We start from the raw sequence: 230,686 nt of genomic DNA on the forward strand, positions 1-230,686 counted from the left end.
CTGACCTCATCGCTTTTAACGAAGGCAGCGAAGCGGAAATGCGATGGTTCAATCAAGACCTGTTCGAGCTTGCTGAAACAACCACCGATCGCGAAGCCTATGAGGCAGCGCGTGCGAAAGCCTTGCGGATTGCAGGAAAGGAGACGCTCGACGCATTGATGGCGCAGCACAATGTCCAGTTTCTGACCGCCCCGACCAGAGGCCCTGCATGGATGAGCGACCTTGTGCTGGGCGATCAGTTCAACGGCTCGATTGGCTTTGGAACCCCGGCCGCCGTCGCAGGTTATCCGCATCTCACTGTGCCGATGGGCGATGTCGAGAATTTGCCCGTTGGCATCAGCTTCTTCGGTGCAAAATGGGACGATCACGGCGTGCTCAAAGTCGGCGCGGCCTATGAACGCGCACGCAGCGCCGAACTGCCCAAGCCGAGCTTCAAGCGGTGGTCGCCGCAATAGCGCCGCTACCGCACATCTTCGGAACCTATCTGCGCACCGCTGCGTAAGGGCAATGTTATGACCAAAAACGCACGCATTGTGATCGGCTGACCGTGGACGGCCGCATTCTTCTGCTCTCGATTTTCGGGCTGGGCCTGATCCTCGCGGTCACGCTCAAAGACAGGCTGGCGCGGTACTATCTATCCTTGCCTATCGTCTATGTAGCCGCAGGCTATGTGTTGTTTTCACTCCCCATCGGGCTTCCGGGTTTCAATCCGGCACGCGATGGCTTCGACGCAGTAACCCTGGAATACGTCACCGAATTTATCGTCATCGCCTCGCTCATGGCGGTAGGCATTTCGATTGATCGCCCCGTCGACTGGCGCAATTGGAAGCAGGTGTGGCCGCTTCTGCTCTTCGCAATGCCGGTCACTATCATTGCCGTCTCGGTCTTCGGCTGGTGGGCCTTGGGACTTGCCCCTGCAAGCGCCATCCTGCTTGGCGCGGTCCTCGCCCCTACCGATCCGGTGCTCGCACGCAGTGTGCAGGTCGGGCCGCCCGGAAGGGCCGAGCGCCACGATGTCCGCTTCAGCCTCAGCGCAGAAGCAGGTCTTAACGACGGACTGGCCTTCCCCTTCACCTATCTCGCGATTGCTGCGGTCGGAATGACAAGTGTGGGCATGTGGACCGTTGAATGGTTCGCTTTCGATTTCCTCTACCGAATTGTGATCGGATGCCTGGTGGGATTTGCCGTTGGCAGAGCGGGCGCGTGGTATGTTTTCGAATATGAAGCAGACGTCGGCCAAAAGGAGGACGATGAAGAGGCCCCGCGCTATTCAACCAGCGAAGGGCTGGTCGTTCTGGGCACACTGCTGCTCGCCTATGGGTTGACCGAACTTATCGAAGGGTACGGGTTTCTTGCCGTCTTTGTCGGTGCAGTAACTGCCAGACAGTGCGAAAACGCCAGTCGCTATCACCAGATCAGCCACCATTTTATCGACCAGATCGAACAGATCGTTCTCGTCGCGGTGCTGTTTGCATTTGGTGCGATGCTGGCCAGCGGGGTTCTTGACGCATTGACATGGCCAGCCGCTATCGCCGGGTTACTGCTGGTTTTTGTGATCCGCCCGATAAGCGGCCTTATCTCCGAGGCTCGCAGCGACCTTCCGCTTGCTGGCAAAGCCGCCATTGCTTTCCTTGGCGTTCGGGGAATGGGATCGATCTATTATCTTGCCTATGGCCAGAACCAGGGCGATTTTTCAGAAATCCCTGTCCTCTGGGCGACGGTCAGCTTTGCCATTCTGGTGTCAATTGTCGTCCACGGAGTTCTGGCTGGCCCGGTGATCCGTGCTCTTGAGGCGCGCGGTCATCACATCCACGTCGGAAGCGATCCCGAGATGGCCTCGCTAAGACCACCCGAAGAGGTCGAGGTCGAACCCCGCGAAACCTGACCTTCCCGCATGCAAATCAAAAAGGCCCGGGGAGCCTATTGAGCGCCCCGGGCCTTTCGAATGTCTTGGCAAAAGCCCGACAGCTTATTTCTTGTCAGCTGCCTTCTTCGCTGGCGCCTTCTTGGCCGCCGGCTTTTTGGCTGCTGCCTTTTTGGTAGGGGCCTTCTTTGCTGCTGCTTTTTTGGCAGGAGCTTTTTTGGCCTCTTCTTTATCGTCTGCCTTCTTGGCAGGTGCCTTCTTAGCCGCTGGCTTCTTGGCTGCAGCTTTTTTCGCCGGTGCCTTCTTCTTGGCAGGGGCTTTCTTCGCCTTATCCGCTTCGGCTTCCTCGTCGGCTTCGATCGCTTCCTGAAGTTCCTCGATCGTCACTTCACGCTCGGTCACGTCGGCCTTGTCGAAAAGGAAGTCGACGACCTTATCTTCGTAAAGCGGTGCGCGAAGCTGCGCTGCTGCCATCGGATCCTGCTGCATGTACTGCATGAAGCGCTCACGGTCTTCTTCGCGATATTGCTGTGCAGCCTGCTGGATAAGCATCTGCATTTCCTGCTGGCTGACCTGAACATCGTTGGCCTGACCGATTTCGGAAAGGAGAAGGCCGAGGCGTACACGGCGCTCCGCGATGGCCTTGTAATCGTCCTTCTCGGCTTCGATCTCCTTGATCGCTGCTTCGGGATCTTCTTCCTTGGCCGCTTCCTGTTGAAGCTGAGCCCAGATTTGTTCGAACTCGGCATCGACCATCTGGCTTGGCACTGCAAAATCGTGACCAGCGGCGAGTTGATCGAGAAGCTGACGCTTCATCTGGGTGCGGGTGAGCCCTGCAGTCTGCTGCTCAAGCTGACCGGTCATGATCTCTTTGAGTTTGTCGAGACTGTCGAGGCCAAGGTTCTTGGCGAACTCGTCGTCGATCTTGGTTTCGGTTTCGATCTTTACCGCCTTCACGGTGACGTCGAAGGTTGCTTCCTTACCGGCGAGGTGTTCGGCCTGGTATTCTTCGGGGAAGGTCACGGTGATGGTTTTCTCATCGCCCGCTTTCACACCGACCAGCTGCTCTTCGAAGCCAGGAATGAAAGCGCCCGAGCCGATTACCAGCGGGGCGTCTTCGGCTTTGCCGCCTTCGAACTCTTCGCCGTCGAGCTTACCGACAAAGTCGATGATCAACTGGTTGCCGTCGGCTGCTTTCTTGGTCTTGGCCGCATCCTTGTAGCTCTTGTTCGAGCCGGCAATGTTCGCAATCGCTTCTTCAAGCGCTTCATCGCTTACCGGAACGGTCAGCTTCTCAAGCTTCAGGCCATCGGTGCTTGGCGCTTCGATTTCTGGGAGCACTTCAAGCTCTACCGTGATCTCGGCGTCCTTGCCTTCTTCATAGTCCTCGTTGAGAGAAACCGCAGGCTGCATGGCCGGGCGCAGGCTTTCGTCAGCTATAAGGCCATCGACCGATTCGCGAATCATATCGTTGACCGTCTGGCCGTGGATCTGCTCGCCGTGCATCTTTTTGACGAGATTCGCTGGAACTTTGCCCGGGCGGAAGCCTGGCATTTTCACCTGCGGCGCGATCTTTTTGATCTCAGCTTCGATCTTCGCGGCGATTTCAGCGGCGGTGAGCGTGATCACATAACCGCGCTTGAGGCCTTCGTTGGTGGTCTGCTTGATTGCCATGAGGTGGTACTTTACGCCTTATGTAAAATAGAAAAATTCATCTCTGCGCCCGACCTGCCGAAGAGCGAATATTGGTGCGGGCGAAGGGACTCGAACCCCCACATCTTGCGATACCAGAACCTAAATCTGGCGCGTCTACCAATTTCGCCACGCCCGCATGTCCGAACGAAGCCGCGCGGGAAAACCGAAGTTGCCCCGCGCGCGTCAGAACAGGCCCCCTAATGCGCTCGGCACAAAAGGGCAAGCGTCAAGGACGTGTCGAAGCACGCTTGTTTCACGCGGGCGAGGCGATTATGGGCGCATTCCATGAGCGACGAAACAAATCCAAACGACATTCCGCCCGACCATCTTTCGGTCAATCCGCACAATCCGGCCTTCGATGGCGAGGTGTTGCAGCGCGGCGTGGGCATCAAGTTCAAGGACCGCGTGCGCACCGATATCGAGGAATATTCGATCTCGGAAGGCTGGGTCCGCGTGCAGGCTGGCAAAACGGTCGACCGCCGGGGCCAACCGCTCACCTTGAAACTTAATGGCCCGGTCGAGGCATGGTTTGAAGACCTCGGCGACAATCCGCCGGTCGCCAAGAAGAACTGAGCGCCCCCGCTCTAGCGGGTGAATTCGGCGAAAGCGCTTACGAATTCGCGGCTTGGCTCGGCGCGAACAGGGCCGCGCACGCGTGGCATCGCGCGCTCGCGCTGTGACATGGTGTCGGCGTAGATGAAGCCTGCGAGCGGCCAATGGGTGCGCCCCGGCCTCTTGATCGGATCGTACCAGACGCGAACCTCGCTCCAGTCATTGTTGGGCGAGACATCAATTGCGGGAACATCGCGCTCGATTTGTCCGCGCCGTCCGTTGATCTCGGACCAATTGGCGTGAGTGAGCAATACTTTGCGCGAATCGATTACCTCGCTGACATAGGCGACATGACCAAGACGCATGTTGCGATGCGGCTTGAACACCATCACCGCGCCTTCTTGCGGGCGGCGACCACGGGCATATTTACCCTCGGCCTGATCCCACCATGTGCGCGCATCGCCATAGATCTCGACGCCTGAAAGCTCACGGGCATAAGGCACGCATTGCAAATAGCCGGAACTTTGCGCGATCGCAGGTGCGGGCACAAGCGCGGCAGAGACACTCGTCAAAGCCATCGTGGCGGCAATAAGGGGCTTAAAGTGGCATTTCATAATTACCCCTAATGGCGCGGTAATATTGATATGAACCTTTGGAGCAGGGTTAATTTCGGGTTTACCGTGTTTCTGCGGGATTGCACGGGCGTCTTGTTGGACAAAACTTGCTAATTGCCGCGCGAAGGGCCACTTGGCGGCCACACACCAGAGCAAGCTGAACCAATGAAAACCGTCGAAAAACCCACTGTCATCATCATCGGACGCCCCAATGTGGGCAAGAGCACGCTGTTCAACCGTCTGGTTGGCAAGAAGCTCGCGCTAGTCGATGACCAGCCCGGCGTCACCCGTGACCGCCGCCTGGGCGATGCCGAGATCGCCGGTTTGCAATTCACCGTGGTCGACACCGCCGGGTGGGAGGATGAGGACGAACTCACCCTGCCAGGCCGGATGCGCAAGCAGACAGAAGCCAGCCTTGAAGGCGCGGATGCGGCGATGTTTGTCGTGGATGCTCGCGCTGGTCTAACCCCGCTCGACAATGAGATCGCGCGATACCTTCGCGAACATGACGTGCCGATTGTGTTGGTCGCGAACAAGGCGGAAGGCAGGCTGGGCGAAGCGGGCGTTCTGGAAAGCTATGAACTCGGCTTTGGCGAACCGGTTGCGGTTTCTGCCGAGCATGGCGAAGGGATTGCAGACCTTTTCGGTGGGTTGTGGCCGATAATCGGCGAGAAAGCCGATGCAGCAGAAGCAGCCGCCAATGCGCCGGTCAACGAGGATGACGAGGAAGACGCGCCGCTCGGCCCGTTGAAGCTCGCGATTGTGGGCCGTCCGAATGCTGGCAAATCGACGTTGATTAACCGTCTTCTTGGCGAAGATCGCCTTTTGACCGGACCAGAAGCCGGGATCACACGCGATTCCATTGCCATTGACTGGGAATGGACCGACCCCAAAACGGGCGACACGCGCGAAATTCGCCTGATCGACACCGCCGGCATGCGCAAAAAACGCAATGTGACCGAAAAGCTTGAAAAACTCTCGGTAGCCGACGCAAGGCGCGCGGTGGATTTTGCCGAAGTGGTGGTGCTGCTTCTCGATGCGACGCAGGGCCTTGAGCATCAGGACCTCAAGATTGCTGCCCTCGCCCTTGAAGAAGGCCGCGCATTGATGGTGGCCATCAACAAATGGGACGTGGCGCAAGACGCCTCTTCGCTCTTCAACGGCATCAAGGCCGCGCTTCACGATGGTCTGGCGCAGGTTCGGGGCCTGCCTGTTTTCTCTGTCAGCGCCAAGACGGGCAAGGGTCTCGACACCATGCTCGGCGCTGCTTTCACGCTGCGCGAAAGCTGGTCCAAGCGCGTGCCGACCGCCGCGCTCAACCGCTGGTTCGATGATGCTCTTGCAGCAAACCCGCCGCCAGCGCCCGGAGGCCGCCGTATCAAACTGCGTTACATCACGCAGGCAGGGACCCGCCCGCCGCGCTTCGTGGTGTTTGGTTCGCGCCTCGATGATCTTCCGAAAAGCTATGAACGCTATCTCATCAACGGCATCCGCGCGAAGCTTGGCTTTGAAGCGGTGCCGGTGCGCGTTACGTTGAAAAGTCCGAAGAACCCCTACAACGCCAACCGCGGTGGGGGCGGAAATTACTCTAGCGGCAATCAGAAATCGTAATGCTCGACCTTTTCACCAGCAGCGTTGCCAGCGAAATCCTTGAACGGACTGCCGACACGCCGCGCGTTCTTCGAGCGGTGGAACTCAGCCTTGCGCCTGCCTTCCTGCTTGTCGGGATCGGCAGTATCATGAACGTGATGATGGCCCGCATTATCTGGATTGCCGGACGGATCGAACGGCTCGCAGACAGCGATAAGGAAAGCCACGATCCCGCCCAGGCGAGCGAGATTAAATGGCTGCGCGTCCGCCGTCGTCTGGTGCGCGTGGCAATCAAGTTTTCCACCGCAGCCGCTGTCGTGATCAGCTTCGTGATCGCGATCCTGTTCGTCTCAGCCTACATCGAGCCACGTATTGGCACGGTTGTCGCGTTTCTCTGGGTGGTGACGGTGGCACTTTTGATCACGGGCCTGATCTATTTCCTGCGCGAGACCCTGCTCGCAGCGGAAGGCCCAAAGATCGACACCCGGCCCTGAGCGAACACAGAAAAAGGGCGGGAACATCGCTGCCCCGCCCTTCTCCTGATTTCGAAAGCTTCTAGTTCGTCCCGGCTTTTGTTTCGCCTTCTCCTGCAGGATGGCTTTGCAACTGGACGTAATTTTGGATGCCCATTTTCTCGATCATTTCCAATTGGGTTTCCAGGAAGTCGACATGCTCTTCTTCGTTGGCAAGAATGTCTTCGAAGATCTGTTCCGAAGTATAGTCGCGTACGCTCTTGGCGTATTCCGCCGCGTCGCGAAGAAGCGGGATCGCTTCCATTTCAAGCGCGAGGTCGGCTTCGAGAATTTCCTTCACATCCTCGCCAACCTTCAGATTGTGGATCGCTTGAAAGTTGGGAAGACCGTTAAGGAACAGGATGCGCTCGGCCAAGCGGTCGGCGTGCTGCATCTCTTCGATGCTTTCGTGCCGCTCGTATTCGGCCAGTTTCGTAACACCCCAGTCTGCAAGGACGCGGTAATGCAACCAGTATTGGTTGATCGCGGTCAGCTCGTTGGTGAGCGCCTTGTTCAGGAATTCGATGACTTTTGGATCGCCCTTCATTGGAAGATGTCCTCTCTTGGATGCGGGGTCTTGCGGGTTTGAGCCAGATCAATGACTGGCTTTGTATACCCACACATATAGAGGATGCCCCTGCATCTGCGCAAGAGGCGGCGCGAATTTTTCCGTTTGAAATCAGTCGCTTGCGAGGGGTTCGCAATTGCGCTTCAGCGACTTATAATGCGAGTTCCTTGCAACGCTTGCGCGCTGGATCGAGGCTTGCAACAAGTGCGCGCTCTTCCTCGATGGTTTTTTGAGCCTTCTCAAGGCATTGCCCGCAATTCGGCTTTTTGCCGAGGGACGCATAGACCATTTCAGCACAGCCATCAGCTTCAAGCGCGGCTGCGCGTAGGTCGGTTTCGCGAATAGCGTTGCAAATGCAAGTGTACATCTCGGCTCCAATAACTCCTTGGGAATCACTCCTGCGAAGCGTTTGCAACACCTATTTATGCGAACAAATCGCAATAGCAAGTTAAATCGCACCTAGGCGGACTCTTTTTCCCTGCGCGCAAAACCGCGCAGCGCGCTACTCATCGCGGATTCAGCGCCGCAAGGGAAAGCGTTGGCGATAGGTGAGACAACGCCAGAGCCATTCAAGCGGTCCATAACGGAACCGGTCGAGCCACGGTTTCGACCACGCAAGCATGAGCGCCCAGCACAAGAGCACCACGATATAAAGCTCGGGCCGCGACAGTTGCCCAAACAGGCCCAGCGCCCAACCGTGCATGACAAACACCATCACGACAGAAGTGCCGAGATAATTGGTGAAAGCGGCCCTGCCGGCCGCTCTGATGCGCGTGGAAAGCCATCCGCTCCACCCTTGCGAATAAGCCACAAGAAGCGCGGCAAGTCCGAGCGCAGTGGCCGCGCGCGGGAATGGAGACAGACCAAAGAATGCGGAAAGCGTGCTGTAATAGCTAAAGCCCGATGCTTGCACATAAAGGCCGATCGCAAGACTGCCCAAACCGCCGATGGCAACCGCGATCCAGCCCCACTTCTTGAGATCGCTTTGCGATACGCCACCGCTGAAAAATCCCAAGCGGTAAAGCGCCATCCCGATCAGCATCATTGGAATACATTCGAACACTATCAGCCACGCATTGATGAACGGATCGAATGTGTTTTCGGAAAGTTTGTGCGCGACAATCTCGGCATAGCTTCCCTCAAGCTTGAGCTCGGTCAGCGCCGCATCCTGTTCAAGCGCCTGGGTTTTGCCGGTCGCAAGCGACGACTGGAATTCCTCCATCCCCGCCTCGCCATTCGTGGGCATATCGGCAACAAAACCAAGCGGCCCCATGACAGCCCCAAGAAAGAGCGCGCCGACCACATAGGCCGTGACGCCAATGCCCATCATGCGTTTGACCGAAAGCTTGAGCAAAGGAAGGGCGGCGAGCCCGCACATTCCGTAAAGCGCGAGGATATCGCCCTGCCACAAAAAGAAGAAGTGGAAGAGGCCGATGGCCAGCAGGATAAACAATCGCCACGCCTGAAGCCAGCGTGTCTGCCCCCTCGCCCACGCGCGTTCCATAAAAAGGTAAAGGCCTGCGCCAAAAAGCAGGGTGAAGATCACCCGCATCTTGCCATCAATGGCTACAAATTGCGCAATCCACAGCCAGCCGTCGGGGTCGCCGTATTCGCCAAGCCAGGCGGCAGGATAGAGATAGGCGCTGAACGGCTGACCGAAGGCGATGATATTTGCGATCAGGATGCCCATAACGGCAATCCCGCGCACAAAGTCGAGCGTTTCGATCCGGTCTTGTGCTTTTACCGGTCCGGCCGATGGCCCTTCTGGCTCAGACATGAAGTTCCCCTGATCCCATGCAAAGGTGAGTTCCTATCACCAGTCGGGCTCAGGGAAAGAGGAGAAATCTTCGCCGTCAGATAAAAGTGAGGCTCAAGGCTGCTTGACGAGGCACGCTTGGCCTTGGCTTTTGAGGCTGTCGCACGCGCGCTGCGCTTCGGCGCGGCTGTAAAATCCGACCGCCTGGAGCCGCGTGACATTGCCACCAGGAATCAGCGCCTTGCTGGTGCCAGAAAGCGCCGGGTTCGAAGACAGCTTGGACCACAAGCGGTCCGCATTGCTTGAAACCCCAAACGCGCCCAATTGCACCCGCCATTTCCCGTCACGCGTGGATGTGAACGTGGCAGACACAGCCGGCTGGGCAGGAGCCACCGGGGCCGGAGTGTAGGTCGCGCGCGTCGGCGCTGCACGAACGGGTGCCGGCGCCCTTTGCGAGGCTTGCTCGACAAAGACAGGCTGCGGCGATGCCGGGGTGTAGCTTGCAGCGGCTGGCGCCAATACTGGTGCTGATGCTGGTGCTGGTGCTGGTGCTGCCGGCTGACCCAGATCGATTGCGGCGAGTTCGGCGCTGCGGCGCTGCGCGGCTTCCTGCTCAAGCGAGCGGGCAAGCGATTGCGCCAGTTGGCGTTGATCCAGCGGCACATAGCCGTCCATTTGCTTGAGCGCGGTGGCGGCTTGCGGCAAGCCCTTGCCATTCGCCAAGGTCAAAAGCGCATAGGCGCGCACCCAATCCTTTTCCGCATAGTCAGCGTTGAAATGCGCAAGGCCAAGTACATATTGCGCGCGCGGATCGCCGCGATCGGACGCATCCTTGATAAATGGCATGGCTTTCGCCTGTTCCCCTTGCTGGAAAAGAAGGAGGCCGAAATTGTCTGCCGCTTTTACATGGCCAAGCTGTGCGGCCTCTTGATAAAGCGTGCGCGCGCGGGCCATGTCGGCATCAACGCCGCGGCCCAGGCGATACGCTTGCGCCAGATTGAACAGGGCATCGGCATCGCCTTGTTCGGCCGGCAACTGCCATTCTTTCACCGCAGCATTATAATTGCCCTCGGACCACGCCTCGACGCCCTGTTTAACATCAGCGGCAGCGGGAACAGCGACCAGTGCGATTGCCATTACGCCTGAAGCCGCACCTGAGCGAAGGAGGCCCGTTCTTACGCCGGTGCCTTTTGTCGAATTGCTTGCCATGGTGTGTTGCGTCCTTTGGAAGTTTCACCAATAAAGTTAACGTCATGCGCTTTTTCGATGGGCGCGTGCGCGTTGGATGTGTGCATTTACTAGCCTCACATTGGTTAGCATTTCGTTGATCACCGCCCCGTATACCCCTCGCGGAGCCGGCTAGAGCGAGTGAGCGCAAGCCCAATTGGCTCCCTTCTCCAAAATCAAGGCGCTCCCTCGTTAACCCAAAATTAGGGGTAGTCTGCGATCTCAGTGGTCGAGAAAGGCCGCGACCTTGCGGCTTACACATGGTCACAAAATCCAGGGGGACCGGTTTTGCGCGTACTCGCATTGGCATCGCAGAAAGGCGGATCAGGCAAGACTACCTTGTCCGGGCATTTGGCCGTCCAGGCACAGCGCGCGGGCGCAGGCCCGGTCGTGCTGATAGATATCGACCCACAAGGTTCGCTTGCCGATTGGTGGAATGAACGCGAGGCAGAATATCCTGCCTTTGCCCAGACCACTGTATCTCGTCTCGCCAACGATCTGGCGGTTTTGCGCCAGCAAGGTTTCAAACTCGCGGTCATCGACACCCCGCCTGCAATCACGATGGCGATCCAGTCTGTGATTTCGGTCGCGGAACTGATCGTCGTTCCGACCCGGCCCAGCCCGCATGACTTGCGCGCTGTTGGTGCAACGGTGGATCTGTGTGAACGCGCTGGCAAACCGCTTGTCTTTGTCGTGAACGCAGCCACACCCAAGGCCAAGATCACTTCAGAAGCCGCCGTTGCCCTGTCGCAACACGGCACCGTTGCCCCGATCACACTGCATCACCGCACCGATTTTGCCGCCTCGATGATCGATGGCCGCACGGTGATGGAGGTCGAGCCCGACGGTCGCAGCTCGGCTGAGATCACGGCGCTCTGGAAATATATCTCCGACCGTCTGGAAAAGAACTTCCGTCGCACGGTCTTCGCAGCGCCGAGCGTGGGTCAACAGGCTCAACCTGGCGGCGTTCAGCGTCCAGCCGGTGGCTTTGGCCGCCGCGTGGCCCAATAAGCGCCGGGATGCACGCCATGTCCGACGCCAGCTTCGCCTCGCTTGGACCAACTCTGCTCGCTCGCAAGGGCGGAGCAAAGCCTGCCATGCGCCCGCAAGTCGCGCCCCTGCCGGGTGTGGTCGTGTCGAGCGAAGACCAGCTCGAAGATCTGGGCTGGAACGACATGGGTGACGCAAACGACACTCAGACAGGCGACCAAACCGGTTCCGACAGCCCGGTCGTGCGCGAGCAGCAGGATCGCCTCGCCAAGCGCATTGCCGCAGGCGAAGCCGACGCTGTCCTGCCCCAGCCGGTCGCGAAAATTCCTTCAAGGAAAAAGCTGAAAGCCCAGAAGAAATCTGTGTCCAAAGCCACCGCGGCAACGCCCAAAACCTTGAAGCGTGCCGCGTTTACCCTGCGGCTTGACCCGGAGCGCCATCTCAAGCTGCGCCTCGCTGCCACGATAAACGGCAAAAGCGCACAGGCTCTGCTCACCGAAGCACTCGATGCAATGCTGAGCGAAATCGCCGATCTCGACGCCCTTGCGCGGCGCGTGAAGCCCACAATGACGCAAGAGGGCTGACCAATGTTTTTCAATTCATCGACCACGACAGACAAGACAATGAAACCATTAGGGGAAACGAAAATGGCTCGTCATACGAAACGCACCAGCGGTCCCAAGTTGGGGCTCATCATGGGCACCGCGGTGGCGAGCCTTGCGCTTGCAAGCTGCGCCTCCTCTGCGCCTCCTGCGCAGGTTTCGTTCAACAAAGCCGCAAGCGCGCTTGAAAAAGGCAATGTCGGTAAGGCTGTATCGCACGCCGAAGCCGCAGTGCTTGCCTCCCCTCGGGACGCAGAATACCGCGCCATTCTTGGCAGCGCATATCTCGAAGCCGGTCGCTTTCAATCGGCCGCTACCGCTTTTGGCGAAGCGCTTGAGCTTGGCGACAATCGTGGCCGCACTGTTTTGAGTTACGCCCTTGCGAAGACCGCCATCGGCGACAACCGCGCTGCTGTTGGTGAGCTTCAGGCGCGCCAGAACAGCGTTCCACGCGCTGATCTTGGCCTTGCGCTTGCTCTGGCTGGCGAAGCGGATCGCGGCGTCAAAGTGCTGATCGAAAGCATTCGCGATGGCAACACATCGCCAAAAGCGCGCCAGAACCTCGCCTATGCTTATGCGCTGGCTGGCAATTGGCGTGCTGCGCGGGTGATGGCGGCAGAAGACGTGCCCCCCGCACAGCTTGATGCTCGCCTCTCCGATTGGGCCGCAAGCGCGCGTCCGGAAGATCACATGATGCGTGTGTCAAAACTGCTAGGCCTGACGCCGGTAAGCGATGCTGGCCAGCCGCAACATCTTGCCCTTGCCAACTTCCCCGCCTTTGCGGACACGGTTGCCGAAGTAGAGCAACTCGCGAGCGCTGATTCGGCGCCCGTAGCCGCTCCGAAAGCTGCACCAAGCCCCGCGCCTGTCGCAGCATCGGCACGCGCTGCTGCGCCGCGTCAGAGCGAAGCAATGGCGATGGGTCTTAGCGATGTCGACGGTGTGACCGAGAATACTCGCAAAACGCCTGCACCAACGCTTGCTGCTGCTCCTGCACCGGCAAAGGCGCCAGCGCCCGTCGCAGCGTCAAGGCCTGCTGCTCCTCGCTTTGTGTCAAACGCCATCGTTCAATCAACGCCAAAGCCTGCGTCACGGCCTGCTCCGCAAGCCGTTTCTGCACCGCGTGCGGCCGCGCCTGAAAAGGCTCCGACACGCACCGCCAGTGCCAGCGCTCCCAAAACCGGGTCAGCAGACACGCACCGGGTCCAGCTTGGATCGTTCAACAGCAAAGAAGTTGCCGAGGCAAAATGGGAAGAGTTCCAGCGCCGTTATCCCGCTCTTCGCGGACATGACGCGGTCCTTACCGAGGCGCAGGTCAACGGTCGCACCTTCTTCCGTGTCGCTGCTGCCGGTTTCGATGCACGCGATGCACGCGACGTGTGCGGCTCGGTCAAGCGTTCCGGCGGCGGCTGTTTTGCCTATGCCAAGTCGAGCCCACCTGCCGGCGCTGTGAAGCGCGGCGTGCGTGTGGCTGCTCGCTAAGAGAACGTCTTTTCGCTCAAGCGACCAAAACAAGCTTCAGCAAAATTGCCCCCGAAAGAGCGCCATGCCTTTCGGGGGTATTTTTTTGGCGTTCAATCCGAAACCGCCACGCCGCCTTTGATTAAGGCGCGCACGCGGCCCTGAACCCCTTGCATATCGAATGGCGTGTTGTCGGATGTCGCGGCCATCTTTGTCCGGTTGACCACCCACGGTGCATCTGGATCAACCAGTGCAATATCGGCCTCAAAGCCAGCGCTCAAAGCGCCTGCCGGCACACCCAGAAGCCGTGCGGGATTGGTGCTGAGCAATTCGAAGGCGCGGGTCATATCGATCACTTCGTCGCGCACCAGCCCCATGACCATCGCAAGCAGCGTCTCTGCGCCCGCCATGCCCGGCTCCGCATCGGCAAAGGGCAGACGCTTATCCTCCGGCCCGCGCGCGTCATGGCCGCTCGCGATCACATCGACTGTTCCATCGCCGATCGCTTCGAGCGCGGCCTGTCGGTCGGTTTCGCTGCGCAATGGCGGTGAAAGGCGGGTGAAGGTGCGGAAATCGACGGTGGCAAGGTCTGAAAGCATGAAATGCGCGGGCGTGATACCACAGGTAATCTTTACCCCCCTCGCTTTCGCAGTACGCACCAGATCAAAGCCAGCAGCAGTCGTCACCTGACGAAAATGCACCCGCGCGCCGCTCAGTTCTGCCAGAGCGATATCGCGCGCAATCGCCAGCGCTTCGGCTTGTGCAGGCGCACTTGGCAGGCCAAGCCGCGTTGCGACCTCCCCTGCCGTCGCGCTGGCCCTGCCGACAAGAGCAGCATCCTCGGCATGGGTCACCACCACAAGGTCGAGCATGGCGGCATATTGGCAAAGGCGCAGCATGACGCCGCTATCACCGATCCACTGTCGACCCGTTGCGATGCCGCGCGCCCCTGCCTCGCGCATGAGAGCGATCTCGGCAAGTTCGCTCCCCTCAAGGCCGCGTGTGGCGGCGGCGAGAGGATGCACCCAAAGGTCGGGCTTACCGCTTTTGGCGATGTAGTTGACGCGGCTCGGGTAATCGAGCGGGGGCGATTGATCGGGCATCAGCGCGGCCCGCGTGATGCCGCCGAAATGGAACGCGGGCTTATCAACCGCGAACACTCCAAAATCGACAAGGCCAGGAGCGATGAGTTTGCCGCGCGCGTCGATGATATCGTCGCCATTTTTCGGGGCGACATTTGCACCCACCGCCTCGATCAGACCATCGACGCACCGTACACCGCCCTCGATCAGGCCTCGCGGCGTGACCAGCGTGGCCTCGATGATCGTAAGGGGTTTTGTCTGTCTCATGCCGACCACCCTTCGACACCGCGCGCTGATCGGGTCAACACATCAAGACACGCCATGCGGATCGCAACGCCCATCTCCACCTGACTTGTGATGATCGAGCGGCCGATCATATCCGCAACCTCGCTGTCGATCTCAACGCCCCTGTTCATGGGGCCGGGGTGCATCACCAAAGCATCGGGAGCCGCCCGCTCCAGCCGCGCTTTTGTAAGGCCATAAAGGTGATGATATTCGCGCGCCGAGGGGATGAATTGACCCGACATACGCTCCGACTGGAGGCGCAGCATCATCACCACATCCACCCCTTCAAGCGCGGCATCGAAGTCATGGAACACCTGCGCGCCCATCATTTCCACCCCGTAGGGCATCAATGCGGGCGGCGAGCACAGGCGCACACTTGCGCCCATCGCCTGAAGGCACAAGATGTTCGAGCGGGCAACGCGGCTGTGAAGGATGTCACCACATATAAGGATCGTTCGCCCGGTAAAATCCTCGCTCGCCTCGCCGCGTTCGGTGAGCGCCTTGCGCAGCGCGAGCGCGTCGAGAAGCGCCTGTGTCGGGTGCTCGTGCTGACCGTCACCTGCGTTCAACACCGGGCAATCAACCTTATCCGCGATCAGCTGCGTCGCTCCGCTCGACCCGTGCCGGATCACAATCGCGTCGGCGCGCATGGCGTTGAGGGTGATCGCTGTATCGATCAGTGTCTCACCCTTCTTCACGCTCGAGGTCGCAGCGTGCATGTTGACGACGTCGGCGCCCAGACGTTTACCCGCGATCTCGAACGAAAGAAGCGTCCTCGTCGAATTTTCGAAGAAGGCATTGATAATGGTCAGGCCGCTCAAAAGTTCTGAGCGTTTGCTACTGCCCCTGTTCAATTCCACCCATTCCTCGGCAGAGGCGAGGAGATAGAGGATCTCGTGCCGCTCCAACTGGCTGATACCGGTCAGGCTCGTGTGGGGAAAAGCGTGGCTGCCTTCGGGGAAGCGCCCCGATTGTAACGCATCGCTCGCGCTTTGGTTGTGCGTCGTATCCATTAAAGCCACGCCTTTAGTCGAGGTGTGAACGTCGCTCAACCCATTGCTGCACCGCTTCCCCTAGAAGTTTCGCATGCACGCGCTTATGGCTTGTGGAACCGTGGCGCGTATTCGGGCGTTGCGTCGGGCATTCAGGGTCGAAGATTTCAAGGAAAACAGATGAGCTTTTTGGGCAAAGCGTGGAAGGTTATTGTCGGCATTAAGGATGGGCTCGTGCTCGTATTCATGCTGCTGTTCTTCGTCATGCTGTTCAGCATCCTTTCCGCCAGCCCCAATCCCGGCCAGGTGCGCGAAGGCGCGCTTTATATCGATATGACCGGCTTCGTCGTTGAAGAGAAAAGCGAGGTCGATCCGCTCGACACGCTGCTGAGTGGATCTGCGCCGCCCGTCGAAATACTCTCACGCGATCTGGTGCGTGCGCTCGATACTGCTGCAACCGATGACCGGGTGAAAGCCGTTGTCCTCGACCTCAGCGGATTTATCGGCGGCGGACAGGTGCATATGCAGGAAATCGCCGATGCGATGGACCGTGTGCGCAAGACCGAAAAGCCGGTTTTGACCTATGCTCTTGGCTATGGCGATGACCATATGCACCTCGCTTCCCACGCGAGCGAAGTCTGGGTCGATCCCATGGGCGGCGCTGTAATCGCCGGCCCCGGTGGCTCGCGTCTTTACTACGCCGGCCTGCTCGACAATCTCAACGTCAATATGCGCGTGTACCGCGTCGGCACGTTCAAAGCAGCGGTCGAGCCCTATATCCTCAGCGAACCATCCGAGGCGGCGCTTGAAAATCAGGCGAGCCTTTACGGCGCGCTTTGGGAAGAATGGCAGGCCAATGTGAAAAAGGCGCGGCCCTCGCTCGATCTAGATCGCGTAACCAGTGATCCTGTTGCGTGGGTGGAGGCTTCGTCCGGTGATCTGGCCGACGCAGCTCTTGACGCAGGGCTCGTCGATAAAGTCGGCACGAGGGTCGAGTTCGGCCAGCATGTCGCGAGTATTTCCGGAGAAGATGCTTACGACAAGAAGCCCGGCACTTACGCGAAGAGCGAGTTTGCGCCCTATCTGGCTGACATCGGCCCGGGTACCGGCTCGTCCAGCAACACTATCGCCGTCGTAACAATCGCAGGCACTATCGTGGATGGTGATGCAGGGCCCGGCGCTGCGGGGGGCGAGCGTATCGTCGAGCTTCTCGACGCCGCCATTATCGACGACAGCGTGAAGGGCTTGGTCGTGCGCGTCGATTCCCCGGGCGGTTCGGCGATGGCTTCGGAAGACATCCGCTTGGCAATCGAACGTTTCCGCTCCGACAAGGATGTGCCCGTTGCAGTGTCCTTCGCCAATGTTGCTGCCAGTGGCGGATATTGGGTCGCCACCAACGCCGACCGCATTTTCGCGCAGCCTGAAACCATCACCGGATCAATCGGCGTCTTTGCCGCCATTCCGACCTTTGAGAACGCAGCTGCCGAGATCGGCGTGAACGCGGCAGGGTATCGCACCACGCCCTTGTCAGGTCAGCCCGATCTGATTGAAGGTTTCTCGCCAGAGATCGACGCGATCCTTCAGGCAGGAGTGGAGAACACCTATTCCGAATTTCTCACCCGCGTCAGCGCCGCGCGCGGCATGACCACCGAACGTGTCGATGCCATTGCCCAGGGCCGTGTCTGGGACGGAGGCACAGCGCGCCAGCTGGGCCTTGTCGATCAGTTCGGCGGGCTGAGCGATGCCTTGCAGTGGGTCGCAGGCGAAGCCGGGCTTGAACAAAACGACTGGAGCGCGCGCTTCCTTGGCAAGACGCCTTCGGGTTACGATTCGCTCATCCGCCAGCTGTTGACCGACGCGAGCGGCCCGGCGGCGCAGGCACGCGGCGGAGACCTTTTTGCAATGACCGCCCGTCAACGCGAGGCGCTTATGAGCCAGATCGTGAGCGATGCGCAATTGCTCACCTCGGCGCAGGGCGTGCAGGCCTATTGCCTCGAATGTCCCGCTGATTTGCGACCCTCTGCTGCGCATAACAGTGATGGTCTTGCCAGGTTGATCTCAAGTTGGATTGCGCGCTGAACGGAAAGGTTCTGGAGCCAAGGCCGGCCTGCAAAGGTCGCTTGCCAAAAAAAGGCGCACGCAGTAAATGCGCCGACCTGCCCTCAGCCGGATTATAATCCGCCAAAATGCACAGGGCGGGCGCGTAGCTCAGTGGTAGAGCACACCCTTCACACGGGTGGGGTCGCAAGTTCAATCCTTGCCGCGCCCACCATCTTTTCAATGACTTAGAAGAGATGGGATGCGTTTCCATGAAAAAAACATGAAAAAGAGCCTGTGAGAACAGCTCTATTTCAGTTCAATCTGGCAAGCCAAATCGCCGGACAAGCTCTAGCAGTTCTCCGGTCTCCGCTGATCTTGCGCCATGCCGCCAAGCATTTCGATTGCCCTTAGGTGCACCGCTGCCCTTACCGCCGTGCATCCGGCACCGCTTGCTTCCCTTTACCGCTGGAGACTGGCACGCCGTCCCCTTGCGCGTCTTGGCTAAGCATCGCGGGGCTCTTGCCAGCCGTTCCGGTTGCATGGGGTTGTTCGTTTGATTTTCCATTTTTGCGTCCCCCGGTGTGATGGTGAAACTCGTCTGCGATTACGGCCTGCCCGCCATCATTGACGTGAACGTGCCGGACAGTTTGCACCCGCCCGTTAGATAGACGGTCAAGCGCTTCAATGTTGGCCTTGCACTGCACCTGCGCCTTGAGAGCCAAGCGCATATATATCTCGGTCGCGCTGATATATTCGCCCATGTTGAGCGCGGCCCGCCGTGCCAACTCCGTAAAGACTGAATTGAGAGTGTCAGCTTGTGCCGCCAGCATAGTTTTGTAATGGGTCAAGTCGCCAGACGCGGCAGCCTTTCCCTTGTCACTGAGCGATAGATAGAGCTCGGTCGAGTCCTGCTCGCCAAAGCTCCCGGCAATAAACATACGGGCTGCCGCCATCCCACTTGCTGCCGGATCAAGCGACACATCGGCAAGGTTGCGCTCCTTGCTCTTTTCGGGTTGCCCCTCAACATCAAGCCGAGCCTTGTCTCGCGCCGAACCTGCTTTGCTTTTCTTCGATTTTGCACTCATCTGATGCTTATCCTTCGGTCCATTCTGACAATCCCCTGCCCCTTGCGACAACCGCGACAATTGCGACAAATTGCAGTCTCACTTGGCCAATGTCGCAAAAGTCGCGAATGTCGCAGGGGTGTGGCTTCGGGTTTCACGCTAGCTGGGCCTAACAATTCGCCATGCCTCAGAGCGCGCAGAGCCGCGCACTACGGTTCCCCCGTCCAGCTGGACAAGCCATCCGTGCTTTTCGAGAAGCTTCATTGTTGCCCGTGCCTTGGGGCTTTCGCGAAGCGAGTTAGGCCCATACCTTACTACATCGCGAACCATCACTTCGGTTTCTTCAAAAGCCTCAAGAAGCCATCGCTTCAGCTTTTCAGCTTGGTCTATCTCCGCCGATACTTGTGCCGCATCGGCAAGCCTCGCCGCTTCCAAGAGATAGAACCCCGCCAGCTTGATTGCATTGGTCATATCAGCAGGTTCAACTTCCACCGCGTCGAGATCGCCCCAGAGTGTCAACACACCGGCAATCCGCGCCGCTTGTTCCGCAGCCTTTGAAGCTGTGCCAGTAAGGTGAGCCATCTCACCGCCGGGGCATTGTGATTGCTCCACGCTATCCGAAAACCGCACCAGCGCTTCCCGTGCACCATCGCTTAGCTGCAAACATCGCGGCTGGAGTTCGCGGGTTTCCGCATCCATCGGCATTTTGCTGCAAAGTATGGAGCGCAGCCGCTCATTGAAACGGAGTATTGCACGATCATCATTGCGAGCGGTCCCGTGCAACCGTGTGCCGATAGTGCTGGGCGGTTCGCAGATAAGAAAGCGTGGTAAGAACCCGGTATCAGCCGCGAGCGGGTCAGCCATAAATGCCCTCGCTACGGTTGGCTGGGCCATCAGGTGAACCGCTAACCGCCTCCCATAAAGCGTTGCATGGCCATCGCCTGCACGGGTTCGCCTTATCGGATTGGCCTACCACAAGTCATTGAACGCTGCGAGGGTCTTTTGCCGGTTGTCGCTACTCATCGCGTGCCCGCCCAGGAATTGCCCGCCTTCATCCGAAAACAGGCCAAGGCTGGGCTCACCATTTGCGAATAGCTTTGTGAGCCCCTCAAAGGTCGGTTCCGTCACAAGGCGGTCGGTGGAAGGCGGGGCCTCTGGCTCTGGCCCCAAAGCCGCCAAATCAGCCTCCGCCGCTGCGCTATCTCCAGCCTTGGGTTTTTTGGCATCGGCCAGAATGCGGTCGCGTTTCGCTTTCCATACATCGTGCCTCCGTTGCCATGCTTGCATAGCCTTGCGATGCAGTTTCGCCTGCTCTTGCTCGTGCACCCTTAAAGCTTCCATAAAAGGCGCATCGCAGGCGGATTTGCGCTCACCGGATTGGGCAATAGTCAGCGCATAGAGCGACATTGGCCGTTTGCCGCCAAGAGTCTCCACATCAGCAAAGCCTTGCACCGCGAGCGATGCGACCGCGAGTGCGGATTGTGCCGGGATCGCCATCGGTGCTTGTGTCATACCCTGCACCGCTTCAACTGCACTTTTTAGCGGTCCAAGCGCATAAACCGGATAGGCCGCCCCCGGCGAGATTTGCCGCACCAGCGGTTGCGGTTCTTCGGGCCGGAAAGGGGTTTCAGTCTGTTTAACTTGCGCGCTCATGCTGCCACCGCCTTTCCGGTGAGAACATCGTTAAAGTCTGCACCATTGCCGGGGTCGAGCATCGAGACTTTCCAGCCTAGCGAATGCGCCCTTTTCGCGAGCGCGTGTGAGGCTTTCCGGCCCGGTCGGTCGCCATCGCCAGCAATCACCAGCCGCGACGGTTTCGCGGGCAATCGAAGCGAGCGCATCCCGCTTGTCGAGAGCGCAGCCCAGCCGGTCACAGGCTCAGCCATAAGCCCACACAAGAGCGACAAGGCGCTTTCAATGCCTTCCGCCACTACAAGCCGCGAACCGCCCTTAGAGAGCCTTACAGCGCCACCAGCGGTTGCTCCCAGCATTAGCTTGTCACCGCCAGCAAAACCTGCTTTCCCGCTGCCATCGGCGCGCAGATAGCTGCGATGCACCGCAAAGCCATCGCCGCCTTCCACCAGCGCCACCATAGCGGGGCATCGGCTTTCGCTTGGCCCGTGCCAGCAGTTTGTATGAAAGCGAAGCGTATTGGGCAAAGCGCAGCTAATCCCGCGCCCGCGCAGGTAGGTTTCCGCCAGAGTGCCCGCTATCGGCTGGGATTGCTCCCAAAGTCGCCTCGCAGCAGTTTGATTGCGGATCGCGTCCGCTGTTGCCTTGGCCTCGCGTTTGGCCACCGTCACAGCATCGGGCGCTCGATAATCGCCAACGCGTAGGCCAGCCGCCGCTAATATGTCGAGAAAGTCGCAGCCAGACCGCTTGCAATGCAAGAGCAACCGCATATCCCCATCAGCCAATGTGAGTGCGTTCTGGTCGCGCCTTTGTTCCGGTTGGCAAACGGGACACGGCGCAGAGCCATATCGGCCATACCAGCGCCCACCGAGCGCTATCGTCACTTCGCGTGCGTCAGTCATTGTGCGCCCCCTTCAAAGATCAATCCACCAAGCATCAAAGCCAAGTCTGGCCGGATCGAGTGGGCGCTCATCAGGAATTGCGCCCGTTGGAACGCGAGGCTAGAAGGGTTTAGCGAAGGGCCTGCAACGCTATCGCACGAAGCCCCACCGGTCGCCGCCAGTGGGGTTTCTTTTTTCGGCTTCCGAAAACTGTCCATTTCTCAACCCTCACCTTCGATCAGGGCGCGAAGACTTGCAGCTGGAATAAGGGTTCGCTTGCCAATTTTCTTGGCTTCGAGTCGGCCTTCACCGATAAGCTGATAAAGGCGTGTGCGGCCTATGCTGGAAACGCGGCAAGCATCCGCCACGCTATAGGCCAAAGGTTCAAAATCTGGAGAGGTATTTGGCATTGGGTTTTATCCATTGTTAGCGTCCGCCAGCGACCCTTGTTGTTCGCCAGCGCACAATTTTCCGGTTGTCGAAGCCCACCGGAATGGATAGAAACTGCCTTGCGAGGACACGCCAATGTTTCGCACGGAGCCCCTGCCCATTCGGCGGGGGTTTCGTTTATGGGGCATCAAAAATGGCTATTCTCCTAGTAGTTAGTGAACGCAAACACGTTCGTTTGCGTTCTAACATATAAGGCACCAAGCGAATCTATCGAAGACTAGGGCGCATGATTGTATGGGGATAAGCCGTGCAAATTTTGATTCTATGTGGATAGTTGAATGCTGAATAGGTCCAATGGCCCATTGAGCGCAGTCAGGGCATAGAATTAGTCGTCACCAATATTTGGCATCTTTATACCTTCCATGATGCGGTCGGTTTCTGCGAGGATTTTGATGATCTTTTGATAGTGGCGGATGTCATCGAAGCTTAGCTGGCGGCCCTTGCGGTCTTTGAGCCATTTTTGTGCAGGCTGGTATCCGCCTATGGGGAAGTCCCAAGAGACGGGCGGCACGTCTGCGAAGTACTGCCCCTTATCGCCTTTTCCATTGATATAAACGCGCCCGCTTCCGTCCGGCTGGAGCTCGAAGCGGGGTTTGTCGACTTCATTCTCCTGCCCCTCGGGCGCTTCACCGTCGAAGCGGTAGGGCGTGTCGCCAATCGCCGCATCTTCCATCAGATGTAGCCGTCGCAGGGTCTCGCCTTGTTTTCGCAGCCTTTCGAATCCTGCGTGGTTTGGGGGGTATGGGATGAATGGAAAGTCGATTGTTAGGGCTTGAGCAAACCGTTGCCTATAAGTTGGACAATGCAGGATCGCATAGATGTAGTCGAAGATTTTGATTTCATCTCCGTCAGCCCCGCTCAATCCAGCCTTGTGCACAAGGTCGGCATAAATGCTGTCTTGCAAGTTCAACCTTCGCACATCGTCTAAACCGTCTTTCGGAGGATAGGTGTAGAGCGGCAAATTCATTGCATTCGAAGCAGTAGTGCCAGAGAGAAATATAGCCTCGGAAACCTTGTCAGTAACCCAAACGTGAGCGAAATCTCGATCTCGAAAAGCCTTCGTGACTAGGAGACCCAAATTGGGGCCGAGCATATAGTTATCCATCACACTAGCTCGCGCACGCTCCAATTTCGCCGGATCGTAATAGATGAAGGATTTCTCGAAAGGCCGGTAAGAGACTGGAAGGATTAAGTCGCTGTCGAAACCCTCATCGTCTTGAGCGATACCAGTGGAAGTCCCAGCGATGAACTTTTTGTCACTGCCCGTTACTATCCCATTTGAATGCACGGGAAAGAGCTTCTCCAATGAGAACCCTTCTCGAAACTCACGTTCGCGCTCGTAGTCCCATGGAACAAACATAAAATGAGGCGCTTCCAAGACTAAGTCATTCCAAGAAATCGTGCTCAGTGCTTCGGAGCTAAGCTTTTCGTGCTTAGCGGGTCTACCGCCCCAGAACTCTGCGTGTTTGACACTGGCGAGCTTATTGCTCCGTTCGCCTCGCTTTATAAGAAGGACGACTGCAACGCCTGTCTTGATGTCGAATACGTTTTTGTCTGTGATGCCGTCTGGGACTTGCTCCTTCCTGTTTGAGTTGCCGTGCAGGTCAATGACATAAATCTGGTCGAAACTATTAAGGAGCCGCCAGCGCATCCCTCTGAATGTTGGATTATCAAGATAGCCGTGGTTTGTGATAAAACCGACAACCCCATGGCCATTTTTTGAAATCATCTCTTCTGCTAGGCGGATGAACTTCACGTAGTCATCGTTAATCCACTTGGGGTTTCTTTCGTTAAGAGGCTCCTTACCACCTGGTTCTTTCTTGTAGGCCTCCATTAGGCCCATAATCCATGACCCCTTGTTTGCGCTTTTTCCCGCGTAGGGCGGGTTGCCAATCACGCACATAATAGGTGTCTGCCTCTTAATATCACTCGCCGCTTTCGCTTCCTCGGCAATGGCGCGTGAGAGCCCAAATAGCGTTTGCTCAACGCGCTCGCCTTCCTCGAGCGAGTTGGTCAAATATGCACCCAACCGGGGCGCTCTATCGCTCGGTTTGTACCCAAGCCCTGTGAGGATCATATCGAGCTTCATATGGCACATGGCATAGCTCGCCATCAGCAGCTCGAAGCCGTGAATGCGGGGGATCAGATCATTCTCGACATAGCCAGACCATTGGCTCGGCGCGATGCCTTGCACCCTCTCTGCAATCAGCTTGATCGCCTCCGCTAAGAATGTGCCAGTGCCCGTTGCGGGGTCCAATATCTGAACGCGGTGAACCTCTTTCTTGATGGTTGCGGGATTGCCCTTTTTGTCGGTCTGGCCGGTATCCCAATCAATCGAAATCTTGCTGGTATCGGCAAGGCCATCGCTGAGGCAAAATTCGGTCTTAAGCACCTCATCCACGGCGCGCACAATGAAATTGACCACGGGCTCGGGGGTATACCAGACCCCGCGCGCCTTACGCTTCTTCGGGTTATACTCGGCAAGGAAGTCTTCGTAGAAGTGAAGAAAGGGGTCTTGGCGCTTTGTCACCTTGCCAAAGTGGCGCAGCACCTTTTCCATATCGGTTGCGCGGAACACTTCACACAAATCATCAACCACTCGGCGCAGGCGCTCATCAAGATTGGGGCCAGCGATATAGACAAACAAGGCTCGCAAGAAAGGATTGGACTTGGGCAAAAGCTCCAATGCCTCGGTCCGGCTAAACGTCTCTAGCGTCTCATCATGCAGGCGTGCAGCGAAGAGGCCATAGGCGATGGTTTCGGCATAGATGTCCGCAAACTCTGCCACTGTGATGTCGTGGATCAGGCTTTCTTTGAATGCTTCATATTGACCGATCAGGTCGGTCGGCTGGCCGCCGTCGCTTTGCGCCTTGAGGTCGCTTACCAAAGCGTTGCCCATAATCTCTTTGATTAGCGCAGCTTTACCCGCCATCAATTCGGCAAGGCGTTTGGAAGAGGTAACGCTTAGCGGCGTAACTTGCGCAAATTCGGCCAGCCGCGCTTCTAGAAGCGGGAAGGCTTCGGTTCGCGCGGGCATTGTCGGGATCAGGTCGGCAATGGTGATGAAGTCCACCGCTTCCCCATCGCGGATAAACTCAAAATCGAGCCCGTTGGTGTAGATCAGATTGGGCAGGCCTTTGGTGTAGCGGCCCTTTTGCTCTTTGCTGTAGTCGCCCTTGGCAAATTTGCGGATGTCTTTGCCAATGTCCTTGGCTTCGCACCATCCAATCGAGACTTCGCCGCGCTGGAACACGAAATCTGGCGCGCCAACGTCCACTGTCCGGCGAGGTTCGTTTATTACTGTAAGCTCTGGGTCAATAGACTTGAAAAGCTGTTCTAGCGCAGGGCGAAAACTGTGCTCGGTAGTTTGGCCGCTTTCGTGGAGCCTTTTGATTTCAGCCAAATACGCAGCAATTTCCATGAATGCCCTCCAATTCATGGTCTTGTTAGAGGCCATTGACCTAGCCGCCAATTACTTTCCTAATATTGGTGCAGGCCTCAATTCGGATGATGTCATCAGATGAAGTGTGGCAAGGTGACCGCGAGCGCGGCGAAAACTGTGTTAGCGATTGTTTCGCATTGTCGCACCGGTGCCCGGCTCAAAAGCGGCAGAGTTTTGCCCGCCCCCTTACACTCTTAGTAACCGGTCTCAAAGCGCGCGGACTCCGATAAACGCCTTGTCGCAAATCACACTGAAAAACGGGGCCATTAGGGATTGTTATATCGCAATGCTAGCCAGCGCCTCTTCGGCATCATCGCGCACAAGGTGGCCGTAGTGCTTTTCGATTATGGCCACACTTGTCCCCGACAGTTGCGCAACTGTCAGGATTGGAAGGCGCGCGCGGATAAGGTCAGTAATCACGCTATGCCGCAATGTGTAGGCGGCTGTCGCACCGGGTAAACCAGCCGCTTTCACCGCGTCCTTTACAGGATATTTCCACGCATCCTTGTTCCATTTCTTACCGTCAGCACGGGCGAATATGGGCGCGGCTGGCATCCTGCTTCTCACCTGCTCTGCGAAGAAATCGGCGATAACTTGCGGCAGAGAAATCTGGCGAGGGTTACCGTTCTTATCCTTGCCGATTGTGAGAGTGCGCGTACGCTTGTCGAAATCGCGCACTGTCAAACTGGCCAGCGCACCTGGTCGAAGAGGCAAGAGGCAAAGCCCTTTCACAAAAGGCAGAGCCTCCTCGCTTGTGGCATCAATCAGCCTTCTGCGCTCTTCACGGTCGAGATAGAGTTCGCGGCGCTTGTCGGCCCCTTTGAAAGGCTTGAGAGCTTCTTGCCACGCCGCATCTGTGTTTGGCGCACCGGGCTTTAACACCATGCCCAGCGCAGCACGCAAAGGCACCATGTCGCGGTTAACGGTAGATCTGGCGCGTTCTTTCCAACGCTTCTCACCTTTCTTGGAGCGGGTCAGCAATGCGGGGGCCTCTTCCAGCCGCTTGCGCCAAGCCTTCAAATGGTGCCGCCGTAACTTGTCGAGCTTCACCTTGGCAATTGGGTCGGAATAGACGTGCCGCCGGAATACGCCTTCGGCAATAACACTGGGCTTTTCGACCAAATAAGCTTCACACGCGTCCTTGACTGTCACCATATCGCGGGCGCGCTCGCCGCCGCTTTCGACCGTCTCAGCCCAGTTTTCAGCATCCACCTTCGCTTGCGTAAAAACATCATGGCCGGAAAGCGCGCCGTAATCGCCAAGAGGTTTGCGGCGATAGTTGTTACCATCAGGATCATAAGCGCGCGCGAACCATGTGCCGCGCTTGCCTTTCTTGGATGGGCGAAAGCCAACATAGCTGCCTTGGCGCAAGCGTTGCCAGTGCGGTTCGTCTCCCGCTTTGGGCTTCAATTTATCGCGCTCTTTGATCCGGCTTAAATCAGGCATCTGAGGGCTCTTTCAAAATCCATGAAAAAAACATGAAAAACATGGGCGAACACACTTGAACACCTATAATTGTTTTTATTGGATTTTATTGTCCGCGTAAAGCCGTTATCGTCCGTATTCCCACCCTTCACACGGGTGGGGTCGCAAGTTCAATCCTTGCCGCGCCCACCATCTTTTTGCGATGATCGAGAGATGCATCAACGAGCGCCATAGCGAGGCTTGGCGCAAATCTTCTGAGATCAAAATTCTCTCTTTAGCCGGACCCGATCAATGTAGCGTCTCCTGCAAATGCGCGGTTTTGGAGATGCCATTGAATTGGATGGCCTTGAACGATGCGTGCACGATCTCGGCTGGTGTCGCAGGCTTTGGGCAGAAGATGATGCCGGGCAAACGCGCGGAGTGGTAGATTTCCGCATGGCCGGAGTGGATAACGACCGGCACTTCCTGCGCCATGAGATTCATAGCGAGGGGAAAGGAATAGCCGTCCGGCAAGCGAATATCGAGAAGCGCAAAATCAAACCGCGTGCTCCTGACCGCATCCCACGCGTCCGCAATATTGCCGATCACCGTCACATCGCTGGCCCCGGCATTGCGAAATGTATTTTCAAGTCCCACGGCCACAATGAACTCGTCTTCCACGATGAGAACAGAAAGGTCGCGAAGCATCGCTTCAGAATTCATTTGGCTCTCCCAAAAATTATAGGGTGACCAGCAAGTCAATCAACGCCCCGGTTTGGGTGAAGCGCCTTTCAAAAGCACCCTTCAACTGCCTGACTCCGCTGTCAATAAGTATAGTTCCGAATCCACCACTGCTTGAAGGCGGCGAGAAGTCTGCCCGGTATTCGCACCATTTCAGCTGAACTTGGCTGCCTTCCAATACCGTCCAACTCAACTCAAGCCTGCCATCGGGCGAGCCGAGGGCCCCGTATTTGACGGCGTTGGTGGTCAGTTCGTGTACGATCAAGGTGAGCGTATTTACGCGGTCACCATCGACGAAGACCGTAGGCCCTTCCATCTTGACCGAATGGCCAGTCGTGTGCGGCTCAAGAATAGAGTGCAAGAGGGTGCCAAGAGGCAATCCCATCATCGCATGTTCTTTTCGCGCAAGGTCATAGACACGGCCCAATGACACCACCCGCTCAAGCAGTTCGGACGCCATGTGTTCTGCTGCTGGATTCGGTTTGGGCGCGGCCTGAATAAGCCCGCCGACCACCGCAAACAGGTTCTTGATGCGGTGGCTCATCTCTTCGACCAACAGTTGTTGATTTTTCATGGGCGAAATGTCGAGTGTTGCTCCTGCGACCTTTTTCACCCCATTGATCGTCACGTAGGGTCGGCCGCGGGTGCGAACCCATCTGATGCCCATTTCAGGGTCCTTGACCCGGAAATCCACCTCGTATTCTTCACCGCGTTCGATTGCTCCGGCGAGTTTCGCTCGCAGGATTTCAAGGTCTTCTTCGAAAACATGCGCAAGCACTTCTTCACCGGGCACTTCCCCGGCTTTGTGAAGATTGAGGTGTTCTGCCAGGACCTCATCAACCGTTGAAACCCATCGTTCAACGTCCAGATCAGCCATGCCCATGCGCCCTGCATTCATGACCATTTTTCGAAGATAGGTTTGCTCTTCCAACTCGCGCTGGAGTTGGATGATTTCCGTCACATCGACGCCAAGTCCCACGACTTTTTTACATCCGTCTTCATCCTCGAAAGGCGAGGCATGAACCTTTACCCAACGGCGCGGCGCACCGGGTACGTCCAGCTGCAGCACATGCGAATACGCCTCATCGATGGCGAGCGCTTGGTCGCGCTCGGCTATGTGCTTTTTCGCATCCAAAGGCTCGAGATATGCCTGCAAGTCGCGTCGGTCGTATTCGCCTGGCCCCTTGAGACCGGCAAGCTGCGCCCCTGTGGCATCAACAGTCAGCCTGCCGGTTTCACGATCAGTAACCCAAGCTCCCATGTTTGCAGCCTCCATCGCGAGGTGCAGCTTGCGGGTTTCGGCGGCAAGTTTGCGCCGGAGGTCGACCTCTTGCGAAATATCGACCAGAGTTATCGAAGCACTTTTGACGCAGCTTTCGTCATTGAGTTGTGGCGTGATCCTGACGAGGTAGGACTTCTCCCCCTTGTTGCTTTCGCACGACCCCGAAAAGGCGGCACCTTTTTCAAACACCTTGCGCACCTCTTTGGTCAAATCAATGTTGCCAAGAGATACATCGAACTGATCCAGCGAATATTCCTCATCACTGCTTGAGTGGGCAAACATATGACGCGCTGCGTCTGTCACGTACCGGATGCGAAGGCTTGGATCGAGCACAATCATCGCGAGGTCAGCCGATTGCAGGAAATTTTCCAAATCCGAGTAGGCAAGTGTCAGCTCGTCCACCTTGCGCCTCAACTCGTGATTGATCGCGATGAGCTCTTCGTTGGCCAACTGAAGCGCCTCGTTCATCGACATCATCTGCTCGCGGGTGCTGATGAGCTTTTCATTGGCGATTACAATCTCCTGCACTTTGGCATTGAGCGAAGCTTGCGCAGCCTTGAGTTCGATTTCCAATTCGGCGATGCGATCATCGCTAGGGGTAGAGGGCACACCGTTTTCATCGGCGAGGCCACAGAGGCATTGCTTTTTGCCGAAAGTTGCCCTTCGCACAGCAGGTTTCGGTGACATGAAGACAGGGTCGAAAACGGTGGCACCGAGGAGCTTACTTATTGTTTCGTTGGGAAGATTTGGGGCGGTGGCATCGGGGGAACCCACGAGTGGGGGCAGGTTAAGACTGTCTTCTTGATTGCGGCCACCGCTTTCAATTTTGCTCATGTATGTTCTACTGCGACACGACTTGAAAGCGCGTGCAATAGTATCGACTTTCTTCGCTCATCTCGGCCCCCAAGCAGCGTTGCAACCGAACCTATGGAGGCGCACCGCTCAACCCAATCATCGAAATCCCTGCACTTGGTAGAGAAAAAGTTCCTCCGAGATCATTCGTATGATTACTTAGGTGTCGCTCGCGCCATTCTCTCTGGGTGGCAGACTTGCGACGATCCAATCGCGCCGGTCAGCAATGGGAGGCAGGATCACCCCCTGCCTCCCGGAACCGGGCATTTCCTCAATGGGGCATTCAGTAGTTCGCCGCTTTATTCGAAGCGAGCCTCTCGCCGTTTTCGGCCTTGGCCGTGCCTTCGCGGATAAGTGTTTGGGCTTTGGCAATCGCGGTGGCGGTGTCCATTTCACCTTTGGCGATCTGCGTTCCCATGTTCAGCAACTCGCCGCTGATGACAGTGCCGGTCGCCGCTTCTTCCTCGATGGTGATGCCGCCATTTGCCGCGAGTGTCTCGTCCCATTGTGCGCGCACCGCAGCCCAGTAATCCGCGCTCGCCCGCCAATATTCATCCACCGCGCTCACCGGATAATCGTCAAAGCGTTCGTAGGTGTTGAGGACGCTTTCCTGAACATAGGGCACTGCCTCGCCATCAACCCATTTCAGCTTGGTGTTGTCCTGCCAATGAATCCAGCCACCAGGGAATATCTGGTGACGGTTGATGGCGCGGTAGTGGTCATAGACCGGGTCACGAGTGGCATCGCGGCGCGCCAGCGGGCGAAGCGTCCAATTGGACCGCCAGCGCCGCACGCCGTTGGTCGTCTCCCACTGCCCCCACCCCGCATAACGCGGGCTGTCATCGACCTGATAAACGGTTTGCGACCACCGTCCCTTACGCATGGCTTCCGGCACGTCTTTTAGTTCCCATGTGCCGGGCGCAGTATAGACGAGGTACTGTGCGGGCTCGTATTCCCAGTCCTGACGCCAGTGTTTAACGACGAATGGACTGTCCTCGCTGCCCACGACAAGCAGGTGTTGAAGCACGATTTTGCGACCTGTGTCCTCGATCACACGCACACTTTCGTGCCCGCCCGAGATTTTCGCATCAATCGGTGTGTAGTCGGGATGCCAAGGGGTCGTCTCCTTCATGTCGAAAGTGACTTTGAAATCGCCTGCCATTGCAAGGATGTCCGCGCGGTCTGCTTCGAAAGAGGCAGTTTCTGCCTCCGCGCTGCGTTGACCAACGGGATCGTCGGCCAATGCTGGAGCGGGGCTTGCGATAAGGCACAGCGCCGCAATGCCCGAGGCGAGGACAGATTTGGTTTGATTACGCATTCGGTTTTCCCCTTGTGAATGAAAGTTTGCGATTAAAAGCCCTTCGACCACGAAAGCGCGGCCTTGAAATTGCGTCCAGGCTGGCTGACCCCGGCGCTGACCACCTCGAAATCGGCATCGCCAATGTTGTCGACCCCAAGGTCGAGGCGGAAACCCTCAAGCGGGCCTTCGTCCGGCTCGATCACGAGGTAGAGGTCCGCAACGAGATAACCGTCGCGCGCCTGATTGGGGTCGTTCACTTCATCAAAGGCGGAAGCCGATGTGACCCGGGTGCCAAGGCGCACATCGCCATCGGAAAAGCGCAGGCCCGTGTCGACAAAAAGCACGCTGGGCGACAGGACCCCTTCGAGAAATTCGCCTGTTGCGGCATCCACTCCGTCAATCGTCGAAAAATTGCCGCGCAGGTAGAAGTGGTCCGAGGTGTAGCTGAATTCGGCCTCAACGCCTGAAATTTGCGCATCGGCAATGTTCACATTCTGGCTGGTGTTGCCAAAGTCGGCGCCCGTCCCGCATGGCGGCACAAAAGGGCTTGCGACGAAGCATCCGGCGGGAATGTTGACATCCAAACCGATTAGATTGGTGACATCACTGTCGTAATAAGAGGCCTTGAATGTCAGGCGGTCGCCGTCGGTGATGAGATCGACGAAGTTGACGCCGGCGCCTGCTTCCCAACCTTCCGATTCCTCGGGCACCAGCGCATCGTTTCCGATAAAAAGGTTCTGCACGAAGGTTGGGCCAAAGGGGCCTGGGGCTACGGAAAGGTCGGGAATGGTGAAGTGGACGCCATCGGCAAAGGCTTCGTTGAAAGACGGCGCTCGAAAGCCCTTCGACCAATTGCCAAAGACGAGCAGCTCGGGGATCGGCTTGTAGGAAACGCCAAGTTTGGGCGAGAGTTCATCGTCGTCAATCGTGAAGACTTCGCCCGTCGCGGACGATTTGAAACTGTCCCAGCGAATGCCCGGAATTATGCTGAGCTCGCCCGGGATACCGTCCGCAAGTGTCAGTTCGGCTTGTAGGAAAGCTCCGATGAATTCGGTCGTTGCATCGGGAACCCCTCCGCGCGTTCCGTCAGCGGTATCAGTGTCGAGCCCGGTCTGCTCATCCCGGTAATATTCACCGCCATAGGTAAAGGTGACAAAAGAGCCTTCTCCAAAATCAATGCGCGAGCGGTTGTCGAGCATCAGCCCGAACGTCTCGACCTCGCGGTCGGCAACGCGCGGGGTCCCAACAGTGTCCTCTTCAACACCATTCTTGCTGTAATAACCCACCAGATTGAGGTCGATCGCATCGCTCGCCGGGTTGAAATTCAGACCCAACTGCGCCGTGTCATTGCGCGCATCGCGAAACACCAGATCATTGCCCGGCCCCGCGATATTGGCGCCTTGCGGGTTCTGTGGATCGGATGAATCCGCTTGGTAACGTGCGTAAGAGGCGTAAAGCTCGACCGCATCGCTTGGCCTCAAGGTGACTTTGAACAGGCTGGAGGTGATCTCGTCGTCAGCGGGCAAGGTGTCGCCGCTGCCAAGCTCGATGCTTGCCGCCTCCCGGTAAGTCAGATAGCCGAGCACATCCCACATTCCATCCGAAGATTGCGCCGCTCCGGTCGCGCCAACCCGAAACTCGTCGTTCACCGACTGGTAGCCGCTTGCAAGCTTCACGAAGGTTGTCTCGCCCTCATTCAAGAGGTCGCTGGCCGATACCGTGCGGGTTGCGATGACACCACCCAATGCGCCGGACCCGTAAAGCGCCGAACCCGGCCCTCGCACGACCTCGACCGTCTGGACCAGCTCGGGGTCGATGAAAAAGCGGCCATCGTGGCCCGAAATAAAGCTCTGCCGCGCGCCGTCCTGAAAGATCAGCACCCCGTTGCCGCCGATGCCGCGAATGGAAGGCGCATCGCCCGTTCGGCGGGGTCCGGAATCGAACTCAGCGCCCGGAATGGCCTGAAACACCTCTTGCAAGGTCGAAGGGTTGAAGTCCTCGATTTCCTCGCGTTCCACCACCGACACCTGACCCGGATAATCGAACGCAGGGATGGGGTTGCGCGTGGCGGTTACGGTGATGAGCGTAGAGTCCCCGGATGCCTCTTCCGTTTCTTCAGCCTGCAGCTGGTGCAGCGGGGCAGCGACAAGCACAAGGACCGGCGCAAGGACCAGCGCAAGACGCGAGGGCTTCAAAGGCAGTTTACTCAATGGTTTGACCCCTATTTGACGGCACCGGATAACCAAGCCCGGCTCATTATAAATGCAAATGACTCTTAATTGCGATTCGCAAATTCATTAGCCGCCCCATATTTGCTAATCAATCGCATTATCAAATATCTTAACAGGTGGAGCGGGTTTCTCGCGCGTCCATCTGCCGAGGCAAAACAAGCCCCTTGATGGTCCCCCCGCTTCAGCTAGAATGCTGAAATACGGACCAAACGGGGGCCTTGCTTGTGAGTATTCGCGCTGTGAGAAAGCTGGTTGCAGCCTATATGCTGCTGTTCTTGCTCGCCACGACATGGCCGGGCGCGACGCTGTTCAATCAGGCGACGCCATTTGTCCTCGGCCTGCCTTTCAATCTGTTTGTGCTTGCCAGCCTTATATCGGTGGCACTGGGCCTTCTTGCCCTGCTCTACCTCAGCGAAACGCGCGAGGACCACTAGGCTTTTATGGAACGCTGGCACATCATTGCACTCGTGATCGCAGCCTATCTCGCGATCACCCTGGCGATTGGTCTTCTATCGGGGCGCCGCGCATCAAAAAGCGTCTCCGGCTATGTCGCGGGAGACCGCGATTTCGGCCTGCTCGTCATGTATTTCGTGCTTGGCGCCTCAATCTTCAGCGCCTTTGCATTTCTTGGCGGTCCGGGCTGGGCTTACAGCCGGGGAGCGGCCGCATTCTATATCCTTTGTTACGGCGTGCTTGGCATCGTGCCATACTTCTTCCTTGGCCCCAAAGCAGCCGCACTGGGACGACGACACGGTTTTGTGACGCAGGCACAACTTATCTGCGGGCGTTTCCCATCGCGCGCTTTGAGTGTGATGATCGCCGCGCTGACCGTTCTCGCTTTCATCCCTTACATAACGCTGCAAATGCGCGGTGCCGGGATCGTGATCGAGGCGGTGACCGAGGGCAACGTCCCGCTTTGGGCCGGCGCGCTTGTCGCTTATGGCATTGTTCTCATCTACGTCTTGTTCTCTGGCGTCGCGGCGGTCGGGTGGACCAACACGTTTCAGGGGATTTTCATGCTCACAATCGCATGGACCCTTGGCCTTTATTTGCCGATCTCGCTGTATGGCGGAGTGGGCGAAATGTTCGCGCAAATTCTCGACCAGCGTCCTGAACTGCTCACCATGCCCGGTCTTACGGCAAGCGGAGAGCCCTGGAGCTGGGGCGGATATTCCAGCGCGATCATCGTCTCTGCCGTGGGGTTGATGATGTGGCCGCATCTTTTCATGAAGGCTTTTACCGCCCGTTCGGACAACACGCTGCGCCAGACGGTCGTGCTCTTTCCCACCTTTCAACTGTTCCTGATCCCGGTGTTCCTTATCGGCTTTGCAGGTGTGCTTTACCCTGAAAGCCCGCCCTCTTCCGATTTTATCCTGCCCTTCATGATCCTCAACGCAGAGCTTCCCGCAATCGTGGTCGGCCTGTTTTGTGCAGGCGCCTTGTCGGCTTCGATGTCGACCGGAGACAGCCTCGTGCACGCAGCGGCCTCGGTGACGGTGGAAGACGGGGTCAAACCCTTCAAGCCCATGACGGACGAAGCGCGGCGCAAACTCATTCAGATGCTGGTCGTCGTGGTCGGAGCGGTGTCTTACGGCTTTGCGGTAACCGAAGGGGTGAGCCTTGTTGTCCTGCTGCTCACCGCTTACGGCATCATCTGTCAGCTTGCGCCGCCGATTGTCGCCGCGATGTATTGGGGGAGAGCTACAACGCCGGGCATTATCGCAGGGTTCGCCAGCGGATCCTTGACCGCAGCTTTCTTCTTCGTGACAGGATATCTGGGCACCGACCTTCGGCCCTACGATCTTCACGAAGGTTTGCTTGGGCTGCTCGTCCATGTGCCCGTGCTGATTATCGTCAGCCTCCTCACCCAGCCGCAGCCAGCCGACCACCGCCAGGCATTCCTGCAAGCGGGTTGAAACTGTCCAGGCCGGAAGATTTCCAAACTGTCCAAATGCCTGTACATATGATGGCATGCACCTGTTCAAGATCCTGATTGTCCTGCACGTCATTACTGGACTGGCGGGGCTGATTGCATTCTGGGTGCCGATCATCGCCAGAAAGGGTGCAGTCAATCATCGCCGCTGGGGACGCATCTGCGCCTACGGCTTTATCGGCGCAGGAGCGCTCGCCGTCATCATGGCGCTCATCTCGCTCTACGGGCCAGAGACGCGCATCCCTTCGATCACAGATCGGATGCTGTTCGATGGTTTGTTTGGCTGGATGATGCTCTATCTTGGCCTCTTGACGATTGGTTTTGCAGACTATGGCCTCGCGGTGGTCAAGCACTCGAACGATCGCGAGGCATTGAGAGGCGCGCGGTATCAAGTCGTGATCGGCGGTGTCCTTGCATCGGCTGCCTATTGCTTCTGGTACGGCTTTCATATCGGCGAGGCATTGATGATGGCGGTGGCTGTCCTCGGTATCGTCGCGATGGGCATTCAGCAGCTTTATATCTGGCGCAGTCACCCACCGACCCGCCAATCTTATGTGGGCGAGCATTTCCGCGCGCTCATCGGCATGGGGATCAGCGCCTATACCGCCTTCATGTCAGTGGGGCTTATCCGGTACATTCCGGAACACGTCTTCAACCCGCTCGTCTGGGCCTTGCCAAGCACGGTAGGGGTCGCGCTCATCATCGGGTTCTCGCTTCGGGCCAGGCGTAGGGCCAAGAGCATCGCATCTCCCGACAAACCTGCTAAGATTCAACCCACATCCGCATGAGATTGGCGATCGACTTGTCGATCATCAGAAGCTCTGGCGCATCGGCTGGAAGCTTTGCAGATAGCGAGGCGCGGGTGTTCTGCATATCAAACAGCAGCTCGCGCTGAGCCTCATTGCGGATCAGGCTTTCGATCCACCCGACTGCAACAATCCGTGTCCCGCTTGTGACGGGCGTGACCTCATGGATACTGTTCGAGGGGTAGAGGATGAGATGCCCTGATGCCTCTTTAATCGATTGCGTCATGCCAGCGGTCTGCACCACCAGTTCTCCGCCCTCATAGTCCGCCGGATCGCCCAGGAAGAGAGTGAAGGAGACATCGGTGCGGATACGTGCATCGCCTTTGCCCATCATGGCATTGTCCACATGCGCGCCGTAATGCCCGCCGCCTTGCGTCTTGCTCACCAACAGGTTCGAATGACGGCGCGGACGCACCGCGGCCTGCACTACCGTATTATCCATGATGAGCGGCGTCAGCATTTTGCTGAGCGCACGGCCAGCGGCGCTCGCCATCACAGCCTGCTCGTTATCCTTGACCCGCGCAGCCACCTTACCAGCAGTCGCCCGCCCGTCCTGCCACTCAAGCTTTTCGATAGCCGAGCTGATTTCAGCCAGTGTTTCCGCGTCAGAAATAGCTTCGATGCTGAGGATCATAAAAAGCTCTTGATAATCGTTTGCAAAAAGGTGCTAACCGCTTATGGTTTCGCGAAAATGAATCCAACCGGAGCAGTAAGTGATGAAAGTCGAATTGAAAACCTGGACGCAACTTGGCGTGGCGACCGCTTTGGCGGGTCTCACGGTTGCGGGCTGCTCTGGTGAGGCTGGCGAAGGCGGTGAAACGGGCGAAGGCGCAGCGATGCAACAGGCCGGTGAAGCGGGCGAAGGTGAAAGCGGCGAAGGCGGTGAAGGCACCGGCGGAGAGGGCGGCGAAGGCGGAGTAGATGTCGCGGCGGCTGCCAATGATCCCGTTATTTATTCCTCCGCGCTTGCGGTGGCTGAAGCCCACGTGATCGCCGCGCGCGATGCTTACGAGGCAGGCGAAAGGGAAACAGGCGCTGAAATGTTCGCCCATCCGGTTTCCGAAGTGCTGCTTGAGCTCCAGCCCGTGTTTGATGCGCGCGGCGTTAAGGATATGTCGCCGCTTTTCGCCGGCGCATCGCAGGCTGCGCTTTCGGGCGTGGAGGCAAGCGAGATCAACTCCCAAGCCGAGATCATTTTCGCCGCTCTTCGCGCTGCTGAAGAGAAGGCTCCGCAATCGGACAAAAGTGCTGGAAAAGTAGCCGCTGGCGTTGTTGCTGACCAGATCGAACGCGCTGTCGCGATGTATGCGCAGGCAAGCGAGAGCACGCAATATGGCCCCTATCTTGATGGCTATGGCTATTACAAAACGGCGGCGGTCACATTTGAGCGTTCGGTCGATGCAATCCGCGATGAAAACGCCAGGCTTGCCACCAGTATCGAGAAGGTTCTCGCCCTCTTGGCCAAGGCTTATCCAACTGTGACCCGGCCCGAAAAACTGGATGTGAACCAAGGCGAACTTTCAGGCGCTTCGGCCTCAGTTCTGCTTGCGGCAAGCTGACCCGAGGCAAAAGAGCGGAAGCAGCCGCCCCATCTGGTCTTTTATTCGTAAGCTTAAGCGGGCATAGGCGCAGCTATGCATGATATTCGCTTAATCCGAGAGAACCCGGAACAATTCGACGCAGGGCTCGCGCGCCGCGGCGCCGAGCCGGCTGCGCAAAACATCCTTGCCATCGACGAAGAGCGCCGCGCGCTCACCACCAGGCTGCAAGAGATGCAAAGCCGCCGCAACGAAGCCTCCAAGGCCATCGGCGCGGCCATGGGCCAAGGCGACACGGACAAAGCCGAAGCGCTCAAAGCCGAGGTCGCGCAGATCAAGACCGATATGCCCACGGTTGAGGCGGAGGAAAAAGCGCTCGGCGAGAAGCTCCAAGACGCCCTCGCACGTCTCCCCAACCTTCCCTTCGACGATGTTCCGCAAGGCGAGGACGAAGCGGGCAATGTTGAAGTCAGCACTTGGGGCACAAAGCCGAGTTTCGATTTCGAGCCGAAGGAACACGCCGATATCGCGCCAGCTCTGGGAATGGATTTCGAAACGGGTGCACTCATTTCAGGCGCGCGTTTCACATTCCTTCGCGGGGGCATGGCGCGCCTCCACCGCGCGCTTGGCCAATTTATGATCGACCGTCAGGTGAGCGTTTACGGCTACACCGAATGCGCGCCGCCTGTGCTGGTCAAGGACGAGGCGATGTACGGGACCGACAAGCTCCCAAAATTTGCCGAGGACAGCTTCCGCACCACCGATGACCGCTGGTTGATCCCAACGTCGGAAGTCTCGCTCACAGCGAGCGTCATGGGCCAGCTCCTTGATGAAATCGCCCTGCCCCTGCGCATGACCGCGCTGACCCAGTGCTTTCGCTCGGAAGCGGGTGCTGCCGGGCGCGATACGCGCGGCTTCATTCGCCAGCACCAGTTTGAGAAATGCGAGCTTGTAAGCGTGGTGAAGCCAGAGGATTCCGGGGCAGAGCATGAGCGCATGACCCGCGCGGCTGAAGACGTGCTCGAAGCGCTCCACCTGCCCTATCGCAAGGTGCTGCTGTGCACCGGCGACATGGGCTTTGGCGCGCGCAAGACCTATGATCTTGAGGTGTGGCTGCCGGGCCAAGGCGCCTACCGCGAGATCAGCTCGTGCTCGAACACGGGCGATTTCCAATCGCGCCGCATGAACGCGCGTTACCGTGTCGCGGGCGAGAAAAAGAAGACCGAATTCGTCCACACACTGAACGGCTCGGGGCTGGCCGTGGGCCGCACATTGGTCGCGGTGATCGAGAATTATCAGCAAGCCGACGGCTCTGTTCTGGTGCCGGAGGCCCTTGCCCCGTACATGGGCGGCACCACCAAGCTGGAGCCGATCTCCTGATGCGTATCCTCCTTACCAATGATGATGGCATTCATGCCCCCGGTCTGGCCGTTCTGGAAAAAATCGCAGCCCAATTTTCCGATGATGTGTGGATATGCGCGCCATCCGAAGAGCAATCGGGCGCAGGGCACTCGCTGTCCCTGAACCATCCCGTGCGGCTGCAGAAATTCGCAGAGCGCCGCTTTGCGGTCACCGGCACTCCGACCGACAGCGTCACCATGGGCCTTCGCCAAGTCCTCGACAGCCCGCCTGATCTCATCTTGTCAGGCGTCAATCGCGGAGCGAACCTTGGCGATGATGTGACCTATTCGGGCACCGCTTCGGCCGCGATGGAAGGGGCGCTTGCCGGAATCCGCTCGATTGCTCTGTCCCAAGTGATTTCGCCCGAAACGCGCGGCACCGATCAAGAATTTGCTCAAACGCTCGAATGGGCTCCCAAAGTCATCGAACCGCTCATTGATGCCCCCTTTGGCAATCGGACATTTCTTAACGTCAATTTCCCGCCCAAAGGCGCGCAAGGCATCCGTGTTACCCGGCAGGGCTTTCACGATTATTCGCGCGGCAGCGTTGTCGAAGGCACTGATCCCCGCGGGCTTCGCTATTTCTGGTTCGGCCTCCACCCGATCGAGCACACACTCGACCACGGAACCGATCTGGAAGCGATTGATGACCGCTATGTCACTGTAACGCCTCTGCAACTCGACTTGACGCATTACCCCACAATCGACACTCTAGCTGGTCGGTTCGAGGGATAAAGCACACACACAATGGCTCAGCGGGACACTAAGGGTTTTTTGACGCGCCATCCGAAGCGCAAGCAGGACCTGCAGCGCGGTGTTCATCCGGTGCAAAAGCGGATGCAACCGCTTCGCCGGGCGGTTGGCCTGCCGGTCTGGGCTGATGTATTCCTGCGTCTGGGCGCTGCGATCGGCCTGATTTTCATCGTCGTGATGATCCACTGGTTCGACCGCGAGGGGCTGGTCGATAATGTCGACGGGCACGTAAGCTTTCTCGACATTGTTTATTTCACGATGATTTCGATCACGACCACCGGCTTTGGTGACATTGCACCTGTATCTGACAGCGCGCGGTTCAAGGAAGCGGTGATTGTCACTCCGATCCGTTTTCTGGTTTTCTTCATTTTCGTGGGCACCGCCTACAATTTTATCATCAAGCGCAGCTGGGAGAAATGGCGCATGGCACGCATTCAGGAAAAGCTCTCCGACCATGTGGTTGTCCTTGGCTATGGCGTCTCTGGCTCGCAGAGCGTCGAGGAATTGATCGAGCGCGGTACGCCCGCCGACAAGATTGTCGTCGTCGATCCAAGCGATGATCGTTTGCGCGAAGCGGAAAAGCTGGGCGTCAATGTCCTGCCTTCTGATGCGACCCGCGATGAAACGCTAAAGGCCGCTCGCATCACCACCGCCAAGAACGTCCTCGTCTCCGCGGGGCGCGATGACACGTCGATCCTGATCGTTCTGACCGTTCGCCACCTCGCGCCCAAGGTTCCGATCAGCGTTGTGGTGCGCGCAGACGACAACGAATTGCTCGCCCGTCAGGCAGGCGCCACCAATGTGATCAACCCTGTTCGCTTTACCGGGCTCCTGCTCGCAGGGTCTGCCAATGGCGCGCACATCGCAGACTATCTTGCCGATCTTGCCTCCGTTTCGGGCCGCGTCCAACTGGTCGAGCGCGTAGTCGACGAGGATGAGTGCGGATGCTCGATCGCCGAGCTCAGCACCGGAGGGCGAGGCCTTCGCATCTATCGCAACGGGCGCGCGATCGGTTTCTGGGAGGAGGAGTGTGAGAACCTCCAGCCCGGCGATGTCATCGTCGAAATCGTGCCGTCAGATAACGGAAACGGTAAAGGGCGCGGCTAACGCCTTAGAGGAACAGCAGGAAAACCCCGCCCATTGCTGCCATGCCAAGGACAAAGTGGCCTGTATCAATTGCAAAAAGCACGCCTGATTTGCGCTGATACAAATAGTTGATCCCGATAGCCGGGGCCATGATCCCGAGCGCAAAGCCGATCGACATCATCATCACCACGTGAGGGGCCGCTCCAGTGCGGGCAATAAGGTGCCACAGCACCATCGCGATCAGCATTTCAAAAAGGAAGGTGAGCCCGAAGATCAGGAGGATACTGCCGGACTGAATTTCCTCGTCGGAAAAGCCCGCTGCCTTTTGCCAGGCCTTGCCGAAGAGCAAGCCATACCAGATCGCGCCCACCACGAAGAACGCCGTTGCGCCTGCGAGCACGGGCCAAAGTGCAAAGTCATTCATCTCGTCTCTCCCCTAACCAAGGCAAGGTGTAGCCCCGTGGGTGTCAATTTCATAGTCGGCACTCTCGCCTGCCCCCTTTTCGTTTGTTACCGTTTGGAGCACGGCCTGCACGCTGGGCTCTAGCGCGCCGGTCAAAAGCCGTGTAACGGCGCGCCCATCATGTCCAATGCAACCACTCTCCCTGACGCCAAGAAAGTCGGAATGGTTTCGCTCGGCTGTCCCAAGGCGCTGGTCGATTCCGAACGCATCCTCACGCGCCTGCGCGCTGACGGCTATGCGATGAGCCCCGACTATGCGGGCGCAGATGTGGTGCTGGTCAACACCTGTGGCTTCCTCGACAGCGCCAAGGAAGAAAGCCTGGCGGCAATCGGCGAGGCCATTAACGAAAACGGCCGCGTGATCGTCACCGGCTGCATGGGCGAAGAAGCCGACGCCATCCGTGCGGCGCACCCGCAAGTGCTCGCGGTTACCGGCGCGCATCAATATGAGCAGGTGATCGAGGCCGTGCACACCCACGCGCCCCCCAGCCAAGGCCCGTTCGTGGACCTCATCCCGCAGCCGGACATTAAGCTCACACCGCGCCATTACAGCTATCTGAAGATCTCCGAGGGGTGCAATCACTCCTGCTCGTTCTGCATCATCCCCGACCTTCGCGGGAAGCTGGCCAGCCGCCGCATCGACGCAGTGCTGCGCGAGGCGGAGAAGCTTGTCGCGGCAGGCACGAAAGAGCTGCTGGTGATCTCTCAGGATACCTCTGCCTATGGCGTAGACACCCGCCACGACCCACGTCAGTGGAAGGGCCGGGAAGTGCGTGCGCATATGACCGATCTCGCCCGCGAACTCGGCCAGCTTCGCACCGCCGAAGACAAGGCCCCGTGGGTCCGTCTCCACTATGTTTACCCCTACCCCCATGTTGACCACGTCATCCCGCTGATGGCCGAGGGGCTTCTCACCCCGTATCTCGACATCCCGTTCCAGCACGCCGCCCCGAGCGTGCTCAAGTCCATGCGCCGCCCTGCTAATGAGGCGAAGGTCCTCGACCGCATCAAGGCATGGCGCGACATTTGCCCCGACATTGCGATCCGCTCGTCCTTCGTCGTCGGCTTCCCCGGGGAAACCGAGGCGGATTTTGAATACCTTCTTGAATGGCTGGAAGAAGCACAGCTCGACCGTGTGGGGGCTTTCCGCTTCGAACCCGTCGAAGGTGCGCGGGCCAATGACCTGCCCGACCCGGTGCCCGAAAGCCTGAAGGAAGAGCGATACGCGCGGCTGATGGAAGTCACCGAACGGATCAGCGCAGCCAAGCTCGACGCCAAGGTGGGACGCACCCTCCCCGTCATCATCGACGAGGTGGGCGAACCGGACGAGGATGGCGACATCGGCGCAACCGGAAGGTCGCAGGCCGACGCCCCCGAGATCGACGGTGCAGTGTATCTGCGCAACGTTCCCGAGACGTTGGCAGCGGGCGATATCGTCGAGGCAACAATCGAAGATGCTGACGCACACGACCTCTTTGGTGTTATCGAAAACTGATCGAACCTTCGGGCCAACAGAGCCCGTTTGAGACACTTGAGACACTGTCCAAAGGCAGAAAACACACCCACCCAGCGAAGGCCGGTTCTCGCAAATTTTTCAAAAGCTTGAATACACAGCACCCCTGCCCTTTAACGAGGGGCACTGGCTGTAGGAAAGTTGGGTTAGAGCCGCGCGATGTTCATGCGCTCGCCCGCTCGATCAACTTCACCGGCACGCGTTGCTCCTTGGGGCGCGCCTTTTGGGACTTGGTCTCTTCCGCTGTCACAACCCCGGCCACTGCCTCGACCAGCATCCGGCCTGCCATGTCGAGATCGGGTTCAATCGTGGTGAGCGCCGGAGTGGTCATTTCGCTTGCCGGGATACCGTCAAAACCGACCAGTCGAATATCACCGGGCACCGTCTTGCCTGCGGCCTGCAATGTCTCCAGCACGCCAAAGGCAAGCGCATCGCACACGGCGAACACACCGTCGCATTCGGGGTGCTGTTCTAGCAGCTTATGCGCCGCCAGCCGCCCTTGGTCGCGGCGCGCGTCGGCAGGTTCGATTTCGATAAGGTCTGCCTCAACGCCGCGCGAGTGGGCCTGCGCCAGAAAAGCCTCTACCCGCTCGGCGAATTGGCGTTGGGGAGTGCCTTTCGACCCGATGCACACGAGGCGTTTTGCGCCTTTTTCGATCAGATGATCGGCGGCTGCGCGTGCGCCCACGTCATTGTCGGAAAGCACGCGGTCAAGGTCCCCCAAAGGCGACCCCCAATAGGCAACCGGCGCGCCTGTAGCTTCTGCGCTCACGCCGATATCGCGGAAATACTCCCACGCGGGGCGATTGGCGGTGGTGCCGATTACGATCAACCCTTCGGCCTGCCCCCGTTCGACATAGTGGCCAAAAAGCTTGTCCTCTTCGGCTTGCAGCGAGACCAGAACCTCAAGCCCCAGATCAGCCGCCGCGGCGCATATTCCGCCAAGCAGCGCATAGGAAAACGGGTTCACATCGCGCGCGCGCCCGCCCGGCATACAGATCACGACCACCGCCAAAGTGCCGGTGTGCCCACGTCGCAAACGTGCTGCACGCTCGTCCACGAAATAGCCCATTTCGGAGGCTGCGTTCATCACCTTTTGGCGGGTCGCGTCGCTGATGACGCCAGAGCCAGAGAGCGCACGGCTCACGGTCGACTGGCTCACGCCTGCGCGTTCTGCCACATCAAAGCTGGTGATCCGCGCATTCTTGCGAAGATCGTCCATCATCCGTTCCCTTCAATACCGCCCTTTTGCCAATCCCTAAATGACCTGCGTTCCCATTTGAATAGCTATGCAATCTATGGTCCACACATACTAACCCCTGCTAGGGTTGTGTTGTAAGCTGGCAGTCGAATATCTGCTCAAGGAGGAATATGCATGGCTGTGCCACAATTTGCCGCGGATCGCTTGCTTTTGTTCGGGGCCACCGGCGATTTGTCACGGCGAAAGCTATTGCCCTCCTTATGCGCACTGGATGCCGATGGGCTGCTCTCAGACGATCTGCGCATCATCGGCACAGCGCGAAGCGAGCTTGATGACGCAGGCTTTCGCAATATGGCGCGCGAGGCGTTGGAGGAGTTTTTGCCAGCCGACCGGCGCGGGAGCATGGCGGGGTTCCTCAATCGCTTGTCCTATCAAACGCTCGATGCAAGCACTCTTGATGGGTTCGACGCGCTCGCCGACAAGGTCGAAGACGCAGGGGGCAGAGGTGCTGACGGAGGTCTTGCAATCTTCCTTTCCACGGCGCCAAGCCTGTTTGGCCCAACAATCAAGGGGCTCGAAAAAGCGGGGCTAACCGGCGAAAGGGTGCGAATGTGCCTTGAAAAACCGCTTGGCTCAGATCTCGAAAGCTCGGCTGAGATTAACGATGCGGTGGCGTCCGCCTTCCCGGAAGATCGGATATTCCGTATCGACCATTACCTTGGCAAAGAGACAGTGCAGAACCTGCTCGCGCTGCGCTTTGCCAATATCCTTTTCGAGCCGATTTGGAACTCCAACGTTATCGAACACGTCCAGATCACTGTGGCAGAAACAGTGGGACTTGAAGGCCGGGTAGGCTTTTATGACGATGCAGGTGCGCTGCGCGATATGGTGCAGAACCATATGCTCCAGCTTCTCGCGCTGGTGGCGATGGAGCCACCGACGTCATTTGACGCAACCGCAGTGCGCGATGAAAAGGTGAAGGTGCTTCGCGCGCTTCGCGAAGCTTCGGCGGGGGAGACCGTAACGGGCCAATACCGCGCTGGCGCGAGCGGCGGTCAGGCTGTGCCCGGATATGACGAAGAGCTTGGCGAGGCATCGGACACAGAAACTTTCGTCGCGATCAAGGCGCATGTCGACAATTGGCGCTGGAAGGGCGTGCCCTTTTACCTTCGCACCGGAAAACGCATGCCAGAGCGGGTTACCGAAATCCTCGTCCAGTTCCGCTGCGTGCCGCACTCGATCTTCGAAGGGACCGGCGCAGGGCTCCAGCCCAATCGCCTTCTGATCGGTATTCAACCCGAAGAGGACATAACCCTGTCCTTGATGGCCAAGGTGCCCGGGCTTGATGAAGACGGCGTGCGCCTTCGCGAAGTGCCGCTTGCGATCACCATGCCCGACGCCTTTGCCGAAGCGCAGCGGCGCATCGCCTATGAGCGGCTGCTCCTCGACCTTATCAAGGGCGATCAAACCCTGTTCGTGCGCCGCGACGAGGTGGAGGCGCAATGGCACTGGATCGACCATATCCGCGCCGAGTGGGAAAAACAGGGCAAGACACCCCAAACCTATATGGCGGGCTCCTGGGGCCCGTCTGGCGCAATTGCTCTAACAGAACGCGACGGAGTATCATGGCATGAGTAATCTCAACCCCGTGATCGAGCGGGTGACCAAGCGCATTATCGAACGCTCGCAAAGTTCACGCGATACCTTTCTTGAACTGATGAAACGCGAGGCGGACCGGCTGCCCGAGCGTTCGCAGGTTTCGTGTTCGGTGCTGGCCCACGCCTTTGCCGGCGCGCAGGAGGATCAGGAGGCGCTCAAGAACAATCGCGGGCCCAATATCGGCATCGTTACCGCTTACAACGACATGCTGTCCGCGCACCAACCCTATGGCCGCTATCCTGAGCGGATGAAGATCTACGCCCGCGAAAAGGGCGCCACCGCGCAGGTCGCAGGCGGCACTCCTGCCATGTGCGACGGCGTCACACAGGGTGAGGACGGGATGGAACTCTCGCTCTTTTCCCGCGACAATATCGCCATGGCAACCGGCGTTGCGCTCTCCCACCAGATGTATGACGGCGTTGCCTGCCTTGGCATTTGCGACAAGATCGTGCCAGGCTTGCTGATGGGCGCGCTGCGGTTCGGCCACTTGCCCGCCGTGTTCGTTCCCTCCGGCCCCATGCCGAGCGGCATTTCCAATAAGCAAAAGCAGGAAACGCGCCAGAAATATGCGAGCGGAGAAGTGGGCCGCGATGCGCTTCTCGAAAGCGAGCTTGCCTCCTACCACTCGCCGGGCACTTGCACCTTCTATGGCACCGCCAACTCCAATCAGATGATGATGGAGATGATGGGCCTGCACGTGCCGGGCGCGGCGTTTGTCCAGCCGGGAACAAAGCTTCGCCAGGCCCTCGACCGCGCAGCCGTGCACCGCTTGGCCGAGCTTTCCGGCACCGCCGAGCGCACTCTGGCGCAGGTTGTCGATGAGAAAGCCATCGTCAACGCGGTGATCGGCCTTCTGGCAACCGGCGGCTCGACCAATCACGCGATCCACATCCCCGCTATGGCGCGCGCAGCGGGAATCATCATCGACTGGAGCGATATGGCCGAATTGTCGAGCGTGGTGCCGCTTCTGGCGCGCGTCTATCCCAATGGCTCGGGCGATGTGAACCAGTTCCACCAGGCGGGCGGCATGGGTTATGTCATCAGCGAACTGCTCGATGCCGGCCTCGCGCATGGCGACATCCTTACCGTATGGGAGGACGGCCTTGACGCTTACCGCGCAGAACCCGTTTGGGAGGATGAAGCGCTGCAATGGATGCGCGTTGAGGAGAGCCAGGACGACACCATGCTGCGCCCTGCCGATGCACCTTTCCAGCAGGATGGCGGGATGCGGCTGCTGACCGGAAACCTTGGCCGTGCATGTTTCAAATCCTCGGCTGTTGCCAAAGATCGCTGGACCATCACTGCGCCTGCCCGCGTGTTCCAGACACAGGAAGCGGTGAAAGAAGCCTTCCAGAAGGGCGAGCTCAACCGCGATGTCGTGGTGGTCGTGCGCTTTCAGGGGCCGCGCGCCAACGGGATGCCGGAACTTCATGGCCTCACACCGTCTCTGGGCGTGCTTCACGATCAGGGCTACCGCATCGCGCTTGTCACCGATGGCCGTATGTCGGGCGCTTCTGGCAAAGTGCCGTCTGCGATCCATTGCTCCCCCGAAGCAATGGACGGCGGGCCATTAAGCCTGCTTGAGGACGGCGACGTTGTGACCGTATGCGCCGAAACGGGAACGCTCCACACCGATGCCGACCTATCCGCTCGCACCCCTGCCCCCAACCCGCCACAGGAATGGGGCGTTGGCCGCGAGCTTTTCCGCATGATGCAGGCCCAGGCTGATGATGCGGAAAAAGGGGCATCGGCGATGCTGGTGGCCGCCGGCCTATGAGCGGCCACACGCAAATCGTCACCGTCGATGTGGGGGGCACCCATGCACGCTTTGCGATTGCAAACATCGCCGGCGATGGTGAGATCACCCTTGGCGAGCCGGTCACGCTGCACACCTCGAACCATGCAAGTTTCCAGACCGCGTGGGAGGATTTCCGCTCTCAACAAGGCGGAAGTCTGCCCGATTGTCTTGCCATTGCAGCCGCAGGCAAAATCAACGCCGACATCATTCGCTTTACCAACAACCCGTGGATCATCCGCCCGCCTCTGATCGAGGAAAAGCTTGGCGTTTCAAAGAACTTGGTCATCAACGATTTCGAGGCGGTGGCCCATGCCGCAGCGATCGCGAGCGAAGACCAGTTCCTGCCTCTTGCAGGACCCGACACGCCTTTGCCTGTCAACGGAACGATCAGCGTGCTGGGCCCGGGCACAGGGCTTGGTGTTGCGCACTTCAAGCGGTTTTCACCTGCCCGATACTACGTCCAGGCGACCGAGGGCGGGCACGGCGATTTCGCGCCTCTGGACAGCATCGAGGATGCAATTCTAGTCCGCCTTCGTCAGCGGCACACCCGCGTCTCAAACGAGCGCGTGGTCGCTGGACCTGCGATTGTTGACATCTATCAAGCGCTCGCCGCGATGGAAGGCCGCGCGATTGTCGAGAAATCGGACGTCGAGATCTGGACCGCTGGCACAAGCGGTGAAGATAGTCTGGCCGCCGCTGCAGTTGATCGCTTCTGCCTTGCGCTGGGTTCGGTGGCGGGTGACATCGCCCTTGTCCAAGGCGCAAGCGGCGTGGTGATCGCAGGCGGGCTTGGCTATCGCATCCGCGAAACCCTGCTAAGCTCGGGCTTTGCAGACCGGTTCTGCGCAAAGGGACGCTTTGCCTCGCTGATGGCCTCGCTTCCGGTAAAGCTCATCACTCATCCACAGCCGGGCCTTCTGGGCGCGGCTGCCGCTTTTGCCCAAGCGCACCTGAACACGCACACCTGAACACTCTGCATCTGGAATCGCAATGAACCTACCGCTCAACACGATCAACGACCTCTCGCAGCGCCTCCAAGAGCTTCACGCCCGAACGCGTGAGACGCCATTGTTCAATCCTGTGTTTCAATTGGGGCTTGATCTGTCGCGCGGACTTGAAGGGGATGCGCTCGATCTCGACGCGCTCGAAGCGCTGGTCGAGGAGCTGGAATGCAAGAGTTTGAACGCGCGCACCGCGCGGCTGCGCAATCTGATCCGGCCCGATGCCCCGCAAACGGTGGCCAAAGGTGACACGACAGACGACTTTGAAGCCTATCAGCAACGTTGGGAGGCTCCGCGCCTTCACGCGGTTTTCACAGCGCACCCGACCTTCCTGCTAACGCCGGCTCAGACCAGCGCGGTCGCTCATGCGGCGAGCACCGGGGCCGAGATCCACGCTTCGCCAGATTTGAGCGGCGCAAAACGCCCGCAGGTCACGCTCGAATATGAACACGCCGAAGCCATGTCCGCGATTGCCCATGCACAAGAGGCGCGCAGCGCAATCGTGCGCGAGGTTTACGAACACGCCAAGGGGTGCTGGCCAAAGCAGTGGAAGGCGCTTCGCCCGATGCCGTTCCGCTTCGCCACATGGGTCGGCTATGACATGGACGGGCGAACCGATATTGCATGGTACACCTCGATCCGGTTCCGCCTCGCTGAAAAGGCGGAGCGTCTGGCCCGCTATGCCGATGAACTCTCCGCGATTGATGCAGGCCATGCGCTTGTCGCAAAGCTGAAGGCTGCGAGCGAACATGCGACAGCGAGCGCCAAGGATTTTGCCGGCGATCTGTCCGAGCCAGAGGCCCTGTCCGCTGCCGCCAACCGCCTGACAGCCGATGACCCGGCGAAGCTTACCAGTCTCGACGGCATTATTGCCGATCTCGAGGGAGAAGCCGAAGCCGAGAAGAAGGACGCACGCGCCGCCGATCTCCTGACGCTGGCCGCTGCGATGCGTGCCGATGGGCTTGGCATGGCGCACATCCATTTCCGCGTGAACGCCAAGCAATTGCACAATGCGATCCGCAACCACCTGCACGAAAGCCCCGAGCTTGACCTTGCAAGCAAGGGCGCGATGGCAACCTTGCGCCGGATGCTCGGCGAAGTTCAGGCAAAGCGCACCAACTTCGCCTCGCTCGCCATCGAAAGCTCGACCGCGACGCGGCAATTCCTCGCGATGGCGCAAATCCTTGAGCATGTGGATGCCGATACGCCCATCCGCATGCTGGTGGCCGAATGCGAACAGCCCTCGACCGTTCTTGCCGCGCTCTATCTCGCCAAGCTGTTCGGGATTGAAGGCAAGGTCGATGTCTCGCCCCTGTTTGAAACCGAAGAGGCGCTTGAACACGGCGGGCGCTTTCTCGAGGCGCTTTGCAAGGAGGAAACCTATCAGGAATACGCGCGCGGACGGGGCCGCGTGTGCATTCAGACCGGCTTTTCCGATGCGGGCCGTTTCGTCGGACAAATCCCCGCAAGCCTTGCAATCGAGCGGCTTCAAGGGCGCCTTGCGCAAGCGATGGAGCGGCACAAGCTTACCGATGTTGCTGCGCTCATCTTCAACACCCACGGCGAAAGCATGGGTCGCGGTGCGCACCCGTCATCCTTCGAAGATCGCCTGACATGGCCGTTAAGTCCGTGGGCGCGCAGCCGTTTTCACCGGCACGCGATTGCACTTGAACCCGAAGTCTCGTTTCAGGGGGGCGATGGATATCTGCCTTTTGCCAACGCCACACTGGCGCGCGCGACGCTCACCCGCATCATCAATGACAGTCCCGTGCCCGACAAGGTGTGCGACGATCCCTTCTACAGCCGCACCGATCTGAGCCTCGACTTCTACCGCGCAATCCGCGCGCATCAACGTGGTCATCTGCGCAGCCAGACCTATAGCCGTGCCGTCACTGCTTTCGGCCTTGGCTTGCTCAATTCCACCGGTAGCCGGGTGTCACGCCGCCAAAGCGACCTCAGCGCCGACCGCGATATGAACCTGCGCCAGATCCGCGCAATTCCGCACAATTCGATCCTGCAACAGCTGGGTTTTCCGGTGAACGTGATCGCCGGGATCGGAAGCGCGGCCGACGGCAATTATGAAGAGATTGCTGCGCTGTTGGAAACAAGCGAGCGCGGCCAGCAAATGATGCGCCTCGCGCAGACATCCAACGCGCTCGGCAGTATCAAGACGGTCGCGGCCTATGGCGAGCTGTTCAACTCGGCCTATTGGGCAAGCCGCCCCTATCGCGGGACAGAGCCGCATTTGTCCTCTGCCTGCGAGGTGCTGGCCGAATATCTCACCAAGGATGATCGCACCGGGGTTTTCCGTCGCCTCGCATCGCGTCTGCGGGTGGATACGCTTAAATTCCACCGCCTGCTCGGCCAATTGCCGCGCGAGGAACGCCTCGGCCTTGATCAGGACACACGGCGCATGATCGGCTCCGCGCAGGCGCTTCGCCTTGCGCTGATGCAGCATATCTTCCTGCGCGCTGTGTCAGTGCCGGTTTTCAGTCGCGCCAATGATGTGAGCCGCGAGGACGTGCTTGAAATGGTTTTCTCGCTTCGCATCGACGATGCGCTTGCGCAGATGCGACGGGCCTTCCCTGTGCATTTCCCCTCACCATCCGATTTCGCGATGGATGCGCCTGCAGATTATCCCGATGCCGATACCGAAGGCTATGGCGCGATTGCGCGCGATTACATCGACCCAATCGAACGCGCCTATGGCCTCATGCTGCGCCTGTCAGTCGCCATCGCCAACCATTTCGGTGCGCACGGGTAAAAGCGTTCGCGAACACTATTTTACGAGCGTTCGCACCCGTCAATGCGTTAACCTTTGCCCCAACCAACCGTCCCCGCAAGGGACGCTGGCGCTCAAGTCACTGGCGGTTCAGGCCCGAAAGGGGTAAATTGCCCGCATTATCTAGGGACGAAACAGAATGGCTATTGGAAAAATTCGCACCGTTGGCGTGATCGGTTTTGCCGCTCTATTGAGCGGGGCAAGCCTGGTTGTGGGGCAAACATCGGAGGAGATGGCCGGCGATGCAGCGATGATGATCGCTGGTGATGCCGAAGACGCGATCCGCGCAATTGATCCGACCACTGGCGGCGATTCGCTCGTGTTCGACCCCTCGCTGCCCGAACCCTACACCGCGCCTGAAACCGAACTTCCCGCGCTTCCCGCGCTTCCCGGCGATACAATCGGCTCCCCCGATCGCGGGGCGGCATCGCGACAGATTGCGCGCCCAACCGCGAATGAGGTGGCTGATCTGCCCGAACTGCCGTCCGCGCCTGCCGAAATCACGGCTCGCGCAATGGATCTTGCAACACCGGCATCATCCACACCTGCAATCGCTGCGCCAGAGCCGGTGGTTGCGCCGCCCGCGCCCGCACTGGCAGTTGCACAGGCTCCCGAAGATCCTTTCGTGGTCAATTCGATCCTGCCGATTGAGGGGACAATCCGTTACGGCGAATGGTTCTGGGACGAAAGCCGCGCGCCCAAAAAGGGCAAGCTTGTGATCACCGTCGATCTCGACGCGCGCGTGATCAGCGTGTTCCGCGATGGCCACGAAATCGGCACCGCGGTTGCCCTGCTTGGCACGAAAAGCCACCCGACACCCGTCGGCATGTTCCCGATCCTGACCAAGGAGAAGGACAACGTGTCGGAGAAGTATGACAACGCGCCGATGCCCTGGACGCTGCGCATGACGTGGGACGGGATTGCGATCCACGGCTCACCGGTGATGAACGGCTATGCCTCGCACGGCTGTGTCGGTGTGCCCGACCCGTTCGCGGAAAAGCTTTTTGCCATCGCCAAGCGGGGGGACAAGGTGATCGTCACGCGCGGCAAGATGGTTGGCGTGGGCGACAAGCTTATCAATAGTTGAGTTTAGTGCGTTCTTCGTGGTGGTTCGGGGGAGAACCGCCACACGCGCATATTCACGCCGACTTTCGCGACTTTCTCGACGCTGGCACGCGCCAGCACGCCGCCAAGCGACGCATTCTCACCGCGCCATAAACGGTCGGCGGCGACGCCTGCCTCGCTGCGGGTGACGCGCCCGCCAAGTTCGCTCACGATGCGGCATACCGTCTCCACCTGAATGGCGCGCGGGACGTTGCAGTAATAGCGGTACTGCGGCGCGCCCCCTAAACCACCATCGTCGGTATCGGCGCGCGACACCATCTCTTCCCAATCCAGTTGCGCATACCATTCAAGCGCGCGCCAGGATTCGGACAAATGCTGCGCGCTTGCGGCGAGAGCCTGTGCATCGAGCCAGTCATGCTCGGCCAGGTGCCGGCGCACCCGCACCCGGTCAAAATTCACATCTTCGTTCGACGGATCGCGCGCTGGGGTAATGCCGCTGGAGGCAACCACGCTTTCCAGCTCCGCCTTGCGAAAGCTCAAAAGCGGGCGGATCAGCGGCACATCTTCAAAAGCGGGCACATGGCTATAGGCACGCACCCCGGCAAGGCCAGCCAGTCCGCTCCCCCGCGCCAACCGCATCATCAAGGTTTCTGCGGCATCGTCCATCTGGTGCGCCGTCGCAACCGCGCCCAAGTCTAGCTCCATCGCCCACTCGCCAAGCGCGCGATAACGCGCCTCACGCGCTTTGGCCTGAAGGTTGCCCGCCCCCACACGCACCTTGACGGGCATGAACGGCACATCAAGGTGCGCGCACACAGCTTCGACCAATGCGACCTCCTGCGCGGCCTCTTTGCGAAGGGAGTGATCGACACTCATCACGGCGATCTCGCCGGGCATGACGGCGGCGGCAAGCAGGAGCATCGCAAGGCTGTCCGGCCCGCCCGAAACCGCAAGACCCAAGGGCCCGGTGCGGTCCTCTGCTGGCCACAGTCCATCCACCGCAGCCGCGAAACGTTGCGCTAGCTCGCGATCAACCGCATCCAGATCAACCGGCCTATCAATCAGCGCCCCCTATAAGCCATTGTGCCGCGATTAGTCGTCGCACGAGACTTTTTGCAGATTGGCCTGGTATTGGTCAGCAAGGCGCCCCGTTGCAACCGCAGGGTAAGTCTCCCCAAACTCAGCCAAGGCGATACAAGCGCGGCGGGTGTCATCCATCGCGATCATGCTTTGCGCAAGGTAGAGCAGGCTATCCGGCGCGCGGCGCGCGGTGCGGTCGGCCTGATAATTGCGCAGGAACCAGCGCGCGGCCTCTTCGGGCTGACCATCGTCCAGAAACGCGCGGCCCAGCAGATTGCGGCCATAGGTAATGCGCGGGTGGCTGGGATATTGTTCGACAAACGCGGCTAGCTGCTGGCGTGCTTCGGGAAAGTATCCCGCGTCCCAAAGGCGGAAGCCATAGGAATATTCATCATCACCCGCATCATCGGTTTGCGGTTTGGTGATCGCTTGGACGCCCGCCACCCGTTCGGCACTTGGCCCGTTTGCAGCAGGCGGCTCGGGGGCAGCTGCGCTGGTGTTGCCGCCCGCCTGCCCGCCGCTCATCGCGTCGATATTGCTCTGCGTCGCCTCGCCCGATGGGCCCTCGCTCGTGGGAAGTGCGCGCGAAGCGGGTCCCGAAGCTTCGAGCGCGTCGAGGCGGGTGCGAACCGTAGTCAGCGCAAAGCGGTTCTCTTCGGACAGGGCGGTCAGGCGCTGCAGCTGAAGTTCCATTGCATCAAGCCGCGCAAGAATATCGGTTACCGCACTGGTTGAGGGCTGGCTCACATTCGGCTGAGGGCTCGTTCCGTCACGTTGGGTGATCAACGGCTCGAAGAAACGACCATCACCGCCAGGGAAAACCGCGCGTTGCAGGGCGCGGATTTCTGCCTCTGCACGGCGCAGGCGCGCCTCGGCGTCGTCTTGCGCCACAGCAGGCACCGGGGTCGTCGCCACCACAGCGGCAGCGACCAGGCCACCCAGAACAGGGGTGACTTTACGAAACGGCAGGAATGGAAGGGTCAGATGCATAGCGTTCATGTCGCTCCCTAAATTGTCTTTTCTTGGTTCTTCAATTGTGTCGCAAGTGGCACACGAAGAATGAATGCGGGCCGAATCCTGCCCAAGCCGCGCCTCCAAGTCGAGCCCGGCTCATCACTAATCGGGGGAATGTGCATCCCCCTCGTCAAACTGCGCAGGTTTTGGGCCACGCCCTAGTCGGACGAAGCGTCCTGTTCCTCTCCGCGAGCAAGCAAGGCTGCAGCGGAGACGGGCGTGTCGCCAACAGGGACCATCTCGGTCGCAATCGGTGGCACGGCAACGCCTCCGATGGTGATGTCGAAGAGATTGGGGCGTCCGGTGTTGATACGCGGGTCTTGCGCATCAAGCGGCACTTCATACGTGTCGCCATCTTCCATCACACCTTCGTAAAGGCGCTCGCCACCTTCCTCGTAGAAGCGCACCCATGCTCCTTCTCCGGTTGCGGTAAACACCACCTGCCCCTCTGCGGTTGCAACCGCAGGAGCAGCTGCCACCTCGCCAGACGCCGCGCCGTCGCCCGGTGCATTGGCGGCTTGGGCAGGCACGGCCTCGACCGCATCATCACCATCAGCGATCAGCGAAGGCAACTCGGCGCCCGCCCCGAAATAGCGGCTGGCAAATGCGATAATGCCTGCAATCAGCAAAAACGCTGCGAAGGCGCCGAACCATGCAAGAGCGCGCGAAGGCACTTTGGCTGCGTCGCCAGGCTCCATCCCGCCAGGGGTCGCGCGTTGATAGATACCGCCCTCGGCAAGGTCCTTGCGCACCGCATCGGCGATAGATTTTTCATCAAGGCCAAGGACGCGCGCATATGTGCGGGCAAAGCCAATCGCGTAAGTGCGCGAGGGGAGAGCATCAAAGGCGCCCTGTTCGATCGATTCCAGATGGCGCACCGGGATGCGCGTTTCCGCGGCAATCTGCTCAAGGTTCATGCGCCGCATTTCGCGCGCAGAACGCAAACGGTCGCCTGCGCCAGACGATTGGCCGGTGGCCTCATCGGTGCCTTGCCCGGCAACGTCTCGAGGACCTTCTCCGGCATCGGGCGTATCGTTCAGATCGTCCACATATGTCTCTTCAAGGTCCACCTCATGCAGGCGTGTTTGTTCGTTTGTCATCGACCCGTTCTTTTCTGCACCGCGACGGTTGCTTTTTATTAACGCATACAGCTTTGCGATCATTCGCGAGTCAAGTGAGCAAGTGCAAAAAACCTATCCGAATAGGCCAACCGCCCTCGTTTAACGGTCAAGAGAGCCGAACTCCGAGCGCGGAACCAAAAGATAGCCAGCGCGAGCCTGCCCGGTCAGTCGATTTCGATATCGCGCGCCGTGGCCCATTGGGTAAGCTCTTCACGCAAATCCGTCTGTGGCTTGGCAAGCCAACCGCTCATGGCCTCAGTGATCTCTTCAAGGTTCACCTTGCGCACCAATTCCTTGATCGGGCCGACCGCAGCCGGCGTGATCGACAGGCGGCGATAGCCGATACCCATGAGCGCCAGTGCTTCCAGCCGGCGCCCGCCCATTTCGCCGCACACGGCAAGCGACACTCCGCTGCCCTCAACTTGCGCAGCAACCCGTTTAAGAAAGCGCATGATCGGAATGGAAAGCCAGTCATACCGCTGCGCCAGCGCCGGGTTGCCCCGGTCTGCTGCGAAAAGGAATTGCGTGAGATCGTTGGTTCCGATGGAAAGGAATGACAGGCGCGGGAGCAGAAGGTCGAGCACTTCGGCAAGCGCAGGCACTTCAAGCATGGCGCCGAAATGGATTTCCTTGGGGACCATCTTCTTCTTCGAGCGCAGGAAAGCGAGCTGTTCGTCGAACACCTGCTTTGCAGCGTCGAATTCCCACACCTCGGATACCATCGGGAACATGACATAAAGCGAACGCCCCGCCGCCGCGTCAAGCAAGGCGCGGGCCTGTGCTTTCATCAAGCCGTCGCGTTCCAGTGCCAGACGTAGCGCACGCCAACCCATCGCCGGGTTTTCATCCTGGCTGGCAATCTCGGAGGCGAGATAAGGCACCGCCTTGTCACCGCCGATATCGACCGTGCGGAAAATGACAGGTTTGTCTCCCGCTGCATCAATGACATCGCGATACAGCTTCTGCTGTCTCTCGCGCTGGGGCAAAGTGGCTGAGACAAGGAACTGGAACTCGGTACGAAAAAGGCCCACCCCGTCCGCGCCGGTCAATGACAGTGCGCCAATATCGTCGCGAAGCCCGGCATTCATCATAACCGAAATGCGCGCGCCGCATTTGGTGAAAGGTTCAACATCGCGCAGTTTCGCATAGGCGGCCTGACGCTCCTTCGACTTGGCAAAGCGCGCCGCGAATGCGTCGGCCACGGGCTGTGCGGGACGCACGGTTGCGATCCCGGCGGTGGCATCAAGCAGGATTTCATCGCCGTCGCGCACCATCCCGCGAAGACCGCCATTGCCATTGTTCGCCCGGCCAAGCACCGGCACGCCCATGGCGCGCGCGACTATCACGACGTGAGCGGTAAGTGACCCCTCTTCAAGGATGACACCTTTCAACCGCCGGCGATCATATTCGAGAAGTTCGGCAGGCCCCAGATTGCGCGCAATCAGAATGGTGTCCTTGCGAAGTCCCTGCTGCGCAGCGGTGCCCAATTGTCCGGACACGATACGCAGCAGCCGGTTCGACAGATCTTCAAGATCGTGCATCCGGTCGGCGAGCAGCGGATCGTCAATTTCGCGCATGCGCATGCGGGTGTGCTGCTGCACGCGCTCAATCGCGGCTTCGGCGGTCAGACCTGAATCGATCGCTTCATTGATGCGCCGCGACCAACCCTCGTCATATGCGAACATCTTGTAGGTCGCGAGGACCTCTTCATGCTCGCCGCCGACACCGAATTCGGCGCTGTTTGCAAGCCCGTCAATCTGCTCGCGCATCTTGTCAAAAGCGTTGTAAACGCGGTGACGCTCTGCCTCGGTGTCTTCGGCCACAACCTGCGTGATTTCAACACGCGGCTGGTGATAGGCGGCAACGCCGTTGGCAAGACCCTTTACCAGAGTCAGGCCGGGAATCGTTTGCGGACCGGATTGTTCGGGGGTGAGGCCAAGTGCCTCTTCCTCATCGACCAATTCGGCATTGGCGATGAGTTCGGACAAGACCATTGCCGTGGTTTGAAGCGCCTCTATTTCAACGGCTTCATATCGGCGCGGGTCGACATGCTGGACACACAAAACACCCACCGCCCGCTCACGGTAAACGATGGGAACACCCGCAAAGGAGTGGAATTTGTCCTCGCCCGTTTCCGGCCGGTAAAGAAAGTCGGGATGCGCCTTGGCTTCGGCAAGGTTCAGTGTTTCCACCCGGTCCGCGATCGTTCCGGTCAACCCCTCGCCAACCGCCATACGGGTGACGTGCACCGCGCTTTTGTTAAGACCGCGCGTTGCAAATAGCTCAAGCATTCCTTCGCGCAGGAGATAGATCGAGCAGACCTCGGAAGAAAGGCTTTCCCCGATCACATCGACCACTTGGTCGAGCTTACCCTGCGCGTGCATGCGCGAGGCCATCACATCGTGAAGGCTGGTCAGGATCTGGCGGGCTGCATCAACGGCGGTCATCGTAAAAAGACCTTAGCGATCAATGGTGCAAACGCAAAGGCGCGACCGTGTGTCGATGCGACAAATGCCATGGAATTTGAGCCGGACACAATGCCGCGCCATGCGCCGCCATTTTCAAAAGGGCTGTAATGGATGCTCGGGCCGCTGGCCCGCTGCACGCGCTCTAGCTGCGTCGTATCTCTTCTTTGAGCTTTAGCTTTTGCCGCTTGAGAGCCTGTACTGCTGCCGCATCGGGGGCTGGCCTCGCCATTTCGTCGCGCAAGCGGGCCTCAAGACCTGCATGTTTGGTTTGGAGAGCACTTAGGTGTGAAGTTTGTGCGCCAGAAGAGTGGGCAGTTGCCATATTCTCGGTCTCCTATGTGTTGTCGGGGGTCCGCCCCCGGATGGCGACTCGGCAAAGGGGGCCGGGCCGCAGATCAGATACAATCATACCTTGCCCCAACATGCAAAGCCGGGCCGCGATCAGATTGCTTCGAAAGGTTCTGCGTTTCGGACCATCCGATCAACCGCGGTTCACCCCTTAGGCGCGGGTTTACTTCACCACGGCGCTTGCGGTGGCCATTGCAAACCGGCATTAACGCCTTGCGCGCCGAACCACGGGTTTTGGTGCGGGCCAGAACCAATCCTTTGCGGCGTGGACCAAGATGAACGAGCAAGAGCTGCAAAAACGACTGGAACTTCTCAAGACCGAGCACCGCGATCTCGATGTAGCGATTTCAGCCTTGACCGAAAATGGAGTCAGCGACCAACTTCAGGTCGCGCGCCTCAAGAAACGCAAGCTCAAACTCAAAGATCAGATCGCCGTCATTGAAGACGCGCTGCTGCCCGATATTATTGCCTGATCGGATTTGGTGCGCAATCTGGATCAAATAAGCAGCCCCATACGGCTCGATTACGCAGTTTTACCTAGGTATCGCCCTTAGGCCGGTAAGCATCGCAACCTTATCGTCCCCCTCAGAGACAGGTCGCAAATCTAAACAGGATAGTAACCATACGCTACTGGAATACCGGGGCGCAGCCGAGTAGCTCTGGGGACATATGGCAAAATCAACAAATCTTTCGCGCCCTATTATCGAGGCGCTTTACACTGAAGCTCTGGTTTTGGCCGATGACGTGCGCGCGGTGTTTGCACGCGGTGCGCACGAACCTGAAATCGGCGCGGATACGATGGTGCGTCTTGCGCTTTCGACCGAAGGTTTGAAGACGACCACGCGCATGATGCACATTCTTGCTTGGCTGCTTAACCAACGCGCCTTTTTCTCCGGCGAGCTCAACGAAGATCAAGTGCGCAAGCACGGCACCCTTCCCCCCGACCGCCCTTCCGATCCCAAGGCGCTTGCATCGCTTGAGCCTGCCACGCGCGAACTGATCGCCGAGAGCGAGCGGTTGCACGAACGCATTTCGCGCCTCGATGAAGCATGGCGCAGCGGCTTTGAAATGGAGTCGCCAGCGCGCGCGTTCCATTCACGGCTTGAACGGCGCTTCAACGCCCATGGCCTCTAGGGCTTGAGAAGAAATCAGGGCCTTGGCTCGCCCACACTAAATGAAACGGCGCGCTGCCACATGGCCAGCCTGCCTTCACGAACGCTGGCATCCATTTGCGGCTCAAATGTCGTCAATTCGCCGCGCATCGCTTCGGCGGCGCCCTCCAAATCGCCGTAAAGCCCCACCCCGCTCGCCGCCAGCATCGCGGCGCCGAGTGCGGTGGTTTCAACAAATTCGGGGCGCTCCACGGGCATGTCCAGAATGTTCGCCAGATCCTGCGCCATCCAGTTGTTTGCTGCCATTCCGCCATCAATCCGCAAGGTTTCCCAACGTCTCCCATCTGCGGCAAAGGCGGTGCCCAGGTCGTGCGTCTGATGCGCCATCGTTTCAAGCGCGGCGCGCGCAATGTGCGCCTTGCCGCTTGAGAAGCTGAGCCCCGAGATCACGCCGCGCGCCTGCGGCTGCCAATGGGGCGCACCCAGCCCGGAGAGGGCAGGGACGATCGTTACACCGCCACTGTCGGGAATAGAGCGGGCAAGGCCCTCGGTCTCGCTCGCTTCGTCGACGATGCCAAGGCTATCGCGCAGCCATTGCACAAGGCTTCCCGCAACGAACACCGACCCTTCGATGGCATAGGTGCGCTTGCCCGCAATCTGCGAGAGCACCGTGCCAAGCAGGCGGTGGCCCGAGCGCGGGATCTTGGTGCCCTGATTGGTGAGCACAAAAGCGCCTGTGCCAAAGGTAGCCTTGGTCTCGCCCGGCGAGAGGCAGGCTTGCCCGATGGTGGCCGATTGTTGATCCCCGGCAAGCCCGGTGATGGGAATGGCGCGGCCAAACAAGGAGGCATCGCTCAATGCAAGGCCACCCGACATATCGACCACATGAGGCAGCGCCGAGATCGGAACACCGAAAAGATCGCAAAGCTCGTCGCTAAAGCTTGTATCGGACAAACCCATCAGGAGCGTGCGGCTCGCATTGCTTGCGTCCGAAATATGCGAAGCGCCGCCCGAAAGTTTGAATGTCAGCCAGCTTTCAACCGTGCCAAAGGCGAGCGTGCCAGCAACTGCGGCGTCGCGAACTTGTGGGACATTGTCGAGCATCCAGCGCATTTTGGTGCCGGAAAAATAGGGGTCGAGCAAAAGCCCGGTGCGTGCCTGCACTTCGGGCTCATAGCCTTGTCGACGCATATCCTCGCAAAAATCGGCCGTGCGACGATCCTGCCATACGATTGCCCGGGTAATCGGGTCGCCGGTATTCTTGTCCCACGCGACCACGGTTTCGCGCTGGTTGGTGATGCCTATGCCTGCGATCAGAGCGGCGCCGCCCGCTGCGGGGACCACCTCCCTTGCACAGGCAAGCGTCTTTTCCCAGATTTCCGCTGCATCATGCTCGACCCAGCCATCTTGCGGATAATATTGCGTCAGCTCTTTTTGAGCGCTCGCGGCAAGGCGCCCATCGCTTGTAAAGAGCATGGCTCTGGTCGAAGTGGTCCCCTCATCGAGGACCAGAATATAGTCGCTCATGCCCTCACCTCACAATAAGCGGAAAATCCGCGATGCCTTTGCACCCGGGCATCGCTACGAGGGAAAGCATAAACTCTCAATCGACTTCCACCAGTCCTTTCTGCATAGGTAGGGAATATGGCAAAAATACCTCCCAAGCCCTGGCCCACAGGCCTTGCCGATCAGGTCGAACCGCTGGTGACCCGCGTGCTTGCCCCCAATCCCTCGCCCTATACCTTTACCGGTACGCAAACCTATGTGGTGGGAGAGGCGAATGGCCCTGACTGCGCGGTGATTGATCCCGGCCCCTTTGAGGCGGCGCACATCGAGGCGATTATGGAAGCCGTCGGAACACGCAAAATCGCGGCGATCATGTGCACCCACACACACCGCGATCACTCTCCTGCGGCAAAACCGCTCGCGGCTGACACAGGCGCGCCCGTTGTCGGCTGCGCGCCGCTCGTGCTTCAAGTTCAGGGCCCGCGATCCGATGAGGCGTTTGACAGCACGTACGCGCCCGATCGCGTGCTCGAAGATGGCGAACAAATGCGCGGGACCGGGTGGACGCTGACCGCTGTGGCGACGCCGGGACATACCTCGAACCACCTGTGTTTCGCATTGGAAGAAAGCGGCGCTTTGTTCACGGGCGATCATGTCATGGGATGGTCCACCAGTGTCGTGATCCCGCCTGATGGTGATATGGGCGACTATATGACGAGCCTTGAAAAGCTGATGGCACGCGAGGACACGGTTTACCACTCAGCCCACGGCGCAGCGATCACGAAACCCAAACAACTGGTGCGCGGCATGATCGGCCACCGCCGCCAGCGCGAAAACCAGATCCTGCGGCTGATGGGCGAGCGCGCGCGACCTGTCTCAGAGTTCATTCCCGACATGTACAAGGGGTTGGACGAACGCCTCATTGGCGCTGCCGAGATGAGCGTCACCGCCCATCTGCTCGACCTTGAAAAGCGCGGGCTCGCATCGCAGGACGCAGGCGTGTGGAACACGAAGTGATCCGATGACACCAAGCGCCCATCCCGATGATCCGCATTATGTCGGGCGCGGCGGGTGGCTGCGCGCAAGCGTGCTTGGCGGGAATGACGGGATCATATCGGTCGCATCGCTCATCATCGGGGTCGCCGCTGCCACCCCTGACCCATCAGTGATCGCGATTTCAGGTGTCGCAGGATTGGTGGCAGGCGCATTGTCGATGGCGGCGGGCGAATACATTTCCGTCTCGGCACAGCGCGATTCCGAACAGGCCGATATCAAGCGTGAGAAACAGGCGCTCAAGACCATGCCCAAAGAGGAGCTTGCCGAACTCACCGCCATTTACAAAAAGCGTGGTCTCAGCGACGAAACCGCCGCTCTGGTCGCGCGCGAATTAATGCAGAACGACCCCCTCGAGGCGCATTTGCGCGATGAGCTGGGCCTGTCCGATGATCTGGCTGCAAAGCCGCTGCAGGCCGCCTTTGCATCGGGCATCACCTTCACTATCGCCGCGGCGTTGCCGGTTATCGCCTCTCTGATTGCTCCGCCCGGCTGGACGATTTACGCGATTGCGCTCGTCTCGGTGATCGCACTCGCCATACTCGGCGCCACGGGTGCGAAACTGGGCGGCGCGCCGGTTTTTCCAGCCGTGATCAGGGTCGTTGGGTGGGGTATTCTCGCGATGGCAGTAACCGCTGCGATCGGCTCACTGTTCGGAGTTGCGGTCTAGCCGGTCCCAACACCGCACCCGTTGTCAAAGGGCCTCGCGCAAGCTTGCCACCCGCTTGGCATTGGCGCCCCCATCGGAATGGCCGACGCGCGATGCCGAACGGATGTGCACCTGCCCCTCGCCCCGGCGGAATTCGACATCATCGACAAAGCCAAAGACATCGGATTTGAACTCCGCTGCGATATAGTCATCGCGCGTTTCAATGACTGTGCCCCCTTGCGCAGCGATTACCTCTGGCAGCTTGTCCCATGCCTCGGGCGCGAGAGGTTCGACCGCCTTCTCTGGCGCGGTGCCCTCCTCGCTGCTTACGCAATTGGGGCTGTCGGGGCATGGCGAAAGGCGACCATCGACAAGTCCGGGGGCCTCCCCGTTTTGCGACACCAGCCCCAGCACAAAGAACGCCGCAGCGCCCAGTACCGCAAGGCCCAAAAGGCCAATGATCAAAGCTTTCAATATATACAATTGCTGTCCTTCCTTTGAGAGCAATCAAGTGCCCGCCAATGCGCCTTTTGCAAAGTCTTCGGCAAGCTGAAATTTCCGGATCTTGCCAGAGCCCGTCAGCGGAAACTCTTTCATCCACACCCAGTGCGCCGGTGTCTTTTGCGGGGAGAGACGCTCGCGCACAAAGGTTTTGAGGTCATCGTCTGATGGCCGCTCCGTCCCTTCGGCCAGCCGCATGAAGCATGCGACAATCTCGCCCCATTTTTGATCCGGAACACCCGCCACCGCGACCTCTGCAATTGCCGGATGTTCAATCATCGCCGCCTCGATTTCGGCGGGGAAGAGGTTTTCGCCCCCGCGAATGATCATCTCTTTCACGCGGCCCGTTATCTTGACATAGCCGCGCGCAGAAATGCTGCCCAGATCGCCCGTATGAAGCCAGCCGTCCTTGTCGATCGTCTCGGCGGTTGCGGCAGGATTGTCGTTATAGCCCGCCATCATATTGAAGCCGCGCATACATATCTCGCCCTGCTCATCGATCGCGCAAACGCTGTTGTCGGAAGGCCTTCGGATCGAGACTTCCATATGGCTGCACGGCTGACCGATGGTTTCCAACAGTTCCGCGCCCGTATCGGTTGGCCACGCGCCAGTGATCGCAGGCGAAGTCTCCGTCTGGCCGTAAACGATAAGAATCGGCACACCGAAAACCTTTTGCGCCGCGCGGTTCAGTTCCGGAGGCACCATGGCCCCGCCTGAAAGCACCGTGCGCACGCACGATACGTCGGTGCCGGTCGCCTTGGCCGCTTCCATGATGGCAAACAGCATGGTGGCAACACCGCCCAGCACCTCGGGCTGTTCGCGCTCGATCGCCTTGGCGACTGCGACCGGATCGAACAATGACACCAGTAGCAACGTGCCGCCTCGCGAAAATGTACCCAACACGCAAACCGCGCTTCCCGCAGTATGGAACAGCGGGAACGGACACGTCACCTTGTCGCCGACACCAATACCCCAGCGCTCGAGAATGTCCTTGTTCGACTGGACGAGGCCATGCTGGTGAAGCAGCACACCTTTGGGAAAGCCGGTGGTGCCCGACGTGTACTGGATCATGACGATATCGTGCGGCCCGGTTTCGCGTAGCTCCCCGTCCTTCTCGCCTGCGAACAATTCGCCGTGGTCGGTCATGTCGATGACGAAGTCTGAGGCAGCTAAGCCGGCGGCGGCTTCATCGACGATTGGACGCAATGCACTCCCTCGCACATTGGGCTGATAATATACCGCGCCCGATCCCGATTGATCGAGCACATAACGCACTTCGCGCGCGATAAAGCTGGGGTTGACGGTCACCACCACCAGGCCCGCCATCGCCGCGCCCATTTGCAGGAGCACCCACTCAGGGCAATTGCCGCCCATCACCGCAATGCGCGTGGCCTTAGGGTGACGCGAAGCGAGCGCGCGCCCCGCCCGTTCGGCGTCCGCCAGAAGCTCGGCATAGGTCCAGTCGCGCCCGGCCGAGCCGTCTTCCAAAAGCTCGCGCATGGCAAGCGCGTCGGGTCGTGCCTCGGCCTGTTCGCGAAGCACGCCCTCAATCGTGCGCTTCTTATACTCGGTATCGGCCTGCGCCGGGCAAAAGGCCTCTTTGAGATCAAGCTCATACATCGCGCATCTCCCCTCCAGTGCGGCGGCAAGGCTAGCACAGTTTGCGCGCGAGTCATTCGCAAACTGAGGCCTCGCAAAGCGAAGCAATGATGCCTATATGACGCGCAACAAAGTAAGCAGGGATCAATCTATGAGCTTCGAGAGCAAAGTGCCGAGCGGGGACGAACTTCACGCAGAAATCAAGCGCCTCAAGGAAGAGCGCAACGCGGTGATCCTCGCGCACTATTACCAGACACCCGACATTCAGGATATCGCCGATTTCGTGGGCGACAGCCTCGAATTGTCGCGCAAGGCGGCGGAAACGGATGCGGATGTTATCCTGTTTTGCGGGGTGAAATTCATGGCCGAAACCGCCAAGATCCTTTCCCCTGACAAGACCGTAATCCTGCCCGATATGGACGCAGGCTGCTCCTTGGAAGACAGCTGCCCGCCGGAGAAGTTCAAGGCGTTCCGCGAGGCGAACCCCGATCACATCGCGCTCACCTACATCAATTGCTCTACGGAAGTGAAAGCGCTCTCGGACATCATCGTCACCTCTTCCAGCGCCGAGACGATCCTGTCGCAGATCCCCGAAGATCAACCGATCATCTTTGGCCCGGACCGGCACCTTGGTGGCTGGCTCTCACGCAATTTCAATCGCGAAATGCTGCTGTGGCCGGGCGTGTGTGTAGTGCATGAGGCGTTTTCCGAAACCGAGCTTCTGAAACTCAAGGCACAGCACCCCGGCGCGCCAGTGGCTGCGCACCCCGAGTGTCCGCCTGCGATCATCGATCACGCCGACCACGTCGGTTCGACCAGTTCGATCCTGAAATTTGCAAAAAGCTTCGAAGGTGACACGCTGATCGTCGCGACCGAGCCGCACATCATGCACCAGATGGAAAAGGCTCTGCCTGAAAAAACCTTCATCGGCGCGCCCGGTGCAGACGGCAACTGCAACTGCAACATCTGCCCCTACATGGCGCTGAACACCATGGAGAAGATGTACACTGCCCTGCGCGATCTCGAACCCCGCATCGAGATGGACGAGGAACTGCGCGTTCAAGCCAAGAAGAGCCTCGACAAGATGCTCGAAATGGCCAGCGGAACCGTGGGCCAAGGCGATCTGGGGTTTGTAAAGTTTGGGGGAAGCTAAGGCGTGCTGGCACTGCCAGCAGCCAAGTTTTTGCGTGACCGCGCAACCAAAATGGCCCGCCGTTAGTTTGTAGGTGCATGACCGCTGAAATCCGCTTCTTCTGGGCGCGCCTGAACGCCAACTATTGGTTCTACCCTGCGACCTTTGCGCTGTTCGCGGCGGTCCTCGCCTTCACCACCGTCTATCTCGACCGCAACGGCTTTGCCGATTTTCTCTCCAATTACGATTGGTTGGTGCCGGTACGCCCAAAGGGCGCAGCCGATATTCTCTCGGTAATGGCCGCAACCATGATCGGCGTTGCCTCGACAGTGTTCTCGATCACGCTGGTTGCGGTCACCTATGCCAGCGGCACCTATGGCCCGCGCCTGCTGACCAATTTCCTCGAGGACAAAGGCAATCAGATCAGCCTTGCGATGTTCATCGGGACATTCGTCTACACCCTGATTGTGCTTCGCTCGGTGCGCGCCGAAGACGAGGTCGCCGCCTCAACCACTGATGCAACAGCGACTGCCCTGCCCGGTTTTGCCCCGCAGCTGTCGCTCTTGGTCGCTTATCTTCTGGTGGCGCTGTGCGTCGGCGTGCTGGTCTTTTTCCTGCACCACGTGCCATCGTCCATCCGCATTTCCATGGTTCTCGAACGGGTTGGGAATCAGCTGCTTTCAGCGCTTCGCAAGACCTACCCGATCGAGGACGAATTTCGCGACGCGCGCCCTTCCGAAGGCGGTGAGACGATCACTTCGTCACGAGCAGGCTACGTCCAGATGATCGATTTCAAAGACCTTGAGGAATGTGCAGATAAACATGATTGCACCCTTTCGCTCAGGGTTCGCACTGGCGATTTCGTCCACCGCGACCTGCCATTGGTGGATGTAAACGGGGCGAGCGCCGAGGAATTGGAAGACGCCGTCAAAGAACATTTCACCATCGGCCCGGTGCGCACGCGCGAACAGGACCCGCAATATCTGATCGATCAATTGGTTGAAATCGGTCTTCGCGCGCTTTCTCCGGGGATCAACGACCCGTTTACCGCGATCACCGCGCTCCATTGGCTGGGCGCGGCGACGTCGGAGATTGCCCGCCGTGACCTTCGCAAGGATGTGTGCGGACGCGATGCCGACGATTGCCCGGTCATCCCGCTGCCCGACACGTATGAGCATTACCTCCAGCGCGGGCTTGGCTCGATGCGCAGTGCCGTATCGACAAGCGCAAATGCGACGATGGTCATGCTCGATGTGATCGTGAAAGCGGCTGAACCTGTAGACGACGACACAAGAAAAGCGGGCTTGAGACGCCAGGCCGATATGTTGATCGAACAGGCGCGCGAGGAGCTCAAGGGCGCTGATCTCAGGCAAGCCGCTGAGCGTTACCGCGAGCTGCAGCGACAAGTGCCTGCCTAACGCCGCCTTCGCGCCCTTGCCTGAGCTACGCGTGACACCACCAGCGCAGACCCCAGAAGCAGCATCCCCACAATATCAAGCACGCTGAGGACCTCGTCAAAGACCCAATATCCGATCGCCGCCGCGATTGCCGGTTGGGTGAGCAGGGCAAGACCGATGAATAGCGGAGGGAAGTGGCCAAGCGAATAAACAAGGAGCCCCTGCCCGATAAGCTGGCTGGTGATGAACAGCACGATCACAGGCGTCCAATCGGTCGGCCAGACGGGCTCTCCCAGAATAAGCGCGAGGCCCAGCAGAAAGGGACAAGCAAAGATGCTTACCCAGACAAGCAAACTCCACGATCCGAATTGCCCTCGCTCGTTCTGGAGCGTGAGGAGATAGACCGCATAAAGCAGCCCCGCCGTGATGCAGAATAGGTCGCCGACGAAAGTTCCGGCTGAAATCTCCAGAGATCGCCCCAGCAAGATTGCCGCCCCGCCAAGCGCGCAGACAATGGCGAGCCAGTCGAACCCTCGTGGCAGCATACGCGCGGCGATAAAGCCCCAGAACAGTAGGATGATCGAGCCTGCATTGCCGAACAGGGTCGCATTGCCAAGACGCGTCATCTCGATCCCGATGTGCCAGCTGGCAAGGTCACTTGCGAAGGCCAATGCGCCGACAGCAACGATGGCAAGCGTCTTGCGAGGGAGGCCGCGCAAGGGCTGACCCGCGACGCGGGCAAACAGAATTAGGAACGGCAACGCCAGAAACAATCGCCAGAAAGCAGCGCTCACCGCGCCTGTATCAGCAAGGCGCACCAGCCACGGGCCAAGCGCGAGCGCGACATTTCCCGCCAGAAGCGCAGCCAGCAGAAGTGCCGAACGCAGCGTGCTGATCTCTTCAACACCCTGCCCGGCAACATTCTCTTCGCGTGCCTCAACCGTTTCCATGCTTGCGCCCTAGCCCCCTTGCCGCCATGTGAATAGCCAAATGAAACTGATCCGAAAGGAAATCCACTGATGCATGATGCTCTATTCCAGCCGCTCAAGATGGGCGCGCTCGAAGCCAGAAACCGCATTTTCATGGCTCCGCTCACCCGCGGTCGCGCGGCCGATCCGATGTTCGTGCCCAATTCGATGATGGAAACCTATTACCGTCAGCGTTCAGGTGCAGGTATGATCCTGACCGAGGCGACGGGTATCAGCACGGAAGGACTCGGCTGGCCGTCGGCTCCCGGCATCTGGTCGGATGAACAAACCGAGGCGTGGAAGCCCATCGTTGATGGCGTGCACGAAGAAGGCGGCCTTATCGCCATGCAACTTTGGCACATGGGCCGCATCGTGCACCCCTATTTCCTTGACGGGAAGCCTCCTTTCTCTGCCAGCGAAACCAAGGCTCCAGGCGAAGCCCACACACCAGAGGGCAAGAAGGAATTCGTGACTGCGCGCGCCATGACGCATGACGATATCAAGCGCACGGTCGATGATTACCGCCGCGCGGCTGAAAACGCGAAAAAAGCCGGGTTCGACAGCGTGCAGTTGCATGGTGCGAACGGCTATCTCGTCGATCAATTCCTGCGCGATGGCACCAACAAGCGCGAAGACGAATATGGCGGCAGCCCCGAAAACCGCACCCGTTTCATGCGCGAAGTGCTCGAAGCGATTGTCGATGTATGGGGTGCGGACCGTGTGGGCATCCGTCTCTCGCCCAATGGTGACAGCCAGGGAACCGATGACACCAATCCGCCTGCAATCTTTGGCGCTGCGGCCAAGGTCGTCGAGGATATGGGCCTTGCCTATCTCGAACTTCGCCAACCGGGCCCCGATGGCACATTTGGCAGAACCGACGTACCCAAACAGGATGCTTTGATCCGCAGCATCTATTCAGGCGCACTGATCCTCAATTCCGATTACACCGCGCAGGAAGCCGACGATGATGTGACCAGCGGCCGCTGCGATGCGGTCAGCTTCGGGCGCCCCTACATCTCCAACCCTGATCTCGAAAAACGGATCGCAGCAGGGGCCGAGTTCAACCCGAACAAGGACGTTCCCAAAAGCTGGTATTTCCCGATTCCCGAGGGCTACATCGACTATCCGACGATGGAAGAAGAAAAGGCCGACGCTAACGCAGCCTGAGCTGTGCGAGGCTGATTGAGAAGCTAATTCGCAAAAAGCCGTTCTAGAAGGCCGGGGGATTGATTGTCGTTCCTCCGGCCTCTTCTGTTTGGGGCACCGGGCGACCGGGTCCGGCTGTCACCGGCCCTTGGGGCTCTGGCGCGGGCTGCTCACCCTCGGGCGCGGCCTCATCTTCGCGAACCAATGGCTGAACATTCGAGGGTGCGCTTGAAGATGACTGCGCGCTGCGCTCCGCTGGAGGCGATGTAGAAGTCAGCTCTTCCAATGCGATCATATCATCGCTGATGGTGCCGCCGAGGATTTCCCCCGCAGCCTCTCCGCCTGTTTCGGTCGAGACCGGCTCAGCGGCCTCGTCTCCGCAAGCGGATAGAGCGAAAACAACAAGGGGAGCGACCCAGATTTTCTTCATGTTTTGCATGCCCTTATGCGGGCCGCTTCAAGCGTGCCCAAAAATCCGTCCGCGCGCTTCATCAGCGCCTCATCCCATTGATCGGCAGATACGTCTTTGCCAAGCCTCGCAAGGCTGGTGACGCCGAATTCGTCAATGCCGCAAGGGATAATCCCGCCGAAATGCGAAAGGTCGGGGTCAAGATTGACGGAAAGCCCGTGCATCGTAACCCAGCGCCGCACCCGCACGCCAATCGCACCGATCTTTGCCTCGCGCCCGTCAATATCCTCGCACCAGATACCAACGCGCCCTTCTGCGCGCCATGCCTCGATTCCGAAATCGGCAAGTGTATCGATCACCCACCCTTCAATCGCATGGACAAAGCAGCGCACATCCTTGCCGCGCTTGCCCAGATCAAGCATGAGATAGCCCACGCGCTGTCCCGGCCCATGATAGGTATATCGCCCGCCGCGCCCCACTTCGACCACATCGAAGCGTGGATCGGTAAGTTCTGCCGGATCCGCGCTTGTGCCCGCTGTGTAGACCGGGGGATGCTCAAGCAGCCATATCTGCTCTTTTGCCTCGCCAGCAACAATCGCGTCATTGCGCGCCTCCATCGCCTCCAGTGCCTCGCGATAAGGCACGAGCGCATCGTCCCGGCGCCATTCAATGCCGGCGCTTGCGAGTTCTTGGGGCAAAATTTGTGCTGCGCTTGCCATCGCTTCCGCGTGGCGGCAATGTCCGCGAAGTTCAAGAGGGAAATACGCTTTAAGGAGCCGGGGCCAAGATGAATTTTGATATGAACAGCTGCTGGGCGCGCGCTGTAGAGCTGGTGCAGGCCAATTTTCAGCTGTTGCTGGTGATCGCGGGAATTTTCCTGCTGTTGCCATCGGTCGCGCTTTACCTGTTTTTTCCCGATATGCAGACCATGGCGGACCCGTTTGCAGACCAAGACGTGGTCGCTGCGCAAATGGCAGAGATGGCAGGGCCGCTCATCGGGGGCGGGTTGTTTTCGACCGCCTTTCAGTTTGCAGGATACGCCGCGATGGTCGCCCTGATGAGCGAGGCGCGCCCGACCGTTGGCCAGGCGCTGACCACGGGCGTTAAAACCGTGCCAAGTGTGTTTGCGATCCTGATCCTGTTTTTCATCCTCTATTTTCTCGGCGCGATGGTGATCGTGCTGCCGATCACCCTGCTTGCCGGACTTACAGGAGCGGCTGCAATCGGATTAATCGCCCTGATCCCCGTGGTTGGATTTGTTGCGTGGCTTTTGGGTCGCTTGTCGATGTCGATGCCGGTGCTGGTGCTGGAAAAAACACTCAATCCGATCACCGGCATCACCCGCAGCTTTGCCCTGACCAAGCCCAAGCAATGGCCCATCGTCGGTTTCTGGGCCGTGATCGTGGTGATCTTCCTTGTCGTCAGCATGATTTTTGGCGGTGTGATGACCCTGGTCGCAAGCGCACTTGGCGGAGGGCTTGCGACGGCTCTTATCATTGGACTTGCCAATGGCCTGACCAGCATGATTATCGGCATGGTGATCTCTGCAGTCGCAGTCGCGATGTATGGGCAACTGTCAGGTCCAAGCGCCGATGCGATCGAAGATACATTCGGATAGTCGCGGCAATCCCCGATTGATCTGAGCGCGCCGCTGGCCTAGCGGCATAAGCAATGGCCGATATGAACCCTTCAATTCAGGCTGAAAAAACAGCGAGCGCGATCCCTACGGTACGCATGGCGCTGCTGTTCACGGTTATGCTTGTGACGGCGGCTGGCAATACCGCGATGCATTCGGTGATGCCATCAATCGGCACCGCGCTTGAGATCGATGACGTCTGGATCAGCTTGGCCTATTCATGGTCGGCGCTTTTGTGGGTGGTATGCGCGCCTTACTGGGCGAGGCGCTCTGACAAGCGGGGGCGCAAGTCGATGATGGCCTTGGGGCTTGTCGGTTTCATTGCGAGCATGGGCCTTTGCGGACTGGTCTTGTGGATGGGTTTTGCCGGGTGGATCGCAGGTCTTACAACGCTTCTCCTCTTTGCAATCGCACGAAGCGCATATGGCGCATTCGGCAGCGCAGCTCCGCCTGCGGTGCAAGCCTATGTCGCGGCGCGAACATCGCGTGCAGAGAGAACCAAGGCGCTTTCGCTGGTCGCATCAAGCTTTGGATTGGGAACGGTGGTCGGCCCGGTCCTGGCCCCGCTGATGATCATCCCCTTTTTCGGCATAGGCCTCACCGGTCCTGCATGGTGTTTTGCGCTGATCGGAGTGGCGACGCTCATCCTTTTGCGCCTGCGCCTTCCCAATGACACGCCGCAATTCGAAGCGCGCGGCAAGGCCTTTGGCGATCCCAATGCGGGCCTTTCCAACTCTGATGATCTGGAAGGCAGCGATGAAGAAGAAAGCAGCGTCCTGCCAGGCGGCGATCAGCCGCGCCTCAAATGGTTTGAACCGCGCCTTCGCCACTGGGTGATTGCATCGCTATTTGGTGGTCACGCACAGGCAATGATCATGGGAGTGATCGGATTTCTGGTGCTCGACAGGCTGGGCATGCGCGACAATTTTACCGAAGGCGCCGCCCTCGTCAGCCTTGTCATGGTGTTTGGCGCGATCGCGACACTGCTTGCACAATGGGGCATCATTCCCCGCTTCAAGATCGGCCCGCGCGCGGCCACCTTGTCGGGCATGATCGTTGCCGCTTTTGGCACCGCTATCCTCGGGGTCGCCGATACCGTTGTCGGCCTCTCGCTCGGCTATGCGATTGCCTCGCTCGGTTTTGGCCTGTTTCGGCCGGGGACGACCGCCGGAACATCGCTCGCCGTCTCCCGTGCAGAGCAAGGGCAGGCATCCGGTATTGTCGCAAGCGTTGCCGGCGCAAGCTTCATTTACGCCCCCGCACTCGGCGTTTGGCTTTACAATATCAGCGACTGGCTCGGCTTTGGCTTTATCATCGCCGTCTGCCTTGCCGTTGCGCTTGTGGGATGGCGCAATCTTGAAGCGGACGAAGTGCTGACCACCGACCGCTGAGGGCCTTGCAAGGCGTTACAGGAGGTCGTGAACCTTTTCCTGCGGGCGACAGATCGCAACGCCTTTTTCCGTCTCGACAATCGGACGCTCGATCAGGATCGGGTCGGCTGCCATCGCCTCAAGCACAGTGTTTGCATCCGCGCCGGTCAGCCCGCGCTCTTTTGCATCGGTGCCCCGAATTCGCAGCCCCTCGCTCGGCGTGATGCCCGCGTCGGAATAAAGCTGCGCGAGCTTTTCACGGCTGGGCGGGTTCTTGAGATATTCCACCACCGTCACCTCGACTCCATCGGACTCTTCCAGAATCGCCAATGTCTTTCGCGAAGTGCCGCATTTGGGATTGTGCCAGATGGTTGCTTTCATGGTGGGTTTCCTTGGGATTTCAGGGGGCGATTATTCGCACTAATCCCTAGCGAGTGCGACCCTTTTTGGCCACAGCGCCTTGAGTTGCGAATTATTCTCACTTTTTCCTTGCGGATGCGAATAGCTTTCAATAGCGGGTAGGCCGAAATAAGATAGACGAGGAACACTTTGACACATTACCGCTTCAAGGCCGCACTCAGCCTGACGTGCGCCGCGATTGCCTTCCCTGCTGCTGCCGAAACCGGTCCCAATATGGAATATGTGGGCGATGACATCCTCGTCAGCGGCGACATCCTGCAATCCAACGTTGTAGCTTCGGTCAAAACGCCGACGCCGATCATCGACGTACCTCAAAGCCTTTCGATCACCACCGATGAACAGATCGAGGAACGTGGGTGGACCAGCGTCAGCGAGCTCATCAACTACACGCCCGGCGTAAACAACTCGCAAGGCGAGGGACACCGCGATTCGGTCGTCTTTCGCGGCATCCGTTCAACGGCCGACTTTTTCATCGACGGGAACCGCGACGACGTTCAATATTATCGCAGCCTCTACAATATCGAGCAGGTCGAAATCCTTCGCGGCCCCAACGCTTTGCTGTTCGGTCGCGGCGGTGCAGGCGGCGTACTGAACCGCGTCACCAAAAAGGGCGAGTTCAACGAAAACTTCGCCGGTGGTCAGGTCGCCGTGGACACCTTTGGCGAATACAGCGTCTTTGCCGACCTCAACCTCTCAAGCTCCGAGCAAGTCGCCTTCCGCATCAACGCGGCCTACGAAAGCCTCGACAACCACCGCGACTTTTACGACGGCGAGCGCATCGGTTTTAACCCCACCGCGCGCTTTGCAGCGGGCGAGGATACAATCGTCGACCTTTCGTATGAATACGCAAATCACGACCGCTTTATCGACCGCGGCATCCCGACAGGCGTGGATGGCCGCCCGGTCGAAGCTTTTGACGAGATCACTTTCGGCGATGCGCAGCTGAATTTCAGCGATCTCGAAGCGCATCTTTTCCGCGCCAATGTCAGCCACAATTTCTCCGATAACTGGAAAGGCGTCGTGAACGCATTTTATGGCGACTACGAGAAGGTCTATTCCAACTTTTACGCCAGCGGATACAATCAATTGGCCGCGCCCGATGAGGTCACGACCGATGGCTATATCGACACGACAACGCGCGACAATTTGATCCTTTCGGGCAACCTTGTGGGTGAGTTCGAAACCGGTGCGCTTGGCCACACGCTTTTGGTTGGCGGGGAATACATCCGCACCAATTCGCGCCAGGATCGCATCAATCCGGTCTGGAGCGACAGCCAGGATGACAATGAAGACTTCATCATCCAGCGCCCGCTCACTCTCAGGGGCGGTGTCGGTATTGCGGCGAATGGCAACCCGACAAGCGTCATCTTTGACCGCGCGACTAGCCTGAATGACGACACCGATGTTGATATCGAGGTGTTCTCGATCTTCGTTCAGGACGAGATCGAAGTCACCGATTGGCTGAACGTGGTCGTGGGTGGCCGCTTCGACAGCTTCGACATCGAAGTCCTTGACCTTGCCGGCACCAATGGCCTTCGCACCCGCAAGGATGAAGAGTTCTCACCCCGAGGCGGGATCATCATCAAGCCGCAAGAGAATATCTCGGTTTACGCCAGCTATTCGAAAAGCTTCCTGCCGCGTTCAGGCGAGCAATATGCCAATATCAACGGCACGGCCAATGCTCTCGACCCCGACACCTTCACCAATCTCGAAGCGGGGATCAAATGGGATTTTGAACCCGGGCTCAGCTTCACGGCAGCGGTGTTCGACATCGAACAAAGCTCACCCCAGCCAAGTGACACCAATCCCGAGACGCTCGATGTGATCGACAGCACTATTCAGGGCTTCGAGATCCAGCTTCAGGGCGAAGTTTTGCCCGGTTGGACGATGCAGGCTGGATACAGCTATCTCGACGGAAGTCAGGTCGATGCTTTCGGCGTTGCAGGGCTTCGTCCGCGCGAATTGCCAGAGAACATGTTCTCGATCTGGAACCAGGTTGAGGTGACGGACCGGTTTGGCCTTGGCCTTGGCATCACACACCAATCCGAAAGCTTTATCACCAATGACACCATCTCCTATCAAGGGCTCAATGGCGATGTTGTGACGACCCGCGCCACCCTCCCCTCTTTCACGAGGGTCGATGCCGCAGCCTATTACGAGGTGAGCGACAATTGGCGCGTGCAGGTGAATGTCGAAAACCTCACCGACACGACCTATTTCCCCAGTGCACACAGCACCCATCAGGCAACGGTCGGCGCTCCGATCAATGCGCGGCTTGCTGTCTCGGGTCGGTTTTAACGCGCTCTAGAAACTGAGTTGTCAGCTGCCGGGGCCTTCGGGGTCCGGCACCACTCTGAGCGCCGGGACCGCCTCGGCGGCATCCTTGGTGTCAATCGCAGGGGCAGGCGCCGCGCTAATGCTTTCCTGACGCTGCGAAACGCGAGCGGCCCGTTCAATCGCGCTCATCAAACGAGGAAACACCCCGCAGCGGCAATCGTTCTGGATCGCCTCTTCGATCTCGGACCTTTCGGGCGCGGGATTGCGCGACAAAAGACCCGCGGCGGCCATGACAATCCCCGGCGTGCAGAAACCGCACTGTATGGCTTGTTCGGCCACCATCGCCTGTTGCACCGGGTGAGAGCGGTCGCGCGACAGCCCTTCGATGGTGGTGATGAAGCGCCCCTCGGCCTCTGCCAGAGTGATCCGGCACGAACGCAAGGCCGCGCCATCGACCAGCACGGTGCACGCCCCGCACTCACAGGTCGAACCCCCGTCATCAAAATTGGCGCCACCGTTCTTGGTGCCGGTAAGGTTTGCCGCCTCACGAAGCGCAAAGAGCAAGGGCATATCCGGGTCGAGATCAAACTCGACCGGACGCCCGTTAATCGTCATCCGAGGCATGATTTACCATCAAGGTGAATGAACTGGGAGATGCAAGAGGGCAACGCATGCCTTAGCTGCGCCAGCTGTCGTCGATCTTGTCGATGCGGCGTTTCCACGCCTCGAAATCGAACACGCCAGCGCCGCCCTGGCTGGCCATGACCGAAAGGTCGCGCTGGTGCACGTCAATCACTTCTTGAGGAACCACTTTGGGCTCGCCTTGGGAAAGTGTCGCGATCTGGATTTCGCAGGCACGTTGCAGCGCCCACATTTTTACGAACATGCCCTGGATCGTGCCGTCCATTACAACCGGACCGTGATTGCGCAGCATCAGGATCGAATGATTGCCAAGGTTCTGCACTAGGCGCTCACCCTCTTCGGCGCGAACCGTCACGCCTTCAAATTCGTGATAGCCGATCTGGTCCTGGAAATTGCAGGCGTAAAAGCTGATCGGAAGGAGCCCGTCCTTGTGGCTGCACACCGACATGGTCGCGGTTGTGTGCACGTGACAGATCGCATTGGCGCGTCCGCCGAGCGTTTTGTGAAAATGCGCGTGCTGCGTGAAACCGGCCTTGTTCACCATGTAGGGCGAGCCGCCGATATTGTTGCCTTCAACGTCGATCTTCACAAGGTTCGACGCGGTAACTTCATCGTAGAGGAGGCCAAAAGGATTGATGAGAAACGCACCCTCTTCCCCCGGCACAGCCAAAGAGATGTGGTTGTAAATCGATTCGCCCCAACCAAGGTGGTCGAAAATCCGATAGCAGGCCGCCAGATCAAGCCGCGCTTGCCATTCTTCCGCGCTGACTTTGCCTTCGAGGCTGTTATCGGGCTTCAATTGCGTGGCCATTTGGGTATCCCTTCCGTTTGCTTCTCTTTGGCGCGCTTATCGCACTATTCCGGCGCATCGGGCAAGCGCGTCTGCGCCCTTACGTGAATAGAGCTCGAAAGCGGCGCATCGGCCTGCGCCAATGGAATTGCTTTGCGCGAATGGCCCGACCTCGATAAGCCCCGCGCACCAATGAGCAATCCCGGCGCCTCTTCTTCTGACAAATCGACCTCCGAAGGATCGAATGCGAAGCTGACCAAGGGCGCCATTACCGGCCATCTGGTCTCCCAGACCTTGCCCGCAATTGTCGGCGTCACCGCGATCATGTCCATCGGGCTGGTCGATGCCTTCTTCATCGGCAAGCTGGGATCGCAAGAGCTGGCGGCGATTTCATTCATCTTCCCGGTGACAACGGCCCTGTCCTCACTTGGCGTTGGTGTGATGGTGGGGATCAATTCGGTTGTTGCCAGAGCGCTTGGCGAAGGTGACGAGGAACGCTGTGCGCGCAGGGCGAATTTCGGGCTGGTTTTCTCTGTCCTTATCGGCATCGTGATCGGCGCGCTTCTCTACACACTGATAGAGCCGCTGTTTTCCTTGATGAATGCGCCAGAAAACCTGCGCCCTCTCATCCTTGATTACATGCAGCCCTTCGCGCTCGGTTTTCCATTGGTTCTTGCGATCATGGGGTTCAACGGCGTCCTTCGCGGACAGGGCGAGGCGAAGAAAACCAGCCTTGTGTCGATCACCTATGCTGCGGCCAATTGGGTGCTTGATCCGATCCTCATCACCGGCGCGTTCGGATTTGAAGGTTTTGGCATCACCGGCGCAGCTTATGCGAGCATCATCGGCTATGGCATCGGCGCGGTGATGGGATTTTATTTGCTGTGCCGGACCGATATTCCTTTTGACCTTGCGCTTATTCGGAAGGGAAGCTGGACCGATCCTGCGCTCGCCATCCTCAAGGTGGCAGGACCTGCGTCCTTTTCCAATGCGATCAATCCGGTCGGCCTTTCGGTCCTCACCGCGATTGTCGCGACGCAAAGCGAGGCGGCGGTCGCCGGCTTTGGCGCAGCGGGCCGGTTGCAGAGTTTTGCTACCGTTCCATTGCTTGCCCTGTCTGGGTCCATCGGCGCGATCGTTGGCCAGAACTGGGGCGCCAAGGAATACGAAAGGGCGCGTCAGGCAGCGCGTTATGCCTTTGGCTTCTGCCTTGCCTGGGGCCTTTTGCTGGTTGTCCTGTTCGTCCCGCTAGCAGAGCAATTTGCGCAACTATTCACCAGCGATCCAGAAGTCACCGAGCAGTTCGCCCTCTATATCAACATCGCCTCTTTCGGCTATGCGGGCTTTGGTATCCTGATCGTGGCTAATGGCATTTTGAACGCAATCGACAGGGCTGCCTTTGCGCTCACCCAGTCGGCGGCGCGGGTGTTTCTTGTCATGCTCCCCTTCGCATGGTTTCTGATCGGCGATTGGGGAAGCTCTGCTGTCTATTCAGCCGAGCTTGCAGCCAACGTGTTTGGCGGGTTGATCGGCGCAGCGCTTGCCTATTTCCTGCTCAAGCGCCGCGCCCCCGACAGCAAGGCGCGAACAGCGTAACAAATTGCGGCGGAAAGCCGCTTCAATCAACCGTTTCGGTAGCCAATCGTTAACCATCCCGCTTCATAAGCCCTTTTGAGATGTAAAATCGTCTCACTTTACTAGGGGCACGCGCACTATGGATGACCTGCTGGCGGACTTCGTCGCGGAAACACGCGAGATGTTGGAGGCAAGCTCGGGCGAGATCGTCGCTTGGGAAGCCGATCCAACCGACCGTGCGCGCCTCGATACGATCTTTCGTTTTGTCCATACGGTCAAAGGCAATTGCGGCTTCTTCGATTATCCGCGTCTAGCCGCGCTCAGCCATGCGGCCGAAGATGCGCTCGCCGACTGCCGCGCTGGTCGCCGCGAACCTGATAGCAAGCTTGTCACTGGCGTCCTTGCCATCATCGACCGGATCGCCGCAATGGTCGATGCGATTGAGGCCGACGAGGAATTTGACACCGGCGGCGATGAAGAATTGATCGCAGCCCTTGCCGAAGGTGACGACGGCACTGACGATCCCAGCGCGACGCAGGCTGAACAGCCTTACCTGTCGCAAACGGACGTGCAAGATAACCCCGAGCAGGATAAGACCGCACACAGCCGGAGCGACACCGCCGTTGCCCAGCGATCCATTCGTTTGCCCGTCGACCTCCTCGACCGGGTGATGAGCGGCGTGTCCGACATGGTTCTGGCGCGTAACGACCTTGCCCACAGGCTGCGCCAGGCAGGCACTCAGCCGATGATCGACGGTCCGTTCGAACGACTGACCTCCATTCTCAACGATGTGCGCGATGCAATCACCCGCATGCGGATGCAGCGTATCGAAACATTATTTGCCGCCTTCCCGAGACTGGTGCGCGACCTTAGCCAGACGCTGGATAAACAGGTCACGATTGATCTTGAAGGCGGCGATGTGGAACTCGACCGCGAGATGATCGAGATGATCCGCGATCCGCTGATCCACATCATTCGTAATTCCATCGATCACGGGATCGAACCACCATCAGAACGCAAAGCGGCAGGCAAACGGAAAACCGGTTCCCTGTCGATTGCCGCGCGTCAGGCAGGCAACACAATCTCGATTGTCGTCAGCGATGACGGACGGGGCCTGTGCCCCGACAAGATCGGGAAAAAAGCAGTTGCAATGGGGCTTATCACAGAGGGCGAGCGCGAAGGCATGGCCCTCAATGATATCCTCCAGACCATTTTTCAGCCCGGCTTTTCGACAGCCGAGACGGTGAGCAATATCTCTGGTCGCGGTGTCGGTTTGGACGTCGTGCGCCAGAACCTGGAGCGCGTGGGTGGCACGATCTCGGTCAAATCCACCAATGGCATCGGAACCCTCTTCACTCTGCAAATCCCATTGACGCTCAGCATTATTACCGGGCTAAACGTAGTGGCGAGTGGCCAACGCTTTTCCATTCCGCAAAGTTATGTCGAGGAAATCATCCATAGCTCCTCAAGAGTTCTGGATTTCACGACTGTCGGTGAAACCGGCCTTGTCACTTTCCGCGGCAACCGGGTGCCGTGCCTCAAACTGAGCGAGGTTCTTGAACTGCCGTCAAGCGATCTTGCCGATGATGACCTGACGATGGTCATGCTAAAGCTTGCAAATGGCGATCTGTTTGCGCTGGCGGTCGATGATATCCACTCACACAGTGACATCGTTGTGAAACCGCTTGCCCCTGCCGTCATGCAAGCAGGGATTTACGCAGGCTCCTCTCTTTTGGACGATGGCATGCCGGTCCTCTTGCTCGACATCACGAGCATCGCTGCGCAGAGCAATATCGTCTCTGATCTGAGCCGCAGACTTCACGCGGTTCCTGAAGAGGACGAGGGCAACGAGGTCAAAGACCACAGCCGCGCAATGCTGTTCACCGATTTTGTCGGGCGTCGCCGGGCCATTCGCCTCGACCTCGTCAAGCGTATCGAAACCGTTCAGACGTCCGCGCTCGACCGATCGGGGATCACACCGCGGGTCGTGATCGACGGCGCTATTCTGCCAATCATCGGCCTGCCCGATGGACCGTTCGAGCGTGAGAAGCTACGCTTTTTGCGACTAAGTGATGGCGACAGCCAGCTTGCCTATGCCATTCGCGAAGTGGTCGAAGCTGCCGAGCTTTCCGGCTCGCTTACACCTGTGAATGACGACCCATTGGTCGAAGCCGTCACGCTGCTTGGCGATGAGACGATCAGCCTGCTCGACGGGCACGAATTGTTTGCGCGATATGGCGAGATGCCAACTGAAAGCAGCAAGCCTTTGTGCCGGCTGCCCCAAGGCGAATGGTCGCGCACCATCCTTGCTCCGCTTCTCACCAATGCCGGTTACGAGGTCACAAGCGAGCCGGGCATTCAGGAAGATGTCGCGATCTGGTTTGACGATGAATATGAGGCAGCCGCCGCGATCGAGATGGACTTTGCCGCGCCTGTGGTGCGCTTGCGCGAAACGCCCGAGGCGCCCGAAAATTCTCCCACCATCTATCGCTATGACCGCGAAGGTTTGCTCGCTGCCTTGAACAGTGCGCGTCACGCGGGGGGACAACGCTGATGAATACTCTTCTCGTCATGGCCCAGATCGCAGGTCGCCGCTGTGCGATTGAGGCGCCACATGTGGACATGGTCATCGAAATGGGAGCGATCACGCCCGTCCCGCGCACGCCTGATTTTGTCTCCGGCATCACCGCTGTGCGCAGCCAGACGCTCACAGTCATCGATGCCCGCCTCGCAATCGGATTTGATCCCGGCGCCTTTGCGATGGATCACCGCGCTATCGTGGCGACGCATGAACGCAGTGCTTATGCGATCCGCGTGGATGCGATCGAGGATATCTGCACCGCAGTAAGCGACCCCGATCAGGTGCCAGGAGGATTTGGCGAAGCATGGGCCCGCGTTTCTTCCGGCCTGGTAGAAACACGGGTCGGACCAGCGCTGCTGCTGAACCTTGAGTCGCTCCTTAAAGCGCCGGAACCATTCGGGGCGGCGGCTTAATGCAAATGTTACATCTCCTGCCTAACCTTCAGCCTATTCTAACCAAGGTGAATTCATGAAAAGCTGTCTCATTGTCGACGATTCCAAAGTTATCAGAAAGGTATCTCGACACATCCTTGAAAACCTTGGATTTTCGGTCGAGGAAGCCGAGAATGGCGAGCTTGGGCTGAAGGCTTGCGACGAAGCCATGCCGGATGTGATTCTGCTCGATTGGAACATGCCCGTGATGACGGGCATCGAGTTTATCACGCACCTCCGCAAACGTGAGGGCGGGGACAAGCCAAAGGTGGTCTTCTGCACCACGGAAAACGACGTGGACCATATTCGCGAGGCGATTGCTGCCGGCGCAGATGAGTATGTGATGAAGCCGTTCGATCACGAAACCCTCCAGATCAAGTTGCAGCTCGTCGGCTTTGCATGAATGCGCCTGCGCAATTCGGGCCGCGCACAAGCGTGAGGCGTCTGCGCCCCGCCGGGCGGAACCAGCCGTGCATCAAGGTGATGATTGTCGACGATAGCTTGACTGTCCGCACCATCTTCAAACGCATGGTCGAACACGATCCGCGCATGAAAGTGAGCGCCACCGCGAGCAGTGGCGAACGCGCGATTGCATCCATTGAAAAGCAGCACGCTGACGTTGTTCTGCTTGACCTTGAAATGCCGGGCATGGGCGGCCTCAAGGCCCTGCCGCAAATTCTGTCGATCTCGCCCGAGACGCAGGTGCTCGTGGTATCCTCGCTGACCACAGATGGCGCTGAAATGACGCTGGAGGCCCTCTCGCAAGGCGCAGCTGACACCTTGTTGAAACCGCGCCCTGGCGAATTCACAGAGCGATACCGCTCGCAGCTTCTAGGCAAGATCAATGCGCTGGGCAGCAAGGAAAAAGGCGCGCGGGCGGTAAGCGCAAGCGCAGGGCTCAACGCCCCAGATACCGCAGTTTCACAATCGGACGACGACAATCAGGCATCAGTTGCCGACGCCTTGCCAGTCGTGCCCACAGCTTCGCGTATCAACCGCGCCGAAGTGATCGCGATTGGCGCATCGACAGGCGGTATTCACGCCCTCAACCTTATGCTGCAATTGCTAACACCGGCTTGCACGACGCCGATCCTCATTACACAGCACCTGCCCTCAAGCTTCATTCCCGTTTTCGCCAGGCAGATTGAGAATGTCAGCGGCAGACGCACGCAAATCGCTGAAGATGGGACAGAAATCCGCAAAGGCGAGATCGCGCTTGCAACCGGGCACAGTCATATGTGCATCAAACGCCACGCAGGCCGCCTGATCGTTCGCTCAAATGCCGAGCCCGCCAGCAGCGGCTGCCTTCCCTCGGTCGACCCGATGCTGGCCAGCCTCGCGCAGGCTTGTGGCGGGAATGTGCTGGGCATTTTGCTTTCCGGCATGGGACGCGACGGGTTCGAAGGCGCGCGCGCAATCGTTGAAGCGGGCGGTGAAATCTGGGCGCAGGATGCCGAAACCAGCGCGGTCTGGGGCATGCCCGGAGCAGTCGCAAAAGCGGGCCTTGCCAGCCTGATTGCCCCGCCAGAAGAGTTGGGCAACGCCATAATGCAAAAGCTCGCGGAAAACCGCAGCGTGGCTGGATAAAGGGAACGCACCAGTTAGTTTGATGGAATACACCCAGGCCTCTTTCCAGATCATCGTGGACCTTCTGGCATCGCGCACCGGTCAACACCTGAGCGCGAGCCGCCAATGGCGTTTGACCTCGGCCTTGTCGGGTGTGTTCCGCAAGCATGGCCTCAACAGCCTCGACCAGCTTGCTTGCCTGCTCGATGCGCCCAACGAATATTCCGACCATGGCGACCTTGCGACCGAAGTGGTCGAGGCTTTGCTCAATAACGAGACATATTTCTTTCGCGATAAGCCGACTTTCGACCAGATCCCGCAAGACATTCTGCCGAAACTGCGTGAGCGCCGCGCGCATAAACGGCAATTGTCGATCTGGTGTGCAGGCTGTTCAAGCGGGCAAGAGGTTTACAGCATCGCCATGCTCTTCGAAGAGCAAAAGGAGCTTTGGCAGGGATGGAGCGTGGACATCCTTGGAACCGACATTTCGCACGGCGCAATCGGGCGAGCGAAGGCAGGAGTGTACGGCCAGTTCGAGGTTCAGCGCGGGCTTGGCGTTGGCCAGATGCTCGACCATTTCGCAACTTCCCCTGACGGTTGGCGAGTGTCCGAAAACCTGAGAAAATACACAAGGTTCGGGATCCATAACTTGCTCAATGCTCCTCCGGGCAGGTCAGCGTTTGATCTCATATTGTGCCGCAATGTCCTGCTCTATTTCGATGCCGAAAAGCGCAGCCTCGCTTTCCAGCGCCTGTCGCAAGGCATGGCACGTGACGGATTTCTTATGCTCGGCAATGGCGAGACCGTGTCCGCCAGCCATGGAGCGTTCACCCCTTCATCCAGCCGGGCGAGTGTCTTTGAGCCGGTCGCTGCTATTAAGAGGGCGACCCGCGTCGCGTAACCGGGCCGGTTAAGCTTGGCAGCCACCCGGGTCGCCCAGTCTCGGCATCGAATTTACCGATCATTAGCCAATGCTCTTTAGGCTCTACGGGTGACTAGAGTGCTCAATTGTATTGTAGCCGCTCTCACGTTGGATTGATTGCGACAGTAAAGGAACGTCGTTGCCTGAACCAAGCAAACCCATGCGTTTGACGCCAGGAGGATTGGTGGTGATGCCTCTCGCCATCGTTTCTGTGGTGGTCGCAGGGATTTCAGCAGTTCTTGTCGCGGTCGGAGCGGTATCAACCGCGGCACCACTCTTGCCGATTATCCTTGCGGGCTTCGCTTTCGCAGCGAGCATCATTGGCCTATGCAAAATGGGCCTCAACAATATGCGGGAGCTCCAACGTCTCGAGCGCACCGACTTGCTAAGCGGCCTACCCAATCGGCATGCGCTCAATCAGGATATACAGGCCTGCCTGGAGCAAGACGAACAGGTTGCGGTTGCAATTCTCAATCTCGACGGTTTCAAACAGATAAACGACCATTTCGGTCACACCGTCGGCGATGCCTTGATCGCCCAAAGCGCCCGGTTGATGCAAAACATCTTTGCCAAGGAGGCGGCCTGCTATCGGCTCGGCGGTGATGCCTTCGCTGCGGTGGCAACCGGTCCGATGTGCGGCACAATCCTCGAAGGTTTGTGCCGAAGTGTGCTCGAACGGCTTCAAGCCCCACTTATCATCGGGGCGCGCGAACTCGCCGTCGGGGCGAGTATCGGCCTTACCCATCGAAGCTCTCGTGACAATCTGTCTGCGTCAGAATTGCTGCGCCGGTCAGAGGTCGCGATGTACATGTCCAAACGCGGCGGAAAAATGCGCTGCACATGGTTCAACGATAGCTTCGATCATCGCCGCGAGGAAGTGCGAAAGATTGAGGAGGACCTGCGTGAAGGGATGAAGAAGCGCGAATTTTCGCTCGTCTATCAACCCCTTGTCGGAGCGAGCAGCGAACGCATCGTGGGTGTGGAGGCGTTGCTGCGCTGGAACCGCGAGGATGGCGGGGAAGCGCGGCCGGATCACTTCATCCCGGTGGCCGAGGAATCGGGCATTATCAATCCGCTTGGCCTTTGGGTCTTGCGCGAGGCGATGACACAGGCACTGAAATGGAAGGGTATCTCGCTTTCGGTCAACATTTCGGCTGCCCAGCTCCGCAATTCCGATTTTCCGATCAAACTTGGCGAGATTTTGGAGGAGACCGGCTATCCTCCCGAACAGCTGGAGCTCGAAGTAACCGAGACCTGCCTCGTCCTCGACCCTACCGTGGCCGAGCGGAGCCTTAACGTGATCCGCGAGTTCGGCTGCAAAATTTCGCTTGATGATTTTGGCACCGGCTACGCCTCTATCGGCTTCCTGCGACAGTTCCGGTTCGAGAAATTGAAGCTTGATCGCACTCTGGTTGTTCAGGCAAGCGAGGATGAAGGGTGCCGGGCGATGATGCTTTCCAGCATCGCGGTGGCCCGCGCTCTCGACATGGCAGTTACAGCAGAAGGGGTCGAGACAAACGACCAGGCCAAGCTGGTTCGGCTGGCTGGCTGTGACCAGATCCAGGGGTGGCTTTATTTCAGGCCCCAATCGGCGCAATGCATCGATGCTTTGATTGCTCGGCAAGAGGAAACTGACCGCGCCGCCTCATTGACTGAGCAGCCTGCGCATGTCCGCATCGCCAGATAAGTCGTCTGCGCCAAAAACTCACACGGTTCATCAGCAATGGCAGCGCCGCTGCCAGTTCGGCTAATGCTTGATAGATGTGCGAAACCAACTACGCTTCTCAAGAAAAGTTGAAGGAGAAGCCCCCCCATGTCAGAGCCCGTTCAGCCTCGGCCCCAGTCCAGTCGCCCCACCCACTGCACTTTGGAAGCGTATGACGAGGCCTATGCGCGCTCGATTGCGGACCCGGACGGCTTCTGGCTGGAACAGGCTGATAGGCTCGACTGGGTGGCCAAGCCCACCAAAGGCGGGGATTGGTCGTATGATCCGGTTTCGATCAAATGGTACGAAGATGGCCGGCTCAACCTTTGCCACAACGCGGTCGATCGCCATGTCGAGGCAGGGCGCGGCGATACGACAGCACTGATTTTCGAGCCGGACGATCCCGCGTCAGCAGGCCGCAGCGTCACCTATGCCGAACTTCAACGCGAAGTCATCGAAATGGCGAACGCCTTGAAAGCGATTGGCGTCACCAAGGGCGAACGCGTCACGATTTACATGCCGATGGTGATCGAAGGCGTGACGGCGATGCTCGCCTGCGCGCGGATCGGTGCGATCCACTCCGTTGTCTTCGGCGGCTTCTCTCCCGAAGCACTCGCTGGCCGGATCGAGGATTGCGGCTCGCGTTTTGTCGTTACCGCTGACGAAGGGGTGCGCGGTTCAAAACCCATCCCACTGAAAGCTAACGTCGATGCCGCATTGCAGATCGAAGGCGCGAGCGGGGTCGAAGGTGTTCTCGTCATCAAGCACACCGGAACCGATGTGCCGATGCAGGCGGGCCGCGACCAATGGTTTGAAGATGTGAAATCCGATGCGCCGGTTCCTTGCGAGGCGATGGATGCCGAAGACCCGCTTTTCATCCTCTACACCTCCGGCTCCACCGGAAAGCCCAAAGGCGTGCTTCATACGACCGGCGGCTACGGCGTGTGGACCGCGACGACCTTTCAATACATTTTCGACTACCAACCGGGTGAAGTGTTCTGGTGCACCGCCGACATCGGATGGGTCACCGGGCACAGCTATATCGTATACGGGCCACTGATGAATGGCGCGACGCAGGTCGTGTTTGAGGGCGTCCCCAACTATCCCGATCATGGCCGGTTCTGGGACGTGGTGGACAAGCACGAGGTCAATATCCTTTACACCGCGCCGACCGCAATCCGCGCTCTTATGCGCGAGGGCGATGAATTCGTGACGAGCAGATCACGTTCGTCGCTGCGCCTGCTGGGCAGCGTCGGTGAACCGATCAATCCCGAAGCATGGCGCTGGTATTTCGATATCGTCGGCGAAGGGCGCTGCCCCATCGTCGACACCTGGTGGCAGACCGAGACAGGCGGCTGTATGTTGACCACCCTTCCGGGCGCGCATGATATGAAGCCTGGGTCCGCTGGCCTGCCGTTCTTCGGGGTGCAACTGCAACTGGTCGACAATGACGGCGCCACTCTCGACGGCGCCAATGAAGGCAATCTGTGCCTCACCCACTCATGGCCCGGCCAGGCGCGCAGCGTCTATGGCGACCACGATCGCTTCGTGCAGACATACTTCAGCACCTACAAGGGCAAATACTTCACTGGCGATGGGTGCAAGCGCGATGAAGACGGCTATTACCACATCACGGGGCGCGTCGACGATGTGATTAACGTCTCTGGCCACCGCATGGGCACCGCCGAGGTCGAGAGCGCGCTTGTCCTGCACGACACCGTCGCAGAAGCCGCAGTGGTGGGCTATCCGCACGATATCAAGGGGCAAGGCATCTATTGCTACGTCTCCCTGAACGCTGGGCTAGAAGGTTCGGACGAGCTTTACCAAGAGCTTCGCGCCCATGTGCGCAAGGAAATCGGACCCATAGCCAGCCCCGATCACATACAATTTGCCGATGGCCTTCCCAAGACCCGTTCTGGCAAGATCATGCGCCGCATCCTGCGCAAGATCGCAGAGAACGACTACGGCTCTTTGGGCGATACTTCGACGCTGGCTGATCCATCCTTGGTGGATCGCCTGATCGAGGGACGGCAGAACACGTAGAAGCACGACGAAGCCATCAGGCTTTGCAAGGGCGACTGTCTGTCGGCAGCGCGGGCAGCTTGCCTGCCCGTCCAGCGAGGGTGATCGCGCGGATGTGCGATCTCAAGGCAATAGAATGGCGCGCCCTGCAGGAGTCGAACCTGCGGCCTCAGGATTAGAAGTCCCGTGCTCTATCCAGCTGAGCTAAGGGCGCGCATGGCCTGCGCCCATAGCGTGCTTTGCGCCAGTTTCAAATCGCGCTAGTGCTCCATTCGATGGAAAAGACCGATAATCCCGCCGATCCAACCGCAAACCAGGGTCCAGACCGGGGCGCGGCATTCGACACCGATCCATTCGACGGCGTTAAGGCGACCAGCCACGCGCCCGTGACTTTCAAATATTATGACTTCGTCATGGCCGCTTTCGTGGCGATTCTGCTTCTGTCCAACATCATTGGCGCGGCCAAACTCACCTTTGTCGAGGTGAGCTGGTGGCCACAAGGTTGGTGGCCCGCACCAGACGGGATCTTTATTTATGGTGCCGGCATCCTGTTCTTCCCGCTCGGCTACGTCATCGGCGATATCCTGACAGAGATTTACGGTTTTGCGCGCGCACGCCGTGTGATCTGGACCGGTTTTGCCGCGATGATCTTCCTTGCCTTCATGAGCTATGTCGTCGTCAGCCTCCCCGCGTTTGATGGCTGGGCCTGCTCCGCGAGCGGTTTCGACGGGCAAGGCCCGCTAGTTTCAAGAGACTCGCCAGACGGCCCGACAGGCGCGATCTGCCAGGAAACCTACACGTCCGTCTTCGGCAATGCATGGCGCATTGTCTTGGCGTCGGTTGTCGCGTTCTGGGCGGGCGAATTCGTCAATTCCTATGTCATGGCCAAGATGAAGGTCTGGACCAAGGGCAAAGCGCTGTGGACTCGCACCATCGGCTCGACCGTTTTTGGGCAAGGCGTTGACAGCCTTATCTTCTACCCCGTCGCGTTCTTCGGCATCTGGACCACCGAAGCCGTGATCACGGTGATGGTCACCAATTGGCTGCTTAAAGTCATTTGGGAAGCGGCCTTGACCCCGGTGACCTATCTGGTCGTTGGCAAGCTCAAGAAAGCGGAAGGCGTCGATCTGTTCGACACGGACACCGATTTCTCGCCCTTTTCGACCAAAAAGGCCTAATCCCCCGAGGCCAACAGAGTATCGCTCGGTACGATCTGCACGTCCCACTTAATACCAAGCCGGTCAGCGAGAAGCTTCAAATCCTTTTCGGTCGAGAAGCCAATAAGCGCCCCCTGGCTTTCTGCAATGCGCAAGGTGAGCGTATCACCCTCAATCGTCAGACGGCTATCTTGCAGCGAACGGCGCGACCCCGCACCGAGCCTTCGAGCAAGCCGCACAGCAAGGCCCCAGATGATCGCTTCATCGAGCGCCTCTTGCTCAGCGAGCGCCTTCACCTCGTCTGGCAAATCGAGCGCATTGCCATTGGCCGCAATCGAAGCGGCAAGCATGGCGCGGTCTTTCGCTTCAACCGATATCCACCGCTTGTGCAGGGCCCAGTCGATCGCCACGCGCTGCCGGATATTGGGCTCGATCTGCATCGAGGCGAGCGAAAGCATGGTTGCTGCTTCGCGTAGGCGTTCGCTGCCGTGTTTGCGCGATGGCGCGGTATCGACCGTCCAGCTGGCAATCCGGGTCGCGAGCGTCGCAGGCGCGCCGCGCTGCGCTGCGAAGACCGATACGCCTGCAAGCAGCGGGTCGAGAGTCTTGCTGTGATCGGGCAAGCCATCATAGAGCAGCCCCTCGCGAATGCCCCATGAGGAAAACACGATTTTCGAGGGCTGAAAGCGGGACAGCATGGCCTCTGCCAACACCGATGTGTCGGGCAGCTTTTCGGCGCGCATTGAGGAAATCCGCTCACGCGAGCCGAGGCTTTCTACCGTTTCGTTGGCAAGCGCCTTACCGAGAAGTTTCTTCGCTTCTTTAACGCCGAGTTCGAAACCGTGCGGGTCGCTAAGAGGGTGGCCCTGCTCCTGCATCGCATAAACGGCCATGGTGCGCAGCGTGCCGCCAACAAGGTAGAGCGGCTCTCCTTTGAGCACATCCGGCGCGCCCTTTTTAAGCTTCTTCTCCAAGGCCTTGCGCATCTCGCTGCGCGATCCGCCGCGAAGGTCAGGCAGACGCAAGGTGCCAAGTGGCAGAGACACCGCATCATGCGCGCCCTGTTCTCCAAGTCGCACCAGTTCAAGGCTTCCCCCGCCCAAATCCGCAACCGTCCCTCGCGCGCCCGGAAATGCTCCCAAAACGCCTTGCGCGCTCAGCAAACCTTCTTCCTCGCCGGAGACAATCGTCGGAGTGAAGCCGAGCTTTTTGAGCTGCTTGATAAACGCCTTGCCATTGCTCGCCTCGCGTACAGCGGCGGTGGCAACGGTAGTCACATCCGTGACCTTGAGGTCTTCCAACAAAAGCGCAAAACGCCCCAGGCCTCGCAAGGCAAGCTCAATCGCCTCCTCGGCAAGCACGCCGTTGCTCGCGATATCGCGGCCCAGTTTGGCGGTTACTTTTTCATTGAGAAGCACAGTAGGCGCACGCATCGAGCCGCCATAGATCACCATGCGCACGGTATTTGAGCCAATGTCGATGATCGCGCGGCCCGGCTTATTGCCCGAAAGCGTCCCATCCCGGCTGCCCCGAACCTTCGCGGTGCTCAACCCGAACGGCCCTTGCGCAGGGAAAGTTTGGGCACGCCGCCTGCCTCTAGCGCCCCGCCGCGCCCTGAAAGAGATGGGTTTGTCATAAAGTAACGGTGACAGTTAAACGGCTTGGTGTCACCCTCAGTCGGTGGCTCGACCCGGGTATAACTGCCATCGGAATGCAGCCACCAGCTCTGCTCCACATCGAGCATATTGGCGAGCAGGACCTGCTGCAAAACCTGATCATGCACGGTACGGTTGAGGATCGGGATGAGCGCCTCGACCCGGCGATCAAGGTTGCGCTCCATCAAATCAGCCGAAGCGATGAACACCGCAGCTTGCGCGCTGGGCATAGGTTCGCCATTGGCAAAGGCGTAAATCCGGCTGTGCTCCAGAAAACGCCCGATGATGGATTTGACCCGGATGTTTTCAGAAAGGCCCGCAACGCCCGGCCGCAGGCAGCAAATTCCCCGCACCACCAGTTCAACCCTCACCCCTGCCTCGGAGGCGGCATAAAGACGGTTGATCATGGCCTCGTCGGTGATCTGGTTGCACTTGATCCAGATCGCAGCAGGCTTGCCCGCACGCGCATTGGCAATTTCAGTATCAATCCGGTTGCAGATTTCCTGACGCAGATTGAGCGGCGCAATCGCGATATGTTTAAGCCCCGATGGCTCAACATATCCGGTCACGAAATTCATCATCTTCGCCGCGTCCTGCGTAAGCTTGGGGTCGGCGGTAAAGTAACTGAGATCGGTGTAAATCTTGGCGGTGACGGGGTGGTAATTGCCTGTGCCAAAGTGGCAATAGGTGCGAAAACCGCTGTCCTCGCGCCGCACCACCATCGACATTTTCGCGTGAGTTTTCCAGTCGGTGAAGCCGTAGATCACCTGAACGCCGGCACGCTCAAGCTTGCTTGCCCATTTAAGGTTCTGCTCTTCATCGAAGCGCGCTTTCAATTCGACGACGGCGGTGACGGATTTGCCGTTTTCCGCCGCCTCGATCAGCGCGTTGATAACCGCCGACTGAGAGCCCGCGCGGTAAAGCGTCTGCTTGATTGCGACGACATCGGGATCGGCGGCTGCCTGCCGGATGAAGTCGACCACTACCTCGAAGCTTTCATAGGGGTGATGAACGATGATGTCTTTTTCGCGGACGGCAGAGAACAGGTCGCCATCGTGTTCGCGCACCCGCTCTGGATAGCGCGGAGAGTAGGCAGCAAACTTGAGGTCGGGCCTGTCTTCCTTGACGATTTCGGCAAGGCCGTCGATGCCGATAATCCCGTCGGTCTTGATCACCGCCGCTTCATGTACGCCCAACTGTTCGAGCAGGATCTCCTCGGCTTGAGGGTCAAAATCCTCTTCGAGTTCCAACTGGATCACCTGCCCCCGGCGGCGGCGCTGGATTGCGCTGCGGAAGGTGCGAACAAGGTCCTCTGCCTCTTCTTCGATTTCGATATCGCTGTCGCGAAGCACTCGGAACAGGCCGTCGCCCTTGATGGTAAATCCGGGAAAGAGCTTCTTTGCGTACCGCTGAATGAGCGACGCAATGGAGATGTAGATCGCCTCGCCTTCCCCGGCGATCTCTCCGGGGACCCGCACAAAGCGCGGCAGAGCGCCGGGGATGAGGATCATCTCCATGATCTGCTCCTCGTCGGCATCGCGCGAGAGCGTGAAGAGAAGGCCCATGCCTTCGTTATGGACGAAGGGAAACGGGTGCGCCGGGTCGAGGGCCTGCGGCGTGATGACCGGCATGATCTCGTCCAAGAAGAACGCTTCGAGCCATTGATGGGCAGATGCCTCGATCCGCTGCTCGTCGGCGATGTGAATATCGCTTGCCGCCAAAAGCGCGCGTAAGTCGCGCCAGATATCTTGCTGCCGCAAAGCGATTGCCGAGGCCTTTTCACGGATCGCGGACAATTGCTGACTGGGTGTGCGGCCATCAATTGCGGGGCGATCAATCCCGCGCTGTGCCTGTCCGACAAGGCCCGCCACACGGATCATCATGAATTCGTCGAGATTGCTGCCCGAAATCGAGAGAAAACGCAGGCGCTCGAGCAGAGGGTATTGTTCGTTCGACGCCTCCGCCAAAACGCGCTCGTTAAACGCGAGCCATGACAGCTCCCGGTTGAAATAGGCATCGCCTCCGGGCGCGATAAAGGGAGTATGGGCAGACGGCGGGGTTGCCGCCGAGGCTTCCGGTTCGCAGTTTTTCGCTTCGTCTGAGATCGGTTGGCTGCTCATCGCCTCTTCCATTTAGGCATTCAGGAAAATTTCGCCAACGCCAATGCTGGCTCACATAAGCGAATTCGAATTCGCAATCGCCGTGATCCCGCGTTTACCTGTCGCATCGCGGCCCAATTGCACGATCACGTCAATCACGCTTGCGGCGTATTCAATCGTATCCTGACGCGACAGGCCAATCCCCGTCTGCATTACCATCAGCGACAATTGTTCCAACGCGCCGCGAAGCGAATTGGCGTGAATGGTTGAAAAACTGCCAGGGTGGCCGGTGTTGATCGCACGCAGGAAAGAAACGCTTTCTGCGCCGCGAAGCTCACCCAGAACGATACGGTCGGGGCGAAGACGCAGCGCCGATTGCAAAAGCTCATTGGGCGTGACCTTGGCCTCGCCAAGCTCACCCTTCACAGCGACGAGCCCAACCGAGTTCTCGCCCGGGAATTTCAGCTCTGGCGTATCTTCGACCATGACCACGCGCTCCTGCCTCGGAATTTCGCCGAGCATCGCATTCAGGAAAGTGGTTTTACCGGTGCTGGTGCCGCCGGAGATCAGGATAGTGCGGCGATGCTGGATCGCTGCACGCAGGAACGCGATGGGTTCCTGATTGGGGTCGGGCATCCGTGCCTCGCGCTCGCCAGCCAGAGGCCCTGTGTCATAGGCATCGAGCGGCAGGTCGAGGCGGCGGTGACGGCGGATCGCCATAACCCAGTGCTTGCGGCTTGCAGGTGGCCCGCAGAACTGCACCCGCGCGCCATCGGGCAGGGTCGCGCCCAGAAGCGGGTGTTCGCGGTTGATCCCTTGATGGCTTACACGCGCCACTTGTTCGGCAAGTCGCTGAACCAGCCGGTCGTCTATCTCCGGCGTATCGATCCGCTTCATGCCCGGATCGCTTGCATCCTCCACCCATACCTCGCCAGGCTGATTGACCATGATTTCGGTCACCGTGTCACGTTCAAGCCAGCGTCTGAATGGCGCAAGATACGCCTCGAGATAGACGCTGCGCTCACCCGTGATCGGGGTCGCGGCCTCGGGTGGGGTAGCGCCGGCTAGAATAGGATGGACATCTGCGCTCATCAGTTGACCGTCGAGAAATCCAGATCGCGCGCGGTGAAGACGCGGATGGGTTCGCCTTGCCCTACGCGAATAGTCGGGCTGATTGCGCCGTCCTGCTGGGCCGCGATGGAAGCCGCGCTCTGCCCTGCCCCGCCAAGCACCACAGATGTACCGCCAGAGGCAATCGCGCCAAGCCCGCCGACAACCGAAAGCAGCATGGCCGAACCAAAGCGGCGGAAGAAGTGGTTGTCGACCTTGCCCTGAAGCCCCGTGGTCCCGTCAAAGGCAACCGCAGGCGAGGCGATATTGACCGATGCGCCGTCCGGGCGGATCAACCTTGTCCAGATTACATAGGCGCGTTTCTGCCCCTGTTGGACGCCGGACTGATACTGACCGATCAGGCGCGATGAACGGGGTACGAGCACTTTGGTCCCGTCAAAGCTCTTCACATCCTGGCTCACCACCGCGCGCACATATCCCGGTACATCGGTGGTGATCGCTGTTTCGAGGATCGCAGGGATCATTGTGCCTTCAGTGACAGTGGTCGAAGGGTTTGTCATGGCACGGGCTTGCGCAGGCGCGCCGCCAACACCGCCAACCCGGCTTGCGAATGCGGCGGCGGAGCCACCTGCGCCAGTGTCGCCAATTGAACTACCGGTAACAGGTTGTGCTGCGGTTCCCTCTGCTGCGTTGGTTGCCTGACGCGAGGCTGCGCTTGCGTCGAACACGAGAGAGGGGGTCGCATAAGGATTGGTTTGCGGTCCGGCAGCCACGACTGGCGGATTGGCGACCACGGGCGCAGGAGCGGGAGCAACCACAGGAGACACAACTGGCCCCGGCACTTCAGTTGGTGCCATAGCCGGAGCCGTAGCTGCCACCGGCTCAGCTGGAGGAGCCTCTGGCGCAGGCTCGGGCAGTTCGGCTGCGGTCATCGCCCAGAATGTAACAGCTCCCAAAAGCCCGACCAGAGCGACACCAGCAGCAAGCCCCAGCCCTTCGGTCTTGGTCTTGCGCTCGGCCACGGCGGAGAAACCGTTGCGGCTTGCAAGGTCGATAACCTCGGCACTTGTTTGCTCGCGCGGATCGGTGTCGGGACCTGAGCCATCGCCCGATTTTGATGGAAGCCGCATAGCAAGACGCATTTTTCCCACTCCTTACCTTATGACCCGCGAGGCATATCTGGCCCCGCATCAGCACTGCGAGGGCGCGGTGGCCCGACATTGATGAGCGTTGCGCGTTCCTTGCCTTTGCGAAGGATTATCTGCGCTGGCATATCACTCAAAACGATGGTGTTGCCGCGAACCGTGAAGTTCAACGGCCCCTCGACCCCGTCAGGACTGATGCCAAGGATTGCCGGAATTTCAGCATCCGGGCCCCAGGTGAGGAAAACCGCATCGCCATCGTCATAGGTGCGCGAGGGCAAAAGGCCGGTGTCGCCCTCCCCTGCCCATTCAAAATTCAGCCGGGCCGGATCGACGACCGCAAAGGGATCGCGCGCCGCCTCAAGCTCAAGCGCATTCGCCTCATCACGCTTTGCCTGCTCTGCTGCGGCAAGCGCTGCTTCGGCGGCGGCTTTTTCAAGCTCGGGGTAGCGGAACTGAAGGACGTAAAGCGGCGCATTGCGCGGGGATGCCACGAGGTCGAACAAATAGGTGCGGCGGTTGGTGACCACCGTCATATTGGTCCGCGCAGAGGTCGCGAGCGGTTTCACGAACAAAAGCGTTTGCGCCTGATTGGGCTGCACCTGCCATGCACTGCTGTCGCCAATCGCGACATTCTGGATCACTTCATCTGGCGCGAATTTGAGTGTGGTCTGGACCTTCACCTTGCCGTTGACGGTGTAAACCCGCGTTTCATCAAAGACCTGTGTAACAAGGCGCGGATCGTCGGCACGCTGCACATCCTGCGCAAAAGCGGGCGCGGCCAGCGCAAGTGCGCCGGCGAGGAAAGAAAGCCGAAGAGGACGGCTGCGGATCATTTGGATGTCTCCGGTTTGGGACGGGCGCTTGCCGATGGGGCGGAGCGGAAACGATTGCCAATGCCCCTCGTGCGGGATGCAGCGGCGGATTGGGGGCCGGATTGCGAGTTGCCAGAACCAGTCGCGAATACTTTCGTCTCGCGAACGGTGTTGGTGGTGCTCGAACCATTGGTGTCGTTGGCCGCAACTACGCTTGGTGACACCACCGCCGTCCGGCGCACGCCACTCGCCGCGGTGGGCATCGTTTGGGCGGCGCGGTTGACGGTAGGGCTGACAACGGGCGCGGGCGCATTGTGATAGGCGTCGGAATTGGGCTGTGTCGCGACATCGGGCGTGGCAAAGCCGAACACCTGCCACCCGCTGACCATCTTGGAGCCGACGTAAAGCACCATGAGCATCAGCATGCAGTGGACAAAGCCCACAAGGAAAAACGCCATGGCTGCTTGCTGGTCGATCACTCCGGGCGTTGAGACGAGAGCTGAGAGGATAGGCACAGCCATCTCAAGCATCAGCGAGCCGCCAACGACCGCGAAAAGCGGGGCGAGCGCAAGCATGACGAGGCCTTTGAGCCAGCCAACGAAGAGGCCTCTGGTGCCGTTGAACAAGGCGAGCACCACGAAGATCGGGCCCACGGCGAGGAGCAGCGCCAATCCGATGCGCGCCGTTACCAGAAGGCCCACCGTACCGATCAGCAGAAGCATCGCGCCGATCCACATCATGCCCGGCGGCGAAAAGGCGCTGATGTCTTCAATGCCCGTGCTCGCCTCCTGGATCGCCAAGAAAACGATATCGAGCTTGAGTGCGAAAGTCGCGGTCGCGGACCCATCGCTTGCGGTAAGCACGCCAGCAAGAAAGTCGGGTGCCGTCACAAAGAGGTTGTAGAAGATGGTTGAGAACGCTGCAAAGCTTGTAGCGAAAGTCAGGACGAGGCCCACCGTCACCATCTTTGGCAAAAGAGCGCGAACCGAAAGATTTGACCGGCCCAGCAACAGAGAAATGCCGAAAAACGCGATGTAGAGCGTGAGCACCACCGTCAGGGCGATGCCAAGTTGTCCATCCGAGCCAAACAGGCGGCTAAATGCCTGCTCGCTGACCTCGCTTGCGATGCAGTCAACGGCGGTCAGAGCGCCGGCGACGCCCGAGCCCATTTCTTCCGCTGCAAGATCGCAAGCCGTTGTCATTCGGCCGCCTGCCAGATGGGCGTGCCATCTTCGTTCACGTCGCCAGAGCCATCAGGCCCAAAACCTTCAGGCCATGCGTGGTTGGTGAGCGCGGGATACCATGCGCTTGGGCTATCGCCCACCGCCTCTCGCAGGAGATCGAGGCGGCGCACCGCAGCTTCGCGGCCTGACAGGATGGTGAGAACTTCGGGCGCGCCCGAGAGGTCGAGGCGGACCACGACAGAGGCATCGGGCTGGCGCACGAGGAAACAGCGCGAGTGGGCTGGAAGCGTGCGGATCAGGGCAAGCTCGTGGCTCGTCAAGCCAAATCCATCGCAATAATCCTCGGGCCGCGCGCGGCTGTTGGGCATGAAGACCATCGTCGCGGTCTGTTCAACCAGAGCGGTTGAGATACGGCTTTCAAGCGCGTCCTTGGCGCTTTGCGTGGCAAACCCGACCAGTGCATTGCGTTTGCGCAGGGTTTTGAGCCAATCGCGAATGCGCGCGGCGAACACCTCGTCATCCAGAGCCTTCCACCCTTCATCAATAAGGATCATGGTGGGCTCGCCATCCAGCCGCTCATCGATGCGGTGGAAGAGATACATCATGGTCGGGGTGCGCAGGCGCGGGTTTTCGAGAAGCTGCGTCATGTCGAAACCCAGAACGCGCTGGTCGAGGTCAAGCGCGTCGGTATCGTTGTCGAAAAGCCACGCGTGCTCCCCCCCATCACCCGACGCTCCGCCAATCCACGCGCTCAGACGGTCGGCCAGATCGCCCGGCTCGGGACGACGCGTACCTGCCAAAAGCTCCTTGAAGTGCCGCAACCGGCGAAGCGATGGGTCGTTGGCGTAAGTCGCATCAACCGCCGCGCTGATCGTTGCAAGCTCCTCTGGCCCATCGGCCTTGAGCAGCACGCCCAACCAGTCACGAAGGAATGCCTTGTTCGCAGGCGTATCGGGAAGCCCAAGCGGGTTAAAGCCGGTGGGCTCGCCCGGATTGATCCGGTCATACCGCCCGCCAATGCCGCGAATGAACAGTTCCGCACCACGGTCCTTGTCGAACAGGATCGTGCGCGGTTTAAACTTTTGTGCCTGCGCGGCAAGGAAGTTCATCACCACCGTTTTGCCCGAGCCCGATGGGCCGATGACGCTGAAATTGCCCAGATCGCCATTATGGAAGTTGAAGAAGAACGGCGTTGCGCTCGTCGTTTCCAAAAGGGTTACAGCATCACCCCAATGATTGCCGCTTGCCTGTCCAAGGGCAAAGCCGTGGAAGCTGCCAAAGCTTGCCATATTGGCCGATGAGATCAGCGCGCGGCGCACGACGTAATCTTCGTTTCCGGGAAATTGCGCCCAGAAAGAAGGTTCAAGATTGGTGTCTTCGCGCACAGCGATTGCGCCTGTGTCCGCAAGCGCCGCAGAGGCAGCGGCGCAGGCATCGTCGAGGCGATTAAGCGCGCTCTCTCGCACCAGCACCGTCAGATGATGATCGCCAAAGCCGACCGCACCATTGCCCAGAGCATCGCGCGCGGCCATCATGTCGGAGCGTTCTGCCGCCGCCTCCTCGTCGACCGAGCGCGAGCGGCGCAGAGCAAGATCAATCCGCTCACGAGCCGTTGTGCGCTCGTTTGGAGCATAACTCTCGGTCACGATCATCTCAAACGGCAGGCGCAGCAGCGGATCGAGAAGGCCGGGCGAAGTCGCCTCCGGATATTCCTTTAGCCCCAGCATCGCGGCAAATTCAGGCCCGCCTGAACCCTTGATCTCCATCGCATCAAGGCCGAAACTTGCGCGGCGATAGGGCAGCATGTGGCCGATATCGGTGTCTTCGGATGGCTTGCGAACAGGGCGCATCTCGCCGTTATAGATCGCCGACAAGAGCTCGAGCATCTCTGAATTGGTACCGCCCGAAGGCGTTGAATACTCACCCAGGACGCTCGCCCCGTAAGGCGAAAGCGCCGCCGTCAGCCCTGTGACCGCCGCCTTGAGGCTGCGAATATCCTTGGGGTCAGCTTCAAGCTCTTCAGCCGTGGTGCGCGAAAAGAATTTCGAAATCCGCTCCGGCAGACCCGTTTTCCCGCGCGCCGGGCGGCGGATAAGGGTCACGAACTGGTCGTTGATGAAGAGCGATCCGCCCGCCAACCGCTCTTTCCAGCGCGCATCAATGTGGCGTGAGAGGGGATCGGGAAACTCCGCGTCGAGCTCAACCTCAACCCGCCGGCGAATGACGTGGTGATACAGCACAAAGCGCGCATCAAGCGTTGAGCGCAGCACCACTTCGCGGGTTGCCGCATGCGAATTGAGCGCGTCGGAATCCTCGGTTTCGAACAGAAGCCCCGGCACTTGAATGGCGCTCATCACCGAGCCATCGCGCAGCAGCACCGTACTTTCGTCGATCAACCGCTCATACGGCAGGCGATCGCCAGCGAGCGCTTCCTTCGCGCTCCAGCTTGCAGGTCCGATCCAATTTGCCATTCGTGTGCGGCCCTCCCATCAGGCCTCAGTTCAATTCAACAGCTTCAAGTCATCAGGGCGTGTAGGAATTGCAGTTCCAGCGCCGGAAGTTCGGAATGCGCGGGCATTTTGACACCTTCGTGATCCAGAGGTCAAAAATGCGCGGTTCCCTCAAAGATGCGAAATAGCCGATCACGTGCATCGTAATCGGCACCAGCAGAAACACCAGAACCATCCAGAAACTGGTCATAAGATCGGCCAGAATGAGAAAGGCAATGGTGGTCACCATCATATTGATGATGAAGAAATTCATCGTCACGCCTGCAAACATCTGCGGGCGGGTCAGTGTGCGGTGCACGGGATGGCGGACAAGATCGCTCATGCCCGCCCTAGACCCCTGCCCCGCCAGCAATCGTCGCCACCAGACGCGGCGCGCCGAAGATGATGAAAACGCCGATGATAACCGTGGCGCCATAACGCCAGTTCATGCGGCCTGTGAGCATCATAAAGCCAACGCCCGCCACAGCCATCACAGCGAGCGCGGTCGCAATGGGGCCAAGCAAAATGCTCTGCATCCAAAGCAGCGCGCTCGTGATCGGATCGCCGCCCTGATTGGTCGCCTGCTGAGCAAACGCCGCGCTTGGCGTTATAATCAGCGCGAGAAATGCGGCCATCTGAGCCTTGAGACGAAAAAGCGATTTCATTGTGTTACGTAAGTCCCTCATAGAATTTCGGCGGTGCGTTTAGCAAAAGCGCATATCAGCGATGTCCGGCCGACAGATGCTGCACCTTTGGGCGCGAATGATTGGCAAGACGCCCCAGGATACTGGTCACGTAGTTCTGCGTCTCGCGGATGTTGGGAATGCCGCCAGCGCGCTCGACCCGGCCAGGGCCCGCGTTGTAGGCGGCAAGTGCCTTTTCCAGATCACCGTCGAACCGGTCGAGCTGTTCACGCAAATACCGCGCCCCGCCCTCAAGATTCTGCATGGGATCATCGGGATCAACGCCCAGATACCTCGCGGTGCCCGGCATAAGTTGAGCAAGGCCGCGCGCACCAGCGGGCGATACGGCCCGCTCACGCCATCGGCTTTCCTGCCACACCAGCGCCTCGAGCAAGGAAGGGCTGAGCCCGTAGCGTTGTGCGAGATCATTGATCTTCGCTGAGTATCGGGCGGGAATTCCTGCGACGTGGTCCTGCGGATTGGCGACGATATCTTCAGAAATTACAAGGCCGCTCACATCCTCGAGCGTGACCGGCTCGAGCGGGACCGGCGCGAGCGCCTTATCGTGTGGTTGAAGCGGCCCACCTGCAATCCATTGCGCGCCTTGCGGAGTGACCTCAAGCACGTCGGCATAGGCAGGGGTCGCAAGCCAGAGGCTTGCAACCAATGCCGTGACGCCAGCACGAATATGTCGTCTCTCGCCTGCGAGAATCATTACGCGGCCCTTTCCAAGACAAGCCCAATGTCTAGCGTAAATGACAAGCGCGTGACAGCCCGAGCTTTGCATCGCGTTGTCTGGCAGCCTGCGCACAAACAAAAAGCGCCAGAATGACAACGATTGAGCGAGGCTCCACGCTGCCATTCTGGCGCTTTTTAACAAGGGGCCGCGCCTGTTTTGGCGGTCGGCCGTATGACCCGAAGCCTGTGGTTAGTCGCGAAGCGTCAATTGGCCTGGCTGCGTCATAGCGGGACGAAAATCGCCGCGTTCAAGCATGGAAATTGCTTGACGGGCAAGCCGGCGCGAGTCGGTGGTGCGCCCGTCTGCGGTATCAAGCTCGAGGACTTCGCGCGATGCGAGGGCCGTTTCAAAATGGCCGCGCGCTTTCGCTTCATTGCCAGAATGCGCCAAAGCAATGCCAAGGTTGATGTGCAATGCAGGATCGTCTGGATACGCTTTAAGCTCGGCTTCGAGTTTCCGAATGGCTTTCAACGCCTGACCTTCCGCAAGGCTTGCAGATGCAAGCCCCTCATCGCTTGGCTGAGTGGCTTGCGCATAGGAAGGCGCCGCCAAGCCAAGGCCGAGCCCCGCAACTGCGACAAGTCCGGATTTCGTAATTTTCGACATTGTGATCTTGGACAGCGTCATGTCCGTCTCCTCTCATCTTCTAAAATCATGATGGGAGATAATTTTCGGTAGTGCAACAAAACTGTAATATTGTCATAAAAATGTCCGATAGACGCAAATTATCGTATTTCTTCAGCGCCTTACCGATTCTCATTTATTACAATGATTTTTCTTTCGCCTGAAATTCGGCGTCAAATCCCGTCACCAGATTGTCATATTACAAAACTGTCGCACAAACGTCTTGAGCGAAGAAATTTTGTCATATGCGGCTTCTAGCTGGTCCCTACGCGATCGAATTCGCGACCTATCGATTCTCGATTTTCAGGGGACCACTCGCTGTGAAGAACATCCAACGTACTCTCATCCTCGGGGCAAGCATCGTTGCGCTTGCTGGCTGCGGCGCGGACGAAATCGTCTCGCCTGGCACCAACCAGCCGGTCAATGTGACCATCAACAATCCGGCTCCAACGCCAGCGCCATCGCCAACGCCAACCGGAACGCTTGTGACGCCAGCGGCAGGTTGCCCAACCATCAATTCAACTGGTGGTCTTACCGACAGCGGCACGATCAGCGGCCCGACCGGTGAATACCGCGTGTGCACCCTGCCAACGACGTTCGATGCAGACGACAACCTGCCTTTCATCAACGGTCTGCTTTACCAGATTCAGAACACTGTGACCGTCGGCAGCGATCAAGGCTTCTCCAGCACCGGAACGGATGTGACCCTTTCGGTCGAAGCAGGCGCGATCTTCTTTGCACAGGCTGCTTCTGCCCTGATCGTGAACCGCGGCAACGAACTCGACGCCAGCGGCACCGCAACCATGCCAATCGTGTTCACCAGCCGTGACAACATCCTTGGCCTTAACAACGACAACAGCCAGGCCCAGTGGGGCGGCATCGTCATGCTTGGCCGCGCTCCGGTTTCCGATTGCCAGGACAACGTGTTCAACACCGCGACCACTCCAAACGCAAACCCGGCTTGCCAACAACGCCTCGAAGGCTCTGCACAGACTTTCTTCTTTGGCGGTGGCGACGACGCAGACAGTTCTGGCACGCTTGAATACGTTCAAATGCGCTACTGCGGCTTTGAACTGACCCAAGGCAACGAGCTTCAGTGTTTGACCACCGGCGGCACCGGCTCTGGCACCACCTTCAACCACATCATGAGCTTCAACAGCTCGGACGACGGCGTTGAATTCTTCGGCGGCTCGGTCAACATGAGCCAGCTTGCCGTGATCGGCGCATCGGACGATTCGATCGACGCTGACTCGGGTGTTCAAGCCAACATCGAAACCGCTGTTGTGGTTCAGCGCGGTAGCACTGGCGACAGCATCATCGAATTCGATTCGCCGGACGATCTTGCCGACGGCACACCGGGCAATGCGATCCCGCAAAGCACATTGAACGTGAACAACTTCACCTTCGTCCAGCGTTCTTCTGCATCGGGCCAGGCGGTTCGTGCACGTGGCGGCCCTGCTCTTGGTCTGACCAATGGTGTGATCGACGTAAACACTGCGGACAGCGTCTGCATCCGTATCGACGAGCAGATCACGCTTGCTGCGATCATCGGTTTCGATTCGGTCATCTGTGACGGTGCCAACCGTCCGGTTCGCGGTTCGTCGGGCGTCAGCGATGCCGAAGTCCAAACGCAAGTCGACGCAGGCACCAACAACAATCTTCTGGCGACTCTCTCGCTCACCAACAATCTGGCGAACGGCGCCACGGAGAACGGTGTGACCACCTTCGATGCAACCGCTCGTTCTTCTTTCTTCAACAGCTCGACTTTCATCGGCGCAGTTGAAAGCGACCTTTCGTCCGACTTTGGCGACTGGACCTGTAACTCCAGCATCCAGAATTTCGGCAGCGCGACCGGCGATTGCACCTCGATCCCGGTTTACTAAGCCGCGCCTCAAATCAATCGAGGGGGGCGCAGCGTCTGACGCAGCGCCCCCTTCATATTATCTGCTGAGCCCGCTTGCGGCTCGGTCCCAATTTCAGGCCTAGAATTTCAAGGGGGTCTCTCATTATGTCGACCGGCACGCGCCTCGCAGGGCTGCTGCTTCTCACTTCGTCGCTCACCGTTCCGTCGGTCCTCCACGCACAAGAAGCTGCCCAAGGCAGCGCTGACGCGGATCCGATGGCACAAGATGCTGGTGCAGCTGAGCAGCAAGAAGAAGAATTTGATGACGTCGATATCTCGGTGCCAGGCGGCGGGATTATCGTCACCGGCAGGCGCAACCGCGATCCGGTGCGCTCGTCCAGCCAGGTGCTCAATGTCCTAACCGAAGAAGACATCGCGCGGACCGGCGAAAGCGATATTGCCGGCGCTCTTACACGCGTGACCGGCTTGTCGGTGGTCGGCGATGGCCGTGTGTTCGTCCGCGGTCTTGGTGATCGCTATTCGCTGGCGCTTTTGAACGGCCTTCCGCTGCCAAGCCCGGAACCGCTGAGCCGGGTTGTGCCGCTCGACATTTTCCCGACCAATGTGGTTGCCTCGTCGCTTGTGCAGAAGACCTATTCGGCCAACTATCCGGGTGAATTTGGCGGCGGTGTGATCAACCTCACCACCAAGGCCGTGCCTACCGAAGACTTTCTCACCGTAAGCGTGGGCGCAAGCGGCGACACAGAGACGACCTTTCAAAACGGCCTCACCTATTTCGGGTCCGAGTGGGACTCCTTCGGCTTCGATAACGGCAACCGCGCGGTTCCTTCGAATCTTCGGGCCTTCTTCGACAGCGGCGAGCGCATCGGCACCGTTCCGCTTGAGGTGAGCGAAACCATCGCGACCCAGTTGTTCCCGACCAACCTTGTGACACTGCAACGTGTTGACGAGCAGCGCCCCAACTTCTCCGGCTCGCTGACTGGCGGTATTTCCAGTGCGCTTGGCGATGACACCTATCTCGGCATCATTGCCACCGTTGGCCTCAAGAACAATCTGCGCAACCGTTCGGTCCTTTCTCAAAGCGGCAGCGGCGATCTGACACAGGTGTTTCAGGAACAGCGCACCTTCATCACCGATGAAAACGTGCTGTTCAACGCGCTCTTGAGCTTCGGCCTCGACTTTGGCGAGAACACCATCCGCTGGACCAATCTCTATATCCGTGACACGCTCAAAACCGCGCGTTTGTCGGAAGGCTTCGATGTCTTCCCCGGCGTCACGGGCTTCGATTTCCTGAACCAGCAAACCGCATGGTTCGAGCGCCAGTTGATTGACACACAGCTTGTCGGCGAGTTCGAAATCGGGCGCTTCGATGTCGATATTCGCGGCGGTTATGCCCGAACCGACCGCGAGGCGCCCTACAACGCGCGTTTCAGCTACACCCGCACCAATCTGCCTGGCGACCCGTTCGGTGATCAGTTCGTTGCCTACTTCAACCAGCTGTCCGACGCTGGCATTTCGACCGTAGCATTCGACGATCTGAAAGAAGAACTGTGGTTCGGCGGGCTCGACGTATCGTATGAGCTGACCGACACGCTTTCCGCTACAGTCGGCTATGCCTTTTCGGACACCACTCGCCGCTCGGAAAGCCGCGAATTCCGTCCGTTTGTCTCTGGTGACATCCTCGATGACAGCGTCGTTCCAGCCTTCGGCCTTCGTCAGCCGGGCGACCTCATCACCAGCGCAACCGCTGGCCTGTTCGACATCACCCTGACCGAAGCCACGCCTTTCCCGGTGTTCGACGCAGGGCTCGAGATCAATGCAGGCTATGGCCTCCTTCGCTGGGCAGCGACCGATACGCTCTCTGTTGAGGCGGGCGTTCGCTATGAAGATGCAAGTCAGACCGTTGCCCTGGACCAGACAGTGTTCAACGACCCGATCGCTGGAGCGACCCCGACGAACCTGTTCAATGACTACTTCCTGCCAAGCGGCACGATCACATGGGAGGCGACGCCTGATCTGCAATTGCGCTTCTCGGCTTCGAAAACCATCGCCCGTCCGCAGTTCCGCGAGCTGGTCGAACAGGTTTATTTCGATCCTGAGAGCAACCGCGAATTTGTCGGTAACCCGCTCCTCAATGACAGTGAGCTTTTGAACTTAGAAGCGCGCGGCGAATACTACTTTGGCGGGCCCAACAAGATCAGCCTCGCCGGCTTCTTCAAGGAAATCGACAACCCGATCGAGAACACTCTCCAATCGGCATCGGGCGTTGTGCGGACCGGCTTTGCCAACGCACCAAGCGCGCAGCTTTACGGTCTCGAATTCGACGTCGTTCACGGCATCGACCTCTACGATATGGGCGGCTCGTTCTGGGAAACCAAGCAACTGCTTTTGCAAGCCAACTACACCTACACCCAGTCCGAGATCAAAGTCGGCGACACTGACATTGCTCCGATCATCGGTGCGCCAGAACAGCTTGCAAGCCTGCTGTTCGACGATGGCGCGCCGCTTGTGGGACAGTCGGACCATATCGCCAACTTCTCGATCGGGATCGAGGACACCGAGAAAACGCAGCAAGCCTCCATCCTCGTCAACTATGCGACAGAGCGCGTGACGCTTCGTGGCGGCCCGCTGCCTGATGTGGTTGAAGATCCGGGCCTTACGGTGGATTTCGTTGCACGCACCGAGCTTGGTCTTCTGGGGCAGGACCTTGAGTTGTCTCTCCAGGTTCGCAATATCTTCAGCCGTGACAATTTTGAATTCCAGGAAAGCGACACCGGCCGCATCGAAATCAACACCTTCGATGTGGGCACCAGCTTCTCTGTGGGGCTCAAAGCCGAATTCTGATCAGCAACCCTCTCCCGCTGATTTCTGGCCGCTTCTTTCACACGAAAGGAGCGGCCTTTTTTCTGGGGGAGAGCCTCAGCGAAGTATCAAGAATGGCACGCGTAGGAAAACGCGACGTCGGAGTCAGTGTCGGCGTCAGCCGGGCGCTTTAAAGGTCGAGAACGTATCCGACCGAACGCACAGTGCGCAGCGGGTTGCCGCCACCGGCGGCCTTGATAGCGCGGCGCAGGCGGCCAACCCACACATCGACGGTGCGCTCATCCAATGGCGGCTCCGTCTTGCCGAGCCCGGCGATAATCGTCTCGCGGCTCATCACCCGGCCTGAATTCTCCGCAAAGTAGCGAAGCAGGCGAAATTCATTGGGCCGCGCTTCGATCACTGTGCCGTTCCAGCGCGCCTGTAATGCCGCCATGTCGATCAGCAAAGCGCCCTTCTCCATGCCGGCCACGGTGTTTACCGGGCTTCGCCGGGATTGCAGGGCCAACACCCGGTCGAGCACTGTCGTGCGGTCGAGTGGCCCGACGACATAATCATCGGCCCCTGCGTTCAATGCTCGCCGACGGTGTTCCTCATTGGCATCTTCATCACCCTGTTCCAGAACCATTGTCACATGGGCCTCTGCGGTGCGCGGATCGGCTCGCAGGCGGCGGCACATTTCGAGACCGGCAAGGTCGTCCATCACCCAATCGACAAAGGCCCAGACCGGCCCATCGACAAGACGCTGCGGACCATCGGAACCGAGCTCATCGAACACGAAACGCTGATCACCATGAACAAAATCCTCAAGGCCCTCTTCGAGCGGAGAGGTGAGGAAAATATTGGTCACTTGCATTGTGCCCGATGCCCCAGTTGCAAAAGCTTGTCAGGGCCGAGGATTGGCTGAGTTCTGTGACGCGTTTATGACGCGCTAACAAAGAGTTTAGCCGCCTTTTTCCTTCACGCTCACCTGGTCCATCGGGGGCAATGGCATGGCAAGGCCGGTGGGCATTTTCGGCCTGTATGGCGCTTCGAGTTTGGCGATTTCCTCGTCCGACAATTCAACCTCGAGCGCAGCCACGGCATCGTCGATATGATGCGGCTTTGACGCTCCGATTATCGGCGCGGCCACGCCCTTGGTAAAATGCCATGCGAGGCCAAGGCTCGCCATCTTCTCACCGCGCGCCTCTGCCATGCTGGCAAGCGCATTGATGGTCGCAGCATCCGCTTCGTCATCATCGCTATAAAGCGATTTGCCCACGCCATCGGTTTCGCTGCGCACCGTGGTTTCGCCAAGGGGCCGCGCAAGCCGTCCACGCGCAAGCGGGCTCCACGGGATCAGCCCCACGCCCTGATCTTGGCACAGAGGCAACATCTCGCGCTCCTCCTCGCGGTAGAGGAGATTGAGCTGGTTTTGCATGGAGATGAACCGCGTCCACCCGTTGGCGCGGGCCACTTCCTGCGCCTTGGCAAACTGCCAAGCGTACATCGAGGACGCGCCAATGTAGCGCGCCTTGCCCGCCTTCACGATATCGTGCAGCGCCTCCATCGTCTCCTCAATCGGCGTCGCATCGTCCCAGCGGTGGATCTGGAAGAGGTCGACATAGTCCATGCCGAGCCGTGTGAGGCTATCGTCGATGGCCTGAAACAAGCTTTTGCGCGAGAGGCCCCCGGTATTGGGTGCGCGCCGCCAAGGGATAAACGCCTTGGTCGCGACCACAATTTCATCACGGTGGGCCATCTCTTTTAGGAGCTTGCCGGTAATTTCCTCAGAGGTCCCGCCAGCATAGCCATTCGCGGTGTCGAAGAAGTTGATCCCTGCCTCCAGCGCTTGGCGAAAAAAGGGGCGGCTCTCGTCCTCGTTCAGCAGCCAATCGCCATGCCATCCGGCGGTTTTATCGCCATAGGTCATGCAGCCAAGGCAAAGGCGCGAGATGTTGAGACCTGAATTTCCAAGCCGGGTGAATTTCATGGCAACGCTCCTTCAAAGGCGTGATTTGTGTAGGACATTTGAGACACTTGAGACACTGTCCAGAGGCGGGAAATCTTCCGGGCAAGATTCAGCTCTAGAACTCTGATATTACGTGCCTTTTCCGATTTCCCGAGTGCAATTCTTCCGCGTCCCTCCAACCTGAAATGTTGGAATAGGTTAGCACCTGTTCCGGCGCGTAGGAAAGCTGCACCTTATTGCAGCGTCAGCCCGCCATCGACCACCAGAGTGTGTCCCGTGATATAGGCCGACAGCGGCGAGGCGAGAAACAGCGCAGCCCCCGCCATGTCTTCGGGCGTGCCAAGCCGTCTCAGCGGTATCCTTTGAAGCGCACCTTCGAGGCGTTCGGGGTTCTGAGTGGTTACCGTTGTGATCTTGGTCGCGACCAACCCCGGCGCGATGCCGTTTACGCGGATGCCATCCCTCGCCCATGCCGCGCCCAGCGTCTTCACAAGGCTGACCGCGCCCGCTTTGGAAGCAGAATAGGCAGGGTTGCCGATATTGGCCTTGAAACCTGCCACGGACGAAACGACCGTCATCGTGCCGCCCGCTTCGGCAAGCTTGCCGTGAAACGCGCGCGCCACGTCCATCACCGAATTGAGATTGACGTCGATCACATCGTCCCAGCCTTCGCGCGCAAACTCGCCGCGAGAATATCGCACAATGCCCTGGCTCTGGATGAGCACATCCACTGGCCCCAGCGTTTCGACCAGAGCGCCCACCGCGTCACGGTCGCTAACATTGAGCTGAGCATAGGAAAGCCCGGTAAAGTCGCTGTCCTCGGCCTCAAGATAGTCACCCTCATCAGGCCGCGTGCCGGTAACGAGCACTTCGGCCCCAGCCTTGCGAAAGCTGTGCGCGATGCCGTTGCCGATACCGCTTGATCCGCCGATTACGACGACGCTCTTGCCGGTAAAATCGAGTGGGTTGGTCATATCATTTCCCTATCTCTGACGTCGCCCCGTGCTTGACGCGGGGCTTGGCTCTCTTTTGGTTGATAGAATGGCAAAGGGCGGATGGGTATACATCATGGCGAACCGCTTCAAAGGCGGGATGTATGTTGGCGTCACCGCCGATCTGCTCGCTCGAGTACACCAGCATCGCGAAGGCAACGGCTCCATCCATGTGCGCGATTTCGGCAAGACACGCCTCGTCTTTGCTGAGCGCCATGACACGATTGAGAGCGCTATTGCTCGCGAGAAACTCGTCAAGAAATGGCGGCGCAACTGGAAGTTTGCGCTTATCGAAAAGGCGAACCCGGAGTGGGATGACTTGTGGGACGTTTGGTTTGGCGGTGAGCAAGCAGAAAAGTAGCCTAGCCCCGTGTCAAGCACGGGGCGACGAGGTGAATGACCGCTGGCCAATGCCCTTCGCCCTCAAATCTCGCGGCTGACCACTTCCTTCATAATCTCGCTCGTGCCGCCGTAAATGCGTTGCACCCGTGCGTCGCGCCAGAGACGCGCAATCGGATATTCGTTCATATAGCCAGCCCCGCCATGCAGTTGGAGACAGGCGTCGACCATCTCCCATTGCATTTCCGAGTGCCAGAGTTTGGCGGCCGAGGCTTCGCCCGTGGTGAGCTCGCCTTTAAGGTGCCGCGCGATCGCCCAGTCGAGGTGCGCCCAGCCGACTTGCAGTTTTGCTGCCAATTCCGCGAGGGTGAATTTGGAGTTCTGGAACTCGAACACCGTCTTGCCGAAAGCCTTGCGCTCCTTGGTGAATTTGACCGCTTCGTCAAACGCACGCTGCGCCCCGCCCATCGCGGAAACGGCAATCGAAAGGCGTTCTTGCGGAAGTTCTTCCATCAGGTGGATGAAGCCGCGGTTTTCGCCGCCGAGGATGTTGGTTTTGGGCACGCGCACGTCTTCGAAGAACAGCTCGGAGGTGTCGGCGGAATGTTGCCCGATCTTGTCCAGATTGCGCCCGCGCGCAAAGCCGGGGGTGTCGGCATCGACGAGGATTAGCGAAGTGCCCTTCGCGCCCGCGTTCGGATCAGTCTTGGCCACAACGATCACCACATCGGCATTCTGGCCGTTGGTGATGTAGGTTTTCGAGCCGTTGATCACGAGGTGATTGCCGTCCTCCTTGGCGGTGGTCTTGATCCCCTGAAGGTCGGAGCCTGCACCCGGCTCGGTCATCGCAATCGCGGTGATGATATCGCCCGAAATCATTCCCGGGAGATATTTCTCCTTCTGCTCAGGCGAGCCGAGGCGTTCGAAATAATTGACTGTAATGTCGTTTTGCAGGGTAAAACCTGCGGACGAGCCCAAATAGGCAAGCTCTTCGGCGAGCACGCAGTTGAAGCCGAAATCGAGGCCAAGCCCGCCGTTCTCTTCTGCAACCGTGGGGCACAGCATCCCTGCATCACCCAACGCCTTCCACGCAGAGCGAGGTACAATGCCCTCTTCCTCATGTTGGTCGAGGTAAGGCTCCATATGCTCGGAAAAGACCTTGCGCACCGTCTCGCGAAATGCGGCATGGTCTTCGTTATAGGCAGTGCGATTTGCTGTTTGCAGCATGAAGGGCTCTCTCTCGATTTTGGTTTTCTCTCGAAACCCAATGAAGCGGTGCTTTACGCGCGCGTCAAGCGAGAAAGATGCAACCCCTGCCTATGGTTCAGCCAACAAAGGCGCGTTCGATCACGAACTGGCCGGGCTTGTTGTTCGCGCCCTCTTCAAAGCCGCGTGCTTCAAGGTCGGCGGCGTGATCCTTGATCATCGCCATCGAGCCGCACAGCATGACGCGATCGTTTTCCGGATCGAACTTTTGCGGGCCCTTGGAGTCCTTGAATAGGCGGCCATCGTCGATCAGCACCTGGATGCGGTCAGTGGTGTGAAAGTCTTCGCGCGTCACTGTGGGGACGTAGATCATACGCTCACGCTGATCATCTTCGAGCAGCGGATCGCCTTCGAGCTTGCTTTCGAGCAGATCGCGGTAAGCCAGGTCTTTCACACGGCGCACCGAATGAACGACGATCACTTCGTCATACATCTCATACACTGCCGGATCGCGAACAAGGCTCATGAACGGAGCGAGCCCCGTGCCGGTTGAAAGCATAAACAGTCGTTTACCCGGCAGCAGAGCGTCGGTCACAAGCGTTCCGGTCGGCTTCTTGCCGAGGTAGATCGGATCGCCTTCCTTGATGTGCTGAAGCCTCGAGGTGAGCGGTCCGTCCTGCACGATGATCGAGAGGAATTCCAATTCCTCATCATAGGACGGCGAGGCCACAGAATAGGCGCGCAGCAGCGGCTTGCCGTCTTCTTTGGGAAGGCCGATCATCACAAATTCGCCGGAACGGAAGCGGAAGCTTGCCGGGCGCGTCATCTTCAGGGTGAAGAGGTCATCGTTCCATTGATGAACATGGGTGATCGTCTCAACTGAAACGGCGCCGCTTTCATTGAAAGCGTCACGCGGGGGGATCGGTGATGTGACAGCTGTATCGGTCAATTTCGGCCTCAAAATATGTGCGGTTCACGCGAGATTCGCGTCAGTAGTGAACGCGCAAATGAAGCTTTCGGCTATTTACATCAAGGTAGATTAGCAATTCAGGGGCGAAGTACGGCTTCACACCTCGCCCCTGAATGTTCGCATTAGTTCCAACCAGCGCGGTCGAAAATCTGCACCGCCTTGGTTTGACCAGAGCCGATTTTGGCCGCGTTCAAAGTGTCAGCGCGAAAATCACCCATCTTTTCCAGATTGGAATTACCAGCCAGGCCGATAGCGGCGGGGTATTCGTTGTTGCCATCAGCAAAATAACGCTGCGCGCTTTCGCTTGTCAGATATTCGAGGAAAGCAATCGCGTTTTCGCGGTTGGGCGCATTCTTGACAACGCCTGCGCCGCTCACATTGATGTGCGTGCCGCTTTCGCCTTCGCCTTGATCGGGGAAGATCACGCCGAGCTTGTCGAACACCGCGCGCTGTTCCTCATCGCCGCCTGCAAAGCGGCCAAGGTAATAGGAGTTCACAACCGCAATCCGGCATTCGCCCGCAGCAGTGCTTTCGATCTGCGCAGTGTCATTGCCCTGCGGATCGCGCGCGAAGTTTGCAACGACGCCCCTGGCCCACTCTTCAGCAGCCTCTTCGCCCTGGTTGGCGATGATGCTGGAGAGCAGCGAGATGTTGTAGATGTTAGAGGACGAGCGGATGCAGATGTCACCTTTCCACGCAGGATCGGCCAAGTCCATATAGCTGTCGAGCCCTTCGGGAACGCCCGCTTCCTTGTTGTAGATGATGACACGTGCGCGGGTGGAAAGACCAAACCACAACCCATCCGGATGGCGCAGGTAGTCGGGCAGACGCTCATTCAAGACATCGGAATTGACCGATTGCAGCACGCCCGCTTCCTCAGCGCGCCAGAGACGGCCCGCATCGACGGTTACAAGAAGGTCGGCTGGCGAAAATTCGCCCTCGGACTGGATCCGTTCGATCAGGGCATCGGCGTCCGCTTCAATACGATTGACGGTGATGCCGGTCTGCTCGGTAAAGTCTTCATAGAGCGCAAGATCGGTGTCGTAGTGGCGCGATGAATAAACATTGACAACGCCATTATCGCCAACGGCGTCGCCGGCCGTTTCTGCATTGTCGGAGCAGGCCACAACGCTCAACGCGAGGCCAAGGCCGAGAATCATTTTCTTCATAAGTGTCCCTTCAGTGATACTTGCGAATGACTTGCAATAGTATCTTTGCGAATGCAAGTGCTGATTTGGATACTCACCCACTGGCAAAGGCGCGCACGCTCGCATCGCGCGGCACCACGCGGTAATGCGCGCCTTCTTCAACCGCGGCTGTCGTCTGGACCGTGATCTCTTCGCCAGATGCGGTTTGCAGCAAGAGCCTGCTGGCCACTCCCAAAGGGTGCACATCGACAACGACAAGGCCGCCTGCGTCCTTGATACAATCCAATGTCTCGGCATGGACGAGAAGATCGACTTCGCTTGCGCTTGGCATATCGCCCGCGACACAGGACACCGGCCAGGCACCAAGGCTGGTTTGCAGAACATCGCCATCGCGCTTTGCTGCAACCACTTGCGCACCGCCGAAAATTGCACCGACCGATGGCGTTGCGGGCCGGTCATGCAGGTCCTCGGGGCTCCCGAACTGGATGATGCGCCCGTCCTCCATCACCGCGATATAATCGGCAATGTCGAGCGCTTCCTCCGGGTCGTGCGTGACCAGAATTGTGGTCGTACCCGCTGCGCGCAGAAGCCTGCGGCAATCGCGGCGCAGGCGGCGGCGAAGAACAATATCAACGCTGGCGAAAGGTTCATCCATAAGGAGCACTTGCGGCTCTGGCGCCATTGCGCGAGCTAGGGCAGCGCGCTGTTGCTGGCCGCCGGAAAGCTCGTGCGGGAAACGCGGGCCAAGCCCAGCCAGCCCCACCCGCTCAAGCCATTGCTCGATCACAGCATCCGACCTACCGCCCGAAAGACCAAAGGCGATATTCTTTGCAATCGTCATATGCGGGAAGAGCGCGCCGTCCTGAAAGACAAGACCGATCGGCCGCGCTTCAGGCGCAGGGTTGCGGCTTGCCGACGCGATCTCTTCACCCGCGACGATGATCCTGCCCGACTGCACCGGCAAAAGCCCTGCGGCCAAGTTCAGCAAGGTTGACTTGCCCGAGCCTGACGAGCCAAGCAGGCAGGTGATTTTTCCCGCTGGCGCTGTAAAGGCGATATCGGATAAGGCCTCCACCCGCCCGGTCCGACCGGTGTAAGCATGGGCAATATGTTGAAATTCAAGACTCACAAAATTGTCCGATACTTTGGTGCAGGTGCCCCATGACTGAGGGCGTGACTGAGATGGGCCTTAAGCAATCCGCCCCCGCCCCCGCAAGTGGGCTTGTGGCGCGCTCCTCCCTTTTGGATGGGTGGAGCGTAGGCGCACTGGTGCTTGCCGCCTTCGCCTTCCTTCCCATTGCCACCATTCTCGTTTCGGCGCCAAGCGGCGGTTTTGAGGCGATTTCCCACCTCGCGAGCACGGTCCTGTGGCGCTACACCGCGAACACTCTGGCGCTGATGGCGATGGCGGGCGGGCTTGCCCTGATCGTGGGGACAGGATGCGCCTGGCTGGTAAGCGCCGCGCGTTTTCCGGGGCGTTCGGTTCTGGCCTGGGCGCTGGTTCTGCCTCTTGCCCTGCCCGCCTATATCGCGGCGTATCTTTATGCCGATATGCTCGACTTTGTCGGACCGGTGCAAACCGCATTGCGCGAAGTCACCGGGCTTGGTCCCGATGGATACTGGTTCCCGCAAATCCGCTCTCTTCCCGGCGGGGCCTTCGTCCTTGGCATCGTCCTTTACCCTTATGTGTATCTCCTCGCGAGAGCCGCTTTTGCCGCGCAAAGCCTGTCGCAGTTTCGCGCCGCGCGCAGCCTTGGGGCAAGACCAACGCGCGCCTTCTGGCAGGTTGCCCTGCCCGCCGCGCGCCCCGCTATTGCGGGCGGATTGGCATTGGTGTTGATGGAAGTGCTCGCCGATTTTGGCGTTGCGCAGTATTTTGCGATCCCCACCTTCTCGACCGGCATTTTCCGCAGCTGGCTTTCGATGGGCGACAAGCAGGCCGCGCTCAAACTGGCGGCGGTGATGTTGCTGTTCGTGGTCGCCCTCATCATTCTCGAGGCGCGCACTCGCAAGGGCCGCGCGGTGAGCAAGGATGGCTCGCGCGACGACGAACCGCTCGTGCACCTTTCCCCTCTGGGTAAGGTGCTGGCGCTCCTCTTTTGCGCATCGCCGGTCTTTCTCGGCTTTCTCATCCCTGCCGGCTATTTGCTCTCGATGTCTGTCACCCCGGCCGCGATGAACGCCGCGGGCGATCTGTGGGCCTATGCCAGCGGAAGTCTCTGGCTTGGGCTCGGCGCAGGGTTCCTCTGCGTAATCGCGGCGCTGCTTCTGGCCTTTGCAAAAGCGCGTTCGGAAAGCCAATTGGTCAAAGCATCCATTCGCGTCTCGACGCTTGGATACGCGCTTCCCGGGGCTCTGCTTGCAGTCGGGCTACTCGCGCCGCTTGGAGCCGTTGATGTGGGCATGACGCGGTTTTTACGCGATACTTTCGGCTATTCAGGCGGCCTTGTCCTGACGGGCACTGGCGCTGTCCTCATTTACGCATTGTGTGTGCGGTTCCTCACCGTTGCCTACAACAGCGTGGACGGAGGGATGAGCAAGATCCCGCCTTCCTTCGCCGCCGCTGCGCGATCTCTGGGAGCCGGGCCGTCGCGTGTCCTGGCGAAAATCTACGCCCCGCTTCTGAGCCGCAGCCTTGCCGCTGCCGCCGCGCTCGTTTTTATCGATGCCGTGCGCGAGCTGCCCGCCACATTGATCCTGCGGCCCTTCAATCTGGAGACGCTTGCCACCCGCACCTACCGCCTTGCAAGCGACGAGCGGCTGGTTGAGGCGTCTATCCCCGCGCTTCTTCTGCTGGTCGCCGGACTTCTGCCGGTGCTTCTACTGACGAGGACGGGCAAGCGTTAACCGCGCAATGTAAGGGTAGATTGTCACCACTGGTGTAAACTAAGCTTGTCGAATACGCCTGATGCGTTCAAAGTGCCTCGCAGATGGCAAAATTTCCATTCTCGGCAATCGTCGGACAGGACGAGATGAAGCAGGCGCTGCTGATCGCGGCGGTTGATGGCTCGCTTGGCGGGGTCATGGTCTTTGGCGATCGCGGCACCGGCAAAAGCACTGCCGCACGCGCTTTGGCGAGCCTGCTGCCACCGATCACCGCACATGCAAACTGCCCGTATGGTGGGTCAAAAGAGGACGCGGAACGCTATCCGGATGTGTGCGGCGGTGGGCCTTTGCGAAAGCGTCCTGTGCCATTTGTTGACCTGCCCCTGGGCGCGACCGAGGACCGGGTGATCGGCTCGCTCGACCTCGAGAAGGCGCTTCGATCTGGCGAAAAGGGGTTTGAACCAGGACTTCTTGCCAAGGCGCACCGGGGTTTCTTGTACATTGACGAGATCAACTTGCTCGAAGACCACCTTGTGGACCTGCTTTTGGATGTGGCCGCCTCGGGCGAAAACGTGGTCGAGCGCGAGGGGCTTTCCGTGCGCCACCCTGCGAAATTTGTCCTCATCGGCAGCGGCAATCCGGAAGAGGGTGAACTGCGCCCGCAATTGCTCGACCGCTTTGGTCTCTCAGTCGAAGTGCGCACGCCCGAGGATATCGAAACCCGCGTCAAGATCATGCGACTTGTTGCAGCCAGTGAGCGCGATCCGGAAGGTTTCGCTGCCGAATGGGCGCAAGAGGACGCCAAGATACTCAAGCAAATCGCGCGCGGCAAAGCCAAGCTTGCCAGGCTCGAACCTCCTGAAAACATCCTCACCGATGCAGCCCATCTGTGCATGGCTGTGGGCGCAGACGGGCTACGCGGAGAGTTGACCTTGATGCGCGCCGCCCGCGCCCTTGCAGCTTTGGAAGGCGCGCGATCGGTCAAACGCGAGCATTTGATCGCGGTTGCGCCATCGGCCTTGCGGCACCGGTTACGCCGCGATGTGCTCGATGAAACGGGCTCGACTGCGCGCATTTCGAGGGCCATCGACGAGCTGTTCGGGTGACAGGCGAAACCGCCTCTGAAAGACTTTCAAGCGACCCCATTCACGACGCTAGCCTCGCCGCAACCCTCTTCGTCCAAAACCCGCTAGGTTTCGGTGGCATGGTCCTGCGCGCAAGCTCGCCCGCTCGCGATGCACTGGTCGCAGCGATAGGGCAAAAACTCCCGACCCGCCGCCTCCCCGCCCATATTGATGATGAACGCCTGCTTGGAGGGATCGACATCGCGGCAAGCCTCGCAGCGGGCCAGCCGGTTGAGACCAAGGGACTTCTCGCGGAGGCCGAAGGCGCGGTGCTGATCGTGCCCATGGCAGAGCGCATGGATGAAGCGCTTGCCGGGCGGTTGGCGCAGGCGCTTGACGATAGAAGGATCGCAATGCTCCTCTTGGACGATGCACGCGAAGCCGATGAGGGGCCACCGCTGGCACTGATGGAGCGGCTGTCGTTTCAGTGCGATCTCACCCATTCACGCGAGCGTGAGGCATCATTGGGGGCCTCCAAAGCTGGCGAAACGGGGCCTCTCGATGACGAGGCATTGAGCGCAATTGCGGCAACGGGCCCAGCGCTTGGGGTGCATTCGCTCCGCGCTCTTATTCATACAAGCGCGGCGGCGCGGGCTCATGCCTCTTTGTCAGGACGCGAAGTGGTCGAACACAGCGATCTGGAAGCCGCCGCACGGCTTGTTCTGGCGCCGCGAGCAACGCAGCTTCCGCCGCCGCCCGAAGAGCCCGTTGCGGATGATTCTCCGCCGCCCGATCCCGGTGACACGCCAGAGGAGAACAACCAGCAATCGAGTGATCAAAAGCTCGAAGACAAAGTTGTCGAAGCCGCTGCTGCCGCTATCCCGGCTGACCTTCTGGCCCAGCTTGCAAAGGGGCTTGCCCCGCGTGCATCGGGAGCGAGCGGTTCGGGGCAAAAGCGCAAGAGCGGGCTTCGCGGCAAACCGTTGGGAGCGCGGCCGGGTATGCCGCGCGGTGGCGCTCGTCTGGCGATGATCGACACATTGCGCGCTGCCGTTCCGTGGCAGGCCGTCAGACGGCGAGAAACGGGCGCTGACCCGAACGCACCGATCATCATGCGCAAAGGTGACCTGCGTGTTCGCCGCTTTGAAGAAAAGGCCGCGCGGGTCACGATCTTTGCGGTCGATGCCTCCGGCTCCGCTGCCGCTGCGCGCCTTGCCGAGGCCAAGGGCGCGGTCGAGCTGATGCTTGCACAAGCCTATGTCACGAGGAGCGAGGTCGCGCTTATCGCCTTTCGCGGAGAAGTCGCCGAATTGCTCCTGCCTCCCACGCGCTCGCTCACACGGGCGCGGCGCGCGCTGGCGGAGCTTCCCGGAGGGGGCGGCACGCCGCTTGCAATGGGCCTCGATACCGCGCGCGAACTCGCACATTCGGTGCGCGGAAGAGGTCGCACGCCGAGCCTTATCGTGCTTACCGACGGGCGCGCCAATATCGACGGTCAAGGCCAGCCCGGGCGCAAGCAGGCAGGCGAAGATGCGGCAGCCGCCGCCAAGGCGATTGCCCGCGAAGGGGTAGATGCCCTCGTGGTCGATATCTCTGCACGCGCCAGCCGCGAGGGGGGTGCATTGGCCGAGGCCATGCAGGCCCGCTACCTCGCCCTGCCCCGCGCCGACGCGAAAACCCTGCACGCGGCCATTTCCAGCAGAGAGCCCGCATGAGCCGCCCGCTCAACTGGGATCGCGAAGGACGCCTGTGGCCCAATCGCGAGGCAAGCCAATTTGTGCAAATGGGCCACGCGACATGGCACGTCCAACGGTTCGGTGAGGGCAAAAGCCCGCGCATTCTGCTTATCCACGGCACCGGGGGATCGGTGCACTCATGGGGCGCGCTTGCCCCGATGATGGCAGAGCAATTCGAACTGTTCGCCCCCGACCTCCCTCGCCACGCATTCACCACCGGCCATGGGCCGCAGGATTCCTCCATCCCCGGCATGGCGCGCGCGCTTGCTGCGCTGCTCGAACACACCGGTTTTGCGCCCGACATGATCGTTGGCCATTCCGCAGGCGCCGCTCTGGCGTTGCAATTGGCGCTGGATCACGGCTTTACCGGTCCCATCGTCGGGCTAAATTCGGCGCTGCGTCCCTTCCCCGGCCTTGCCGCGCAGCTTTTCCCGGCAGTTGCCAAGTTGCTTTTCGCAAACCCCTTTGTCCCGCGTGTATTCTCGGGGCTTGCCGGATTTGGTTCGGAGGCCGAGCGGTTCATCTACCGCTCCACACGCTCGACGATCTCGGACGAAGGGCTCGCCTGCTACGCCGCCCTCATCAAGAACCCGCGCCATACGAAGGGCGCATTGTCGATGATGGCGAATTGGGACCTTGAAAGACTGCGTGAGCGGATGGGAGAGATCACCAACCCGATTTTGATGATACATTCTGACAAGGACGCAGCGATCCCGCTGGACTGGGCCAAGGAGGCGCACAGCTGGCTTGCCACCTCCCGGCTCGACGTGCTGTGCGGCCTCGGCCATCTCGCCCACGAGGAAGCCCCGGAACTCGTAGCCGAGCGGATCATGGATTTCGCAAAGGAGACGCTGGGGGAGAACGCCTGATGGAAGACTACAGCAAAAACATCACCGATAACCTCGGCTGGCTGGAAATCGCGTTCTTCTACTCCATCGCGATTGGCGTTTGCTTCTGGCAATGGTGGAAGATGCGCCGTGAAGTGCGCGAGATGCGGGCCGAACGCGAAGCGCGCGAGGCTGAAGAGGCTGCAAGCAAGGACGCGGAAGAAAGCGAAAAGCCGGAAGGCTAAGCTGGTTTCCTCGGCATCCGAAACGGCAGCATGAACTGCACCACTGGCGAGGCGAACCGGCGCATATCAAGACTTTCCTGCACCGTTGCGACTTCCTCACCGAAAAGCTTCGACGACAGTTCTGAACGCGCATAAAAGGGCGTATCCTCCCATGTGCGGCGAACCTCGGCCACACCGATTTCAGAGCGCGTACGCCTGTCGACCCGCCATCTGCTTTTGGGCAAAGGCGCAATCGCGGGAAGCTCGACATGAGCCGCCTCGCAGTGCTTGTCGAAGCGGATAGCGCTTGCGAAAAGCGAGCCGTCGCCGCGCTCGCCTTCATAGCATACGACCGCGCCCTCCTTCATGTGCGCGCGCGACCAGTGCCAGGTGTTAAAGCCACTCTCCAGTGGCTCTGACCCACGGTTGTGATCAAAATATCCGCTGCCGCCCCACGAGAGGCCCGGCTCCTCCATCTCGACCTCTATCTGCGCGCGCGGGGCCATGCAGTGCCAGATGTGGTTTTCCGCCGGATCAAGCGCAAAGCTCGCCGCATTCAATGCCTCGGGGTACACCCGCACCGTGCCCGCCACCCGGCGGTGGATGGGGTTGAACAGCCGCGTGTCGCGCTCCTCAATTTCAATCGTCAGGTGATCGCCATCCCAGCGCATTGCGCTCGCCCCGATTTCAAGGGTATGCGCATCGCGCCGCACGTCTGCCTCGGGTCGCTCGTGCATGACCCACCGTGCTCTTGGACCGTAAAGCGCGATATTCATGGAGCAATGGTCGAGCGGCGCGCCCCTTCCCGATGCCTTGTAATAAGGCGAGAAAACACTCCCCATAAAGGCGATTATCGTGAGGGCGTGGGCTCCGTCGTCGCTGATCGCGTCGATATACCACCAGGTGTAGCCGCCTGATGGAATGTCCTCGTCGAAGCGAGGTCCTGTTCCACCTTTTTCGCCGCAAGCAGCCCGGATAAGGCGGCCATCGGGACGCCTGCTGAAGGATGCGTCGCTCCCCCAGCGCAATAGAGTTTCCTGATGCGCGTGCGCGGCCCCTGTCTCAGGAATGAGGCCGCCGAGCCGTGCGACGCTCTGCCATATAGAGCCCCCCCGGTTGCCGGGAAGAGGCGCTCCCACGTGGCCGGTGTCGCGAGCTCGTGGGGCATGTCCTCCTCGAGCATGAGGCCGCATTTCTCTAACCTTGCTTTGAGGGCCCTCGTGCATCCTTGTGTCTCCTTGGGATCGTAGGAAAAGCGGTCGCCATTGGCGGGCGCATTGACGATGATTTGCAGCCGTTCCCGGCCTTGCGGCGCCGCGGCGGCGTTCAAATCCGCGCTGCGATCGAGCGCGCAGACATAAGCGGTGGGATCGCTCGGCGGACGGCCGCTGGCGATCTCGTCGAACTCGCGCTTGTAGTCGCTTGAGAAAAAGACGTTGTGGTGGGTGAGGTCGAAACCGCTTGTCTTTGTGTGGGCGTACCAGACGAGCGCGGAGAGCGAGCGTTTGGCAGGGGGGAGCGGCTTGACCGCACGCGACGGGTCTTGTCCGAAATGGCCGGTCGCAATCGCATTGGGATCGGCGTTGCAGATCACGCTGTCGGCGGGGATCACCTCGCCACTGTCCAACCGGACGCCGCAGGCCTCGCCCGCGCCATTCATCAGGATTTGGCAGACCCTTTCCCCCATGCGAAACTGCGCGCCATTGCCCTCAGCCAGCCGCCTCAAAGCAACCGCGAGCGCGTTGATCCCCCCGTCGATCAGCCACACGCCCCTCGCCTCGACATGGGCGATCAGCATCAGGGTTGCGGGCGCTTGGAATGGCGAAGAGCCGCAATAGGTCGAATAACGGCCAAAAAGCTGCTGAAGACGCGGGTCGGGGAAGAAATCGCGAAGCGCCTTCCACATGCTCTTGTGCGGGCGCATCGCGGCAAAGTCACCAAATCGCGTCAGGCCAATGCGCCAAAGGAGCGGGAGCGGGCTCGACACATTGTCGCCGCGCATCATCGGCTCGTTGAGGATGTTATACATCCGCGCGGTTTCGGCTTGGAAGCGGGCATAGCCGCGCGCGGCCTCTGCCCCGGCGAAGTTGCCAATGGCATCGCGTGAGCGCTCGGGATCGGCGTAGAGATCAAGCGTTTCGCTATCATTCCAAGCGTGGCGGGCGAGCACTTCGGCCTTTTTGACGCTCACATAGTCTTCGAGTCGCGCGCCGCTTTCTTCGAAAATCTCGTCAAACACATCGCGCATGGTGAAAACGGTTGGGCCGGCATCAATTGACGCGCCATCGACGGCAACGCGGGCCGCTTTTCCGCCGACTTCCGCTTGCGCTTCCACGAGGGTAACGGCCATCCCGCGCGCAGACAATCGGGCGGCGCTCGCCAGCCCTCCCATCCCTGCGCCGATGATGACGACAGCCTTCAAAAACCCCTCCACCCGGCGCCCATCGCCAGAGAAATCTCACATTCCAGTTGACCTGACTGTAGCAGGTGTCCAACTATTTAGACAATCAAAGTGTCAATTCGTGGGATAATATTGACCCAAACGTCATCAAAAGATCCTTGGAAGGTGCGTTATGTCGCGCGCCGCAATGCGGTGTTTGCTTCCCCGCGCTTCCAGCATTGGTGCGCGAAGCTCCCATTCGTAAACCGCATCGCAAGAGCGCGCGCGGGCGAGGCTTTCGACCTGATTGCCGGTTTCACCTATTCGCAAATTTTAAGGAGCTACGTTGAAAGTGGCCTGTTTGACCTCCTTCAATCCGGCCCCGTAGGCCACGCCCGTGTCGCGGCTGAATTGGACCTGAGCCCAGATGCCACCCTCACCTTGCTCCGCGCAGGCCGCGCCCTTCGCCTCTCCGAAGAACCGATCGCCGATGGCTGGATGCTGGGCGAAGCTGGCGCCGTGCTCGCCGCTGACGAAGGCGCTCAGGCTATGGTGCGCCACCACCGCCTGCTTTACCAAGATTTGGCTGATCCGATGGAGCTTCTTCGCAAGGACCGTAAGGAGCCGACCGAGTTGTCGCGCTTCTGGTCCTATGCGGGCGCGCTGCACGGTGCAGCAGAACGCGGGGCCGAGACGGCCGAGTATTCACAGCTCATGGCCGCATCGCAGCACTTCGTCGCTAACCAAGTGCTCGCCTCCTATCGCTTCCCGAAGGACGCGCGGCTGCTTGATGTGGGCGGCGGGCACGGCGCGTTCCTGACCCATATGGGGAATGCGTTTGACGACCTGCACCTGGGCCTCTTTGACCTTCACGAGGTGGCCGAGACAGGCGCGCAGATCTTGGCAGACCGCTTTGGGAACGCGCGCGTTTCTGCCCACCCGGGCAATTTCTTCGAGGATCAGGTCCCACAAGGGTTCGACGTCGTCTCACTCGTCCGCATCCTTCACGATCACGACGATGATGCAGCGCTCAAAATTCTCACCAACATCCGCGCGAGCCTTGAGCCGGGCGCGCATCTGCTGATCGCAGAACCCATGGCGGGCGCCGCTGGGGCAGAAGGTATGGGAGAGGCGTTTTTTGGGATGTATCTGTGGGCAATGGGCTCAGGCCGGGCGCGCAGCCCGGCGGAATATGCCGACATGGTGCGGCAGGCAGGTTTTGCCCGAACCAGAAATGTCCCCACCCCTCAACCAGTAAACGCAAGCATCCTCATCGCGTATGCGTAAAACTTGAGCTACATTTAAAACTGTCTGCTTTTGTTGACACTAGCGGGTGTAAGGCGTAGCAAACTCCTGAGAGAAACCACCTTCGAAGGCGCGCAACGAGTCGAGTTCGCCCATTTCGAAGGGGAGAATGGTTCCGCATTTGGACCACAAACAGGGGAAGCAAGCCGTTGATGGAAAGCTTGGCTGTCACACTCGAAGGGCCTGAGCGTGTAACGCTTCAGGCGCTTGAGTTGAACGCGCCGGGCACAGGCGATGTGCTTGTCGATATTGCCTGGAGCGGGATCAGCTCGGGCACTGAAAAACTCCTTTTCACCGGGCAGATGCCCGACTTTCCGGGCATGGGTTATCCGCTTGTGCCGGGATATGAATCCGTCGGCAGGATCGTCGATGCGGGCAAGGCGGCAAAGGGCCGGATTGGCGAGTGGGTCTTTGTGCCCGGCGCCAATTGCTACACGCAAGCACGCGGACTTTTTGGCGGCACGGCCAAGACGATAACACTGCCATCGGCGCGCGCTTTGAGCGTGCCCGAGCACTTGGGCGCCAACGGCGTGTTGTGCGCTCTGGCGGCGACCGCGCTCCATGCGATCAACGAAGGCGATGTGCCGGACCTTATCATCGGGCATGGTGTGCTTGGCCGGTTGCTTGCGCGTCTTACGATTGCGCTTGGCGAAAAAGCGCCAACGGTTTGGGAAACACAGGCTGAACGCCGCAGTGGCGGTGCGGGATACGAAGTGGTCGCGCCTGAAAATGACAGCCGGACAGGCTACGCCTCGATCTATGATGCCAGCGGCGATGCGGGCCTTCTCGACACGCTGGTCGGGCGGCTTGCCAAAGGTGGCGAGATCACGCTTGCGGGCTTTTACAAGGACCGCCTTAGCTTCGCCTTCCCGCCTGCATTCATGAAAGAGGCGCGCCTCCGGATCGCGGCGGAATGGGCACCCAAGGATATCGCGCAAACAATTGCGCTGATCGAGGCAGGGGCACTCGGGTTGGACGGGCTTGTCACGGACCACGCTCCCGCTGAACTGGCGGTGGATGCCTATCCCAAGGCGTTCAGTGCCCCCGACTGCCTCAAAATGGTTTTGGATTGGAGAGACGCGTAATGACGATGTTGGAAGCCCACGATCATGGCCCCCTTCAGCCGCATCTGCGCGACGAGGCGAGCCACGAGCCCGATCCCGTGCATACGGGCGAGGTGACGAAGGAAACGCAGGTCATTGCGATCTATGGCAAGGGCGGCTCGGGCAAAAGTTTCGCGCTTTCCAACCTGTCCTACATGATGGCGCAGCAAGGCAAGCGCGTGCTGCTCATCGGCTGTGATCCAAAGTCCGACACGACTTCGCTGCTGTTTGGCGGCAAAAGCTGCCCCACAATTATTGAAACCTCTTCCAAGAAAAAGCTCGCTGGCGAAGACGTCACCATCGAAGACGTCTGTTTTCAGCGTGACGGCGTGTTCGCCATGGAGCTTGGCGGGCCGGAAGTGGGCCGGGGCTGTGGTGGGCGCGGGATCATCCACGGCTTTGAGCTGCTTGAAAAACTGGGCTTCCACGACTGGGGCTTTGACTACGTCCTGCTCGATTTCCTGGGCGATGTGGTTTGCGGCGGGTTTGGCCTGCCGATTGCCCGCGATATGTGCCAAAAAGTGATTGTGGTCGGCTCGAACGACCTCCAGTCCCTCTATGTCGCCAACAATGTGTGTCATGCGGTCGAATACTTCCGCAAGATGGGCGGCAATGTCGGTGTGGCCGGTATGATCATCAACAAGGACGATGGCACAGGCGAGGCGCAGGCCTTCGCCGAGGCGGTCGATATTCCCGTCCTCACTGCGATCCCGGCGAATGAAGATATCCGCCGCAAGAGTGCAAATTATCAGATCATCGGAACGCCGGGCGGCGAATGGGCAAGCCTCTTTGAGGAACTGGCCATAAACGTCGCCGAGGCCCCGCCGCGCCAACCCTCTCCACTCGACCAGGATGGCCTCCTCGACCTTTTCTCGCCCGAAGACACGGGCGGAAATGTCGAACTGATCCCGGCTACTCAGGCCGATATGCGCGGCGGCATTTTTGAAGAAAAACCATCACTTGAAGTGATCTACGACGAGGTCTGAGTTGACAGAGCTTCCTTCCTCAAACGCGCAACGCTCTCGTGACACGCTGGATGTAGGGGCACGCCCTGCGCCAGCAAGCGGCGCGTGTTCGAGCAAGGAAACCTTGCGCGAGGCGGCGCGCGCTTCGGGGAAACGTGACATACTCGATAAATACGCCGTCGATTATCCGGTCGACCCTGAAAAAGGGCCACACGATCAACCCCAATCGATGTGTCCGGCCTTCGGATCATTGCGCGTCGGCCTTCGCATGAAGCGCACTGCCACAGTGCTCTCGGGCTCGGCCTGCTGTGTCTATGGCCTCACCTTCACCTCGCATTTTTACGGCGCACGGCGCACGGTTGGATATGTGCCGTTTTCGTCGGAAACGCTGGTCACCGGCAAGCTGTTCGAAGACATCAAGGAAGCGGTTGAGGATCTGGCCGATCCGGAACGTTATGATGCGGTTGTTGTGACCAATCTGTGTGTTCCCACCGCCAGCGGCGTGCCATTGCGGCTGCTGCCCGATCAGATCAACGGCGTGCGCATTATCGGTATCGACGTGCCCGGCTTTGGCATTCCCACCCACGCAGAGGCGAAGGATGTGCTCGCAGGTGCCATGCTCGCCTATGCGCGCAAGGAAGCGATGACGGGGCCAGTGGCAACGCCCGAGAGGCGCTCTGACCGGCCAACGGTCGCGCTTTTGGGCGAGATGTTCCCGGCTGATCCGGTGGTGATCGACCAGATGCTGGAGCCGCTTGGCCTTGCCGCGGGGCCTGTAGTGCCGACGCGCGAATGGCGCGAATTGTATGCCGCGCTCGATTGTTCTGTCGTTGCCGCGATCCACCCATTCTATACTGCCAGCATTCGCGAATTCGAACACGCTGGCCGCCCGATCATTGGCTCTGCCCCTGTGGGCGCAGATGGCACGGCGGCATGGCTCGATAGCCTGGCCGACGTAATGGGTCTGCCTGCCGAAAAGGTCGCCGGCGTCAAGAATGCCATGATCGGCGCTTGCAAAGGCGCTTTTGCCGCCGCCCCCATCAATGGCCGCGTGACGGTTTCGGGATATGAGGGTTCTGAACTTCTGGTTGCTCGCCTGCTGATCGAAAGCGGCGCAGATGTGCCCTACGTCGGCAGTGCTTGCCCGCGCACCAAATGGTCAGATCCAGACCGTGAATGGCTCGAGGCCAAGGGCACACGCGTCAATTTCCGTGCAAGCCTTGAAGACGACATCGCCGCTATCGAAGAGTTTGGGCCGGACCTCGCCGTGGGCACCACTCCGGTTGTGCAGCACGCCAAGGCAAAAGCCATTCCGGCCCTTTATTTCACCAATTTGATCTCCGCGCGCCCTCTCATGGGTCCGGCAGGCGCCGGCAGCTTGGCTCAAGTCATCAACGCCGCGATGGGCAATAAAGAGCGTTTCGATACGATGCGCGAGTTCTTCGAAGGCGTGGGCGACGGCCATGCCACGGGCGTGTGGGAAGACACCCCCGTCGACCGCCCCAAATTCCGCAAGAAATATGCGGCCTTGAACGAAGCGGCGCGTAAAGCGGCTGAGGCGGTGGGCACATGACGCTCGTCCTCGACCATGATCGCGCTGGAGGCTACTGGGGTGCCACTTACGTCTTTACGGCGGTCAAGGGCTTGCAAGTCATCATCGATGGCCCGGTGGGTTGCGAAAACCTGCCCGTGACCAGCGTCCTCCATTACACCGATGCCCTCCCCCCGCATGAATTGCCGATTGTGGTGACGGGTCTTGGCGAAGAAGAGCTCGGCAAAACCGGCACCGAAGGCGCGATGAAGCGCGCTTGGGAAACGCTCGACCCAGAGCTTCCCGCGGTGGTTGTCACAGGCTCGATCGCGGAGATGATCGGCGGCGGCGTCACGCCAGAGGGAACCAATATCAAGCGCTTCCTCCCTCGCACGATCGACGAAGATCAATGGCAATCGGCTGATCGCGCGCTCGCCTGGCTGTGGACCGAATTCGGTCCGAAGAAAATGCCAGCACAGCGCCCGCGCAAAGAGGGCGAGAAGCCGGTCGTCAATATCATCGGCCCCTCCTACGGCATGTTCAATATGCCATCGGACCTCGCCGAAATCCGCCGTTTGGTCGAAGGCATCGGCGCAGAAATCGGCGTGGTCTTCCCGCTCGGCTGCCACCTTGCCGATATTCGCAAACTCGGCATGGCGGATGCGAACGTGTGTATGTACCGCGAGTTTGGCCGCAATCTTTGCGAGACACTTGAGCGGCCCTATTTCCAGGCGCCTGTCGGGCTTTCGAGCACCACCAAATTCCTGCGCGCTTTGGGCGAGGAACTGGGTCTTGACCCGGAGCCTTTCATCGAGCGCGAGAAGCACACCACGATCAAGCCGCTCTGGGACCTGTGGCGCTCGGTCACGCAAGACTTCTTCGCGACCGCCAATTTCGGCATTGTCGCCAATGACACCTACGCGCGCGGTATCCGCCACTTCCTCGAAGACGACATGGGACTGCCGTGCGCGTTCGCTTATTCGCGCGAGGCTGGGGTAAAGCCCAGGAATGATGAAGTGCGGGCGAGCATCCACGCGACCCCGCCCCTCGTCCTGTTCGGTTCGTACAACGAACGCATGTATATGGCTGAGGCAAGCGGGGCTGCGGGCCATGGTCCTGCGGGTCAATTTATCCCTGCAAGCTTCCCGGGAGCCGCGATCCGTCGCCACACAGGCACGCCTTTCATGGGCTATTCGGGTGCGACCTATCTGGTGCAGGAAGTGTGCAATGCGCTGTTTGATGCGCTGTTCCATATCCTTCCCTTGGGAACCGATATGGACGAAGGCGAAGCGACCCTTGCCAGAGGCGCAGATGTGCCGGTGAAAGCGGGCTCCAACGGCGGGCCAACACACGAAGTCACCTGGGACGCAGGCGCTAAAACGCGGCTTGATGAACTGGTTGAAAAGCAGCCCGTTCTCGTCCGCATTTCCGCCGCCAAGCGCCTTCGTGATGCCGCAGAGCAAACCGCTCGCGCACGCGGCGCTGACACGGTTACAACAGATTGCCTCCAAGAGGCATCGCTCGAAGGAGAGGCCGTATGACCACTGCCCAGAGCACCACAAAAACTTATGAGGGATCACAAGTTTTGCCTGAAGTTTTCGGGCATCCGCAATCCACGTGGGGGATCACGCGCGGATACCGTCGGGGACAATTCCGTCCCCGCTCCAATGTTAACTTATGGAGATACTAGTATGGCCGATGGTGATCGCCCCAGCGTGGGGACCTATCTGACCGACGAAGAAGCAAAAGAAATCCATGGCGCGTTCATGGGTACTTTTGGGCTTTATGTCGGCATCGCAGTCGTGGCTCACATCCTTCTCTGGATCAATAAGCCCTGGCTGCCGCTCTAAGCCTTTAAAACCACTGTTTGACTAAGCCTTTGTTGACGCATTCCCTCCCGGAATCCGTCTCATGGCCCAAGCAATTGGCATAAGGAATTGAATATGTACAAGATTTGGCATCACTTTGATGTTCGCCGGACCCTCGTTGCGCTGCATGTCGGCCTCGCGGTTCTCGCGTTCACGATCCACTTCATCCTGCTCAGCACCGAAACTTACGGCTGGCTGACCTGATGGATGTTTGGCCGATGAAATCTGGCCAGACATAAAATTTCGTGAGGAGGCAGGTTCGCCTGCCTGCCTCCCACACAACCAAACGACGCAAACGATAACGCCCGCATTCAAAGCGGGAAGGATGGACCTATGGCGCTCCTTAGTTTCGAGCGGAAATACCGCACTCGCGGTGGCACATTAATCGGCGGCGACCTTTTCGACTTTTGGGTCGGGCCGTTTTACGTCGGATTCTTCGGGGTTACGACAGCAATCAGCGCGCTGCTTGGCACGATGCTGATCTTTGCTGCAGCCGCAGAAGGACCCACCTTAAACCCCTGGCTTATCGATATTCAGCCACCATCTATCGAAGCCGGACTTAGCTTTGCCCCTCTCAGCGAGGGCGGATACTGGCAGGTCATTACGATCTGCGCGGTTGTCGCTTTTAGCTCGTGGGTGATGAGGCAGGCAGAAATCTCCAAAAAGCTGGGCATGAATTATCATGTTCCCATCGCTTTTGCCGTGGCGGTTTTTGCATATGTAACCCTCAATGTGATCCGTCCGGTGTGGATGGGCGCATGGGGTCATGGTTTCCCATACGGCATTTGGTCGCACTTGGACTGGGTATCGTACACGGGATATAACTATGTGAACTTCCACTATAATCCCGTTCATATGATCGCGATCACGTTCTTCTTCACGAACTGTCTCGCGCTCGCTCTGCACGGTGGTCTCGTCCTGTCAGCGGTCAATGTTGGCAAAGGCAACGAGGTCCGCTCGCCAGAATATGAAGACACCTACTTCCGCGATTTCATCGGCTATTCGGTCGGTACGCTTGGCATTCACCGTGTCGGCCTGTTCCTCGCCCTTAACGCAGGGTTCTGGAGCGCGATCTGCATCGTGATCTCGGGCACGCTGATGACCGGAAGCTGGGTCGAATGGTGGGATTGGTGGCGCGCTGTCCCGATGTGGCAAGGAGAACCGATCTGATGGCTACCTATCAAAACATCTTCACCCAGATCCAGGTCAAGGCTCCGCCGGAAATGGGGGTTCCACTCCCACCGGCCGAAGACATCCGTATCCCGAATGTCGGCTACAGCTATTGGTTCGGCAAGATCGGTCAGGCACAGTTCGGACCGATTTACCTGGGATGGTCAGGTTTGATCTCTCTGGTTTTCGGGACGGCAGCGTTCCTTATCATCGGGCTCAACTTCTGGGCGCAGGCCGGATGGGACCCGCAAACCTTCATCCGCGAATTGTTCTGGCTCTCGCTTGATCCGCCAAGCTCGGAGTACGGCTTTAGCCCCATCGTGCCTTTGAATGAGGGCGGCTGGTTCATCATGACCGGCGCGTTCCTGACGATCTCGGTGCTATGCTGGTGGGTGCGAACCTACACGCGGGCGAAAGCGCTTGGCATGGGGATGCACATTCCCTGGGCCTTTGCGAGCGCGATCTGGCTGTTCCTGGTGCTGGGCTTTATCCGCCCGCTGCTCCTGTGGGATTGGTCACAGGCCGTCCCGTACGGGATCTTCAGCCACCTCGACTGGACCAACAATTTCAGTCTCGTTTACGGGAACCTGTTCTACAACCCGTTCCACGCGCTCTCGATTGTGTTCCTTTATGGTTCGGCGATCCTGTTCGCGATGCACGGGGCAACGATCCTTGCTGTTGGCCGCTATGGCGGTGAGCGCGAGATCGAGCAGATCACGGATCGCGGCACGGCTTCTGAACGTGCCGGCCTGTTCTGGCGCTGGACCATGGGCTTTAATGCCACGATGGAATCGATCCACCGCTGGGCCTGGTGGTTCGCGGTTCTCACCACACTGACAGGCGGGATTGGCATCCTTCTGTCAGGCACCGTGGTCGACAATTGGTACCTTTGGGCACAGGAGCACCACTACGCTCCCCAGTAAGCGCCACGCGCTCTCTTACGGGGTCGAGGCGAGACCCCAACCATAGGTTCGAAATTTGCCCGGCTGCGCACAAGATGCGCGGCCGGGCTTTTTCGTTGCAAAAGGCGCACTTGAGAGGGAGGCAAAGCGGAAAGTCGTCCGCCTTCGCCATTTTGCAACACAACCGCCACGCAACTGTCATTACTTCGCTATAGCGAGCCCTCGACCTCTCTTTCATATCAAGGGCAAAACAGTGACCAAACCTCTCTTTCGATCAATCCTTCTCGCATCGGCAATGGCCATTCCCACGCAGGCCATGGCTCAAGACGATAGCGAACAGTCGGGCAACACCATCATCGTGACCGCGCAAAAGGTCGAACAGCGCGCGCTCGATGTGCCGATCACCATCTCGGCGCTGGGCGGCGAAAACATCGAAGAGCTGGGTGTCACTGACCTCGACGAGCTATCGAACTACGTACCCGGCCTGCTCATTCAGGAGCAGAGCGCCAACAACCCCGGCGTTGTCATTCGCGGCATCACCTCCGACAGCGGCTCTTCGCAGCAGGGCCCGCGCGTCACTCTCTATTACAACGGCGTCGATATTTCGCGTTCACGCGGTTCCTATCAGGCGATCTACGATCTTGAACGGGTCGAGGTCATCAAGGGGCCGCAGGCGACCTTGTTCGGCACAGCGTCCGCGGTTGGCGCGATCAGCCTCGTGTCCGCCCGCCCGCGCGACGGGTTCTCGGGCGAGCTCACCGGCGGTTATGGCAATTTTGACCAGACCCTGCTTGCCGGCCACCTCAATGCAGGTTCCGATGTGCTCGCAGGGCGCGTTGCCTTCGAATATCGAACCCGCGATGGCTATGTCGAAAACCTCAATGCCAATCAGGAAGAAGAGCTTTATGCGCAGGACCAATTGGGCGTGCGCGCATCGCTTCGCTACTCGCCATCAGCCGACTTCACGCTCGATCTGATCGGCACATATGATCAACAACGCAATGGCGGCACGCCCTTCATCTCAAGCACCTTCCCCGCTTTTGCAGGCGCACCGGGCGGTCCGGCAAACGCATTCGAAGATGCAAACCTTGGCGGCTTTCCCGAAGGCTCCGCGGCGCTGGGTGATGATCAATTGGGGCTGAACCGCGAAGTGTATGACCTGAACCTGACGGCAGAATACCAGTTCGCCGACGATTGGACGTTCACCACGGTCAATGGTTACCGCGAATTTGACAGCGCAGAAGTGTTCGATGCTGACGGAACGGCTGCGCCCTTCCTCGAATTTGCAGAGATTGCGGACGGTTGGCAGGTCAGCCATGAGGGGCGCTTCACATATTCAGGCGCCAATATCCGCGCGAGCGCAGGCTGGAACCTGTTCATCGAGGAAGGCGCGCAAAATGTGCCTTTCGCCACGGAAGAGGGGCTGTTCCTGCAATGCCTGACCTCGCTTTTCGGCGCCCCCTTGATCCCCGGCATCCCGTGCGTTGCAGCCGACGGCAGCGTGCCTGCAACCGCAGTCACCGGCCTTGCGACAATGGGAGCGGCGACCGCCATTCCTTACGCTGCGCGGTTTGAAAATCAGGGCCGGAACGAAGCCTATTCGGTTTTTGCCGATGTAACCTGGCTTCCCACCGACAAGCTTGAACTCACCGCTGGCGTTCGCTTCATCGACGAATATCGCGAATCCGGCTATATCTCAGTCGCGCCTGACAGCGTGCTGAGCGGTGCGCCTTTGATCCCGGGCTTCCTGGACACCAATCTCCAGACATACCGCGACGATGCAAGTTTCACCGCTGCCCTTCCCCGCGTCAACGCGCTTTACCGGATCAGCGATGATGTGAACGTCTTTGCCACCATCTCGAAGGGCCGTCGTTCGCCCGTCGTCAACCTTGGCGCGAGGGTCGATGGCGTGGGCAATGTGGTTCCCGACCCACAGATTGTAGCGGAAGAAACGGTGTGGAACTACGAAGGCGGTATCAAGCTTGCCAGCGGTCCGGTTTCTGCCTCGCTTGGCGTATATTACCAGGTCTATGAAAACTTTCAGGTTTCGGTCGAAGACCCCGATGGCCCGGTTGGCAGCTTCATCACGCAAAGCGCAGGCTCGGCCAGCAACCTTGGCGTTGAAGGCGAAGTGGCGATCGATGCAGCCGACTGGCTGCGCGTGTTCGGCAACTTCGGCTACATCGACGGCGGGATTGACGAAGACGGCGCGTTCTCGCCCGCCTTTTCGGGTGCGCGCTTCCGCCTTCAGCCTGAATTTCAGGCCTCGGCGGGCTTCACCGTGGATTACGAGTTTGGCAATGGTGCAAGGTTTTTCGCAACGCCAAGCGTCACCCACCGAAGCCGCATTTTCTTCGAAGTGCCAAACAGCGACCTGATCAGCCAGGAAGGCGTCACACTGGTCAATGCGCGTGCCGGTCTCAGCTTTGCCGATGAGCGATTTGAAGTCGCCGGTTTCATCCGCAATGCGTTCAACGAGGACTATCTGCTTGATGCAGGCAACACGGGCGGGGCGTTTGGCATCCCGACCTTCATTCCGGCAGAGCCACGCTTCTATGGAATTCAGGTGACAGCGCGCTTCGGCGACTGATCCTCGGCAGTAAGTTACAAAACGGCCCGCCGGACCATTAGGTTCAGCGGGCCGTTTTCGTGCGGGGTACGGTTGCGCTTATGAAAGCCGCGCCTTCAGATCCATCAGGTGAAGCGGCAGGGACAGCGCCAGAAGCACCGCCACCCACTCCCAGCCCGCGCCCACGAGTGCGGCCCTTAGTGCCAGCACGATAAAGACGGCAGGGCCAAGAAACCCGGCGATCTGCGCCAAAGCCCAGCCGCGCATCCTTAGCCACACAGCCTCGATTGCCAACACCGCCAGCACAAGGTCGGCAGCATGCGCACTGGCGAAAAAGCTCTCGATCATCGCTATTGGGCCAAACGCGCTTTAGCCAAACGGCCCATTCATATCCACGATGGCCCAGTTGAGCACGGCGGCGAAGCTGACCCAGATAAGATAGGGCACAAACAACAGCGCCGCCTGTCTCGAATATCGCCCGCAATAGACGATCAGCGAAAGGATCGAGGCAAGCAGAAACCCGACCTCGATCATTGCCCAATCGGGGCGTTCCAGGCGGAAGAACAGGACGGACCAGCCGATGTTGAGAAAGGCGTTCAATGCAAACAGGCCCACAATAGCATCGGACACTTTAGGACCGGGAGCTGCGCGCCAGGCCGCAACTATCGCGGCGGTGTTCAGCGCAAAGATGATCGTCCAACCGACAGGAAAAAGCACGTCCGGCGGGTTCCAGCCGGGTTTAGCCAAGCTTTGATACCAAGGGCCCAGATCGGTAATCGTCGCGCCCAGAGCTGCGACGACGGCTGCTGCGATTGCGGCAATGATCGCCGGTAATATCCAGGTCTTCCTCGGCGCCATCGGCATATGTGTGGTCAAGTTCATAACGATCCCTCCTTATGCGTTTTATCCCGCGCCTCTTACGAGCGCGCTTCCGAATTCTCCGGCCTCAGCCCCAACAGGTGTGCGGTATCTTTCAGGAATATCTTCACGTGGGCGAGCGGCTTTTTACGCACCAGTCTCTTGTGCATGTAGGCCTGCCAGGTGAGCTGCTGGACGTCCTTGTCATCGCACATGTCGACAAACCGCTCGCGGCGTTTGTCGGATGAATACCAGAAGTATTGCATCAGCCCGAGGATCCAGAAGACGCGCCCGTGGTCCTTCATGAACCGCTTCCGCGCCAGTTTAAGAGCCTTCGCCTCCCCTGTTTTGAGCGCTTGGGATGCGGCCTGCGCACTGAAGCGCCCGCCGACCATCGCGTAGTAAATCCCTTCGCCAGAAGCCGGTGCCACGATGCCGGCGGCATCGCCTGCAACAATGACGTCAGCGCCATTGTCCCATCGTTTCAGCGGTTTTAGCGGAATGGGCGCGCCTTCGCGGCGGATGGTTTCACAACGGGTCAAATCAAGTTCGGAGCGCATTTCGGCGACCGCGCCTCGCAACGAAAAACCCTTGTTTGCGCTTCCCACCCCAACGCTTGCGGTGTCGCCATGGGGGAAGACCCAGGCGTAGAAATCGGGTGACAGCTTGCCCTGATAGAACACATCGCAGCGATCACCGTCGAAAGCGTCGCCTGTGCTTTGAGGTGATGCGATGATCTCGTGATAGGCGAAGACGCATTTTACGCGCTCTGCATTGGGTAGGCATTGCTTGGCGACGGCCGAGCGTGCGCCATCAGCGCCGATAACCATGCGCGCGCGGACTTTTTCGATGGGCCCTCCCCGCTCGCGGCGGAAGGTAACGAGAGGGTGCGCTTCATCGTCACGCTCGATCTTCTCAAAGGTCGCGGTTAGGCGCTCTGCCCCGCAATCGGTGGCGCGTTCTCGCAGCCATTCGTCAAAGTGCTCGCGGTCAACCATGCCGACATAGCCGGTCTCGCCCACCGGCATATCCACCGCGCGCCCCGACGGGGCGATCATGCGGGCCGAGCGTGCGCGCGCAACCAGCAGGCTGCGGGGAATATCGAAATCCTCAAGCATACGCGGAGGGACAGCCCCGCCGCACGGTTTGATGCGACCGCCGCGCTCCATCAAAAGGACTGAATGCCCCTCAAGCGCGAGCTCTGTCGCGGCGGTTGACCCCGCCGGGCCTCCACCCACGACCACCGCGTCGTAAATTTTATCCATCATGCAAACACCCTCCGAGTATCTTCTTTCGCCATGCGCGTTGGGCTGAGCGCTTTCTGCGTCGCTCGCACGGCCAGCCATGCAGCGACCACGAACAGCGCGCCCTCGGCTGCGAAAACGAGTTGGAAGGCGGAGCCATCGTCCATGAACCTTCGCCCGATATCGACGCCGAGCGATCCGACGAGGCCGCCAAGGCCAAATGCGATGGCTTGGGAAGCGCCCCAAACGCCCATACGCACGCCCTCGCGGGTGCGCTCACCGGCACCAGCAAGGCCCATCATCGCGCCAATTGCGGCGACGGCGAACAATCCATTGCAAAAGCCGAGGGCGAAAACATTGGCGTGGATTGGCCAGCCGTTTCCGACCTTGGCCCCGACCGCGAGGCAGGCGAGCGCTATTGCCGAACCCAGACAGCCAAAGACGATCCAGTGACGAAGCTCGACCGGCATGCGGCCTTTGAACGCGCTTCCTGCGATGCCGGCGACAATCATGCCTGCGAGCACTCCGCCCGATTGCATGCCGCCAAGCCCGGTGCTCTCACCCGGCGTCATCGCGAAGACGAGGCCAGCGAAGGGTTCAAGGATCAAATCCTGCATATTGAACGCCATCATCGAGGCGAAAATAAAGAGGGTAAAACGGCGCGCGGCTTTCTCGGCGAAGATTTCGTTCAAGGCCTCGCGAAAGCCTGGCGTATCCGCATCCTTGAAAGTTTCGGCAAAAGCGAAAGGCTCGCGCGGTTCAAGGCGGTAGGTCGCGAGCGCTGCGACACACAGGCACGCGATCATCAGACCGGAGGCGACCCACCACAGGCGCTGGGGCGAGAAGGGGTCGATCAGCTGGCTCACCGTGACGGCGGAAACCACGATCCCTGCGATCATCATGATCCATGTGACAGCTGCGGCCGCCGCGCGGCGCTCTGGCGCGACGCCCGAGGCAAGCAGCGCGAGCGCCGAAGTACCACTTGCGCCAACGCCAATGCCGATGAGGGTGTAGGCGAATATGCCAAGCGTGAGGCCGAGCCACCATTGCCCAGCCGTCATCAACGTGGTCTGCACCGCAAGGCACGCGCCCAGCGCGAGTACGGCAAGCCCGCCCATGATCCAGATGGTGCGCCCTGCGCCCTTATCGGACCCATGCCCCCACAGCGGGCGGCAAAGCTGCACCGCGTAATGCCAACCGACGAGCCCTGCAGGAAGTGCTGCGGCGAGAGCATACTCCACCACCATCAACCGGTTAAGCACGGTCGTGGTCAGCATCACCATCGCGCCAATACTCGCCTGAACGAGGCCGATGCGAATGATCGATATCCACGAAAGTCCGCGCGTTCTTGCCATCACGGGTGAAGTGGGCGCATGCATCAGATGTAGCCCCCCAAGCCCAGTGCGGCGGCCAGCATACCGAGCACATAGAGGGTCACACCCACACCGTTGTACCAGGGCGCATATTTTTTGGGATTGCTAAGCAGGCGCGGCATGGCGGCAAACTGTGCGATCAGAACCGCTCCTACCAGCAGCGCCGCAATGGTTTCGCCCCATATGGCAAGCAGCGCGATCACCGTGATCTGCGCCAAGGCCATGATCGCGCAGGCGAGGCGCGCAGCCTTGCCGACGCCCAAGGTGACCGGAAGCGATTTAAGACCCGTCGCCCGGTCCCCCTCGACCGCCTTGAAATCGTTCAAGGTCATGATGCCATGCGCGCCAAGGCTGTAGAGCACCAGCGTCACCAGCACTTCTGTCCGAGGCATGGCGCCCAACATCACAGCAGCGCCCGTAAACCATGAGAGTCCCTCATAGGTAAGACCCACCACCGCCGGCCCCGTCCACCCGCTTGTCTTGAAGCGGAAGGGCGGTGCGCTGTAACCCCAGGCGAGCGCAAGGCCCACAAGAGAAGCTGCAAACACCAATGGCCCCAAGAGCCAGCCGACAAGCGCCGACACAGCAGTCGCGATGAGCGCTATCCAAAGCCCCATACGCCCCGGAATGCGTCCCGAGGGGATCGGCCTGTCAGGCTCATTGATCGCATCGACATGGCGGTCGAACCAGTCGTTCACCGCCTGGCTTGTCCCGCACACAAGAGGCCCCGCGAGCATTACCCCGCCAGCCACAAACCAAAGCCGTCCATCGAGCCCTGCACCAGAGGAAACAGCGCCGCACATGAACGCCCACATGGGCGGAAACCAGGTGATGGGTTTGAGAAGCTCGACCACGTCGCCAAGGCGAGGAGACCTTTTTTGCAAAGCAGCAGCCGTCTGCGCTGCGCCTTCTGCCCGTCCGCCCTCCAACCGATCTTGCGGCAGCGGGGGTGACTGAGTCGAGATGGCGGACCTCTCCATAAAGGAAGAGGCTATGCCTGACAGGTCCAAGCGTCAAATCTTTTTGACACTAATTGATCGGCAAGACCGGTTTTATGGCGTTTTCAGTCTTCAAAGGCGCAGAATCGCCGTTCTGTCGGGCAGGGATGCCTGCGCATTTGCAACGCGCATTTATAAAGGCCCCGCCACTCACAACCGCGAAGGCGGGTGAGCGCAGGAGCGATTGACTACTTTTTGTTTGAGAAGTGTGGCTGACAGGCCCGCCTATTCGGCGTCGTCATTCGCAAGATTACCGATCCCGTGACGGTGCAGCTTGGAATAGAGGCTCTGGCGCGAAAGCCCCAGGATCTCGGCCGCTGATGCACGGTTGTCGGAGGTGTAATCGAGCGCGGCTTCGATGCACAAGCGCTCGATCAAGTCGGTGCTCTCGCGCACGATCTCCTTGAGTGACATCCGGCCCACGAGCTCTGTGAGTTGCTGCACCGAACGAGGCATTTCCGACGGGCCAGGGGGCAGATCGCGAAGGCGCCTGCCGATCTGGCGGATGACAAAGGCATAATGCCCGTCATCCCCGCCAACGCGCACCGCGGAAAGCTCGATCTGCTCGCCTTCAAGATCATCGTTCAACCGCAGGATCGTGCTCACATTGCGCGCACAGCCATGCTGGTCGATCTGCCCCTCGATAAGGTCAAGATCAATGCTTGGCCGTCCTATCCAGTTGGCCAGGTTTCGCCCTTGAATGGGGTCGATGCTGGGTGCCTGAACCATCTCCACGAAGGCCGCATTGGCGCTCAGCACGTCGAGGCGGGAATCGGTGATGACAAATGCGTCGGGCATTTCGTCGATCAGTTCGATCAACGGCCCAACGGGCTGTGATGTAGCGTCTTCGATCACTTCCAGCCGGATCAGCAGAAACTGCGTGCGTTCCTGGATAAAGCCATTTGCATGGGCGGAAACATTGGTCCCGCCTTTCCCAAGGGCCAGCTTTACCGGAGAGGACGAATTGGACGAAAGCGCAGCGCCAACCAGCGACTGGAGCGGGTCGCGCGAGTGCTTGTCGACAAAGGTTGGAAGCTTTTTGCCCGGCAAGCTGCCGCTGCGCGCACTCAAAAGCGTGTGTGCAGCCGAGTTGGCTTCGCGGATTTTGAGCGAGGATGCTTCTGCGATAATCATCGCTTCGCCCGAATGTTCAAACAAGGTGCGATAGCGCGCATCCAATTGCCGCATCCGCAGGTAATCTCGTTCGAGCGACTGTTGAACCTGCAATAGCCGCTGCTGCATCCGGCCCGCCTCGCGCATATCGCGACCAAAAGCGATTGCGTGTTTGCCGCCGTCAATTGCAAGGACGGCATAGCGTATCGGCGTATCGCCGTCGCGCGTTACGTGATTGACCTGCCGCCAATGCTGCACCTCACCGCGGCGCGCGGCGGCGAGCATTTCCATAACTTTGGGCCGGCTCTCTACAGTGACAGTGTCGATCCAGTTGGTCCCTTCCCAGCCTTCAAAACCGGGAAATTCCTGGGGATCGAATGCGGTGTCGACGATCAACCCGCTCTCATCAAGGACGAGTGTGATGTCGCCTGCGACCATGGCAAGCTTGGTCGCCGCATCAGCGTCGAGACTTTTGAACAATTCTGCGGCCTTGCCGAAGGGATTTTTTCCCTCGATCGAGTGCTTGCGGGTCAGCATGCGGTAGCCTGCCTATCTTTTCAAATGCGCATGCACCTTCGCGGACTTCAACAAACGCTCTGCCAAATCAAGGGCGGCTCGAGCGTCAGCGCCGGTCCCATCGGCTCCCACTTCGGCAACTACTGCTGGGTTATGGTTGATCATACGACCACCCACGAGAATAACGACGTCCGGGTTGCGTGATGCAAGGCGCATCGCATCGATAATGTTTCTGACGGCGGCGCTAGGGCAATCTCTGGAAAGCGTCAATGCCACCAGATTAAAGCTTTCCATGCTTAGCAGACCAATGATGTCGGTGCGGCGCGCCTGCGTCATCGCAAGCGCGTTCCACCCGGCGCGGGTAAAAACATCCTCAAGCATTTGAGGACCCATGAAATGTTGGTCCCCTGGCATCGGAAAGAACGCAGCCTTGCGCTTTTGATTCTCGGGCGTTGCGGAGGGTTCAAATCCCCACGCAGAAATTTCGCGCATAACTTCCTGCAATCGCCACAGCCCCATGGTCACATCGACGAAATCGCAGCTGTCATCTTCCCACATCTGGCCCAGCGAACGCGCAGCAGGAGCAAGTAATTCGTCATAGACCGCATTCACGGGGATACCGGTATCAAGAAGTGCCTTCACCTCTTTGATCAAACCTTCAGGCTCCACCTCAAGCGGCAGCTTTGCAAAGTCGAGCGCGTGTTCGCGCGAAATTGACCTGACGGCCGCTGGAGCTTTCGCACAACGAATGTTCGGCGCGCTCAAAATGGCTGGAAAAATCTCGCCTTCGATCACCGAGTTCACAGCATCCTGCTCGATTCCGTTACCGGTGCAATCAGGTCCAGTGCGATCCGATATCGATCGTGTGCGCGTTCGCGGGTCAGATGACCTTGGTGGCGACGAGACCCGCAAGGATTGCCCAAGCACGCCCTTAAGCGCTGCACTGACGGTGCCTTTTCGTTCAGCAGATTTCGAGACGCCCATGCAAGTGCCCTCCGGCTCCCGGCTGGTGGTCTCCAGGAGTGGCGCGCGAGCGTGTCAAAGCCATTCAGACCAGAAGGCGCGTCGAGGCTGACGAGGTCGAAAATTGTTCGACGCCTAATCCATCAGCCCTTGAAGCTTTAGCCGATCAAGGCCTGCGATGCAATTCAATCCGCAAATGGCCCCGCGTCGCAAGTATTAAAGTTGTCCAGTTTCTTTTACGTCCAAATGATTTGACACTTGCTCTGCGTTAGGCGTAGAAATTCATTTCAGAGAGAAGGGCAAATTTTTGAGGATGGGACGCTCAGCACACATATCTCAGACCGGATCGCCGCTTTTGCAGGGGCAGGAGCAGCGGGATGATCGAGGACTAAAGGGGTCGCTTTACACTCCGGATGAGCGGCAACGGCGTGACGAATCGGTTTGGACAATTGTCCAGGGTGTCCTTGCTCCGCTGCAATTCCTTGTGTTTTTGGTCAGCCTTGGCCTTGTCATCCGCACGCTTGTGACCGGAGAGGGCGCATTTGCCGCCGACGTCTCTATCGTCGTCAAAACTCTCGTACTCTACACTATCATGGTGACCGGCTCGATCTGGGAAAAGGTCGTGTTTGGCAAATGGCTGTTTGTGCCGGCTTTCTTCTGGGAAGATGTGTTCTCGATGGCGGTGCTTGCATTGCACACGGCGTATCTCGTGATGCTCTTTGCAGGGCTTGGCACGGTTGAGCAGCGGCTTGGTGTCGCGCTTGCGGCCTACGCGGCCTACGTCATCAACGCAGGGCAATTCCTCTGGAAACTGCGCATGGCGCGGCTTGAGGGCGCAACTGCCCGGCAGGCGGTGCCAGCATGAACGTCGCCACCACACCTCCTGTCGTTTTGGCGGGCTGCGATGCCCCAAAGGCTGAAGCCTCGTCCCGCCCGGTTCTGCGCGAGCGTGGCCAGCGCGAGGTGTTCTGCGGGCTCACCGGTATCGTTTGGCTTCACCGTAAGATGCAGGATGCTTTCTTCCTTGTGGTGGGCTCCCGTACCTGCGCGCACCTGCTGCAATCAGCGGCGGGCGTGATGATCTTTGCAGAGCCCCGCTTTGCCACCGCCATCATGGAAGAGCGCGATCTTGCCGGTATGGTCGATGCGCAGGACGAACTCGACCGCGTGGTTAGGCGCCTTCTCGACCGCCGTCCCGATATCAAGACGCTGTTCCTTGTCGGTTCCTGCCCCTCTGAAGTGATCAAGCTCGACCTTGCCAAGACAGCAGAGCGTCTGGGCGCAGCTTATATGCCGCGCGTGCGCATCCTGAATTATTCGGGCAGCGGGATCGAGACGACCTTTACCCAAGGGGAGGACGCTTGCCTTGCGGCGCTCGTCCCCGAAATGCCTGCGCAAGAGCCAACCGCTCCCAAACAGCTTTTGATGGTGGGCGCGCTTCCTGACATTGTCGAAGACCAGTTTCTGCGACTTTTTGCCCAGCTTGGAATTGAGCATGTGGGCGTATTGCCCGCTCGCAATGCCCGCGACCTGCCGCCGGTGGGCGCGAATACGCGTTACGTCCTGGCCCAGCCTTTCCTTTCGGAAACCGCCATGCGGCTTGAAGACCGCGGAGCGAAACGCATCGAGGCTCTCTTCCCCTTCGGCGTGGACGGGACAAGCGACTGGCTGCGCGCGATTGGGCGCGAGTTTGCCGTGGATGAGGCCCACGTTGAAAGCGTCCTTGCCCCTGGCCGCGAACGCGCCGCCCGCGCGATTGAGCACAGCCGAGCCGCGCTTGAAGGCAAGCGCATCAGCTTCCTGCCGGATTCGCAATTGGAAGTGCCGCTCGCGCGCTTCCTGCACACCGAACTCGGCATGGAGCCGGTTGAGGTGGGCGCGCCCTATCTTCACCGCTCGCATTGTGCAGGCGATCTGGCGCTGCTTCCCGAAAGCACCCGCATCAGCGAAGGCCAGCACGTCGACAGCCAGCTTGACCGCGTGCGCGAAGACAAGCCTGACCTCACCGTCTGCGGCCTTGGCCTTGCCAATCCGCTGGAGGCGGAAGGATTCACCACCAAATGGGCGATTGAGCTCGTTTTCTCCCCCATCCACGGGTTCGATTCTGCGGGCGATCTCGCCGAACTTTTCGCGCGGCCCATGCGCCGGCGCGACAGGCTGGAGGTCTAAGCGATGCAGCTTTCGGTCTGGACATATGAAGGCCCGCCCCACGTGGGGGCCATGCGCGTCGCCACCGCGATGAAGGGGCTGCATTACGTCCTGCATGCGCCGCAGGGTGACACCTATGCGGACCTGCTCTTCACTATGATTGAGCGCCGCAATCACCGCCCGCCGGTGACCTATACGACCTTCGAAGCGCGCGACCTTGGCAAGGATACAGCGCAGCTTTTCCAAGACGCAGCGATGGACGCGATTGAGCGTTTCAAGCCAGAGGCGATCATTGTCGGGGCCTCGTGCACGGCGGAACTCATCCAGGATGATCCCGGCGGGCTGATTGAGGCGATGGACCTCCCCTGCCCTGCGATCCCGCTCGAACTGCCAAGCTATCAGCGCAAGGAAAACTGGGGCGCGGCAGAGACATTTTACCAGATCGTGCGGCATCTCGCCGATCCATCGGTGACACCAGAACCACGTGAAGGACGCCGCCCGCGCGCCAACATTCTCGGACCCACGGCGTTGGGCTTCCGTCACCGCGATGACCTTATCGAGGTCCGCAAAATCCTTGAACAACTGGACGTTGAAGTGAACCTTGTTGCGCCATTGAATGCGCGGCCTTCGGACATTGCCCGCATCGGCAATGCCGACTTCAATATCGTCCTTTACCCGGAAATAGCAGATGAAGCGGCCCGCTGGCTCGAACGCACGTTCAAACAGCCACGCGTCCGCTCAATCCCATTCGGTGTGATTAGCACTCGTGCATTCATATCCGAAGTCGCCGAGTTGGTGGGTGCAGATCCCACGCCTGCCCTCGGCGACACCTCTTCCCGGCTCCCGTGGTGGAGCCGCAGCGTCGATTCGACGTATCTCACCGGCAAGCGCGTCTTCATTTTCGGCGATGCGACCCACGCGGTCGCCGCCGCGCGCATTGCCCGCGACGAGCTCGGCTTCGAGGTCTGCGGACTTGGTTGCTACAACCGCGAATTCGCCCGCGATGTGCGCGAGGCGGCGAAAGACCACGGGATCGAGCCGCTGATCACGGACGACCATCTCGAGGTCGAGGATGCCATCGCCAGAGCCGCGCCTGAAATGGTGCTGGGCACGCAGATGGAGAGGCATATTGCCAAGCGTTTGTGCATCCCCTGCGCTGTTATCTCCGCGCCCGTTCACGTGCAGGATTTCCCCGCGCGCCACTCACCCCAGATGGGTTTCGAGGGCGCGAATGTCATTTTCGACACTTGGGTGCATCCGCTGGTGATGGGGCTGGAGGAGCACCTTCTCACCATGTTCCGCGAGGATTTCGAGTTTTCCGACGAAGCGGGCGCATCGCACCATGCGGCGCATTCGCCGGGCACTGCGCAAAAAACGCCCGTTTTCAAAGAGGAAGTGATCCCCGAACCCGAAGTGACCGAGCTCGACAGCCCGGCATGGACTTCCGAAGCTTCGCGCGAGCTCAAGAAAATCCCGTTTTTCGTGCGCGGCAAGGCCAAGCGCAACACCGAGGCTTTCGCCGCCGAATTTGGTCGCGGCGAGATCGATCTCGACACGCTCTACGATGCGAAGGCGCATTATGCACGGTAAGGCGAGCCCCTCGGCTACCCGCGCAAAAGCGCCGGTCAATGTGGTGATCGTCACGCTCGACAATCATTTGAAAGGCGCGGTTGAGCGCGCCAACGCCGAGCTTGCCCGCGACAATATCTGCCTGACGCTCCACGCTGCGTCCGAATGGGGCGCGGAGCCGCAAGAGCTTGCCAAATGCGAAGAGGCCATCGCCGAGGCGCATATCGTCATCACTACGATGATCTTCCTCGACGATCATATGCGCACCATCCTGCCGGCTCTCGAAGCACGGCGCGAGGATTGCGATGCGATGGTGTGCATGATGTCAGCGGGCGAGATCGTGAAGCTGACACGCATGGGCGGCTACCGCATGGATGCGCCTGCCAAGGGGCCTCTGGCGCTCCTTAAAAAACTGCGCGGCTCCCCCAACAAGGGTGCAAGCTCTGGCGCAGGCCAGATGAAGATGCTGCGGCGTTTGCCCAAAATCCTCAAATTCATCCCTGGCACCGCGCAGGACGTGCGCGCCTATTTCCTCACGCTGCAATACTGGCTGTCGGGTTCGGATGAGAATGTGATCGCCATGACCCGCGCGCTCATCGACCGTTATGCAGCCGGTGAGCGCGAGGATCGCCGCGGGGAAACCCACGCCGAGGCTCCGGTCGAGTATCCCGAAACGGGGGTTTATCATCCGGGTGCAGAGCAGCGCATTTCGGAAAGCCTTCGCATCCTTCCCAAGGCGGTTGCCAAGGATGGAGGCGGTAAGAACGGAACCGTAGGGCTTATCCTGCTGCGCTCTTATCTGCTGGGCCGTGATGCGGGGCATTATGACGGCGCAATCGCTGCGTTCGAAGCTGCCGGCCTTAAAGTCGTGCCGGTTTTTGCAAGCGGGCTCGATGCGCGCCCTGCGATTGAAAAATTCTTTGTCGAACGCGGAAAACCCACCGTCGATGCGATCGTGAACCTTACCGGCTTCAGCCTCGTTGGCGGCCCCGCCTACAACGACAACGAAGCCGCGCGCCAGGTGCTGGGCGACATGGATGTGCCCTACATCGCTGCGCACGCGATAGAGTTTCAGTCGATCGAGGATTGGCAAAAGCGCGAGCAAGGGCTCTTGCCGCTTGAGCAGACCATGATGGTTGCCTTGCCCGAACTTGACGGCTCCACCGCGCCAAGTGTTTTTGGCGGACGGTTCGGCGACGCCGGAAGCGTGTGCAATGGCTGTGATCGCCAATGCGAGCGCAAAATTTCAGAGCACGTTCGCCCGATGCAAAGCTGTCCCGAACGCGCCGAGGCGCTGGCGGCGCGGGTAGCAAAAATCATCGCGCTTCGCCGCAAAGACCGGATCGCGCGCAAGCTGGCGGTAGTGCTGTTCAACTTCCCGCCCAATGCAGGGGCAACCGGGTCGGCGGCCTTCCTTTCGGTCTTCCAATCGCTGTTCGCCACTCTCAAGCGACTGTCTGCCGAAGGCTATGATGTAGAGGTTCCGGAAAATGTCGAAGCGCTTCGGGACGCGATCCTCAAAGGCAATTCGGACCGCTTTGGCTCTGACGCCAATGTTGCCGCGCGCATACCCGCTGACGAACACGTCCGGCGCGAAAAGCACCTGAACGAGATCGAAGCGGCATGGGGCCCGGCTCCGGGCAAAGCGCAATCAGACGGCGGACACATCCACATCTACGGCGCGCATTTCGGCAATGTCTTTGTCGGCGTGCAGCCCGCGTTTGGATATGAAGGCGATCCCATGCGCCTCCTTTTCGAAGGCGGCTTTGCTCCCACCCACGCTTTCAGCGCTTTCTATCGCTGGATCCGCGAGGACTTCGGGGCGCATTCGGTGCTGCATTTCGGCACCCACGGCGCACTTGAGTTCATGCCGGGCAAGCAGGCAGGCATGAGCGGGCGCTGCTGGCCAGAGCGCCTGATTGGCGATCTGCCGAATTTCTACCTTTATGCCGCGAACAACCCTTCCGAAGGGATGCTGGCGAAGCGTCGGTCCGCGGCAACGCTCATCAGCTATATGACGCCGCCACTGGCGCAGGCCGGGCTCTACAAGGGTCTCGCCGAGCTCAAGGCGAGCGTAGAACGCTGGCGCATGTCGGACGATGCGGCAGAGCGCGCAGACCTTGAACAATTGATCGCAGACCAATGCGACGCGCTCGACATCGAAATGGGCGATATTGGCGGTCTTCTGGGCCGTCTTTACGAGCTTGAGCAAACGCTTATCCCGCACGGGCTCCATGTGCTTGGCAGCAACCCGGTGGGCGAGCAACGCGAAGATATGCTCGACGCCATGATGGAAGCCGCTGAAGACGGTGATCGTGGGGCAATGAACGCCAAGATCGACGCCTGCGACGAATTGGCTGCGCTCATCCACGCGCTCGATGGCGGATACGTCCAACCAGCGCCTGGCGGCGATATCGTCGCAAACCCGGACGTCCTCCCAACGGGCCGCAACATCCACGGCTTTGATCCTTTTCGCATTCCATCGGCCTATGCCTGTATCCTTGGGACCGATCAGGCGGAAAAGCTGATCGCGCGGCATATCGCGAACGGCGAACCCTTCCCGCAAAGCATCGCGATGGTGCTCTGGGGCACTGACAACATGAAAACCGAAGGGGTGCAAATTGCGCAAGCAATGACCCTCCTCGGAGCGCGGCCGCGTCGCGATTCCTACGGGCGTCTAGCAGGCGCTGAGTTGATCCCACTCGAGGAATTAGGCCGGCCGCGCATCGATGTTGTGATGACCCTGTCGGGCATCTTTAGGGACCTGCTGCCGCTGCAAACACGCATGTTGGCAGAGGCCGCGCTGCTTGCGAGCCAAGCTGACGAGCCGCTGGAGCAGAACTTCGTTCGCAAGCACAGCCTCGCTCAACAAGCGCGACACGGCTGCGACATCGAAACCGCCGCGCTTCGCGTCTTCTCCAACGCCGAAGGGGCATATGGCGCAAACGTCAACCAGATGATTGAAGGCGCCGTTTGGGCCGATCCGGACGAACTCGCCAATGCGTTTGAGATCAACAAAGGTTTTGCCTACGGCGTCGGCGGTACACCGGTGCAACAACGCGAGCTCTTGCAAAGCCACCTCGCAGATGTCGATTTCACCTATCAGAACCTTGAAAGCGTGGAACTGGGCATCAATGATGTCGACCAATATGTCGACGGCCTTGGCGGAGTAAGCCGCTCGGTTTCGAAAGCAAAGGGCAAGGACGCGCCCGTTTACATCCTTGATGCAACGCGTGGGAAGCCCAAGGTCCGCACGCTGTCCGAGCAGATCGACCTCGAAGCGCGCACCCGCACGCTCAATCCCAAGTGGTTTGAAGGCATGCTTGAGCACGGTTTCGAAGGCGTTCGCGCGATCGAGGGCCATGTGAATTCCACCTTCGGCTGGTCTGCCACCACGGGTCAGGTCCAGCCGTGGGTCTATCAGAAAATTTCCGAGACATTTGTGCTCGATGAAGAAATGCGCCGGCGTTTGGCCGCGCTCAATCCAAAGGCGAGCGCGCGTGTGGCGGGCCGTCTTCTGGAAGCGTGCGACCGGCATTTGTGGGAGCCCGACGAAGCAACTTTGGAAGCGCTTCGCGAGGCCAATGACGAACTCGAAGACCGCCTCGAAGGCGTCTTTGTGGCGGAAAACTAGAGAGTAGGGACGCTCATGAACCTTCACACATCCAATAAGGGCTTTGACCGCGCAGACGGAGAAGGCTCGGTCCAAGTGCAATTGGACCCGTCCGACAAGATCAAGGGCGCAAAGGTCTTCGCCGTTTATGGCAAGGGTGGGATTGGCAAATCCACCACATCTTCAAACCTGTCCGCCGCCTTCTCAAAGCTTGGCCACCGCGTCCTGCAAATCGGCTGCGATCCCAAGCATGACAGCACTTTCACGCTGACAAAAAAGCTGATGCCCACGGTCATCGATGTGCTTGAGACGGTCGAGTTCCATTCAGAGGAACTGCGCCCCGAAGACTATATGTTTGAAGGCTATAACGGCGTCATGTGCGTGGAGGCAGGCGGGCCGCCTGCGGGCACAGGCTGCGGCGGTTATGTCGTGGGCCAAACGGTAAAACTGCTGAAGCAGCACCACCTTCTTGAAGACACCGATGTGGTGATTTTCGACGTATTGGGCGACGTTGTGTGCGGCGGTTTCGCCGCGCCCTTGCAACACGCAGAGCGCGCCGTGGTCGTGGCTGCCAATGACTTCGACTCCATCTTCGCCATGAACCGGATCGTTCAGGCGATCGGTGCGAAGGCGAAGAACTATGATGTGCGTCTTGCCGGCGTAGTCGCCAATCGCAGCCGTGAAACCGATGAGATCGACCGTTTCTGTGATGCGGTCGGGATGCCGCGCCTTGCCCACTTCCGCGATGTCGATGAGATCCGCAAATCACGCCTGAAAAAATGCACTCTGTTCGAGATGCCGGATAGCCCGGAGGTTATCCAGGCACAGGACGAATACATGCGGCTTGCCGCGATGCTGTGGGCGGGCGTTGAGCCGTCAACCGCGTCTCCCATGAAAGACCGCGACATCTTCGACTTCTTGGGATTTGAGTGATGGCTACACACGCACCTGAACGCCCCATCGCGGCAAGCGCCTATACAGATCGCAGGGAGGCCCTTGCGACCTATTTCGATTCCACCGCCAAGCAGGCTTGGATCGACCTCACCTCCGATGCGAAAGTCAGCGGCATCCGCGCCACCGTGCGCGCGGGCCGCGAGCAAATGCGGCGGACCCTCGTTGGCTGGCTTCCTGCGGACTTGCGCCGCACGCGGCTACTCGATGCGGGATGCGGGACCGGCGCGCTGGCACTCGAGGCCGCTTGCCTTGGCGCAGATGTGACCGCGGTCGATGTCGCAGGCGGTCTGGTCGATGTTGCCAAGAAGCGTGCCAATGGCTTCTGCGGCCACGGCAAAGTGCGCTGGCGTGCGGGCGACATGCTTGACCCTGAACATGGTGAGTTTGCGCATGTCGTCGCGATGGATTCGCTTATTCACTATTCGCCCGACAATCTGGTCGATGCGCTCGAGGAACTGGCGAGCCGCACGAGCCGCTCGATCCTCTTTACTTTCGCCCCGCACACAAGGCTGCTTGGCGCGATGCATTCGGTCGGCAAAGTCTTTCCGAAAAGCGATCGCTCACCCGCGATCGTGCCGGTGGCAGAAGATGACCTTCGCGGGCGTCTCGCGCGGCTCGGCGGGTGGAGCATTGGCCGAACTGAGCGGATCTCCAGCGGCTTCTACAAAAGCCAAGCCTTGGAGTTAGTGCGAAATCCATGAGCCAACCCAATCGCCCTTCCTATCAATTTGCCCGCATGATCGCGGACTTGATGCCGTTTGCCGATGCGGCAAGCAAGGAGCTGCCACTCTCGCGGCTCCTGCGCTTGTCGCTGTTTCAGGTGAGCGTCGGGATGGCGATGGTTTTGCTTAGCGGGACGCTCAACCGCGTTATGGTGGTCGAGCTTGGCACGCCCACCTGGCTCATTGCGACATTGATCGCGGTGCCGCTTCTGGTTGCCCCTTTCCGCGCCCTTATCGGGCACAAATCGGACCGCCATGTCTCGGCACTGGGGTGGAGGCGCGTGCCTTACATCTGGTTTGGCACCATGATGCAGTTTGGTGGCCTTGCGATCATGCCCTTTGCTCTGCTCCTGCTTGAGCTTGAGGGACGCTTTGAGATCGGTCTGGTCGCCGCAACGGTGGCCTTTCTGCTGACGGGCCTTGGCTTTCACGTCACGCAAACCGCCGGATTGGCGCTCGCAACCGACCTTGCGCCCGAAGACAAAAGGCCCCGCGCGGTGGCGCTCCTTTACGTCATGCTGCTGGTTGGCATGATGCTTTCAGCTTTTGTCATCGGCGGGCTTCTGATCGACTTTAGCCCGACGCGGCTTGTGCAGGTGATCCAGGGCTCTGCTTTACTCACCATGGTGCTCAACCTCGTGGCTTTGTGGAAGCAGGAAGCTCGCGCGCCCGAACGCACCAAGCCCGATCCCGACGCTCCGAGCTTCAACGAGCTGTGGAACAATTTCGTGCGCGATGGCCGCAATGCCCGGCTTCTTATTGCCATCGGCATTGGCGCGGCCGGTTTTGCGATGCAGGACGCGCTGCTTGAACCGTTTGGCGGCGAAATCCTCGGCCTTTCTGTCGGCGCCACCACCGGGCTCACCGGCGCGTGGGCGCTGGGTGCGCTGATCGGCTTTGTCTACTCAGGCCGCAAGATGACGCTTGGCGCCGACCCCTTACGCCTCGCAGGGCTTGGCCTTGTGATCGGGGTCAATGCCTTCCTCCTTGTGCTTTTCGCAGGCCCGTTCTCCTCTGCCGCCATGCTTTATGCTGGCGCGCTCTTCATCGGGCTTGGACTTGGCCTGTTTTCTGTCGGAACACTTATCGAAGCCATGGCGCTCGCCAAATCCGAAACCGCAGGGCTTGCGCTTGGCGCATGGGGCGCGGTGCAGGCGACCTGCGCTGGCGCAGGTATCGCTCTTGGCGGGCTTTTGCGCGACCTCATCGCGTGGGTCGCCGCCAGTGATGCAAGCGCCACCATCGCCACCCGCGCCAGTGGCTATATCGCCGTTTATATCATCGAAATCCTGCTTCTTGTTGCAGGCCTCGCCGCGATCGGTCCGCTTGTCGGGCGCACTCGCAAATCATCAATCGAGACACGGAACAAATCAGACCAACCCTTTGGTCTGCAGGAGTTTCCAACATGAACCGCTTGCTCGGGATAGAGCGGTCCAAAAGCCGTGAGGGTCTTCTGCAGGGACCTTCTATAATGACCAAAGGAAAGTACCATGGGTAACGTATACATTGCCGGGCTTTTTGACGTAGCCGAGCTAACCTTCTTCCTGTTTCTCTTCTTCTTTATCGGGCTGGTGCTTTACCTGAACCGGGAAAGCCGGCGCGAAGGCTATCCGCTCGAGCATGAGCAAACCGGACTGATTGATCGCGGCGTGCCGCTGACCGACGGGGGCAAGAAAACATTTAACCTGCCGCATGGCCGGGGCACTTACGTTCCAGAAGACGTGCCGCGTGACGAGCTTTCCAAGATCGGCAATATCCCCGGCAAGCAGACCTTCGGCGCGGCAGGCGCTCCGTGGGAGCCAACCGGCGATGCGATGGCCGATGGCATGGGCACCGCCGCTTTTGCCATGCGCGAGGATTATCCCGACCTCACCTTTGATCGTCACCCGCGCATCGTGCCGATGGCCAACGCCGTTCACGCAATGGAAATCGCCGCGATGGATCGCAACCCTGTGGGCCTGCCGGTCTATGCCGCTGACAAAAAGAAAGCCGGCGTGGTGAGCGATATCTGGGTGGACCAGTCAGAGCACCTCATCCGCTATCTCGAAGTGACCACCAATACGGGCAAGAAGGTCCTTGCCCCGATGCCGTTCTGCGCTGTGCAGGGCAAAAGCTGGCTTGGTGGCCTCATCCCGATTGTCGATGACCAGCCCGAGCTGATCGACATCGAAGCGATCCGCGCTGACCAGTTTGACGCCGTTCCCGCCGTCAAGACCGCTGGTCAGATCACCCGCCTGGAAGAAGACAAGATCCAGGCCTATTATGGCGGCGGCTACACCTACGCCCTGCCGGAGCGTTCTGAGCCATGGATCTAAGCACCAAACCCGCCACACAAGCCGTAGATACGGCCCATCATGAGCCAGCCTCGCCCCTGTCGCGGGAAGCGCAGGAGCTCGAGACGCAAGGACCGCGGGCGCATGGCGACCCGATGGGCACGCCCCAGCCGCAGGAGGATATCTTGTGGAAGGGGCGGCCTGATCGCGAACTCCTCGCCCGATCAGCGTTTCACACGCACAAGGTGGGTTTGTATTTTGCCATTCTAGTCGCGATTTCGGCGGTGCTGGGCAATGTGACAACGGCGATTGTGTGCGCGGGGCTTGGTGTGCTGGCTGTGGCGATCCTTTACGGGCTTGCCGCCATCAGCGCCCGGACAACGCTTTATATCCTGACCGATACCCGCCTCATCCTGCGCATTGGCATGGCGATCGAGACGCGGGTCAATGTGCCCCTGAAGCACGTCACCTCGGCCAATCTGCGCGAACGCGGCAATGGCTTTGGCGATATTGCGCTGACCCTCGCGGGCGACCGTCTGCTGGGCTATGCGCTGCTCTGGCCACACGCGCGCCCATGGCGTTTTGCCAGCCCCGAACCGATGCTGCGCAGCGTGCCCGATGCAAAGGCGCTTGCAGCGACCCTTGCCAAAGCTTGCGCAAAACACGCCCCGCTCGACCAAAATTTGATCCAGATCAATGAAACGCGAAGCGCACGCGGCGATACAGGTTCAAACACCGGCCCTGATGCGGGCGCATTGGAAGGGGCCAGAGCATGATTGTTCGCGAATATGAAAAGGACGAAATCACCGTCCACCGCGTGCCGATCATGCTGATGGGCGGGATTGTCATGATAAGCCTTGCATTGACGTCGGCTGTCTCACTCGGCTTTTTCGAACGGCAAGCCATCCCCAGCGAAGCGCGTGACCAGGCGGGCACGACCATGTCGGCATCGCGCTCGCTCTATTTCTTCGATGAGGCCAATGGCGATGTACGGGTCGAGGACGCAGGCTCGGGCGAAGAGATCGCCCGCTTTGCTCCCGGGACAGGTGGCTTTGTGCGAACCGCTGTGCGCGGCTTTGCCTATCAACGGCGCGTCAACGGGTTCGGGGCCGAGGTGCCGTTCGATCTGATCGAATGGGATAACGGAATGCTGACGCTGGTCGATCCGACCACCGGGAAAGCCGTCGAATTGCACTCCTTTGGCGCTGGCAATCGTCAGACTTTCGCAAATTTTCTGATCGAGGAGCCGCAATAATGGCAGTGTTTGCAGTTAAGGGATCGACTGACACTAACTCCCCGCGTCTGGCCGGGTTCGCCCCGCCTGATGCCCGTGTATTCGATGCGCCCTGCACTATTACGGTCGAGCAAAGCCCAGAACATTTTCATGCCCATGTGGAATTGCCCGACAGCATTCTGATGGAAGCAGGCGACAAGGTTCGCGTCCACGGCGCACCGATCTCCATCCCCTTTGGCAGCCGCGAGGTGTTTGAGCGCAAGGCAACCATTACCCGCGCTGGACCGGTAAAGCGCGCCCTTACGAGGGTGGCGGCCTATTTCGACCTCGCAGAGCTTTACGAGGTGAGTTTCAACGCGGGGAGGATCAAATGAACGCGCACGCCCAGATCAAGGCCGAGCCCGGCAACATGATGACCAGCGAAGAAGCGATGGCTCTGGCGACACAGGACACCGTCTTGACGCCGCGTTTCTACACCACCGATTTCGACGCGCTCGATGCGATCGACGTGTCGCTTGTGCGCGAGGAATGGGACCAGCTGATCGCCGACATGGTGGGCGACCCGAACAAGACCCACTTTCGCCACAAGGATGATTTTGCAGGCATCATCGAAAGTCTGGAGCCCGAGCTTCGCGCCGAGTTCACCGATTTTCTGGTGAGTTCCATGACAAGCGAATTTTCGGGCTGCGTCCTCTATGCCGAAATCGCAAAGCGGACCAAGAACCCGGATGTAAAACAGCTTTTCAAACTGCTTGCCCGCGACGAAAGCCGTCATGCCGGTTTTATCAACGAAAGCTTGAAAGATGCAGGGATCGGGGTTGATCTGGGCTTCCTGACGAAGACCAAGAAATACACCTACTTCCGCCCGAAATTCATCTGGTACGCGGTCTATCTCTCTGAAAAGATTGGATATGCGCGCTATATCACGATCTACCGCCACCTTGAAAAGCATCCGGGAAACAAATTCCACCCGATCTTCGACTGGTTCGAGGAATGGTGCAATGACGAGTTCCGCCACGGCGAAGCGTTTGCGATGCTGATGCACGCGGACCCCGACCTTTTGAAAGGTCACAACAAGCTTTGGATCCGGTTTTTCCTCCTGTCGGTCTATGCCACCATGTATGTGCGCGACCACGCGCGGCCCGTATTTCACAAGGCGCTTGGCGTTGACCCGACGCAGTACGATTACGAAGTCTTCGACATCTGCAACAAAATCGCGCGGCAGGTTTATCCGGTCGAACTCGACATCGACAATCCGGAATTCCGTGCGCGCATGGAGGCGCTTCGCCAAGCGTCGATCCGTATCGAGGATGGCAAGGCGCAAGGCGGCCTTGGCGGCCTTATCAAGCGCGTGAGCGGCATGGCGGGCGCTGGCTATAACTTTGCCCGGATGTATTTCATGCAGCCGAAAACGCACGAATTGCCCGCCACCATCAGGCTTCATCCTGCATGGTGAGTTGGAGCGGCCATATTGTCCCGTTCATCGTGACGCTCGCCATCTGGTTCATGGCCACAGGCGTGATCGCGTTTTTCGCGAACGCCGGCGGAGAAACCCGCGCCCGCGGCGCATTCCGCAAGAGCGTGGCCGTTGGCGGCGCAGCTGGCATTGGCGGGTTGGTCACGATCCTCATTGCCTCGGCCAGCGTGTCACTCGGCGCGATTTACCTCTCCTTTGTCGGCGCCCTCATGGTGTGGGGCTGGCACGAAATCGGCTTTCTCACAGGAGCCTCCGCAGGCCCCCGGCGCGAGGCGCAGAGCCTTGGCGCGCGAGGATTTGGCAGGTTTACGCAAGCCAGCGCCACGGTCATGCACCACGAGATTGCGCTGGCGCTGACCGCGCTGATGCTGATCTCGCTTTCGTGGAATGCCCCCAACCAGATCGGGGCGACGGTGTTCGTCCTTCTGTTTGGCCTGCGCCTGTCGTCTAAGATCAACCTTTTCATCGGCGTGCCCAATTCCAGCGTTGAAATGATGCCGCAGCATCTGGGCTATCTCAAAAGCTATTTCGGGCGCAATCGCATGACATTCGTGCTCGCCGCATCCATCGCTGCGATCATTGCGCTTGCCGCGTGGTTTGCAACGCTTGCCATGGCAGCGCCAGCGCGAAGCCCGGAAATGGTGGGTGCAAGCCTCCTTACCGCCTTGTGCCTGCTTGGCGCACTCGAACATCTATTCCTGGCCCTGCCGTTTCGCGACGGGATGCTGTGGGGCTGGGCCTTTAAGCGCAGGAGCAATCCTGTATGATCGAATTCAAGACGACACGAACGAAAGAGCAGGGGGCACCCATGGATTTTGACGCATTTTTTGCAGAACAGCTGGACGGCGTTCGCGAGGAAGGGCGTTACCGCGTCTTTACCGACATCAAACGACATTGCGGCAAGTTTCCCCATGCGACCCGCTTTATCGAAGATGAAACAGAGCAAACGACCCAGGCCGTTACCGTGTGGTGCTCAAACGATTATCTGGGCATGGGCCAACACCCCAAGGTGATCGAGGCGATGCACAGCGTGCTCGACGAATGCGGCGCGGGCGCAGGGGGCACGCGCAATATCTCTGGCACCAATCACTACCATGTGGAACTGGAAGCCGAGCTGGCAGATCTGCACGGCAAGGAAAGCGCGCTTTTGTTCACCAGCGGCTATGTTTCGAACTGGGCGGGGCTTGGCACGCTTGCGGGCAAGATTCCGGGCTGCGTGGTGTTCTCCGATGCGCTGAACCACGCGAGCATGATCGAGGGCATCCGCCACAGCCGCGCGCCGTACAAGATATGGAAGCACAACGATGTCGAAGACCTCGACCGGCTGCTTTCCGAATATCCTGCCGACACGCCCAAGCTGGTCGCATTCGAGAGCGTTTATTCGATGGACGGCGATATTGCGCCCATCGCCGATATTCTCGACGTGTGTGAAAAGCACGGCGCGATGAGCTATATCGACGAAGTGCACGCGGTCGGCCTTTATGGCCCGCGCGGTGGCGGCGTTGCCGAACGCGAAGGGTTGATGGATCGCATCACCGTGATCGAAGGCACGCTCGGCAAGGCATTCGGCGTAATGGGCGGCTATATCGCTGCCAGCCGCGATCTGGTTGATTTCGTGCGCTCTTTTGCCAGCGGATTTATCTTCTCAACCGCCCTTCCCCCCGCTGTCGCGGCGGGCGCGGCGGCTAGCATCCGTCACCTCAAGCAGAGCAATCACGAGCGCGACCTTCAGAAAGAGCGCGTTGCCGAGGTGCGCCGTCAATTGGACATGATGAACATCCCTCACCTGCCCAATCCCAGCCACATCATCCCGGTGATGGTGGGCGACGCGGCCAAGTGCAAAATGATCAGCGATTGGCTGATGGATAATCACGGCATCTATGTGCAGCCGATCAACTATCCCACTGTGCCCGTCGGGACAGAGCGCCTTCGCCTCACCCCATCGCCGGTGCACGACACAGGCGATGTCACCCGGCTTATCAACGCGCTCAGTGAAATCTGGTCGCAATGCGAGCTTGCACGCGGACGCATTGCTGCCTGAAGCCGATACGTTCAAAGCAAAGAAAAAGGGCCCCGTCGGAAAATTCCAACGGGGCCCTTTTTATGTCCAGTGCCTCCGGCAAGTGCCGCAGGTCACTGAAAAACAGACTTATTCGTCGGTCGCATCAAGATAGGCGATGACGTCAGCGCGGTCCTGCGGCTTCTTGAGGCCAGGAAACGCCATGCGGGTGCCTGGCATATAATCGCGTGGCGCCTCGAGATATTCGAACATCACTTCGGGGGTCCAGGTGATACCGCTGTTCGCGTTGGCTTCCGAATAATTAAAGCCTTCGATTGAACCGGCTTCACGGCCAATCACGCCATAGAGCGACGGACCAACACCGTTTTTGCCTTCTTCAACGAGGTGACATGTGCGGCACTGTGCGAACACAGTTTCGCCAGCGGCGGCATCGCCAGTGAGATCAGCAAATGCAACATCGGCAGCAGGTTCTTCAGCTACCTCTTCTTCAGCTGCTTCTTCTGCCATTTCTTCAGTTGCAGGCGCTTCGGCCTCTGGCTCTTTGCCACCGCAGGCAGCCAAGGCCAAAACAGCGGGCACAAGGGCCGCGCCGATTACAATCTTACGCATAGGTTCTTTCCCTTTTCGTTCGAGAAGATCCGCGCCGGTAACACCGGCCCAGCCCTTCCGATTTGTATCCCACAGGCAAGAGATAATGGATTTCTCACCCCGGTTCAACGGACGATGAAGGTCAATTGCGCCCTCACTGGCCATTGGTCACCGATACAAGAACGGTCTGTCGCAGGCGTGGTTCCCCGCTGAACTGCAAAAGATGTCACGCAACTTCCGGCTTGCCCGATCAAAATCAGGGCGGGGAAAGCTGGCGCGCCAACATTTGCCTTTGTCGGGACGAACGCTAAACGTGGAAACCATGAAAACACTCGCATGGTACACAAAGCTCTCGCTCGGCCTCACGGCGTTTGTCCCGCTCTATTTCATGATAGCAGCGCTCGGCACGAAAATCGGCCTATGGGGCTGGATGACGGGCCTTGTCGGCATGACCTTCACCGCCGGGCCATTCGTGCTTGGCATTGCCTTTGTGGTGGCGCTTATGGTTGTGATTATCGGGCTTATCAACTGGACGGGCCGCAAGGCTGAAAAAGAGGACGGGGTCAAACGTCCGCGCAGCAAGATGGTCATGGGCGTCGGGATTATCGGCATGATCGTGCCGGCCGCATTCGCCCTGTTCGGCGTTGCCACCGCCTCCAAAGCGGACGACAATCCGATCCACGATATCGCAACCGATACCGCGACGCCTCCGATGTTTTCAGCCAAAGTGATTGCGGAGCGCGAAGAGGCCGGCGCCAATCCGCTCAACAATTACCAGACACCTCTTGCCGAAATCGAGATGTACAAGGGCGCTCCGCCAGAGCTTGCGATCCTGAGCCATGCTCAGATCATCAATGACGAATATCCCGAACTTTCACCGCTCCCCCTTGGCGGGGCGAGCCGCGCCGATGCGGTTGCGGCGGTGGCGGCCGCCATGGGCGCAATGGGCTTTAGCGACATCCGCCAGAACGCCGAAGAAGGCCGGGTTGAGGGTGTCGCTGAAACCTTCTGGTTCGGTTTCAAGGACGATGTGGTTGCACGCATAGGCGAGAGTGAGATCGACTTTCGTTCGGTCAGCCGCGTGGGTCAATCCGACCTTGGCGCAAACGCTGCGCGGATTGCCGAATTGCGCGAAAAAGTCGCAAACCAGATCGGACAGCGGTAGGCTCTATTTAAAGGTCGCGATAGCGAGAGCGCTTCGCTGGAAGACCGTGAGGACGCACAAGGCTGCATAGCCATAGGCGATCAACGCGAAGTGTGCCGGGAAAAGGCACATGGCGATGAATACCGCGATTGTCTCACCCCCTTCGGCCAATCCTGTTGAGTAGAAAAAGCTCTTTTCCCCGTGCGCCTGCGTTTCGTCACCACGTTCCGCCGCGGTGACGGCAAAGGCGAGGAAACTGACCCCCGTCAGCACAAAACTCGCGACCAGCACCAGCGCTGGCAGTGTGTTTTCGCTTGCCAAGATACCGAAACCAAGCGGCACCGAGACGTAAAAAGCAAAGTCTGCGACAATGTCGAAATAGCCGCCCAATGCGGTTGGCTTGGTAGCCCTCGCGACCGCTCCATCGAGCCCGTCGAGGAGCCGGTTGGCGATGATAAGCGCAAGGCCAAGGCCCATCTCATCCAAAGCAATCGCCGCCGCTCCGCCAAGCCCCAAGATTAGCCCTGCGAGGGTGAGCATATTGGCGGAAACACCGGCCCTTGCGAGGCTCTTGCCACAAGCGTTCAGGGGCGGGTCGATCAGGGGGCGCAGCTTGGCGTCAAACATGGGCGAAGATTACCATGGTCGCGCTACCATGTGACTACGCCAATCCAGGCGCCCGTCATGGCGGTCGCGATATTGCCCGCAATCCAGCTTTTCATGCCCAGCCCTGCGGCCTCTGCCCGGCGTTCAGGGCACAGCGTGCCGATGGTGGAAACAAGCAGGCCAACGCTGGCAAGGTTGGCCACGCCGCATAGCGCATAGGTGACGATCAGCAGGCTTCGCTCAGACAGCGTCCCTTCGGGAAGCGCGGCAAGTTCCAGATAGGCGACGTATTCATTGAGGATAACCTTCGTGCCCATGAGGCCGCCCGCCGCCTGAGCCTCTGTCCATGGCACGCCGATAGCCCACATGAAGGGCGCAAATATCCAGCCGAAGATGCGTTTCAAAGTGATCGGCTCGCCTTCGATGAAGGGAAGGACTGCAAGAATCTGATCGGTGAGCGAGACAAGTGCGAACACCACAATGATGATCGCGATGACTGCGAGGAACAGCTGCATTCCGTCCATCGTGCCCTTGACGATCGCATCAATGCTGGATTCGTATTTTAGCCCCTCTTCGCCATCCTCCGCCTCAGTCGCCACATCCTCGGCATTGCCCGGCACCATAAGCTTGGCGATCAGGAGCGCGGCGGGGAGCGAGACGAGGCTGGCCGAGATCATATGCCCCACCGCATCGGGCACGGTTTCGCGCAACGTGGTGGCATAAAGGATCAGGATAGCACCCGAAATCGTCGCCATCGCGAGCACCATGACCTGAAACAGTTCAGCACGGCTCATCCTCGCAAAATAGGCGCGCACCACGAGCGGACTTTCGACAACGCCAAGGAACATGTTCGCCCCGCCCGACAGGCCGACAACGCCGCTGACATTGAGGCTTTTGCGAAGGAGGAAGGAAAGGCCGTTTACCAGCCACCTTAAAACGCCCCAATGCCACAGAAGCGCTGCGAGTGCGGAAAAGACGATCACGAGAGGCAGAATCTGAAAGGCGATGATAAGGGGGGCATCCGCGCCCTCTTTAACCGCGAACGGCAGGTCCGCGCCGCCCAGATAGCCGAACATGTAGGATGAACCCGCCAGCGTCGCGCGCTCGATTGCGGACACCCCTTCATTCGCAAGAGTGATGACATCCCAAACGAACGGCACGCGAACGATCAGCAGCGCGAGCGCCAATTGCAGCCCCAGCGCGCCTGCAATCCATGCAAAACTAGGCCGCGAGCCGCGGTCCTCGCTGATCCCCCATGCGATTGCGACGAGCAGCGCAATGCCGAAAATCCCGCGAAATTGGTCGAACAGTTCCAAGCCCTTGAGGTCCTCTACCCGCGCCGCCAATCATGGAATTTCTCCACCAGCGCGAGCAGCTTTTCAGGCTTCCTCGCCTTCTTCCACTCGCCTGCGGCGAATTTGTTTGCCTCGGACATCGTGGGATAGGGGTGGATCGTCCCGATGATCGCATCGAGCCCCAGCTTGTGTTTCATCGCAAGCGTGTATTCGGCCAGCATTTCGCCCGCATGATACCCCACGATTGTCGCGCCAAGGATGGTGTCCTTGCCGGGCTTTGTAAGCACTTTGACGAAGCCCTTTGTCTCGTTCTCCGCAATCGCGCGGTCGCTTTCGTCAAGCTCGTAGGTGGTGACGTCATATTCGACGCCCTGCTCCTTGGCCTCGGCCTCATTCATGCCGACGCGAGCGATTTCCGGATCGAGGAACGTGACCGCCGGGATGACCCGGTAATCCGCCTTGAAGCGCCGGAATATGCCGAACAGCGCGTTGACGCTCGCATACCAGGCCTGGTGCGAGGCGACGTGGGTGAATTGGTAAGGCCCCGCCACATCGCCGCAAGCGTAGATATTGGGGAATTTGGTGCCGAGAAACTCGTCGGTGTTGACGGTTTTCGAGGTATCAATGCCGAGTTCCTCAAGGCCATAGCCCGTAAGCCGCGCCGCCCGCCCGACCGCCACGATCAGCGCGTCAAAAGGCACTTCTGCCACGCCGCCTTCGTGTTTTGCGTGTACAGCACCGCCCTCCACTCTCACCGCCTCGTGACCGAGGAGCACCGTGACACCCGCCTCCTCAAGCGTAGCCTTGGCGATGCTCGCAACTTCGGGGTCCTCCCGCCCCAAAAGCTGGTCCGACCGCTCGATCTGCGTGACGTTTGAGCCAAGCCGCGAAAGCGCCTGCGAAATCTCACAGCCAATGGGACCGCCACCAAGGATCGCAACGCGCGCAGGGGGGTTTTCCATGGTGGCAAAGGCATCCCACATGGTGTCCGAGGTGAGGTAACCCGAGCCCTCAAGCCCCTCGATATCGGGCACGAAAGGCGCAGCGCCCGCCGCAATCACGATCGAGCGTGTGGTCTGGCGAATGGTGGTGCCGTCACTGCGCGCAATCTCGACCGTCCACGGGTCGATAATCGTGGCATAGCCAAGCTGCACATCGACGCCCATGTTTTCGAACCGTTCGGGGCTGTCCATCGGTTCGATTGTCTTGATCGCCGCCATCACGCGCGCGATGGTCTTTTTGAACGGGACGGTGGGTTCGTGCGGCTCGATCCCGTATTTGTCGGCATGGCGCATCTGGGCTGCCACCTTGGATGCCTTGATCAGCGCCTTCGACGGCACGCAGCCAAAGTTGAGGCAATCGCCGCCCATCTTGTGGCTCTCGACCAGCGTGACCTTCGCCTTGACCGTCGAGCCGATAATCGCCGAGACAAGCCCCGCCGCGCCTGCGCCGATAACGATCATATTGCGGTCGAATGATTTGGGCTTGGTGTAGCCCTTGTAGACCTTCTGGCGCTGGATAAAGCCGACGATGGCCTTGGCGATCCACGGCACGATGGCGAGCAGGACAAAGCTGCCGATAAGGACCGGCGACAAGAGGCCCGAGGTGCTCTCAATCTGCGCCAGTTGCGTGCCAGCATTCACATAGACAATCGTGCCCAGCAACATCCCGATCTGGCTCACCCACACGAAGGTCCATGTCTTGATGCGCGTCAGCCCCATCACGAGGTTGATCACGAAAAACGGGATCGCCGGGATCATGCGCAGGGTGAAGAGGTAGAATGCGCCATCGCGTTTCAGCCCTTCGTTGATCGTTTTCAAACGGTCGCCAAAACGCCCCTCAATCGTGTCGCGCAGCACGAAGCGCGAGGAGAGGAAGGCGAGCGTTGCCCCGAGCGTCGAGGCAAAGGACACCAGCACCGTTCCCAGAACAAGTCCGAACAAAGCGCCCGCAGCGAGCGTCATGATCGCTGCTCCTGGCAAAGATGCGGCGGTTACTCCGACATAGACCGCGAAAAAGCCCGCAAGAACCGCGATCTGGTTCTCGGCGTAGAAGCCTTGCACGTCGTCAACGACGCCCTTGATGCCTTCAATCGTGAGATATTGCCCAAGATCGAAGTGGAAATAGGCCGCTACAAGCGCCGCAAGCGCTGCGAGAATCAGTATCTTTTTCACACACTACCCCTGTTGTCCTTCATCCATTCGCGATGAAGGTCGGCGCGGTTACACGCTTTTTTCCAAACTCGCGTATTTGGAAATCCACCGCTTGTCGATGGTCCCTTTAAGCTTTGCGACCCATGCGCCGCTTGCGGCAAACGGGCCATAACTTAAAATCGCGCTGCCGTTGCCGGTCGAGAGGAGATAGAGGCTGGCAGGGCGCGGGCGATAGACAGAGCCCACCTCGCGGCCCTGCACCGCATCGCGCAAGTTTCGCGCGATGTGCGGCCCTGCCATCACGGCGTGGACGCCCGAATGTTCTACACGGCGGTCTTGGCGCGATGCCACATCGCCAACTGCAAAGACATTTGCGTGACTGACCGAGCGTTGATGCTGGTCAACCGCGATGAAGCCTTTGGCGTCCACCGCCAATCCCCCCGCCTGCGGCCATTGGGGCGCGCCGCTGCCAAGCGCGGCAATCACGAGGTCTTGCGGTTCGAGTGAGCGAGATGCTGTCGTCAAATTGCCGCCATCAATCCGCGCATCCTCGGCGACCACGGTGATGCTCTGCGCGGCGAGTTCTTTTGCAACCTTGCGGCGGACCGCGCCGGAAAGCGATGGCAAAAGCCCGTCTGCGCCAGTGACAAGGGTGATGCGCGGCGAACTTGCGCCTTTTGCGCGATTACTCAGCGCAAAGGCGATTTCGACGCCGCCTGCCCCGCCTCCGACGACCGCGATGCGCTGCGCGCCGGAATGATCCTCCAGCTTCTCGACGAAGCGATCAATGGGCCGGATGTCGAGCAGCTTTGGGTGCTTGCCCAGAATACGCGGCGCCTGCCCGACCCCCCCGGTGTCGATCGACACCACATCATATTCGATGACCTGCCCACCGCCGGTTTTTACCCAGCCCGCCTCCGGATCGATGCCGGTGCACGGGCCAAGCAGCAATTGCGCGCCGGCACGCGCCGCCAATGCGCCCACATCCACGGTGCCTTCATCGCGGGCATATTCACCCGCGATCCACCCGGGAACCATGCCCGAATAGCGAAGCGTGCGATGGGGCGTGAGCAATGTCGCCTGCTCGCACGGCAAGCCGTTCTCGATCCAGTCGGCAAGGACAGCCACATGGGCATGGCCCCCGCCAACAAGGAGCAGATGTTTGTGACGCTCTGACATCGTTCACCGCGCTAGGTTGGGATCGTATTCTTGACTATACCATCAAAAGCCGCCGATGGTTACGACAGAGCTTTCAGAGCCTCTGGCGTGTCGATATCGGCGAGCCATTCAGGCGGACACGCCACCACTTCCCCTTGAGCGACAAGGACGCGCGCACCCTGATCGCCGTTGGATGCGGCCAGATCCTTGAAATAGCGCGAGGCGAAGAGCGCGGGCGGCATACGCGCCTCACCGATGGCCGAAACGGTGATCGGGGCAGACGCATCCCACTCCTCGATCAGCGCCTCGAAATGGGAGGGCGGGACGAGCGGCATATCGGCGAGCGCGATCAGAAGACCGTCGAGATCGGCTTGCTGCGCAGCGGTGGCAGCCAGCGCGACCGAGGTGCTCTGCCCCTCTCCGGCACGCAGGTTGATGAGCGGCTCGAACCGCCGCGCGCGCCAGTGGGGCTCGCACGGGTGGTCAGGAGCCCTGGTGATGACCCATGCGCGCTCGAACAATTCCACCGGCACGGCATCGGCGGCGTGCTCGCCCAGCGGGCGACCGCGGAACTCGGCGCACAGTTTGTCCGCATCCCCAAACCGGCGCGAGGAACCGGCAGCGAGCACCGCCACTCCTAAACGTCGTCCCATGATGCCTCTTCATATGTGCGGATCACTTCGGACAGCGTCGATAGCGCAAGAGTGTGCGGATCGCGCGAGGAATGGAACAGGCCGATGGGCGCATGGATCGTGGCGAGCTGATCAGGCGATACACCGCGCGCAGCCAGCGCCTCGCTGCGAAAGACATGAGCGCGCCTGCCGCCCATCGCACCCAAATAGAAATGCGGCATCGACAGCGCCGCTTCCATAAGATCGATCTCCCAATCGTGGTCGTGGAAAAGGAACACGGTTGCGGTCCACGGATCGCTTTTGAGAAGCCCCGTCTGATTGGTTCGGTCAAGACGCTGCGCAGCAATCCCGCGCGCCGCCAATTGCCCGATCAGCCGCGTGTCGGGTGTGAGCACATTGGCGGTGCAGCCGAAGCTGTCGCCAAGGCCAGCAAGCTGCTCGACGCTCGCGCCGTGGCCGATAATCTGGAGGTGCGGGCCGGGATAGTGGCCAAAGGTAGCAGACATGGTGGTGGGGGCGAATTGGGCTTCGCGCCAGCCGCTCACATGGCGAGGCCCATCGGGACCAATCGCTATAGCGAAAGGATTACGCCCCTCAATCGACGCAAGACAACTTGCGACAAAGCCCTCGTCCCTCACCTCTTGAAACGCCACATCAAGCCCGCCCCCGCACGGCAATTTGATGTCGAGATAAGGCGAGCCTGCGCCAAACCGCACCAGCCGCGGCTTGCCCTCTCCCAGCATATCCAGCGCCTCAGTCACCACCGCATTTTCGATACACCCGCCCGAAAGCGATCCGGCGTATGTGCCATCCTCGGCCACGCCCATCACCGTACCGGGGTTTCGCATCGACGAACCCTCAACCCCGCACACCGTCACCAGCACCGTGCGCTTGGCATCGGCCTGAGCCGAACTCAGAAATTGGAGGGTTTGGGGTAGGTCCATGTAAGGCCCTTCGTGCGTGAACCCTATTGGCCCGGGGCGTTATCGGTTTGCGCTGAAAGATAGGCGATGATGGCTTTGCGCGCTTCGCCATCGGGCACCGCGCCCGCCATCATTTCGCTTCCCGGAATATAGCCGGTCGGATCGGCGAGAAAGCCGTCAAGGCTGGCCTCGTCCCATACAATTTCGGAGGCGGCAAAGGCATCGGAATAGGAATAGCCATCAAGGCTTCCCGCCTCGCGGCCCATCACTCCATAAAGATTGGGGCCCGACGCCGAGCGCCCGTCGGGATCGACCGAGTGGCATCCGGTGCAGCTTTGAAAAGCATCCTCGCCAACGGCGAAAAGATCGACCGCGCCAGCAACAGTGGCCGAAGCTTCAGCTGCAACAACTTGCGGTGAACCCGGTTCGCGAACGACGATCTGCTCCACCACTTCCGGCTGTTCGGCCGAACCGCAGGCGGTCACCGAAATGGTGAGCAATCCTGCGGCGAAAATCGCCTTTCTGTGCATCCTTAAATCTCTCCCCTGATGCGAGCGTGTCACGCGAATTGCTTCGCCACCGGCAGCATACGCAAGCGCTTGCCCGTCGCGGCAAAAATCGCGTTGGTAAAGGCAGGTGCAGCAGGCGGCAATCCCGGCTCACCCGCCCCGCCGACCGGCACATCGCCGGAATTGATCAACGCCACTTCGATATTGGGCGTCTCGTCCATGCGCAGCATTCTATAATCGTGGAAGTTGCTCTGTTTAATCGCGCCGTCCTCAAGCTCCAGCTCGCCATACATCGCCGCGGTAAGGCCAAAGACGATGCCACCTTCGATCTGGTTCTTGAAGCCATCGGGGTTCATCACATAGCCCGCATCGCAGACCGCCCAGGCATTGACGAGCCTTGGTTTGCCAGAGGTCATATCGACCTCGATCACTTCGCCGACGATGGTGCCGAAACTCTCGACCATGGCAACGCCCTTGGCATGGCCTTCAGCCGTTTCGACATTCCAGTCGCTGATCTCGGCAAGCTTTTGAAGCACCGCCACGTGGCGGGCTGATCCTTTGAGCATTTCCATGCGATATTCGAGCGGGTCAGCCCCCGCCGCGTGCGCAGCTTCGTCGATAAAGCTTTCAATGAAAAAGCCCTGCTGCGAATGGTCGACCGAGCGCCAGGCCTGAAACGGCAGATGCAACTCTGCCGGCGCGACACGCACGGATGTGTTCGCAATGTCATACATCGCGGGCACGCACGCTTCGGCAGGGTCGTGGCGCTGGGTAAAGGCGTGGTCGAACGCGACCAGTTTGCCGCTTTCGTCAAGGCCTGCACGCATCCGCGCCAGATCAGCGCAGCGATAAAGCGCCTTTTGCGTGTCTTCCTCGCGGCTCCAGATCATCTTGACCGGATAGCCGGTCGCCGCCGCCACGCGCGCGGCCATCGACATTTCATCAGCGCCCAAACGCCGCCCGAAACCGCCACCAATATAAGGGTGGTGCACCGTTACATCGTTAGCCGAAATTCCAAGCGTTTCGGCAACACCGCTTCTTGCCATCAAGGGGACCTGCGTGCTGGCCCAGATGTCGCATTTGCCGTCTTTCACGTAAGCCGTGCAGTTGATCGGCTCCATCGGAGCGTGCGCAAGAAAGGGCACGCGGTATTCGGCATCAATCGTTGTCGCAGCCGAGGCGAGCGCCCCTTGCGCGTCGCCCTTCTTCGCTGCTTCATCGCCGCCTGTCTCACCCGCTTCGTCCAGAGCGGCGGCGAAGGCGGCGTATTGATCGTCCATGGTAAGGATCGGGCTTTCCGACCGGCTCCACTCGATCTGGATCGTATTGATCGCCTGTTGCGCCTGCCAATAGCTGTCAGCCACAAGCGCCACGAAATTGCCCATGTTGAGGATCTGGAGAACCCCGCTCATGGTCTTGGCCTGTTCGGCGTTCATGCTCACGACTGTGGTGCCGGGAACAGGCGGGCGCACCACGGCGGCGTAGGAAAGGTCGAGCCCCTCTGGCACGGCGTCGATGCCAAATTCGGCCGTGCCGTTGATCTTGGCGGGAATATCGGTACGCGCCTTGCTTTTACCCATGAGACGGTATTGATCCGGCGTCTTGAGGCGCGGCGTCTGGTCCATCGGCTGATGCGCAGCGGCGCTGGCAAATTCGGCATAAGGCGCGGATTTGCCCGACGCTTTGTGGATCAGGGTCGAGTTTTCGGTGGTAATTTCGCTTGCTGGCACATCCCAGCTTTGAGCTGCTGCCCCCACCAGCATCCCGCGCGCCGCAGCGCCCGCAATGCGCATCGAGTGTTGCCCCGTTGTGCGGATCGAGGAGGAACCGCCAGTGATCATCGCATCGGCCATCCGTGCGATTTGCGTGAACAGGCCGTTCCACGTCGGCTCGATCCAGTCGGCGGCGTTCATGGTGAAGGGCGCAACGAACATGCGCGCGGTGTCGGTCACAACGTAAGAGCCATCGGTGGGCGCTTGCTGCACGCGCACCTTGTCCCAGTCCGCGTCAAGCTCGTCAGCGAGCATTTGGGCAAGCACCGAGTGCGCGCCCTGCCCCATTTCGCAGTGGGGCACGATCGCGGTGACGATGTTGTCAGCGCCGATCTTGACCCAGCTGTTGACGAGGTTTTCACCAGCGCCCGCCACTTTCGGCGAAAGCGCACCCACCGGATTGCCGGGCCGCACGCCAATGCCAATCAGCAGCCCGCCGCCAGCGAGCACGCCTGCGCCGATAAAGCCGCGGCGGCTCCATTTGGCGAGTTTCGAGCGTTCCTTCTTATCAGGAGACATATCGTTCATCTTATGCCTCCTCTTCGCGGGGTTGAGCCTGTCCGCTGGCGACCTTGATCGCACGGCGGATGCGAGTGTAGGTTCCGCAGCGGCAGATATTGCCGCGCATGGCCGCGTCGATATCATCGTCACTTGGCGACGGGTTGTCGCGAAGGAGCGCGGTGGCGCTCATGATCTGGCCCGATTGGCAGTATCCGCATTGGGGCACTTGCTCTGAAATCCATGCGGCCTGAATGGCGCTGGCCAAACCGTCCCCATTCCCGGCCTCACCGCTCACGCCCTCGATCGTGGTCACCTCGCGGCCCTCGGCCATGCTCACAGGCGTGGAGCAAGAGCGGATCGGATCGCCGTCGAGGTGCATGGTGCACGCCCCGCACTGCGCAATTCCGCAACCGAATTTGGTGCCGGTAAGCCCCAATTTCTCGCGCACCGCCCAAAGGAGCGGCATATTGGGATCGGCGTCAATGGTGACGGCTTGCCCGTTGAGGACGAAATTGGCCACGGTGTGTCTCACTTGCTTTTGCTAGGTTGCTGGCTGCAATCTATCTGTCATAGCGGCGAAGTCAAAGCGCGAATTGGGCGCGCGCACGAGGAGACAGCATGGCTGAGATTTCATTCGATGAATTTCTGAAGGTCGACATTCGCACAGGCGAGGTCGTGCGGGCCGAACCTTTCCCCGAAGCGCGCAAGCCCGCGATCAAGCTGTGGGTCGATTTTGGCGGCGAATTGGGCGTGAAGAAAAGCTCGGCGCAGATCACCGTGCATTACACGCCGGAAAGCCTGATTGGCCGCACGGTAATGGCGGTGGTCAATTTCCCGCCGCGCCAGATTGGCCCGTTTATGAGCGAGATTTTGGTGCTGGGTTTTGAGGATGCTCAGGGCGCGATTGTGCTGGCCGCACCGGACAAGCACGTGCCCAAGGGGTCGCGCCTGATGTGACCGCTTAGAGGTGCTGGCCAAGCGCCTCTTTCAAAGGGTCCAGCCAAGGCTCAAACGGTTTCCACGCATCCTGCCCCTTGCGGTTGATCGGCTGGCGAACCTGTTCAGAGGACGCTGTGCGAACGGCGCGCTCGGTCTTGTGGAAGGTGAGGCATTGTTCCTCAAACGGCACGTTCAGGAAGTCGAGCATTCGCCGCGTCTGCCCCTCAAGATCGTCGAGCACATCTTCGTGTTGCACGCGCAGGACCTTGCCCGGCAGCACAGTGTCCCAATGGTCCATCAGATCGACATAATCGGCGTAGTACTGGCCGATTTCGTGCAAGCCGTAAGTGAATTCCTGACCTTCGGCGAAGAGTTGCTTGAAGCCTGAAAAACAGCAATCCATCGGCGCACGCCTTGCATCAATGATCTTGGCATTAGGCAGGATCAGATGGATGAGCCCGATGTGCCGGAAATTGTTTGGCATCTTGTCGATGAAGAACGGCGCGCCCTGTCGGTGGATGCGGGTGTTCTCGATGAAATCCGCCCCGAATTTTTCAAGTTGCTCGGGTGTCAGGTCATGCAAGATTTGCGGGTAAAGCGACTGCCCCGCCTTGCGCCCGCGAAGCCGGTGGGCAAGCGCCAGGATGTTGGGCAATTCCAGCGTCCCGTCGATCTGGCTGTGACTGGCGAGGATTTGCTCAAGCAAGGTAGAGCCAGCGCGGGGAAGCCCGAGGATAAAGATCGGGTCGTGGGCCTTGTGCCCTGCCCCTTGGTGGCGTTCAAAAAGCTCGCGCGTGCAATGTTCTTTTTGCCGCGCAAGCTCTTTGGTCATGGCTTCAGCCTTATAGCGGGTCTGCGCACGCTTGAGGCTGTTACCCGCGTCGTAATTCTTGAAAGCCGCCTCGTAATCGCGCTCGTCCTCGCACGCCTTGGCAAGTGCAAAGTGAAGGTGGACGCGGTCCATGAAAGCAAGGTCCGGCCGCTCGACCTGGGCCTTCATCGCGGTGATTTCGCCCTCGTCAAAACGGTAGGTCTTGAGGTTGGCGAGCGCGTAATAGGCATCGCCGTGGTCGGGCTTGGCGGCAATCGCGGCGCGGTAGCTTTCTTCCGCCTCGCCCCTATCGCCCTTCGTCTTGAGCGCATGGCCGCGACTTGTCAGGCTGGCGGGGTCGTTGGGGAGCTTTTCGAGGACCTTGTCGAAGAGCGCCAAGCCTCCTTCATAATCGCCCATCTGGATGCGCTCGATCGCAAGGCGCGATTGGAAAACGGGGCTGCCAGGATCGCGTTTGATGAGCAATTCGGCCTGTTCGAGCGCCTCCGCCGACTTTTGCCGCCGCCGTAGAGCGTCAATGTAATCGAGCCGCAATTGCACGTCGTCGGGCGAAAATTCGACCGCGCTTTCGAGCAGGAATTCGGCATCGTCCAAGACACCCAACTCAATACCGATCCTGGCAAGAAGGCGCATCCCCTCGATGTGCGCTGCATCGCGGGTTGGATGAGTTAGCAAATAATGGCGGCAAATCTCCTCGGCCCAGGCAATGCGTCCTTCGGCAAGGTGATTGGTAACCGCCACAAGCTCGCGTGGAAGCCGGGCAATCCGCTCCTGCTGCGCTTTTGCTACATTCGCCTCTGCCATGCGCCCGCGCGCAGCCTCAAGGCGAGCTTGCTCGCGCCAGCTTGCCTCCAGCGCCGGATTGAACCGGGTCGCCCGCGTAAACGCGGCCAAAGCGCCCTGCTCATCGCCGCGCGCCAGAGCCAGATGCCCTTGCTCCTGCCACGCGCGGCCATATTCGGGCATAGCGGAGTGCAGTGCATTCAGGTGCTCACCCGCCTCGTCAAAACGCTTCAAGTAGCGGCACGCGACCGCCGCCATGTAGAGCGCCTCGCCATCGCTTGGATCGTCAGCAAGAAGACCCTTGGCCGTCTGAAGCCCCGCCTCAAACTGGCCCGCTTGAAGCGCTTTTTGCGCGGATTGAAGTTGCTCGGAGCGGCTCATGGATATGCCTTAGACAGCAAAACGGCGGGAGTGAACATCTGCCACTCCCGCCGCTTTAAAATTGTGCCGTTCGATTAATAGTCGAACGAAACGCGCATACCCACCGTCAGCGGACGGTTGATGATGATGCGCTCGCGGTCGTTGCCAAAGACACCGGAGACTTCGGCGCGCTCATCAGAGAGGTTCTCACCGAAGACCTCAAAGCCCCAGCGGTCCGCCTTCACGCCTGCTGACAGGTCGAAGGTGGTGTAGCTGTCGAGCTTGATCTTGTTGATCTCGATGATGTCGGTGAACTTGGATGCCGAATAGGTCATCTGCGGCTGGATATAAGCCTCAAGCGTGTCCGACACATCCCATTCGTAACGCATGCGGATGTTGCCCTGGAAGCTTGGCGCATAGGCCAGTTCTTCGCCGGCGATCACATCGTTGGTCGGGATAAGGACGTCGGTGATCTCGGTGTCGAGGATCGAGAACGCGCCTGCAAAGGTCAGGCCCGGTGTCGAATACGGCGCAACGGTGAAGTCCGATTCAATCCCGTAAATCTCTGCATCCGCCGCGTTGGACGAGAAGAAGAGGTTGGTGATCGAAGGGTCGAAAATCTGCGTTTGCAGGTTCGAGATATCGACAAAGAACGCCGAACCGTTCCAGCGGAACTGACCATCGATAAGGTCGAGTTTCCAGCCCAGTTCGTAGTTCTTCACTTCATCGGTTTCGAGCTCAAACGGCACGACGAACCCGCCAGCACCCACAGCACCGCCGGGACGGTTGAGGAAGCCGGGACGGAAGCCTTCCGAATAGGTCGCATAGACCAGCGTGTCAGGCGTCGGCGTCAGAGTGACGGTGCCTTTGAAGATAACGCCGCTGGTTTCGGCCACGTCGGGCGCGCGGATGGCGTTAAAGACCTGCGTTGCCTGCGCTTCGGTCAGGCCGGCGGCCTGGATGTCTTCGAGGCTGTCGTTGAGGTCAAAGGTTTGACGAAGGTCCGCGTTACACGATCCGATAAAGGTAAACTGGCCATCGCCATTATACAGATCGCTGATGTCGGTGCCGAACGCATTGGCATCCTGCGCTGCGCCCGAGTTACAGAACGAGCCGTTGGCCGAACCTTCAAAGTCGACTTCGACGTCGTAGTAACGCGCGCCCAAAGTCACCGAAAGCAGGTCAGGCACAATGTCAAAATTGGCTTCACCAAAGAAACCGAGCTGTTCGTCGGTCCGGCGGATGTCGTTGCGGAAGATCGTCTCTGCCGGGAACGGCCCCGCGTCCGATGTAAAGCCGGTCGTTTGCGGGAAGTTGGGAGCAAACGGACCGAAAGGCTGCGCCAGAACGTTGCCCGGATAGGCAAAGTCAACACGCTCTTCGAGGGTGAGGTCGGAATAAAACGCACCGGCCTGAACGCTCACACGCCAGTCATCAGGCGTCGAGAAACGCAGTTCTTGCGTAAACACTTCGGTGTTCGACAGCGAGTTGATGTAGAGGTTTGGCGCCTGACAGGTGCCGCTCGGGTCGTTGCCCGCACCGGGATAGGACACCGAGCCGTCACAGATGTAGTATGGCAGATATTGCCCTGCGAACAGGTAGTCGGTGTAGTCGGCGCGCTGCTCGCTTTCACGATCGGTGTAAGCGCCGGTGTAGATCACATCGAGCCAGCCGATGCGGCCTTCGACGGTCCAGCTTGTGTTGGAGAAATCGTCTTCGAGACGGTCTTCTTCAAAACGCTCGATCGCAAGATCGTCGAGAGTTGGATCAACGAAGAACACACCGTCTGATTCAAGGCTCTGACGCTGGTGCGAGACGTTGATGGTCCAGTCAGGAGTGATTTCCCACAGACCCGAAACGCGGAAACCGGCATAGGTCGTGTCGTTGAAATCGTCCTGTGCGATGCCGGCATTGTCGGCTTCGAGGAAGGTCACGTCCGAAAGGTCGTCGGTCGATTGGAAACCGGCGCGCACTGCCGATACCGGCACACCATTGGCCCGAACGGTGCCCTCTGGACGGAAACGCGCGCTCTCGCTGAGGTCGCGGGTGCCCGGGACGTTGTCGATGTAGCCGCCCTGGTCATCGAGGTAGGCGACACCGCGAAGCGCGAACGTGTCGGTGACCGGCACGTTGATCATGAACTCGCCCTGGTAGCTTGCTTCACCGCCCTTGGTGAAGGAAACGCCAGCCGAGGACTTGGCTGAAAAGCCGGAAAGATCAGGCTTGTTGGTGATGAGGCGCACAACGCCTGCTTGCGAGCTTGCGCCAAACAGAGTGCCTTGCGGACCTGAGAGAACTTCGATCCGCTCAAGGTCAGCGGCGTAAACGTCGAGGTTACGGCCAGGCTGTGAAAGCGGTTGGTCATTCAGGTAAAGCGCAACGTTCGGAGCAAGACCTGCGACGCCTGCAACGGTGATGTTGGGCGTGGTCGATGCAAGACCGCGAATGTAGATCGTGCTTTGGCCCGGACCATTGCCGCCGGCGGTAACCGACGGGATCTGGTCGAGGTAATCTTCGAAAGTATCGATGTTCAGCTCGTCGAGCTGCTCTTCACCGATGGCCGAAACCGAAATCGGCACGTCCTGCAGATCTTCGCTGCGACGCTGTGCGGTGACGACGATGGTACCAACGCCGCCCGCTCTTTCTTGTGCAGGCTGTTGTTCTTCAGCTTGGGGTGCAGGCATATCCTGCGCAGCGGCAGGTGAAGCAATTGCAACCGCCAACGCGCCCAGCGACGCGCCGGTAATAAGGTTCTTCATCATGTAATCCTTTTAACCTGCGGATGAAGGGTGCGGCGCGACAGATGCGCCTACTCATCCAGGAAGAGCGCGCTCAACATATTTCATCGAAAGACAAAACACGGGGCGCGCTGGCGCGGCAGGTAACAAGACGAAGCGAGGCTGGCCACAGCACAGCCCCTAATTCTTCAAAGCTGCCAAACAGTGTTGCAATGAAACAACAATGTATTGGAAGGCAAGAAAATCTTTATGTATACGCAAGCGCAACCATCAAAATGTGTCTAATCTTTTGATGGGTTTTTCAAGTAAACCTGAATCTACTTTGTAAAAACCCTTCCGCTAGTTTTATTCGTTTGCTTTTACTTGATCAATACAAGTGTTGCGCAAAGTCCTCACGAAGCGGGGACTTCGCCATCCCAGTTCTCGCAAGCCTCCGCCGTGGTGGGCACGCCGTGCTTTTTGCGGATGAGGTCGAAGACCACCGCTTTCACAATCGCGATTCCCATCAGAAACACCACGAAGGAAAACGGCAATGCGCCGATAATCATGGTGATGCGGATGGCTTCGAGCCCGCCAAGGATGAGCATCGAGCCAACCACCATGGCAAGCGCAATGCCCCAGAAGACGATGTGATAGCGCCTTTGCCCTTCATCTTCGCCAGCGCCATTGATGGTGTTGACAATAAGGATCGCACTGTCGGCTGAAGTGACGAGATAGGTCATGAGCAGGAGGACGATCATCGCTGCAACGATCGACGCCACTGTCGGATCGAGCAGAAGGGCAAGCGTTGCAAACAATTGGTCGGCCATGGGTGCATCGACGATCGAGCCGCCTGCAACGCCCGAAAGTTCCAGATCAATCGCAGTGCCCCCCACCAGCGTCATCCACACAAAGCACATGAGCGATGGGACCATGGCAACACCCAGCACATATTCGCGAAGCGTGCGCCCCTTGGAAATGCGCGCGATGAACATGCCCACAAACGGCGCAAAGGCGATCCACCAGGCCCAATACATAACGGTCCAGCCCAACTGCCAATCGACCAGTGCATCACCCACATCGCTGCCATCGCTGTCGTAAAGGGTGAGAGTTTGCTGGGGCAAGGTGACGATGTAATCCCACAAGCCCTGCCCCAGAAGCTGAAGCGCGTAGAAGCCGGAACCCACCACGACAAACAGGATAAGCAGCGCAAGGGACAGCCCCATGTTAATGTTGGACAGCCATTTGATGCCCCTGCCAATGCCGGAAAGCGCGCTGATGGTAGAGGCACCGACAAGCACCACCAAAGCGACAATGATCGCGAGGGCCGATGCGCCCAGCTGCCCGGTCTCTTCATCCGCAACCATCAACCAGTCGCCAAGCCCGACGCGGTATAATCCGGCCACAAACTGTTCAACGCCAAAGCCCATGGTGTAGGATACGCCAAGGATCGTCGCGACAACCGCAACCACGTCCACTATGTGCCCCCAAAAACCCGACAGTTTCTCACCGAACAGCGGCGCAAGGCTTGACCGGATGGTCAGCGGAAGACCGCGGCGGTGCGATACATAGGCGATCCCCAGCCCCACCAGCGCATAGGTGCACCACGCACCAAAACCCCAGTGCAGGAAGGTGTACATATAGGCCGGACGCACCGCTTCGGCGGAGCGCGCATCGATGGTGCCGCGAATGATATCGGGATTGTTCGAGAAGTGGGCGAGCGGCTCTCCGGTAGAGAAGGTCAGCATCCCGATCCCGATCCCTGCGCCAAACAGCATGGCAAACCACGAAAAGCGGGAGAATTCGGGTTTTTCATCCGGCGCACCCAATCGCAGCGAACCCGCCCCCGGCCACAGCGCAAGGCCGAGACAGATTACGATGAGCGCGGCCACCAGATAGACATACCAGCCGCCGAAAATCTCGATGATCGAATTGTTTGCGATCTCAAGCGTGGCGATGGCGCCTGCGGGAAAGAAAATCGCCCAGATGATCAGGAAAGAAACGATCACCTTGCCCGGAATGGCCACTTCACGGGAAAAACCGTCGTAAAAGCCCTTGTCGTGGGTATCGATTGGCAATTCCACCAAAGGGGGCGCAATCGGGAGATCAGCGCCAGTGTTCCCATCGGCAGTTTGGTCAGCTTGCGGGCTGTGCATGAAAAATGTGCATCCGAATTGTGGCCGCACACGATCGTATGACCGGCGACCCATGTTATTGCCGGACTGAAAGAGTGAGCCCAGCTGCGCGAAAGCTCTGATGGCTGCGCTTGCTCCGGTGAACGGTCTACCCAAGTTCGGCTATCATTTGCAAGCCTTCGCCTTTGTTCCGCCCATCTCGCCGACCGCCCCACTGTGCCGGATGGTGCGGCCAGGCGGGTTATCCAAGTGTGTATCCTTTCACTTGCGCCATTGGGACTTTGCGGGGATAAAGCGCCCACGCATAAAAACAAAAAGCGGTCGCGTTGTTTCATCAAAGGGGGGAAAACAATGCCGGTTTCCGATCACGTAAATCTCGAACAATTCATGGAAGGCGTGAAGAAGCGCAATCCGGGGCAAGCGGAATTTGTCCAGGCGGTCCATGAGGTCGCCCAGGACATTTTCGAGTTCATGGCCGACAAGGTCGAATATCACGAGGCGCAGATCCTGCGCCGGATTGCAGAGCCTGACCGCATCGTATCTTTCCGCGTCTGCTGGGAAGATGACAATCACAACATCCGCGTCCAGCGCGGCTGGCGGGTCCAGAACAACAACGCCATCGGCCCTTATAAAGGCGGCATTCGCTTTCACCCATCGGTGACCGAAAGCGTTCTCAAATTTCTCGCGTTTGAACAGACGTTCAAGAACTCGCTCACCGGTCTTCCAATGGGCGGAGGCAAAGGCGGCGCGAACTTCAACCCGAAGGGCAAGTCCGATGCGGAAGTGATGCGTTTTTGCCAAAGCTTCATGACAGAACTTTATCGCCACATCGGCCCCGACACCGACGTGCCAGCGGGCGACATCGGCGTTGGCGGGCGCGAGATCGGCTATATGTTCGGTCAATACAAACGCATCACGGGCCGCTGGGAAGGCGTTCTGACCGGCAAGGGTCAGGAATATGGCGGCTCGCAAATGCGCCCCGAGGCAACCGGCTATGGCGCGGTGTATTTCCTGCAGAACATGCTCAAGCACCAGGGCATGGATGTCGAAGGGCACACTGCCGTCATTTCAGGTTCGGGCAATGTCGCAACGCACGCCGCTGAAAAAATCACGCAGCTTGGCGGCAAGGTTTTGACCTTGTCGGATTCAGGCGGCTTCATTCACGATCCCGACGGCATCGATCAGGAAAAGATCGACTGGGTCAAAAACCTGAAAAACGTCAAGCGTGGCCGGATCAGCGAATATGCCGATCACTTCACCAACGCTTCTTTCCACGAAGGCAAACGCCCGTGGGATGTCTCGTGTGACCTTGCCCTGCCCTGCGCAACGCAGAACGAGCTCAACGAGGACGAGGCCAAAACGCTCGTCGACAACGGGGTCAAGGGCGTGTCGGAAGGCGCGAACATGCCGACCACGCTCGACGGGGTAAAAGTCTTCCACGATGCGAAAATCCTGTACGGTCCGGGTAAAGCGGCCAATGCGGGCGGCGTGGCGGTGTCCGGCCTCGAGATGAGCCAGAACTCCGAACGCATCAGCTGGAACCACGAACGCCTTGGTGAAATGCTGACCGATCTGATGGAAGGCATCCACGAAAAGTGCACCGAATATGGCGATCAGGGCGATGGCTATGTCGACTATGTGAAAGGCGCCAATATCGCAGGCTTCAAAAAGGTGGCCGATGCGATGCTGGCATTTGGCGTGGTCTAGAACCTGACCTTCATCGTATAACAAGAAAAGGGGCGCTTCCCTCGTGGGAAGCGCCCTTTTTTCATGCCCCGGCCAAGCGTCCACGCGGACCGCCTCATATGCGGAGACATACTGGATTGTCCTGCATCATTGGCTTCAAATCCCGAACGACTATGCTAAAGCTGTTCCTATGGAACGGGAACGGCTGAAACGACTGATTGAAACCGGGCTTCTTGATACCTCGCCAGAGGACCGCTTTGATCGACTGACGAGGCTCGCGAGCAATGCCTTTGAGGCACCGATCGCGCTCATTTCGTTGATCGATTCAGACAGGCAATGGTTCAAGTCCAAGGTCGGCATGGACGTGGATGAAACCGCCCGCGACATCGCGCTGTGCAACCAGACAATCAGCGATCCCGATGACCTTTTCGTGGTGCTTGACGCGCAATCTGATGACCGTTTCAAAACCAATCCGCTGGTGACCGGCACGCCCAATGTCGCCTTTTACGCGGGCGCACCGCTTGTGACCTCGGACGGTTATGCAATCGGGTCCCTGTGCGTGATTGACAGCAAGCCGAGAGGAGATTTCTCTTCGGGCGACCGCGAGATTTTGAAAGACCTTGCCGCAAGCGTGATGGGAGAAATTGAAACGGCCGCGCGCGATCAGCGGACCGAGGATCTCGACCTTGCCAATCAGGAGCTTCAGCACCGCTTCGGCAATGTCTATGCGCAGATGTCAGGGCTTATCGCTGTCCTTGCAAAGTCGGAAAACGATGTTGTCTCCTTCAAGCGCAATGTGGCTGAAAGCATTCAGTCGATGGCGCAGATGCAGGCGCTGCTTGCCGCCAACCGTTATCGCCCGATCAGTTTCACCGACCTGTTCGATGGTGTGATCGCGCCCTATCGCTCGATGCAGGAGAGCAGCCAGATCGAGCTTGAGAACACGGGCAACCTGCTTGTGTCAGAGCGTGCCGCGTTTCTTATGACGCTCATGCTTGGCGAACTGGCGACAAACTCGGCCAAACACGGGGCATTCTCGCGGGCCGATGGACAGGTTCGCGTCTTCGTCACCTCGGGCGACGAAGTGCAGTTTGAATGGAAGGAAAGCTGGACCGAGCCAAGCGAGAAGAGCCAAGCCTCTCAGCGCGAAGGGTTCGGATCGCGGCTGCTTTCCAAGATCATTCCATCAGGCCTCAAGGGGCAATCGCAGCTGTCGATTGAGGCCCAAGGCATGAGTTACCGATTGTCGGCAGACCCGGCGGTTTTTCTGGAATAACCGTTGCCTGACGGGCCAATGATCCGCTTCAGGCTCACCCCCTCATTCGATGCCCAATTGCGCCGCTTGGCGCCGCAGTTCGCCCGCATTGCCCGGATTGGCCGCAACCGCCTTGTTCAATGCCTCGCGCGCTTTTCCTGTCTCCCCCAAAGTCATGCGGCTGCGCATCAGCATCACCCAACCATCAAGGTTGCCAGGATCGCCTTCAAGTCGCGCCTCAAGGCTTTCGACCATGCCAGCGATCATCGCTTCCTGATCGCCGGCAGACATCTGGCGGGCATCGGCCACTTGTTGTGCTGTGGGGCCGCGGACATTGGATGAGGCATTGTCGCCTGCCATCTGGCCAGAGCCGGGAATGGCAATTTCGGGGGAACGGGTGGACATGACCGCGCTCAGTCGCTCTTCCACGTCGATCTCGTTGATCGCCGCAACCTGTTGAATGGTGCGCACAACATCGCTTTCCCACGGCGCGCCCACCGGCGTATCTTCGAGCAGCGCGAGCCAGCCGGCAAGTGCGCCCTCATGGTCGCCGTCGATGTCTTTCTTGACCGCGAGGAAATAGCGCCCGCGCGGGTCATTCGGGTCAATCGCGACAGCTTTGGTGAAGGCGAGCAAAGCCGCTGGCGGAAGGGGATCGGCATCGGGGACTTCGGCATCGACCGCCATCACCCGCGCTTCGCCCAAGGCCGACCAGAGCGAGGCTGAGGTGTCGTCAATCTCAACGGCACGCTCATAAGCTTCGACCGCCTCGGCAAATTCACCGCGCTCAAAATGGGCAAAGCCAAGCTCGGACCAAGGCCCTGCGTCATCGCCTGCGTTTTCAGCCGCCTCGCGCAATTCCTCAATCGAGGGAGCGCCATCGGCCGCTGCCATCACTGGCGTATCGTCCGCGCCGCTCGAATAGATGTTGTAGCCGATCGATGCGACGGCGAGCAAAGCCGCGCCGCCGAGCAGGACCCAGCCAGCCTTTCCACTCGATCCGCCACTGGATTCGCCGCCGGATTTACTGCCGGTTTGGCCGCCGGTTGGTTCCGGTCCGGATTGCTCCTGACCACCGGACGGCTCTTGTGAATTGTCCGCCATTTACCCCCTCATTTCCTCAAAAATACACGGATTCTGTGCATTTTGTACTAGCATCGCCGTTCAAAAGCGGCAATTGTATCTCGAAATGGGAGGGTATTCCGGGCGGGAATGCCTTTAGTGTCTAATCTATCCAAAGGGGGGGATAGATTGTCTGACGTTTTCAAAGTCGCAATTATTGGCTCCGGCCCTGCGGGGATGAGCGCTGCTGGCCAGGCGGCCAAGCGCGGGATGTCGCATATCCTGCTGGAAAAGACCGACCACCTCTCTGACACCATCTTCAAATATCAAAAGGGTAAGCACGTGATGGCGACCCCTTCCGACCTCGCGCTTCGCGGCGGCGGGTATGAAGAGGGCGTGCTGGCGGGCATGGAATTCGAAGAGGGCACGCGCGAGCGCATCCTCGGCATCTGGAACAAGCATTGCCGGATCGTTGATCCCAGCATCCCTGAGCCCGAACACGAGGTTCAGGATTTCGAGATCAACACGCGCCTCAACGCCGAAGTTGTCGGGGTCGAAGGACAAAAGGGCGCGTTTCAGATCAAGCTCAAAGACGGCGATACAATTCAGGCGGAAGCGATAATCCTTGCCATCGGGACGCAAGGAAACCCGAACCTGCTTCGCTGTCCGGGCGCCGATCATCCGATGATCACCCCGCAGCTGGACGACCCCGAAGATCACGTCGACAAGAATGTGATTGTGGTTGGCACAGGCGATGCGGGGATCGAGAACGCGCTTGGCCTTGCGACCGATCCCGCACTCGGCAACACCGTCACCATTCTCAACCGCGGCACGGACTTCGCAAAAGCCAAGACCAAGAACGCGACCGACCTCACCTCGGCCGACGAAGAAGGCTATCTGAGGATCGCCTATCGCACCTCGCCCGCCGAAGTGCGCGATGGGGAGATGGTGGTCGAAACGGAGACCGGGCAAGAGGTCATCCCTGCCGACATGATCATCACGCGTATCGGTTCACAGCCGCCGCGCAAGTTCATCGAGAGCATGGGGATCGAGTTTACAAGCGAGGACCGCAGCGCCTTTCCCAAGCTCTCGCCCGAGTTCGAAACGACCAAGGAAGGCGTCTTTGTCATTGGCGCGCTTGCAGGCTATCCGCTGATAAAGCACTGCATGAACCAGGGCTATGACGTGATCGAATACCTTGCCACGGGCGAGGCGGTGAAACCGGCGGACGAACCGCTGCTCGAGAAGGTGTTCGAGAACCTTCCAGGCAACAGAAGCGTCGATTACTGGCTTGAGCTGTACCGTACGCAAGTGGACCTGTTCGGCGGTCTTTCAACGCTGCAAATGCGCGAGCTTATGCTCGATTCCATCTGTTCCGCCTTTGCGCCGGGAGAAGCGATCTTCCGGCGCGATGAACCCGGATCCTCGCTTTTTGCCGTCGCGCAAGGCAGCGTCGCGGTGGAGGTTAATCCCAACGATCCTTCGATCACCGTTCCAATCGAACAAGGCTCGATCTTTGGCGAGGTTGGCCTTGTGTCCGGCCGCCGCCGGGGCGCAACGGTGCGCGCCGCAGAGGATGTGGTGGTGGTGGAGCTTTCGCGTAAGGCGGCTCTCAAACTCATCGGCTCCTCACCCGAAGCAGCCGAAGCGGTCAAACGCATCTCGATCGAGAGGCAGATGCTGCAACTGTTTGGTTCAGGGCTCACCCGCGAAGACGTGCAGCCTCTTGTCGATAGCGCGGTCACCGAAGAAATCACTGCGGGCAAACCTGTGGTCACCGAAGGCGACACCGAGGACAAGGATGTCTTCATCGTGCGCTTTGGTTCGATGCGCGTGGAAAAAGGCGAAGGCGGCCATGCCACCTTCCTCGGCCTTATCCCGGCGGGCAATCTGTTTGGCGAAATGGGCGTGATCGACGGTCAGCCGCGCATGTCCACCGTGCGCGCGGCGGTCAAATCCGAAGTGATCCGTATTCCCGGCGAAGCCTTCCTCGATCTGCTCGCCAAGAAACCGCAATTGCGAGAGCGCGCGCGCCAGATCATGGACGAACGGCGTCGCTCGAACGAAGAAATCGAGAGCCAGAAAAGCAGGGAGGACGGCACAGTCGACAGCTTCTCCGGCCTTGCCGCTTTCCTCTTCGATGAAGGTATGGGCGAGGCGACCGACGCGCTTCTTATTGACGAACGGCTGTGCATTGGCTGCGACAATTGCGAGAAGGCGTGCGCGGACAGCCACGAAGGGTTGTCGCGCCTCGACCGCGAGACGGGCAAGACTTTCGCCTATCTCCACGTGCCGATTTCCTGCCGCCACTGCGAACATCCGCACTGCATGACCGATTGCCCGCCCAACGCGATCCAGCGCGGCGCGGATGGCGAGGTCAACATCAACAAGGACACCTGCATCGGCTGCGGCAATTGCAAAAGCTACTGCCCCTACGGTGTAATCAGCATGGAGCCTGCTCCGCCCGAAAAACCCAGCTTCATGAGTTGGCTTATGTTCGGGACAGGTCCGGGTCCGGGCGAAGCGTCCTATTCATGGCGCAAGGAACACGGCGATCCCAACAAGGCGAAAAAGGCGGTCAAATGCGACATGTGCGCCGGGATCGATGGTGGTCCTGCCTGCGTTCGCGCCTGCCCCACGGGCGCGGCGATCCGTGTCTCGCCTGACAAGTTCCTCACCCTCGCCAAGATGACGGAGGACGTTGAAAACTGATGGCAAGCGTTCCCGGCACAAGATTTTCCGAAGACGAGAAGCGGCGCGATGCTGATCATATCAGCTTCCTCAAACACCGCCGTTTCCGTTGGCTGTGGGTTGCACTCCTCTTGAGCGTGGTGAGCATACTTGGCTATGCGCTGATAGATCAGGAGCCGCGCCCCAACGGCGGCAGCTGGTATGGCTATACGCTTGGCACGATTGGCCTCTTGCTGATCGTGTGGCTCTCGCTTCTTGGTATTCGCAAACGCCGGATGTCGGAAGGATCATGGAGCCTGAAAGCGTGGACCAGCGCGCACGTTTACCTCGGACTGTCACTCATTGTGGTGGGCACGCTTCACACCGGCTTTCAGATCGGATGGAATGTTCACACGCTCGCCTATGCGTTGATGATGATCGTCATTTTGAGCGGTATCTGGGGCGTTTATGCCTATGCAGCGCTGCCTAGAGAACTGTCTGCAAACCGTGGCACGATGACCGGCGGCGATATGCTTGATCGTATCGCGGAGATCGACAAGAAACTCGAAAGCGCAGCGCAGCCGCTGGACCGGGCATGTTGCGACCTTGTCCTCGATGTTCTTCGCCAGGACGTGTTCCACGGCAGCGCGCTGTCACGGCTCACCAATTCCTATCCCGGATGCGCCACGAGGAAGGCGCTCGCCGGCATTTCCGCCTCGGGCAGCGATGCCGAAGCGCGCGTCCACGAACTCCTTACAAGCCGCGCCGAACAACTCGCGCAAATGCGCCGCTACCTTCGCATCAGGGCGATGCTCGAGGTCTGGCTCTTCATCCACATTCCGGCAACGATCGCCCTGCTCGCTGCACTCCTCGCGCACGTGATCAGCGTGTTCTATTATTGGTGAGGGGGACAAAGCCATGGCATTCCTGATCCGCACCATCGCCGTTGCCAAATCTGGCCGCGAGATCGTGCGCGACCGCGAGATCGACAAGAATGAGCTCATCATCGGACGCGATCCGGCGAGCGACATTCACCTGCCCGACCTCACGGTTGAACTTCAGCATGTAAAGCTGACCGATGCAGGGCAAGGCATGATCGCGGCGCGCGCGATTGGCGAATTGCCTTTCACCCTCGACGGGGAAAGCGTCACCGAAGCGCGCATTGAACCAGACGCGGGCGCTCAGCTTGCCGTAGGCCCTGCCCTGCTCGCAGTCTCTCGCGATAGCGATGCGGGAGCAGCGGGCCCGGTCAAGATCAACATTCAGCCCGCGCCCAAGGACAAGGCAACGGGCGATCCGGAAGCGGGCTTTGCCCTCGCAAGAGCCATGCCGAGCAAACGCGCAATGGCGTGGATTGGGTCGGTCGCGATCCTTGTGCTTCTGCTGTCCATTCCGGTCTTCACCCACCTGTTCCGCACACCGGTCGAAAACGATCCGGAAAACCTCGAAGAAGGCGCCGTCCTCTTCGATGCCTCATGGAGCACGGGCGAGCTTAGCATGGCGCACCACGACCTTGAGGACAATTGCGAGGCGTGCCACCAGACCGCCTTCGTCTCGGTTCAGGACGAAACCTGTCTCACCTGCCACGAAGAGCTGGACGACCACGCCAAGATGGACCGCCAGCTGACCGGCATGGCGCCGATGAGCACGGGCGATGCGATCCAGTGGGACATTGGTCAGGCACTCGGCAAGGAAGGCCCCTTGGGCTGTGTCTCGTGCCACACCGAACACGAAGGGCCGGTCAAACTCGAGGCATCGGACGAGCAATTCTGCTCTGATTGCCACAACGACATGGACGCGCGTCTCACCGATGTATCGTTCGGAAACGCAGGCGATTTCGGCGACAAGCACCCGCAATTCCGCCCCAAATTCTACAACGCGCACTTCGCCAAGGAAGCAAAGCGCGTCAGCCTCGATGACAATCCGGTCGAGATGAGCGGCCTTGTCTTCCCGCATGACATCCATGTCTCCAGGACGGGCGGTGCTGCGCGGATGGCGATGAGCCTCTCGCAATATGGCGCGCCGCTTGAATGCAGCGACTGCCACGAAGAAGACAAAAGCGCCCCTGCCGGGTTCAAACCGGTGGTGATGGAAGATTCTTGCGAGGCCTGCCACAGCCTCGTCTCGGGCACGGCTGGCGGGGGCTTCACCTCGCTTCGCCACGGTAATGTGACCGAATTGATGGAGGACCTTGCCAAGGTGAACCTGGGCTCGCGCAGCCGCGTTATCACGGGCCGCGATCGTCCCGGACAATACGGTTCGGGCGGGCGCTATTATGCCAATTTCGGACGGCCTTCGGGCTCTTATCTTGCGATTACCAGAGCGCTTCAGAAAGGCGGCACCTGCGGCGATTGCCACTTGCGCACCACGACCGATGGCAGGCCCGACCTCGTTCCGGTCAACATCCCTGACAAATATCTGCACAAGGGCTTTTTCGACCACGAAGCGCACGGCGAAGACGTGGCCGAATGCACCGATTGCCACGCTGCCGACACATCAGGCGAAGCGACCGATCTGCTGCTTCCCGACCTTGAAAGCTGCCGCGATTGTCACTTGGGCGAAAGTGCTGTGAAAACGGAGGAAATCGTGCCTTCGAGCTGCGCCATGTGCCACGGCTATCACACGCCTGCCGCCCCCTGGAAACCGGAGGATCACCCCAAATTGCCCGGAAATGGCCCCAACGATAATGTCGCAGCAATCTTGAGCAGTCTAAGGCGTTAGAATGACACCAAGCGCTTCGAGCCAAATCCGGAAGGGTGTGCTGATCGCCCAGATCACAGACACCCATGTCGGGTTCGAACCCGAAGCGGGCGAGAACGAGTTCAACTTCGTGCGCTTTCGCAATGTCCTGGGCCACCTTTTGTCTCAGCCGGTGCAGCCCGATCTTCTGATACTGTCGGGCGATCTCACCGATAACGGCAGTGCGGAGTGCTACCGCCGCATCCGCGAGCTGATCGCCGATTGCCCCATTCCGGTCGAGATCATTCCCGGCAATCATGATAGCCGCGACACCATGCTGGAAATTTTTCCCGAGTGTCCGACGGCGGATGGCTTTGCCCAGTTCGCGCTGGAGCTTGGCGAAGGCGAGGACGCTTTGCGCATCCTGTGCCTCGACAGTTTTGAGCCGGGCCGTCACGGCGGCGCCTTTTGCGAAGTGCGCGCCGCCTGGCTGACCAAACAGCTTGAGGCGCATCCCGATACGCCCACGGTGCTGTTCATTCACCACCCGCCGGTTGTCTCCTCCATCGACTGGATGGACCCCAAGCCGCATGAGCCGTGGATGATCCGCTTCCGCGATGCGGTGCGCGGGCACAGGCAGATCCTCTCGATCCAGGCAGGGCATTTGCACCGTCCGCTGCATTCAACGGTTGAGGGTATCCCCTTGAGCGTCACCCCTGCAGTGGCGCCTGCCGTGTCATTGGACCTTCGCCCGATGGACACCGATGTCGCCGACCACCGGCCTATCGTGGATGCAGAGCCGCCCTTCTATTCGCTTCACATCTGGCGCGATCAGAATTTCGTCTCGCATTTCCAGCCGGTTGGCAACTGGCAAACGCTCGCGCGCTTTGAAGAGCATATCAAGCCGATGATGAAAGGCCTCTTCGCCGAACGCGTCGAATAACCCAAGGTGGGTTAGCCATTTTTTTGCGAATTCAATCCAGCACTGCGAGTGATCTAAGGCCTTGAGGCCTAGATGCTATTAGCCGCCGAGATTATCCTCGTCTTCAGCCTCAGCGTCCATACCTTCTTCTTCGCGGCGGACTGCCATGCTCGGGCCAAAGCCGCTTCCCACCCAGCGATTCATATTCACCTCATCGGTGACTTTCCAAGGAACGCCTGCGCGCGTCATGAACAGCTTTTCCATTTCCGCCCGGGTAAAGGGCCGCGAGCCGAGCCTTCCGAACACAGCCATCTGACCCCCGGTTTCATCCACCGCGCGATCACGGTCGAGGCCCTTGGAAAGCGCAAGAGCGGGAGACGGCGTTTTCGCATAGGCGACAAGCTCAGGCATCGGCGCCGGGCTGAAGCCGTAGAAATTGCGCTGGCTGTCGGGGCTGGTCAATTGAAGGACTTTCAGGCCGTTGCGGCCATCCGCGACATAGGCAAAGAGCGAGGCGTTGGTCGAGCCGACGATCACGTCCTCGGCATCGTTCAGTGTCCCGTCCAACGTCACCTGACGATACAGCTTGGGCGAGCGCGGGTTCTTCACATCGAAGATCATCAGGCCGTCGCCTTTGGCCGCGACATAAGCGTAAGTGCGCGCGACGTAGATGCGGCGTGCATCGGCGATTGGATAGGTCGCCTCTGGCACGGCCACCGGGCTCGCCATATCCGTCACATCGAAGACCTTGAGGCCTTCATTGTCGGTCACCCAGAGATAGCGGAACTGGATCGTCGTCGCCCGCGCACCCGATAGCGGAATGACGCTGGTCACGCGCGGGGCAAGACAGCTTTCCGACGGGTTCGCCGGGTCAATCTCGCATTCGTCCACATAGGGCGTTGCCGGATTATCGAGAATTTCCTTGGGCAGGTAGACCACCACAAGCCCGGCATCCGCGGTGATATAGGCATAGTCGCCCGCCAGCGTGATGTGGCTTGCCCCGTTCAGCACACCATCGGGGTTCCACGCATCCGAACCATCGTCGAACCGCGCGCGGTCGAAGAAGTTGTTGCGAAATTCGCCATCGGCAAGCGTGTTCACATCGACCGCGATCAGGCCTTCCTCGCTATCCGTGATAAACGCATAGTCGTAGATCGGGCTGAACGGTTGTTCCTGATTGACCTCGCGCATGCGGGCCGTGTTGCGCTCTGGCGCGATGGGCTGGTTGGTCGCCACCGCCATGCAGGTTGCATTCGTGGTGCTGACCTTGGTGTCATGGCCGAGCGGAGAAAACGGCGCGGTGATGATCCGCTCCGAGATGCCCTTGTTGGCGATCGAGGCGATGTCATAGGCCTGGAAGCCGCCCTTACCCTCTGCGACGAAGAGGTATTCGCCGCGCATCTGCAGACAGCGCACAGCATCGCCCGTGCCTTCGTGCACATTGACAAATTCCTCGAACGGCTTGGTTTCGCCCGAGATATCGTCATCGAACGCTTCCCCGCGCACCCAATTCTTGAGCTCGCGGTCATTGTCCTCGACATGGCGGCGCCAATAGTCGGGATAGGAATAACGGTGGAGGTAGGAGCCCAGCACCGCTTGTGGCTCGTCATATTCGGTGACGCGCACGGCGGAAATCCCGCCTTCAAGTCCGGTGAAAGCGTGCATGCCGACAAAGTTCACATAATTCGTGCCGAGCAGGAGCAGCTGCGCCATGATCGCGTTGTTGTCTTCGTCTTGCGACAGGTGACAGTCAGAGCATTGCTTTGTCTCGGTCTTCCTCACCGTGTGCGGGAAGTGCGGCGCAAAGGCTTGCGACGAGAAGCCAATCGCGCTGATCGGCGGCTGTTGCACATAGATACGCTCGCGGTTGATGTTGGTGGAGGACAGGACCAGCGCCGAAGATGAACGCACCGGCGCGGTCTGGTTACCCTTGGTCGTCTGGTGCTTGCCCAGCTGGAACATCTGATCGCGCGCAACCTGCGGGTTGTAGGTTGCAAAGTTCCTTGTCGATCCGCCCTCATAGCGGTGCGACTTGGTCTTCCAGTTCGCCTCAATCGGCAAGTGACAACCACCACACGAGGTCGTCCATGAAAGGTGGCAGGTGAAACACGCCATGTTTTCATCGTCATGCGCACGCTCGCCCTTGGCGATGCCGCTGCCGAATTCGAAATTGCCGGTTTCCGCGCCGTAAACGCTCATCAATTTGGAGCGTGCCGCCTTGGCGTTGAAGGTCGGGGCCTCGGGATCGACGGAGTCCTTCACAAGGCTCATTTCCCACTGAAGCTCAGGGTCAACGAGGCTGCGCTGGATCAGGACGCGGCGACCGTCTTCGTTCTCCATCCACTCAAACCGGCGTTGACCATCGGGGTTGCGCAGGAGCGCGAGGTTGTGCCCTTCGGGCGGCGCGGCAGGGCCGCTGGTGCGCAGCGTCGGATAGGCATCGGCAGTGCCGTGGCAATCCTTACACCCAATCTCGATCGCATTGGCGACCTCGCCGTAGATAAGGCCGTTGCCGTGCGTGTCCTGTTCGAAGTGGCAGTCAACACACTGCATCCCGACCTCGGCATGGATGCTCATCATGTGAACCGCGGTGCCCGGATTGTTCGAGCCGTTCTTGGCCGGGTTCTTCTCAACCTCGACGAAGAGTTCCTCGTCATCCTTGCGCCAGCGCTGACGCCAGCGTTCGTTATGATAGGCGAGCTCTTCGGGCGTGTCGGTTTCCGGATTGCCGGGGCGCAGGATCTCGCCCTCTGCGTCAAGCAAATTGCCGTCGCGGTCGCGCTTGAAGATGCCGCGGAAATTCCAGCCGTGGCCGTGATAGTCGGCAAACTGCGTGTGTTCGAGTTCCGGGTTCAGTTCATAGACGTTGCGAAGGAAATCGACATCACCCCACATCCCGCGCGCCGCTGCGCCTTCGGGATTGCGGTCCATGATCGCGCGCACTTGCTCTGCGGTCGGGAAACGCTGCGTTTTGTAGAATTCTTCATACGCCTCATCGCTCATCCCGTGCGGGCGCGGCGTGGTGTTTTCCGGGCCGGACCACATAAAGGGCGCATCGCTCTCATAATCCCACATGGTGTAACCAAGGTAGGAATTGAGGAAGATGTTGGGCTGGTGCATGTGGCAATTCATGCACTGGGAGGTCGGGATCGAACGGGTGAAGACGTGGCGAAGCGGGTGGCCTTTCTCGCGCTTCGGCTTGTCGCTGTGGCTGTCGCCCTCGTGTCCATCTTCGGCGTGATCATCCGGCCCTTTCAAAGCGCCGTGACCACCCGGACCATCATAGCCGCCATCCTTCAGCCCGCTTTCGGGAAAGCCGATGTCCTTTTTGTAGCCATGATGACCTTCTTCACCCGGATTGCGGGTCGCACCGGTGACGCGTTGATAGCATTGCAGCGCCGCGTTGGTGTTCGCCTCCGGATTGATGCACGGGTCAGCGGTCACCGTCTGCCCGTCGCGACCATATTTGGCATAGATCAGCGAGTGACGCGGTTCGCGGTCGTTGGCATAGACCACGTGGCACGATGCACAGCCCGAATGGCGATAATCGCCCGGCTGGTCATTGGTGCCCATGAACCACGTGAACGGATCGTTGAGGCGCGTCTTGTGAATGTTAAGCGCCGGGATCGCCACGCGAAGCCCCGTGCCCGGACCACGGTTCGATTGCTTCAGGTCCGGACGGCCCGGCTCTTCCAAAAGCTGGATACGGCCCGTGATGTTGGGCTGGCCAATTTCGGGGAATTGCGAGTTGATCGTGCGCCCGCCGCGCTCAAATACGCGGAAGACATCCGCTGGCGGGATCACGTGCCATGTGGGAAGCGGATAAAGCTGTCCCAGAACGCCGCGCGCCTTCTGCTCTTCTGAAAGCTGGTCGTCGGGCGCATCACCGGGCGATGAAATCACCGTGCCGACGCCGGATATCGTCGCTGAATCGCCTGCGCGGGTATAGGCCTCGCCCAGGATGTAGTTTTTGAAGGGCAAAATGCCGTTGTTATAGGTCGCCCCGCCCCACAACATCGCGCCCGTTGCCATGATAGAGCGTTCGGCCGCCTCGATGGACTGGATGTGGCACGATCCGCAAGCTTCACGCGCAACGCGGTAGTCCGACGGGTTCACGAACTTCACGAATTCGGGCGATTCCTTGTTGAGCAGCGAATAGGACCGCTCGGGGTTCGCGCTGCTCGGGAAATGCCAGCTGTCGGGATATTTCGGCAGGACGTGGGCGCTATCGCGCGCGGCCTGATAATCGGGGTGATCGTAGGGAAGCTGCGGATTGCCCGCTACCGCAGGGTTCCCGCCGTGGCAATCGGTACAACCCAGCACAACGGCGGGCGTTTCGTGCATGGTCGGCGCATCGCTTGCGCGGTGGCAAGTCAGGCACCCTTCGGATTTGGTGTCGGCATCGGCCTGTGACTGGCGTGCAGGCGCAGGCGCCGCAACCACGAGGCTGTAATCGCGTTTGGTGGGCTTTTCCTTGTCCGCTGCCTGTGTCTCGGCCTGGAATGCCGACACACCAAGGATGAGCGCGGCCACGGCCAAAAGGCCATGGACCGGCGTCATGAAGCGGAATTTCGCGCTCAAATTCGTCAAGATGGAGCCCCCACCCATCAATAGGTCAACGTCAGGTTTGCAAGGACGGAATAGAAGTTTCCATCATTGCCAAGATTGTCGAACAGATCCTCGAACCCGCTGCCCGAAAACAGCGTCGCAGCCGACAGGCGGAACACGATGTTCTGGTTCGCCTTGGGCCGGTAAATCGCGCTGGCCGAAACGTCATAGCCGATCTCGCTGGGGATTGACCCCTCGATGCGGAAGTTTTCGAGCGTCGCGGTGTCTTCAAACCACAAATGGTTGGCGTTGGCGGTGACGCGCACTTCCGGCGTCAGGTCGAAATCTGCACCAACCCCCACCAGCCACAGGCCGGGGTTGAGGAAGTTGGATTGCCCCTGCTCCTTGGAAGAGCGCAGCGTATTCAAAATTCCATTGCGGCCATTGACGGAGATAACCCGGCCACCGCCTGCGAACGGCAATGTCTGACGGATCCAGTAAGAGGTATCCGCACCTGCAAATTGCGGGTTTTCGAAAATCGCATCAAAGCCGGTGTGCGTGTCATCATACGGGTCGCTGTCCCCGCTTTGATACAGGCCCGACAGGCGGAAACGCGCCCAGTCGCGGTCATAGCTGAGCTCAAGCGCGGCAAATTGCGCATCGATATCGACAGGTTCGCCGGTCAGGATCGAATTGCGATCTTCGCCAAGCGCCCAATAGGCACTGCCCGTCATGTTGATGCGGCCGATGCGTCCATCGACGTTATAGCCAAGGTAGAAGACATCGTAATCGCGCCCCCGCAGGTCGCCCAGAAGCGCGGGACGCACCGGAAAACCATTGGTGTCGATCTCGATATCATTGGCTTCGCGATTGCGGTTGTAGGCAACCGTAAACTGGCTGGTCAGAGCCGGGATCAGGAAATCCTGACGATAGACATTGGCGATGAAGACAAAGTCATCGCGCGGGGTCTTGGTAACGGAGTTGAGGCCGGAGTTGGTGTCTTTTTCAAGCCGCCAGAACGCGGCCAGATTGAACTGGAACCGGTTGTTGTCGCGGTTACCGAAAAGGCGGATGCCGAGCTGTTGATCCTGAAACAGGAAACCGCGAAAATCAGCCTGAAACGGTTGAATCCCTGCCCGGATCGAGATGAAGTCGAACCGGTCGCGATCAAGCGGGGTGAAGTGATAGTCGACGAACGCTTCCTGCACGCCAAGGAAGTGGTCGAGCCGGTGGCTTTCTTTTGACGGTTCCACAAACAGAACGCGCCGTTCCGGCACATCGACATAATTGACGTTGTAGGCAAGCGTCAGACGGTATTCGATGCTGGGCGGTTTATACGCGGTTGAGCCCTTGAGCAGCGCCGCGCCCACAATGAAAGTCTGCGACAGAACGGTCGAGAAATCATCGCCGAACACATCGAGACGGTCCGGGTCCTCGGTCGTCTGGATACCGACGGGGATCGGAAACGTGCGCGGCTCGTAAACGCTGTCGCTGATCGCGTTGAGGACGAAGAACCAGTCATCGCCCTTGATCGGCAGCCACGGAACCTTGTCCGGGTTGATCGGACGGTCGCCCTTATAGGTGTTCTGGTTGTAAGGATCGAGCAGGCTTTCCTTGATCACCGGATTGCCGTCGATATCGGTCACATTGTCGATCAACCGCCAGCGATCGGGGATTGGCACCTGATCGGGCGAGAACGCCTGCGGCGGCGGCGCGCGCACGGCGCCGGGGTTTTCCTGTGTGACTTTTTCAGGAAGCTCGGCGTTGAAACCGGGACGCTCGCGCCCTTCGATGATCTGGTTGTCGAGCTCGTCCGCCTCTTCCTTCGCCGTGGTATTCAGCCCCGGCCCCGTAACGCTCTGATTGCGCTCAAGCTCCTGACCGGTCTCATCGGCAGAAGGCGCGGTTGCAGGCTCCTCGCCGGGGTTCGCCTGCATCAGGATCATGAACGGAAGAAGCGGAGCGATGCCCATGGCTCAAAGCCCCTCACACACGTTTTGCGACGGATCATCGAGGAATGGCGCGAACGGGCAATTGATATAGCGCAGGCGAACCTGGCGGCTGCCCACCTGAACCACGATCCTGTCGGCGCGAATGTCATTGGGCGCATTGTTGATCGTGCCGGTGCGAACCCCCGCGTTGTGGAGCCCGAGAAAGCTGATCATGTCATCCTGATCGATCCCGTCGCCCGAAACACCGATCCCGCCGATAAGCTGATTGCCGCGATAGACGGGGACCGAGCCGGGGAAAATCTGGATACCGTTGCCAAGGCGCGGCGCACCGGCCGTTTGCGGAAGCTTGGTGCATCCGCGCGCCGTGTCACTCGGCGATGCGCCGGTCACAAAGGCGAGGTGCTCGGCCAGATTCTGCAACACCAGCGCAGACTGAAGCCCGGTGGAGAACGGGTTGAACTGTTCAATCGGGCGCGACAACGGCCCGTTGGGCGTGCCCACTTCGCCATCGGGGAAATATGGCCGCGCAAGGTTCCCGCCCGAACGATCCGCAAAGGCGAAAGTGCCCGTCAGCGCCGCCGGATCATTCAGGAAATTGCGCACGCGCTGAACATATTGCGGCACTTCGAGATCGCCTGCGAGAAGCTCGTTCGCGGCGAAGGGTGCAGAAAAGAAGGTCGCGGTGCGCGCCTTTTGCAAGGACACGTCCGATCCAAAAATCGGCGCATCGGCAGAGCGCACGATGCCAAGGATTTGCCCGCGCGTATCAACAAGGCTCAGGGTCACTTGCGCCTGACTGTCCAGCGGCCTGCGGATTTGCGCGCGCGAACGGGCGATAACCTGAAAGGCCTCTTCGAGGATGGCGGTTGCCTCGGTCTGGGTTATCGGATTGCCGATATCCGCCCCGTCAGTGCCGCCTCTGATCGGGAAGCGGTTGGTGCCCGACCCGTCCGACATCACGAAGGCGCCGCCAAGCGAAAATTCCGTAGAAGTCGCCGGACGAATGCCCGAGGATTCCGCACCATAAGCTGTACCAGCGATAATCGCGCCCGCATTGTAGCCGGTGACCGGCGCCACAGTGCCCGCCGTCCCGGCAAAGCTTGCGCCCGCCACATTGGAAAGCGTGCCATAGGTCGCATCGGTATAGCGAAGGCTGGTGCCGTCTGCAGAAATGCGGTCCGCGCGGATTTCGATCGGAGCCTCAAATCCCACCGTGCCGGCAAGTGCGATTTTTTCATCAACGTCATCGTCGACGTCGAGGATGTTGGGATCGAAGGTGTAATCGGGGTCAGCGGCAACGCCAATACCGCCGACGACCACGCCGTTCTTGTAAAGCGGGAAGCCGCCGGGGTCAGCCGACAGTCCCAATGGCGAACGCTTTGGCCCGATCAGACCGTCGGACGCGCGCGCGCTGAAATCTGAACAGGGCAGCTGGCTGAATTGCACGCCGAAAAGCGGGCCGCTTTCAAGGCCAATGGTGGTGGGCGATGGCGGGAAATGCTCCTGCACGATCTGCGAGGCAACACGGGTCGAAAACGCATTGCCCGCGCTCGACAGATAGGCGCCCGTAATTGCCTTGGCGATAGCGGCACCTGCCGCTGGCACGTCAAGGCCTTGGATATCGACGTCCTGACCATTGGGAGCGCCCGGAATAGCAACCGTCGCACGCGCGCCCGGCATGACGAACACGCCCAAAACATTGCCCACCCGGTCGGTGACAGCGATGGTCGCCGCATCCCCTTGCGACGTGGCCTGTGCTGCGGCCTGCGCGATGATCTGCTGAACCTCGGCGACGCTCAAGCTTTCCTGCGCGGGCGCTGCGAACAGGTCGCCGGGAGGTGCGGGCGTAGGCGTTGGCGCAGGGACCGGATTGCCGCCGGTGCCACCACCTGCAGGCGTCGAACCACCCCCGCCGCCGCACGACAAAAGCGCAAGCGCCATAAGCGGCGCACCAAAGATTTTAGCGTTCAATGATTTCAATCCCCCCGCCATTATCAACGCAACCTTTTGATAGAGGCCAGCGCCGAGGCAAGCGCGGTGCGAAAATCGGCAGGATTATAGGAATTGGGCTCTTCCACCGCGGCATAAGCCTTGTTGATGCTCGACCGGATGCCCGCCGCCGCGCCCGGTGTCACGCGCCCGCTGGTCACAAGGCCGTTCAAAAGCGTATCGACCGCCATCACCGCCTGAACGCTGCCCGAATAATCGGTAAAGCGCGGGCGAAGCGCGTTGCTGCCGATAATGTCGATCACGTTGAACGCATCCGAATTGGCATAGGCGCGCTGTGACAAGGCGTTGGAGAGCGCCCCTGCCCGCCGCGAAAGCTGCATGGCGGCCTCTCGCGGGGATGCGCCGCTGCCACCCAGAGCGCCGTGGAAATCGCGGCTCGCCTGTTTGAAGGCATCGGCCTGTCCCGGAACAAGAGCCCCCGCGACCGCAGTCAACATGATGATGCTCTCATCATTGAAAGGTGCGTTGCCGAACGGAATTGGACGCCCCGGATTCTCTTCAAAGGTCAGCCGGCGCTGGTTCGAATCCTGAATCTCGCGGTGGCACGAATGGCAGTCGAAGAAGTAATACTGCGGGAAGACCCCTTCCATCGCATATTCGGGATTGGCGAAAAGGCCGGTCGCACGCTTCACCGCCTCTGCCTGACCCACCGCCCAGAACCGCACCGCGTTGGGCGCGCGTTTGCGGCGTTTGTAATCGGCATCGATATCGTGGTGCTGTTGCAGCGCGCTGAAAAGGTCGAGTTCGAACGAGACGCGCGGGTGGCCGGCCGCCATCATTTCGTGGGTCACAAACTGTCCCGGCTTGGTCGAGCCATAGTGGCAATCCAGACAGACATTGGCGCGAACCTTGGGGTCGGAAAGCGGGATGAGGCCGTCCGCCACGTTCGAGGCATGGGTCGCGGGCACAGCATAGTGGCTCGACAGCCAGGCATCGCCCGCAGGCCCGTGGCAGCTTTCGCAGCCCACCCCGTCGGACAGCTGGAACTTGGCGCCGCGCTCAACGCCCGGAATATAGGTTGCATGACACCCAAGGCAGTCCTTGGCCTGTGTCGCATTGCCGAGCCCGAGGCTGCGCGCAATCTGTTGACCCCGGCGCCCGGCCAGCACCGCATAGGCGCGGCTGTGCGCGCCGCTTGCCGAGGATGGTTCCTGCCAGGTGGCGATTTCGTCCTGACGCACCACAGCGCCATTGCCCTCTGCACGGCCATGACAGGTCGAGCCGGCACACGACGCCACACCCTCAAGACTTGAGGCGATGGTGGTTGAAGTGGTGGATGGAAGAGCCAGCAGCAGCCCGAACGCGGCGATAACACGCAAAACGGCGCCATCGAAGCGGCGCAGTGACCTTAGAAAATCGCCAATCGGCCCGGAAGCAATTGCCCCAAAAATAGCTGGCCTAGAAACCGTCATCTCTTCCCCCCTCGAGATGCTACACTTCTGCGTTTTTCTGGAAAAAGGCGCAAGGCCCGACGGGACCGCCACCCGAACTTTCCAAAAAATTCTACCGTCGGCTTAGCCCGATACACCAAGCAAAGCTTGTAAAGTACCGACACTTCGCCTGACCCGTCTGAGCCCGCCCCAGATGGGCCTGATCCGTGGGGCCTAAAGTGTCCTTTTGGCCCTGTGATGATTGTTCCAAGCTTCGCAGGATGATGCAACCTTCAATTGCGGATAGCTGTCAAATTCGATCAAAAAAGTGACGCAGAACACAAAAAGGCCCCGAAACATGGGAGTTTCGAGGCCTTTTGATGAAGTTGGTTCAGCGAACGGGCGTTTAGCCGCTCGCAAGCGCGATGTGGCGCTTCATGTGGTGGTCGATGTTGCCGAACTCGGAATCGAAGATCGTCAGGCGCTTGAAATAGTGCCCGATGGCGTATTCATCGGTCATGCCGTTGCCGCCGTGGATCTGGATCGCTTCTTCGCCGATGTGATGCGCCGCCTGGCCCACACGGACCTTTGCAGCGGACACCGCCTGCTTGCGCTCACGCTCTTCTTTTTCGAGGCGCAGCGTTGCAAGATAGGTCATCGAGACCGAGCACTCATACTCGGTGTACATATCGACCATGCGGTGCTGGAGCACCTGGAAGCTGGCGATCGGAACGCCGAACTGCTTGCGCTGCTTGGCATATTCGAGCGTCATGGCGTGTGCGACCTTCATCGCGCCGCACGCTTCTGCGCATTGTGCGGCAATCGCTTCGTCGGTCACACGCTCGATCAGCGGGAAGGCATTGCCTTCTTCACCGATGAGGGCGTCTGCGGGAAGGCGCACATTCTCGAAATAGACTTCCGATGCGCGGCGCCCGTCGACGGTGGCATAATCGCGGGTGGTCACACCTTCGGCAGATTTGTCGACGATGAAGACGCTGATGCCTTGCTTGTCGGTTTGCTCGCCGCTGGTGCGGGCGGTGACGACAAGGTGGCTTGCCCAAGGCGCGCCGATGACGACCGCCTTGTGGCCGTTGAGAACGTAGTCGCCGCCGTCTTTCTTTGCCGAGGTTTCAAGATTGGCAAGGTCATAGCGTCCGCGTGGCTCTGCATAGGCGAAAGCGAAAACACGCTCGCCAGAAACGATGCCGCCGATGTGCTCTTCCTTTTGTGCCGCGGTGCCCGCGTGCTTCAAAAAGCCGCCTGCGCACACAACGGTGGGCACGTAAGGCTCTACCACGAGGCCTTTGCCGAACTCTTCCATGACAACCATGGAATCGATCGCGCCGCCGCCAAAGCCGCCGTCTTCCTCGCTAAAGCTCATGCCGAGGATGCCGAGCTCTGCCAGCTGGCTCCAGACCTCGCGGCTCCAGCCGGCGTCGGTTGCGATCAGTTGGCGGCGCTCTTCGGCACCGTATTGTTCGCGGACCATACGCGACAAACCATCGCGCACCATGTCCTGCTCTTCAGTGAAATTGAAGTCCACTTTGTGTTCCCTCCGGTGTCCTAACGCCTTAAAGGCCGAGGATCATTTTCGTGATGATATTGCGCTGGATTTCGTTCGATCCGCCATAGATCGAGGTCTTGCGCATATTGAAATAGGTCGCCGCCGAATGCTGGGCGTAGTCGGGACCGATCTGATACTCGTTCGAGCCGTGATCTGCGATGCTGCCGTACATTGGCGTGCCATAGGAGCCCACCGCTTCGAGCGTGAGTTCGGTCAGGCGCTGCTGGATTTCGGTGCCCTTGATCTTGAGGATCGAGCTTTCAGGACCCGGACCCTTACCGGCCTGTTCGCCAGCGAGCGTGCGAAGTTCGGTGATTTCAAGCGCGGCGAGATCGATTTCGAGCTGGCTCACCTTGCGGGCAAAATCGAAATCTTCGATCAACGGCTTGCCCTCGAGGGTTTCCGCAGCTGCAATTTCGCGCAGCTTTTCAACGCCGCGCTTCGAACGGGCAACGCCTGCGATGCCTGAACGCTCGTGCGCGAGAAGGAACTTGGCATAGGTCCAGCCCTTGTTCTCTTCGCCCACAAGGTTTTCGACCGGCACACGCACATCGGTGAGCCATGTTTCGTTGACCTCATAACCGCCGTCGATCAGCTTGATCGGCTTCACTTCAACGCCCGGCGTTTTCATGTCGACGAGGATGAAGGAGATGCCTTCCTGCGGCTTGGCTGCGTCCGGGTCGGTGCGGCACAGGAAGAAGCCCCAGTCAGCGTGTTGTGCCAAAGTGGTCCAGGTCTTCTGACCGTTGATCACATAGTGATCGCCATCGCGCACGGCAGTGGTCTTGAGGCTGGCAAGGTCGGACCCTGCGCCCGGCTCAGAATAGCCCTGACACCACCACTCTTCGCCCGAAAGAATACCGGGGAGGTGCTGTTTCTTCTGCTCTTCATTGCCGAAGGTGTAGATCACCGGGCCGACCATGGAGACGCCGAAAGGAAGCGGCATGAAGGTGCCGACGCGCGCGTTTTCTTCGGACCAGATATAACGCTGTGTCGCGTCCCAGCCGGTGCCGCCGTATTCAACCGGCCATGCAGGAGCAGACCAGCCTTTCTTGCCGAGGATCTTGTGCCACGCGGTCATGTCTTCAGGCGACATGTCTTCGCGGTTGCCCATGCCCTCAAGGTGCTTTGGGTGGTTTTCTTCGATGAAGGCGCGCACTTCTTCGCGGAAGGCGTTTTCTTCGGGCGTGAATTCGAGGTTCATGCTCTCTCTCCGATTGATCTGGTTGCCGCCCTCCTGCCATACCTTACGTAAACGTCAAGGGCTGTTTCATCGCATTTCGGGCGCGAAATATTCGCACCAAAGCAACGGTGCGCCGGCAGCTTTGGATGCACGTTATCACACGATGCCCAAAGCCGTAAGGGAAGCCGCCATACCGCATCCTCTGAAGCACGGGACCAAGCGGGCGCGTGAAAAAATTTTTCGCGCTCGCCATGCGGCCCTTCCGAGCGATTGTTCCGGTCCGCAGCAGGACGCTTGTCGAATCAGGCAAACCCGCCAAGTGCGTAAATCACGCTGACGATTGCGGCGCTGGTGAAATTGGACAGCGTGCCTGCGAGAAGCGATTTCATGCCGAGCGCGGAAATCTCGCCCTTGCGCTCCGGCACGGCTGCGCCAAGCCCCGCGATGAGGATCGCAAGCCCTGCGAAATTGGCAAATCCGCACATGGCGATGGTCAGCACCACTTGCCCCTGAACGCTGAAGCTTTCGGCATTGGGGGCAAAATTTGCATAAGCGAGAAATTCGTTGAGCACGATTTTCTGGCCCAGATAAACGCCCGCCTGCGCCGCTTCTTCCCAAGGAACGCCGATGATGTAGGAGACAGGGGCAAAGAGATAGCCGACAAGCAGCTCCAGGCTCAGCTCTGGCCAGCCGACGAGGCCGCCGATCCCGCCAAGGATGCCGTTGAGCAGGGCGATACCGGCAACAAAACCGATCAGAACCGCAATCACGCTGAGCATGATCTGCATCCCCAGGGTCGCGCCATCGGTTGCCGCCTCGATCAGGGTCGATGCGTCCGAAAGGCTCGCAGGGTTGGTGTTATCGCCTTCCTCAAGGTCGAAGGCCTCGCCCGTTTCAGGGACGAGCAACCGCCCGAACAACAGCCCGCCCGCCGGCGCCATGAAAGCAGCGGTCAGCAGCAGGTCGGAGCGGATACCGAGCGCGGAATAGGCAACCAGTACGGTGCCCGCGACGCTGGAGAGGCCGAGCGACATCATCACGAACAATTGCGCGCGCGAGATTTTCTTCAAATAGGGCAGGATGGTGAGCGGGCTTTCGGCCATGCCGACAAAGATATTGGCCGCCGCACAGGTCGATTCCAAACGCGAAGCGCCCGTGATAAACCGCAAAGCCCCGCCGATGATGCGGATCACCCATGTCATCACGCCAATGTGGAACAGCACGCTCATCATGGTCGCGATGAAGATGATGATGGGCAAGACCTGCACTGCGAGGATCAACCCTTCGCCCGGGTTCGCGAGCGAGCCGAAGACAAAGCCAATGCCGGCGTTGGCATAGGAGATCGCCTCGACAACGCCGCTGGATAGGGTTTGCAGGATGGCCTGACCCACAGGCGTCACTAGCGCGAGGATAGCCACCGCGATCTGCAAGCCCAGCGCGCGACCTGCGTTCACATAGTGGATGGCGCCGCGTGCTTCGGAGAAGAGAACCCCAAGCGCCAGCATCACGGCAATTCCAACAAGACCAATCAGCGAACTTCTCCTTCGGGCGCAGTCGCGGATGCTCTAACGGCGAATTTTCCAACTTTGCAAGCCAGCGGCAAAACGATTGTAGGGACAAAATGACGCAAAGGCGCCCCGCGCATGTCCAGCTTGCGCTAGCGCAGCACCGCGCTCTTGGCGCTGTCGCCGCCACGAAACACCAGTGTTTCCGGCGATGTCCCGCCCCCGACGTTGACGCTATTCACCTGCCTTAGCCAGATATCGGTGAGGACCTGCGCATTGATGGTAAGTCTTGCGCCCACCCCCGGCGATGCGCCTTCCTGAAAAACGAGCAGGCTGGCACCTTTAACCTCGGTACCGAGCAGGGTCAGCTCAAGCGGCTCACCATCTGCTGCGATCGCAAACCGTTCCACCGCATAGCGCGCAAAGGCCCGCCTGCTTTCAATGTCACCCAGAAGGTCGGCTGCCTTCATCCCCTGGTGACGAAGCGCGTGTTCGGCATCGTGCAAGGGGATGGTGTGCACCACTTCGATCTGCCCGGTGCGCGGGTTATGTTCGACAGTGGTGATCGCCGCCTTTTGCTGGTGCGCAGCCGCCGGAACAGCGAGTGCCAGCATCAATAGAGTGACGATCCAGCGCAGCATTATTCGCCGCCCTCATCTGCCGCCCCTTCCTCAGCCTCTTTCGCGCCCTGCTGCACCTCGGCCATCAGGTCGCGGCCAGAACGCGAGGTTGGGTCGGGGCTCTTGAACGCCTCCACCCGGCTATCGATAATCCGGCGCGGGTAATAGTTGTTATTGAGGTCAGCATCGGCCGTCTCCCAATCGGGATCGAGGACCACTTCGACAAGCTCTTTTTCACGCGGATAGACCAGCAGCTTGGAAACCTCGCGCGAATTGCGCCTCCAGATTTCAGCCGGGATCATCATGCGCTCGCTCGTGCCGTCGGCGAATTTCAGATCGAGGATGATCGGCATCACCAGCCCGCCGATGTTGGAGAAGCTCAACACGTAGTAATTGTTGTCCTCCTCAACCGCGCGGTCGAACACGCGGCGCTCCCAATCGTCTAGCCCGTCGAGGAAGCTTTCATACTTCTTGGTGTCGCGCGGCGTGACGGTGAAACGGTCGTTCTCGTCGTAGAAATCGGTCACGCCCGGATTTTCGAGAACCCAGATCGGCAGGTTCTGTTCGCGGTTCAGGCGAACGCCCACTTTCTCCGGCTCATCGGCCAGACGCTGACGCGCGCGAGCAAGATCAATGTCGGGGTTTGCCGTATCCATCCGCATGCGGTGGATGGAATCCAGGGAAATATCGACATGGTCGGTGGTGTAGAACCAGCCGCGCCAGAACCAGTCGAGATCTGTGCCCGATGCCTCTTCCATGGTGCGGAAGAAATCTTCGGGCGTTGGTCGCTTGAATTTCCACCGGCGCGCATATTCACGCAGCGCAAAGTCGAACCGCTCGCGCCCCAAAATCGTATCGCGAAGGATGTGGTAGGCCGCAGACGGCTTGCCATAAGCATTGGGGCCAATGTTCAGGACGCTATCGGATTGCGTCATGATTGGGACCTGCTGGCTCGACGTCATATAGGGGATGAGGTCGCGCGGCAGGCTGCGGGTCCATTGGACGTCGGGGTCCCATTCGTATCCAGCCACGCTGTCGAGGAAGGAGTTGATCCCTTCATCCATCCACGTCCACTGACGCTCATCCGAGTTCACCACCATCGGGAAATAGATGTGCCCGATTTCGTGGATGACGACGCCGATAAGGAATATCTTCTCGCTTTCCGAATAGGTGCGCGTGCCATCATCCTGAAGCGTCGTGCGCGGCCCGTTGAAGGTGATCATGGGATATTCCATGCCGCCCACCGGACCGTTCACGCTTTGCGCGGTCGGATATGGGTAATCGAAGGAATAGCGCGAATAGACCTTCATCGTGTGGACCACGGCCGCGGTCGAATATTTGCGCCACAGCTCGCCGCCTTCCTTGGGCCAGAAAGACATGGCCATGACGGTTTCGTTCTCGGCCCCTGGCTGTTTATGCGCCTGCGCATCCCAGATGAACTTGCGGCTTGTCGCCCAGGCAAAATCGCGCACGTTCTGCGCGGTAAAGCGCCAGGTTTTTGTGCCGGTGGGGTTGGAGCTTTCGTTGGCAAGCGCCTCTTCGGGCGTCACGATGAACATCGGCTCATCGGTTTTGTTGCGCGCCTGAGCCAGACGCTGACGTTGCGTAGCGGTCAGCACGGCTGCGGGGTTGGCAAGGACGCCGGTAGAAGAAACAATGTGGTCGTTGGGGACCGTCATCGACACATCATAGTCACCAAATTCGAGCGTGAATTCGCCGCGGCCAAGGAACTCCTTATTGTGCCAGCCTTCGTAATCCGAATAGGCGACCAGCCTCGGGAACCACTGGGCGAAAAGGAACAGGTCGTTGCCCCCTTCGCGCTCATCATCAGGGAAGTGTTCATAGCCGGAGCGCGCAAAGATCACGTTCTCTTCAACAATGTTGTAAGCCCAGTCGATGTTGAAGCTGACGCTTTGACCGGGGCGAAGCGGGCTGGCCAAGTCGATGCGCATCAGCGTGCCGACAATGGTGTGGTCGAGCCGGCGGCCACTGGTGAGCTGCACACGGGAAATGTCATAGCCGTAGGTGTTATCGGCCATTGCCTGTTGCCGGCGAAGCTCTTCGAGGGAGAGGCGCGAAGGCTCATCCCCGCGCCCCATCGAACGCGCTGGCCCGCGACGGCCCGGACCACCGAACGTATCGGTGAGCTCTGCCATGCTGTCGTTGCGGAAACGGTTCTGGTCAAGCTGCATCCAGATCCACGGCAGGGTATCGGGCGATTTGTTCGTGTAGGTGATGGTGGCGCGCGCGGTCAGGCGGCGGCCATCTTCGTCAAGTGTCGCATTGATGCGATAGTCCGCCTCCTGCTGCCAATATTGGTGGCCCGGCGCGCCGCTCGCATTGCGATAGACATTGGGGTCGCGCAGCACTTCGTCCAATTGGCGGAACTTGTCTTCAAAATCGCCCTTGGTCTGCTGGATGCCTTGCGCAAGAGCAGGCGAAGAGATGAAAAGCGCGATAAGAAGGGCAAGAAAACGCAAAAGACTATCCTTTGGGATCGTTCGCTGGGCAGTAAGCTTGGCGGGGTAATGCGCGCGGCACGCGGCTGCAACCGCTAATCGCGAGGTTAGTTTGGAGAGGTTGCTGACGCACGATTGCTTCACCGGCGCGCAACAATAATTCCGTCATTGAACAAGTTGATGCCCCGGCAAGGAGTGTTTCATCAACTTGCGGCCCTTCAGGCGAGCGCCTCGGCCAACCGTTCCATGAAGCGCGCGCCCTGCTCCAACTGGTCGATCGCGATCCACTCATCGGGCTGGTGCGCCTGCTCGATCGAGCCGGGGCCGCAGATGACAGTGGGGAAGCCGCCTTGCTGGAATTGCCCTGCTTCTGCGGCATAGGACACCTTGGAGGGCGGTGAATTTTCTCCGGTCAGCGACTGTACAAAGGCCACCGCATCCTCGCTCCCCGCATCACCTAAAGGCGGGGCATCGGCGATTTTGGTGAAGGTGACGCCGGCTTGGGGAAAGCGTGCAGAAAGCTCATGATTGAGCGCCTCGCAGCGGGCCTTGAACGGCGCAAGCAACTCGTCTGCGTCAAAGCCCGGAGGGCAGCGAAGGTCGAACTGAAACTCTGCGTGGCCCGCCAAGATATTGGCCGCCTCGCCCCCCTTCATCAACCCGATGGTCAGCGTCGGGTAAGGCGGGTCAAAGCCGCTTTCAGGGTCGCCATTGGCCTTGAGCCTGCGCGCAAGCTCGATCAGCGAGTGCATCAGGTCGACGGCGTGCTCATTGGCGGAGATACCGTGATTGACGAGGCTGGAATGTGCTTCTGCGCCGGTGACCTCGACCTTGAAAACGCTGATGCCCTTGTGACCAGTGACCAGCTTCATCAGCGTTGGTTCACCAATGATCGCCAGCCGCGGCGTCGGCACGCGGGCCTTCATCTGCTCGATCATCGAAGGCGCGCCAAGACAGCCGACTTCCTCATCATAACTGATCGCGAGATGGACAGGTTTCGCGCCCTTCACGAATTGCGGGACATAGGCGAGCGTCAGCGCGATAAAGCTCTTCATGTCCGACGTGCCGCGCCCGTAAAGCTTGCCGTCTTTCTCCACCGTCACGAAGGGATCGGAAGCCCAGTCCTGGCCATCGACGGGCACCACATCGGTGTGCCCTGACATGATCACGCCGCCCTCGGTTTCGGGACCGATAGTGGCGAAGAGGTTGGACTTGTTACCATCCGCATTGGCAACGCGGGTAGAGGTGACACCGTGCTGCTCAAGGTAACCTTCCACCCATTCGATAAGCGCAAGATTGGAATTTCGCGAAGTGGTGTCGAAAGCGATCAACTTATCAAGGATCGCGCGGGCCGTGGTGAGATTGGTCATGAACCCCGCTTAGCGCAGGATTTGGAGCGGGTGAAGGGAATCGAACCCTCGTCGTCAGCTTGGGAAGCTGCTGCTCTACCATTGAGCTACACCCGCTTGCGTGGGCAGCCTGCGAGGCTGCGCCGAATCGCCCGCTCAGCCTTTCGGCCAAGGCGCGTATTTGGTCAACACCCTCCATTCCTGCGAGCGGGCGGGTTCGCGGCGTCGGCCAGCGCGGTGGCTTGATCGAGATAGCCCTCGACCACGCGGTTATAGGCATCAAGCGCGCCTTCGAACCGGCCAAAGGTCATGTATTCAATCGCGCCCGATGCAATCCCCTTTTGCATGCTTTCATTGAGCACAAAATCTTCCATCAGGGTCGTCTTGGTAATCTGGTGGTTGTGCGCCCAGTGATCGGCCCTGTGGGCCTGCGCCTTGGGCGCGAGCGTCGCCAGGCGCAGCTGCGTTTTGGCAGGGCCAAGCGGCTCTGCATGGATCCAGGCGATGTGGTCCTGTTGCACCAGAAGCGAGCTTGTCGGCAGCAGGTTGTAGAGCACCTGCGCATGATCTCGCAGCCGCCAGTCCTCGCGCGTATCTGGGGCCAATCGCGCCATGCTCGACCTCATCAGGATCGAGCGCATATGATCGCCGAATATGCGGTAGGTCGATAGGTTATCCTCGAAAAAGGGGCCGATCGTGTCGCGGTGGGCGACCTTGAAATGATAGGCCTCGATCCCGCCTTCGACGATCAGTTTCCAATTGGCCTCGACCTCGATAGTCTCATCGGAGGCGAGAAACATGTCCTCGATGTCGAGCGCGGCAAGCTCTTCGCCAAGACCACCGAGAAAGCCGTCGATATCGACGTCCCCCTCCCCTCGCGCGCGGACCCAGATGAAGCCGTGGCGCTCCTCGCACATGAGACGTTTAAGACCGTAATCGGCCTTGTCCTCACCTGTGAACCCTTGCTTGAAATGTGGGGCAGCGATGAGCTTGCCCGCACTCGAATAGGTCCATGCGTGGTAGGGGCAGGTGAATTTGTGGCTACAACCGCTGCCTGCTTCGACCAGCTGCGTGCCCCGATGACGGCACACGTTGAGAAACGCGTTCGCACGCCCCTCTTTATCGCGAGTGAGCAGCACCGGCAGCCCCGCAAGGTTCTTGCGAAGGAAACTGCCCGGCTCTGCAAGCTCGCTGACATGCGCAGCAATGAGAGGAACCTGGCGAAAAAGGTGCTCGCGCTCAAGGTCGAAGCGTTCCTGGCTGATGTAACGCGAGACAGGACTGCGCGTCACCCCTTCGTCCAGGTAGAAGGTGCGTGAAGCCTTGATTTCAAGGAGTTCATCAATCAATTGCAGTTCAGTGTCGCGGTCCATGGCCTGCCTTCCATTCGACGTGACACAACGCTTACCTACCACTTGGTAGGTAAGTCAAGCGAGAGGACAAACCATGCCGTCAAAGCCATCCAACGGCACCCGTGAGCAGATCCTGGAAAGCGCGCTTTTGCAGTTTGCAGAGCGCGGCTTTTACGGCGCGAGCATTGCGAGCATCGTCAAGGAGCTTGGCCTTACGAAGCAGGCGTTGCTCCACTACTTCCCGACCAAGGAAAAGCTGTATGGAGAGGTTCTTCGCGGGATCTCGGAAGGGTTTGCAGGGCTCGATCAAGGTGCGCAGAAGACGGCGGACGATGCTGAGGATCAGGTGATCCGTCATTTCCTTGCTCTCAATCGCTATTGTCTTGCCAATGGGCCGCAGACGACACTGCTGCTGCGCGAACTGCTGGACAATCGTCCGCGCGCAGGGAATGTCGGCACATGGTATCTGACCGAGTTTCTGCGCACGATCATCGACAAGGTGAAAGCGGTTCCAGCCTGGCGAAACGCGAGCGATATGCAGGTTCTTGCGCTCGCCTACACCTGGCTTGGCGCCATCAATTACCACGCGATTTCGACGCCCACTCTGACCGGCATCTTCGGCAAAGATGAGATCGAAGCGCTGTCGCAAAAATACCCTGCGCAATTGGAGCGGCTGATCCGGTCCAGCCTTGCCGCAGGAGCGCCGGAGCAGCTTTAGGCAAAGGCCACAGGGGCGCCCGAAACCGGCCCTTCATGCCTTCCTGCACATGATGAGTGGACGCATTTTTTTGCGATCCTGAAAAGGCCTTTGCCGGAACAAGCGTTGCGTTTGCACGCTTGAACTGTCCGCACTTGGGCCTGCCGCCCTGCCGTCCTTGTTCATCACCATCACTGAACGCGGCGGGGCGGTACTTTTTCGGCACGCCAGTTTGACCAAAGCGTGCCCGATTGACGGTGTGAAAGCAATTTCTGTTCAATCAAAGCGCTGCTGGAATCCGATAAGAGCCTATCAAAAAGTGCACCTTGCGCATTGCTTTCTCGCCAGTCATGGCGTGGTCAAAGGATAGGAGAGACACCCATGCGCCAAGTTGACCATTTTATCGTAGGCGATAGCCCCGCACCGGTTCGCAAGCACCAGATCTGGAACCCTTCGACCGGCGAAGTGCAGGCCGAAGTCGCCCTTGCCGGCAGCGATCTGCTGGACAAGGCGGTCGAGACCGCCAAGCGCGTCCAGCCTGAATGGGCGGCGACCAATCCGCAAAAACGCGCCCGCGTGATGTTCAAATACAAGGAACTGGTCGAGGCCAATATGAAGGACCTCGCCGAACTTCTCTCAAGCGAGCACGGCAAGACCGTGCCCGATGCAATGGGCGATGTGCAGCGCGGCCTCGAAGTGGTCGAATACGCCTGCGGCATCCCGCAAGTGCTCAAGGGCGAATACACGCAAGGCGCAGGGCCCGGCATTGATGTGTACGACATGCGCCAGCCGCTCGGCATTGGCGCTGGCATCACGCCGTTCAACTTCCCGGCGATGATCCCAATGTGGATGTTCGGCATGGCGTGCGCGGCGGGCAATGCCTTTATCCTCAAACCTTCCGAGCGCGATCCTTCGGTGCCCGTGCGTCTTGCCGAGCTGTTCGTCGAAGCGGGCGCGCCCGAAGGGCTTTTGCAGGTCATCCACGGTGACAAGGAAATGGTCGATGCGATCATCGACCACGCCGATATCCCTGCAATCAGCTTTGTCGGGTCGTCCGATATTGCGCACTATATCTACCGCCGCGGCGCTGAAAACGGAAAGCGCGTTCAGGCCTTTGGCGGGGCGAAGAACCACGGCGTTGTAATGCCCGATGCCGACCTTGATCAGGTGGTAAACGATCTTGCTGGCGCAGCCTTCGGTTCAGCGGGCGAACGCTGCATGGCGCTTCCGGTCGTGGTGCCGGTGGGCGATGACACCGCAGAGCGGCTCAAGGAAAAGCTGATCCCTGCGATCCATGCACTTCGCGTGGGCGTTTCGACCGATCCCGATGCGCATTATGGTCCGGTGGTAACGCCAGAGCACAAGGCGCGCATCGAACAGTGGATCACCACCGCCGAGGAAGAAGGCGGCGAAATCGTGATCGACGGGCGCGGCTTCGAGCTTCAGGGGCATGAAAAAGGCTTCTTTGTTGGCCCGACGCTGATCGACCACGTGACGCCCGAAATGAGCTCTTACAAAGAGGAAATCTTCGGCCCCGTGCTCCAGATCGTGCGCGCAAAGGATTTCGAAGAGGCCGTGCGCCTTCCGAGCGATCATCAATATGGCAACGGCGTTGCGATCTTCACCCGCAACGGCCACGCCGCGCGCGAATTTGCAAACCGCGTTCAGGTGGGCATGGTTGGCGTTAATGTGCCGATCCCGGTGCCGGTTGCCTACCACTCGTTTGGCGGGTGGAAGCGTTCGGGCTTTGGCGACATCGACCAATACGGGACTGAGGGCCTCGCGTTCTGGACCAAGAAGAAAAAGATAACCCAGCGTTGGCCCGACGGTGGCGGCGACGGTTCGAACGCTTTCGTCATTCCGACAATGGGGTGATGTAAGGTGAGCGAGCGGACCCGCACAAGCTCCGGCTCTCCGTTTGAGGAGCAGTTCGGCTTTTGCCGCGCGGTCAGGCACGGCAATCGCATCGTGGTTGCCGGCACTGGCCCGGTGGAGCCTGACGGTTCGACCACGCGCGATCTGACGGGTGTGGGCGACGCCGCGGCGCAAGCCGAGCGGTGTTGCGCCATCATCATCGCTGCAATCGAAGAGCTTGGCGGCTCGGCCAAGGACGTCGTGCGCACGCGGATGCTGCTCACCGATTTTGCCGATCAGGAGGCCGTGGGCGAAGTTCATGCCCGCTATTTCGGCGAAGCGCGACCTGCTGCCACAATGGCAGGTGTTGCATGGCTTTGCCGCGCAGAGTGGAAGGTTGAGATAGAGGCCGAGGCGATCCTACCGGACTGATGCGCGCAGTTCGCGTTCGACCCTCGCCATCAACTCCTCCACATCGGCCATCGCGTCGAGTTCATTGTCGGAGATAAGCACGCGAGGTTCTGCATCGGCTTCGTCAATCATGATGACCGGCAAGGCGACTTCGCGCGCGCCACCAACCCCGAACTTGGGAAAGTCCTGCGTGAAATCATCGCGGTGGTAGAATTCGACTTCGGCATCAAGGCCTTGCCAGAACGCCTTCCAGTCCCCGCGCATCGACACCGCACCATAGGTCAGCGCGCATAGCGAGCACGGATAGGTCGCGGGGCGAACCGCCTTGTGCACCGCGTGCATCAACGCTTCGATCAGGCCGGTATCGGCGTTGTAAACGCAGATCAGGCGCGTGCGATCATGGCGGGACCCTTGGTTCATGAACATATATACGTGCGCACCTCCCGCTTGGTTACAGAAAATTTCGCATGGCTGCTGCGGCGTGTTCGCAAATGCTCCTATCATTTTGAGGACTTTTCTCGGACGGCGCGAGCGGTTACGCCCTCGCATTATGCAAGGACAATTTTCACTCACCGACGACCAGCTTGCGATCCAGGAAATGGCGCAGCGGTTCACTGCCGACAATATCACCCCGCACGCGGCCGAATGGGATGAGAAACACATCTTTCCCAAGGATGTGATCAAACAGACCGCCGAGCTTGGCTTTGGCGCGATCTACGTCTCGGAAGAAAGCGGCGGCATCGGGCTCGGGCGGCTGGAAGCGGCGCTCATCATGGAGGCGATGGCCTATGGCTGTCCCACGACATCCGCCTTCATCTCGATCCATAATATGGCCGCATGGATGATCGACGAGTTCGGCGGGCAGGAGTTGAAAGACCGCTATTTGCCCGACCTTATCGGGATGGAGAAGATCGCGAGCTACTGCCTGACGGAACCGGGCAGCGGGTCGGATGCAGCCGCGCTCAAGACACAGGCGAAGCTCGACGGCGATCATTATGTGCTGAACGGCACCAAGCAATTCATCTCAGGTGGCGGCGTCAACGATGTCTATGTTTGCATGGTGCGCACGGGCGAACACAAGACCAAAGGCATCACCTGCCTCGTCATCGACAAGGATACGCCCGGCGTCAGCTTCGGCGCGCCTGAGAAAAAGCTCGGCTGGAACGCCAGCCCGACCGCGCAGGTCATTTTTGAAGACGCGCGCGTGCCCGTCGCCAATCGCGTAGGCGATGAGGGCGAAGGTTTCCGCTTTGCGATGATGGGCCTTGATGGCGGGCGTTTGAACATCGGCGCATGCTCGCTTGGCGGGGCGCAAAGGTGCCTTGATGAAGCGATTGCCTACACCAAGGACCGCAAGCAGTTCGATACGCCTATTGCCGACTTTCAGAACACGCAGTTCATGCTCGCCGATATGGCCACCGATCTGGAAGCGGCGCGCGCGCTCCTCTATCTCGCGGCGGCCAAGGTCACCGACGGAGCGCCTGACAAATCGCGCTTTTCCGCCATGGCCAAACGCCTTGCAACCGACAATGGCAGCAAGGTCGTCAACGATGCGCTGCAATTGTTCGGCGGCTATGGCTATTTGAAGGACTATCCGATCGAACGCTTCTGGCGCGATCTTCGGGTGCATTCGATCCTTGAGGGCACCAACCAGGTGATGCGCATGATCGTGGGCCGGGATTTGCTGCGGCAGTAGGCCCGGCTGATGACCACCGAAACCTTCGCGATGACCACGCTTGTCATCCCGGAATACGATGACGCGATCGCGTTTTACGAAGGCAAGCTCGGTTTCACGCTCATCGAGGATACCGACCTCGGGGGCGACAAACGCTGGCTCGTCGTCGAAGCGCCCGGAGGCGGCCGCCTGCTCCTCGCACGTGCCACAAACGACGCCCAAACCGCCGCCATCGGCAACCAGACCGGCGGGCGCGTTGCGTTTTTCCTGCACACTGATGATTTCGCGAGTTCACACGAGCGCTTTATCGCAGCAGGGGTGGAATTTATGGAAGAACCACGGCACGAGCCTTATGCAACAGTCGCCGTGTTTGCTGATCCATTCGGCAACACGTGGGACCTGATTGAGGCGAAAGATAAAAATGACTGACCAAGTTCTCACCCGCGTAGATGGCCCGATCGGCTATATTACGCTGAATCGCCCGAAGGCGCTCCACGCTCTGACGCTTGAGATGTGCCACGCGATGAGCGAAGCGCTTACCGAATGGGCTGATGATGATGCTGTCAAAGCGGTGATCATTGACCATGCCGAAGGGTCACGCGGCTTTTGCGCAGGCGGCGATATCGGCTTCTTGCGCAATTCGGCGCTGAACGATGGCGGCGCTTCAGGGCGCACATTCTTCCACGACGAGTATCAGCTCAATCACCAGATGTTCGCCTATGAAAAGCCGATCGTAGCCTTCATGGACGGTGTAACGATGGGCGGCGGCGTGGGCATTTCCCAGCCCGCCAAATTCCGTGTGGCGACCGAAAACACCCGCTTTGCCATGCCCGAGACCGGCATCGGCCTGTTCCCCGATGTTGGCGGCGGCTGGTATCTTTCGCGCGTGGGCGGGCGAATTGGACAGTTCCTCGCCCTCACCGGCGCACGGCTCAATGGCGAAGAAGCCCTCTGGGCAGGGCTCGCCACGCATTACGTGCCCCACGACATGATCGAAACGCTGAAAGGTCGCATCGCCGAAAGGCCCGAGCGGATCGCCGGCATCCTTTCGGAGCCGGTCGGCAGCCCTCCCCCTGCGCGGATCGAGGAAAACGCGCTCAAGATCGCCAAGCACTTTGCCTCCGACAGCTACGAAGACATCCTCGCAAGCCTCGAAGCGGCTGCGGCGGACGGCGATGAGTGGGCGCAAAAAGAGCGCGATACCCTAGGCACAAAGAGCCCGCAGACCTGCAAGGTCGCGCTGCGTCAATTGGCCGAAAGTGCAAAGCTCACCGATTTTGCCGACAATATGCGGATGGAATACCGCATCGCGTCGCGCGTGCTCACCCGGCCCGATTTCGCCGAAGGGGTGCGCGCAGTGATCGTCGACAAGACACACGACCCGAAATGGGATCCCGCAACGCCCGAAGGTGTGACCGAGGAGCTGCTCGACAGCATCTTTGCGCCACTTCCGGCTGACGAAGAATGGAAACCCCTCAAATGACATTTGAAACCATCACCCACGAAACGAACGCCCAGGACAATGACGGCGTCACCCTGATCACCCTCAACCGGCCAAAGGCGCTGAACGCGCTGTCTTCGGTCGTGCTTGAAGAGCTGATCGAAGCCTTCGCAGCGTTCGAGGCTGACGACACGCAAAAATGTGCTGTTCTGACAGGCTCCGGCGAAAAGGCGTTTGCAGCAGGCGCGGACATCAAGGAAATGTCGGACAAGCCAGCAGCCGATTTCTATCTCGACGATTTCTTCTCCAAATGGACGTCGCATCTGGTGAAGGCCACGCGCAAGCCGTGGATCGCGGCGGTCAATGGCTTTGCCCTTGGCGGCGGTTGCGAGCTTGCGATGATGGCGGACTTCATCATCGCCTCGGACAACGCGAAATTCGGCCAGCCGGAAATCAATCTGGGCGTGGCTCCCGGCATGGGCGGATCGCAGCGCCTCACCCGCGCGATTGGCAAATCGAAGGCCATGGAAATGTGTCTGACGGGCCGGATGATGGGCGCCGAAGAAGCGGAACGCGCAAACCTCGTGGTACGCGTTGTGCCTCAGGCGGACCTTCTCGCCGATGCGCTCAAGACCGCAGCGACTATTGCGGGCAAGCCGCCAATGGCTGCGATTGCGAACAAGGAAATGGTCAACGCCGCGTTTGAAATGACGCTTGAGCAAGGCATCATCATAGAGCGCCGCATTTTCCAGATCCTCACCGCGAGCGAGGATAAGGCAGAAGGCATGGCCGCGTTCATCGAGAAGCGCGAAGGTCAGTGGAAGGGGCGTTGAAATGGAGCTTGTTACGAATGGCAGCCAGATTTTTGACAACATTAGCTACTTAGAAGAAGCGCTTAGAAGCGAAGATACTCGAGCTATTGATTTCATCAAGCGGGGTACGTGCTTTGTATCCTATGGACTTCGCGCACCTTGGAAGTTCGCCCCTTCCCGCTTCATCGGATATCAAGATAACACCTTCGAGAAGCACGCAGCCAATCAGGGTAAAGACGGAAGGGAAACGAACCCAGCCATCTCGTCTGCTTTCAAATCCGAGCCTCAAGCATCGGACGAGCTTGAAGAAGCCTACCGCGCGTATTGCCGGTTGATCGGCTTTGAACCGAATGCCACCGGCGCGTTCGGCGTCGAGAGAAAATATTGGGACCGGAGGAAATAACCGCATGAAAATCGCCTTTATCGGACTTGGCAATATGGGCGGCGGGATGGCCGCCAACTTGGTCAAAGCAGGCCATGACGTGCGCGCTTTTGACTTGAGCGAAGAAGCGCTTGCAGCAGCGAAGGCGGCAGGCTGCACGACCTTCACCAGCGCGAGCGAGGCCTGCTCAAGCGCGGAAGCCGTCGTCTCCATGCTCCCCAATGGCGGGATCGTGAAATCGGTTTACGAAGGCGATGTCTTTGGCACCGCTCCAAAGGGTGCGGTTTTCCTCGACTGCTCGACCATTGATGTTGCGACCGCAAAATCGGTGATCGAAACGGCCACTTCGCATGGATACGACATGGTCGATGCGCCCGTCTCTGGCGGGATTGCGGCGGCCAATGGCGGGACGCTGACCTTTATGGTGGGCGGGGCCGATGAAGCCTTCGCGCGCGCTGAACCGATTTTGCAAGCGATGGGCAAGGCGGTCATTCATGCAGGCGATGCAGGCGCAGGCCAGACCGCCAAGATCTGCAACAACATGCTGCTCGCCATCACGATGATCGGCACGGCCGAAGCGATGAAGATGGCGGAAAAGCTGGGCCTTGATCCGCAGAAATTCTACGAAATCAGCTCGCAAAGTTCCGGCTACAATTGGTCATTGAATGCTTACACGCCGCTTCCGGGCGTCGGTGTAGAGAGCCCGGCGGACAACGGATATGCGGGCGGTTTTGCGACGCCGTTGATGGTCAAGGACTTGCGCCTTGCGATGGAAGCGGCGGAGACGTCCGATGCAGCAGTGCCCTTGGGCGCGCGGGCAGCGGCGCTTTACGAGGATTTCCTGGGGGCTGGCAACGAGGCGCTCGATTTCTCGGCAATCATCAAGACCTATTCCTGATCAAGCGCGGTTGATTTCGGCAATCATGCGTTCGAGCCATTCGCGCGGGGCTTTCCTGCGGCCGATATTGGCGACGAATTCCTGTCCACGCGCAACGCTTTTGAGCCTGCCACCGCGCAGCCAGCGTTCCGGCTTATCGTGGTAGGATAGACCGCCGCGTTTGAGCCACTGCGGGCGGTGCCAAAGGCTGGGCGGCCCGCCGGCCACTGTCAGCCGCAGGGCATCGCTCGCACGGCTCGCCACCCGTCCTTCACCGCGCCAGACAACATCATTGGAATGGTGCATTGCAAGGGCATGGGGGTGGCCAAGCTGCACCAGTTCATCAGGCGCCCCGTGCGAGAGCGCCGTGATCTCTTCCACCCGCAAATAGGCAAAGATGCGATGGTGCGGCTCGCCCGTTTCCTCCTCGGCAAACAGGCCGAAGAAGAGAAACACATCACCCGGCCCCACGCCCTGCCGCTCGAGATGGGTTTGCGCCGCGCCGCATTGGCCAAACACGCAAGTGCCTTCCTCCAGAAACATCGGGTCATGGTGACACAGATCATCCGCGCCTAACTTCCCGCGGCTCGCCTTTGTCGCGTGGCTTTCCAGACCAAGGTCGCCATAGCTCGTGCTGCTCGCCGCCCCTGCCGGAATGGGCAGCGTCACAGGTGCACCATTTACGATCGGCGACGGCCCGCCACCGGCGCTGGAATCGAAACCTTTGCGTGAAAATATGATGCGCATTGGGCACGGGTCCTAGCTGCGCTTTGCCATGCACGCGACAAATTGTTGTCGCATCAGGCACTTTCCTTGCTATGCGCGTTGGCAGTGAGCGGGCCGAGGGTCCGCTTTGCGAAGGAAAGTTTCGGATAATACGCTGATGCAGCGTCTCTTTACCAATATTGGCTGGCTTTTGGGCGGGCGCGGAATCAACGCGCTGCTTAGCCTTGTCTATCTCGCGCTTGCCGCGCGCACGCTTGGGCTTGAGCAGTTCGGGCACTTTGCGACGATCATCACGCTTGGCCTTGTTGTCACCGGCGTTGCGAGCTTTCAGACGTGGCAATTCATTGTTCGCTGGGGCGCCAACGGGGGCGAACCTTCACAAGAAGCAACCGGCGATGCCATCGGCTTTGCAATCGCGCTCGACCTCTTTTCCTTTGCCATAGGCGCCGCCCTTTCCGCAGGGCTGGTGTGGAGTTCCTCCTATTGGCTGCCTCTGCCTGACGACCTTTTGTGGCTGACCTTTGGCTATTGCGTCATTTCGCTTCTGGCGATGCGCACAACGCCAACGGGGCTGCTGCGTTTGCATTTCAAATATGCCGTCGCCACCGCAGCCGAGACGGTGCAACCCGTGGTGCGCACAACCGGCGCGATTTTGGCGTGGGCGTATATGCCCAGCGTCACGGGCTTTATCCTTGCCTATGCGGTGTCGGAAGTGGCCGTCGCGCTTACCCTTTGGGTTGTTGCGGCGCGATACGAGAAAATTGATCTGTCGAAGGTCAGCCTCACCAAAATCCCCGCGCTTCACAAGGACGTATGGCGGTTCGTATGGTCGACCAATATGTCGGGCAGCCTGTCGGTTGCAGGCAAACAGGGCGTCGTGTTGCTGGTCGGGACTTTCGGCGGTGCGGCGCTTTTGGGCGGATTTCGCGTGGCAAGCCAATTGGGTCAGGCTCTGGTCGCGCTTGCCCAAGCCATCTCCAAAGCCATTTTGCCGGAACTTGTCCATTCGCAGGAAGATGCGCTGATGATTGCGCGGCGAATGGCCAATGTGGCGTTGATCGGCGGGATAATCGCGGTGCTGGGCGCGGTGGTATTCGGACGCCTCGGCCTTGACCTTATCGGCGGGCCGGAGTTTCGCGGGCGCGGGTTTTACTGGGCGATGGTGATCCTATCCATCGCAGGCGCGGTTGAGCTTGTTGGCGCAAGTCTGGAATCGCTGCTGGTATCAGCAGGGCGCGCGGGCACGGCCTTTATCGTGCGCGCAGCCCCCACCCTGCTCGCCTTCGGTTTGCTTGATCTGGCCATCGGTTGGAACGGCGCTCTGGGCGCAGCCTTCACCGTGCTGGGATCAAGCGCGCTTGCGGTGATCGGGTTTTACGTTGCGATCCTGAACCTGCATCAGATCCGCATCGTGGTGGAGCCCGACGAGGATGCACAAATCCCCGCCGCAGACCCCAACGAGCGGCCTTGAGGTTTCACCCTCGTCTTAGGCTTCTGGCGCTTCCCACTTGAGCTTGGGCTTACGCGCCGCAGCCGTTTCATCCAGACGCCTGCGCGGCGCGAAGTAAGGCGCTTGCTTCAAGCTTTCATCTCCAGCAATCGCGCGCTCAGCCAGAGAGCGGAAGGCGGTTATGAACTGGTCGATTGACGCTTTGCTCTCGGTCTCGGTCGGTTCGACCAGCATGGCGCCGTGGACCACGAGAGGGAAATACACCGTCATCGGGTGGAAGCCTTCGTCAATCATGCCCTTGGCAAGATCGAGCGTCGACAATCCGTTGCCGAAATCCTTATCGCCAAACAGCGCCTCGTGCATGCACGGCCCGCTGTCAGCGTAAGGCGCATGGAGCAGGTCTTCGAGACTGCGCAGGATGTAGTTCGCGTTGAGCACCGCGTCCTCTGCCACTTGCTTGAGGCCGTCGGCACCGTGGCTCAGCATATAGGTCAGCGCGCGTGTGAACATACCCATTTGCCCGTGGAAGGCGGTCATGCGGCCAAAGCTCGACATCTCACCGCCAAAATGCTCGCGCGCAAAATCGTCGGCCTGCTCTTCTTCGATGAGGTGGACGACGCCGTCCTTGGTGCGCGCGGTGTAGGGAAGCGGCATGAACGGGGCGAGCGCTTCGGAGAGCACAACAGGACCAGAGCCCGGACCACCGCCGCCGTGCGGGGTGGAGAAAGTCTTGTGCAAATTGATGTGCATTGCATCAACGCCAAGATCGCCCGGACGCACCCGGCCAACGATCGCGTTGAAGTTTGCCCCGTCGCAGTAAACAAAGCCGCCCGCTTCATGGACCGCATCGCTGATTTCGCGAAGGTCGGGTTCGAACAGGCCGCAGGTATTGGGGTTGGTTATCATCACTGCGGCGACATCGGGACCAAGGCGCGCTTTCAACGCTTCGAGGTCCACCCGGCCTTGAGGGGTCGCGGGGATATTCTCTACGCGGTAATTGGCAAAGGCCGCCGTCGCAGGATTGGTGCCGTGCGCGCTTTCAGGAACCAGCACGACCTCGCGCGCATCGCCTCGCGCCTCGAGAGCAGCACGGATCGAGAGAATACCGCAAAGTTCGCCATGTGCGCCCGCCTTGGGGCTCATCGCGACGGCATTCATTCCGGTGAGGTCAAGCAGCCAGTGAGCAAGCTCATTCATCACTTCCAATGCGCCCTGCACCGTTGAAACCGGTTGCAGCGGGTGCACATCGGCAAAACCGGGCAGGCGCGCCATCTTCTCGTTGAGGCGCGGATTGTGCTTCATTGTGCAACTGCCCAGCGGGAAGAAACCCAGGTCAATGCCGTAATTCTGGCGGCTGAGGCGGGTGTAGTGGCGCACGGTTTCTGGCTCGGTCAGGCCGACAAGACCGATGGGCTCCTCGCGCTTCAATCCGCCAAGGCGGCTTGGCGCAGCAGGGTCAATCTCCGGCAGATCAACGCCCGTCGTCTCCGCGTGGCCGATCTCGAACAGCAGCGGCTCTTCCAGCATCAGCGCGCGGTTGCCGGTGTTTGTCACAGCTTCGCCCGTAGCGTCAGCGACTTCCATTTGGGGCTTCCACCCGGATTTGTTGGGAGCGTTCATTGCGCGTCCTCCTTGATAAGAGCCTCAAGCTGTGTGGCGAGCGTCTCGATATCGTCTTGCGTGGTGGTTTCGGTGACCGCGACGAGCAGCGCCTGCTGCAAGCGTTCGACACCGGGGTAAAGCCGCCCGAGCGACACCCCGCCAAGCACACCGCGATCGGCAAGCGCTCGCACAACTTCGCGCGCAGGCTTTCCATCGAGCATGATGGTGAATTCGTTGAAGAAGGAATTGTTGAGAAGCGAGACGCCCGGCACCTTGACCAATCGGTCCGCCGCCAAGCAGGCAAGACGATGGTTTTCTGCCGCCAGCTCGCGAAGGCCTTTTTCACCCAGAAGCGTCATGTGGACGCTGAACGCCAACGCGCAAAGGCCCGAATTGGTGCAGATGTTCGAAGTCGCCTTTTCGCGGCGGATATGCTGCTCGCGCGTCGAGAGCGTGAGGACAAAACCGCGCTTGCCTTCGGCATCGACGGTTTCACCACAAAGCCGGCCCGGCATCTGGCGCACATGCTTGGGATCGCGCACGGCGAAGAGGCCAAGGTACGGCCCGCCGAATTGCAGGCCAACGCCAATCGACTGGCCCTCACCCACAACGATATCTGCGCCCATTTCGCCCGGTGATTTGATTGCGCCCAAGGCCACTGGCTCTGTGTTCACCACCACCAGCAAGGCGCCCTTTTCGTGCGCGGCCTCTGCGATCGGAGCAAGGTCGGTGATGCGGCCAAGGATATCGGGATATTGCACCACCACGCAGGCCGTCTCGTCGTCGATCCGAGAGATCAAGCCAGCATTATCCGGCTCGGCCTGAATGGCAGGCGCGCTGTCGGCAATCGCGTCGCCTGTGAATTTCGCCATCGTCTTGACGACTTCGGAGTAATGCGGGTGGAGCGCGCCGGACAGAACCGCGCGGTTCTTTTTCGTGACCCTCGTCGCCATCGCGACCGCTTCCCAGCAGGCGGTTGACCCATCGTAAAGCGAGGCATTGGCCACCGCACAGCCATAAAGGTTTGCAACCTGCGTCTGGAATTCAAACAGCATTTGCAACGTGCCTTGCGCAATCTCGGGCTGATACGGGGTGTAGGCCGTCAGAAACTCACCCCGCTGGATCACGGTGTCGACGCTCGCTGGCACGTGGTGGCGATAGGCCCCGGCGCCCAGGAAAAACGGCACATCGCCCGCAACCGTGCTTTTGCCGGCAAGGCGCTTCATATGACGCTCAACCGCCATCTCGCTCGCGTGCATCGGAAGGTCGCGAATGGGACCATCGAGGCGCGCGACTTCGGGCACGTCGACGAAGAGATCGTCAATGCTCTTTGCGCCAATCTTGGCAAGCATTTCGCCGCGGTCGGTATCGGTCAGGGGGAGATAGCGCATCAGTTTTTCCTAAGAGAGAGGGGCCTTGGAAAGATTAGAGATTGTCGACAAACGCCTTGTAGCCTTTGTCATCCATCAGCCCTTCAAGCTCGCCCTTGTCGCCGATGGTCATGCGGAAGAACCAGCCTTCCTCTTCGGGCGAGGAATTGACGAGAGCCGGCTCGTCTTCGAGCGCGTCATTGCACTCGGTCACTTCGCCGCTGATGGGCGCGTACACGTCGCTTGCCGCTTTCACGCTCTCGACCACAGCCGCATCGCCGCCCTTGTCGAGCACGGTGCCAACCGATGGAAGTTCGACAAAGACGATGTCGCCCAATTGCTCTTGCGCATAGTCGGTAATGCCGACGGTGGCGCTTTCGCCCTCGACGTCGATCCATTCGTGTTCATCGGTGAAATAGCGCGGCATAGATCAATTTCCTCTGAAGTATTTGTGGGCCACGAAGGGCATGGGTGAAACGGTTGCGGACAGGCTCTTGTTCCTGACGCGGCAGGTGAGCTCGGTGCCTATTTCTGAGTGCGCGGCATCGACGAAAGCCATCGCAATGGGCTGGCCCAGCGTGGGGGAGAAACCGCCGCTGGTGACAACGCCGACTTTCTCGTCTCCTGCGAAAACTTCCGCGCCTTCGCGCGCGGGCATCCGGCCTTCGAGTTTGAGGCCGACGCGCCTGGTCGCTGGGCCGTTTTCCAGCGCATCCATCACGCGGGTATGGCCCATATAGCCCCCGCCCTCGCGGCGCTTTTTGGAAAGCGCGAAGGTGAGGTCCGCGCTCACCGGGTCAATGTCGAGCGTAAGGTCGTGGCCATAAAGCGGAAGGCCCGCCTCAAGCCGCAGACTGTCGCGCGCACCGAGCCCTGCGGGTTTGACGCGTTCATCAGCAACCAGAGCATCGGCAAGCTTTTCAACCGAGTTTTCATGGACCGAAATCTCAAAGCCATCTTCGCCGGTGTAGCCTGCGCGGCTAACCCAGATGTGGCCGCCGTCATATTCGAACAGGCCCGCTGTCATGAATGTGAGCGCGCCCGTGCCAGGGACAAGCGCCTCGAGGACTTCCCCTGCCTTTGGCCCCTGTAATGCGAGCAGCGCGAAATCGTCGTGATGGGTAAGCGTGACTTCATCCGCCAGATGTTCGCGAAGGTGGGCAATATCATCCCATTTGCACGCACCGTTCACCACCAGCCCCAGATGCGGGCCGGTGTTGGTGACCATGAGATCGTCGATCACCCCGCCCTCTTCGGTAAGCAGCATGGAGTACCGCATCCGTCCCGGTTTCAGCGATGTGATGAGGCCGGGCAGCAGCTTTTCCAGTTCGCGCGCGCCAAGCGTTGGATCATCCTCTGGCGAATGGACGGTTAGCTGACCCATGTGGCTTACATCGAACAGGCTCGCGGAGAGCCGCGTCCATTCGTGCTCGGCCACAATCCCTTCGTACTGGATCGGCATTTCATAGCCGGCAAAGGGCACCATCCGGGCGCCCCGCGCGCGGTGCCAGCTGTCGAGCGGCAATGCGCCAAGCTCCACTGCCTCTTCGGGAGTATCTTCGTGGTTTGGTTCGTCGCTCAAATCAAATGTCCCCGAATCAAGGTGCAAGAGCGCCCGCAAACGAGCGCCAAGTCTTGCCCCCTCTGTCGGGTCAACCTGAGAGCTTGAGCTGGCACGCGAACGCACCGGCCTTCCCCTTCGGTGGCGAGGTATACAAGCAGGGCTTGCCCTCACGCTTTCCAGAGTGCCTATGCCATCTCGCGGTCCGTTTGCCTGAGAGTTTCCGGGGCGGTTGCTCCTTCGGCGCCAGGCCTCCTGTCCTTGTGATGGTCAGAAAGCCAAGTCTCTCCCGCGAAAGACGCCAGAATCACTCCTGACAGGCACATTCCATGTTGCGGATGCGAAGGGGCTCGTCAATCAGCATAGGCAGGTTTTATGCGAAATATTTGTGCGAAATCGGCCTTGCGCCATTTCAATCATGAGGCGAAGTGCATCTGCACCTATCAGATAAGGCCGCAATCACCCTCGGTAAGCGTGTATTGCCCGCCGCTCGCCTCGCTCACTGTGAGCCGCGCGCACCAGCCATCCGAGGCGTTGATCCTCATGCGCGACAAGACTTTCCTGCCATCCGGTGCAAGCGTCACGCTCGATTTGTGGCGCGAATTGGAAGCGCCGGTAAGCTCGATCTCGAATTCGACCTGTTGCGTCACCTGACTATCGGCGACCACTTGCACCTCGACCGTTCCGGTGTCTTCGATCACATTGAGCGAAATCGCCCTGTCGTGAGGGGAAGCGCTCGCCATGCTAGCGCCTGCGCCAAGTATGAGCGGCGATGCGAATATCGCGAAGAGTTGGCCGAACTTGCCCATGATGGTTTGCAATCACCCTCCGCCGCCAAGCTGCTGCACGATGGCGTTCACGACCCCTTGCGTCTCGGGCGAAAGGCCTGACGCCGGATCGCCTTCTGCCGCGGTCGCCTGTGCATTGTTCAACGCCTGATTATTGAGTGCGACCGAGGCGACGACCTGATTGTCGAAATTGCCCGGGTTTGCACCCGCACCGGCGAGCCGTGCAATCGCAGTTTGAAGCGTTGCGACGCGCCCTGCATCAAGCCCGCCGCCGAGAAGATTATCTTCCGCCGACCCTGCACGGTTCTGGGCGAACTCTTCCGAACGTGTCTCAATGCGCGCATCGCACAAGGCCTTGAGCGCAGGGATATCGCTGCCACGTTCGCAAATGTCGGTGCCGTCAACCGCTTCGAGCAGGACCTGCCGTTCTGCCGGGCTCAATTGCGCAAGCGCAGGGTCCGAAGTGCGGTCTGAAAGTTGCGAGACGTCATTGCCGGTGTCGCCAGTGGCCGAAACCTGATCGAGCGATGCGTCGGCAGAAGTTTTCGCTGTTTCGATCTGCTGTTGTTCAGCAGCGCGTGTGCGCGCCGCCGCGACGCTCTCTGGCGTGATCGCATCGGGAAAATAGACCTTGGACGAGGCATCATCGGGCGCCTGATCGACAAAGGCGCTTTCTTCGCGGGGAACATCTTGCGGAGCGTCTTGTGCACTCGCCATCGCGCAAGGCAGCACGCTCAGAGTGACAAGGCCCCATCTCACCGCTGTGATCGTCTGGCCCTGAAAGCTCCGGCGCATGTGACCGCTCCTCAATTGCCCTGTGTGATGATGGCGGTCGCGCCGCCGGTCTGGATCACGCTCATGTCAGGCAAGCCATTGCCGTTCTGCGTCCATTCCAGAGCATTGTCGGCGCCCACTTGCGTTGCGCTCATCGTGTTGTTGTCACCGTTTTGCGCAAGGATCGCCTGATTGTTGTCGCCATCCTGAATGAGGGTCGCCAGATTGCCCGTCCCGTTCTGTGCAATCCCGGCGCCCGAGCCGGTGAGCCCGTTGTCGTTTTGCGAAAGCAGGATCGTGTTGGCATTGCCCGTCTGGGTCAGGACCGCGACATTCTGCGCAGAACCGCCCTGGGTGACCGAGGCAAGATTGCTCGCGCCGGTCTGGTCAATGCCGGCAAAGTGATCGCCATCGCCAAATTGCGTGACCTGAACGGTGTTGTCATCGCCGTCCTGTGTCACTTCGGCGTTTTGTTCAGCGTTCGACTGGCTGAAGGAGCCGGAGTTATCATCGCCGATCTGTTCGACGAAGACCCCGTCAAATGGTCCGGTGTTTGGCGCACTGACCTGTGTCTGGGCGGCCGCCGGAGCGGACAACCCTGCGACAAGGGCAATAATTCCAAGGGTAGTGCGTTTCATAGCCGTCATCCTAACCGATTGCGCCGCCGATAGCGAGGCTCTTGAGGTTCCGCTCTTAGCCGGGCAATCCTTACTCTCAGATTGATAGCACCGGGCGAGCGATCACGCCCGCCCGGTATTATCCGTAAGCCTTATGGCGTACCCTGCGTCACCGTGGCGGTGTTGCTGGTGCCAGCTTGTGTGACATCCGATACATGGGCGTCGTTGAACTGACCCACAGTGATCGAGTTTGCATCGCCCGACTGGGTGATCGTGCTGCTCGCGCCATCTGCCAACTGGTCAACGTCGATGGTGTTGCCAGCGCCAAGGAACACCCCATCCTGATTGATGATGCTGGTGTTGCCATTGCCTTCCTGAAGCACATCAGCCGAGATGCTGTCACTTGTCGTGTTCAGACCCTGATTGATCGTGCTGGTGTTGTTGTCACCGGTCTGCACAAGGTTTGCGGTGTTATCGAGACCAAAGACGCCAACAGGCACCTGATCGATGGAGCTGACATTGCCATTGCCGGTCTGGGCGACATTGACGGTGTTTTGCCCGTCACCGCCTTGTGAAGCAGTCGATGTATTCCCGTCACCAATCTGATCGACAAAGATCGTGCTGAAGAACCCGTCTTGGGTGATGGTGGAGGTGTTGGTGTTGCCGGCCTGGATATTCTCAGCCGTGCTGTCGCTACCGCTGGCCTGCGTCAGGGTGGAGATGTTATCCGCGCCCCCGCTTTGATCGATCAGGGCCGCGTTGTTGCTACCGCCGGTCTGGTTGATCGTCGCCTCGCTGGTGACCGCATCGGCTTGCTGGAAGACGAAGGCAGTGACCGTATCCGCTGAGCCGGACTGATCAATTGTTCCCGTGTTGTCAGTGCCCGCCTGAATGGTGTCAGCGGTGTTGCCACCATTGCTGCTCGCCTGCGTAATCGACGTTCCGTTACCCGAGCCGGTTTGAAGCACAGTCGCGGTATCTGCAATCGCAGAGGACTGGTCGACAAGCGATGTGTTTTCAGCGCCAAGCTGATCGACCGTTGCCGAGTTGCCATCGGACGCCTGGAACACGTCGGAAAGGTTCCCGCCATCGGCCTGCGTCACTGTTGCGATGTTGTTGCTGAAATCCTGTTCGACAACGCTGTCATTTTCGTCACCGGTTTGCGTGACGGTGGCATCGTTGTTGCTGCCGGGATCAAACGAGTTCTGAAGCACATCGCTGATGTTGGTGTTGCCGGTTTGGCTGACGCTTGCGACATTGCCGTCACCGCCAACACCTGCTCCGCCTACAAAGCCTTGCTCGATGAAGCTGTCATTGCCTTCGCCGCCGCCTTGGGTGAGCGTCGCGCTGTTGCCATCGCTGTCCTGAAGCACGTTCGAGGTCGAGGTCGCTGGACCCGATCCGGTTTGGGTGACCGTCGCGCTGTTGCCGGAACCGCCGAGATTGCCCTGGAAGACAAAGCTGTCATTTTCAGCGCCGGTTTGATCGACCAGCGCCGTTTGTGCATCGCCGCTTTGCACGATCAGAGAGGATTGACCATCGCCCGATTGGTTCGAGGTTGCACTAAGATTTGTGCCGCCAAGAACACTGCCGCCAAACCCCGAAGAGTCGCCCTGGAAGATGGCGGAATCGTTCAACGAGCCCGCGCCTTGCGTGATTGTGGCGATATTGTTGTTGGCAGGAGCGCCGTTTGCCGTGTCGCCCGTTTGCACGATGGTGGCAAGCGCCTGGTCAGAGCCAACTTCCTGCGTGATAGTCGCATCGGGCTCGCGCGCGAAGCCGGTTTGGGTGATTGACGCATCACCAAAATCGCCGTCTTGGGTAATGGTTGCCGTGCCACGCCCGTCGCCGCCCGCAACCGTTCCCGTCTGATCGACCGAGGCAAGGTTATCGTTGCCGGTTTGCGTCACAAACGCTTCGTTTCTGCGGCTGTCTTGATCGACGTCCGAGGTGTTGCCATTGCCGGACTGAATGACCGTTGCATCGTTTTGACGACGGGCCGTCTGGGCGACTGACGAGGTATTGTCATCACCGGTTTGCAGGATGGTTGCGGTCTGCTGACGGTTCACCTGTATCACGTCAGAGCTGTTACCCGTGCCGTTTTGTGTCACGGTGGTGAGCAGATCGCCATCGTTATTGCCACCGGCATTGTCCGATTGGGTGATAATCGAGGAATTGAGATCCCCGGTCTGATCAACAATCGCATCAATGTTGGATGCGCCGTTATTGTTGATCGAAGTCTGCGCAATGTCAGAGGTACTCGCGCCGTTTTGCGTCAAGGTCGCGGTCATGCCGTCGAAATTGTCGCCGGACGAATTCTGGTCGATCACCGAATCCGCGCCGCCTGCCTGAGTGACGCTGGCAGAGATATTCTGGGGGTTCACCGCCGAGGTTGTCTGCGTCACATTCGAGATGTTCGCATCGGCGCCTTGCGTCACGCTCGCTGTGAGGTTCTCGCCGTCCTGATCGACATCGGACACATTGGCTGTCCCGCCCGATTGGTCGACGCTTGCCGAGTTGCCCGAACCGCTCGTGCTGACGACGCTGCAATTGCCGGTTACGCCTGCGCATGCTGGCGGCACACTTGCCTGCGCCAAGGCGGCAGATGCCGTGCCAAGAGCAAGAATGGATGCCCCGGTGTAGATAAGAGATTTCATTGTATTCCCCCCCTTCAAAACCGCTCGCTCCTTTTGCAACGGAGCCAAGCGGGATTTGATCGCTCCGGAAGTGCCGCTGGCCTCCCGGAGCGATCAGTTTTGATTACTGGGTCACGATTGTCGTGTTCCCGGATCCTGTTTGCGTCACAAACGATGCGTTGCCATTGCTCAGCTGGTCGACCGTTGCGGTGTTGCCCGTGCCCTCCTGTGTGACGTTGCTGAAGTTGTTGTCGGCAAGCTGCAGCACAGATGCGGTGTTGAGGCCGCCGATGCTGTTCTCAGCCTGGTCGATTTCACTCGTGTTGCCATCGCCATCCTGGACGCTTTCGGCAAAGTTTCCATCGCTGCCAAAAACAGAGCCCTGGTTGATGATGGTCGAGTTGCCCACCGCGCTGGCGTTCTGGTACGTTTGCGCGTTCGAGAAATCGCTGTTCTGGTTGATCTCTGCATAATCAAGAGCGCCGACCTGCTGAATGAAAGCGTTGGCCGAGCCGCCGCTATTGGCGTTCTGGTTGATTTGCGCGAAACTGGCATCCGAAGTCTGCACGACTTCTGCCACCGAACCCAGGCCGATTTGCGAGATCAGCGCAAAGTTGTCCGAACCCGTCTGGGTGATGTCGGCATCCCCGTTTTGTGTACCAAATGTGTTGGTACCTCCGAACAGGGTTTCATCGCCTTGCGAAATCACAGCGCCATTGTTGGCACCGCCGCCCTGGTTGATGTCGGCATCGCTGAAACGTGCATCGTCCTGAATGATTTCGGCGGTGTTGAGATCGGCCGCTGCATCCTGAAAAACGTCGGCGGTGCTGTTGTCGCTGCCATTGATTTGCTCAATGTCAGAAAACGAGTTTGCGCCGTCCTGATCGACATTCGCCGTGTTGGGAAGGATCGAGGACTGAAGGATAGTGCTTGAGTTGGTAGGACCCGATTGGTCCACCGTCGCAGTGTTGCCATCGCTCAACTGATCGACGTCGGAGGTGTTGCCCGAAGACGTCTGGGTGACGGTTGCATTGTTGCCCGAGCCCAATTGGTCAATGGTCGAATTATTCTGAGCGAACGCTGGGCTTGCCGCTGCAAGAGCAAGCGTGGATGCAGCGACGAACGAAGTGGTCTTCATATTTTTTATGGTCCCTTTTGCCCATGTGGGCGGAGTTTAAATCTGGTCTTTTGTTATGGCCGCAACGGCCGAAGCTTCATCAAAACCAAAGAGGGCGGGCAATCACTCGCCCGCCCCCATATGGCCTGATGTGTCTTACGGTGCGCCTTGGGTCACCGTGGCAGTGTTGCCTGTGCCATCCTGGAATACCGACGAGTCGCTGCCGTCGAACTGCGATACGGTGGCGGTATTGAGGTCGCCATCCTGTTCGATCAGGCTGATGTTGCCGATGCCCTCTTGAAGGACGGTGGCAAGGTTATCCCCGCCGATGCCAAAGGAGTTTTGCAGGACATCACTTTCGTTCTCGGAGCCGTCCTGGGTCACGTCAGCGGTGTTGTTGTCACCGCCTGCAAGGCCCTGGTCGATGAGGCTTGCGTTAAGCTCGCCGCCGCCCTGGACCAGTGTGGCCGTGTTGGTGTTGCCGTCCTGGAATACCTGCGAGGTTGAAACGCCAAGACCTGTGCCGGTTTGCGTGACGGTCGCGGTGTTACCATCGCCGCCAAATGTGCCCTGGTACACTTCGCTGAAATTGTCCGAACCGATTTGGTCAACGAACGCAGTTTGCGAAGCGCCGCCTTGACCAATGGTTGAATCGTTGAAGTCACCGTCCTGCCGGTTCTCTGCGACACTGTCGACGCCGTTAAGAACGATACCGCCAACACTGGTGGTGTCGCCCTGAACGATGGTCGATACGTTGCCTTCGCCGGAAATCTGGTCGATCAGCGCCTCATTGAACGAAACGCTGGCGACTGCGCCGGTTTGATCGACAACCGCGATGTTGTCGACCGTGTCAACGCTTTGCAGGACGAGAGCGAAGTCGAAGTCGGCTTCGGCGTTCTGGTTTACGGTCGCATCACCGCCGGTACCATCCTGCTGGATGTTCGCGCTGTTGTTGCCGCTGGTGGTGACACCTGTCGACTGATCGACAACCGCGATGTTGTCATCGCCGGACTGGATCACAGTCGCCGCGTTGAGAACGCCTGCTTGAGAGACGTCTGCATCGTTTTCAGAACCTGTTTGCGTGACACCCGCCGAGCCGTCTTCGCCGGTTTGGGTGATGGTCGCGAGGTTGGTTTCACCGGTCTGAAGAACAGCGCCCGTGTTGCCCAGATTGGACTGGTCAATGCCGGCTTGGTTGTCGTTACCGGTCTGCTGAATGTCAGCATCCTGGAATTCGTCAGCCTGGATGATGACTGCGGTGTTGCCGTCTGCTTGCTGGAAGACGGTTGCAAGGTTGTCCGTGCCAGATTGGTTGACGTCCGACAGGTTGTCCGCGCCATCTTGCTCGACTTCTGTTTCGAGGATGGCGCTGTCGATGCCGACATCGTTTTGCAGAATGAGCGACACGTTGCCGTCACCGGTCTGTGTCACGGTCGCGTCGATGGCGATGCTGTCATTGCCGCTTGAAAGCTGTGCGATATCAGACGTGCTTTCGCCGTCCTGAAGAACGTCAGCGATCATGCCGCTTGCGTTGTCGCCCGATGAGCTTTGCGTGATGATCGAGTCAGCGCCGCCGACCTGATCGACGATCGCGGTGGTGTCGATTGGGGTTGCGCCCGTGGTTTCCTGATCGACGTTGGAAATGTTGCCATCCGCGCCTTGCGTGACGCTTGCATCGAGGTTGTCACCGGCCTGAACGATGTCGGACACGTTGCCCGTGCCAGCTGATTGGTCGACGGCGACGGAGTTGCCCGAGCCGCTGGTGTCGACAACGCTGCAGTTTCCGGTGGCGCCTGCACACGCAGCAGGTGTGGTGGCTTGCGCGAGGACGGGTGCAGCTGCGGTCAATGCGAGTACAGAGGCCCCTGTGTAGATAAGACTTTTCATAAGATCTTCTTCCCTGATTTCCGACCGTGTGTTCACGGATTTTTACCTGGATTTTAAAGGCGGTAATGGTCTGCGGCGAGTTCTTTCAAAGAGCGTGCCGAAGACCGAAACGGTTGCGAATTATGGCGTCCCTTGAGCGGCGATGAGCATGTGTCTTCCTTCACTCAAACCCATCAAACTTCGAGCGTCCGCCTTGGCGGCCAAGATCGCTGGAGCGTTTGCATAGATCGGAAGTTTCATCGCTCTATTCCTTATGTCTCACCCTGCTGATCGTGATCGAACCGCAGGCGAGGGAAACTCGAAAAGGGTACCGGGCAAGTCCCCCAACTTGCCCGGCCCATAGGCCAGTGGCCTATTATTGGGTCACCGTGACGACGTTACCGCTACCCATTTGTGTCAGGTCAGACACGGACCCGCTGCTGAGCTGGGTCACGGTTGCCGAGTTGTTGTCGCCATCCTGAGCGAGCAGGCTCAGGTTGTCGTCACCCTGCTGGTCCACCGTTGCGACGTTGAGATCGCTCAGGAGGTTGTTGCCCTGTGCAATAACGCTGGTGTTACCAAGGCCCGACTGGGTGATGTTGGCTTCATTGCCGTCACCACCAGCAAGCGCTTGCTCGACCTGGCTTTCATTCCCATCGCCCGTTTGCGACAGATCGGTTGTGTTGTTGGTGCCGCCATACTGGAACACGGCGCTGATGCCGTTGTTTGCAGCCATCGCGAGCGTCACAGAGTTGCTGTCACCAGCCTGTTCGACTTCGCTGTCGTTATTATCGCCAATCTGGTCGATCTGCACGAGGCCATCCACGCCGGTCTGCGTGATTTGCGAGACATTGAGCGAGCCCACCTGAATGTTCTCAGCCTCATTGCCCGTACCGCTTTGCACGATGAAGGATGTGTTGAGCTCGCCGCCGCTTTGATCAATCAAGGCGCCGTTGAGGTTGGCTGTGCCACCTGCTGCGGCATCACCAGTTTGCACGATACCTGCTTCACTGTTCGATACATCGCCTTGCTGGAAGACAACCGCCGTTTCACCGCGTGCATTGCCGCTTTGCTCGATCCCGGCAAAGTTCTCGTCACCGGCTTGAATGATCGAAGCATCATTAGGAGCAGCCGCGCCGCCCGCATCTCCGGTCTGGACGACCTGGCCATCGTTATCAGTACCTGTTTGCAGAACGTTTGCGAACATGGTGTCGCCGCCGCTTTCCTGCGAAACGGTCGAATTGTTCAGATCGCCCGACTGGGTGACATTCGCATCAGCGCGGCTGACGTTATCCTGCGTGACAGTCGAGGTGTTGTCATCGCCCGACTGGGTGATGAAATTGTCGATATCAACGCCGCCATTGGTGTTAAGCCCCTGGTCGACAGTCGAAGTGTTGCCATCACCGCTTTGATCAACCGTGGTGCGCGATGAGAACGGGCCGCTCATAAAGATGTTAGAAGTGTTTTCATCGCCGCTTTGATCGACAGTTGCAGTCAGGCTGAACCGGTCAAACACAACATTCGAAGTGTTTTCGTTCCCGCCTTGAGTGACAGTGGCGTTGCCGCGGCTGTTCGCCAGATAGTCGACGTCTGAAACGTTGTCATCGCCCGATTGCGCGACGGTTGCCGTGCCGCTGCTGCCGGCTGCCATGTCGATGTCAGACGAGTTGAAGTCACCGGTTTGATCGACATCGGCGGTCTGCAATTGCACGGCAGACGCCTGAGAGATGATCGAGTCGTTGCCGTCGCCGTCCTGAAGCACGTCAGCAACAGTCGGATCACCACCCGATTGCGCTACGCTTGAGCTATTGTCGAAACCACCCTGAACAACCGTAGCTGTCTTATCGAGGCCAGACTGATCAGCAATTGACGAGTTTGCATCGCCGACTTGCGAGACGGTCAGGTCCTGATTGCCGCCTGTTTGGGTAACGTCGCTCTCATTGGTCGCAAGGTTTGGCGAACCAAGGTCGAAACCCTCTTGGGTCACTGTCGCAGAGTGATCCGCGCCTGACTGGTCGACATTTGACAGGTTGAAGCCAGTTGGGCCGCCCTGCGTGACAGTCGCTGACTGATTGTCACCATCCTGAAGAACCTCAGAAACATTGCCCGTCGCATCCTGATCCACGGTCGCGCTGTTGCCGCTACCAACTGTGTCGATAACGCTGCAATTGCCGGTCGCGCCGACGCAATCTGCAGGAACTGTGGCTTGGGCCAAAAGCGGCGAGGCCGCCGCCAGAGCGAGAACGGATGCACCTGTGTAAATCACTGACTTCATTATTCTTCCTTCCGATTGCCTGCGCCTAACTGCCGCAGGGTCCTCTGGGGATTATTCAAACGAACTACGCAAAGACCCCCCATGCGCGGCCTTTTCGCTTTCACTCATTTCGGGGAACCACCATTGGCAGTTGTTCGCCTGCCTCCCCCTGTTGTGAGCAATGACCGGAATTGCCCTGTGCCGTTTTTTCGCAAACGCGGCTCTGGCAAGCATTGCCCGTTGATCGCATTCGCGCATCTGACCGCCCCCGGCACAGCACGCGATTATGCAACAACCCTCTTTTTTCGCGCGCCCCTCTCAGGCGCTGCACCCGGTTAAAAGCCGCAGTTCGCGACTAGGAACCTTCGTTTTCTTCATCGCCGCGATCAACGACATTGAGCGCGGTCAAAGAGCCTGCTCGCTCAACCGCACTCTGCACATCGTCCGCGTCATAAATTCCGTCACGTTCTGCCCGGTAGGTGCTCATCAGCGCCTCTGCGGCCT

General features: G+C 59.4%; 191 protein-coding genes, 4 tRNA genes, 1 pseudogene and 1 riboswitch (2 of these 197 cut by a window edge). Of the genes and pseudogenes, 92 read left to right on the plus strand and 104 right to left on the minus strand.

What is annotated here, in order from left to right; all coding sequences use genetic code 11:
- Together MWU38_RS10570 and MWU38_RS10575 are read left to right on the plus strand one after the other, a co-directional pair.
- Positions 1–455: the final stretch of an amidase gene (locus tag MWU38_RS10570; RefSeq protein ID WP_247271772.1), read on the plus strand. The gene continues 1,129 nt to the left of window position 1, outside the view; the window shows 455 of its 1,584 coding nt (coding positions 1,130–1,584); its start codon lies off the left edge, out of view; it ends in the stop codon at positions 453–455.
- A gap of 92 nt (positions 456–547) precedes the next feature.
- Positions 548–1,885: a sodium:proton antiporter gene (locus MWU38_RS10575; protein ID WP_247271773.1), complete on the plus strand. Its 1,338-nt coding sequence runs from the start codon at positions 548–550 to the stop codon at positions 1,883–1,885.
- An 84-nt stretch (positions 1,886–1,969) separates the two neighbouring features.
- Here MWU38_RS10575 and tig read toward each other — a convergent pair whose 3' ends face one another.
- Complete coding sequence (tig, locus tag MWU38_RS10580; RefSeq protein WP_247271774.1) at positions 1,970–3,538, minus strand: trigger factor; 1,569 nt, start codon at positions 3,536–3,538, stop codon at positions 1,970–1,972.
- Between the two features lie 72 nt (positions 3,539–3,610).
- Positions 3,611–3,695: transfer RNA gene (locus tag MWU38_RS10585), tRNA-Leu, on the minus strand.
- A 149-nt stretch (positions 3,696–3,844) separates the two neighbouring features.
- Here MWU38_RS10585 and MWU38_RS10590 point away from each other — a divergent pair.
- Complete coding sequence (locus MWU38_RS10590) at positions 3,845–4,132, plus strand: DUF3297 family protein (protein WP_247271775.1); 288 nt, start codon at positions 3,845–3,847, stop codon at positions 4,130–4,132.
- 11 nt (positions 4,133–4,143) lie between these two features.
- On the opposite strand, the gene MWU38_RS10595 is transcribed toward MWU38_RS10590, so the two are convergent.
- A complete protein-coding gene (locus MWU38_RS10595) occupies positions 4,144–4,689 on the minus strand; it encodes a CHAP domain-containing protein (RefSeq protein WP_247271776.1) in 546 nt (181 codons plus the stop codon).
- A 201-nt stretch (positions 4,690–4,890) separates the two neighbouring features.
- Here MWU38_RS10595 and der point away from each other — a divergent pair, with 201 nt between their 5' ends.
- Both der and MWU38_RS10605 read left to right on the plus strand, forming a co-directional pair.
- A complete protein-coding gene (gene der, locus MWU38_RS10600; protein WP_247271777.1) occupies positions 4,891–6,336 on the plus strand; it encodes a ribosome biogenesis GTPase Der in 1,446 nt (481 codons plus the stop codon).
- A complete protein-coding gene (locus tag MWU38_RS10605; protein WP_247271778.1) occupies positions 6,336–6,809 on the plus strand; it encodes a DUF2721 domain-containing protein in 474 nt (157 codons plus the stop codon). The genes der and MWU38_RS10605 overlap by 1 nt, the downstream gene beginning before the upstream one ends.
- 61 nt (positions 6,810–6,870) lie before the next feature.
- Here the strand turns inward: MWU38_RS10605 and bfr are convergent, their stop codons facing one another.
- The 4 genes from bfr to MWU38_RS10625 form a co-directional block, all read right to left on the minus strand.
- Positions 6,871–7,374 carry a bacterioferritin gene (gene bfr, locus MWU38_RS10610; RefSeq protein WP_247271779.1) on the minus strand — a complete coding sequence of 168 codons (504 nt, stop codon included), beginning with the start codon at positions 7,372–7,374 and terminating at the stop codon, positions 6,871–6,873.
- A gap of 172 nt (positions 7,375–7,546) precedes the next feature.
- On the minus strand, positions 7,547–7,762 hold the full coding sequence (locus MWU38_RS10615; protein WP_247271780.1) for a ferredoxin: 216 nt from the start codon (positions 7,760–7,762) through the stop codon (positions 7,547–7,549).
- A gap of 150 nt (positions 7,763–7,912) precedes the next feature.
- Positions 7,913–9,172: a DUF418 domain-containing protein gene (locus tag MWU38_RS10620; protein ID WP_247271781.1), complete on the minus strand. Its 1,260-nt coding sequence runs from the start codon at positions 9,170–9,172 to the stop codon at positions 7,913–7,915.
- A gap of 93 nt (positions 9,173–9,265) precedes the next feature.
- Entirely contained in the window at positions 9,266–10,288 is a 1,023-nt protein-coding gene (locus MWU38_RS10625) for an SPOR domain-containing protein (protein ID WP_247271782.1), read from the minus strand.
- Between the two features lie 378 nt (positions 10,289–10,666).
- Here MWU38_RS10625 and MWU38_RS10630 point away from each other — a divergent pair, with 378 nt between their 5' ends.
- The 3 genes from MWU38_RS10630 (at position 10,667) to MWU38_RS10640 (ending at position 13,452) form a co-directional block, all read left to right on the plus strand.
- Positions 10,667–11,389 carry a ParA family protein gene (locus MWU38_RS10630; protein WP_247271783.1) on the plus strand — a complete coding sequence of 241 codons (723 nt, stop codon included), beginning with the start codon at positions 10,667–10,669 and terminating at the stop codon, positions 11,387–11,389.
- 17 nt (positions 11,390–11,406) lie between these two features.
- A complete protein-coding gene (locus MWU38_RS10635) occupies positions 11,407–11,952 on the plus strand; it encodes a type II toxin-antitoxin system HicB family antitoxin (protein WP_247271784.1) in 546 nt (181 codons plus the stop codon).
- A 63-nt stretch (positions 11,953–12,015) separates the two neighbouring features.
- Entirely contained in the window at positions 12,016–13,452 is a 1,437-nt protein-coding gene (locus MWU38_RS10640) for an SPOR domain-containing protein (RefSeq protein ID WP_247271785.1), read from the plus strand.
- 92 nt (positions 13,453–13,544) lie between these two features.
- On the opposite strand, the gene MWU38_RS10645 is transcribed toward MWU38_RS10640, so the two are convergent.
- Both MWU38_RS10645 and MWU38_RS10650 read right to left on the minus strand, forming a co-directional pair.
- Entirely contained in the window at positions 13,545–14,780 is a 1,236-nt protein-coding gene (locus MWU38_RS10645) for a dihydroorotase (protein WP_247271786.1), read from the minus strand.
- Positions 14,777–15,811 carry an aspartate carbamoyltransferase catalytic subunit gene (locus MWU38_RS10650; protein WP_247271787.1) on the minus strand — a complete coding sequence of 345 codons (1,035 nt, stop codon included), beginning with the start codon at positions 15,809–15,811 and terminating at the stop codon, positions 14,777–14,779. Before MWU38_RS10650 ends, MWU38_RS10645 begins: the two co-directional genes overlap by 4 nt.
- A gap of 159 nt (positions 15,812–15,970) precedes the next feature.
- On the opposite strand from MWU38_RS10650, the gene sppA reads away from it, so the two are divergent.
- A complete protein-coding gene (sppA, locus tag MWU38_RS10655) occupies positions 15,971–17,869 on the plus strand; it encodes a signal peptide peptidase SppA (RefSeq protein ID WP_247271788.1) in 1,899 nt (632 codons plus the stop codon).
- 118 nt (positions 17,870–17,987) lie between these two features.
- Positions 17,988–18,062, plus strand: a tRNA-Val gene (locus MWU38_RS10660).
- 193 nt (positions 18,063–18,255) lie between these two features.
- On the opposite strand, the gene MWU38_RS10665 is transcribed toward MWU38_RS10660, so the two are convergent.
- The 10 genes and pseudogenes from MWU38_RS10665 to MWU38_RS10710 form a co-directional block, all read right to left on the minus strand.
- Positions 18,256–18,915 (minus strand): hypothetical protein, encoded by a 660-nt coding sequence (locus MWU38_RS10665; protein ID WP_247271789.1) that lies wholly within the window; start codon positions 18,913–18,915, stop codon positions 18,256–18,258.
- A 138-nt stretch (positions 18,916–19,053) separates the two neighbouring features.
- Positions 19,054–20,547 (minus strand): annotated as a pseudogene (locus MWU38_RS10670) (YfjI family protein).
- Positions 20,544–21,428, minus strand: coding sequence for a toprim domain-containing protein (locus MWU38_RS10675; RefSeq protein WP_247271790.1), 885 nt, complete (start codon positions 21,426–21,428; stop codon positions 20,544–20,546). The pseudogene MWU38_RS10670 and the gene MWU38_RS10675 overlap by 4 nt, the downstream one beginning before the upstream one ends.
- A 200-nt stretch (positions 21,429–21,628) precedes the next feature.
- Positions 21,629–21,817, minus strand: coding sequence for a helix-turn-helix domain-containing protein (locus MWU38_RS10680; protein ID WP_247271791.1), 189 nt, complete (start codon positions 21,815–21,817; stop codon positions 21,629–21,631).
- A gap of 365 nt (positions 21,818–22,182) precedes the next feature.
- Positions 22,183–25,278: a type ISP restriction/modification enzyme gene (locus MWU38_RS10685; protein ID WP_247271792.1), complete on the minus strand. Its 3,096-nt coding sequence runs from the start codon at positions 25,276–25,278 to the stop codon at positions 22,183–22,185.
- Between the two features lie 297 nt (positions 25,279–25,575).
- Positions 25,576–26,745, minus strand: a complete 1,170-nt coding sequence (locus MWU38_RS10690) for a tyrosine-type recombinase/integrase (RefSeq protein WP_247271793.1) — start codon at positions 26,743–26,745, stop codon at positions 25,576–25,578.
- Positions 26,746–27,012: 267 nt separating this feature from the next.
- Entirely contained in the window at positions 27,013–27,426 is a 414-nt protein-coding gene (locus MWU38_RS10695) for a response regulator (protein ID WP_247271794.1), read from the minus strand.
- Positions 27,427–27,442: 16 nt separating this feature from the next.
- Positions 27,443–29,413, minus strand: coding sequence for a PAS domain-containing protein (locus MWU38_RS10700; protein WP_247271795.1), 1,971 nt, complete (start codon positions 29,411–29,413; stop codon positions 27,443–27,445).
- Between the two features lie 448 nt (positions 29,414–29,861).
- Complete coding sequence (locus tag MWU38_RS10705; protein WP_247271796.1) at positions 29,862–30,896, minus strand: DUF6607 family protein; 1,035 nt, start codon at positions 30,894–30,896, stop codon at positions 29,862–29,864.
- A gap of 32 nt (positions 30,897–30,928) precedes the next feature.
- Positions 30,929–33,088: a TonB-dependent receptor gene (locus MWU38_RS10710; protein WP_247271797.1), complete on the minus strand. Its 2,160-nt coding sequence runs from the start codon at positions 33,086–33,088 to the stop codon at positions 30,929–30,931.
- Between the two features lie 260 nt (positions 33,089–33,348).
- Here MWU38_RS10710 and MWU38_RS10715 point away from each other — a divergent pair, with 260 nt between their 5' ends.
- The 3 genes from MWU38_RS10715 to MWU38_RS10725 are packed head-to-tail and all read left to right on the plus strand — an operon-like array spanning position 33,349 to position 35,830.
- Entirely contained in the window at positions 33,349–33,543 is a 195-nt protein-coding gene (locus tag MWU38_RS10715) for a hypothetical protein (RefSeq protein ID WP_247271798.1), read from the plus strand.
- 6 nt (positions 33,544–33,549) lie between these two features.
- On the plus strand, positions 33,550–35,025 hold the full coding sequence (locus MWU38_RS10720) for a sodium:solute symporter family protein (protein WP_247271799.1): 1,476 nt from the start codon (positions 33,550–33,552) through the stop codon (positions 35,023–35,025).
- A gap of 55 nt (positions 35,026–35,080) precedes the next feature.
- The gene (locus tag MWU38_RS10725) at positions 35,081–35,830 is read left to right on the plus strand and encodes a hypothetical protein (RefSeq protein WP_247271800.1); all 750 of its coding nucleotides are present in this window, start codon (positions 35,081–35,083) and stop codon (positions 35,828–35,830) included.
- Here MWU38_RS10725 and MWU38_RS10730 read toward each other — a convergent pair.
- Positions 35,805–36,482 (minus strand): Fe2+-dependent dioxygenase, encoded by a 678-nt coding sequence (locus tag MWU38_RS10730; RefSeq protein ID WP_247271801.1) that lies wholly within the window; start codon positions 36,480–36,482, stop codon positions 35,805–35,807. The genes MWU38_RS10725 and MWU38_RS10730 overlap by 26 nt on opposite strands.
- Positions 36,483–36,564: 82 nt before the next feature.
- On the opposite strand from MWU38_RS10730, the gene MWU38_RS10735 reads away from it, so the two are divergent.
- The 4 genes from MWU38_RS10735 to MWU38_RS10750 all read left to right on the plus strand — a co-directional run bounded on the left by MWU38_RS10735 (position 36,565) and on the right by MWU38_RS10750 (position 40,646).
- The gene (locus MWU38_RS10735) at positions 36,565–37,407 is read left to right on the plus strand and encodes a hypothetical protein (protein WP_247271802.1); all 843 of its coding nucleotides are present in this window, start codon (positions 36,565–36,567) and stop codon (positions 37,405–37,407) included.
- 75 nt (positions 37,408–37,482) lie between these two features.
- Positions 37,483–38,766: a serine--tRNA ligase gene (gene serS / locus MWU38_RS10740; protein ID WP_247271803.1), complete on the plus strand. Its 1,284-nt coding sequence runs from the start codon at positions 37,483–37,485 to the stop codon at positions 38,764–38,766.
- Positions 38,766–39,521, plus strand: coding sequence for a 5'/3'-nucleotidase SurE (gene surE, locus MWU38_RS10745; protein ID WP_247271804.1), 756 nt, complete (start codon positions 38,766–38,768; stop codon positions 39,519–39,521). Before serS ends, surE begins: the two co-directional genes overlap by 1 nt.
- Positions 39,522–39,623: 102 nt before the next feature.
- Complete coding sequence (locus MWU38_RS10750) at positions 39,624–40,646, plus strand: potassium channel family protein (RefSeq protein ID WP_247271978.1); 1,023 nt, start codon at positions 39,624–39,626, stop codon at positions 40,644–40,646.
- 4 nt (positions 40,647–40,650) lie between these two features.
- Here the strand turns inward: MWU38_RS10750 and MWU38_RS10755 are convergent, their stop codons facing one another.
- Complete coding sequence (locus MWU38_RS10755) at positions 40,651–41,049, minus strand: DUF1761 domain-containing protein (RefSeq protein WP_247271805.1); 399 nt, start codon at positions 41,047–41,049, stop codon at positions 40,651–40,653.
- 159 nt (positions 41,050–41,208) lie between these two features.
- Between MWU38_RS10755 and rimO the strand changes: the two genes are divergently transcribed.
- Entirely contained in the window at positions 41,209–42,582 is a 1,374-nt protein-coding gene (gene rimO, locus MWU38_RS10760; RefSeq protein ID WP_247271806.1) for a 30S ribosomal protein S12 methylthiotransferase RimO, read from the plus strand.
- A gap of 181 nt (positions 42,583–42,763) precedes the next feature.
- Here the strand turns inward: rimO and MWU38_RS10765 are convergent, their stop codons facing one another.
- Positions 42,764–43,825: a substrate-binding domain-containing protein gene (locus MWU38_RS10765; protein ID WP_247271807.1), complete on the minus strand. Its 1,062-nt coding sequence runs from the start codon at positions 43,823–43,825 to the stop codon at positions 42,764–42,766.
- A gap of 150 nt (positions 43,826–43,975) precedes the next feature.
- On the opposite strand from MWU38_RS10765, the gene zwf reads away from it, so the two are divergent.
- From zwf to MWU38_RS10790, 5 genes are all read left to right on the plus strand, one after another.
- Positions 43,976–45,439 (plus strand): glucose-6-phosphate dehydrogenase, encoded by a 1,464-nt coding sequence (gene zwf, locus MWU38_RS10770; protein ID WP_247271808.1) that lies wholly within the window; start codon positions 43,976–43,978, stop codon positions 45,437–45,439.
- Positions 45,432–47,237, plus strand: a complete 1,806-nt coding sequence (edd, locus tag MWU38_RS10775; protein ID WP_247271809.1) for a phosphogluconate dehydratase — start codon at positions 45,432–45,434, stop codon at positions 47,235–47,237. The genes zwf and edd overlap by 8 nt, the downstream gene beginning before the upstream one ends.
- On the plus strand, positions 47,234–48,226 hold the full coding sequence (locus MWU38_RS10780) for a glucokinase (RefSeq protein ID WP_247271810.1): 993 nt from the start codon (positions 47,234–47,236) through the stop codon (positions 48,224–48,226). Before edd ends, MWU38_RS10780 begins: the two co-directional genes overlap by 4 nt.
- Positions 48,227–48,248: 22 nt before the next feature.
- Positions 48,249–51,023, plus strand: a complete 2,775-nt coding sequence (locus tag MWU38_RS10785) for a phosphoenolpyruvate carboxylase (protein WP_247271811.1) — start codon at positions 48,249–48,251, stop codon at positions 51,021–51,023.
- 157 nt (positions 51,024–51,180) lie between these two features.
- Entirely contained in the window at positions 51,181–52,128 is a 948-nt protein-coding gene (locus MWU38_RS10790; RefSeq protein WP_247271812.1) for a L,D-transpeptidase family protein, read from the plus strand.
- A gap of 2 nt (positions 52,129–52,130) precedes the next feature.
- On the opposite strand, the gene tilS is transcribed toward MWU38_RS10790, so the two are convergent.
- From tilS to MWU38_RS10815, 5 genes are all read right to left on the minus strand, one after another.
- A complete protein-coding gene (gene tilS / locus MWU38_RS10795) occupies positions 52,131–53,105 on the minus strand; it encodes a tRNA lysidine(34) synthetase TilS (RefSeq protein ID WP_247271813.1) in 975 nt (324 codons plus the stop codon).
- Positions 53,106–53,198: 93 nt separating this feature from the next.
- On the minus strand, positions 53,199–54,185 hold the full coding sequence (locus tag MWU38_RS10800) for a tetratricopeptide repeat protein (RefSeq protein ID WP_348646883.1): 987 nt from the start codon (positions 54,183–54,185) through the stop codon (positions 53,199–53,201).
- 173 nt (positions 54,186–54,358) lie between these two features.
- Positions 54,359–55,300, minus strand: a complete 942-nt coding sequence (locus tag MWU38_RS10805) for a helix-turn-helix domain-containing protein (protein WP_247271814.1) — start codon at positions 55,298–55,300, stop codon at positions 54,359–54,361.
- Between the two features lie 185 nt (positions 55,301–55,485).
- Positions 55,486–57,768: a phosphoenolpyruvate--protein phosphotransferase gene (gene ptsP / locus MWU38_RS10810; RefSeq protein ID WP_247271815.1), complete on the minus strand. Its 2,283-nt coding sequence runs from the start codon at positions 57,766–57,768 to the stop codon at positions 55,486–55,488.
- A 163-nt stretch (positions 57,769–57,931) separates the two neighbouring features.
- Positions 57,932–58,111, minus strand: a complete 180-nt coding sequence (locus tag MWU38_RS10815; RefSeq protein WP_247271816.1) for a DUF465 domain-containing protein — start codon at positions 58,109–58,111, stop codon at positions 57,932–57,934.
- A gap of 301 nt (positions 58,112–58,412) precedes the next feature.
- Here MWU38_RS10815 and MWU38_RS10820 point away from each other — a divergent pair, with 301 nt between their 5' ends.
- Positions 58,413–58,610, plus strand: a complete 198-nt coding sequence (locus tag MWU38_RS10820) for a DUF465 domain-containing protein (protein WP_247271817.1) — start codon at positions 58,413–58,415, stop codon at positions 58,608–58,610.
- Positions 58,611–58,806: 196 nt separating this feature from the next.
- Entirely contained in the window at positions 58,807–59,271 is a 465-nt protein-coding gene (locus tag MWU38_RS10825; protein ID WP_247271818.1) for a DUF1465 family protein, read from the plus strand.
- A 14-nt stretch (positions 59,272–59,285) separates the two neighbouring features.
- Here MWU38_RS10825 and glpK read toward each other — a convergent pair whose 3' ends face one another.
- Entirely contained in the window at positions 59,286–60,776 is a 1,491-nt protein-coding gene (glpK, locus tag MWU38_RS10830) for a glycerol kinase GlpK (RefSeq protein WP_247271819.1), read from the minus strand.
- 117 nt (positions 60,777–60,893) lie between these two features.
- Between glpK and MWU38_RS10835 the strand changes: the two genes are divergently transcribed.
- Positions 60,894–61,772 (plus strand): MBL fold metallo-hydrolase, encoded by an 879-nt coding sequence (locus MWU38_RS10835; RefSeq protein WP_247271820.1) that lies wholly within the window; start codon positions 60,894–60,896, stop codon positions 61,770–61,772.
- Between the two features lie 4 nt (positions 61,773–61,776).
- Positions 61,777–62,478, plus strand: coding sequence for a VIT family protein (locus MWU38_RS10840; RefSeq protein WP_247271821.1), 702 nt, complete (start codon positions 61,777–61,779; stop codon positions 62,476–62,478).
- 24 nt (positions 62,479–62,502) lie between these two features.
- On the opposite strand, the gene MWU38_RS10845 is transcribed toward MWU38_RS10840, so the two are convergent.
- Both MWU38_RS10845 and MWU38_RS10850 read right to left on the minus strand, forming a co-directional pair.
- On the minus strand, positions 62,503–62,931 hold the full coding sequence (locus MWU38_RS10845; protein ID WP_247271822.1) for a DUF1499 domain-containing protein: 429 nt from the start codon (positions 62,929–62,931) through the stop codon (positions 62,503–62,505).
- Positions 62,932–62,964: 33 nt separating this feature from the next.
- A complete protein-coding gene (locus MWU38_RS10850; RefSeq protein WP_247271823.1) occupies positions 62,965–64,578 on the minus strand; it encodes an AMP-binding protein in 1,614 nt (537 codons plus the stop codon).
- 130 nt (positions 64,579–64,708) lie between these two features.
- On the opposite strand from MWU38_RS10850, the gene nadA reads away from it, so the two are divergent.
- Positions 64,709–65,710, plus strand: coding sequence for a quinolinate synthase NadA (nadA, locus tag MWU38_RS10855; RefSeq protein WP_247271824.1), 1,002 nt, complete (start codon positions 64,709–64,711; stop codon positions 65,708–65,710).
- Positions 65,711–65,787: 77 nt separating this feature from the next.
- Positions 65,788–67,107 carry a DUF2254 domain-containing protein gene (locus MWU38_RS10860; RefSeq protein WP_247271825.1) on the plus strand — a complete coding sequence of 440 codons (1,320 nt, stop codon included), beginning with the start codon at positions 65,788–65,790 and terminating at the stop codon, positions 67,105–67,107.
- Here the strand turns inward: MWU38_RS10860 and MWU38_RS10865 are convergent.
- Positions 67,104–68,036 carry a DMT family transporter gene (locus MWU38_RS10865; RefSeq protein ID WP_247271826.1) on the minus strand — a complete coding sequence of 311 codons (933 nt, stop codon included), beginning with the start codon at positions 68,034–68,036 and terminating at the stop codon, positions 67,104–67,106. The genes MWU38_RS10860 and MWU38_RS10865 overlap by 4 nt on opposite strands.
- A 69-nt stretch (positions 68,037–68,105) precedes the next feature.
- Between MWU38_RS10865 and MWU38_RS10870 the strand changes: the two genes are divergently transcribed.
- Positions 68,106–69,221, plus strand: a complete 1,116-nt coding sequence (locus tag MWU38_RS10870) for an alkene reductase (protein WP_247271827.1) — start codon at positions 68,106–68,108, stop codon at positions 69,219–69,221.
- A 43-nt stretch (positions 69,222–69,264) separates the two neighbouring features.
- On the opposite strand, the gene MWU38_RS10875 is transcribed toward MWU38_RS10870, so the two are convergent.
- A complete protein-coding gene (locus MWU38_RS10875) occupies positions 69,265–69,630 on the minus strand; it encodes a hypothetical protein (RefSeq protein WP_247271828.1) in 366 nt (121 codons plus the stop codon).
- Positions 69,627–70,328: a lipoyl(octanoyl) transferase LipB gene (gene lipB / locus MWU38_RS10880; RefSeq protein ID WP_247271829.1), complete on the minus strand. Its 702-nt coding sequence runs from the start codon at positions 70,326–70,328 to the stop codon at positions 69,627–69,629. Before lipB ends, MWU38_RS10875 begins: the two co-directional genes overlap by 4 nt.
- A gap of 68 nt (positions 70,329–70,396) precedes the next feature.
- On the opposite strand from lipB, the gene MWU38_RS10885 reads away from it, so the two are divergent.
- Together MWU38_RS10885 and MWU38_RS10890 are read left to right on the plus strand one after the other, a co-directional pair.
- Positions 70,397–71,227, plus strand: coding sequence for a hypothetical protein (locus MWU38_RS10885; protein ID WP_247271830.1), 831 nt, complete (start codon positions 70,397–70,399; stop codon positions 71,225–71,227).
- A gap of 53 nt (positions 71,228–71,280) precedes the next feature.
- Positions 71,281–72,636, plus strand: coding sequence for an MFS transporter (locus MWU38_RS10890; RefSeq protein ID WP_247271831.1), 1,356 nt, complete (start codon positions 71,281–71,283; stop codon positions 72,634–72,636).
- A gap of 15 nt (positions 72,637–72,651) precedes the next feature.
- Here MWU38_RS10890 and arsC read toward each other — a convergent pair whose 3' ends face one another.
- A complete protein-coding gene (gene arsC / locus MWU38_RS10895; RefSeq protein WP_247271832.1) occupies positions 72,652–72,996 on the minus strand; it encodes an arsenate reductase (glutaredoxin) in 345 nt (114 codons plus the stop codon).
- Between the two features lie 168 nt (positions 72,997–73,164).
- On the opposite strand from arsC, the gene MWU38_RS10900 reads away from it, so the two are divergent.
- Positions 73,165–75,333 carry a TonB-dependent receptor gene (locus MWU38_RS10900; protein ID WP_247271833.1) on the plus strand — a complete coding sequence of 723 codons (2,169 nt, stop codon included), beginning with the start codon at positions 73,165–73,167 and terminating at the stop codon, positions 75,331–75,333.
- A 21-nt stretch (positions 75,334–75,354) separates the two neighbouring features.
- Here MWU38_RS10900 and MWU38_RS10905 read toward each other — a convergent pair whose 3' ends face one another.
- Both MWU38_RS10905 and MWU38_RS10910 read right to left on the minus strand, forming a co-directional pair.
- Positions 75,355–75,936, minus strand: a complete 582-nt coding sequence (locus MWU38_RS10905; protein ID WP_247271834.1) for a (2Fe-2S)-binding protein — start codon at positions 75,934–75,936, stop codon at positions 75,355–75,357.
- Positions 75,937–75,988: 52 nt separating this feature from the next.
- Positions 75,989–76,765 carry a class II aldolase/adducin family protein gene (locus MWU38_RS10910; protein ID WP_247271835.1) on the minus strand — a complete coding sequence of 259 codons (777 nt, stop codon included), beginning with the start codon at positions 76,763–76,765 and terminating at the stop codon, positions 75,989–75,991.
- 171 nt (positions 76,766–76,936) lie between these two features.
- On the opposite strand from MWU38_RS10910, the gene MWU38_RS10915 reads away from it, so the two are divergent.
- The 8 genes from MWU38_RS10915 (at position 76,937) to acs (ending at position 87,567) form a co-directional block, all read left to right on the plus strand.
- A complete protein-coding gene (locus MWU38_RS10915) occupies positions 76,937–78,340 on the plus strand; it encodes an MATE family efflux transporter (protein WP_247271836.1) in 1,404 nt (467 codons plus the stop codon).
- 118 nt (positions 78,341–78,458) lie between these two features.
- Positions 78,459–80,873, plus strand: coding sequence for a chemotaxis protein CheA (locus tag MWU38_RS10920; RefSeq protein WP_247271837.1), 2,415 nt, complete (start codon positions 78,459–78,461; stop codon positions 80,871–80,873).
- Positions 80,873–81,313, plus strand: a complete 441-nt coding sequence (locus tag MWU38_RS10925; protein WP_247271838.1) for a chemotaxis protein CheW — start codon at positions 80,873–80,875, stop codon at positions 81,311–81,313. Before MWU38_RS10920 ends, MWU38_RS10925 begins: the two co-directional genes overlap by 1 nt.
- A 55-nt stretch (positions 81,314–81,368) precedes the next feature.
- Positions 81,369–81,734, plus strand: coding sequence for a response regulator (locus MWU38_RS10930; protein ID WP_247271839.1), 366 nt, complete (start codon positions 81,369–81,371; stop codon positions 81,732–81,734).
- Positions 81,731–82,918: a chemotaxis-specific protein-glutamate methyltransferase CheB gene (gene cheB / locus MWU38_RS10935; RefSeq protein ID WP_247271840.1), complete on the plus strand. Its 1,188-nt coding sequence runs from the start codon at positions 81,731–81,733 to the stop codon at positions 82,916–82,918. Before MWU38_RS10930 ends, cheB begins: the two co-directional genes overlap by 4 nt.
- A 22-nt stretch (positions 82,919–82,940) precedes the next feature.
- Entirely contained in the window at positions 82,941–83,798 is an 858-nt protein-coding gene (locus MWU38_RS10940) for a protein-glutamate O-methyltransferase CheR (RefSeq protein WP_247271841.1), read from the plus strand.
- Between the two features lie 211 nt (positions 83,799–84,009).
- Complete coding sequence (locus MWU38_RS10945; protein WP_247271842.1) at positions 84,010–85,506, plus strand: EAL domain-containing protein; 1,497 nt, start codon at positions 84,010–84,012, stop codon at positions 85,504–85,506.
- 126 nt (positions 85,507–85,632) lie between these two features.
- A complete protein-coding gene (gene acs, locus MWU38_RS10950; protein WP_247271843.1) occupies positions 85,633–87,567 on the plus strand; it encodes an acetate--CoA ligase in 1,935 nt (644 codons plus the stop codon).
- A 116-nt stretch (positions 87,568–87,683) separates the two neighbouring features.
- On the opposite strand, the gene MWU38_RS10955 is transcribed toward acs, so the two are convergent.
- Positions 87,684–87,760 (minus strand) — tRNA-Arg (locus MWU38_RS10955).
- 61 nt (positions 87,761–87,821) lie between these two features.
- On the opposite strand from MWU38_RS10955, the gene MWU38_RS10960 reads away from it, so the two are divergent.
- A complete protein-coding gene (locus tag MWU38_RS10960) occupies positions 87,822–88,724 on the plus strand; it encodes a queuosine precursor transporter (RefSeq protein WP_247271844.1) in 903 nt (300 codons plus the stop codon).
- Here the strand turns inward: MWU38_RS10960 and MWU38_RS10965 are convergent.
- From MWU38_RS10965 to MWU38_RS11015, 11 genes are all read right to left on the minus strand, one after another.
- Positions 88,721–90,253, minus strand: a complete 1,533-nt coding sequence (locus tag MWU38_RS10965; RefSeq protein WP_247271845.1) for a Ppx/GppA family phosphatase — start codon at positions 90,251–90,253, stop codon at positions 88,721–88,723. The two genes, MWU38_RS10960 and MWU38_RS10965, sit on opposite strands and share 4 nt — an antisense overlap.
- A complete protein-coding gene (locus MWU38_RS10970; RefSeq protein WP_247271846.1) occupies positions 90,250–92,478 on the minus strand; it encodes an RNA degradosome polyphosphate kinase in 2,229 nt (742 codons plus the stop codon). Before MWU38_RS10970 ends, MWU38_RS10965 begins: the two co-directional genes overlap by 4 nt.
- Before the next feature lie 51 nt (positions 92,479–92,529).
- On the minus strand, positions 92,530–93,549 hold the full coding sequence (gene virB11, locus MWU38_RS10975) for a P-type DNA transfer ATPase VirB11 (protein WP_247271847.1): 1,020 nt from the start codon (positions 93,547–93,549) through the stop codon (positions 92,530–92,532).
- Entirely contained in the window at positions 93,549–94,670 is a 1,122-nt protein-coding gene (locus MWU38_RS10980; protein WP_247271848.1) for a TrbI/VirB10 family protein, read from the minus strand. The genes virB11 and MWU38_RS10980 overlap by 1 nt, the downstream gene beginning before the upstream one ends.
- Positions 94,671–94,687: 17 nt before the next feature.
- Complete coding sequence (locus tag MWU38_RS10985; protein ID WP_247271849.1) at positions 94,688–95,506, minus strand: TrbG/VirB9 family P-type conjugative transfer protein; 819 nt, start codon at positions 95,504–95,506, stop codon at positions 94,688–94,690.
- On the minus strand, positions 95,503–96,687 hold the full coding sequence (locus tag MWU38_RS10990; protein WP_247271850.1) for a type IV secretion system protein: 1,185 nt from the start codon (positions 96,685–96,687) through the stop codon (positions 95,503–95,505). Before MWU38_RS10990 ends, MWU38_RS10985 begins: the two co-directional genes overlap by 4 nt.
- A complete protein-coding gene (locus tag MWU38_RS10995) occupies positions 96,684–99,140 on the minus strand; it encodes a VirB4 family type IV secretion/conjugal transfer ATPase (protein WP_247271851.1) in 2,457 nt (818 codons plus the stop codon). Before MWU38_RS10995 ends, MWU38_RS10990 begins: the two co-directional genes overlap by 4 nt.
- 52 nt (positions 99,141–99,192) lie before the next feature.
- A complete protein-coding gene (locus tag MWU38_RS11000; RefSeq protein ID WP_223071739.1) occupies positions 99,193–99,501 on the minus strand; it encodes a VirB3 family type IV secretion system protein in 309 nt (102 codons plus the stop codon).
- 7 nt (positions 99,502–99,508) lie between these two features.
- Positions 99,509–99,823 carry a TrbC/VirB2 family protein gene (locus tag MWU38_RS11005; protein WP_247271852.1) on the minus strand — a complete coding sequence of 105 codons (315 nt, stop codon included), beginning with the start codon at positions 99,821–99,823 and terminating at the stop codon, positions 99,509–99,511.
- 55 nt (positions 99,824–99,878) lie between these two features.
- Positions 99,879–100,556, minus strand: a complete 678-nt coding sequence (locus MWU38_RS11010; protein ID WP_247271853.1) for a lytic transglycosylase domain-containing protein — start codon at positions 100,554–100,556, stop codon at positions 99,879–99,881.
- A 213-nt stretch (positions 100,557–100,769) separates the two neighbouring features.
- On the minus strand, positions 100,770–101,207 hold the full coding sequence (locus tag MWU38_RS11015) for a tetratricopeptide repeat protein (protein ID WP_247271854.1): 438 nt from the start codon (positions 101,205–101,207) through the stop codon (positions 100,770–100,772).
- A gap of 317 nt (positions 101,208–101,524) precedes the next feature.
- Between MWU38_RS11015 and MWU38_RS11020 the strand changes: the two genes are divergently transcribed.
- Positions 101,525–103,087 (plus strand): hypothetical protein, encoded by a 1,563-nt coding sequence (locus MWU38_RS11020; protein WP_247271855.1) that lies wholly within the window; start codon positions 101,525–101,527, stop codon positions 103,085–103,087.
- A 125-nt stretch (positions 103,088–103,212) separates the two neighbouring features.
- The gene (locus MWU38_RS11025; protein WP_247271856.1) at positions 103,213–105,912 is read left to right on the plus strand and encodes a TonB-dependent receptor; all 2,700 of its coding nucleotides are present in this window, start codon (positions 103,213–103,215) and stop codon (positions 105,910–105,912) included.
- A 148-nt stretch (positions 105,913–106,060) separates the two neighbouring features.
- Here MWU38_RS11025 and MWU38_RS11030 read toward each other — a convergent pair whose 3' ends face one another.
- The 3 genes from MWU38_RS11030 to MWU38_RS11040 all read right to left on the minus strand — a co-directional run bounded on the left by MWU38_RS11030 (position 106,061) and on the right by MWU38_RS11040 (position 108,813).
- Positions 106,061–106,744: a response regulator transcription factor gene (locus tag MWU38_RS11030; RefSeq protein WP_247271857.1), complete on the minus strand. Its 684-nt coding sequence runs from the start codon at positions 106,742–106,744 to the stop codon at positions 106,061–106,063.
- Between the two features lie 87 nt (positions 106,745–106,831).
- Complete coding sequence (locus MWU38_RS11035; RefSeq protein ID WP_247271858.1) at positions 106,832–107,860, minus strand: aldo/keto reductase; 1,029 nt, start codon at positions 107,858–107,860, stop codon at positions 106,832–106,834.
- Between the two features lie 212 nt (positions 107,861–108,072).
- Positions 108,073–108,813 carry an SDR family oxidoreductase gene (locus MWU38_RS11040; RefSeq protein WP_247271859.1) on the minus strand — a complete coding sequence of 247 codons (741 nt, stop codon included), beginning with the start codon at positions 108,811–108,813 and terminating at the stop codon, positions 108,073–108,075.
- Positions 108,814–108,880: 67 nt separating this feature from the next.
- Here MWU38_RS11040 and MWU38_RS11045 point away from each other — a divergent pair, with 67 nt between their 5' ends.
- Positions 108,881–109,192, plus strand: a complete 312-nt coding sequence (locus tag MWU38_RS11045; protein WP_281494650.1) for a GIY-YIG nuclease family protein — start codon at positions 108,881–108,883, stop codon at positions 109,190–109,192.
- Positions 109,193–109,254: 62 nt separating this feature from the next.
- Here MWU38_RS11045 and MWU38_RS11050 read toward each other — a convergent pair whose 3' ends face one another.
- The 4 genes from MWU38_RS11050 to MWU38_RS11065 all read right to left on the minus strand — a co-directional run bounded on the left by MWU38_RS11050 (position 109,255) and on the right by MWU38_RS11065 (position 113,623).
- Entirely contained in the window at positions 109,255–110,397 is a 1,143-nt protein-coding gene (locus MWU38_RS11050; protein ID WP_247271861.1) for an acyl-CoA dehydrogenase family protein, read from the minus strand.
- Between the two features lie 97 nt (positions 110,398–110,494).
- Positions 110,495–111,325: a ferredoxin--NADP reductase gene (locus MWU38_RS11055; protein WP_281494651.1), complete on the minus strand. Its 831-nt coding sequence runs from the start codon at positions 111,323–111,325 to the stop codon at positions 110,495–110,497.
- Positions 111,326–111,468: 143 nt separating this feature from the next.
- On the minus strand, positions 111,469–112,515 hold the full coding sequence (locus MWU38_RS11060; RefSeq protein WP_247271862.1) for a Fe(3+) ABC transporter substrate-binding protein: 1,047 nt from the start codon (positions 112,513–112,515) through the stop codon (positions 111,469–111,471).
- Between the two features lie 73 nt (positions 112,516–112,588).
- Positions 112,589–113,623, minus strand: a complete 1,035-nt coding sequence (locus MWU38_RS11065; protein ID WP_247271863.1) for an ABC transporter ATP-binding protein — start codon at positions 113,621–113,623, stop codon at positions 112,589–112,591.
- Between the two features lie 95 nt (positions 113,624–113,718).
- Here MWU38_RS11065 and MWU38_RS11070 point away from each other — a divergent pair, with 95 nt between their 5' ends.
- The 5 genes from MWU38_RS11070 (at position 113,719) to MWU38_RS11090 (ending at position 119,192) form a co-directional block, all read left to right on the plus strand.
- Entirely contained in the window at positions 113,719–115,341 is a 1,623-nt protein-coding gene (locus MWU38_RS11070) for an iron ABC transporter permease (RefSeq protein ID WP_247271864.1), read from the plus strand.
- Between the two features lie 83 nt (positions 115,342–115,424).
- Complete coding sequence (locus MWU38_RS11075) at positions 115,425–116,426, plus strand: ATP-binding protein (protein WP_247271865.1); 1,002 nt, start codon at positions 115,425–115,427, stop codon at positions 116,424–116,426.
- Positions 116,423–118,099: a magnesium chelatase subunit D gene (locus MWU38_RS11080; protein ID WP_348646885.1), complete on the plus strand. Its 1,677-nt coding sequence runs from the start codon at positions 116,423–116,425 to the stop codon at positions 118,097–118,099. Before MWU38_RS11075 ends, MWU38_RS11080 begins: the two co-directional genes overlap by 4 nt.
- Positions 118,096–118,989 carry an alpha/beta fold hydrolase BchO gene (gene bchO / locus MWU38_RS11085; RefSeq protein ID WP_247271866.1) on the plus strand — a complete coding sequence of 298 codons (894 nt, stop codon included), beginning with the start codon at positions 118,096–118,098 and terminating at the stop codon, positions 118,987–118,989. Before MWU38_RS11080 ends, bchO begins: the two co-directional genes overlap by 4 nt.
- The gene (locus MWU38_RS11090; RefSeq protein ID WP_247271867.1) at positions 118,989–119,192 is read left to right on the plus strand and encodes a hypothetical protein; all 204 of its coding nucleotides are present in this window, start codon (positions 118,989–118,991) and stop codon (positions 119,190–119,192) included. The genes bchO and MWU38_RS11090 overlap by 1 nt, the downstream gene beginning before the upstream one ends.
- On the opposite strand, the gene MWU38_RS11095 is transcribed toward MWU38_RS11090, so the two are convergent.
- Complete coding sequence (locus tag MWU38_RS11095) at positions 119,189–120,013, minus strand: hydroxyneurosporene dehydrogenase (protein ID WP_348646886.1); 825 nt, start codon at positions 120,011–120,013, stop codon at positions 119,189–119,191. The genes MWU38_RS11090 and MWU38_RS11095 overlap by 4 nt on opposite strands.
- 8 nt (positions 120,014–120,021) lie before the next feature.
- Positions 120,022–121,593, minus strand: coding sequence for a 1-hydroxycarotenoid 3,4-desaturase CrtD (gene crtD, locus MWU38_RS11100; protein ID WP_281494652.1), 1,572 nt, complete (start codon positions 121,591–121,593; stop codon positions 120,022–120,024).
- A gap of 111 nt (positions 121,594–121,704) precedes the next feature.
- Between crtD and MWU38_RS11105 the strand changes: the two genes are divergently transcribed.
- The 10 genes from MWU38_RS11105 to MWU38_RS11150 all read left to right on the plus strand — a co-directional run bounded on the left by MWU38_RS11105 (position 121,705) and on the right by MWU38_RS11150 (position 132,985).
- On the plus strand, positions 121,705–122,838 hold the full coding sequence (locus MWU38_RS11105) for an acetylserotonin O-methyltransferase (RefSeq protein ID WP_247271868.1): 1,134 nt from the start codon (positions 121,705–121,707) through the stop codon (positions 122,836–122,838).
- Positions 122,839–123,008: 170 nt separating this feature from the next.
- Entirely contained in the window at positions 123,009–123,941 is a 933-nt protein-coding gene (gene bchC, locus MWU38_RS11110; RefSeq protein WP_247271869.1) for a chlorophyll synthesis pathway protein BchC, read from the plus strand.
- Positions 123,941–124,945: a chlorophyllide a reductase iron protein subunit X gene (locus MWU38_RS11115; protein WP_247271870.1), complete on the plus strand. Its 1,005-nt coding sequence runs from the start codon at positions 123,941–123,943 to the stop codon at positions 124,943–124,945. Before bchC ends, MWU38_RS11115 begins: the two co-directional genes overlap by 1 nt.
- Before the next feature lies 1 nt (position 124,946).
- Positions 124,947–126,497: a chlorophyllide a reductase subunit Y gene (gene bchY / locus MWU38_RS11120; RefSeq protein ID WP_247271871.1), complete on the plus strand. Its 1,551-nt coding sequence runs from the start codon at positions 124,947–124,949 to the stop codon at positions 126,495–126,497.
- On the plus strand, positions 126,494–127,996 hold the full coding sequence (gene bchZ / locus MWU38_RS11125; RefSeq protein WP_247271872.1) for a chlorophyllide a reductase subunit Z: 1,503 nt from the start codon (positions 126,494–126,496) through the stop codon (positions 127,994–127,996). Before bchY ends, bchZ begins: the two co-directional genes overlap by 4 nt.
- Before the next feature lie 150 nt (positions 127,997–128,146).
- The gene (pufB, locus tag MWU38_RS11130) at positions 128,147–128,305 is read left to right on the plus strand and encodes a light-harvesting antenna LH1, beta subunit (RefSeq protein ID WP_223071763.1); all 159 of its coding nucleotides are present in this window, start codon (positions 128,147–128,149) and stop codon (positions 128,303–128,305) included.
- 93 nt (positions 128,306–128,398) lie between these two features.
- Positions 128,399–128,527: a light-harvesting antenna LH1, alpha subunit gene (pufA, locus tag MWU38_RS11135; RefSeq protein WP_081853297.1), complete on the plus strand. Its 129-nt coding sequence runs from the start codon at positions 128,399–128,401 to the stop codon at positions 128,525–128,527.
- 129 nt (positions 128,528–128,656) lie between these two features.
- Positions 128,657–129,493, plus strand: a complete 837-nt coding sequence (pufL, locus tag MWU38_RS11140; protein ID WP_247271873.1) for a photosynthetic reaction center subunit L — start codon at positions 128,657–128,659, stop codon at positions 129,491–129,493.
- On the plus strand, positions 129,493–130,416 hold the full coding sequence (pufM, locus tag MWU38_RS11145; RefSeq protein WP_247271874.1) for a photosynthetic reaction center subunit M: 924 nt from the start codon (positions 129,493–129,495) through the stop codon (positions 130,414–130,416). The genes pufL and pufM overlap by 1 nt, the downstream gene beginning before the upstream one ends.
- A 274-nt stretch (positions 130,417–130,690) precedes the next feature.
- Entirely contained in the window at positions 130,691–132,985 is a 2,295-nt protein-coding gene (locus MWU38_RS11150; protein WP_247271984.1) for a TonB-dependent receptor, read from the plus strand.
- 78 nt (positions 132,986–133,063) lie between these two features.
- On the opposite strand, the gene MWU38_RS11155 is transcribed toward MWU38_RS11150, so the two are convergent.
- The 7 genes from MWU38_RS11155 to MWU38_RS11185 all read right to left on the minus strand — a co-directional run bounded on the left by MWU38_RS11155 (position 133,064) and on the right by MWU38_RS11185 (position 139,861).
- Entirely contained in the window at positions 133,064–133,312 is a 249-nt protein-coding gene (locus MWU38_RS11155; protein ID WP_247271875.1) for a hypothetical protein, read from the minus strand.
- Between the two features lie 21 nt (positions 133,313–133,333).
- Entirely contained in the window at positions 133,334–133,846 is a 513-nt protein-coding gene (locus tag MWU38_RS11160) for a TspO/MBR family protein (protein ID WP_247271876.1), read from the minus strand.
- A 35-nt stretch (positions 133,847–133,881) separates the two neighbouring features.
- Positions 133,882–135,090 (minus strand): geranylgeranyl diphosphate reductase, encoded by a 1,209-nt coding sequence (locus MWU38_RS11165; RefSeq protein ID WP_247271877.1) that lies wholly within the window; start codon positions 135,088–135,090, stop codon positions 133,882–133,884.
- Entirely contained in the window at positions 135,087–136,421 is a 1,335-nt protein-coding gene (locus MWU38_RS11170) for a BCD family MFS transporter (RefSeq protein WP_247271878.1), read from the minus strand. The genes MWU38_RS11165 and MWU38_RS11170 overlap by 4 nt, the downstream gene beginning before the upstream one ends.
- Positions 136,422–136,444: 23 nt before the next feature.
- Positions 136,445–137,419 carry a chlorophyll synthase ChlG gene (gene chlG, locus MWU38_RS11175; RefSeq protein WP_247271879.1) on the minus strand — a complete coding sequence of 325 codons (975 nt, stop codon included), beginning with the start codon at positions 137,417–137,419 and terminating at the stop codon, positions 136,445–136,447.
- Positions 137,420–137,662: 243 nt separating this feature from the next.
- Positions 137,663–139,087, minus strand: a complete 1,425-nt coding sequence (ppsR, locus tag MWU38_RS11180) for a transcriptional regulator PpsR (RefSeq protein ID WP_247271880.1) — start codon at positions 139,085–139,087, stop codon at positions 137,663–137,665.
- Positions 139,088–139,099: 12 nt separating this feature from the next.
- Positions 139,100–139,861 (minus strand): cobalamin B12-binding protein, encoded by a 762-nt coding sequence (locus MWU38_RS11185; RefSeq protein ID WP_247271881.1) that lies wholly within the window; start codon positions 139,859–139,861, stop codon positions 139,100–139,102.
- 481 nt (positions 139,862–140,342) lie between these two features.
- Here MWU38_RS11185 and bchF point away from each other — a divergent pair, with 481 nt between their 5' ends.
- From bchF to hemA, 14 genes are all read left to right on the plus strand, one after another.
- Positions 140,343–140,894 (plus strand): 2-vinyl bacteriochlorophyllide hydratase, encoded by a 552-nt coding sequence (gene bchF, locus MWU38_RS11190; RefSeq protein WP_247271882.1) that lies wholly within the window; start codon positions 140,343–140,345, stop codon positions 140,892–140,894.
- The gene (locus MWU38_RS11195; RefSeq protein ID WP_247271883.1) at positions 140,891–142,198 is read left to right on the plus strand and encodes a ferredoxin:protochlorophyllide reductase (ATP-dependent) subunit N; all 1,308 of its coding nucleotides are present in this window, start codon (positions 140,891–140,893) and stop codon (positions 142,196–142,198) included. The genes bchF and MWU38_RS11195 overlap by 4 nt, the downstream gene beginning before the upstream one ends.
- Before the next feature lie 3 nt (positions 142,199–142,201).
- Positions 142,202–143,767, plus strand: coding sequence for a ferredoxin:protochlorophyllide reductase (ATP-dependent) subunit B (gene bchB, locus MWU38_RS11200; protein WP_247271884.1), 1,566 nt, complete (start codon positions 142,202–142,204; stop codon positions 143,765–143,767).
- Positions 143,757–147,380, plus strand: a complete 3,624-nt coding sequence (locus MWU38_RS11205) for a magnesium chelatase subunit H (protein ID WP_247271885.1) — start codon at positions 143,757–143,759, stop codon at positions 147,378–147,380. Before bchB ends, MWU38_RS11205 begins: the two co-directional genes overlap by 11 nt.
- Before the next feature lie 15 nt (positions 147,381–147,395).
- On the plus strand, positions 147,396–148,292 hold the full coding sequence (gene bchL, locus MWU38_RS11210; protein ID WP_247271886.1) for a ferredoxin:protochlorophyllide reductase (ATP-dependent) iron-sulfur ATP-binding protein: 897 nt from the start codon (positions 147,396–147,398) through the stop codon (positions 148,290–148,292).
- Positions 148,292–149,014, plus strand: a complete 723-nt coding sequence (bchM, locus tag MWU38_RS11215) for a magnesium protoporphyrin IX methyltransferase (protein WP_247271887.1) — start codon at positions 148,292–148,294, stop codon at positions 149,012–149,014. The genes bchL and bchM overlap by 1 nt, the downstream gene beginning before the upstream one ends.
- The gene (locus tag MWU38_RS11220; RefSeq protein ID WP_247271888.1) at positions 149,011–150,444 is read left to right on the plus strand and encodes a BCD family MFS transporter; all 1,434 of its coding nucleotides are present in this window, start codon (positions 149,011–149,013) and stop codon (positions 150,442–150,444) included. The genes bchM and MWU38_RS11220 overlap by 4 nt, the downstream gene beginning before the upstream one ends.
- A gap of 81 nt (positions 150,445–150,525) precedes the next feature.
- Entirely contained in the window at positions 150,526–151,350 is an 825-nt protein-coding gene (puhA, locus tag MWU38_RS11225; protein ID WP_247271889.1) for a photosynthetic reaction center subunit H, read from the plus strand.
- Positions 151,351–151,463: 113 nt separating this feature from the next.
- Positions 151,464–152,084: a photosynthetic complex putative assembly protein PuhB gene (gene puhB / locus MWU38_RS11230; RefSeq protein WP_247271890.1), complete on the plus strand. Its 621-nt coding sequence runs from the start codon at positions 151,464–151,466 to the stop codon at positions 152,082–152,084.
- Positions 152,081–152,563: a photosynthetic complex assembly protein PuhC gene (puhC, locus tag MWU38_RS11235; protein WP_247271891.1), complete on the plus strand. Its 483-nt coding sequence runs from the start codon at positions 152,081–152,083 to the stop codon at positions 152,561–152,563. Before puhB ends, puhC begins: the two co-directional genes overlap by 4 nt.
- Entirely contained in the window at positions 152,563–152,916 is a 354-nt protein-coding gene (locus MWU38_RS11240; RefSeq protein ID WP_247271892.1) for a hypothetical protein, read from the plus strand. Before puhC ends, MWU38_RS11240 begins: the two co-directional genes overlap by 1 nt.
- Positions 152,913–153,998 carry a magnesium-protoporphyrin IX monomethyl ester (oxidative) cyclase gene (acsF, locus tag MWU38_RS11245; protein WP_247271893.1) on the plus strand — a complete coding sequence of 362 codons (1,086 nt, stop codon included), beginning with the start codon at positions 152,913–152,915 and terminating at the stop codon, positions 153,996–153,998. The genes MWU38_RS11240 and acsF overlap by 4 nt, the downstream gene beginning before the upstream one ends.
- Positions 153,992–154,786: a putative photosynthetic complex assembly protein PuhE gene (puhE, locus tag MWU38_RS11250; RefSeq protein WP_247271894.1), complete on the plus strand. Its 795-nt coding sequence runs from the start codon at positions 153,992–153,994 to the stop codon at positions 154,784–154,786. Before acsF ends, puhE begins: the two co-directional genes overlap by 7 nt.
- Before the next feature lie 41 nt (positions 154,787–154,827).
- Positions 154,828–156,060 carry a 5-aminolevulinate synthase gene (gene hemA, locus MWU38_RS11255; RefSeq protein ID WP_247271985.1) on the plus strand — a complete coding sequence of 411 codons (1,233 nt, stop codon included), beginning with the start codon at positions 154,828–154,830 and terminating at the stop codon, positions 156,058–156,060.
- 108 nt (positions 156,061–156,168) lie between these two features.
- Here hemA and MWU38_RS11260 read toward each other — a convergent pair whose 3' ends face one another.
- A complete protein-coding gene (locus MWU38_RS11260) occupies positions 156,169–156,648 on the minus strand; it encodes a cytochrome c family protein (RefSeq protein WP_247271895.1) in 480 nt (159 codons plus the stop codon).
- Positions 156,649–156,949: 301 nt separating this feature from the next.
- Between MWU38_RS11260 and MWU38_RS11265 the strand changes: the two genes are divergently transcribed.
- Positions 156,950–157,792, plus strand: a complete 843-nt coding sequence (locus tag MWU38_RS11265; protein WP_247271896.1) for a DUF1499 domain-containing protein — start codon at positions 156,950–156,952, stop codon at positions 157,790–157,792.
- A 3-nt stretch (positions 157,793–157,795) separates the two neighbouring features.
- On the opposite strand, the gene MWU38_RS11270 is transcribed toward MWU38_RS11265, so the two are convergent.
- The 9 genes from MWU38_RS11270 to MWU38_RS11310 are packed head-to-tail and all read right to left on the minus strand — an operon-like array spanning position 157,796 to position 167,840.
- Entirely contained in the window at positions 157,796–158,398 is a 603-nt protein-coding gene (locus MWU38_RS11270) for a CDP-alcohol phosphatidyltransferase family protein (RefSeq protein ID WP_247271897.1), read from the minus strand.
- 23 nt (positions 158,399–158,421) lie between these two features.
- The gene (locus MWU38_RS11275) at positions 158,422–159,693 is read right to left on the minus strand and encodes a nucleoside transporter C-terminal domain-containing protein (RefSeq protein ID WP_247271898.1); all 1,272 of its coding nucleotides are present in this window, start codon (positions 159,691–159,693) and stop codon (positions 158,422–158,424) included.
- A gap of 14 nt (positions 159,694–159,707) precedes the next feature.
- Positions 159,708–161,846, minus strand: coding sequence for a bifunctional TVP38/TMEM64 family protein/FAD-dependent oxidoreductase (locus MWU38_RS11280; RefSeq protein ID WP_247271899.1), 2,139 nt, complete (start codon positions 161,844–161,846; stop codon positions 159,708–159,710).
- 48 nt (positions 161,847–161,894) lie between these two features.
- Positions 161,895–163,004: an FAD-dependent oxidoreductase gene (locus MWU38_RS11285; RefSeq protein ID WP_247271900.1), complete on the minus strand. Its 1,110-nt coding sequence runs from the start codon at positions 163,002–163,004 to the stop codon at positions 161,895–161,897.
- A 59-nt stretch (positions 163,005–163,063) separates the two neighbouring features.
- Positions 163,064–163,636, minus strand: a complete 573-nt coding sequence (locus tag MWU38_RS11290; RefSeq protein ID WP_247271901.1) for a nucleotidyltransferase family protein — start codon at positions 163,634–163,636, stop codon at positions 163,064–163,066.
- Positions 163,621–164,559, minus strand: a complete 939-nt coding sequence (locus MWU38_RS11295; RefSeq protein ID WP_247271902.1) for an XdhC family protein — start codon at positions 164,557–164,559, stop codon at positions 163,621–163,623. The genes MWU38_RS11290 and MWU38_RS11295 overlap by 16 nt, the downstream gene beginning before the upstream one ends.
- A 23-nt stretch (positions 164,560–164,582) precedes the next feature.
- The gene (locus MWU38_RS11300) at positions 164,583–165,068 is read right to left on the minus strand and encodes a c-type cytochrome (RefSeq protein ID WP_247271903.1); all 486 of its coding nucleotides are present in this window, start codon (positions 165,066–165,068) and stop codon (positions 164,583–164,585) included.
- Positions 165,069–165,097: 29 nt separating this feature from the next.
- Positions 165,098–167,347, minus strand: coding sequence for a molybdopterin cofactor-binding domain-containing protein (locus tag MWU38_RS11305; RefSeq protein WP_247271904.1), 2,250 nt, complete (start codon positions 167,345–167,347; stop codon positions 165,098–165,100).
- Between the two features lies 1 nt (position 167,348).
- The gene (locus MWU38_RS11310; protein ID WP_348646888.1) at positions 167,349–167,840 is read right to left on the minus strand and encodes a (2Fe-2S)-binding protein; all 492 of its coding nucleotides are present in this window, start codon (positions 167,838–167,840) and stop codon (positions 167,349–167,351) included.
- Between the two features lie 98 nt (positions 167,841–167,938).
- Here MWU38_RS11310 and MWU38_RS11315 point away from each other — a divergent pair, with 98 nt between their 5' ends.
- Positions 167,939–168,277 carry a tRNA-binding protein gene (locus tag MWU38_RS11315; RefSeq protein ID WP_247271905.1) on the plus strand — a complete coding sequence of 113 codons (339 nt, stop codon included), beginning with the start codon at positions 167,939–167,941 and terminating at the stop codon, positions 168,275–168,277.
- Between the two features lie 4 nt (positions 168,278–168,281).
- Here the strand turns inward: MWU38_RS11315 and MWU38_RS11320 are convergent, their stop codons facing one another.
- From MWU38_RS11320 to MWU38_RS11330, 3 genes are all read right to left on the minus strand, one after another.
- Positions 168,282–170,255: a tetratricopeptide repeat-containing sulfotransferase family protein gene (locus MWU38_RS11320; protein WP_247271906.1), complete on the minus strand. Its 1,974-nt coding sequence runs from the start codon at positions 170,253–170,255 to the stop codon at positions 168,282–168,284.
- A 74-nt stretch (positions 170,256–170,329) separates the two neighbouring features.
- The gene (locus tag MWU38_RS11325) at positions 170,330–172,996 is read right to left on the minus strand and encodes a TonB-dependent receptor (protein WP_247271907.1); all 2,667 of its coding nucleotides are present in this window, start codon (positions 172,994–172,996) and stop codon (positions 170,330–170,332) included.
- Between the two features lie 368 nt (positions 172,997–173,364).
- Positions 173,365–175,107, minus strand: a complete 1,743-nt coding sequence (locus tag MWU38_RS11330; protein WP_247271908.1) for a BCCT family transporter — start codon at positions 175,105–175,107, stop codon at positions 173,365–173,367.
- Positions 175,108–175,437: 330 nt separating this feature from the next.
- Between MWU38_RS11330 and gdhA the strand changes: the two genes are divergently transcribed.
- Together gdhA and MWU38_RS11340 are read left to right on the plus strand one after the other, a co-directional pair.
- Positions 175,438–176,793, plus strand: coding sequence for an NADP-specific glutamate dehydrogenase (gene gdhA / locus MWU38_RS11335; protein ID WP_247271909.1), 1,356 nt, complete (start codon positions 175,438–175,440; stop codon positions 176,791–176,793).
- 169 nt (positions 176,794–176,962) lie between these two features.
- On the plus strand, positions 176,963–178,048 hold the full coding sequence (locus tag MWU38_RS11340) for a GAF domain-containing protein (protein ID WP_247271910.1): 1,086 nt from the start codon (positions 176,963–176,965) through the stop codon (positions 178,046–178,048).
- A gap of 42 nt (positions 178,049–178,090) precedes the next feature.
- Here MWU38_RS11340 and MWU38_RS11345 read toward each other — a convergent pair whose 3' ends face one another.
- Positions 178,091–179,131: a tetratricopeptide repeat protein gene (locus MWU38_RS11345; protein WP_247271911.1), complete on the minus strand. Its 1,041-nt coding sequence runs from the start codon at positions 179,129–179,131 to the stop codon at positions 178,091–178,093.
- A gap of 147 nt (positions 179,132–179,278) precedes the next feature.
- Here MWU38_RS11345 and MWU38_RS11350 point away from each other — a divergent pair, with 147 nt between their 5' ends.
- Genes MWU38_RS11350 through MWU38_RS11365 form a run of 4 tightly spaced genes read left to right on the plus strand, consistent with a single transcriptional unit; the run spans position 179,279 to position 185,381 of the window.
- Positions 179,279–181,801 carry a cyclic nucleotide-binding domain-containing protein gene (locus MWU38_RS11350; protein ID WP_281494654.1) on the plus strand — a complete coding sequence of 841 codons (2,523 nt, stop codon included), beginning with the start codon at positions 179,279–179,281 and terminating at the stop codon, positions 181,799–181,801.
- Positions 181,801–182,664 carry a hypothetical protein gene (locus MWU38_RS11355; RefSeq protein ID WP_247271912.1) on the plus strand — a complete coding sequence of 288 codons (864 nt, stop codon included), beginning with the start codon at positions 181,801–181,803 and terminating at the stop codon, positions 182,662–182,664. The genes MWU38_RS11350 and MWU38_RS11355 overlap by 1 nt, the downstream gene beginning before the upstream one ends.
- A gap of 13 nt (positions 182,665–182,677) precedes the next feature.
- A complete protein-coding gene (locus tag MWU38_RS11360) occupies positions 182,678–184,480 on the plus strand; it encodes a cytochrome c3 family protein (protein ID WP_247271913.1) in 1,803 nt (600 codons plus the stop codon).
- 1 nt (position 184,481) lies between these two features.
- On the plus strand, positions 184,482–185,381 hold the full coding sequence (locus tag MWU38_RS11365) for a metallophosphoesterase (protein WP_247271914.1): 900 nt from the start codon (positions 184,482–184,484) through the stop codon (positions 185,379–185,381).
- Between the two features lie 78 nt (positions 185,382–185,459).
- On the opposite strand, the gene MWU38_RS11370 is transcribed toward MWU38_RS11365, so the two are convergent.
- The 12 genes from MWU38_RS11370 to MWU38_RS11425 all read right to left on the minus strand — a co-directional run bounded on the left by MWU38_RS11370 (position 185,460) and on the right by MWU38_RS11425 (position 205,293).
- Positions 185,460–189,920: a hypothetical protein gene (locus MWU38_RS11370; RefSeq protein ID WP_247271915.1), complete on the minus strand. Its 4,461-nt coding sequence runs from the start codon at positions 189,918–189,920 to the stop codon at positions 185,460–185,462.
- A gap of 47 nt (positions 189,921–189,967) precedes the next feature.
- A complete protein-coding gene (locus tag MWU38_RS11375; protein ID WP_247271916.1) occupies positions 189,968–191,881 on the minus strand; it encodes a hypothetical protein in 1,914 nt (637 codons plus the stop codon).
- Between the two features lie 3 nt (positions 191,882–191,884).
- Positions 191,885–193,852 (minus strand): heme-binding protein, encoded by a 1,968-nt coding sequence (locus tag MWU38_RS11380; RefSeq protein ID WP_247271917.1) that lies wholly within the window; start codon positions 193,850–193,852, stop codon positions 191,885–191,887.
- Positions 193,853–193,854: 2 nt separating this feature from the next.
- Positions 193,855–195,189: a cytochrome c family protein gene (locus MWU38_RS11385; RefSeq protein WP_247271918.1), complete on the minus strand. Its 1,335-nt coding sequence runs from the start codon at positions 195,187–195,189 to the stop codon at positions 193,855–193,857.
- A 457-nt stretch (positions 195,190–195,646) separates the two neighbouring features.
- Positions 195,647–196,783, minus strand: a complete 1,137-nt coding sequence (locus MWU38_RS11390) for an acyl-CoA dehydrogenase family protein (protein ID WP_247271919.1) — start codon at positions 196,781–196,783, stop codon at positions 195,647–195,649.
- A gap of 28 nt (positions 196,784–196,811) precedes the next feature.
- Positions 196,812–198,008 carry an acyl-CoA dehydrogenase family protein gene (locus MWU38_RS11395; RefSeq protein WP_247271920.1) on the minus strand — a complete coding sequence of 399 codons (1,197 nt, stop codon included), beginning with the start codon at positions 198,006–198,008 and terminating at the stop codon, positions 196,812–196,814.
- A gap of 281 nt (positions 198,009–198,289) precedes the next feature.
- Positions 198,290–199,495, minus strand: a complete 1,206-nt coding sequence (locus tag MWU38_RS11400) for a nucleoside transporter C-terminal domain-containing protein (protein ID WP_348646889.1) — start codon at positions 199,493–199,495, stop codon at positions 198,290–198,292.
- Positions 199,496–199,644: 149 nt separating this feature from the next.
- Complete coding sequence (locus MWU38_RS11405; RefSeq protein ID WP_247271922.1) at positions 199,645–200,133, minus strand: DUF6702 family protein; 489 nt, start codon at positions 200,131–200,133, stop codon at positions 199,645–199,647.
- Entirely contained in the window at positions 200,133–202,592 is a 2,460-nt protein-coding gene (locus MWU38_RS11410) for a M1 family metallopeptidase (RefSeq protein WP_247271923.1), read from the minus strand. The genes MWU38_RS11405 and MWU38_RS11410 overlap by 1 nt, the downstream gene beginning before the upstream one ends.
- 197 nt (positions 202,593–202,789) lie before the next feature.
- On the minus strand, positions 202,790–203,941 hold the full coding sequence (gene argE, locus MWU38_RS11415; protein ID WP_247271924.1) for an acetylornithine deacetylase: 1,152 nt from the start codon (positions 203,939–203,941) through the stop codon (positions 202,790–202,792).
- A 22-nt stretch (positions 203,942–203,963) separates the two neighbouring features.
- Positions 203,964–204,037: transfer RNA gene (locus MWU38_RS11420), tRNA-Gly, on the minus strand.
- A 68-nt stretch (positions 204,038–204,105) separates the two neighbouring features.
- Positions 204,106–205,293, minus strand: a complete 1,188-nt coding sequence (locus MWU38_RS11425) for an SRPBCC family protein (RefSeq protein ID WP_247271925.1) — start codon at positions 205,291–205,293, stop codon at positions 204,106–204,108.
- A gap of 73 nt (positions 205,294–205,366) precedes the next feature.
- On the opposite strand from MWU38_RS11425, the gene MWU38_RS11430 reads away from it, so the two are divergent.
- The 3 genes from MWU38_RS11430 (at position 205,367) to MWU38_RS11440 (ending at position 208,255) form a co-directional block, all read left to right on the plus strand.
- A complete protein-coding gene (locus MWU38_RS11430) occupies positions 205,367–205,990 on the plus strand; it encodes a TetR/AcrR family transcriptional regulator (RefSeq protein WP_247271926.1) in 624 nt (207 codons plus the stop codon).
- A 360-nt stretch (positions 205,991–206,350) separates the two neighbouring features.
- On the plus strand, positions 206,351–207,844 hold the full coding sequence (locus tag MWU38_RS11435; protein ID WP_247271927.1) for a CoA-acylating methylmalonate-semialdehyde dehydrogenase: 1,494 nt from the start codon (positions 206,351–206,353) through the stop codon (positions 207,842–207,844).
- A 6-nt stretch (positions 207,845–207,850) separates the two neighbouring features.
- Positions 207,851–208,255 (plus strand): RidA family protein, encoded by a 405-nt coding sequence (locus MWU38_RS11440; RefSeq protein ID WP_247271928.1) that lies wholly within the window; start codon positions 207,851–207,853, stop codon positions 208,253–208,255.
- On the opposite strand, the gene MWU38_RS11445 is transcribed toward MWU38_RS11440, so the two are convergent.
- Positions 208,244–208,654: a hypothetical protein gene (locus MWU38_RS11445; RefSeq protein ID WP_247271929.1), complete on the minus strand. Its 411-nt coding sequence runs from the start codon at positions 208,652–208,654 to the stop codon at positions 208,244–208,246. The genes MWU38_RS11440 and MWU38_RS11445 overlap by 12 nt on opposite strands.
- A gap of 130 nt (positions 208,655–208,784) precedes the next feature.
- Between MWU38_RS11445 and MWU38_RS11450 the strand changes: the two genes are divergently transcribed.
- From MWU38_RS11450 to mmsB, 6 genes are read left to right on the plus strand one after another with little or no spacing between them, the layout of a single operon-like run.
- Entirely contained in the window at positions 208,785–209,930 is a 1,146-nt protein-coding gene (locus MWU38_RS11450) for an acyl-CoA dehydrogenase family protein (RefSeq protein WP_247271930.1), read from the plus strand.
- 9 nt (positions 209,931–209,939) lie between these two features.
- On the plus strand, positions 209,940–210,338 hold the full coding sequence (locus tag MWU38_RS11455; RefSeq protein WP_247271931.1) for a VOC family protein: 399 nt from the start codon (positions 209,940–209,942) through the stop codon (positions 210,336–210,338).
- Positions 210,331–211,392, plus strand: coding sequence for an enoyl-CoA hydratase/isomerase family protein (locus MWU38_RS11460; RefSeq protein ID WP_247271932.1), 1,062 nt, complete (start codon positions 210,331–210,333; stop codon positions 211,390–211,392). Before MWU38_RS11455 ends, MWU38_RS11460 begins: the two co-directional genes overlap by 8 nt.
- Positions 211,389–212,183 (plus strand): enoyl-CoA hydratase-related protein, encoded by a 795-nt coding sequence (locus MWU38_RS11465; RefSeq protein ID WP_247271933.1) that lies wholly within the window; start codon positions 211,389–211,391, stop codon positions 212,181–212,183. Before MWU38_RS11460 ends, MWU38_RS11465 begins: the two co-directional genes overlap by 4 nt.
- Position 212,184: 1 nt before the next feature.
- The gene (locus MWU38_RS11470; RefSeq protein WP_247271934.1) at positions 212,185–212,565 is read left to right on the plus strand and encodes a hypothetical protein; all 381 of its coding nucleotides are present in this window, start codon (positions 212,185–212,187) and stop codon (positions 212,563–212,565) included.
- Positions 212,566–212,569: 4 nt separating this feature from the next.
- On the plus strand, positions 212,570–213,442 hold the full coding sequence (gene mmsB / locus MWU38_RS11475) for a 3-hydroxyisobutyrate dehydrogenase (RefSeq protein WP_247271935.1): 873 nt from the start codon (positions 212,570–212,572) through the stop codon (positions 213,440–213,442).
- On the opposite strand, the gene MWU38_RS11480 is transcribed toward mmsB, so the two are convergent.
- Positions 213,443–214,168, minus strand: a complete 726-nt coding sequence (locus MWU38_RS11480) for a hypothetical protein (RefSeq protein WP_247271936.1) — start codon at positions 214,166–214,168, stop codon at positions 213,443–213,445.
- A gap of 136 nt (positions 214,169–214,304) precedes the next feature.
- On the opposite strand from MWU38_RS11480, the gene MWU38_RS11485 reads away from it, so the two are divergent.
- Positions 214,305–215,618 carry an oligosaccharide flippase family protein gene (locus MWU38_RS11485; RefSeq protein WP_247271937.1) on the plus strand — a complete coding sequence of 438 codons (1,314 nt, stop codon included), beginning with the start codon at positions 214,305–214,307 and terminating at the stop codon, positions 215,616–215,618.
- Between the two features lie 15 nt (positions 215,619–215,633).
- On the opposite strand, the gene gcvPB is transcribed toward MWU38_RS11485, so the two are convergent.
- The 12 genes from gcvPB to MWU38_RS11545 form a co-directional block, all read right to left on the minus strand.
- Complete coding sequence (gene gcvPB, locus MWU38_RS11490) at positions 215,634–217,217, minus strand: aminomethyl-transferring glycine dehydrogenase subunit GcvPB (RefSeq protein ID WP_247271938.1); 1,584 nt, start codon at positions 217,215–217,217, stop codon at positions 215,634–215,636.
- Positions 217,214–218,590, minus strand: a complete 1,377-nt coding sequence (gcvPA, locus tag MWU38_RS11495) for an aminomethyl-transferring glycine dehydrogenase subunit GcvPA (protein ID WP_247271939.1) — start codon at positions 218,588–218,590, stop codon at positions 217,214–217,216. The genes gcvPB and gcvPA overlap by 4 nt, the downstream gene beginning before the upstream one ends.
- 34 nt (positions 218,591–218,624) lie before the next feature.
- Positions 218,625–218,996, minus strand: a complete 372-nt coding sequence (gene gcvH / locus MWU38_RS11500; protein WP_247271940.1) for a glycine cleavage system protein GcvH — start codon at positions 218,994–218,996, stop codon at positions 218,625–218,627.
- 3 nt (positions 218,997–218,999) lie between these two features.
- A complete protein-coding gene (gcvT, locus tag MWU38_RS11505) occupies positions 219,000–220,151 on the minus strand; it encodes a glycine cleavage system aminomethyltransferase GcvT (RefSeq protein ID WP_247271941.1) in 1,152 nt (383 codons plus the stop codon).
- A gap of 170 nt (positions 220,152–220,321) precedes the next feature.
- Positions 220,322–220,432: riboswitch (glycine riboswitch) on the minus strand.
- A 141-nt stretch (positions 220,433–220,573) separates the two neighbouring features.
- Positions 220,574–220,939 (minus strand): curli-like amyloid fiber formation chaperone CsgH, encoded by a 366-nt coding sequence (csgH, locus tag MWU38_RS11510; RefSeq protein ID WP_247271942.1) that lies wholly within the window; start codon positions 220,937–220,939, stop codon positions 220,574–220,576.
- Positions 220,940–220,951: 12 nt separating this feature from the next.
- Positions 220,952–221,713, minus strand: a complete 762-nt coding sequence (locus tag MWU38_RS11515) for a hypothetical protein (RefSeq protein WP_247271943.1) — start codon at positions 221,711–221,713, stop codon at positions 220,952–220,954.
- A gap of 11 nt (positions 221,714–221,724) precedes the next feature.
- Positions 221,725–222,330 (minus strand): hypothetical protein, encoded by a 606-nt coding sequence (locus tag MWU38_RS11520; RefSeq protein WP_247271944.1) that lies wholly within the window; start codon positions 222,328–222,330, stop codon positions 221,725–221,727.
- Between the two features lie 131 nt (positions 222,331–222,461).
- Entirely contained in the window at positions 222,462–224,966 is a 2,505-nt protein-coding gene (locus MWU38_RS11525) for a hypothetical protein (RefSeq protein WP_247271945.1), read from the minus strand.
- Positions 224,967–225,069: 103 nt separating this feature from the next.
- Positions 225,070–226,083, minus strand: coding sequence for a hypothetical protein (locus MWU38_RS11530; protein ID WP_247271946.1), 1,014 nt, complete (start codon positions 226,081–226,083; stop codon positions 225,070–225,072).
- A 135-nt stretch (positions 226,084–226,218) separates the two neighbouring features.
- Positions 226,219–227,949 (minus strand): hypothetical protein, encoded by a 1,731-nt coding sequence (locus tag MWU38_RS11535; RefSeq protein WP_247271947.1) that lies wholly within the window; start codon positions 227,947–227,949, stop codon positions 226,219–226,221.
- A 355-nt stretch (positions 227,950–228,304) separates the two neighbouring features.
- A complete protein-coding gene (locus MWU38_RS11540; protein ID WP_247271948.1) occupies positions 228,305–230,203 on the minus strand; it encodes a hypothetical protein in 1,899 nt (632 codons plus the stop codon).
- A 334-nt stretch (positions 230,204–230,537) separates the two neighbouring features.
- On the minus strand, positions 230,538–230,686 hold the 3' portion of the coding sequence (locus MWU38_RS11545; RefSeq protein ID WP_247271949.1) for a CsgG/HfaB family protein. It continues 760 nt past the right edge of the window; the window shows 149 of its 909 coding nt (coding positions 761–909); its start codon lies beyond the right edge, outside the window; it ends in the stop codon at positions 230,538–230,540.

The sequence above is a fragment of the Qipengyuania sp. S6317L1 genome (assembly GCF_023015615.1).
GTDB lineage: Bacteria > Pseudomonadota > Alphaproteobacteria > Sphingomonadales > Sphingomonadaceae > Erythrobacter.

What these genes read in the sequence shown, in the direction of transcription:
- MWU38_RS11045 (WP_281494650.1), top strand. Translation starts at nt 108,881, where the DNA reads ATGGCAAAGGGCGGATGGGTATACATCATGGCGAACCGCTTCAAAGGC.
- MWU38_RS10625 (WP_247271782.1), bottom strand. Translation starts at nt 10,288, where the DNA reads ATGGCAATCGCACTGGTCGCTGTTCCCGCTGCCGCTGATGTTAAACAG.
- MWU38_RS11535 (WP_247271947.1), bottom strand. Translation starts at nt 227,949, where the DNA reads ATGAAAAGTCTTATCTACACAGGGGCCTCTGTACTCGCATTGACCGCA.
- MWU38_RS11430 (WP_247271926.1), top strand. Translation starts at nt 205,367, where the DNA reads ATGCCGTCAAAGCCATCCAACGGCACCCGTGAGCAGATCCTGGAAAGC.
- MWU38_RS11115 (WP_247271870.1), top strand. Translation starts at nt 123,941, where the DNA reads ATGACGATGTTGGAAGCCCACGATCATGGCCCCCTTCAGCCGCATCTG.
- MWU38_RS11470 (WP_247271934.1), top strand. Translation starts at nt 212,185, where the DNA reads ATGGAGCTTGTTACGAATGGCAGCCAGATTTTTGACAACATTAGCTAC.
- gcvH (WP_247271940.1), bottom strand. Translation starts at nt 218,996, where the DNA reads ATGCCGCGCTATTTCACCGATGAACACGAATGGATCGACGTCGAGGGC.
- gdhA (WP_247271909.1), top strand. Translation starts at nt 175,438, where the DNA reads ATGCCGGTTTCCGATCACGTAAATCTCGAACAATTCATGGAAGGCGTG.
- MWU38_RS11435 (WP_247271927.1), top strand. Translation starts at nt 206,351, where the DNA reads ATGCGCCAAGTTGACCATTTTATCGTAGGCGATAGCCCCGCACCGGTT.
- MWU38_RS10870 (WP_247271827.1), top strand. Translation starts at nt 68,106, where the DNA reads ATGCATGATGCTCTATTCCAGCCGCTCAAGATGGGCGCGCTCGAAGCC.
- MWU38_RS10850 (WP_247271823.1), bottom strand. Translation starts at nt 64,578, where the DNA reads ATGTATGAGCTTGATCTCAAAGAGGCCTTTTGCCCGGCGCAGGCCGAT.
- csgH (WP_247271942.1), bottom strand. Translation starts at nt 220,939, where the DNA reads ATGGGCAAGTTCGGCCAACTCTTCGCGATATTCGCATCGCCGCTCATA.
- MWU38_RS10665 (WP_247271789.1), bottom strand. Translation starts at nt 18,915, where the DNA reads ATGAGTGCAAAATCGAAGAAAAGCAAAGCAGGTTCGGCGCGAGACAAG.
- MWU38_RS11220 (WP_247271888.1), top strand. Translation starts at nt 149,011, where the DNA reads ATGAGCCAACCCAATCGCCCTTCCTATCAATTTGCCCGCATGATCGCG.
- MWU38_RS11380 (WP_247271917.1), bottom strand. Translation starts at nt 193,852, where the DNA reads ATGGCGGGGGGATTGAAATCATTGAACGCTAAAATCTTTGGTGCGCCG.
- MWU38_RS10765 (WP_247271807.1), bottom strand. Translation starts at nt 43,825, where the DNA reads ATGATGGACGATCTTCGCAAGAATGCGCGGATCACCAGCTTTGATGTG.
- MWU38_RS11515 (WP_247271943.1), bottom strand. Translation starts at nt 221,713, where the DNA reads ATGCGCCGGAGCTTTCAGGGCCAGACGATCACAGCGGTGAGATGGGGC.
- mmsB (WP_247271935.1), top strand. Translation starts at nt 212,570, where the DNA reads ATGAAAATCGCCTTTATCGGACTTGGCAATATGGGCGGCGGGATGGCC.
- MWU38_RS11260 (WP_247271895.1), bottom strand. Translation starts at nt 156,648, where the DNA reads ATGCGTAAGATTGTAATCGGCGCGGCCCTTGTGCCCGCTGTTTTGGCC.
- MWU38_RS11015 (WP_247271854.1), bottom strand. Translation starts at nt 101,207, where the DNA reads ATGACGCTGTCCAAGATCACAATGTCGAAAATTACGAAATCCGGACTT.
- MWU38_RS11240 (WP_247271892.1), top strand. Translation starts at nt 152,563, where the DNA reads ATGGCAGTGTTTGCAGTTAAGGGATCGACTGACACTAACTCCCCGCGT.
- MWU38_RS10995 (WP_247271851.1), bottom strand. Translation starts at nt 99,140, where the DNA reads ATGGCAAATTGGATCGGACCTGCAAGCTGGAGCGCGAAGGAAGCGCTC.
- MWU38_RS11170 (WP_247271878.1), bottom strand. Translation starts at nt 136,421, where the DNA reads ATGGCAAGAACGCGCGGACTTTCGTGGATATCGATCATTCGCATCGGC.
- rimO (WP_247271806.1), top strand. Translation starts at nt 41,209, where the DNA reads ATGTCCAATGCAACCACTCTCCCTGACGCCAAGAAAGTCGGAATGGTT.
- MWU38_RS10705 (WP_247271796.1), bottom strand. Translation starts at nt 30,896, where the DNA reads ATGCGTAATCAAACCAAATCTGTCCTCGCCTCGGGCATTGCGGCGCTG.
- bchM (WP_247271887.1), top strand. Translation starts at nt 148,292, where the DNA reads ATGGCTACACACGCACCTGAACGCCCCATCGCGGCAAGCGCCTATACA.
- ppsR (WP_247271880.1), bottom strand. Translation starts at nt 139,087, where the DNA reads ATGCTGACCCGCAAGCACTCGATCGAGGGAAAAAATCCCTTCGGCAAG.
- MWU38_RS10685 (WP_247271792.1), bottom strand. Translation starts at nt 25,278, where the DNA reads ATGGAAATTGCTGCGTATTTGGCTGAAATCAAAAGGCTCCACGAAAGC.
- MWU38_RS11265 (WP_247271896.1), top strand. Translation starts at nt 156,950, where the DNA reads ATGAAAACACTCGCATGGTACACAAAGCTCTCGCTCGGCCTCACGGCG.
- bchC (WP_247271869.1), top strand. Translation starts at nt 123,009, where the DNA reads ATGGAAAGCTTGGCTGTCACACTCGAAGGGCCTGAGCGTGTAACGCTT.
- puhA (WP_247271889.1), top strand. Translation starts at nt 150,526, where the DNA reads ATGGGTAACGTATACATTGCCGGGCTTTTTGACGTAGCCGAGCTAACC.
- MWU38_RS11005 (WP_247271852.1), bottom strand. Translation starts at nt 99,823, where the DNA reads ATGAAATCGCTTTTTCGTCTCAAGGCTCAGATGGCCGCATTTCTCGCG.
- MWU38_RS10700 (WP_247271795.1), bottom strand. Translation starts at nt 29,413, where the DNA reads ATGTCACCGAAACCTGCTGTGCGAAGGGCAACTTTCGGCAAAAAGCAA.
- MWU38_RS11520 (WP_247271944.1), bottom strand. Translation starts at nt 222,330, where the DNA reads ATGAAACGCACTACCCTTGGAATTATTGCCCTTGTCGCAGGGTTGTCC.
- gcvPB (WP_247271938.1), bottom strand. Translation starts at nt 217,217, where the DNA reads ATGAACGCTCCCAACAAATCCGGGTGGAAGCCCCAAATGGAAGTCGCT.
- MWU38_RS11460 (WP_247271932.1), top strand. Translation starts at nt 210,331, where the DNA reads ATGACTGACCAAGTTCTCACCCGCGTAGATGGCCCGATCGGCTATATT.
- MWU38_RS11355 (WP_247271912.1), top strand. Translation starts at nt 181,801, where the DNA reads ATGGCAAGCGTTCCCGGCACAAGATTTTCCGAAGACGAGAAGCGGCGC.
- MWU38_RS11025 (WP_247271856.1), top strand. Translation starts at nt 103,213, where the DNA reads ATGTCGACCGGCACGCGCCTCGCAGGGCTGCTGCTTCTCACTTCGTCG.
- lipB (WP_247271829.1), bottom strand. Translation starts at nt 70,328, where the DNA reads ATGGCAAGCGCAGCACAAATTTTGCCCCAAGAACTCGCAAGCGCCGGC.
- acsF (WP_247271893.1), top strand. Translation starts at nt 152,913, where the DNA reads ATGAACGCGCACGCCCAGATCAAGGCCGAGCCCGGCAACATGATGACC.
- MWU38_RS10860 (WP_247271825.1), top strand. Translation starts at nt 65,788, where the DNA reads ATGACCGCTGAAATCCGCTTCTTCTGGGCGCGCCTGAACGCCAACTAT.
- MWU38_RS10910 (WP_247271835.1), bottom strand. Translation starts at nt 76,765, where the DNA reads ATGGCCACGCAATTGAAGCCCGATAACAGCCTCGAAGGCAAAGTCAGC.
- MWU38_RS10930 (WP_247271839.1), top strand. Translation starts at nt 81,369, where the DNA reads ATGAAAAGCTGTCTCATTGTCGACGATTCCAAAGTTATCAGAAAGGTA.
- MWU38_RS10815 (WP_247271816.1), bottom strand. Translation starts at nt 58,111, where the DNA reads ATGGCAACTGCCCACTCTTCTGGCGCACAAACTTCACACCTAAGTGCT.
- MWU38_RS11095 (WP_348646886.1), bottom strand. Translation starts at nt 120,013, where the DNA reads ATGGGGAGTGTTTTCTCGCCTTATTACAAGGCATCGGGAAGGGGCGCG.
- MWU38_RS11450 (WP_247271930.1), top strand. Translation starts at nt 208,785, where the DNA reads ATGCAAGGACAATTTTCACTCACCGACGACCAGCTTGCGATCCAGGAA.
- MWU38_RS10960 (WP_247271844.1), top strand. Translation starts at nt 87,822, where the DNA reads ATGGAAAAGACCGATAATCCCGCCGATCCAACCGCAAACCAGGGTCCA.
- MWU38_RS10905 (WP_247271834.1), bottom strand. Translation starts at nt 75,936, where the DNA reads ATGCCTCGGATGACGATTAACGGGCGTCCGGTCGAGTTTGATCTCGAC.
- MWU38_RS11340 (WP_247271910.1), top strand. Translation starts at nt 176,963, where the DNA reads ATGGAACGGGAACGGCTGAAACGACTGATTGAAACCGGGCTTCTTGAT.
- MWU38_RS11365 (WP_247271914.1), top strand. Translation starts at nt 184,482, where the DNA reads ATGACACCAAGCGCTTCGAGCCAAATCCGGAAGGGTGTGCTGATCGCC.
- MWU38_RS10915 (WP_247271836.1), top strand. Translation starts at nt 76,937, where the DNA reads ATGAGCAATCCCGGCGCCTCTTCTTCTGACAAATCGACCTCCGAAGGA.
- MWU38_RS10820 (WP_247271817.1), top strand. Translation starts at nt 58,413, where the DNA reads ATGAACGAGCAAGAGCTGCAAAAACGACTGGAACTTCTCAAGACCGAG.
- MWU38_RS10620 (WP_247271781.1), bottom strand. Translation starts at nt 9,172, where the DNA reads ATGTCTGAGCCAGAAGGGCCATCGGCCGGACCGGTAAAAGCACAAGAC.
- nadA (WP_247271824.1), top strand. Translation starts at nt 64,709, where the DNA reads ATGAGCTTCGAGAGCAAAGTGCCGAGCGGGGACGAACTTCACGCAGAA.
- bchZ (WP_247271872.1), top strand. Translation starts at nt 126,494, where the DNA reads ATGACGCTCGTCCTCGACCATGATCGCGCTGGAGGCTACTGGGGTGCC.
- MWU38_RS11150 (WP_247271984.1), top strand. Translation starts at nt 130,691, where the DNA reads ATGGCCATTCCCACGCAGGCCATGGCTCAAGACGATAGCGAACAGTCG.
- MWU38_RS11330 (WP_247271908.1), bottom strand. Translation starts at nt 175,107, where the DNA reads ATGCACAGCCCGCAAGCTGACCAAACTGCCGATGGGAACACTGGCGCT.
- MWU38_RS11425 (WP_247271925.1), bottom strand. Translation starts at nt 205,293, where the DNA reads ATGGACCGCGACACTGAACTGCAATTGATTGATGAACTCCTTGAAATC.
- MWU38_RS11540 (WP_247271948.1), bottom strand. Translation starts at nt 230,203, where the DNA reads ATGAAGTCAGTGATTTACACAGGTGCATCCGTTCTCGCTCTGGCGGCG.
- MWU38_RS11195 (WP_247271883.1), top strand. Translation starts at nt 140,891, where the DNA reads ATGAACGTCGCCACCACACCTCCTGTCGTTTTGGCGGGCTGCGATGCC.
- der (WP_247271777.1), top strand. Translation starts at nt 4,891, where the DNA reads ATGAAAACCGTCGAAAAACCCACTGTCATCATCATCGGACGCCCCAAT.
- MWU38_RS10835 (WP_247271820.1), top strand. Translation starts at nt 60,894, where the DNA reads ATGGCAAAAATACCTCCCAAGCCCTGGCCCACAGGCCTTGCCGATCAG.
- MWU38_RS10980 (WP_247271848.1), bottom strand. Translation starts at nt 94,670, where the DNA reads ATGCGTCTTGCTATGCGGCTTCCATCAAAATCGGGCGATGGCTCAGGT.
- MWU38_RS11360 (WP_247271913.1), top strand. Translation starts at nt 182,678, where the DNA reads ATGGCATTCCTGATCCGCACCATCGCCGTTGCCAAATCTGGCCGCGAG.
- pufM (WP_247271874.1), top strand. Translation starts at nt 129,493, where the DNA reads ATGGCTACCTATCAAAACATCTTCACCCAGATCCAGGTCAAGGCTCCG.
- MWU38_RS11395 (WP_247271920.1), bottom strand. Translation starts at nt 198,008, where the DNA reads ATGAACCTCGAATTCACGCCCGAAGAAAACGCCTTCCGCGAAGAAGTG.
- MWU38_RS11010 (WP_247271853.1), bottom strand. Translation starts at nt 100,556, where the DNA reads ATGATTCTCGCAGGCGAGAGACGACATATTCGTGCTGGCGTCACGGCA.
- MWU38_RS11370 (WP_247271915.1), bottom strand. Translation starts at nt 189,920, where the DNA reads ATGACGCCGGTCCATGGCCTTTTGGCCGTGGCCGCGCTCATCCTTGGT.
- MWU38_RS10650 (WP_247271787.1), bottom strand. Translation starts at nt 15,811, where the DNA reads ATGGATACGACGCACAACCAAAGCGCGAGCGATGCGTTACAATCGGGG.
- MWU38_RS11320 (WP_247271906.1), bottom strand. Translation starts at nt 170,255, where the DNA reads ATGAGCCGCTCCGAGCAACTTCAATCCGCGCAAAAAGCGCTTCAAGCG.
- MWU38_RS10615 (WP_247271780.1), bottom strand. Translation starts at nt 7,762, where the DNA reads ATGTACACTTGCATTTGCAACGCTATTCGCGAAACCGACCTACGCGCA.
- MWU38_RS11035 (WP_247271858.1), bottom strand. Translation starts at nt 107,860, where the DNA reads ATGAAATTCACCCGGCTTGGAAATTCAGGTCTCAACATCTCGCGCCTT.
- MWU38_RS11090 (WP_247271867.1), top strand. Translation starts at nt 118,989, where the DNA reads ATGGAAGACTACAGCAAAAACATCACCGATAACCTCGGCTGGCTGGAA.
- MWU38_RS10990 (WP_247271850.1), bottom strand. Translation starts at nt 96,687, where the DNA reads ATGACAACGGCTTGCGATCTTGCAGCGGAAGAAATGGGCTCGGGCGTC.
- MWU38_RS10635 (WP_247271784.1), top strand. Translation starts at nt 11,407, where the DNA reads ATGTCCGACGCCAGCTTCGCCTCGCTTGGACCAACTCTGCTCGCTCGC.
- MWU38_RS11205 (WP_247271885.1), top strand. Translation starts at nt 143,757, where the DNA reads ATGCACGGTAAGGCGAGCCCCTCGGCTACCCGCGCAAAAGCGCCGGTC.
- MWU38_RS11290 (WP_247271901.1), bottom strand. Translation starts at nt 163,636, where the DNA reads ATGGGACGACGTTTAGGAGTGGCGGTGCTCGCTGCCGGTTCCTCGCGC.
- MWU38_RS10725 (WP_247271800.1), top strand. Translation starts at nt 35,081, where the DNA reads ATGCACCTGTTCAAGATCCTGATTGTCCTGCACGTCATTACTGGACTG.
- bchB (WP_247271884.1), top strand. Translation starts at nt 142,202, where the DNA reads ATGCAGCTTTCGGTCTGGACATATGAAGGCCCGCCCCACGTGGGGGCC.
- argE (WP_247271924.1), bottom strand. Translation starts at nt 203,941, where the DNA reads ATGACCAATCTCACCACGGCCCGCGCGATCCTTGATAAGTTGATCGCT.
- MWU38_RS11060 (WP_247271862.1), bottom strand. Translation starts at nt 112,515, where the DNA reads ATGAAGAAAATGATTCTCGGCCTTGGCCTCGCGTTGAGCGTTGTGGCC.
- MWU38_RS11485 (WP_247271937.1), top strand. Translation starts at nt 214,305, where the DNA reads ATGCAGCGTCTCTTTACCAATATTGGCTGGCTTTTGGGCGGGCGCGGA.
- virB11 (WP_247271847.1), bottom strand. Translation starts at nt 93,549, where the DNA reads ATGAGCGCAGATGTCCATCCTATTCTAGCCGGCGCTACCCCACCCGAG.
- MWU38_RS10690 (WP_247271793.1), bottom strand. Translation starts at nt 26,745, where the DNA reads ATGCCTGATTTAAGCCGGATCAAAGAGCGCGATAAATTGAAGCCCAAA.
- ptsP (WP_247271815.1), bottom strand. Translation starts at nt 57,768, where the DNA reads ATGACCGCCGTTGATGCAGCCCGCCAGATCCTGACCAGCCTTCACGAT.
- tig (WP_247271774.1), bottom strand. Translation starts at nt 3,538, where the DNA reads ATGGCAATCAAGCAGACCACCAACGAAGGCCTCAAGCGCGGTTATGTG.
- MWU38_RS11530 (WP_247271946.1), bottom strand. Translation starts at nt 226,083, where the DNA reads ATGAAGACCACTTCGTTCGTCGCTGCATCCACGCTTGCTCTTGCAGCG.
- MWU38_RS10735 (WP_247271802.1), top strand. Translation starts at nt 36,565, where the DNA reads ATGAAAGTCGAATTGAAAACCTGGACGCAACTTGGCGTGGCGACCGCT.
- arsC (WP_247271832.1), bottom strand. Translation starts at nt 72,996, where the DNA reads ATGAAAGCAACCATCTGGCACAATCCCAAATGCGGCACTTCGCGAAAG.
- puhB (WP_247271890.1), top strand. Translation starts at nt 151,464, where the DNA reads ATGGGCACGCCCCAGCCGCAGGAGGATATCTTGTGGAAGGGGCGGCCT.
- MWU38_RS11305 (WP_247271904.1), bottom strand. Translation starts at nt 167,347, where the DNA reads ATGAACGATATGTCTCCTGATAAGAAGGAACGCTCGAAACTCGCCAAA.
- MWU38_RS11345 (WP_247271911.1), bottom strand. Translation starts at nt 179,131, where the DNA reads ATGGCGGACAATTCACAAGAGCCGTCCGGTGGTCAGGAGCAATCCGGA.
- MWU38_RS11315 (WP_247271905.1), top strand. Translation starts at nt 167,939, where the DNA reads ATGGCTGAGATTTCATTCGATGAATTTCTGAAGGTCGACATTCGCACA.
- MWU38_RS10840 (WP_247271821.1), top strand. Translation starts at nt 61,777, where the DNA reads ATGACACCAAGCGCCCATCCCGATGATCCGCATTATGTCGGGCGCGGC.
- MWU38_RS10790 (WP_247271812.1), top strand. Translation starts at nt 51,181, where the DNA reads ATGGCTATTGGAAAAATTCGCACCGTTGGCGTGATCGGTTTTGCCGCT.
- edd (WP_247271809.1), top strand. Translation starts at nt 45,432, where the DNA reads ATGAGTAATCTCAACCCCGTGATCGAGCGGGTGACCAAGCGCATTATC.
- serS (WP_247271803.1), top strand. Translation starts at nt 37,483, where the DNA reads ATGCATGATATTCGCTTAATCCGAGAGAACCCGGAACAATTCGACGCA.
- MWU38_RS10885 (WP_247271830.1), top strand. Translation starts at nt 70,397, where the DNA reads ATGAATTTTGATATGAACAGCTGCTGGGCGCGCGCTGTAGAGCTGGTG.
- zwf (WP_247271808.1), top strand. Translation starts at nt 43,976, where the DNA reads ATGGCTGTGCCACAATTTGCCGCGGATCGCTTGCTTTTGTTCGGGGCC.
- MWU38_RS10590 (WP_247271775.1), top strand. Translation starts at nt 3,845, where the DNA reads ATGAGCGACGAAACAAATCCAAACGACATTCCGCCCGACCATCTTTCG.
- MWU38_RS10890 (WP_247271831.1), top strand. Translation starts at nt 71,281, where the DNA reads ATGGCCGATATGAACCCTTCAATTCAGGCTGAAAAAACAGCGAGCGCG.
- MWU38_RS10730 (WP_247271801.1), bottom strand. Translation starts at nt 36,482, where the DNA reads ATGATCCTCAGCATCGAAGCTATTTCTGACGCGGAAACACTGGCTGAA.
- hemA (WP_247271985.1), top strand. Translation starts at nt 154,828, where the DNA reads ATGGATTTTGACGCATTTTTTGCAGAACAGCTGGACGGCGTTCGCGAG.
- MWU38_RS10675 (WP_247271790.1), bottom strand. Translation starts at nt 21,428, where the DNA reads ATGACTGACGCACGCGAAGTGACGATAGCGCTCGGTGGGCGCTGGTAT.
- MWU38_RS11000 (WP_223071739.1), bottom strand. Translation starts at nt 99,501, where the DNA reads ATGAGCGATCTTGTCCGCCATCCCGTGCACCGCACACTGACCCGCCCG.
- MWU38_RS10985 (WP_247271849.1), bottom strand. Translation starts at nt 95,506, where the DNA reads ATGATCCGCAGCCGTCCTCTTCGGCTTTCTTTCCTCGCCGGCGCACTT.
- bchF (WP_247271882.1), top strand. Translation starts at nt 140,343, where the DNA reads ATGGGACGCTCAGCACACATATCTCAGACCGGATCGCCGCTTTTGCAG.
- MWU38_RS11075 (WP_247271865.1), top strand. Translation starts at nt 115,425, where the DNA reads ATGGCAAAATTTCCATTCTCGGCAATCGTCGGACAGGACGAGATGAAG.
- puhC (WP_247271891.1), top strand. Translation starts at nt 152,081, where the DNA reads ATGATTGTTCGCGAATATGAAAAGGACGAAATCACCGTCCACCGCGTG.
- MWU38_RS11155 (WP_247271875.1), bottom strand. Translation starts at nt 133,312, where the DNA reads ATGATCGAGAGCTTTTTCGCCAGTGCGCATGCTGCCGACCTTGTGCTG.
- MWU38_RS11300 (WP_247271903.1), bottom strand. Translation starts at nt 165,068, where the DNA reads ATGCACAGAAAGGCGATTTTCGCCGCAGGATTGCTCACCATTTCGGTG.
- acs (WP_247271843.1), top strand. Translation starts at nt 85,633, where the DNA reads ATGTCAGAGCCCGTTCAGCCTCGGCCCCAGTCCAGTCGCCCCACCCAC.
- MWU38_RS11480 (WP_247271936.1), bottom strand. Translation starts at nt 214,168, where the DNA reads ATGCGCATCATATTTTCACGCAAAGGTTTCGATTCCAGCGCCGGTGGC.
- MWU38_RS10940 (WP_247271841.1), top strand. Translation starts at nt 82,941, where the DNA reads ATGGAATACACCCAGGCCTCTTTCCAGATCATCGTGGACCTTCTGGCA.
- bchL (WP_247271886.1), top strand. Translation starts at nt 147,396, where the DNA reads ATGAACCTTCACACATCCAATAAGGGCTTTGACCGCGCAGACGGAGAA.
- pufA (WP_081853297.1), top strand. Translation starts at nt 128,399, where the DNA reads ATGTACAAGATTTGGCATCACTTTGATGTTCGCCGGACCCTCGTTGCG.
- MWU38_RS10785 (WP_247271811.1), top strand. Translation starts at nt 48,249, where the DNA reads ATGAACCTACCGCTCAACACGATCAACGACCTCTCGCAGCGCCTCCAA.
- MWU38_RS11525 (WP_247271945.1), bottom strand. Translation starts at nt 224,966, where the DNA reads ATGAAATCTCTTATCTACACCGGGGCATCCATTCTTGCTCTTGGCACG.
- sppA (WP_247271788.1), top strand. Translation starts at nt 15,971, where the DNA reads ATGAGCTTTTTGGGCAAAGCGTGGAAGGTTATTGTCGGCATTAAGGAT.
- MWU38_RS10780 (WP_247271810.1), top strand. Translation starts at nt 47,234, where the DNA reads ATGAGCGGCCACACGCAAATCGTCACCGTCGATGTGGGGGGCACCCAT.
- glpK (WP_247271819.1), bottom strand. Translation starts at nt 60,776, where the DNA reads ATGAGCGACTATATTCTGGTCCTCGATGAGGGGACCACTTCGACCAGA.
- MWU38_RS10970 (WP_247271846.1), bottom strand. Translation starts at nt 92,478, where the DNA reads ATGAGCAGCCAACCGATCTCAGACGAAGCGAAAAACTGCGAACCGGAA.
- bfr (WP_247271779.1), bottom strand. Translation starts at nt 7,374, where the DNA reads ATGAAGGGCGATCCAAAAGTCATCGAATTCCTGAACAAGGCGCTCACC.
- MWU38_RS11040 (WP_247271859.1), bottom strand. Translation starts at nt 108,813, where the DNA reads ATGACCAACCCACTCGATTTTACCGGCAAGAGCGTCGTCGTAATCGGC.
- MWU38_RS10875 (WP_247271828.1), bottom strand. Translation starts at nt 69,630, where the DNA reads ATGAAGAAAATCTGGGTCGCTCCCCTTGTTGTTTTCGCTCTATCCGCT.
- MWU38_RS10755 (WP_247271805.1), bottom strand. Translation starts at nt 41,049, where the DNA reads ATGAATGACTTTGCACTTTGGCCCGTGCTCGCAGGCGCAACGGCGTTC.
- MWU38_RS11455 (WP_247271931.1), top strand. Translation starts at nt 209,940, where the DNA reads ATGACCACCGAAACCTTCGCGATGACCACGCTTGTCATCCCGGAATAC.
- MWU38_RS11325 (WP_247271907.1), bottom strand. Translation starts at nt 172,996, where the DNA reads ATGATGAAGAACCTTATTACCGGCGCGTCGCTGGGCGCGTTGGCGGTT.
- MWU38_RS10645 (WP_247271786.1), bottom strand. Translation starts at nt 14,780, where the DNA reads ATGAGACAGACAAAACCCCTTACGATCATCGAGGCCACGCTGGTCACG.
- MWU38_RS10920 (WP_247271837.1), top strand. Translation starts at nt 78,459, where the DNA reads ATGGATGACCTGCTGGCGGACTTCGTCGCGGAAACACGCGAGATGTTG.
- MWU38_RS10925 (WP_247271838.1), top strand. Translation starts at nt 80,873, where the DNA reads ATGAATACTCTTCTCGTCATGGCCCAGATCGCAGGTCGCCGCTGTGCG.
- MWU38_RS10720 (WP_247271799.1), top strand. Translation starts at nt 33,550, where the DNA reads ATGGAACGCTGGCACATCATTGCACTCGTGATCGCAGCCTATCTCGCG.
- MWU38_RS11285 (WP_247271900.1), bottom strand. Translation starts at nt 163,004, where the DNA reads ATGTCAGAGCGTCACAAACATCTGCTCCTTGTTGGCGGGGGCCATGCC.
- pufB (WP_223071763.1), top strand. Translation starts at nt 128,147, where the DNA reads ATGGCCGATGGTGATCGCCCCAGCGTGGGGACCTATCTGACCGACGAA.
- MWU38_RS11270 (WP_247271897.1), bottom strand. Translation starts at nt 158,398, where the DNA reads ATGTTTGACGCCAAGCTGCGCCCCCTGATCGACCCGCCCCTGAACGCT.
- chlG (WP_247271879.1), bottom strand. Translation starts at nt 137,419, where the DNA reads ATGGAGAGGTCCGCCATCTCGACTCAGTCACCCCCGCTGCCGCAAGAT.
- bchO (WP_247271866.1), top strand. Translation starts at nt 118,096, where the DNA reads ATGAGCCGCCCGCTCAACTGGGATCGCGAAGGACGCCTGTGGCCCAAT.
- MWU38_RS10865 (WP_247271826.1), bottom strand. Translation starts at nt 68,036, where the DNA reads ATGGAAACGGTTGAGGCACGCGAAGAGAATGTTGCCGGGCAGGGTGTT.
- MWU38_RS10805 (WP_247271814.1), bottom strand. Translation starts at nt 55,300, where the DNA reads ATGACAAACGAACAAACACGCCTGCATGAGGTGGACCTTGAAGAGACA.
- MWU38_RS10800 (WP_348646883.1), bottom strand. Translation starts at nt 54,185, where the DNA reads ATGAACGCTATGCATCTGACCCTTCCATTCCTGCCGTTTCGTAAAGTC.
- pufL (WP_247271873.1), top strand. Translation starts at nt 128,657, where the DNA reads ATGGCGCTCCTTAGTTTCGAGCGGAAATACCGCACTCGCGGTGGCACA.
- MWU38_RS10595 (WP_247271776.1), bottom strand. Translation starts at nt 4,689, where the DNA reads ATGGCTTTGACGAGTGTCTCTGCCGCGCTTGTGCCCGCACCTGCGATC.
- MWU38_RS11445 (WP_247271929.1), bottom strand. Translation starts at nt 208,654, where the DNA reads ATGAACCAAGGGTCCCGCCATGATCGCACGCGCCTGATCTGCGTTTAC.
- MWU38_RS10680 (WP_247271791.1), bottom strand. Translation starts at nt 21,817, where the DNA reads ATGCCAAATACCTCTCCAGATTTTGAACCTTTGGCCTATAGCGTGGCG.
- MWU38_RS10695 (WP_247271794.1), bottom strand. Translation starts at nt 27,426, where the DNA reads ATGAATTCTGAAGCGATGCTTCGCGACCTTTCTGTTCTCATCGTGGAA.
- MWU38_RS11160 (WP_247271876.1), bottom strand. Translation starts at nt 133,846, where the DNA reads ATGAACTTGACCACACATATGCCGATGGCGCCGAGGAAGACCTGGATA.
- surE (WP_247271804.1), top strand. Translation starts at nt 38,766, where the DNA reads ATGCGTATCCTCCTTACCAATGATGATGGCATTCATGCCCCCGGTCTG.
- MWU38_RS11405 (WP_247271922.1), bottom strand. Translation starts at nt 200,133, where the DNA reads ATGCTGCGCTGGATCGTCACTCTATTGATGCTGGCACTCGCTGTTCCG.
- gcvPA (WP_247271939.1), bottom strand. Translation starts at nt 218,590, where the DNA reads ATGCGCTATCTCCCCCTGACCGATACCGACCGCGGCGAAATGCTTGCC.
- MWU38_RS10605 (WP_247271778.1), top strand. Translation starts at nt 6,336, where the DNA reads ATGCTCGACCTTTTCACCAGCAGCGTTGCCAGCGAAATCCTTGAACGG.
- MWU38_RS11295 (WP_247271902.1), bottom strand. Translation starts at nt 164,559, where the DNA reads ATGGACCTACCCCAAACCCTCCAATTTCTGAGTTCGGCTCAGGCCGAT.
- MWU38_RS11165 (WP_247271877.1), bottom strand. Translation starts at nt 135,090, where the DNA reads ATGATGGATAAAATTTACGACGCGGTGGTCGTGGGTGGAGGCCCGGCG.
- puhE (WP_247271894.1), top strand. Translation starts at nt 153,992, where the DNA reads ATGGTGAGTTGGAGCGGCCATATTGTCCCGTTCATCGTGACGCTCGCC.
- MWU38_RS10750 (WP_247271978.1), top strand. Translation starts at nt 39,624, where the DNA reads ATGCAACCGCTTCGCCGGGCGGTTGGCCTGCCGGTCTGGGCTGATGTA.
- MWU38_RS10640 (WP_247271785.1), top strand. Translation starts at nt 12,016, where the DNA reads ATGGCTCGTCATACGAAACGCACCAGCGGTCCCAAGTTGGGGCTCATC.
- MWU38_RS10825 (WP_247271818.1), top strand. Translation starts at nt 58,807, where the DNA reads ATGGCAAAATCAACAAATCTTTCGCGCCCTATTATCGAGGCGCTTTAC.
- cheB (WP_247271840.1), top strand. Translation starts at nt 81,731, where the DNA reads ATGAATGCGCCTGCGCAATTCGGGCCGCGCACAAGCGTGAGGCGTCTG.
- MWU38_RS11050 (WP_247271861.1), bottom strand. Translation starts at nt 110,397, where the DNA reads ATGCTGCAAACAGCAAATCGCACTGCCTATAACGAAGACCATGCCGCA.
- MWU38_RS11375 (WP_247271916.1), bottom strand. Translation starts at nt 191,881, where the DNA reads ATGGGCATCGCTCCGCTTCTTCCGTTCATGATCCTGATGCAGGCGAAC.
- MWU38_RS11030 (WP_247271857.1), bottom strand. Translation starts at nt 106,744, where the DNA reads ATGCAAGTGACCAATATTTTCCTCACCTCTCCGCTCGAAGAGGGCCTT.
- MWU38_RS10945 (WP_247271842.1), top strand. Translation starts at nt 84,010, where the DNA reads ATGCCTCTCGCCATCGTTTCTGTGGTGGTCGCAGGGATTTCAGCAGTT.
- MWU38_RS11465 (WP_247271933.1), top strand. Translation starts at nt 211,389, where the DNA reads ATGACATTTGAAACCATCACCCACGAAACGAACGCCCAGGACAATGAC.